The sequence below is a fragment of the Nocardioides hungaricus genome, assembly GCF_054782915.1.
Window position 1 is genome coordinate 1 of the sequence record NZ_BAAGRO010000033.1, and the last position, 224,512, is coordinate 224,512.

A 224,512-nucleotide genomic window follows, 5' to 3' on the forward strand; every position below is an offset into this window, starting at 1 on the left:
ACCCCTACAAGGGATTCTTCGTTCTACGCCACGCTCACAGCCCACACCTCATCGGTGGATCAGGGCTGAGGGAGCCCGGAGTGGCTCGGGCGCGGCTGTTCGACCTGACCGGCTTCTCCTTCTTCTTCGTCGTGGCCGCCCTCCTCGGCCGGCAGGCGGTCCTGCCCGACGCCCAGCTCGCGCTCGTCTGGCCGGCCGCCGGCGTCGCCGCCGCCTGGCTGGCGGTGACCGGCTGGCGCCGGGGCGCCGTGCTGGACGTCGCTCTCGTCTTCGCGCTCTCGACCGCGGTCAACGCCCTCACCGGGACGAGCGCGTCGCTGGCCCTCGGCCTGGCCTTCGCGACGGTCGTGCAGACCCTGGTCTTCGGGCTCCTCATCGCCCGGTGGTGCCCGGCCTGGTGGGGCTTCGGGGAGGAGCCGCCGCCGGGCATCGCCCTGCTCCGCGACCTCGGCCGCCTGATCGCCGCGGCCTCGATCGCGGCCGTCGTGTCGGCCGTGCTCGGGCCGGCGTCGGTCATGTCCGTCTCCGACCTGAGCTGGGACCAGGTCGTGTCGTGGGTGCTCCGCAACGCGACCGGCATCGCCGCGGTGTTCCCGGTGTCCCTGACCGCGCGGCACCTGGTCCGCTCGAGCGACCCGCAGCGGGCCCCGGACCCGGTCGGCCCGATGCGCGGCCGCGGCCCGGTCGAGCTGGCCGCGCTCGCGGTGTTCACCGGGGCCCTCGTCGGGCTGGTCTTCTACGCCGACACCGACCTCCCGGTCCCGTTCCTGGTGCTCGCCGGCAGTGTCTGGGCCGGCGCCCGGTTCGCGCCGTTCGTCGCCGACGTGCACGCGATCGCGACCTGCGCCGCGGTCACCGTCGCCACCGTGCTGGACCGCGGACCGTTCACGGTCGTCGACGACCCCGACACCCGCGCCCTGGTGCTGCAGTCGTACGTCGCCATGGTGATCGCGCTGACCCTCGCCCTCTCGGTGGGGCGCAGCGAGGTCCTCACCCTGAGCGACCGGCTCGCCGGGCAGGCGGCGCTGGTGCGGACCATCGTCGACACCATGGCCGACGGAGTCAGCGTCGTGGACTCCCGCGGCCGCATCGTGCTCCGCAATCCGGCGGCGCAACAGCTGCTCGGCGACCCCAAGCGGGACGCGCAGGGCCGGGTCGTGGTCGACGCGTACAAGCTGCGGCACGCCGACGGGCGGCCGATCGCGCCCGAGGAGTCCCCGATGGCGCTCGCGCTGGCCGGGGAGTCGGTCGAGAAGGAGGACCTGGTCCTCCGCAACGCGGCGATCCCCGGCGGCCGGATGATCGAGGTCACCGCGCGGCCGCTGCCGGACACCGACCCGCCGCTGGTGGTGGTCGTGTTCCACGACGTCACGGCCGAGCGGCGCGAGCGCGACGAGCTGGCGTCGTTCGCGGGCGTGGTGGCCCACGACCTGCTCAACCCGCTCACGGTCATCGACGGCTGGTCCGAGGCGCTGCTCGAGGAGGCGCGCGCCGGGCGGCAGGTCGACCCCGGCGAGCAGGTGCAGCGGCTGGACCGCATCCAGCGCGCCGCCGAGCGCATGCAGCACCTGATCAGCGACCTGCTCGCCTTCACGACCGCGCGCGACCTCGCCATCAAGCCGGTCCGGGTCGACCTGGCCGCCGTCGCCCTCGACGTCGCCCGCGCCCGCGTCGACGCCAGCCGCGTGCGCGACCTGCCCGAGCCGGTGATCGCCGTCGACCCCGGTCTGCCGCCGGTGCTGGCCGAGCCGGTGCTGCTGCGCCAGGTGGTCGACAACCTGATCGGCAACGCGGTCAAGTACGTCGCGCCCGGGGTCCGTCCCGAGATCCGGGTCCGCGCCCGCCGTACCGACGGCGAGGCCGGGCCGATGGTCGAGATCGAGGTCTCCGACAACGGCATCGGCATCCCCGACGGTCAGCACGACCGGGTCTTCGACAGCTTCCACCGGGCGCACCAGGAGGGCTACCGCGGCACCGGCCTGGGCCTCTCGATCGTGAAGCGGATCGTCGAGCGGCACGGCGGCACCGCGTCCGCACGCGACAACGCCGGCGGCAGGGGGACCACGATGAGCGTGTCCTTCCCCGCCGCCGGCGCCGGGAGCGTCAGCGACGCCTCTTCGTGACCCGCACCTTCACCGCGGCCGACTTCGAGGGCTGCGCGTTCAGGCCGCCGAGGTACGCCGCGCGGAGCGCGTGCCTACCGGGTCTGGTCAGCCGCAGCGCGACCGTCGCCCGCCCGTCCTTCAGCGTCACCGTGCGCACCGCCTTGCCGCGGTCGGTGATGCGGACCCTGCCGTCGGCACCGGGCACCGTGACGACGAGGCGGACCTTCGCGCCGGCCCGGACCGTCGCCGGCCCCTGTCGGCGCAGCGTGGTCTTCGTCCGGGTGGCGTCGTCGAAGACCGACGTCACCGCGCCCAGCCGGTAGAGCTGGGTCTCGCCGGTGGCGTCCTTCAGTCCGTCGTTGTCGGTGATCGCGAAGACCCTGCCGCCGCTGGAGATGCCGAGGCCCTCCAGCTTCTCCTGGGTCCAGCCCTTCTGGGCCTGCATCTCGGGCAGCAGATCGTAGGCCAGCCTCTTGGTCACCGGCGTCAGGTCGCCGGTGGTCCGCTTCGGCAGGTCGACGGTGTAGATCCGCTTGACCGCGGCCGCCGGCCCGTTGAGCTTGTCGCGCTCGATCACCGCGAGGGTGTCGTCGTCGATGACCGCGACCTCGGAGACGCCGAGCCAGTCGCCGGCGACCGAGGTGGTCTCCAGCGGGTAGGCGTACCAGGTCCAGGTGCCGGTGGCGACGTCGTAGCGACCGATCCGGGTGACGTTGCCCTCGAACGGCTGCACGGCGCCGGCCCCGACGGACGGGTCGACCCACAGCGGGCGCTGCACGACGACGTACAGCGTCTCGTTCGCGCCGCTGCCGGTGACCGCGACGCCCTCGAGGCCCCAGTTGCGGATCCGCGAGCTGACCTCCGTGGGCAGCTCCACGGTCTGCCGGACGACGCCGGCGGCGTCGATGCGGAGCAGCCTGTTCTCCGGCCCGGTCGCGCCCTCGTTGGCGACCCAGAGGCCGCCGCCGCGGCGCGCGGCCAGGCCCTCGATGTCCAGCTCCGGCACGGTGCCGTCGGGCGCCGTCACGGTCAGCACGCTCTCGATCTCGGCCGGCGCCTGACGGGTGTCGACGGTGTAGATCCGCCCGGTCGCGTACGCCGTGTCGCTGGCGGTGTACATCCGGTTCGGGTCGCCCGGGACTCCCGAGAGCGCGCCCAGCGCGCCCCAGCCGATGGCGTTGCCGGCGGCGTCGTCGGCCGAGAGGATCGTCGGGAACTGCGGCGCGTCCCGGCCCAGCCGGTAGATGTTGATCGAGGCGCGCACCGACACCGACGAGTCGTCGGCCTCGGAGGCGGCGACGAACAGGCCGCGCGACGGGATCGGCAGCAGTCCCTCCGGGCTGTTGGTCGTGGGGAGGATCTGGCGGAACTCCGGCTTGGTCGGGTCGGTCAGGTCGTAGACCGCCACGTAGTTGCTGCGCTCGGACCCGACGAAGGCGTAGGTGGTGCCGTTCATGGTGGCGACCGTCATGCCCTCGATCTCCGGGCCCTTGTTGTCGGCGCGGTCCTCGTTGTGCAGGCCGTAGCGGGTGGTCAGCTCCTCCATCGACCGGCCGGCGTCCCACACGATGTCGCCGGTGGCGGCGTCGAAGACGCTCCAGCCGCGGCCGCCGCCCTTCCAGTCGCCCTCGTTGGCGGTGGCGACCAGGCCGTCCCCGACCCACTTGACCGAGTCCGGCTCGCGGGGTACGTCGATGCTGCCGGTCGGGTCGAACCGGCCGTCGTCCTCGGTGTCGACGCCGCTCACCACGGAGTTGCCGGCGCTGAAGACGTTCATGATCGTCCGGGAGGCGAGGTCGACGACGACCACGCCGTTGTTCTCCTGGAGCGACACCACGGCCTGGTTGTCGGCGTTGATGTCGACGAACTCGGGCTCGGGGTCCTGCGGGGTGTCGATGCCGGCGGCGGTGAACGCCGGCAGCGCGGAGCCGTCGGGCCGGGTGAACGGCACCTCCTGCGCGGTCCAGCCGGACGGATCGCCCTGGAGGTCGATCACCTGCAGGTTGCCCGGCGGCGCCTGGGGCAGGTCTCCGGCCTCGCCGCCCGGGGGCGCGAACTCCTCGTCGCGCTGGTTCTCCATCGCGACCGCGGCGTACCTCCTGTCCTTGCCGATCACGATCGAGTCCGGCTGGCCGCCGACGTCGATGGTCTTGACCAGCGTGCGGGTGTCCATCGTGTAGACGTCGACCCGGCCCGACGGGTCGGCGAAGTTGCCGCCCGAGGAGTCGACGGTCACGAGCAGGTAGTTGCCCATGACCGCGACCGAGGTCGGCTGGTCGTCGGCGTTGCCCGCGGTCACGAGGTCGACCGAGCCGCGGCCGACCGGGTTCTCCGGGTCGGAGATGTCGAGGAAGCCGGCGCGCTTGCCGGCCGCGTCGGTGTAGACGAGGGTCTTGCCGTCGTCGCTGACCGAGGAGATCTCGGCGACCGTCTCGTCGGCCGGGTCCACGCCCGCGGGGACGTTCAGGTAGACGGGGTAGGTCGCGACCCGGGAGAACTGGTCGCCTGCCGCCGCTCGCCCTGTGGTGGCCGCGTCGGCCGAGTCGGCCGAGGCGGTCCATGGGGAGAGGGCGAGCAGGCTGATGGGCAGCGCGCTGGTAGCGACGAGCGCGAGGCCACGGCGTACGTGCATCGGACACCTTTCGACGAGGGGGACGGTGCGAACCGTGCCGGACGCCGGGTGGTGCCCGGTGTCCTCCGTGCGAGCGGCGGGTGAACAGTCGGGGTCGCTCGCACCGGGGCTACTAGGGTTGGTCCCGCACAAGGTCCCCGACCCCAGGAGCAGTAGACGTGGCATCCATCGAAGCTGTCGGCGCCCGCGAGATCCTCGACTCGCGCGGCAACCCCACCGTCGAGGTCGAGGTGCTGCTCGACGACGGCTCCTTCGCCCGGGCGATGGTCCCGAGCGGCGCCTCCACGGGCGCCTTCGAGGCGGTCGAGCTCCGCGACGGCGGCCAGCGGTACGCCGGCAAGGGCGTCGGCCAGGCCGTCAACGGCGTCATCTCGGCGATCGCCCCCGCCGTCGAGGGGCTCGCCGCCGACGACCAGCGCCTCGTCGACCAGACCATGCTCGAGCTGGACGGCACGCCCAACAAGGCGAGGCTCGGCGCGAACGCGATCCTCGGCGTCTCGCTCGCCGTCGCCCGCGCCGCGGCCGACTCCGCCGAGCTGCCGCTCTACCGCTACGTCGGGGGCCCGAACGCCCACCTGCTCCCGGTGCCGATGATGAACATCCTCAACGGCGGCGCCCACGCCGACTCCAACGTCGACGTCCAGGAGTTCATGATCGCGCCGATCGGCGCCCCGACGTTCCGCGAGGCGCTGCGCTCGGGCGCGGAGGTCTACCACGCGCTCAAGTCGGTGCTGAAGCAGAAGGGCCTCTCGACCGGGCTCGGCGACGAGGGCGGCTTCGCGCCCGACCTGGCCAGCAACCGTGCCGCGCTCGACCTGATCGCCGAGGCGGTCTCGGCCGCGGGCCTCGAGCTCGGCAGGGACATCGCGCTGGCGATGGACGTCGCGGCCTCGGAGTTCCACCGGGACGGCGCGTACGTCTTCGAGGGCTCCTCGAAGTCGGCCGAGGAGATGACCGCCTACTACGCCGACCTGGTCGCGGCGTACCCCATCGTCTCGATCGAGGACCCGCTCGACGAGGACGACTGGGACGGCTGGAGGGCCATCACCGACGAGCTCGGCGCGCGGACCCAGCTGGTCGGCGACGACCTGTTCGTCACCAACGTGGAGCGGCTCCAGCGCGGCATCACCGGCGGGCAGGGCAACGCGCTGCTGGTGAAGGTCAACCAGATCGGCACGCTCACCGAGACCCTCGACGCCGTCGAGCTGGCGCACCGCAGCGGCTTCCGCTGCATGATGAGCCACCGCTCCGGCGAGACCGAGGACACCACGATCGCCGACCTGGCCGTCGCGACGAACTGCGGCCAGATCAAGACCGGCGCCCCGGCACGCTCGGACCGGGTCGCGAAGTACAACCAGCTGCTGCGGATCGAGGACGAATTGGGAGACGCGGCGCGCTACTCCGGCGCGTCGGCGTTCCCTCGGTACGGTGCCTGAGCGAACCTAGGAGGCATGCCCTCCGAGCCCCGCCGTACGCCGCAGCGCGGACCCCACGGCCGGAGGGTGCCCAGACGGCCGTCCGCGCGTCCGGTCGCCGCCCCGGTCGCGGCGGTCGACGGGCCGCGCTCCCGGCTGACCGGCCGGGCCGCGATCCTCGTGCTGGTGCTCGCCGTGCTGACGGTGAGCTACGCGTCCTCGCTGCGCGCCTACCTCGACCAGCGCTCGCAGATCACCGACCTCAAGGAGCAGATCGCGCTCCGGCAGGCCGACATCGCGGACCTCGAGCGGGAGAAGCGGCGCTGGCAGGACCCGGCCTACGTCCAGCAGCAGGCGCGCGAGCTGAACTACGTGATGCCCGGCGAGACGGCGTACGTCGTCCTCGACGAGAACGGCGAGCCGCTGGAGCGCGACAGCGAGCTGACCGACCCCGCGACGGTGGCGCAGAAGCCCCCGAAGGCGTGGTGGTCGACCGCATGGGAGTCGGTCCAGCTCGCCGGCAACCCCCCGAAGCCCGAGGACCCGCCGGCCACCCGGATCAACGGCGACAAGTGAGCGGCCGCGTTCTTGAGATGATCGGGGCGTGACCGACCCGGACGACGTCAGCGCCATCGAGGCCCAGCTCGGCCGCGAGCCCCGGGCGATCCACGGCGTCGGCCACCGCTGCCCGTGCGGCCACCCGGCCGTCGTGACGACCGAGCCGCGGCTGCCGAACGGCACGCCGTTCCCCACCACCTTCTACCTGACCTGCCCGCGCGCGGCCTCGCGGATCGGCACCCTCGAGGGCTCCGGGCTGATGAAGGAGATGCAGGACCGGCTGGGCGCGGACGAGGAGCTGGCGGCGGCGTACCGGGCCGCGCACGAGCGCTACCTCGCCTACCGCGCCGGACTCGGCCGGGTCGAGGAGATCGAGGGCGTCTCCGCGGGCGGCATGCCCGACCGGGTCAAGTGCCTGCACGTGCTCGCCGGCCAGTCGCTCGCGATGGGCCGCGGCGTGAACCCGCTCGGTGACGAGGTCCTCGACCTGCTCGGGCCGTGGTGGGAGAGCGGACCCTGCGTATGAGGGGGCGGGTAGCAGCCATCGACTGCGGCACCAACACGATCAAGCTCCTGATCGGCGCGCTTCCCGAGATCGACGTCCGCGAGATGCGGATGGTCCGGCTCGGCCAGGACCTCGACCGCACCGGCCGGATCGCCGACGAGGCGCTGGTGCGGGCGTTCGCCGCCATCGACGAGTACGCCGGGCTCATCGGTGCGCACGGCGTGCCGGCGTCGCGCGTGCGCTTCGTCGCCACCTCCGCCTCGCGGGACGCGTCCAACGCGGACGTCTTCGTGGCCGGTGTCCGGGAGCGGCTCGGCGTCGACCCGGAGGTCGTGAGCGGCGAGGTCGAGGCGGCGCTGTCGTTCGACGGCGCGGTCCGCAACCTGCGGATGTCGCCCGCGCTGCCGGTCCTCGTCGTGGACATCGGGGGCGGCTCGACCGAGCTGATCCTGGGCTCCTCCTCCCCGGAGGCCGCGGACTCGATGGACATCGGCTCGGTCCGCCTCCACGAGCGGCACCTGCACTCCGACCCACCGACGGCGGCCGAGGTGGCCGCGTGCGTCGCCGACGTCGAGGCGCACCTGGACGCCTGCCCCGTCTCGCCGGCGTCCGCGGCCACCGTGGTCGGCGTCGCCGGCACCGTGACCCAGCTGGCGGCGGTCGCGCTCGACCTCCCGGCGTACTCCCGCGAGGCGGTCGACCAGCTCGTCCTGCCCACCGAGCTGGTCCTCGCGACCGTCGACCGGCTGCTCGCGATGACCGTCGCCGAGCGCCGCGCGCTGCCGTCGATGCACCCCGGCCGCGCGGACGTGATCGGCGCGGGCGTGCTGATCCTGGCCCAGGTGCTGCGCCGCTCCCGTGCGGCGTCGCTCGTGGTGTCGGAGTCCGACATCCTCGACGGGATCGCCTGGTCGCTCGTCGGGTCCTGACGGTTTCCGGCGCGGCCCGGCTGGGCACCTGCGAGGCATGAGCGAACGGACGAACGACGAGCCGCTCGGCGCCGTCGTGCACCGGCTCTCGGAGCAGATCCCCGAGCTGGTGCGCAGCGAGATGCGGCTGGCGCAGGCGGAGCTGGCGCAGAAGGGCAAGCGGGCCGGGCTCGGCATAAGGATGTTCAGCCTGGCCGGGCTGCTGGCGTTCTTCGCGGTCGGCGTGCTGCTCGCCACCGCGGTCATCGCGCTCGACCTGGTGCTGCCGCTGTGGGCGGCCGGGCTGATCGTCGGCGGCGTGCTGCTGGTCGGCGCCCTGGGCGCGGCGCTCGGCGGCAAGTCCGAGCTCGAGCAGGCCACCCCGCCGAAGCCCGAGCACGCGATCGAGGGCGTCAAGCAGGACATCGCGACCGTGAAGGGACGGAAGTCGTGAGCACGCCGCAGGAGATCGAGGCCGACATCGCCCGTCAGCGCGAGCAGCTCGCCGCGACCGTCGACCAGCTCCACGACCAGCTCCAGTCGAAGGCCCGGTCGACGGCGAAGGTCGTGGCCGTGGCCGCCGGCGTCGCCCTCGTCGGCCTGGTCGGGCTGACCGTCTGGCGCCGCCGCCACTGACCCCACACCTCAGGGAGGAACCATGATGTTCATCAAGCCCAGCTTCGTCCTCGGCTTCGCCGCCGGGTACGTCCTCGGCTCTCGCGCCGGTCGCGAGCGCTACGAGCAGATCGCCACCAGCGCCCGCAGGATCGCCGGCAACCCGACCGTGCAGTCGGCCGCCAGCAAGGCACAGGAGACCGTGGTCGCCCAGGCGCCCGTGGTCGCCGATGCTGTCAAGGACAAGGCCACCTCAGCCGCCTCCGCCGTCGCCGACAAGGTGACGCGCGACAGCGACCCGGCCCCGGCCGGGACCCACACCCGGCCCTGACGCCGCGCAGCGGATCGGCGCGGGAGGATGACGGTGTGAGCGCCGTCCTCCCGCACCCCGCCACGGGAGACCTCTTCCCCTCGCCGGTCCCGCCGGACTCCGGCTGGCCGGGCGACCCGGCCGACGCGGCGACCGCGGTCGCTCGCACCCCGGCGCAGGTACGCCGCCTGGCGCGGTGCGCCTCGCTCGACGAGCTCGACGCCCGGGTGTCGGTGTGCCGCGCCTGCCCCCGGCTGGTCCGCTGGCGGGAGGACGTCGCGCACACCAAGCGGGCGTCGTACGCCGCCGAGCCCTACTGGGGCCGCCCGATCCCCGGGTGGGGCTCACCGACTCCGCGGATCCTCGTCGTCGGACTGGCGCCCGCCGCCAACGGCGCGAACCGCACGGGCCGCGTCTTCACCGGCGACCGCAGCGGAGACTGGCTCTTCGCCTCGCTGCACCGCGTGGGCCTCGCCACCCAGGGCACCAGCGTCCACGCTGCGGACGGGCTCGAGCTCATCGACACCCGGATGGTGGCCACGGTCCGCTGTGCTCCACCGGACAACAAGCCGACCACGGTCGAGCGCGACACGTGCGCGCCCTGGATCGAGGCCGAGCTCGGCCTGCTCGCCGGGCACGTCCGCGTCGTCGTGGCCCTCGGCGGCTTCGGCTGGGACGCCGCCCTGCGCTCGTACGCCGCCCTCGGCTGGACCGTCGCGCGCCCCAAGCCGCGCTTCGGCCACGGCGCCGAGGCCACCCTGGTCGGCCCGGACCGGTCGATCACCCTCCTCGGCTGCTACCACCCCAGCCAGCAGAACACCTTCACCGGCCGCCTCACCGAGCCGATGCTCGACGACGTCCTCGGGCGGGCGGCCTCACTGCGCTGAGTGGCTGTGCACAATGGCCCGGTAGCCGCCCGGGACGTCATACGGGCAGTGTGTCCCCTTCCACTACCCGTATGACGTCCCGGGCGGCAGCAGGCCCCTGTATCCCAATCGGCAGAGGAAGCCGCCTTAAAAGCGGCCCAGTCTGGGTTCGAGTCCCAGCGGGGGCACCGTCAGGCCCGCGCTCCTGCGCCGCCGGTAGGCGCCAGGCGGGGGAACCATCTGTGCACGACCGGCGTTGGAACCGGTGAGTTGACCTAGACTGGGCACCTACCCACGGCCTCGAGGAGAGACCATGCAGAGCAACAACCCGGTGTTCCGCCGCTCGGAGGAGTTCAACAGCGCGAACGCCTACGGCAACCAGACGTACGCCGGCAACGGGTCCGCCCACCAGGGCTACGGCCAGACCGGCTACACCGACCCGTCCACGTGGGCCACCGGCGCTCCCGGCCAGCCCGGTCAGCCGGGCGCCCCGGTCGCCACCGGCGGCCCGATGACGATCGACTCCGTCGTCCAGAAGACCGGCATCTCGCTGGGCCTGGTGATCGTCGCGGCGCTCGCGACCTGGATCCTGACCCCCGCGATCGACACCAACACCACCTCCGACGAGCTCGGCAGCCTGATCGCGCTGATGACCGTCGGCTCGCTCGGCGCCTTCGCGCTGTCGATGGTGAACTCCTTCAAGCGCGTGGTCAGCCCCGCGCTCGTGATGGCGTTCGCCGTGCTCGAGGGCATCGCGCTCGGCGGGCTGTCGAAGTTCTTCGACGCGATGTACGGCGACGGCGTCGTCATGGGCGCCGTGATCGGCACCTTCGCGGCGTTCGCGGGCACGCTCGCGGCGTACAAGTTCTTCAACATCAAGGTCAGCGGCAAGTTCCGCATGTTCGTCGTCGCCGCCGTCTTCGGCATGGTCGGCCTGGCCATGATGGAGCTCGTGCTGGGCCTCTTCGGCGCCCAGATCGGCCTGTTCGGCGTCAGCGGCCTGGGCATGGTGACCGCCGTGATCGGCCTGGTGCTCGGCGTGTTCATGCTGATCCTCGACTTCGACTTCGTCGAGCAGGGCGTCGCCAACGCCATCCCCGAGCGGGAGTCGTGGCGGGCGGCGTTCGCGCTGACCGTCAGCCTGGTCTGGATCTACACCAACCTGCTGCGCATCCTGGCGTTCTTCAGCCAGGACTGACGCTCACCGGCTGGGCACTCAGCCGTACGACGGGCCCCGGAGCGATCCGGGGCCCGTTCGTCATGCGTCGGCCCTCTGCAGCGCGTCGGCGTCCTCTTCGGCGTCGGGCGCCTCGCCCGCGCCGCCCGGCTGCCGGCGGCGGTGCCGCAGCTCGACCCAGAGGCCGCGCACCCCGCGGCGGGAGCCGCCCACCTCGGTGCCGCCGAGCTCGGTGCCGGGCTGGTTGACGGCCTGGATCGCGGCCGCGGTGATCGGCAGGACGCCCTCACCGCGGTAGGCCTCGGGCTCGGCCTCGTCGTCGGGGATCAGGCCCAGCGCGGCGAGCGTCGAGGGCAGCAGCACCTGGGCCAGCGAGCGGTAGCCGTCGGCCGACGGGTGGAACTGGTCCGGTCCGAAGAGCACCGCCGGCGCGGCCGCGAACTCCGGCCCGAGGATCGAGCCCAGCGACACGGTGCGACCGCCCCGCTCCACGACCGCGATCGTCTGCGCGGCCGCGAGCCGGCGCGACCACATGCGGGCGACCTGCTTGAGGGGAGGCGCGATCGGCTTGATCGTGCCGAGATCCGGGCAGGTCCCGACCAGGACGGCGACGCCCGCCTCGTGGAGCCGCTGGACGCCCTCGGACAGGTGCCGCACCGATGCCGACGGCAGCACCTGGTGGGTGACGTCGTTGGCGCCGATCAGGATCACCGCGACGTCGGGCTCGGTGGGCAGCGCCTGGTCGAGCTGGGCGGCGAGGTCGGACGACCTCGCGCCGACGACGGCGAAGTCGCGCAGGTAGACGCGGCGGTCGGCGCGCTCGGCCAGGCCGCTGGCGAGCACGGCCCCGGGCGTGTCCTCGACCCGGTCCACGCCGTACCCGGCGGCGCTGGAGTCACCGAGCAGCGCGACCTTGATCGCGGGTCCGGGCCGGCCGCGGCCGTAGTAGCCGGTGGGATCGGGCGGCTCGCCCTCGGCGTTGCCGATGGCCTTGCGCGCGACCGCCGCCTCGGCCCGCAGCACGCCGTAGAGCCCGGCGCCGAGCAGGGAGAGCCCGCCCCCGCCGTACGCCGCGGCGGAGGCCAGCTTCCGAGCGGCAGCGGCTTTCCCCACGCCATTCACTCTACGGAGGCCGCCTTCGCGGCCCGGACGCTGCCCTAGATTGGGGGCATGCAGTACGTGAACTCCCTCCTCGAGCTGATCGGCGACACCCCGCTGCTCCGGCTCTCGAAGTCCACCGGCTCCCTCGACGGCGCGAGGGGGCCGATCGTGCTCGCCAAGGTGGAGTACCTCAACCCCGGCGGCTCGGTGAAGGATCGCATCGCGACGCGCATGATCGAGGCCGCGGAGGCCTCCGGCGAGCTGCAGCCCCGCGGGACCATCGTCGAGCCGACGTCGGGCAACACCGGCGTCGGGCTGGCCATGGTCGCCCAGCAGAAGGGCTACCGCTGCGTCTTCGTCTGCCCGGACAAGGTGAGCGAGGACAAGCGCAACGTCCTCAAGGCGTACGGCGCCGAGGTGGTCGTCTGTCCGACCGCGGTCGAGCCCGAGCACCCGGACTCCTACTACAACGTCTCCGACCGGCTCGCCTCGCAGCCGGGCGCGTGGAAGCCGGACCAGTACTCCAACCCGCACAACCCGCGGTCCCACTACGAGACCACCGGCCCGGAGATCTGGGCGCAGACCGAGGGCCGGATCACGCACTTCGTGGCGGGCGTCGGCACCGGCGGCACCATCAGCGGCACCGGCCGCTACCTCAAGGAGCGCTCCGCCGAACGAGGGGGGTCGCGGGTCCAGGTCGTGGGCGCCGACCCGGCCGGATCGGTCTACTCCGGCGGCAGCGGCCGCCCCTACCTCGTCGAGGGCGTCGGCGAGGACTTCTGGCCCGACGCCTACGACCGCTCGGTCGCCGACCGGATCATCGAGGTCTCCGACGCGGACTCGTTCGCGATGACCCGTCGGCTCGCCCGCGAGGAGGCGCTGCTGGTCGGCGGCTCGTCCGGCATGGCCGTGCACGCCGCCGTCCAGCTCGCGCACGAGCTCGCGGGCACGCCCGAGGGAGACGACGCCGTCATCGTCGTACTGCTCCCCGACTCGGGCCGCGGCTACCTCACCAAGGTCTTCAACGACGACTGGCTGGGCCAGTACGGCTTCCCCGTCGACGGCGCCTCGCATCCGGTGCAGAACGTCGGCGAGGTGCTGCGCGGCAAGGACGGCCGGCTGCCCGACCTGGTGCACACGCACCCGGGCGAGACCATCGCCGAGGCGGTCGCGATCCTCCAGGAGTACGCCGTCTCGCAGATGCCCGTCGTCCGCGCCGAGCCGCCCGTGGTGGCCGCCGAGGTGGTCGGCTCGGTCTCCGAGCGCACCCTCCTCGACCTGCTCTTCACCGGCACCGCGCGGCTGACCGACTCGGTCAGCCAGCACATGTCGGCACCGCTGCCCACGATCGGCTCGACCGAGCCCGCCTCCGACGCGGTCGGCGCCCTCGAGGGCGCCGACGCGCTGCTGGTCCACGAGGACGGCAAGCCGGTCGGCGTCGTCACCCGCCACGACCTGCTGGCCTACCTGGCGCGAGGTTGAGGCCCCCGCACCGTACCAAGCAATTGCTTGGTACGGTGCGGGCATGACGGCGACCCCAGCGGCGACCCCGGCGATCGAGGGCTGGTTCACGACCGGGCCGGACCCGGCGCTGCTGGGCACGAGGTGCACGGCGTGCGGGACGGTGTACTTCCCGCGACTGGGCGGGACCTCGGAGGCGGGCTTCTGCCGCAACCCCGGCTGCGGGGGAGAGGAGTTCGAGGAGACCGAGCTCTCGCGCCGCGGCACGGTGTGGTCCTACACGGACGCGCAGTACCAGCCGCCGGCGCCGTACCTCTCCCGCACCGACCCCTACGAGCCGTTCGCGCTCGCCGCGGTCGAGCTGCCGGAGGGGCTGGTCGTGGTCGGCCAGGTCGCCGACGGGTACGGCGTGGCGGACCTGCGCGTGGGCGGCGAGGTCGAGCTCGTGGTCGAGACGCTCTACGCCGACGAGTCCGGCGACCGCACGATCTGGCGCTGGCGCCCGCTGGACTCTGGGCGAGTGACGGAGACGGGCGAGGAGGCCGACCGGTGAACGCACACGATGTCGCGGTGCTGGGCGTCGGCATGCACCCGTGGGGCAAGTGGGGCCGCAACTTCGTGGAGTACGGCGTGCACGCGGCCCGCGCCGCGCTGACCGACTCCGGCGTCGACTGGCGCGACGTCGACCTGGTCGTCGGCGGCGAGACGGTCCGCAACGGCTACGGCGGGTACGTCGCCGGCGCGACCTTCGCCCAGGCACTGGGCTGGAACGGGGCCCGGGTCGCCACGTCCTACGCCGCCTGCGCCACCGGCGCCCAGGCCCTCGACACCGCGCGCGCCCGCATCCTCGCCGGCCTGTCCGAGGTGGCCCTCGTGGTCGGCGCCGACACCACGCCGAAGGGGTTCCTCGCGCCCAACGCCGGCGAGCGCTGGGACGACCCGGACTGGCTGCGGTTCCGGCTGCTCGGCATGACGAACCCGGCGTACTTCGCGATGTACGCGCGCCGCCGGATGGACCTCTACGGCGCGACCCGGGAGGACTTCGCGCGGGTCAAGGTCAAGAACGCGCGGCACGGGCTGGCGAACCCGAACGCCCGCTACCGCAAGGAGGTGTCGGTCTCCGACGTCCTGGAGTCGGCCGTGGTCTCGGACCCGCTGCACCTGCTCGACATCTGCGCGACCTCCGACGGCGCGGCCGCGGTGGTGCTGGCCAGCCCCGAGTACGCCGCGCGCCATGTCAGATCTGGGGGAGGTGTCGACCGGCCGGTGCGGATCGGCGCGATCTCGACGGTCACGCCGACCTTCCCGAACACGATCCTCGACATGCCGAACATCTCCACCGACGCCAGTACGGCGGTCGCCCCTCCCGAGCGCACCTTCAAGGAGTCGATCGGCCAGGCGGCGTACGAGGAGGCGGGCATCGACCCCGCCGACGTCTCGCTCGCCGAGGTCTACGACCTGTCGACCGCGCTCGAGCTGGACTGGATGGAGGACCTCCGGCTCTGCCGGCGCGGTGAGGCCGAGGCGCTGCTGCGCGCGGGGGAGACCACGCTCGGCGGCCGGATCCCCGTCAACCCGTCCGGCGGGCTGGCCTGCTTCGGCGAGGCCGTCCCGGCGCAGGCGCTCGCGCAGGTCTGCGAGGTGACCTGGCAGCTGCGCGGCCAGGCGACCGGCCGCCAGGTCGAGGGCGCCACCGTCGGCATCACCGCCAACCAGGGCCTCTTCGGCCACGGCTCCTCGGTGATCCTCAGCCGCTGACCGCCGAGTCGGCGCGTCTTGCCCGGCTGAGCATGCCGAGTCGGCGTGTCTTGCCCAGATCCTGTGGACAGCGCGGGCATGTTGCGCCGAGTCGCGCCCCCTCGGCGGGCAAGTTGCGCCGAGTCGCGCCCCCTCGGCGGGCAAGTTGCGCCGAGTCGCGCCCCGGCTGAGACCCAGGCCACCTTTCGAGGACCCCCGGGAGGACCCGGTGGCGGACCCCCCTTCCGTCTCGGCGCAGACTTTGAGAAAGTTTTCACAAGCATGGACGACGGGACCTTCGGCCCTGTTCGAAGGACCCTCGGCAGGAGCCACAGGGCCTCCGTCGTTCCTAGCGTTTCCCTCGTCGCACCACACGTCCGGAGCGGAGAGCACACAACGTGGACAGCATCCTCGAGATAGCGCGGTGGCAGTTCGGGATCACCACCGTCTACCACTTCCTGTTCGTCCCGATCACGATCGGCCTGACCGCCCTGGTCGCGACCATGGAGACCCTCTGGCTGCGCACCAAGAGCCCGGAGTGGCTGCGGCTGACGAAGTTCTTCGCGAAGCTGATGCTGATCAACTTCGCGATCGGCGTCGTCACCGGCATCGTGCAGGAGTTCCAGTTCGGCATGAACTGGTCGGACTACTCCCGCTTCGTCGGCGACGTGTTCGGGGCGCCGCTCGCGGTCGAGGCGCTGCTCGCGTTCTTCCTCGAGTCGACGTTCCTCGGCCTGTGGATCTTCGGCTGGGACAAGCTGCCGCGCGGGCTGCACAACGCCTGCATGTGGCTGGTGCACCTCGGCACGCTCGCCAGCAGCTGGTTCATCCTCGCGGCCAACTCCTGGATGCAGAACCCGGTCGGCTACGAGTACAACCCCGACACCGGCCGGGCCGAGCTCACCGACTTCGCGGCGGTGATGTTCAACAAGGTCCAGCTCGCGGCGTTCCCGCACGTCGTCTTCGCCGCCTACATGACCGCGGCCGCGTTCGTGCTCGGCGTCAGCGCCTGGCTCTACGTCTCGAAGAGGCACCAGGCCGACCGCTCGATGTACCGGATGGGCATCCGCTTCAGCGCCTGGATCATGCTGATCGCGGGCGTCGGCGTCGCGGTCAGCGGCGACTACCAGGGCAAGATCATGACCGAGGTCCAGCCGATGAAGATGGCCGCGGCCGAGGCGCTCTACGACACCGAGAACTCCTGCGCGCCGTTCTCGCTCTTCACGGTCGGTACGCCGGACGGGAAGTCGGAGAAGTTCGCGCTCACGGTCCCGTGCGTGCTGTCCTTCCTCGGGACCGGCAGCTTCGACGGCAGGGTCGAGGGCATCAACGACCTGCGGGCGCAGTACCAGGAGGAGTTCGGCCAGGACCCGGGCGCGCGCTACTACGACCCGACGGGCGACTACTCGCCGATCATCCCGGTCACCTACTGGACGTTCCGCTACATGATCGGCTTCGGCGCCCTGGCGGCGCTGTTCGGGGCGCTGATCCTGCTCCTCACCCGCCGCGGCCGCGCGCCGACCTCGAGGTGGTTCGGCCGGATGGCGGTCGCGACCCCCATCCTCATGCTGCTCGCGAACTCGACCGGCTGGATCTTCACCGAGATGGGCCGCCAGCCCTGGGTGGTGTTCGGCCTGATGACGACCCGCAACGCCGTGTCCCCGGGGGTCAGCGTCGCCGAGGCGTGGATCTCGGTGGTCTCGCTGACGCTGCTGTACGGCGTACTCGCGGTCATCGAGGTCGGGCTGCTGCTCCGCGTCATCAAGAAGGGCGCCGAGCCGTTCCAGGAGCCGCCCGACCCGACGCTGCGCGGCAGCGACGACGACGAAGACCGCCCGCTGGCGTTCGCCTACTGAGGACGGAAGACATGGAGCTCACCACCGTCTGGTTCTGCCTGATCGCCGTCCTCTGGATCGGCTACTTCACCCTCGAGGGCTTCGACTTCGGGGTCGGCATGCTGCTGCCCTGGCTGGCCCGCGACGACCGCGAGCGGCGCATCATGATCAACACGATCGGACCGGTCTGGGACGGCAACGAGGTGTGGGTGCTGACCGCCGGCGGCGCGACCTTCGCGGCGTTCCCGGAGTGGTACGCGACGCTGTTCAGCGGGTTCTACCTGCCGCTGCTGCTGATCCTGCTCGCGCTGATCGTCCGCGGGCTCGCGTTCGAGTACCGCCACCAGCGGCCCGAGGCCGTCTGGCACTCGTGGTGGGACCGGGCGATCGTCGTCGGGTCGTACGTGCCGGCGCTGCTGTGGGGCGTGGCGTTCGCGAACATCGTCCGGGGCGTCCCGATCGACGAGACCAAGGACTTCACGGGCACGATCCTCACGCTGCTCAACCCGTACGGCCTCCTCGGCGGCGTCGTCACGCTGCTGCTGTTCCTGACCCACGGCGCGATGTTCCTGGCGCTCAAGACCGACGGCGACATCCGCCACCGGGCACGCCGGGTGGCGGTGGGGTCCGGTCTCGCCGCCGCGGTCGCCGCGGTCGGCTTCCTGATCTGGACGCAGTCGATCACCGGCAACGCCGCCTCCGCGGTGCTGTTCGCCGTGGCCGCGCTCGCCCTGGTCGGCGGCATCGTGATGGCGCGCGCCGGCCGCGAGGGCTGGGCGTTCCTCGGCACGTTCGCCTGCATCGCGCTGGCCGTGGCCGGGCTCTTCGCCGGGCTCTTCCCCGACGTGATGCCGTCGACCACCGACGCGGCGTACTCGCTCACCACGACCAACGCGGCGGCGACCGGCTACACGCTGAGGATCATGACCGTGGTCGCCGCGATCTTCACGCCGATCGTGATCGGCTACCAGGCGTGGACCTACTGGGTGTTCCGCAAGCGGATCTCCGAGCACCACATTCCGGACACGGAGCTCGAGGCGGCACATTGAGACCGACCGACCCGCGGGTACGGCGCCAGCTGGCACCCGCTCGTGGGCCGTTGGCCGTCGTGCTGGTGGCCGGCGTCCTCGGCAGCCTGCTGCTGGTCGGCCAGGCCTGGGCGGTGACCGAGCTGGTGCTGGCCGCCCTCGCCGAGGGCGACGTGGCGACCTGGGCGGTGGTCGTGGCCGCGGTCTTCGCGGCGCGGGCGCTGGTCGGGTGGACCACCGACGCGATGGCCGCGCGGGCGGCGGCGATCGTCGGCTCCGACGTACGCCGCCGGGTGGTCCGCGCGATCCTCCGCGACGGCGGGACGGACGGCGCGGGTACGTCGACGGGCGAGCTGGCCGGGCTGGCGACGAGGGGTGCGGCAGCAGCGGAGCCGTACCTCACCCGCTACGTCCCGGCGGTCGTGCTGGCCGGCGTACTGCCCGTCGTCACGCTGGTCGCGATCGCCACGCAGGACCCGATGAGCGCGCTGATCGTGGTCTGCACGCTGCCGCTGATCCCGGTCTTCGGGATCCTGGTCGGGCTCGCGACCGAGGACCGGGCGCGGGCCCAGTGGCGGGCGCTGGCGTCGCTGTCGGGGCACTTCCTCGACGTGGTGCGCGGGCTGCCGACGCTGGTGGCCTTCCGCCGGGCCGAGGCGCAGTCGGGCACGGTCCGGGCGATCACCGACCGCTACCGGCGGCGCACCCTGGAGACGCTGCGCATCGCGTTCGCGTCGTCGGCGGTGCTCGAGCTGGTCGCGACGCTGTCGGTCGCGCTGGTCGCGGTCACCGTCGGCATCCGGCTCGCGCACGGCAGCCTGGACCTGCAGACCGGGCTGGTCGTGCTGCTGCTCGCGCCCGAGGCGTACTGGCCGCTGCGCCGGGTCGGCGCCGAGTTCCACGCCGCCAGCGAGGGGGTCGCGACGTTCGAGGCCGCGGCCGAGCTGACCGACGCCGCCGACCCGACTCCCCGGCGGCGCCCCGGTGCGCTGCGGCTGGACCGGGTGTCGGTGCTGCGGCCCGGACGCGCCGTACCCGCCCTCGACGAGGTGTCGCTCGCCGTACCCGACCGCGGCGTCGTCGCGGTCACCGGGCCGTCCGGCTGCGGGAAGTCGACGCTGCTGGCGGTGCTCGCCGGGCTGCTCGAGGCCACCTCGGGCGTCGTGCACGGGCCGACCCGCGACCGGATCGCGTGGCTGCCGCAGCGGCCGGTCTTCGTGGCCGGCACCGTCGCCGACAACCTCCGTCTCGCCGTCCCCGATGCCACAACGGCGCAATTGCGCGCGGCGCTCGAGCGGGTCGCGCTGCCGATCGAGCTCACGACCGTGCTCGGCGAGGACGGCACGACGCTCTCGGCGGGCGAGCGCGCCCGGCTGGCGCTGGCGCGGGTGGTGCTGGCGCGGCGGCCGTACGTCTTGCTCGACGAGCCGACCGCCCACCTCGACCCCGCCACCGAGCGGGTCATCGCCGAGACCGTCGTCGAGCTCGGCCGCACCAGCGCGGTCGTCGTGGTCGCCCACCGGCCGGCGCTCGTCGCGCTCGCCGACCGCGTCGTGACGCTCCCGGTCCCGACGCCCGTGGTCGCCGCGCGGTCGGCGTCGGTGGCGGGCCGGGCGCCGGTGCCCGAGCCGGCCGAGGAGCGCCGCCGCGGCCTCGCGCTGCCGACCCTGCTCGGCGGCCTGTCCTCGGCCTCGGGGGTGGCGCTGACGGCCACCGCCGGCTGGCTGATCGTCCAGGCGTCCTACCAGCCCCCCATCCTGACCCTGCTCGTCGCCGTGGTGGCGGTGCGGGCCTTCGGCATCGCGCGGCCGGCGCTGCGCTACGCCGAGCGCCTGCGGTCCCACGACGTCGTGCTGCGGCTGCTGGCCGCCCGCCGCGTCGAGGTGTACGACGCCGTCGTGCCGCTCACGCCGGGCGCGCTCGGCCGGCGGCGCGGTGACGTGCTCGCCGCGGTCGTCGACGACGTCGACAGCGTGCTGGATCGCGAGCTGCGGGTGCGGATGCCGGTGCGCGGGTTCGCGATCACGGCCGCGATCGCGCTGGCGTTCGCGGCGCTCGTCGCGCCGGCCGCCCTGCCGGTGGTGGCCGGTGTCTGCCTCGCGGGCGTGGCCGCCTACGCCCTCGCCCGGACCGGCGCGGCGCGGGCCGAGCGCGACGCGGTGGCCGCGCGCGCCCGGCTCTCCGACGCGGTGGTCGGGGCGACCCAGGCCGCGAGCGAGCTCGCGATGTGGCAGGCCGAGGAGCGCGCCGTCGGGGCGGTCGACGCCGTGAGCGCCGAGCTCGGGCGGCGTACCGTCGCGGCCGCGACCTGGCTCGCGACCGGCCGCGCCCTGGTGCTCGCCTGCGCGGGCCTCGCCGTGGGGGCGGCCGCGCTGCTGCTCCAGGGCACGGTCTCCGGCCCGGTGCTCGCCCTCCTGGTGCTGCTGCCGCTGGCGCTCGGCGAGGTGGCCGGCTCGCTGGCCGACGCCGGGGCTCTCGCCGCCCGCACCCGCGCCGCCGAGGAGCGGCTTGCCGCGCTCGCCGCCCGGACGCCGGCGGTGTCGGCGCCCGCGGACCCGATGCCCGTCGACGGCGACACGGTCGTGGTCGACCACGTCGACGCGGCCTGGGACGGCCGGGTCGTGCTGCGCGACCTCGATCTCACGCTGACGCCCGGCGACCGGGTGGCCGTCGTCGGCCCGACCGGGTCGGGCAAGAGCACGCTCGCATCTTTGCTGATGCGGTTCGTCGACCCGGTCCGCGGCAGCGTCCGCCTCGGCAGCCGCGCCCTGCCCGAGATCGCGCTGTCCGACGTACGCGGCACCGTGGGCCTGGTCGACGACGACCCGCACGTCTTCGCGACCACGCTGGTCGAGAACGTCCGGCTCGCGCGGCCCTCCGCCTCGGACGCCGACGTCGAGACCGCGCTGCGCCAGGCCCGGCTCGGCGACTGGCTCGACGGGCTGCCCGACGGCCTGGACAGCTGGCTCGGCGACGGGCACGCCCAGGTCTCCGGCGGCGAGCGCGCCCGGATCGCGATCGCCCGCTCGCTGCTCGCCGACCAGCCGGTGCTGGTGCTCGACGAGCCGGCCGCCCACCTCGACGGCGCCACCGCCGACGAGCTCGCGGCCGAGGTCCTCGACCGCGGCGACGGGCGCACGGTCGTCTGGATCACCCACGCCGAGGCGGGCCTCGACCGGGTCGACCGGGTGCTCAGTCTCTCCGCGGCCGGGCCCGGCGACTGATAGGAAGGACCCATGATCCGCGTCTACCTGCTCGACGACCACGAGGTGGTCCGTCAGGGCCTGCGCTCGCTGCTGGAGAGCGCCGGCGACATCGAGGTCGTCGGCGAGGCCGGGACGGCGGCCGAGGCCGCGAGCCGGGTCCCGGCGCTGCGCCCGGACGTGGCCGTGCTCGACGCGCGGCTGCCGGACGGCTCGGGGATCGAGGTGTGCCGCACGGTCCGCGCGGTCGACCCGTCGATCAGGGGGCTCATCCTGACGTCGTACGACGACGACGAGGCGCTGTTCGCCGCGATCATGGCCGGGGCGTCGGGCTACGTGCTCAAGGAGATCCGCGGCAACGACCTGGTCGAGGCCATCCGACAGGTGGCCGCCGGCAACTCGCTGATCGACCCGAGCCTGACCGCGCGCGTGCTCGAGCGCGTGCGCAACCCGCAGACCACCGCGCCCGAGCTCGCCCAGCTCACCGAGCAGGAGCTCAAGCTGCTCGGCCTGATCGCGGAGGGCCTGACCAACCGGCAGATCGGCGAGCGGATGTTCCTCGCCGAGAAGACCGTCAAGAACTACGTCTCCAGCATCCTCGCCAAGCTCGGCCTCGAGCGGCGCACCCAGGCGGCGGTGCTGGCCAGCAAGCTGCTCGGCTGAGCCGGGCCGCTCGTCACAGGTTCACCACGGTATGTGGGTGAGCCTGCACTTCCCACGGTGTGCCCGCCATGGGAAGTGCAGGCTCGACACCATCCCATGGTGAACCGGCCCCATGGTGAACCAGCGGCGGCGCACGACAACCCGGCCCGCGCCGGGCCGACGGGTCAGCGCAGCGGCACCCGCCAGACGAACGACGTCCCGCGCGGCGTGCGCGGGGTGATCTCGAGCGCGCCGCCGAGCGCCGATGCCCGGCGCCGGGCGTTGCGCAGCCCGCTCTCGGCGACGCCCGGGCCGATGCCGACGCCGTCGTCGAGGACCGTCATCCGCACCTCGCGGTCGTCGACGGCGAGGCGGATCTCGCCGTGGTCGGCGGCGGCGTGGCGGGCCAGGTTCGACAGCGCCTCGCGCAGCACCGGCACCAGCTGCTCGCGGATCTCGCGCGGCACCGCCGTGTCGACCGGGCCTTCGGTGTGGACGACCGGGTGGAACTTCAGCAGCGGGGCGTACTCGTCGGCCAGCCGGCGCAGGTCGGCGCGCAGCGAGTCGCCGTGGCCGTGGTGCTGGAGCTCGAAGATCGTGCTGCGGATGTCGCGGATCGTCACGTCGAGCGCCTCGACCGCCTGGTCGATCCGCTCGGCGACCTCGGGTGCGCGGGCCATCGAGACCGCGCCCTGGAGCTGGAGCCCCGTGGCGAACAGCCGCTGGATCACCACGTCGTGGAGGTCGCGCGCGATCCGCTCGCGGTCCGAGGTCACGGCCAGCTCGGAGCGCTCCTCGATCGCGCGGGCGCGGTCGAGCGCCAGCCCCGCCTGGTCGGCGAAGGACGCGAGCAGCACGCGCTCGTCGTACGGCAGCGGCGTGGTCTCGGGGTCGACCAGGATCACCAGCAGCGCGGCGCTGACCAGGTGCGTGCGCAGCGGCACCAGGGTGGCCGCGAACGGGCCCAGCTCGGTGTCGACGGGCTCGGAGTCCGGCCGCGGCCAGGGCCGGTCCTCGAGGCCGGCGAGCGTCTCCCCGACGGCGGCCGGGTCCGCGGCCTCGATCGTGTGGACCGGGTTGCCCTCCTCGAGGTGCAGGACGGCGGTGGCCGCGGCGCCGGTCGCGGACCGCGCGACGCGGGCCACCTCGGCGAGGCCGCGGTCCAGCTCGATCGGCGGCTGCAGCGCCTCCGACAGCGTCGCGGACGCCTCGAGCCACTGACGCCGGCGCTCGCTGAGCCCGTAGGCGCGGGCGTTGTCGATGACGAAGCCGGCCGTGCTCGCCAGTGCCTCGACGAGCGCCTGGTCCTGCTCGGTGAACGAAGCGCCGCCGGCCTTCTCGGTCAGGTAGAGGTTGCCGAACACCGTGCCGCGGATCCGCACGGGTACGCCGAGGAACGACCCCATCGGCGGATGGTTCGGCGGGAACCCCGTGGACTGCGGGTGCTTGGTGAGGTCGTCGAGCCGGATCGGCTCCGGGTGACTGATCAGCAGGCCGAGGATGCCCCGGCCGTGCGGGGGGTCGCCGATCCGGGCCCGCTCTTCGGCGCTGATGCCCGTCGTCACGAACTCGACGAGGAACGCCTCATTGCCGACCACCCCGAGGGCGCCGTACCGCGCGTCGGTGAGCTGGGTGGCCGCCTCGACGATCCGGGTCAGCACCGCCCGCAGGTCGAGGTCGGAGGAGATCGCGGTGACCGCGTCGAGCAGGGCACGGGTGGAGGCGGGCAGCACGGCCCCAGTCTCACACGGTGCGACGGACCGGCAGTGCCCCGGACGGGTCCCAGTGGTCGCCGATCCGGCGTCCGGAGATCTCGGTCCACCGCAGCCGCAGGTGCAGGCTCCGGGCTCCGGCCGCCCAGGGCCGCGGCTCCCAGGTGTCGCGGATGTGCTCGAGGTCCGCGGGCCGGATCACGGCCTCGCCGCGGCCGCGCACGACGACGCTCCAGCCACGCTGCCGCTCGTGGTCGAACTGGTCGACCTCGAAGGCCAGCATGCTGTCGCGGCCGTAGGTGCCGAGCACGCTGTACGGCGACGTACGCACGATGATCGCGTCGTCGACGACGGAGTAGTTGACGGGGACGATGTAGGGACCCGTGGGCGAGGAGAGCGCGACCCGCCCGCCGATGCCGGCGCGCAGCAGCCGTTCGCACTCCTCGCGGGTCAGGTCGAAGGCTTCCAACATGCGTCCATGCTGCGCTGGGAGGTACGGCGGTGGCAGGGTCGTTGGTCCCGAACACGGGGGCCTTCGCCGCTACTGGCGCGGGACCGGCGGGAGCAGCGTGGAGCCATGGAGACCACCCTGATCCCGAGCGGGACCGTCGTCGTCGGCGTCGACGGGTCCCCGTCCTGCGCAGCGGCCCTGGACTGGGCCGTCGGCCACGCGGTGCGCGAGCGCCGCCAGCTCACCCTCGCCCACGGGTACGACCCGGTCCGTCCCGACGGGCGCGAGCTCCTCCGTGCGGCCCGGGCCCGGGCGCGCGAGCTCGCCCCCGACCTGGCCGTCCACGAGGCGCTCCGGCCGGCGGACCCACAGGTGGTGCTGCAAGAGCTGGCGTCGAACGCGGCGACGCTCGTGGTCGGCTCGCGCGGCCGCGGACCGGTACGCAGCGTGCTGCTCGGCTCGCTCGGCCTGGTGCTCGCCCGGCGCGCGACCTGCCCGGTCGTCGTCGTCCGGCCCGGCCACCCCGGCCTGGTGCGGTACGGCGTCCTGGTCGGTCTCGATGCGAGCGAGCGGTCCCGCCCGGTGCTGGAGTTCGGCTACCGCCAGGCGTCGCTGCGCGACCTGCCGCTGACGATCCTGCACAGCGATATCCTGCACGGCGGGTCCGACGCGGACGCCGGTCTCGACGTCGCCGAGGCGATCGCCGGGCTGGCGGAGAAGTTCCCCGAGGTGCGGGCGCGGACCCGGCTCGTGGCGGACGACCCGGCCGAGGCGCTCGCGCGCGAGTCGCAGCGGATGGACCTCGTCGTCGTCGGCGCTCACCACGGCGGCGCGCTGCACGCGTCGGTGACGAGCGCGGTCATCGAGCGCGCGGCCTGCCCGGTGGCTGTGGTCCCGCTCCCCGTGGGAGGCTCGGAGTCATGACGGACGTCCCTCCGCACACGATCGTCGTCGGCGCCGACGGCTCCGAGACCGCCGACCGCGCGGTCGTCTGGGCCGCGGAGCAGGCCCGGGCCGAGGGGCGCGACCTCACGATCGTGAGGGCGATCGGTGTCGTCGGGCTCCCGCCGATGTTCTGGCTGGAGCAGGCCGGTGTCGACAGCAGCCTCCTCCTGGAGGCGGCGCGCGGGGAGGCCGAGCACCTGCTCGCCGCGGCCACGCGGACGGCGCTCGGGGCCGCGCCCGGCATCGAGGTCCGCGGCGTGGTCGCCGAGGGCGACCCACGCGACGTCCTGCTGCGCCTCGCGCCCGACGCGGCGCTGCTCGTCGTCGGCTCCCGCGGCCGCGGCCCGGTCGCCAGCCTGCTGCTCGGCTCGGTCGCCCACGCGCTCTCGCGCGACGCGAGTTGCCCGGTCGTCGTCGTACGCCCGCTCGGGGACGCCGACCCGCGCCGCGGGGTCCTGGTCGGCGTCGACCGGGAGGGGCGCTCGACCGCGGCCCTGCACTTCGCCTACCGGCAGGCATCCCTGCGGTCGCTGCCGCTCCGCGTCGTGCACTGCATCTGGGACGCCCGTGCCACCTCCGGCCCGGTCGGCCCCGACGAGGAGGGGTACGACGCCGAGCGGCTGCTGCTCGCCGAGACGGTCGCCGGGATGGCCGAGACCTACCCCGACGTCGCCGTCGAGACCGCCCTCGAGCGCGGCCTGGTCGACCGCACCCTGGTGCGGCTCGGCGAGGACGCCGAGCTGGTCGTCGTCGGCACCCGCCGGCGCGGCCGGATCGCCGGCCTGGTCCACGGCCGCACCGCCTCGATCGTCGCCGAGCAGTCCACCGGCATCGTCGCGGTGGTCCCCGAGCCGGTCGAGGTGCTCTCGTAGGGCGTGTGCGGGAATCCCCGGCTGACCGGTGATCCCTGACGTTGTCAGGGGTTGCAACCCCTGACAACGTCAGGCTTTCCCTGGGAAGTCAGGGCCCCCAGGGACTCGGGGCTCCGCCTCGAGATAGACCCAACGTCCACCCCGGCGCTCGAACACGCTGCGCTCGCGCAGCTCGCCGGCCACGCCGTCGCGCTCGTACGCCGCCACGAACTCGACCCAGTCCGCGCCCGACCCCACGACGGTGAGGCCGGTCCAGGTCAGCGCCGGGTCGGGGGAGAGGTCGTCCGGCCGGGTGCGCGGGTGCCAGGTGCGGAACACGTAGTCGGTGTCGCCGACCGCGTAGGCGGCGTACCGCGACCGCATCAGCTCCTCGGCGGTCACGGCCGGCGCGGCGCCGCGATGCAGGCGACCGCAGCAGGCGTCGTACGTCGCGCCGGACCCGCACGGGCAGGGCTGCTGGAGGGCCATCTCTCGCACCACCTCTCGGACGACACCGGAGACGACACCGGAGACGACACCGAACCCTACGGTTGCCACCGCGCAGTAGCGTGATGGGCGTGACCGCTCCCTCCCACCCGCAGATCAGCACGGTCGGCGAGCTGCGCGCCTCCGGCCACGTCCAGAGGTCGCTGCGCGAGGAGATCCGCGACAACCTCCTCGCCGCGCTGCGCGAGGGTCGCGACCCGTGGCCCGGCCTGCACGGCTTCGAGGACACCGTGATCCCGCAGCTCGAGCGGGCGCTGATCGCCGGCCACGACGTCGTACTCCTCGGCGAGCGCGGCCAGGGCAAGACCCGGCTGCTACGCACCCTGGTCGGCCTGCTCGACGAGTGGACGCCGGTGATCTCCGGCTCCGAGCTCGGCGAGCACCCCTACGAGCCGATCACCCATGCGTCCAAGGCCGCCGCGGCGTCGTACGGCGACGACCTCCGCGTCTCGTGGAAGCACCGCGACGAGCGGTACGCCGAGAAGCTGGCCACCCCCGACACCAGCGTCGCCGACCTGATCGGCGACGTGGACCCGATGAAGGTCGCGGAGGGCCGGAGCCTCGGCGACCCCGAGACCATCCACTTCGGGCTGATCCCGCGCAGCCACCGCGGCATCGTCGCGATCAACGAGCTGCCCGACCTCGCCGAACGGATCCAGGTCGCGATGCTCAACGTGATGGAGGAGCGCGACATCCAGATCCGCGGCTACGTGCTGCGGCTGCCGCTCGACGTGCTCGTCGTCGCGAGCGCCAACCCCGAGGACTACACCAACCGCGGCCGGATCATCACGCCGCTCAAGGACCGCTTCGGCGCCGAGATCCGCACCCACTATCCGACCGAGCTCGCCGACGAGGTCGCGGTCATCCGGCAGGAGGCCGACCTGGTCGCCGAGGTGCCGGACGCGCTGATCGAGGTGCTGGCCCGGTTCACCCGGCAGCTGCGCGGGTCCGGCGCGGTCGACCAGCGCTCCGGGGTCTCGGCGCGCTTCGCGATCGCCGGCGCCGAGACCATCGCCGCGGCCGCGCTCCACCGCGCCACCGTGCAGGGCGAGGACGCCGTCGCGCGCGTCGTCGACCTGGAGACCGCGGTCGAGGTGCTCGGCGGCAAGGTCGAGTTCGAGAGCGGCGAGGAGGGCCGCGAGACCGAGACCCTCACCCACCTGCTCCGCACTGCCACCGCCGAGACGGTCCGCGCGCACTTCCGCGGCCTCGACTTCGCGCTGCTGGTCGAGGCGATCGAGAACGGCGCCATGGTGACCACCGGCGAGCAGGTCACCGCCCGCGACTTCCTCACCGGCCTGCCGGTGCTGGGCGAGTCGGAGCTGTACGACGACGTCTGCGACCGCCTCGGTGCGACCAACGACGGCGAGCGTGCCTGCGCGATCGAGCTCGCGCTCGAAGGCCTCTACCTGGCCCGCAAGATCGGGAAGGACACCGACGGCGGCGAGACGGTCTACGGGTGAGGCGATGAAGGACCGGACCCGCTTCAAGCGGTACGACGGCGGCGATCCGCTCGCCCCGCCGGTCGACCTGGCCGAGGCGCTCGACGCGATCGGCGAGGACGTGATGGCGGGCTACTCGCCCGAGCGCGCGATGCGCGAGTTCTTGCGCCGCGGCGGCCGCGACCGGGCCGGCCTGGACGACCTGGCCCGGCGGGTGGCCGAGCGGCGCCGCGAGCTCACGCAACGGCACCACCTCGACGGCACCCTCGAGCAGGTCCGCGAGCTGCTCGACCACGCCCTGCTGGAGGAGCGCAAGCAACTCGCTCGCGACATCGGGATGGACGACGGCGACCGGGCGTTCCGCGAGCTGCGGCTCGACAACCTCCCGCCGAACACCGCCGCCGCGGTCAGCGAGCTGTCGTCGTACGACTGGCAGAGCCGCGAGGCCCGCGAGGACTACGAGAGGATCAAGGACCTGCTCGGCCGCGAGCTGCTCGACCAGCGCTTCGCCGGCATGAAGCAGGCGCTGGAGAACGCGAGCGACGAGGACCGCGCCGCCGTCAACGAGATGCTCGGCGACCTCAACGAGCTGCTGGAGAAGCACCGGCTCGGCGAGGACACCCAGGAGGACTTCGACGAGTTCATGCGCAAGCACGGGGACTTCTTCCCCGAGAACCCGTCCAACATCGACGAGCTCCTCGACTCCCTCGCCCAGCGCTCGGCCGCGGCCCGGCGGATGCTGAACTCGATGTCGCCCGAGCAGCGCCAGGAGCTCATGCAGCTCTCCCAGCAGGCCTTCGGCTCGCCGCGGCTCTCGGAGGCGCTCGACCGGCTCGACGCGAACCTCCAGGCGCTGCGGCCCGGCGAGGACTGGGGCGGCTCCGAGCAGCTGTCTGGCGACGAGGGGCTCGGGCTCGGCGACGGCACCGGCGTCTTCCAGGACCTCGCCGACCTCGACACGCTCGCCGAGCAGCTCTCGCAGTCGTACGGCGGCGCCCGGATGGACGACGTCGACCTGGATCGGCTCGCGCGGCAGCTCGGAGACCAGGCCGCCGTCGACGCGCGGACCCTGCAGCGGCTGGAGCAGGCGCTGCGCGACTCGGGCTACCTGAAGCGCGGCACCGACGGCCAGTACCGGCTCTCGCCCCAGGCGATGCGTCAGCTCGGCAGGGCGTTGCTGCGCGACGTCGCCGAGCGGATGTCCGGCCGGCAGGGGCAGCGCGAGCTCCAGCGCGCCGGCGCCGCGGGCGACCTCTCGGGCGCGACCCGGCAGTGGGCGTTCGGCGACACCGAGCCGTGGCACGTCCCGCGCACCATGCTCAACGGCGTGCTGCGTCGGGCCGGCGCCCCGGCCGGTCCCCGGCTGAGCATCGAGGACGTCGAGGTCCAGGAGACCGAGGCCCGCACCCAGGCCGCGGTCGCGCTGCTCGTCGACACGTCGTTCTCGATGGCGATGGACGGCCGCTGGGTGCCGATGAAGCGCACCGCGCTCGCCCTGCACACGCTGATCCGCTCGCGCTTCCGCGGCGACCACCTCCAGCTGATCGGCTTCGGCCGGCACGCCGAGGTGATGGAGATCGAGCAGCTGACCGCGCTGGACGCGAGGTGGGACAAGGGCACCAACCTGCACCACGCGCTGCTGCTCGCGAACCGCCACTTCCGCAGGCACCCCCACGCCCAGCCGGTGCTGCTGATCGTCACCGACGGCGAGCCGACCTCCCACCTCGAGCCCGACGGCGAGGTCCACTTCGCCTACCCGCCGCACCCGCTCACGGTGGCGTACGCCGTCCGCGAGCTCGACAACGCCGGCCGGCTCGGCGCGCAGACCACGTTCTTCCGCCTCGGTGAGGATCCGGGCCTGGCCCGGTTCATCGACCAGATGGCCCGCCGCGTCGACGGCCGCGTGGTCGCACCCGAGCTCGACGACCTGGGAGCGGCCGTCGTCGGCTCCTACCTCGGCTCCCGTGGCCCCTCCGGCCTCGGCGGTTGGGGCGGCGGTGGCTACGGCGACTGGTTCGGCGGCCGCGGCTTCTGGGTCGGGGACTGACTCGGACTCCCCAAGCCCGCCGTTCAGTTGGGCCTCCTTCGCAGTCGAGTTGGGCCGTACTCGCCGTCTCGCGTGCGACTTGAGCCCGACTGGCGCGCGATTCGTGCCCAATTCAACGAGGGGGCGGGTCGGCTTGGAGAATGAGCGCCGATGGACGACCCCTCCGCCGCCGTACTGGCCCTGCTCGGCCTGGCCGCGCTCGCCGCGGGGTTCGTCGACGCCGTGGTCGGGGGCGGCGGGCTGATCCAGCTGCCGGCGCTGCTGCTCGGGATGCCGAACGCCGCGCCGGTGCAGGTGCTCGCGACCAACAAGGTGGCCTCGATCTGCGGGACGACGGCCAGTGCGGCGACGTACTACCGGCGGATCCGCCCCGACCCGCGGACGTTCCTGCCGCTGATGGCGCTCGCGTTCGCCGGCTCGGCGGCGGGCGCGGCGGTCGCGAGCCGGATCCCGCGGGCGGCGTTCGAGCCGATCGTGCTGGTGGCGCTCGTGGTGGTCGGCGGCTATGTGCTGTTCAAGCCGGAGCTCGGCGAGCAGACCGCGCTGCGGTTCCGGGGCCACCGCCACCTGGTCGCCGCGATGGTCACCGGCCTGCTCATCGGCTTCTATGACGGCGCGCTCGGCCCGGGCACGGGCAGCTTCCTCGTGTTCACGCTGGCCGGGCTGATGGGCTACTCCTTCCTCGAGGCCTCGGCCAAGGCCCGCCTCGCCAACTGGGCCACCAACCTGGCCGCGATCCTCGTCTTCGCCCCGCAGGGCGCGATCGTGTGGTACGTCGCGGTCGTCATGGGCCTCGCCAACGTCGTCGGCGGGTACGCCGGCGCCCGTATCGCCGTCTCCCGCGGCGCCCGCTTCGTGCGGGTCTTCTTCATCCTGGTCGTCTCGGCGTTCGTCGTGACCATCGCCGGGGAGGTGTTCGACCTGTGGTGAGCTACCTGACCCTCGCGCGCCCGGCCGAGGCCGAGATCGAGGTCAAGCGCTCGCGGTTCCTCTGCACGCTGCGCCGGGTCGAGGACGAGGCCGCCGCCCGCGCGGTCGTCGAGGGCCTGCGCAGGCAGCACTGGGACGCCCGCCACCACTGCGCGGCCTTCCGGCTCCACCCCGACGTCGAGCGCTCCTCCGACGACGGTGAGCCGGCCGGTACGGCGGGCGCGCCGATGCTCGACGTGCTGCGCGGCCACTCCCGCGAGGGCGTGAGCGACGTGGTCGCCGTGGTCACCCGCTGGTTCGGTGGCACCCTGCTCGGCGCCGGCGGGCTGGTCCGCGCGTACGGCGACGCCGTGCGCGCCGCGCTCGACGAGGCCGGCACGCTGCGCCGGTCGCTGGTCCGCGAGCTCGACCTCGACCTCGACCATGCCGACGCCGGCCGGGTCGAGAGCGAGCTGCGGGCGCGCGGGGTGGCGGTCGTGGGGAGCGAGTACGCCGCCCGGGTGACCCTGCGGCTCGGCGTACCGCCCGAGGAGGAGGCGCGGCTGGCCGCGCTCGTCGCCGAGCTGACCGGGGGCGCGGCCGGAACGCGGGTGGCAGGCGAGCGCTGGGCCGATAGCCTCGGCACATGAACACCCCACCACGCTGCTCGCTGCGCTCGCACCGCGTCGGGGACCCCGAAAACCCATGAGCGTTGTCGTCGACCTGGCGGACCTCCCGGAGCGATTGAGGGAGTTCGACCGCGGCTACCTGCTGACCTCGCGCGCCGGCCTGGTGAAGGCCGTGTCCGTGCGCGCGGTGGCCGAGGACGGCAGCCTCCTCGTCGCGACGCCCGGACGCGGCTCGGTCGCGAACGTCGGCACCAACCCCGCCGTGACGCTGCTCTTCCCGCCGCCGGAGAGCCCCGGCATGACGCTGCTCGTCGACGGCACCGCCGTGGCCGAGGGCGACGACGTCCGGATCACGCCCACCGGCGCCGTCCTGCACAAGCCGGTGCGATGACGACGTCGCCGGGATGCGCTCAGTCCCCGGCGAAGCCGGGCAGTGACTCGGTGAGGATCTGGCGGAACGGCGCCTCGCACTCGAGCTGGCAGAGCACGCCGACGCCGGCCAGCCAGGTGCGGTGGATGAGGAGGTACGACGGCGGCAGGTTGAGCTTCAGGCCGACCGTGTACGCCGGGCTGCGCGGGTCGTTGATGCGCGCGAACTGGGTGCGCATCCACTCCCGGCTGAACCGGAACCGCTCGACCCTCGTGGGCTCGACGAACGGGGCGAGGTAGTCGAGCAGCAGCTGCGGGTCGACGGTGATCCGCTCCTTGATGAACCCCTCGCGGCGCAGCCCGTCGACCAGCCCGTCGAGGTCCTCCTCGGCCGCGACGCGGAGCAGCCGGCCCATCGCCGCGGGCAGATTGCGCTCGGGCAGCCGCGCGACCGCGCCGAAGTCGAGCACGCCGAGGCGGCCGTCCGGGAGGATCCGGTAGTTGCCCGGGTGCGGGTCGGCGTGCAGCATCCCGGTGCGCGCCGGCCCGGAGAAGAGGAACCGCACGAACAGCTCGCCGTAGTGGTCGCGCTGCTCCTGGGTGCCGTCGCGGATGATCGACGCCATCGACGAGGTGCTCTCCAGCCACTCGGTGACCAGCACCGTCTCGCCGACCTCGACCACGTCGGGCACCACGATGTCGGGGTCGTCGCGGAACGCCGCCGCGAACACCCGCTGCGCCTCGGCCTCGAGCCCGTAGTCGAGCTCGTCCCTCGCCCGGTCCTGGAGCTCGGCCACCAGCGGCTTGAGGTCGACGCCGGGCACCAGCGGCGCCGCCGTACGCGCGAGTCGGGAGAGCTGGCGCAGGTCGGCGAGCAGCGCCTCGCCGGCGCCGGGGTACTGCACCTTGACCGCGACCTCGCGCCCGTCGGCCCACCGGCCCTGGTGGACCTGGCCGATCGAGGCGGCGGCGGTCGGCCCGCCGTCGAGCCAGACCAGCCGCTCCCTCCAGTCCGGGCCGAGGTCGCGCTCGAGGATCTCGCGCACGGTCTGGGTCGGCATCGGCGGTGCGGCGTCCTGGAGTCGCGTCAGGTGCTCGCGGTACGGCCCGGCCAGCTCCTCCGGGAACGCCGACTCCAGCACGGACAGCATCTGCCCGACCTTCATCGCGCCGCCCTTGAGCTCGCCGAGCGTGCGGAACAGCTGCTCGGCGGTGCGCTGCTGGATCTCGGACATCACCGCGTCGGCCGGCTTGCCGCCGATCCGCTTGCCGAGCCCGATCGCGCTGCGCCCGGCGTACCCCAATGGCAGCGCGGCCAGCTTCGCGGTCCGCGCCACCGCCTTCTGAGGGAGGGCCCTCCCAGGGAGGGCCTTGCGGGGCAGCTCGGTCACGGGTCCATTGTGGCGGGTGGGCCCTGACGCGCTCAGGCGGGGAACTTCACGCCGGTGTTGGCGTGGCAGCGGTAGCCGAACGGGTTCTTCGCGAGGTACTGCTGGTGCATGTCCTCGGCGTAGTAGTACGGCGTGTCGGTGGCCGGCCGGATCTCGGTGGTGATGTCGCCGAGCCGGCGTCGCCTCAGCTCCTCGCCGTAAGCCCGGGTCAGCTCGCGCGCGGTCTGCTCCTGCTCGGGCGTGGTGAAGTAGATCGCCGAGCGGTACTGGGTGCCGACGTCGTTGCCCTGACGGAAGCCCTGGGTCGGGTCGTGGACCTCGAAGAACGTCTTGACCAGGTCGGCGTAGGAGACCTGACGGGGGTCGAACACGATCCGCACCGCCTCGGTGTGGTTCGTGGCGCCGCTGCAGACCTCCTCGTATGTCGGATGGGGGGTCGTGCCGCCGGCGTACCCGACCGACGTCGACCAGACGCCGGGGACCTGCCAGTAGATCTCCTCGGCGCCCCAGAAGCAGCCCAGCCCGAACAGCGCGACCTCGTGGCCCTCGGGGATCTCGTCGCTGATGACCGGCGTGCCCAGGACGAGGTGCTTGTCCGCCAGCGCGAACGGCCGCTCGGTGCGGCCCCTCGGGGTCTGCTCGGGGGCGACCAGCTGGGCGTTGCGGGTGCGGAACACGGGCTCTCCTTCGCTCGGAGTGATGGTGCACAGTCTGTAACAACATCCGGTCCGGTGGCGTTCCCCCGCGGCCCCGCTAGCCTCGACGCCATGAGCGAGCAGCACCACCGGAGCAAGGGCGGCTTCGAGACCCGCGCGATCCATGCGGGGTACGAGCCCGACGAGGCGACGGGGGCGGTGATCCCGCCGATCTACGCGACCAGCACCTACAAGCAGGACGGCGTGGGCGGACTGCGGGGCGGCTACGAGTACAGCCGCTCGGCCAACCCGACCCGCACCGCGCTCGAGGGCAACATCGCGGCGCTGGAGGAGGGGGAGCGCGGGTTCGCGTTCGCCTCCGGACTGGCCGCGGAGGACACCCTGATCCGCAGCGTCTGCCGGCCCGGCGACCATGTGGTGATCCCGGACGACGCGTACGGCGGCACGTTCCGGCTCTTCGACCAGGTCGAGCAAGCCTGGGGGCTGGAGCACAGCCCGGCCCCCGTGGACGACCCGGAGAGGGTGGCGGCCGCCATCCAGCCCGGCCGGACCAAGCTGGTCTGGATCGAGACCCCGACGAACCCGCTGCTCAACATCGGCGACATCGCGGCGCTGGCCGCTGTCGCCCGCGACGCCGGCGCACTGCTGGTGGTCGACAACACCTTCGCCTCGCCGTACCTCCAGCAGCCGCTGACCCTCGGCGCGGACGTCGTCGTGCACTCGACGACCAAGTACTGCGGCGGCCACTCCGACGTCGTCGGCGGCGCCCTCGTCGTCCGGGACCTCGACCTCGCCGAGCGGATCGCCTTCCACCAGAACGCGATGGGCGCGGTCGCCGGCCCGTTCGACTCCTGGCTCACCCTGCGCGGGCTCAAGACCCTCGCGGTCCGCATGGACCGCCACTGCGACAACGCCGAGCGGGTCGTCGACTTCCTCGCCAGCCATCCCCAGGTGGGCGACGTGATCTACCCCGGCCTCGAGACGCACCCGGGCCACGAGGTGGCGCAGCGCCAGATGCGGCGGTACGGCGGGATGGTGTCGTTCCGCGTGACCGGCGGCGAGTCGCACGCCCTCCAGGTGTGCGAGCGTGCCGAGGTCTTCACGCTGGGCGAGTCCCTCGGTGGCGTCGAGTCCCTGATCGAGCACCCGGGCCGGATGACCCACGCCAGCGTCGCCGGTACCGACCTCGAGGTGCCCGCCGACCTGGTCCGCCTCAGCGTCGGCATCGAGACCGCCGACGACCTGATCGCCGACCTCGAGCGCGCGCTCGGTGGTTGAGCCCGTCGAAACCGGGGCCGTGGTCTGCGTGGACTTCGGGTCCACGTTCACCAAGGCGAGCCTGGTCGACCTCGGCGAGGGCCGGATCGTCGCCTCCGCCTCCCACCACACGACGATCGAGACCGACGTCCTCGACGGGTACGACGCCTGCCTGGCCGTCCTCGCCGCGCAGGAACCCCGGGCACGGGCCGCCGAGGTGCTGGCCTGCTCCAGCGCGGGCGGGGGGCTGCGGATCGCGGTGGTCGGGAACGAGGAGCTGGTGACCGCCGAGGCCGGCCGCCGGGTGGCGCTGTCCAGCGGCGGCAAGGTGGTCAGCGTCGTCGCGATGGCGTCCGGGGGGATCGGCGAGTTGAACGACCCCGACGTCGTGCTGCTCACCGGCGGCACCGACGGCGGCAACAGCGAGGTGCTCCTGGCCGCCGCCCGGCAGCTCGCGGAGACCTGGACCGGCCCGGTCGTGGTCGCCGGCAACGCCGACGCGCAGGCCGAGGTCGCCGGGATCCTCGCGGATCTGCCGCACGTCCTCGCCGACAACGTCGTGCCGCGGATCGGCGTCCTCGCCCCGGAGTCGGCGCGGGCCGCGATCCGGGAGATGTTCCTGGCCCACGTGATCGGCGGCAAGCACCTCAGCAGCCACGACGCCTTCACGAGCATGGTCCGCGGCGCCACCCCCGACGTGGTGCTGGCCGGGGTCGAGGTGCTCGCCCGCGCCGTCGGCGACGTCGTGGTCGTCGACGTCGGCGGCGCCACGACCGACGTGCACTCTGTCGTCGAGGTCGACCCCGACTCGGTCGGTCGCGAGGTCGTCGCCACCACCCGCGTCACCCGCACCGTCGAGGGCGACCTCGGCATGCGCTGGTCCGCGCTCACCACCGTGGCCGACCGCCCCGAGTTTGCCGTGGCGGCGCAAATGCGCCAGGACGACACCTCCTACCTCCCAGACACCGACGCCGAGTGCGACCTCGACGAGGCGATCGCCCGCGCCGCGGTCGGCACGGCGCTGCGCCGGCACGCCGGCCGCAGCAGGGTCGTGGTCGGCCCGGACGGTCGGGTGGTCGAGCGCACCGGCAGGGACCTGCGCGAGGTGGGCTTGCTGGTCGGCTCCGGCGGCGTGCTCCGCAACGGCCGGCCCGGCGTGGCCGACCGGGTCTTCGCGGGCAGCACCGGCGAGGTCGAGGGCGGCTGGCAGCTCCCGCGGAGTCCGCGGGTCGTTGTGGACAGCGATTACGTCCTCGCCGCGGTCGGATTGTTGGCGGCCGATCACTCCGAGGTCGCGCGCCGGCTGGCGGCTAGCCTGTCGCCGTGAGCAACGACGCTGACGAAACCCCCGAGGAGGGCCCGCGTCGCCGGCTGCCGATCATCCACCACCGGCACCGCCCCGGGGCGGCGGAGGAGAGTGAGGAGGGCATCGCCGCCCGGCTCGCGCACCAGTGGGCCGCGCTGCGCGACGAGCGCCGCGCCCAGCCCGCCCCGGTCACCGGTGGCCGCTCGAACTTCAGCCGCGCGCAGGTGCCCTGGGGCGTCGACCTCGCGGCCGCCTGGGCGTGGCGCTTCCTCGTCATCGCGGCGGCGGCGTACGTCGTCCTCTGGCTGGTCGCGTTCTTCGCCGTGGTCGCGGTGCCGCTCGCGATCGCCATCCTGGTCACTGCTCTCGCCAGCCCCGCCGTCGACGGGCTGCACCGGATCGGGCTGCCCCGCGGGCTGGCCGCGCTGCTCGTCGTGCTGGTCGGGCTCCTGCTCGTCGCCGCGCTGCTCACCTTCGCCGGCCAGCAGGTCGCGAACGGCGCGCAGGACCTCGCGAACCAGGCGTCGGAGGGCCTGGAGCAGATCAAGGACTGGCTGAAGACCGGTCCGCTGCACGCCAGCGACTCCCAGATCAACGACTACATCCAGCGGGTCCAGGACGCCCTGCGCGAGACCGGCAGGAACGTCGACCTCGGCAACGTCACCGAGGTCGGTACGGCGGTCGGGCACGTGTTCGCCGGCTTCTTCATCGTGCTGTTCTCGACGTACTTCTTCCTCGCCGACGGCGAGCGGATCTGGGCCTGGCTGGTGCGCATCGCCCCGCGCGCCGCGCGCCCGAGCGTCGACAGCTCCGGCCGGGTCGCCTGGATCTCGCTCACCCAGTTCGTGCGCGCGACCGTGATCGTGGCGGCCGTCGACGCCGTCGGCATCATGCTCGGCGCCGCGATCCTGCAGGTGCCGTTCGTGCTCGCGATCGGCGTGGTGGTGTTCCTCGGCTCGTTCGTGCCGATGATCGGCGCCACGGTCGCCGGCGCGGTCGCCGTCCTCGTCGCGCTGGTCGACCAGGGACCGATCACCGCGCTGCTGATGCTGGCGGTCGTGATCGGCGTCCAGCAGCTCGAGGCCCACGTCCTCCAGCCGTTCCTGATGGGCCGCTGGGTCTCGCTGCACCCGCTCGGGGTGATCATCGCGATCGCCTGCGGCGTCATCGTCGCCGGCGTCGCGGGCGCGCTGGTCGCCGTACCCCTGGCCGCGGCGCTGAACGCCGTCGTGCAGCACCTGGCCGCCAACACCGAGCCCGGCGACGATCCCGTCGAGGAGCTGGCCGAGGACTACGAGGAGACCGGGGCCGTGGTCGACGCGCCGGAGGAGGAGCCCCATGAGTGAGACACCCACCGTCGGCCTCGCCGACATCGAGGCCGCGCGCGAGCTGCTGCGCGGGGTCGCGATCGATACGCCGATGGAGGAGTCCCGCTGGCTCTCGGACCTGGCGGGCGGCCCGGTCTGGCTCAAGTGCGAGAACCTCCAGCGCACCGGGTCGTTCAAGACCCGCGGCGCCTACGTCCGCATCTTCCGGCTCTCGCCCGAGGAGCGCGCGCACGGCGTCGTCGCGGCCTCGGCCGGCAACCACGCCCAGGGCGTCGCGCTGGCCGCGCAGATGCTCGGGATCAAGGCCACCATCTTCATGCCCGAGGGCGCGCCGATCCCGAAGGAGAAGGCCACCCGGGGGTACGGCGCCGAGGTGGCCTTCCACGGCCGCTACCTCGAGGACGCCCTCGTCGAGGCCACGGCGTTCGCCGAGCGCACCGGCGCGGTCCTCATCCACCCGTTCGACCACGTCGACATCGTGGCCGGGCAGGGGACTGCGGGCCTGGAGATCCTCGAACAGGTGCCCGACGTGCGCACGGTGCTGGTGCCCACCGGCGGCGGGGGACTGCTCGCGGGCATCGCGATCGCGATCAAGGCGCTCTGCCGCCAGCGAGGGGGCCCGGACGTGAGGGTGGTCGGCGTGCAGGCGGCCGAGGCGGCGGCGTACCCGGCCTCGCTGGCGCAGGGCGCCCCGGTGCCGCTGGCGTCGATGAGCACCATGGCCGACGGCATCGCGGTCGGGCTGCCCGGTCAGATCACGTTCGCGGCCGTGCGCGACCACGTGGACGAGATCGTCACCGTCACCGAGGAGGGGCTCTCCCGGGCGGTGCTGGCGGTGCTGGAGCGCGCCAAGATGCTGGTCGAGCCCGCCGGCGCGGCCGCGGTCGCGGCGCTCATGGAGCACCCCGACCTGGTCGAGACGCCCGCCGTGGCGGTGCTCTCCGGCGGCAACATCGACCCGCTGCTGCTCGGCAAGGTGATCACCCACGGCATGGCCGCGGCCGGCCGCTACCTCAACCTCCGCGTCTGCATCCCCGACCTGCCCGGCGGGCTCGCCACACTGCTCGGCGACGTCTCCGCGGTCGGCGCGAACGTGCTCGAGATCGTGCACGAGCGGATCTCGCCGTCGCTGCACCTGCACGAGGTCGAGGTGCGCCTGCAGCTGGAGACCCGCGGCGAGCCGCACGCCGAGCAGTTGCTGGCGCGGCTGCGCGAGCGCGGCTACCGCGTCGACGTGTAGCCCGCGGAGGGGCCGCGAGTCGGCGCAACTTGCCCGCCGTGAGGGCGCGAGTCGGCGCGACTTGCCCGCAGCCCTGTGGACGGGGTGGGCAAGACGCGCCGACTCGCGGGGTCAGCCGGTGAAGGGCACCGCGTCCAGGATGACGACCCGGAGCTCCTTGCCGTTGGGGGCCAGGTAGCTGACGGTCTCGCCCTTGCTGCGGCCGTTGATGGCCGAGCCGAGCGGGGAGGACGGCGAGTAGACGGTGAGCCCCTCGGGCTCGATCTCGCGGGCGCCGAGCAGGAACGTCTCGGCCTCGTCATCGTCGTCGCCGACGAACCTGTAGGTGACCTTCATCCCGGGCTCGACGACGCCGTCGTCGGGGGGTGTCTCGCCGACCTCGGCGCGGCGCAGCATGTCCTCGAGCTGGCGGATCCGGCCCTCGAGCTTGCCCTGCTCCTCGCGGGCGGAGTGGTAGCCGCCGTTCTCCTTGAGGTCGCCCTCGTCGCGGGCAGCGCTGATCCGGGCGATGACTTCCTGGCGCGCGGGGCCCTTGAGGTGCTCCAGCTCGGCGGTGAGCTTGTCGTGGGCGTCCTGGGTGAGCCAGATGGTGCCCTGCTCAGTCGACTGCGTCATCGGGAAACTCCTGCTACTTCGAGGTACGACGGACCGGCTCCGTCGGCGTCGGTCGGTGCCCCGCTCGGCCACCGGCGAGACGGGCCGTAGCGTCAAACGCGCCGGGCCGCTTCCTCGACGGCCCTGCGGGACGGTCAGGCCGACCACTGTAACAACAGCGGGGTCAGCGGGGGCGATTCTGCCCCGGTGCCGTGCAGCCGAGCATGTCGACGGAGGTGGCGAGCCGCTCGGTGCGGATGTCGTAGCTGCTGCGGCCCTCGCCCTCGGGCGTGAACACCAGCTCCCCCACCACGACCTTGTCCTCGGCGTACGCCCGGAGCGTGCAGGTGGGCTCGACGCTCTCGTCCTCGATCTTGAACTGCACGGTGGCGTTGACGGTGTGCTCGTCGACGACGGTGAACCCGACGAGCTCGGAGGTGACCTCCGGGTTGATCTGCACCCAGGCGACCCAGCCCAGCCACACGAGGAACGCGGCGGAGACCGTCGCGGCGGCGCCGATGACGGTGCGCCGGTGCCAGGCCGACGGCGCGCCGTACCGCTCGGCGAGGTCGGTGGCGGTGCTCACGCGGAGATCCTCCCACCTAGGATGTCGGGGTGACGCAGCACCCCCGCGCCGGCCTCCGCCTCATGCACGTCCACGCCCACCCCGACGACGAGTCGTCGAAGGGCGCCGCCAGCACGGCGATGTACGTCGCCCAGGGCGTCGACGTGCACGTCGCGACGTGCACCGGCGGTGAGCGCGGCTCCATCCTCAACCCGAAGATGGACCGCCCCGACATCCTCGCGAACATCACCGAGATCCGGCGCCAGGAGATGGAGCGGGCCCGCGACATCCTCGGCATCCGGCAGGACTGGCTCGGCTTCGTCGACTCCGGCTGGCCGGACGGCGACCCCAAGCCGCCGCTGCCCGAGGGCTGCTTCGCGCTGGTGCCACTCGAGGAGGCGGCCGCCCCGCTGGTGAGGCTGATCCGCGAGTTCCGGCCGCATGTGCTGACGACGTACGACGAGCGCGGCGGCTACCCGCACCCCGACCACATCAAGTGCCACGAGATCAGCGTGTACGCGTTCGAGGCGGCGGCCGACCCGGAGCGCTATCCCGAGCTGGGCGAGCCGTGGCAGGTGCTCAAGCTGTACTACCACCACTCGTTCAACAAGGCGCGGATCCAGGCGATCCACGACGCGATGATCGCCCACGGGTTGGAGTCCCCGTGGGAGGAGCGGCTCAAGGAGTGGAAGGACGAGCCCGAGTGGGACGCGCGCGTCACCACGCGGGTGCCGTGCTCGGACTACTTCGGCGTGCGCGACCAGGCGCTCCTCGCGCACGCGACCCAGATCGACCCCGACGGGTTCTGGTTCGCGATCCCGCGGGAGATCCAGGTCGACGTCTGGCCGACCGAGGACTTCGAGCTCGTCGCGGGCCACGTCGACTCTCCGACCCCCGAGGACGACCTCTTCGCGGGCATCGCCGACCCCCTCTGAGAAGGTTCTCCCATGCAGCTGCTCACCCTCGTGCCGGACGCGCTCATCCTGGTGGCCGACGGCACCGACCCGACGCCGCAGCCGGACGACGTCAAGGCGGGCTGGCTCGCGTTCGGCATCTTCATCGCCCTGATCGTCGCGGTCGCGCTCCTCGGCTACAGCCTGACCCGGCAGCTCCGCAAGGCGAAGGCCGCCGAGGAGGCGGGGCTCTACGACCCGTCCGACAAGAGGCCCGCGACCGAGCCTGAGCCCGCCGACGACGAGGCGGACAACGGCTCTACCGCCTGACCAGGCGCACCAGCGCGTCCCAGGCGGTCGCGTCGCCGACCGTCCGGGCCACCCGCTCTGCGCGGATCGTGTCGAACCCCTCGCCGTCGAGGTCGGCCAGCACGTCCTCGGCCGTGTAGAGCACCGCGGCGTCCTGCGGGCCGCCGGTGCCCTCGGCGAGGTTCGTCGAGTCGTGGGCGACGACGAGCAGCGTGCCGCCCGGCCACAGCGCGTGGTACGCCGCGCGCACCGCCGCCGCCCGCCCGGCCGCGGCCAGCTGCAGGTAGGCCACCACCACGAGGTCGTACGCCGCCCGCTCCTCCCACCTCGTAGCGTCGGCCAGCACCCAGCGGACCGGGGTGTCCCCGGCGAGCCGCGCGCCCTTGTCGAGCGCCACCTGCGAGAAGTCGGCCGCGGTGACGTCCCAGCCCCGGCGGGCCAGCCAGATCGCGTTCCGCCCCTCGCCCGCGGCCAGGTCGAGGGCCCGCCCCGGCGGCAGGTCGGCGAGCTCGGCCTCGACGAACCGGTTCGGGCCGGCCGACCACACGAGCTCGCTGGCGGCGTACCGCTCGTCCCAGGCCTGTGCGTCCACGAGACGAGTCAACCACCTCGGCTCGGTGCCGCGTAGCGCTCCCAGTCGGTCCCGAGGAGGTCCTTGGGTAGACGGGCGACGTGCACGGCGCCCGCGTCGGTGAGCTCGGCGCGGCCGTAGCCGCCGGAGAGCAGGGCGACGCACGGCATCCCTCGACCTCGAGGACCGGTTCGCGCGCTCGATGCTGGCGCGCTGGGGCGTCCTGGACGAGGCGGCATGACCTTCGACCATCCGGATGTCGTGCTGTGCCCCGGCGGTCCGATGCTGCTGCGCGGGAGGCACGCGATCGAGGACGCCGACGGCGTACCGCACGAGACGACGCGGCCGGTCAGCGCCGTCTGCCGCTGCGGGAGGTCGCAGTCGCTCCCGTGGTGCGACGGCACGCACAAGGTGCTGCCCGAGAGGCTGCGCCCGTCTGACTGATGGCTACCGGAGATCGAGCCGGACCAGCACCCCGCGGTCGCACCAGCGCACCTCGGTGATCTCGAGGGTGATCTCGAGGTCGTCGCCGCTGAGCCGGTCGCGCAGCGCGTCGACCTGCTCGACGGTGCCGAGCTGGAGGACATGGTCCCGCTCGACGCCAGGTGGGCGCGGGCCAGGCCGACGCACAGCCACGCGACGTCCATCCCGTCGGCGCCGCCGTCGATCGCGAGCACCGGGTCCTCGGGGTGGTCGCCCACGTCGTCGCGGCGCACCCACGGCGGGTCCGCCACGACCATCGCGAACCGCTCGCTGTCGCGCAGCACCTCGTCCATCGGCCCCTCGCGCACCTCGACGCGGTGTGCGAGCCCGGCCTCTTCGGCGTTGTGACGGACCCACGCGCAGGCCGCCGGGTTCACGTCCACGCACACCAGCCGCCGCTCGGAGCCGAGTACGGCGAGCAGCCCGATCTGCCCCGCCCCGGCACACAGCTCCAGGACCGCTCCCGGCGGGGCGGTGCGGAGGATCCCGGCCGCCCACTCGGACTGGGTGGCCGTCCACGTGCGCGGCCGCAGCACCCGTCCGTCGAAGGTGATGCGCAGCGGGCCGAAGCCCATCGTCTCCGTGGGCGGAGCCGCCGCCGGGGTGGTGGTCATGGACGAGCCGGTACCCGCCCGGGGTGCGCGGCACTCCCGATTGCCGTGCGTCTCGTCGGGTACCGGCGGGCATGCGCATCGGCTACTTCCTGTCCACCGAGGAGTACTCCCCGGCCGAGCTCGTCGCCCAGGCCCGCGCGGCCGAGGAGGCGGGCTTCCAGGGACTCTGGATCAGCGACCACTTCCACCCGTGGAACAACGAGCAGGGCAACAGTCCGTTCGTCTGGTCGGTCATCGGCGCGATCGGCCAGGTGTGCGACCTGCCGGTGGCGACGGCGGTGACCTGTCCGACCGTGCGGGTCCACCCGGCGATCGTCGCCCAGGCCGCCGGGACGTGTGCGGAGCTGCTGGACGGGCGGTTCACCCTCGGCGTGGGGACGGGCGAGGCGCTCAACGAGAGCATCCTCGGCGGGCCGTGGCCGCCCCTCGACGTACGCCTGGAGATGTTGGAGGAGGCCGTCGCCCTGATCCGGGAGCTCTGGACCGGCGAGGTCGTGACCCGTCGCGGCAGGCACTACTCGGTCGACCACGCGCGCATCTACAACGTCCCGGACACCCCGCCGGAGATCTTCGTGTCCGCGTTCGGGCCGAAGGCGCTCGAGGCCGCCGCCCGCTTCGGCGACGGCTACATCGGCACCTCGCCCGACGCCGAGCTGGTGAGGAGCTTCAAGGAGCAGTCCGGCGGGAAGCCGGCGCAGGCGGGCGCCAAGGTCGCGTTCGCCCCGACCCAGGAGGAGGGCTGGGAGCACGCGCACCGGCTCTGGCCCAACGCCGGCCTGCCAGGGGAGCTGGCGCAGGTCCTGCCGACGCCCGAGCACTTCGAGCAGGCGACCGAGCTCGTGACGATGGACTCGACGCGCGAGTCCGTCGTCGCCGGCACGGACCCCGACCACCACCGCGAGCAGGTGGAGAACCGGCTACGACGAGCTCTACGTCGCCGACATGGGGCCGCACTTCCTCGACATGATCGAGTTCTACGGCAAGCACGTCCTCTGATGCCGACGGTCCTCGTCGCCGCCCTCGCCGAGCACGGCGTCACCCACGTCTGGACCGACCCCGGAGCAGGGCTGGGGCTTCGCGATCGCGAAGACCGAGAAGTTCCTGGAGTCCTCGTAAGGGGTCAGGATCGGCGGATCGCGCCGTCGACGCCACCATTTCCGCAGGGCCCTTGACTTGTGGCTGTGGTCACATAAAGATAGACCTTATGGGAAATCGGTTTCCTATGGACACCAAGCGCACGACGATCGCCGACGTCGCCGCGCTGGCCGGCGTCTCCAAGGCGACCGTGTCGAAGTTCCTGGGCGACGGCGACTACTACATCGCCGAGGCGACCGGGAAGCGGATCGCCGCGGCGATCGCCGAGCTCGACTTCCAGCCGAACGCGATCGCCCGGGGGCTCGTGCGGCGGCGGACACAGACCGTGGGCGTCGTCGTCGCCAGCGTGCTCAACCCCCTCTATCCCGAGCTCATCGCCGGCATCGACGAGATCCTGGACGACAGCGGGTACACGCTGATCTTCGGCAGCACCGAAGGCTCGCCGGCCAAGGAGGCGGCGGTCGTCCGCAGCATGCAGCAGCGGCAGGTCGACGGCGTGATCATGGCGTCGGTGACACTGCAGGACGGCGAGGTCGAACAACTCGTCAAGGCCGGTCTCGACGTGGTGCTGGCCAGCCGTCACCTGCGTCGCAGCGACCTCGTCGACGCTGTGGTGATCGACAACGAGGACGGCGCCCGTCAGGCAGTGGAGCATCTGATCGCGCATGGACACAGGCGGATCGGCCATGTCGCCGGGCCGCAGGATGTCTATCCGTTCGAGATCCGCCGCGAGACCTACGAGCGCGTGATGGCTCGCGCGGGCCTGGATCCGGCCGGGCTGGTCGTGAACGCCCCGACGACGCGGCAGGACGCCGGCGCGCGCGCCATGACCGAGCTGCTGGATCTCGCGGACCCGCCGACGGCGGTGTTCGTCGCGAGCGACGGGCTGTCGATCGGAGCGATCGAGGCCTGTGCGACGCGAGGGGTCGGCGTACCCGGCGAGGTCGCCATCGTCGGCTTCGACAACATCTGGGTCGCGGCCATCCACGGCGTCGGCCTCACCACCGTCGACTCGCGCGCCCGGGAGATCGGCCGCGAGGCCGCGTCGCGGCTGCTCGCCCGGATCGACCGTCGCTGGAGCGCCCCGGCGGACGGGTCGCGCAACTCCACCGCGCGCGTCGGAACGGGCGAGCTGCGCTCCCTGTCGACCCGGCTGATCCGGCGCGGCACGTGTGGGTGCGAGGCATCGCCCGGCGGCGCGACGGAAGGTCCGGACGGCTCTCGCGGCTGAAGCGAGGGAAAACGTTTTCCCCTTCTCCCTGATCTCGGATCCACCCATCGGGCACCGACCCTTCGGCGCCCTCTCTCGAAAGGCAAGACCAGGATGACCCGACACAAGCGCATGGTCGCCGTCGCGGCCGCGAGCCTCTCACTGTTCGCCCTCGCCGCCTGCAGCTCCGCGGAGGAGGTGGCCAGCGGCGGTGGCTCCGGCGCGTCGTCCGACTACACCTATACGAGTGACCAGGACGGCATCGCGCAGATCGAGGGCGCGAAGCTCGCCTCCGACCTCGGCCCGGTCGACGCCAGCAAGCAGTACCGCATCGGCGTCATCCTCAAGGCGCTCACCAACCAGTACTGGCAGGGCATCCAGAAGGGTGCCCAGGCCGCGGCCGAGGACCTCGGCGTCGACGTGACCATCCAGGCGGCGAGCAGCGAGTCCGCCCAGACCGAGCAGCTCACGATCGCGCAGACGCTGATCGGCCAGAAGTTCGACGCCTACGTCGTCGCTCCGGAGAGCACCTCCAACCTGACCCCGGCGCTCAAGCAGATGCAGTCCCAGGGTGCGCCGATCGTGAACGTCGACGACGCCCGGGTGCCCGCGACCGTCTACGTCGGCCCGAACCACGAGCTCAACGGGCTCCAGGCGGCGGCGGAGTTCGCCAAGGACTTCCCCGGCGGCGGCGAGGTCGCCCAGGTCGAGGGGCAGGCCGGTTCGAGCGCGGCCATCCTGCGGATCAAGGGCTTCAAGGACGGCGTGGCCAAGGCCGGCAACCTCAAGCTCGTCGCCAGCGTCCCCGGCGACTGGGACGCCGACAAGGCGTTCGCCGCCGCGCAGCAGATCATCCAGCAGAACCCGAACGTCAAGGGCATCTACGCCAACAACGACACGATGGCCATCGGCGTCGCCAAGGCGGTCCAGGCGTCGGGCAAGGACATCCGGGTGATCGGCACCGACGGCGTCCCCGAGGCGGTCGACGCCGTGCGCAAGGGCACCATGTTCGCCACCGTCAGCCCGCTGCCCTACTACGAGGGCTACTGGGCCGTGGAGTCCGCCGTACGTCTGCTCGAGGGTCAGGACGTCGGCCCGTGGGTGGTCGCTCCCGCCCAGCTGATCACGGCGAAGAACGTCGACCAGTTCTACGACGACAACGGCCAGGTCCGGACCGACATCTTCAACTGATCCGACCCGCCCGGAGCTCGCTTCGGGCGGGGCAACGAAGGAACGACACCTCATGACTGTTCGGGAGCCAGTGCTCGAGGTCAGGGACCTGACCAAGACCTTCCCGGGAGTGGACGCCCTCGTCGGGGTGAGCTTCGCGGCTCACCCCGGCGAGGTGCACACCCTGCTGGGAGAGAACGGCGCAGGGAAGTCGACGCTGCTGAAGACGGTCTTCGGCGTCCAACGGCCCGACTCCGGCGAGATCCGGATCGACGGCCGGCCGGTCGAGCTGTCCCGGCCGGCGGACGCGATGGGGCACGGCATCGCGATGGTGCACCAGGAGCTCAGCCTGGTGCCGCAGCTGACCGCCGTGCAGAACCTCGTGCTCGGTCGCGAGAGCAGCACCGGCGGCGTCATCCACTGGAACGAGGCGCGGCGCCGCGCGGCGCGGTCGCTGGCGCAGCTCCGGTTCGACGCACGCACGGACGTGCCCGTCTCGCGGTTGAGCGTGGCCCAGCAGCAGTTGGTCGAGTTGGCCCGCGCGATCTCGACAGACGCGCGGATCATCATCATGGACGAGCCGACCGCCTCGCTGACCACCGCGGAGAGCGAGCGGCTCTTCGCGACCATCCGCGAGCTCAGGTCCGCCGGGAAGGCGATCGTCTACGTCTCCCACCGGCTCAAGGAGGTCCTCGAGCTCTCCGACCGGGTGACCGCGCTGCGCGACGGTCGTCTCGTCGGGACGCGCCTGCGCGCCGAGATCGCCGGTGAGGACGACCTGGTGCAGATGATGGTGGGACGCAACCTCGCCGCCATCGGCGTGCAGGGCGCGAACGTCTCGGTCGGTCGGGAGCTCCTCCGCGTCGAGAGCCTCTCGGTGCCCGGCGTGGTGGACGACGTCTCGCTCTCCCTGCGGCAGGGTGAGGTCGTCGGCATGGCGGGCATGGTCGGCGCCGGACGCACCGAGCTCGCCCGCGCGATCGTCGGCGCGGACCGGGCGAGCAGCGGGGCGACGTACGTGCGCGGCAGGCGGGTGAGCGTACGCCGGCCCGCGGACGCGATCCGCCACGGCATCGCCCTGCTGACCGAGGACCGCAAGCACCAGGGCCTGGCGCTCCACATGAGCACGGCGTCCAACGTGACCCTGATGGACCCTCCGGGTCGACTCGGGATCCTGAACCGGCGGCGTCAGCGCGAGGTCGCCACGGCGGCGCTGAAGCCGCTCAACACCAAGATGCAGATCGACCGGGCCGTTCGGACGCTCTCGGGCGGCAACCAGCAGAAGGTCGTGCTCGCGCGGTGGCTGCGCTCGGACTGCGAGATCTTCATCTTCGACGAGCCCACCCGCGGGATCGACGTCGGGGCGAAGGGCGAGATCCACGCGATCATGCGCCGCCTCGCCGACAGCGGGAAGGCCGTGCTGATGATCTCCTCCGACCTTCCCGAGGTCCTCGCGATGAGCGACCGCGTGCTGGTGATGCGCCGCGGCCGGATCGTCGCGGAGCTCGATCGCAGCGAGGCCACCGAGGAGGTGGTGGTGCGCCATGCCGCCGCCGAGTGACCTCCCCGGCCTGCCCGCGAACGTCCCGTACACAGCCACCCCAGGAGAACCCGACATGTCCCACACCACCGTGACCACCGCTCCGGGCAGCGACGCCGACGAGCCGGTCCGACCCGAGGACCCCGGGCGCACGATCGGCCTCGGCAGCCTCGCCGGGAGGATGGCCCGCCAGGGCGGTCTCCTCGCCGTCATCGTGGTCATGGTGCTCGGCTTCGGCATCGCCCGGCCGTTCTTCCTCGACTCCGGCAACCTGATGAACGTCCTGCTGCAGTCGGCCGTGGTCGGGATCCTCGCCCTCGGCCAGACCTACGTGCTGCTGACCGGTGGCATCGACCTCTCCATCGGCTCGACCGTCGCCGTGACCGCGGTGTGCGCCGGCCTGCTCTCGCAGCAGGTCGCGCCCGTGCTCGCGATCCTCGGCGGCCTGCTGATCGGTGCGCTGTGCGGCCTGGTGAACGGGTTGCTCATCACGGTCACCAGGATCACGCCGTTCATCGTCACGCTGGGCACGATGAGCATCTACGCCGGTCTGGCGCTGATCATCGCGGGCGGGCAGGCCGTGTACGGCATCCCGGTGGGCTTCGAGAACGCCCTCGCGGGCGGCGTGGCGGGCATCCCGATCCCGGTCGTCCTCTTCGTCGTCCTGACCGTCGTCTCGACGCTGGTCCTGCGCTACACGCTGTTCGGCGAGTACCTCATCGCCATCGGCGGGAACGCCGAGGTGGCGCGTCTCGCCGGCATCCGGGTCGGTCGCCATACCGCGCTCGCGTACGTCGTGGCGGGAGCCGGCGCCGGCCTGGCCGGGTCGATCCTCACCGCCCGGCTCGGAGCCGCCGACCCCACCCTCGGCGCCGACCTGCTGCTGACCGCGATCGCGGCGACCGTCATGGGCGGGACCAAGCTCGCCGGCGGCGACGGCTCGATGGTCGGCGCCGCCTTCGGCGCGGTGCTCATCGCCACGCTGACCGCCGGGCTCACCTCGCTCAACGTGCAGGCGTTCTACCAGCAGGTCGCCGTCGGCGCGGCCATCATCCTCGCGCTCCTGGTCGACCAGGCCGCCCGCGCCCGCAAGTCCTGACGCCCGACCCCACCACGACCCACCAGGAGCAGCACCTCCATGCCCGTCACCCTCGCCGTCGACTCCCGCGGCGTCGCCCACCTCGTCCTCGACCGACCCGAGAAGCGCAACGCGCTCGACGTCGCGATGCTGGAGTCCCTGCGCGAGCAGGTCGCCGCCGTCCGGAGTCGTGACGACGTCCGGGTGGCGGTGGTGCGCGGCGCCGGCGGCACCTTCTGCGCCGGCGCCGACATCGCGGACTGGGTCGACCCCGGGCACGTCGCGGCGGTCGCCCAGTCGCGGCTGGGCCAGGAGACGTTCGCCGAGCTCGCCGCCCTCGACGTGCCGTCCGTGGCGGTCGTCGAGGGCGGCGCCTACGGCGGCGGCCTCGAGCTCGCGCTGGCCTGCGACCTCCGGCTGGCGGCGTACGACGCCCGAATGGGCCTGCCCGAGCTCGGTCTCGGCAATCTCCCCTCGTGGGGCGGCACCGCGCGGCTGGTCGACCTCGCCGGCCTCGGCGTCGCCCGCCACGTCCTGCTGTCCGGTGAGCTGCTGACCGGGGAGCGGGCGGCCCAGCTGCTGGTGGTCACCTCCGCCCACCCGACCGGCGAGCTGGACGGTGCGCTCGCTGCGCTCGTCGACCGGCTGCTCCAGGCCGAGCCGACCGCGGTCGGGCTGGCCAAGCAGGTGCTCGCCGGCTTCGAGCGCACCCTCGCCACGGAGAGCGCGCTCGCCGGATACACCGCCTGCCTGGACTCCTCCCGGGATCGCAAGCAGAGCTTCCTGGACCGTCGGGCCGCCGCTCGGGCCGCCCGTCCCACCACCGGCAACGAAGGAACCGCATCGTGACCACGCCTCCCGTGACCTCCGACCTCGCCACCCTGCTCGGACCCGCCGTGCTCGAGACCCGTGACGGCGTGCCCGTCATCGGCTCCCTCGTCGGTGGGATCGGCGTCGCGGCCGAGCAGGAGATGGCACCACGAGTCGGCCCGGCGAGCGGGACCACGCTGTTCTCCGGCGGCGACGCCACCGCCGCGCCGGTGGACGCCGCGGTCGCCGCGGCGCGCCGCGCCTTCGACTCCGGTTCCTGGGGTCGGAGCAGTGGTCGCGACCGGGCCCGGGTACTCGCCGCGGCCGCGCGCTCGATCGAGGAGCGGGCCGAGGATCTCGCGTGGCTGCTCCTCGCCGAGACGGGCAAGCCGATCCGCGAGGCGCGCGGCGAGGTCGCCGCCACCGTCAACGCCTTCGAGTACTTCGCGGGCCTCGCTCGCGACATCAACGGCCGGACGCTGCGCGACATCGGGTCCGACGTCTTCGCGTTCACGCTCCGCGAGCCGGCCGGCGTGGCCGGGTTGATCGTGCCCTGGAACTTCCCCCTCGGCATCCTCGGGCAGAAGCTGCCACCCGCGCTCGCCGCCGGCTGCTCGGTCGTGATGAAGCCCAGCCCGTTGACGCCGCTCACCGCGCTGGCCGTCGCGCGGATCCTGTTCGAGGCCGGCCTCGAGCCCGACGCCCTGTCGGTGCTGGTCGCCGAGGGCAGCGCGGGAGCCGGCCTCGTCAGCCATGTGCAGACCGACGTCATCAGCTTCACCGGGTCGACGGCCACCGGGCGCCACATCGCCGCGGGTGCCGGACAGCACCGGCTCAAGCGGGTGGCGCTCGAGGCGGGCGGCAAGACGCCCGTGGTGGTGACCCGCAACGCGGACCTGGACCTCGCCGTCGAGGGGCTGCTGTTCGCCTCGTTCTTCAACCAGGGCCAGGTCTGCGTCGCCGGATCGCGGATCATGGCCGACGCCACGATCGCCGACGAGCTGACCCGGCGGCTGGGCGCGCGGGCGCAGGAGATCCGGCTCGGCGAGCCGGGCGACGACCGCACCGAGATGGGCCCGCTGGTCTCCCGTCAGCACTTCGACGGCGTCGCCGCCGCGGTCGAGAGGGCGGCCGCCGAGGGGGCCACGCTCGTCACCGGTGGCGCAGCGGCCGACGTGCCGGACACCGACGCGGCGCCGTTCTTCAGCCCCACGGTGCTGTTCGCCGAGTCCGACGACAACCTGTCGGTGCGCGAGGAGCTGTTCGGCCCGGTGACGACCGTGCAGCCGTACGCCGACCTGGCCGACGTCACCCGGCGGGCGAACGCCCAGCAGTTCGGCCTCGCCGCGTCGGTCTGGACCCAGGACGTCGACGAGGCCGTCGAGCTCACGCTCGCGCTCGACACCGGCACGGTGTGGGTGAACGGCTCGACCGACGCCTTCCCGGAGATCCCGCTCGGCGGGCGCCGAGACAGCGGGTACGGCGCCGAGTTCGGGCGCGAGGGCATGGAGTTCTTCACCGAGAACAAGACCGTCCAGATCCGGCGCGGCACGCGCGCGCCCTGGTACGGCGGCGCACGATGACCCGCTCGCCGTTCGACCTCACCGGCCGGACCGCTCTCGTCACCGGCGGCCCCGGCGGCCTCGGCCGCGAGATGGTGACCGCGCTCGCCGCGGCCGGCGCCCGGGTGGCGATCCACCACCTCGGGCAGGAGGCCGCCGCCGAGGAGCTCGCCGCGAAGGTGCGTGCCGAGGGCGGCGAGGCCGTCGTCGTTGAGGGCGACGTCGCCGACTGGGACGCCGCGGCCGCCTTCGTCGCCGCCGCCGAGCAGGAGCTCGGCCCGATCGACGTCCTGGTGAACAACGCCGGCACGATGAGCGCCGGCCGGATCACCGAGATGACCCTCGCGCAGTGGAGCCGCACCATCGACGTCGACCTGACCGGCGTCTTCGTCGTCTCCCGCCACGTCCTGGTCGGCATGCTCGAGCGCGACCACGGCGCGATCGTCAACGTCTCCTCGCAGCTGGCGTTCAGGGGCGCCGAGGACTTCGCGAGCTACTGCGCCGCCAAGGCCGGGGTGCTCGGCCTGACCCGCGCGATGGCGCGTGAGGTCGGCCCCGCGATCCGGGTCAACGCGGTCGCGCCCGGACCGATCACCACCCCGATGACCGACGAGAGCTTCGACGAGGAGCTCGCGCGGGCCCGGACCGCGACGCTCGTGGCCGGCCGGATGGGGCAGGCCCACGAGGTCGCGCCCAGCGTCGTGTTCCTCGCCAGCGACGCCGCGTCGTACGTCCACGGTCAGACGATCCACGTCAACGGCGGGGGCGTCATGTCCTAGCCGCCGGTCCGCGCCCGGATCCCATTCGCTCGTACACCTCACGCACTTCCCCTCGGAGGACGCCCCCATGACCGACACCACGCCCCGCCCGTCGCGACGGGTACGCGGCGGCCCCCGCTTCCTCAGCGCGTCGGAGGCCGTCGCCCTGGTCCGACCGGGCGACACCGTCGCCATCGGCGGCTCGGGCGGCGGGCTGGTGGAGCCGGACCTCCTGCTGCGCACCCTCGGCGAGTCCTACCGGCAGCGCGGCGGGCCGGCCGGCCTGACGCTCGTGCACACCACGGGGATCGGGGACCGCGAGGGCGGCGGCATGGACCACCTGGCGCAGCCGGGCCTTGCCCGCCGCATCATCGCCGGCAACTGGGGCATGGCGCCCCGGATGAGCGAGATGGTCGTCGAGAACCAGTTCGAGGCCTACAACTTCCCCCAGGGCGTGATGAGCCAGCTGTTCCGCGAGATCGCCGGCGGCCGGCCCGGCCTGGTCACCCATGTCGGCCTCGGCACGTTCTGCGATCCGCGGCTCGAGGGCGGCAGGCTGAACGACGTCACCACCGAGGAGCTGGTCGAGGTCGTCGAGCTCGGTGGCCGGGAGTGGCTGTTCTACCCGTCGTTCGACATCGACGTGTGCCTGATCCGTGGGACCACCGCCGACGAGGACGGCAACATCTCCCTCGAGCAGGAGGGCGCGCGCCTGGAGATGCTCGCGATCGCGCAGGCCACCCGCAACAGCGGCGGCCTGGTGATCGCCCAGGTCAAGCAGGTCGCCGCGGGCGGCTCGCTGGACCCGCGCACGGTGGTGGTGCCCGGGATCTGCGTCGACGCGGTGGTCGTGCACCCCGAGCAGCGCCAGCTGGTCACGCACGACTTCAACCCGGCGTTCTCCGGCGCGATCAAGGGAGCGCTCAGCCACCTCGAGCCGTTCCCCCTGGACCAGCGCAAGGTCGTCGCCCGACGAGCGGTCGCCGAGATCCGCGACGGCGACGTCGTCAACCTCGGTGTGGGCATCGCCGACGGCGTCGCCTCGGTCGCGGCCGAGGAGGGCTGGTCCGACCACTTCACCCTCACCATCGAGCAGGGCCTGGTCGGCGGCGTGCCGGCGCGCGGCGTGATCTTCGGCGTCGCGACCAACCCGGTGGCCGTCCTCGACCAGCCCTACCAGTTCGACTTCTACGACGGCGGCGGGCTCGACATCACCTTCCTCGGCTTCGCCCAGATCGACACCGCCGGCAACGTCAACGTCTCCAAGTTCAACAAGCGCGTGGTCGGCACCGGCGGCTTCGTCAACATCTCCCAGAACGCCGCCACGGTGGTCTTCTGCGGCACCTTCAACGCCGGTGGGCTGCGAGCGGTGCCCGACGACGGCACCCTTCGGATCGAGGCCGAGGGCCGGCACCGCAAGTTCGTCGACCGGGTCGAGCAGGTCACCTTCAGCGCCGAGCAGGCCCACCTGCGCGGCCAGCGGGTGATCTACGTGACCGAGCGTGCGGTCTTCGAGCTCGGCGCCGAGGGTCTCCGGCTGATCGAGGTCGCGCCCGGTGTCGACGTCCGCCGCGACGTGCTCGACCAGGTGCCGGGCGACGTCGAGGTCGCCGAGGACCTGGTCGAGATGGACCCCGCGCTGTTCACCGACGCCGCGCTCGGCGGGCCCTGGCGCACCGCGCTGCTGGCGGCCCAGGACGGGGAGGAGGGCCGGTGAGCGCGAGGATCCTGCTCCCCGCCGCCGACGGCTCGCTGACGGCCCACGCCGTGGGCGAGCGCGGTCCGGCGTTCGAGGGCCCCACCTGGGAGCCGGGCCAGGCACCGGCGAGCCGCTCGGTCTTCGCGGCCGGACACGTCGTCGCTGCTCCGCTCGCGGACCCGGCCCAGGCCGGCACCGCCGGCGCGATCGACTGGGACGCGACCCTGCGCTTCCGCCGGCACCTGTGGAGCCTCGGCCTCGGCGTCGCCGAGGCGATGGACACCGCGCAGCGCGGCAGCGGACTGGACTGGTCCTCGGCGCGCCGCCTCATCCGGGAGTCCTGCACCGAGGCCGCTGCCGTCGGGGGCCGGGTCGCGGCCGGCGCGCTCACCGACCAGCTCGAGCCCGGCGGCAGGTACCCCCTCGCCCGGCTGGTCGACGCCTACCTCGAGCAGGTCGCCTGGATCCACGACAGCGGCGGGATCCCGGTCGTGATGGCCAGCCGCCACCTCGCCGCCACCGCCGTCGGCGCCGACGACTACCTCGCGGTGTACGACGAGGTGCTGGCCGCGGCCGACGGGCCGGTGTTCCTGCACTGGCTGGGGGAGGCCTTCGACGGCGCCCTGCGCGGCTACTGGGGCAGCGCCGACCTGGACGTCGCCACCGAGACCGTGCTGACGCTGATCGAGAGGCACGCGGACCGGGTCGCGGGGGTCAAGGTGTCCCTGCTCGACGCCCGGCGCGAGGTCGACCTGCGCCGGCGGCTGCCCGCCGGCGTGTCGATGCACACCGGGGACGACTTCAACTACGTCGAGCTGATCCGCGGGGACGAGCACGGTCACAGCGACGCGCTGCTCGGCATCTTCGACGCGATCGCCGTCCCGGCGCGTGCGGCGCTGGCGCGCCTCGACGCGGGCGACCCCGACGGGTTCACCGCGCTGCTGGAGCCGACCGTGCCGCTCGCCCGCCTGGTGTTCGCCGCGCCCACCTCCGCCTACAAGACCGGGGTCGTGCTCCTGGCCTGGCTCAACGGGCACCAGGACCACTTCCGGATGGTCGGGGGCGCCGAGGTGCAGCGCTCGGTGCCCCATCTGGCCCGCGTCTTCGCCCTCGCCGACCGGGCCGGCGCCCTGGCCGACCCGGACCTCGCCGGGCACCGGATGCGCAGCTTCCTCGCTGTGGCCGGGGTGCCGACGTGACCGCTGCGCTGTGGTCGGGCCCCCTGAGCATCAACCAGGCGACCACCGAGACCAGCTCGACGGTCGAGCTGCTCCGCGCCTGCGCGGAGGCGGAGGTCGGCCAGGTCGCCCCGTGGCGCCACCAGTACGTCGACGGCGACGTCCGGCGCACTCGGCGGGCGCTCGACGACCACGGCATCGTCGCCAGCAGTCTGTGCCGGGGCGGCTTCCTCAGCGGCACCCGCAGCGTGGAGGAGGCCGACGAGGACAACCGCCGCGCCGTCGAGGAGGCCGCCGTGCTGGGCGCCCCGGTGCTCGTGCTCGTGTGCGGGCCGGTGGTCGGCGCCGACCACGCCGCCGCCGTGGGTCGGATCCGCGACGGCGTCGAGCGGCTGCTCCCGGTGGCCGCCGAGCACGACGTCGTGCTCGCCGTCGAGCCCTTCCATCCGATGTTCCTCGCTGAGCGGTCGGCCATCGTCACGCTCGACCAGGCGGTCGATCTGGTCGCCTCCCTCGACGATCCCCACCTGGGACTGGCCGTCGACACCTACCACGTCTGGTGGGACCCCGGCCTGCCGGCCGCCCTCGCCCGCGCGCTGCCGTGGACGGTCGGGGTGCACGTCGCGGACTGGCTGGTCCCGACGCCGACCCTGCTCGCCGGACGCGGCTTGCCCGGCGACGGCGTGATCGACCTGGCCGGGATCCTCGGGCTCCTCGGGGCCGGGGGGTACGCCGGCAGTGTCGAGGTCGAGGTGCTGAACGAGGACGTGTGGGCGCGGCCGCCGCGCGAGGTCGTCACGGACGTCGCTCGCCGGATGGCCGCCCTGCGCTCCGGGGAGGAGGCGGCGTCGTGAGCGGCGCCCGTGCTCCTCGCGTCCTGCTCGCGCCCGACTCGTTCAAGGGCACGATGCCCGTGCACGCCGTCGTGGGCCACGACCAGGCGGGGCCGGTCGTCCGCGACGTCCTCGGTCCGAGCAGCCTCGCCGAGGCGGGAGACCCGGACCGCCTGCGCGCGGCGGCGCGCGCGACATCACCCGACGCCATCCCATGCACCGCCAGGAAGTGAGCCCATGAACCGCTACACCTATGTCATCGTCGGCGCCGGAGCCGCCGGTTGCGTCCTCGCGAACCGCCTGTCCGACGACCCGCGCAACCGCGTCCTCCTGCTGGAGGCCGGCGCCCGCGACCGCAGCCCGCTGGTGAAGATCCCGGCGGGATTCGCGAAGCTGATGGGCACCTCCGCGAACTGGATCTTCGACACCGCGCCGCAGCGACACCTCCGCAACCGCCGGATGTTCCTGCCGCAGGGCAAGGTGCTCGGCGGCAGCACGTCGGTCAACGCGATGCTCTACGTCCGTGGCAACCGGCTCGACTACGACGAGTGGGCCGACCTCGGCTGCACGGGCTGGTCCTACGACGAGGTGCTGCCGTACTTCAAGGTCCACGAGCGCAACGAGCGCCTGGCCGACGAGTACCACGGCATCGAGGGCGAGCTGAACGTCGCCGACCAGGTGCAGCACAACCCGACCACGCTGGCGTTCATGCGCGCGGCGCAGGAGGTCGGCATCCGGCGTACCGACGACCCGAACGGCGCCTCGCAGGAGGGCGTGTTCTTCCACCAGGTGACCCAGCGCGCCGCGCGCCGTGAGAGCGCCTCGACCGCGTTCCTCCACCCGGTGCTGGGCCGACCCAACCTCACCGTCCTCACCCGGGCGGAGGTCACCCGCGTCCGCGTCGAGGACGGCCGGGCCACGGGCGTCGAGTACACGCTCAAGGGCGAGAGGAGGCTGGTCCGCGCCGACCGGGAGGTCATCCTCAGCGCGGGCGCCATCAACAGCCCACGGCTGCTGCTGCTCTCCGGCATCGGCGCGGCCGACGAGCTCCGCGCGGCCGGGGTCGACCCCGTGCACGACCTGCCGGGCGTGGGCCGCAACCTGCGTGACCAGCTCGAGGTCTACATCACCCGCAAGGCCGCCCAGCCGGTCACCTACAGCGGCGAGGATCGCTGGCACCGTGCGCTCAGGCACGCGATCGAGTACGGCCTCTTCCGCACCGGTGCGGCCACCGCCACGATCACCGAGGGCGGCGCGTTCGTGAGCAGCTCCGACGACGTCCGGTCCCCCGACCTGCAGCTGCACTTCCTGCCGGCGTACGTCGTGTGGAAGGACGAGGCGCGGCACGCCGAGCGCATCCCCGGCCACGGTGTCACCCTGCTGGCGTGCAACGTCCGGCCGGTCAGCAGCGGCTCGGTCACCATCGCGTCCGCCGACCCGTCGGCGGCGCCGGTGGTGGACCCGAACTACCTCGCCGACGAGCGTGACCTGGAGGTGTCGGTCGCCGGCTTCAAGCTGATGCGCAAGGTGTTCGAGGCTCCCGCGTTCCGGGGGATCCTCGAGGACGAGCAGCTGCCCGGCCCGTCGGTGCGGACCGACGAGGAGATCCGCGACTACATCCGCGCGTGGGGCAAGACCGACTACCACCCGGTCGGCAGCTGCAAGATGGGGGTCGACGACCTCGCCGTCGTCGACCCCGAGTTGCGCGTCCACGGCCTCGACGGACTGCGCGTGATCGACTCCTCGATCATGCCGACGATCATCAGCGGCAACACCCAGGCGCCGTCGATGATGATCGGCGAGAAGGGTGCGGCGCTGATTCTCGGGTGACCGGTCCGGACGCCTCGACTCCACGCCGGAGCGGGACTGGTATCAAGGAGGGGTGACCGAGTCGGCCGCCGCCCTGGCGTTCCTCTGGCTCGGGATGGTGCTCGCCATCTCGTTCCTCGAGGCACCGCTGAAGTTCCGCGCTCCCGGAGTGACGCTCCGGATCGGCCTCGGGATCGGCCGGCTGGTGTTCCGCGCCCTGAACGTCGTGGAGGCGATCCTCGCCCTGGCGATGGTGGTCTTCCTCCAACTCGGCGACCCGATCGCCGCGGCCACCGTCGTCGCCGCCGTGGCGATCCTCGCGCTCGTCGCCCAGGTCGCCGCCGTACGTCCCGCGCTGACCCGCCGCTCCGACGCGGTCCTCGCGGGCGAGGACGGCCCCCGCTCGCACGCCCACCTCGCCTACGTCGCGCTCGAGGTCGTCAAGGTCGTCGCGCTGGTGGTCGCGGGCGCGCTGCTGCTCCAGGGCTGACCGTCGGCCCGACGGGCGCTGCTCCGGGACGTCGTCGACACCTCCCCTCCGGCGACGGCGTGCCCTAGCATCGCCACATGACCATGCTCGCTCCGTCCCCGGCTGTCCTGGGCACCACCGATGCGCGCGCACCCCGGTGTGGCGGGGTCGGCTCCGAGGAGGCGAGCCGCTGATGGGCGCCGGACACGGCCACGGCGGCGGGGGCCACGCCGGAGGGCGGCATCGCTGGCGGCTCCAGCTCGCCTTCGGACTCGTCGGCACCTTCTTCGTGGTCGAGCTCGTCTTCGGCCTGCTGTCGGGGTCGCTGGCCCTGATCTCCGACGCCGGGCACATGGCGGCCGACGTGGTCGCGCTGGGAGCTGCCCTCACCGCCACGAAGCTCGCGGCCCGGCCGGACCGGACCGGGCGCCGGACCTACGGCTCGTACCGCGCGGAGATCTTCGCCTCCGGCTTCACGGTCCTGATCATGCTCGGCGTCTCGGCGTACGTTGTGATCGCGGCGCTGCGCCGCATCGGGGAGACCGTCGAGATCGAGACCGGCCCCATGCTGGTCGTGGGTGCCCTCGGCCTGCTGATCAACATCATCTCGATCGTGCTGCTCCGGGGTGGCTCGAAGGAGTCGCTCAACGTCAAGGGCGCCTACTACGAGGTGATCGCCGACGCCGCCGGCAGTGTCGGCGTGATCGTGGCGGGCGTGCTCGTGGCCGCCACCGGCGACAGCTGGTGGGACACGCTGGTAGCCCTCGCGATCGGGGCCTTCGTCGCCGTCCGTGCCGTGATGCTCGGCCGCGAGGTCCTCGCCGTGCTCGGCCAGCACGTCCCGCAGGGCATCGAGCTCGACGCGGTCGTCCGCGACCTCGAGGCCGTGCCCGGAGTCGTCGACGTCCACGACCTGCACGTCTGGACGCTCACCTCGGGCATGCACGTCGCGACGGCCCACCTCGTCGTCGACGACGCCGCCCAGTCGCAGGCGGCGCTCGAGCAGGCCCGGGAGGTCATGCGCCGCAACCACGATCTCGAGCACGCCACCTTGCAGGTCGAGGTCGGCACCACCAAGGAGTGCGCCGAGACGACCTGGTGAGCGCGATCTTGGAGTGTCACGCAGGCCCCGGGGGCGGATAGCGTGGAGATCGTGTCCAATCGCTTGGCGTCCGCGACGAGCCCGTATGTCCTGCAGCACAAGGACAATCCCGTCGACTGGTGGGAGTGGGGAGCCGCGCCACTGGTGCCACGAGGTTCTTGGATTGGCGACTGTTGACGAAAATCTGCGAAACCGCAGGTCAGCGGCCTAGTGGCGGTTCGCGTCGGATCGGTGAATGCCGCCGTTGGACGCGGATTCCGGGGCTTCGTGCATCACTCTCGTGCATCACTTTGGGCCCATCACTGGCAACCCAGTGGCAGTCGATCTCGACGTGTTGAAGGACCTGACACGTCGCGAAGACATGTTAACTTTCCGGCCGATTCTTAACGGGTTGCTGCGGTCGTCGGTGACCGGTCGTCACGGCCCCAGGCATCCGATCGGGATGACGTGTACGCCGTCGGACCGGCGGCCGCCGGCGCCTGTAGATGTGATCACGCCGAGACAGCCAGGTTCCTTGTGCCGGTCGGTGTCGACGTTCCCGGCGAACTTGAGCAGGGACGCGGCCCCGGCGTCGACGTCGCGTGGGTTGAGCTTGACCTCGAAGGCTGCCCACTTGTTGTCCCGAGCGGTCAGCACGGCGTCGACTTCGTTGCCGTTCTCGTCGCGCCAGGAGTCGACGCGCCCTCGGTGCAGCTGCGCATAGATGCGGAGGTCACGGATGACCAGCGCCTCGAAGTGGAAGCCCAAGGCCAGGGGATCGGCCTTGAGTTCGGCACTGCCGATGTTCAGCGCGGCGGGTCCCATCGAGGGGTCGACGAAGTAGCGCACGGGCGCGGTGCGGAGTCGGGCTCGCGAGCGCATGTGAGGTCGCCAGGCCGCGGAGTCGTCGGTGAGCCACAGGCGAGTGAGTGCATCGAGGTAGCCCGTGAGCGTCTCGTACGCGATCGGCCCGCCGTCGCCCCCGACGTCCTTGGCCAGATCGCTCAACTTGACTGGCTGTCCGACGCCGCGACCCAAGGCTTCGAGGAGGCGGTGCAGATTGCCTGGGTTGCGGCGGTGGCCCATCTCTGGGACATCCACCTCCACGACCTGGCGCAGGTAGTCGGCCAGCCAGTCGCGTGCGAAGTCCTCGTCGGCGTCGAGCAGCTCTGGCCAACCGCCGGCGATGATGCGTCGGAGCAGTTCGTTGAAGGACAGGTGCGTGCCCAGGCCCGTCTGGCGCTCGCCGTCCAGGAGGCTGGCCAGCGACATCTCCCCGGTCGAGTGGCCAGACTCGAACAGGCTCATCGGCCGCATCTGCATGACCGAGAACCGTCCCGCTCCGGAGTGCCGGTTCGCGTCGTCGCGGGGTCGGGCGGATCCGGTGAGGATGAACTGCCCCTTCTCGTCGCGGTCGTCCACCTGGCGCCGCACGCGGTTCCAGATGTCCGGGGCGACCTGCCACTCGTCGAACAGGATCGGCGGTTCCCCGGCGAAGAGCGCTTGAGGATCGAAATCGAGCTGGGCGCGCGCCGCGGCATCCTCGTCGAGACGGATGATGGTGTTGGCGATCTGCGATGCCGTGGCGGTCTTCCCGCACGCCTTCGGTCCCTCGATGAGGACGGCACCCATCAGGCTGAGCCGGGCCTCGATCTCCCGGTCCGCGATCCGGGGCAGGTAGTTCGTCATGCACAAACTCTAACGTTCGCGTAGGATGAAATCGAACTTTTGCGATCAATGAATCTGAGGATTCGGATCACTTGAAGTCGAATTTTTGCGGATGCGCCTTGGCGTATCGGTGGTCTCGGTCGGCCCAAATCACGGGTTCTAGGCCCCGAACGACAGAAGTCTGCGCACTCGGTCTATGACTAGATGTCTGTTCTTTTGAGCAGTAATCTGTTCATGTGGATTTCGGTGAACCCTTCGGCGGCCTGATTCCTGGAGCGCGCGGCGCGGTGCTCGCGGTGCTGCTTCGCACTGGCGCGCCCCTGACCGGACGGCGCGTGCACGCGTTGGTTGCGGATCGCCACAGCCTGGGTGCCGTGCAGCAGGCGCTGCGAGACCTCGATCGACTGGGGCTGATCACGACGGAGGCCATCGGGCGTGCCGGCGTGCACCGCATCAACGAGGGCCATGCAGCCATCACCCCACTGCGTGCCTTGGCCAGCCCGATCGAGATGCTGACGCGCGTCGTGGAGGAGACCGTGCGAGGCGTTGACGCCGTCATCGTGTTCGGATCAGTTGCTCGCGGCGACGCCCACGCAGACAGCGACGTCGACCTCGTCGTGATCGCCCCCGCGACGTGGGACGGTAGGGCCGAATTGCAGCAGCAGGTCCATGAGCGCCTCGGCAATGACTGCGACGTCCTGCACCTGACTGGCGACCATTTCAGGCTCTCCCCAGAGGACCGCGAGCCGGTCGTGTCCGAGATCCTCCGCGACGGGATCGCCCTGGTCGGGACGATGCCGCGTCGGAGTCGGGTTGCGTCATGACGAACATGGAGAGCAGGAACCACGCCAAGAGCATCCTCCAGAAGGCCCAGGAGTACCTGGACTCAGCTCAGGACAATCTCGACCTCGAGCGCGCGACACCGGCCGCTGGGGATGCGATCCATGCCGGCATCAGCGCGAAGGACGCGATCGTGACGGCGTTGACCGGGGAGACCAGCAAGGCGAAGGACCACGCCAAGGCGGTGAAGGAGTTGCGCCAGGCGCTCGGTGCTCACCGCGATGCCGCCGCGGCCGAGAAGGCGTTGCGAGACCTGATCTCGATGAAGGGCGAAGTCGAGTACGGCGCCACGCTCATCACGCTCGCCAAGGCGAAGCCTCTCGTCCGGCGAGCGATGGTGCTCGTCGAGATCGCGAATGAGCTGGTGCGGCGTCCCTGATCGGAGCGGTGAGTCGTCACCCTGCGCGCCGTCGTCGCTTGGGCTGGGGCAGCAGATCTGCGATGTACACCTCGTCTCGCTCGGGCGCGACCAGCGTCTTGAGCGCCGGTTCGGCCAGCTCCATCCGCTTCTCCTCCCAAGCCAGCAGCTGGTCGAGGCGCCAGCGGTCGGGGTGGGTCATCACCGGGGCCGGCACGAGCGTCCGGTCCTTGAGGTTTTGGTAGCCCTTCGTCTTACCCCAGCCGTACCGCGCCATCACGTCGTGGGCATCGAGGAAGACGTGCCGCGGGTCGGCGTCGTCCCCGGCATCCGGCGGCCAGTGCATGGCTCACACCGCCTTCGGCTTGCCGATGACGGGCTGCGAGGCGAGCCGCTGGGTGCGGATGAAGGTCCGCAGGTCGCCGACGGTCGTGTACAGCCGCCGGCCGATCTTGAAGAACTCCGGTCCGGTGCCCTCCTGGCGCCACCAGCGCACGGTGTTCACCGGCGTCCGCAGGATCTCGGCGACGTCGTCGAGGGTGAGCAGCTCGTCGTCGTGGCGAGCGTGGAAGGGGACGTCGTGGGTGTTGCTGTTCATGGTTCCTCCTGTCAGGCGTTGACCCGCGAGGTTCGTGGGCGACAGGTAGGTGTGAAGGCGGTGCCGCACAGAGAGCCAAATACGTTCGATCGGATATCGTCGGGGAATGGATCGGGCGTACCTGATCGAAGTCGCACGACGAGCCAGCGGTCTGACCCAGGCCGAGCTCGCCGCCAGATCCGGTACTTCGCAGGCGACGATGTCGGCGTACGAACGAGGTCTGAAGTCGCCCACGCTCAAGGTCGCCGCGCGGATCCTCGAGGCCGCGGGCTACGACCTCAACCTGCGTCGGCTCATCGACTGGGTCGAGCACGAAGCGCCCGGAGTCGGGCACTTCTGGGTGCCGAGCACCGTCTGGCACGTCGAGACGCCCGACTGTTTCGCGATCCTGGCGTTCTCCGACCTCGTCGGCGACGGGCCGATGCGCGAGTGGGACATGCACGACCGTGCACAGCGCAAGGGCGTCTACGAGCAGTTGCTCCAAGGGGGCTCGCCCGAGGAGATGATCCGCTGGATCGACGGCCCCCTCCTGGTCGACGTGTGGGAGGAGCTCGAACTCCCGGACGCGGTCCGCGAGGCGTGGAAGTGGCCGATTGTGATCGCGCGGGGACCGACCCAACCGGGCACCGTGCGCATCCTGGGCCGAGGGGACGACTCGTTCACGGCTGAAGCGTGGGTCCGCGGACACGAAGCAGTGCCAAGGAGGGCGCCGGCTCCGAAGGAGCCGCGGGTGCGGTTCATCCGGACGCGCTTCGACCCGCGGCCGCCAGAGCTAAATGCGGACGGCGACGGGATGAAGCCGGCAGCGACCGTCGCCAAGGTCGCCGAAAGGCTCGCCACTCAATTGGCAACGTCGCGGCACCCCTCCGCCCTGGCCACCTGGAACGCTGGAGTCGGGTTCGCGCGGAGGTGGGCGGACTTGGGCAACGGCCACACCGTTGTGCTTGCACCGAGCGGCCCCGGGTGCGCCGTCGGCGTCACGGTCGAGCCCTACGACGACAGGCTCGAGGTAGGCGAGCAGTTGATCAGGCTGTGGCGAACGGGCTGAGGCGGAATCACAGCAGCCGGCTACGGGGCGAGACCTGGACTGCTCGGGGTCGGCGGATGGAACTCGCGATCCGCCATCGGCGCCGCGTTCCTGGCGTCAGAGCTCGGTCGGCCGCACGGCGGTCTTGGACACGATCCAGATCCCCGGGATGTCGCTGGAGGCTGCGCGCCAGATGGCGGCCCGGTGCTTGATGAAGTACTCAGCCATGACGGCCGAGGTGAGATTGCCCGAGGAGATGCAGAAGGCACGGACGCCCGCCTTCACCAGAGCTTCTCGCTCGGAAGTCGTCCGTCGGATCCGAGTGTCCTTCATGAGAACCGGCCAGCCATGCTCGCCGGCGACGGTCAGCCAATCGACGTCGTCGACGCCCTGCCCCGTCTTCTCGCCGTAGTGCTCGGCGAGAGTCGTCAGCTCCCACCCGTCCTCACGCAGGAGGCGTGGAACCTCGATCCGTCCCAAGCTTCGGTCGATGAAGAAGTGAGGCGACTCCACGCATCGCTCCGTCAGCTCTTGTCGACTCGGATGGCGTCTTCCACCTCAGTCACGCTGAGTCCGAACTCCGCGGCCACGGTCGCCGCAGATTCGCCCGCGTAGAACAGACTCAGCACGTCCTCTACCCGTGCCCCGCCATGCCTGAATGTCGGCTGGCCGAAGCCCCGGCGGATATCGGCGACGACCTCGGCTTGGGCGTATCCGGGCAGCGGAATGGCGACCGCATAACCGTCAGCTCCCCAGGTGATTCGCTTGAGGTACTCCCGCACCACCTCGGCGAAGACTCCCTGTCCGTCGCGCACGACCACCAGGTCACGCCGTGAGGCGGGCAGGTCGTCCTCGACCTGCTGCGTGTAGTCGTACAGAACTTCCACACCGTCGGTGTAGAGCCGTTGCGACGCGAGAGCGTTGTGGATGCCGAACTCCCGCTCCAGCCGATCAAGCGCCGGGCGGATCCGTTGGAGCGGAACGCCAGCCTTGCGGATCGCTGAGAGGGCGTAACCCTCGGCCAGCCCGACGAATGGGATGGCGGGGCCCCGCTGACCTGAAGCACCAAGGGCGGTGATGACTGGCTTGCCCCGGACGATCCGCTTGCTGTCTCGCATCTCGTAGCCGCGCGCCCACGTCCGGAACGTGCCGTCGTTCACGTCGAGGTACCGCGCGGCCTCGGCGAGCGTGTACAGAGGGGCTTCGAACTTGTCGACGGCGGACCGTTCGACGGCGAGTGCGGTCACGACGAGCTCCTCTCGTGGGCGGGCAGGAACATGTCAATCATGCCGCAGACGACCGACGGTAGTTCGCACGCTTGTCTCTGCGGTGTCTACATGCCCAGGCCTGGGCCGCTGGATGGCACCGACGGCGGCCGATAGGTGATGTCCGGCTCCGGGCGTCTCCTGGGCGCCGACGTCCGCCGGGGCTTCATCGTCCCGAACCGCTCGATCGCCTCGGCCGCCGCCTCCCGCGCGTGGGCCGGGCCGAGGTCGGCACGATCCCGGCCGAACACGTCGCACCACTTCGTGCGCGCATCCTCGACGGATTCGGCGACGAGGTGCGCGACGTTTCGCTCGCGGCCGCGTGACATCCCGACGTACGCCGACGCGGCTCCGCTGTGCTCGCCGACCAGCACATGGCTCTCGGTGACAGTGGCGCCTTGCGCGCCGTAGGCGGTCGTGGCGTAGGCGAGCTCGACATCGCGGCGCACGTAGTCGGGCGGCAACACACGAGTCCCCGCCTCGCCCCTGACGGTGAGCGCGCCGCGATCGCACGAGACGACGATCCACAACTCGCGGTTCGCGACGTCGGCATCGCGGTCGTTGCGCCGGGTCGCGATGGTGTCGCCGACGCCGAGCCGTTCACCTGCCGCGGTCAGCACCTGCTCGTCGACTTCACCGGTCGCCTTGCGGATCCGGTGCGCGAAGGTGTTGATCCGGCCCACCTGCTCGCGGGTGTCGGCGACGACGAGCTTGCCGACGCTGGCTTCGGCCGACAGGCGACGCGTCCGCTCGACGTCGCTTCCGTGGATGGCGATCTCGCCGCGGGCGAGGAGTTCATCGAACACCTCGCCAGGCGCGGTGCCCGTCCGCATCCGCACCGACAGCTCGGCATAGCGGGGGTCCTTGAAGCGGCGTACGCCGTCGAGCTGTTGCACCCGCTCGGGTGCGTACCTGATCGCCAGATCCAGGACCCCGCCACGGCCGACGGCGGGGAGCTGATGGCGGTCGCCGACCAGAATCACCAGGGCCTTGGTCTCGTCGGCCAAACGGAGTAGCGCGCGGGCAGTGTCCTGATCGATCATGCCCGCCTCGTCGACGACGAGCAGGTCGCCTCGACGCAGTCGGGCGCTGACGTCGGGCACGGAGTCGACTCGACTCCACCGACCGTCCTCGTCCCAGCGGAAGCCGTGCTGGTGCAGCAGCCAGGCTGCGGAGTACGACGCCGCGCCGATCGCGCCCTCTGCGACCTGGGCCGCCTTGAGAGTCGGTGTCACCACGACCATCCGACGCCCGGCCGCGATCGCGCGCTCGCGGGTTGCCGCGAGACGGGCGGTCTTGCCAGCCCCGGCCGCGCCCTCGATCACGGTGATCGTCTTGGCTTCGCCACGAGTCCCAAGGCGGTCGACGATCTCGTGCTCGACGGCCAGCACGTCGACCGACGTGAACGAACGCACGTGCTCGGGCACGTTCGATCGGGGGAGTAGCGGGCGTGAGGCGACGATAACGCGAGCGGTCAGATCCTCTGCCAACTCACGACGCACGGCCCGGTCGACCACGCCTCCGCCGGACGCGATGATCCGCTCGACCTCACCCCGAGCGTCGGCAGCGTTCCACGCCGAGCGACGTGAGCCCAGCCGGACGAGAGCCAGTTCGACGACACCGTCGCGGTCGACGGCGCCCGTCCGCAACACAGGTAGTGGAGCGCCTGGCGCCGGAGCGACGAAGCCGAGCTCGTGCAACTCCTCCATCCAGCGGTGCCGCAGTTCCTCACCGTTTGTAGGCACCACCTTGTCCGGCCGCGCGTCGGCCCACGCTCGCCGATCCCATGCCTGCCGCAGCGCCGGCCCGGGCTCCTCGCCGGGATGTTCGGGGCGCCACTCGGCCTCGTAGGTGTCGATGTTGGCCTCGATCTGCTTCGCCCGTGCGCTGAACGCTCCCGTGTACGGCGCCAGCTCGACGACCTCGCCGGTCTCAGCGTCCAGTGTCAACCCGCGTCGCGCCAGGGCCTCTCGGAACCCCGGATTGGTCATCACCGCCGCGTGCCCGATGCCGTTGATCGCCTCCAGGCTGTCGCGAACCCCGACCGTGTGGAGTCCTCGCCACGCGCCGGCAGCGAAAACTCGGGAGTTGACCTGGAGGTGCAGGTGTCGATGAGGGTCGCCGGCCCGGGAGGTGAAATGGCGTACGACGGCCGCCTCGATCTGTTCGACCGGCACCTGCACCTGCCGGTCCCGAGGCCCGACGCGTGTCGTCGCGTGGGTGGCGAGCCACCCGATGATCTCCTCGGCCGCTGCCATCTGCGCGGCGTCGTATGCGGCTCCGATCTTGGGGTCGAGCGCGGCCGCGAGCGACCAGGTCTTCGGCCCGTTGACGGTGACCTCGACGAACCTCACGCCCTTGTCGTCCTTCCGCAACAGCCCCTTAGCGAGGCCGGTGTCGACGTCGGAGCCAGCCACCCAGCGCTCGTAAGTCTCGCCGTCCATATTGGACCGGCGGTCGATGCCGTCAGGAGTCGCGGCGAAGCGCATCGCGATCCCGCTGCCCTCGGCGAGGTAGTAGTCGTCCGCCCGGGACCGATCGGCCTCGACGTAGTGTCGAGCGGCGGCTGCTGCGCCGCGGTAGATCTTCATGCCGCCATGCATCGAAATCACCTCCGTCAACAACCATCAACAACCGTGAAACCGCAGGTCAGCGGCCACATCGGCGCCCGTCCCACTACGGAACTTCGTAGCATGCGTGCCGCTTGTTGAGGAGGAGAGATGGCGTCAGGGGAAGGAGAGATTGAGGAGCCATTGGTGGTTGGTGATGGAGGGGGAGGGCAGGGGGAATGGGCAGAGGACGAGGGAAACCTGGAGACGGGAGGAGAGAAAGGGGTCCGGCTCCGGGTCCACTCCGACAAGATCCGGGCCGTTCGTGAGGATTCGTCGGCACCGACTGGAAGACTGCGCTTCGTGAGTGTGACGAGCAAAGAAGCCGAGCGGGCAGTACTCCACAAGACCATCTGGCGCATCGCCAACGACCTGCGCGGCAGCGTCGACGGTTGGGATTTCAAGACCTACGTCCTCGGCACGCTCTTCTACCGCTTCATCTCCGAGAACCTCACCGCCTACCTCAACGAGGCCGAGCGACAAGCCGGCAACGAGGACTTCGACTACCGCCGCCTGCACAACGCCGAGGCCGAGTTCGGCCGCGAGGAGACGGTCAAGGAGAAGGGCTTCTACATCCTGCCGGGCGACCTGTTCGCCAACGTCCGCGAGAAGGCGTGGCACGACGAGAACCTCAACGAGACCCTGAGTCGCGTTTTCAAGAACATCGAGGGCTCCGCGGTCGGCGCGACCTCCGAGGAGGACATCAAGGGTCTCTTCGACGACCTCGACGTGAACAGCAGCAAGCTCGGTCCGACCGTGGCCAAGCGCAATGAGAAGCTCGTCAAGCTGCTCGACGCCATCGGCGACCTTCCGCTCGGCGGCGCGTTCAGGGAGAACAACAACGACCTCTTCGGCGACGCCTACGAGTACCTCATGCAGATGTACGCCTCGGCGGCTGGCAAGTCCGGCGGTGAGTACTACACGCCCCAGGAGGTCGCCGAGCTCCTCGCGCGCATCACGGTCGTCGGAAAGACCGAAGTCAACAAGGTCTACGACCCCGCCTGCGGGTCAGGCTCGATGCTCCTGAAGTACGAGAAGGTCCTCGGCCACGGCAAGGTCCGTCAGGGGTACTTCGGCCAGGAGGTCAACCTGACCACCTACAACCTGTGCCGGATCAACATGTTCCTGCACGACATCCCGTACGAGAAGTTCGACGTCGCCCACGGCGACACCCTGATCGACCCGGCTCACTGGGACGACGAGCCGTTCGAGGCGATCGTGTCCAACCCGCCGTACTCGATCAAGTGGGAGGGCGACGCCAACCCGCTGCTCATCAACGACCCTCGCTACGCGCCCGCGGGCGTGCTGGCGCCGAAGTCGAAGGCCGACCTGGCCTTCACCATGCACATCCTCAGCTGGCTCGCGGTCAATGGCACCGCGGCGATCGTCGAGTTCCCCGGCGTCCTCTATCGCGGCGGCGCCGAGCAGAAGATCCGCAAGTACCTCGTCGACAACAACTACGTCGACACCGTCATCCAGCTCCCGCCCGACCTCTTCTTCGGTACGACGATCGCCACCTGCGTGATCGTGCTCAAGAAGTCCAAGGCCGACAACAAGATCCTGTTCATCGACGGCTCCGCGCTGTTCAGCCGGCAGGGCAACAAGAACAAGCTCACGCTCGGGCACCAGCAGACGATCCTCGACGCGTTCGCCAACCGCGAGGACGTGCCGCACTTCGCGACGCTCGTCGATCACGAGGTGATCGCCGACAACGGCTACAACATCGCCGTCAGTTCGTACGTCGAGGCCGAGGACACCCGCGTCGCCGTCGACATCACCGAACTGAACGCCGAGATCGCTCGGATCGTTGGGAGCCAGTCGAGGCTCCGCGCCGAAATCGACGCGATCGTCGCCGACCTGGAAGGAAACCGCTGATGCAGGCCAACCCGGCGAAACTGCTCGACGCCCTCGGCATCGGAGGACGCCAGTTCGTGGTGCCGATCTACCAGCGGGTGTACTCGTGGCGGCCTTCCGACGTGCGGCGGCTATGGGACGACGTCCTGCGGGCCGGCGCGAGCAGCGCGATGGCCAATCACTTCACCGGATCGATCGTCTACATCGGCAAGGGTCAGGGCACCCGGACGTCGACCGAGCCTGATCTGCTGATCGACGGCCAGCAGCGAGTGACCACGGTCAGCCTGCTCTTGCTGGCACTGTCCGACCATTTGGAAACGCTCCCCGAAGACCAACGCGAACCGGCCGATGGATTCACCTCTCGGGAGATCCGCGCCAACTACCTCACCAACCCACTGAAGGACGGCGAGCGGTTCTTCAAGCTCGTGCTTTCGAAGGCTGACAACGAGACTCTGAAGGCCCTGATCAAGGGCGCGCCGCTTGCGCCAGGACGTTCGCGCATCCGAGACACCTACGAGTTCTTCACCGAGAAGCTCAAGGATCCCGGCGTCAGCCTCGAGGACGTCTGCACTGGCCTCACCAAGCTCGAAGTGGTGGACATCGAGCTTGCTCGGGGAGTTGACGACCCGCAACTGGTCTTCGAGTCGATGAATGCCACGGGCAAGCCGCTCGAGCAGAACGACCTTGTTCGGAACTACGTCCTCATGGACCTGGAGCAGGAAGCTCAACGAGCGCTCTATGAGTCTTACTGGCGTCCGATGGAGGAGCTGTTCAGTGGCGATGACGAGTGGTGGTTCGGCGAGTTCGTCCGCAGCTACCTCACGCTGAAGACGGGCGCAGTACCCCGACTTGGTGACATCTACGAGGCGTTCAAGGCGTACACACGATCCCTTGATGCCCATTGGCGAGCGAGCCAAGCGGCAGAGTTGCACGAGCACGCCACGTGGTTCGCGCGCATGGTCCTCGGGACCGAGCCCAACGACCAGCTCCGTCGGCTGTTCGGAGAGCTGCGGCAGCTCCAGGACACGATTTTCTACCCACTCGGCCTGCGTCTCTACGCCGAGTACCAGAGGGACGCGGGCGCGCTCTCGCGAGAGGGCTTCATCTCGATTCTGACAGCGGTGAGGACGTACCTCCTGCGGCGGAGCATCTGCCGCATCCCGACCAACGTGCTCAACAAGACGTTCGCGGCCTTGGCGGTCGTCACGAGTGACGCGCCGATCACGGACGAGGTCGTCGGACGGCTGCTCGCGTACGGCGGCAGTCAGGAATTTCCCTCGGATGAAGAGTTCGCCGAGGCGCTTCGCACAGGCAATCTCTACAAGCTCGGCCGCAAGAGCTACTTCCTGCACGAGATGGAGAACCATCTCGAGACGGGCAACGGCCTCAAGCGTCGGAAGGAGGAGGTCCAGACCCAGGGCTTCACTGTCGAGCACGTCATGCCCCAGAACGAGAACTTGTCGCCATGGTGGAGGAACGCGCTGGGCGAAAATTGGCGTGAAGACCACCAGCGTCTGCTCCACACGCTTGGCAACCTGACGCTCACTGGCTACAACCCGGAGTACTCGGACAAGGACTTCCCGGACAAGCGCGACATGGACGGCGGCTTCACGATCAGCCCGCTTTTGCTGAATCAGGGCCTCGCAGAGCTCGACACGTGGAACGCCGCGCTGATCGAGGAGCGAGCGGAAAGGCTGGCGGCCAAGGCGGTGCAGCTGTGGCCAAGGCCGCAGCTGCCCGACGAGGTCGTCGACGCGTACCGCACGCAGGTCTCGGTCGGCCGGGGCTTTGACTGGAGCCTGCTCCACCAGATTCTCGACGTCCTCCCCCCTGGTCGATGGACCGGCTACTACTACCTGGCGGAGATCGTCGGCACCGCGTCACAGCCGCTCGCCAACCACGTGTCGAAGTGCACCGAGTGCAAGCACGCCTACCGCGTGATGACGTATGACGGCCGCATCGCCGAAGGATTCAAGTGGGGTGCGGACTCCGAACACGCTGGCAAGGACCCCGTGGATGTCCTCGCCGAAGAGGGACTCCAGTTCATCGACGGCAAGGCCGATCCTGCCCAGAAGATGCAGACCGACGAGTTGCTCGCGCTCGTTGATGGGCCGATCGAATGAGCCGCATCGACGACCTCATCGCCGAGCGCTGCCCCACCGGCGTCGAGTTCAAGACACTCGGCGACGTTGGAGAACTGATCCGGGGTCGCCGTTTCACGAAGGCCGACTACGTGACGGAGGGCCTCGGGTCCATTCACTACGGCGAGATCTACACGGAGTACGGCACCTGGGCGACCGAGGTGCGCGCGTTCGTCCGGCCGGAACTCAAGGGCAATCTGCGTCTCGCGCGGACGGGTGACCTCGTGATCGCCGCAACCGGGGAGAACGTGAAGGATGTCTGCAAGGCCGTAGCTTGGCTCGGAGCCGACGAGATCGCCGTCCATGACGACTGCTACATCTTCCGCCACAGTCTGGATCCGAAATACGTTTCGTACTTCTTCCAGTCCAGCGCCTTTCAAGAACAGAAGACGATGTTCGCGACGGAGTCGAAGCTGGCACGCATCTCTGGTGTGAACCTGGCAAAGATCAATATGCCTGTTCCGCCCGCGGCGGTTCAGCGCGAGATCGTGACGATTCTCGATAAAATGGAAACGCTGAAAGCCGAGCTTGAAGCCGAGCTTGAAGCCGAGCTTGAATACCGCTCCCGCCAGTATGCGTATTACCGCGACTCGCTCCTCGCATTTGCCGAGAGAGAGAGAGTCAGGTGGGCGACCTTGAGCGACGTAGGCACTCTATACAGCGGCTTGACGGGCAAGTCGAAGGCGGACTTCAGCGACGGCAAGGCGCGCTTCGTGACCTACGTCAACGTGTTCAACAACCTGGCCACGGATACCTCGCCGGAAGCGCGGGTGAAGGTCGCGGACGGAGAGCGACAGAACCGAGTGAGGTTTGGCGACATACTCTTCACGTCGTCCTCGGAGAGCGCTGAGGAGGTGGGGATGTCGTCAGGCGTCACTGCCGAGCCACTGGAGCCTCTGTACCTCAACAGCTTCTGTTTCGGCTTCCGGCCAAACGACGTTGACGAGTTGAATCCCGAGTTCGCCAAGCATCTCTTCCGCGCGACAGTAATGCGTCGTCAGATCATCAGGACTGCAAGTGGAGTGACCCGCATCAACATTTCCAAGGAACGGTTCCGAAACATCGAACTCCCTATTCCGGATCCGGCTGAGCAGGAACGTATCGCCGCCCTGCTCGATCGATTCGAGGCGCTCGTCAACGACATCTCGATCGGGCTTCCGGCCGAGATCCAGGCGCGGCGCAGGCAGTACGAGTACTACCGGGACAAGCTACTGACGTTCGAGGAAGCGGCGTGACCGAGTTCCCCGAGCTGGGCGCGGCAGGCAGCGCCACGCACTTCGAGCCGATCTCGGTGAGCGACGAGAGCACCGTCGTCGCCGAGTTCGTGCCCGATGGTGCGGGTGCGTCCGGCTACCAGAGCGAGGCCGAGCTCGAAGTCGAGCTCGTGAAGCTCCTCCAGGGGCAGGCGTACGAGTACCTGCCGATCACCAGCGCCTCAGCGCTTGAGGCGAACCTGCGTGCCCAGCTCGCGGCGCTGAACAAGGTCGAATTCTCTGACGCCGAGTGGCGGCGCTTGTTCACGGAGTCGATCGCCGGCAAGAACGACGGCATCGTCGAGAAGACCCAGCGGATCCAGACCGATCACGTCCAGGTCCTCAAGCGCGACGACGGCACGGTCAAGAACATCTACCTGGTCGACAAGGCCAACATCCACAACAACCGGCTCCAGGTCATCAACCAGTACGAGGTCGACGGCGCCCGATCCAACCGTTACGACGTAACGGTGCTGGTCAACGGACTGCCGATGGTGCACATCGAGCTCAAGCGCCGCGGTGTCGACATCCGCGAGGCGTTCAACCAGATCAACCGCTACCAGCGGGAGGGCTTCTGGGCCGACTCTGGGTTGTTCCAGTACATCCAGCTGTTCGTGATCAGCAACGGCACGCTGACGAAGTACTACTCCAACACCACCCGCGAGCGGCACGTCAACGAGACGGTCGGTGGCAGGCGGGGCAAGAAGCAGTCGTCCAACACGTTCGAGTTCACGAGCTGGTGGGCCGACGCCAACAACCGGGCGATCGCCGACCTGACCGGGTTCACGAAGACCTTCTTTGCCAAGCACACACTGCTCAACATCCTGACGAAGTACTGCGTCTTCGACGTCGACCGGAACCTGCTGGTGATGCGGCCGTACCAGATCGTGGCAGCCGAGCGGATCCTGCAGAGGATCGAGACCTCGACCAACTACAAGCAACTCGGCACCGTCGCCGCTGGCGGCTACGTCTGGCACACGACCGGCTCCGGCAAGACGCTCACGTCGTTCAAGGCCGCGCAGTTGGCGAGCAAGCTGACGTCGGTCGACAAGGTGCTGTTCGTCGTGGACCGCAAGGACCTCGACTATCAGACTCAGCGGGAATACGACCGGTTCGAGAAGGGCGCCGTTGACGGCACCACCAACACCTTGCACCTCAAGCGGCGGCTGGAGGACCCGGCTTCGCGGATCATCGTCACCACGATCCAGAAGCTCGACCGCTTCATCAAGGCCAATGCCAACCACGAGATCTACGGCGGGCACATGGTCGTGATCTTCGACGAGTGCCACCGCAGCCAGTTCGGCGACATGCACGTCGCGATCACCAAGGCGTTCAAGAAGTACAACCTGTTCGGCTTCACCGGAACACCGATCTTCGCCGAGAACGCCGGGTCGAGCGCCAACCCGCAACTGCGCACCACCGAGCAGGCGTTTGGCGACAAGCTGCACACCTACACGATCGTCGACGCGATCAGCGACAAGAACGTCCTGCCGTTCCGCATCGACTACGTCAACACCCTCAAGATCCCGGACACCCTGACCGACAAGCAGGTCGCCGCGATCAACACCGAGGCCGCGCTGCTGAGCCCGGAGCGCGTCGGGGCCGTGACGTCGTACATCCTCGATCACTTCGACCAGAAGACCCGCCGCAACGCGACCTACCGGCTGGGGGACAAGCGCGTCGCCGGCTTCAACTCCATGTTCGCTACCGCCTCGATCGACGCGGCCAAGCGCTACTACAAGGAGTTTGAGGAGCAGCAGCGCGAGCGGGAGATCGCCAACCCGGGCTACCAGCGTCTCAAGGTCGGGCTGATCTTTAGCTACGCGGCCAACGAGGACCTCGAAAGCGGCCTCCTTGGCGAGGAGGAGGTCGAGACTGACGACCTCGACCAGAGCTCGCGTGACTTCCTCGAAGATGCGGTCCAGGACTACAACGCCATGTTCGGCACCAGCTTCGACACCTCGGCTGACCGGTTCCAGAACTACTACAAGGACCTGTCGCAGAGACTGAAGAACCGCGAGCTCGACCTCGTCATCGTCGTCAACATGTTCCTCACAGGCTTCGACGCCACGACCCTCAACACCCTGTGGGTCGACAAGAACCTGCGCTCTCACGGCCTGATCCAGGCGTACTCACGTACCAACCGGATCCTGAACTCGGTTAAGACCTACGGCAACATCGTCAGCTTCCGCGACCTGGAGGAAGCCACAAACGACGCTCTGTCGCTGTTCGGCAACAAGGACGCGCGCGGCGTGGTTCTGCTGAAGCCGTACGCCGACTACTACGGCGAGTACTTCAAACTCGTCGCCGACCTCACTGCGCTGTTCCCGCTGAACGTGCCGATCGTCGGCGAGGCCGCGCAGAAGCAGTTCATCGCGCTGTTCGGCGCGATCCTGCGGCTGCGCAACATCCTGGTCTCCTTCGACGACTTCGCCGGCCACGAACTGCTGACCGAGCGGGAGTTCCAGGACTACCGCAGCATCTACCTCAACCTGTACGCCGAGTTTCGAGGCCAGGATGCGGCCGAGAAGGAGTCGATCAACGACGACGTCGTCTTCGAGATCGAGCTCATCAAGCAGGTCGAGGTCAACGTCGACTACATCCTGCTGTTGGTCGAGCAGTGGCGCGACGCCCGCGGCAACGGCTCCGACGTCGAGATGTCCGCGCTGATGAACATCCAGCGGGCCATCGACTCCAGCATCACGCTGCGCAACAAGCGCGACCTCATCCTCGCGTTTGTCGACTCCGTCAACGTCAGCGACGACACGGGCGAGGACTGGCGTCGGTTCGTCGAGGCCAAGAGGGCCGAGGAGCTCGAAGCCCTCATCGCGGCCGAGAGGCTCAAGCCCGAGGAGACGCGAGCCTTCGTCGCGGAGGCGTTCCGGGATGGCGCGATCCCCACCGCGGGCACCGCGATCACCAGAATCCTGCCGCCCGTTTCCCGATTCGCCGCTGGCGGCAGCCACGCGCTGACGAAGCAGACCGTGCTTGACAAGCTCGCTGCGTTCTTCGACCGCTACTCCAGCCTGTAACCGTCAGCGATCCGCGAGCTTGCTGACCGAATCGCGGAGGGCGTCCTCGCCGGCGCGGACGTAGTGGTTGAGGACGGTGGTGAGCTTGTCGCCGAGGTATTGGGCGACGACCTCCCACGGCTCGCCAAGCTCTTCGTGGAACCACCTCGTTGCGGCGTGGTGACGGAGGTTGCGGTAGACGATCGTGCGCGGCCAGGCGTTGTCGGGGTCGTTCACCTCGGCCCACGCGCGCACACGGTGCCAGCGCTCGTTGTGCATCTCGGGCTTCACGGGTAGGCCGGTGGCGGTGTCGATGAAGAGCCACCACTCGTCGGCGGGCGGGATGGGGTAGTTCCACCAGGCGAGGTTCTTGTCCTTCTCGCGAGCCGCCAGCGCAGCCCGGCGTTGGCGCTCGGCCTCCTGCGCGTTCACGACCTGCTGGAGTGACGCCTTGGCAGGTAGGCCCAAGAGCTCCTTGACCCGGGGGAGGAGCTCGTCGTGCATCAGCGACTTGGGCAGTGGTACCTCGTGGAGGGTGTGGTTCTTCACCGGGCCACGGAACCCTGCTTGGCTGCGCGGGGTGATCCACGAACCGTTGACGTGGACGTAGCCGTGGTCGAAGAACACGTCGATCGCACGTAGCGCGTTCTGCTCCCCGAGGCGCAGGCCGCCGAAGCCTGCCACACGGATCTTCGTGCCGAACAGCGGCAACCGCGTCATCAGCAGATCGGTTCCGTCGGGTCCGCACAGCTTGTCGGCGGCAGCCGCCATCGCCTTCACTTGACGGGTCTCGGGACGCAGGCGCGGGTCGACGTACTGCGCGGTCGCCCCGTGGAGGATGTTCGCTCGTCCGATCTCCAGCCCATCGAGCGGGTCGATGCTGCGGTCGAGCCAGCCCAGACGCCAGGCAAGCTTGCGCATCGCGGACAGCTGGCCGCGGAGGTCCTCGCGACCGCGGGTGGAGAAGAGTGTCTTCGACCCCTTCTCCATCACCTTTCGGCTGTGCTCGACGCGCCACTTCGTCACCGGCACGTCGCCGATGGTCGGGAGAATGTGGGCGTTGAGTCGTGACTCGCGCCCTTCCATCGTGCGTGGCTGCTTGCCTCGCTCACGACTGTCGCGCAGGTACTCCTCGCCGAGCATCCGGATCGTGCGGGAGGCGCGAACGTCGGCGCCGGAGGGTGTCTCCTTGTCGGTGTCCAGCGCGGCCTCGGCCTGAGCGAAGATCTTGCGGGCCTCCTCCTCGGAGGGTGCGCGACGCAGCACCCGCTTCCACGGCTCGCCCTCGCCGGCCGGCGCCTTGAAGTACACCTGGTACTTGTTGCTGCCCGGTGCCGGTGCGTAGAGACGCACCCGCCACGGCCGGGTGCCGCCGCCGACAGTGCGCGGCTTGCCCTGGGCGAGCAGCTTCGGCTGAGAACGAGCGGCCACCGAGACCTCCTAGGCTGGAGGCACCATCGTACGCTGGTTTCGTGCATCACTCTCGTGCATCACTCAAGGGGAAAGTGATGCACGTGCCACTCGTCAGGAGTCACAGGAATGGCCAACCGTCTCGCCTCGGCAACGAGTCCATATTTGCTCCAACACGCCGAGAATCCGGTGGATTGGTGGGAGTGGGGACCCGAAGCCTTCGAGGACGCAAGGCGCCGTGATGCACCAGTTTTGCTGTCCGTCGGGTACGCCGCCTGCCACTGGTGCCATGTGATGGCGCACGAGTCGTTCGAGGACGAGGCGACGGCGGCGTACCTCAACGAGCACTTCGTCAGCGTCAAGGTCGACCGCGAGGAGCGGCCGGACGTCGACGCTGTGTACATGCAGGCGACCACGTCGATGACCGGGCACGGCGGCTGGCCGATGACGTGCGTGCTCGACCACGACGGCAGCCCGTTCTTCGCCGGCACGTACTTCCCGGACCGGCCGCGGCACGGGCAGCCGTCGTTCCGGCAGGTGCTGGAGGCGCTGAGCGACGCGTGGGTCAACCGTCGGGACGAGGTGGCGCGCGTGGGCGCGACGCTGCGCGAGCACCTGGTCTCGACAAGCTCGACCACCGGGTTCGGCTCCCTCGGTGCCGGGACGCTCGACGCGGACGTCGCGGTCGCGACGCTGGCGGCGGAGTACGACGAGGAGTGGGGCGGGTTCGGGGGAGCGCCGAAGTTCCCGCCGTCGATGGTGCTGGAGTTCCTGTGGCGGTACGGCGAGCGCGAGATGCTCGGCGCGACGCTGGAGGCGATGGCTCGTGGCGGCATCCACGACCAGCTCGGCGGCGGCTTCGCGCGCTACTCCGTCGACCGCGCCTGGGTGGTGCCGCACTTCGAGAAGATGCTCTACGACAACGCCCTGCTGCTGCGCGTGTACGCCGAGTGGGGGACTCCCCTCGGGCGGCGCGTCGCCGACGGGATCGCGGCGTTCCTGCTCGCGGAACTGGGTACGCCGGAAGGCGGCTTCGCCTCGGCGCTCGACGCCGACTCCGAGGGCGAGGAGGGCACCTTCTACGTCTGGACGCCCGCCCAGCTGGTCGAGGTGCTCGGCCCCGACGACGGCGCCTGGGCGGCGCGGCTGCTCTCGGTCACCGCCACCGGCACCTTCGAGCGCGGCGCCTCGACGCTCCAACTCCTCGCCGACCCGGACGACCCGGTGCGCTGGGAGTCCGTGCGCCAGCGGCTGCTCGACGCCCGGGAGGGACGCGAGCGGCCGGCGCGCGACGACAAGGTCGTGGCCGCCTGGAACGGTCTCGCGATCAGTGGCCTGTGCCGGGCGGGGTACGCCGACGCGGCGCTCGACGCGGGCGAGCTGCTGTGGCGCGTGCACATCGTCGACGGGCGGCTCCGCCGCGTGTCCCGCGACGGCGTCGTCGGCACGCCTGCGGGCGTGCTCGAGGACCATGGCTGCGTGGCGGCCGGCTTCCTCGATCTGCTCCAGGTGACCGGTGACGCGGTCTGGCTCGAGCGGGCGTGCGTCCTGCTCGACGCGGCGCTCGACCACTTCGCCGCCGAGGACGGTGGCTTCTTCGACACCGCCGACGACGCCGAGGAGCTGGTCGCCCGGCCGCGCGATCCCTCCGACAACGCCTCGCCGTCCGGCCTGTCCTCGCTGGTCGACGCGCTGCTGACCTACGCCGCGGTCACCGGGTCCGGCCGGCACCGCGACGCGGCCGAGGCGGCGCTCGCGGCGGTCGCCGTGCTCGCCGAGCGGGCTCCGCGCTTCGCCGGCTGGTCGCTCGCTGCGGCGCAGGCGATGACGTCCGGACCGGCCGAGGTCGCGGTCGTCGGCCCGGCGTCCCCGGAGCGGGACGCGCTCGAGCAGGAGGCGCGGCGACACCCGGGCGCGGTCGTGGTGGTCGCCGCCGGGCCGTCCGACGACATCCCGCTGCTGGCCGGTCGCGGCCCGCTCGACGGCCGGCCGGCGGCGTACGTCTGCCGCGGGCTGGTGTGCCGACGGCCGGTGACCACGGTGGCGGATCTCGGCGCCGCGCTCACGGGCTGAGCAGGCGCGGCAGCAGCACCGGCAGCACGGCCTCGAGGTCCTCGTTGAACAGCAGGTGCCTGCGCGACTCGACCAGCAGCAACTCCTTGGCCGGCGCCCGGAGCCGGGCGTACACCTCGCGCATGTAGGCCAGGGGGAACAGCGGGTCGCCGGTGCCCGCGATGACCGTCACCGGGCAGCGGGAGGGCGCGACGGGCGTGGCGAGCATCCCGGCGAGCAGGCTCAGCGGATAGCTGCGCCGCCCCAGCGGGTCGGCGAAGAAGCGCTCCAGGACGACGGGGTCGTCGGTGATCCGATCGAGGTCGAGGTACGCCGCGATCGGCACCGGTACGGCGGGGGCGAGTCGACCGGCCGTGACCAGTGCGCGCCGCGCGGCCGGGTAGGCCCGCCGCAGGGCCCGGGGCGCCCGGGTCACGTCGAGCGACCCGGCGAGGCTGGGATCGAGGGCGTTGTGCGCGTACACCTGGTCGGCGGCGTCGGACCGCGCGGCGACGGCAAGGGCGAGGACGCCGCCCTGGCTGGAGCCCAGGAGCAGGGTCCGCGGCCGGGGCAGGGTCTGCGCGGTCCAGTCGAGCGCGTCGGCGGCGTTCGCGACCAGGTCGGCGAACGTCGGGCGACGGCGCACCCGCGGGCTCTTGCCGTGCGCGGCCGGGTGCAGGCCGACCACGCTGAGCCCGGCACGGTTGAGGGCGTCGAGGAACTCCTCGTAGAAGAGCGGGTGGGTCATCGTGCCGGGGAGGAACACCACGGCCGGCGCCGACGGCTCGCCCTCCCAAACGGACAGGGCGACGGGGAAGCCCGCCGACTCGAGGAGCACCTCCCGGTACGCCTCCGGTCGCTGGACCGCGTTCAGGGCCTGCTGCTCAGGGGTGCGCATGCCTCCGGCGTACCACGGTCAAGGACCGGGGACGACGGCCGAAGGTCCCGCTCAGCGCAGGGCGTAGGTCGCCATCGAGACGCCGACGTAGTGCGAGACGAACGCGAGGATCGTGAACGTGTGGAACACCTCGTGGAAGCCGAACCAGCGCGGCCACGGGTTCGGCCGCTTGAAGCCGTACACCACCCCGCCGAAGGTGTAGAGCGCGCCGCCGACGCAGATCATCACGAACGTCGCGATGCCGACGCCCAGGCCGAGCCGGGTCGCGCCGTCGAGGAAGCTGGGGACGAAGAAGATCGCGGCCCAGCCGAGCGCGACGTAGATCGGGACGTAGAGCCAGCGCGGCGCGTCGGTCCAGCAGATCCGGAACCCGACGCCGAGGATCGCGCCGCTCCAGACGGTCGCGAGCAGCACGATCCGCTCGGTGCCCTCGAGGAGCAGCAGGCTGAACGGCGTGTAGGAGCCCGCGATGAGCAGGAAGATGTTCGAGTGGTCGAACCGGCGCAGGAACGCCCAGACCCGCGGCGACCAGGTGCCGGTGTGGTAGATCGCCGAGACGGTGAAGAGGATCAGTGCGGAGCCGGTGAACAGCGCCGACCCGATCCGGGTCGCGTTCGTCGGCGAGAGCGCGATGAGCACGATGCCGGCGGCGAGCGTGAGCGGGGCGGTCGCGAGGTGCAGCCAGCCGCGGAGCCGGGGCTTGATCTCGGCCTTGAGGTCCGCGACGGCGTCGTGGAGCTGGTCCAGCCCCGCCCGCATCGCCTGGTTCATGCCGCGAACCTACCCGGCGCCCGGTGACGGAAACTCCACGCCCGGTGAACGGCGGATCAACGCGTGAGCCACGTCCCGCCGGTAGCCTGGCAGGGTGGCGGACTGGAAGCGGGGGCTCCGGAGGGTGCTCTACCCGGCGTACGAGGCTCGGATGCTGCGCCGGATGCCCGAGGCCATCCCCAAGCACGTCGGCGTGATGCTCGACGGCAACCGTCGGTGGGCCAAGGCCGTCGGCCGCGACACCGCGCACGGTCACCGGGTCGGCGCCGCCAACATCGAGCCGCTGCTGGGCTGGTGCGACGAGGTCGGCATCGAGGTGGTCACGCTGTGGCTGCTCTCGACCGACAACCTGAACCGCCCCGAGGCACAGCTCGCGCCGTTGCTCGACATCATCGGCGAGGCCGTCGCCTCGCTGGCCGACCAGCAGCGGTGGCGGATCCACCCGGTGGGCGCGCTCGACCTGCTGCCGGCGGCCCTGGCGGAGAGGCTCAAGGCCGCCGCGGAGGCCACCCGGGACGTCGACGGGATGCTCGTCAACGTCGCGGTCGGGTACGGCGGCCGCCGGGAGATCGCGGACGCCGTCCGGTCGCTGTTGCAGGAGGCGTCGGCGCAGGGCATCTCGATCCACGAGCTCGCCACCACCATCGACGTCGAGCACATCGCCGAGCACCTCTACACCAGGGGCCAGCCCGACCCCGACCTGGTGATCCGCACGTCGGGGGAGCAGCGGCTGGGCGGGTTCCTGCTCTGGCAGAGCGCGAAGTCGGAGTTCTACTTCTGCGAGGCCTACTGGCCGGAGTTCCGCCGCGTCGACTTCCTCCGGGCGATCCGCGCCTACGCCCATCGCGAGCGCCGCTTCGGGGCCTGATCGCCGTCACGCAGGGTTCACCCCGCGTTCTGGCGTGTCGTCCCGGAACCGCCGGACCACCGGCGTACTTTCGCGGGTAACGGCGAGTGGGGAAGCTCGCCGTATCGGGAGGCCCGTTCGTGAGAGATCGCGACTGCACAGCACGGCAGCCCGGCTGCCGCGTGACCGGGAGCCGGCACTCCGGCGCTCGGGCTCGTTCCGGTCCGTCTGCTTGACCCACGGCCGGGGCGCAGAGTGCTCGCGCCGGCCTGCGAAGGGGTGTCACCGTGCCGAACCAGGCTCCGAAGACCCAGCGCTCCGCGTCCACCGCCGCGAAGGCCCGGACCCGCGCGAGATCCGCGCCGTCCGTGCGCACCTACGTCCTCGACACCAGCGTCCTGCTCGCCGACCCCGGCGCCCTGGGCCGCTTCGAGGAGCACGAGGTGGTGCTGCCGGTCGTGGTGATCACCGAACTGGAGGGCAAGCGGCACCACCCCGAGCTGGGCTTCTTCGCCAGAACGGCGCTCCGCACGCTCGACGAGATGCGGGTGACGCACGGCCGCCTCGACGAGCCGATCCCGGTCGGCGACCACGGCGGCACGATCCGCGTCGAGCTCAACCACACCGACCCCGAGGCGCTGCCGTCCGGCTTCCGGCTCGGCGACAACGACACCCGCATCCTCGCCGTCGCCTGCAACCTCGCCAACGAGGGCGCCGACGTCACGCTGGTCTCCAAGGACCTGCCGCTGCGGATCAAGGCCTCGGCGGTCGGCCTCGACGCCGAGGAGTACCGCGCCGAGACGATCAGCGACTCCGACACCGGCTACTCCGGCATGGCCGAGCTCGAGGTGCCCGCCGGCGACCTCGACGAGCTGTACGACGTCGGCACCCTCGACCTCGCGGTGGCCCGCGACCTGCCCTGCCACCAGGGCCTGGTGCTGCTCTCCGACCGGGGTACGGCGCTGGGCCGGGTCGGCCCGGACAAGCAGGTGCACCTGGTGCGCGGCGACCGCGAGGCGTTCGGCATCCACGGCCGCTCCGCCGAGCAGCGCGTCGCGCTGGAGATGCTGCTCGACCCCGAGGTCGGCATCGTCTCTCTCGGCGGCCGCGCCGGCACCGGCAAGTCCGCGCTCGCGCTGTGCGCCGGCCTGGAGGCGGTGATGGAGCGCCGCCAGCACCAGAAGGTCGTGGTGTTCCGCCCGCTGTTCGCGGTCGGCGGCCAGGAGCTCGGCTACCTGCCCGGCTCGGAGTCGGAGAAGATGTCACCTTGGGCGCAGGCGGTCTTCGACACCCTCGGCGCGATCACCTCGCGCGACGTGATCGACGAGGTCCTCGACCGCGGCATGCTCGAGGTGCTCCCGCTGACCCACATCCGCGGCCGCTCGCTGCACGACGCGTTCGTCATCGTGGACGAGGCGCAGTCGCTGGAGCGCAACGTGCTGCTCACGGTGCTCTCGCGCATCGGCGCGAACTCCAAGGTGGTGCTCACCCACGACGTCGCCCAGCGCGACAACCTCCGGGTGGGCCGCCACGACGGCGTGGTCGCGGTCGTCGAGAAGCTCAAGGGGCACCCGCTGTTCGCCCACGTCACGCTGACCCGGTCCGAGCGGTCCCCCATCGCCGCGCTGGTCACCGAGATGCTGGAGAACGTCGCGCTCTGAGCCAGGAGGAGGCTGCAGGTTTCCCCGGCTGACCGGGGAAACCTGTCACCTCCTGTGGCACCTGTGACAGTCGTGGCGCCAGCTTGCGCGAATCGAGAGGTCGGATCCCGCCGTTCGGTTTGCAACCACCTGCCTGGTCGGGCAGGGTGGCGCGTGATCTTTTCGTGACCTCCAGGCCACTCGGGCGGTTGGAGGAGCGGACTGCCCGAGTCGTCTACCCCCGAGCGAACGAGCCCTTGTCGAAGCGCACCAAGTACGTCCCGAAGCACCGGCACGTCCCCGAGCCGACGCTCGCCGAGGCGCCGCGGAAGATCCTCAAGAGCACGGTCGTGATGTCCTCCGTGGCGGTCGCCGTCACCGGGGTGGCCGTGTCCGGCGGCGTCCTCAAGAGCACGGTGGGCGTCTCCACCGCCGCCGACGACCTCGGTACGACGGTCGGGTCGCCCTTCCAGGGCGCGCCTCTCCAGGGCGGCTCGGTCGCCGACGCCGAGCGGGCGCCGGTGCTCTCCCGCTCCTCGGACCGGCGGGTCGCCGATCCGGTGAAGGCCGCCGCGCTGTCGGTCGCGAGCGGCCCGGCGATGGCTCGCAGCGTCGAGCTCTCCGCGGGCGACCCGCGCGACATCGCCCGGGCGCTGATGCCGCGGTTCGGCTTCTCCTCCGACCAGTTCGGCTGCCTCGACTCGCTCTGGACGCGCGAGAGCGGCTGGAACCCGGCCGCGGAGAACCCCTCGTCCGGCGCCTACGGCATCCCGCAGTCGCTGCCCGGCTCCAAGATGGCCAGTGCCGGCGCCGACTGGGCGACCAACCCGGCCACCCAGATCGAGTGGGGCCTCGGCTACATCCGCGATCGCTACGGCAGCCCGTGCGGCGCCTGGGCCCAGTCCGAGTCGGTCGGCTGGTATTAGGGGCGGGTCATCGACTCCACGTCGAGCGCCTCGTCGAGCTGGGCCTCGGTGAGCTCGCCGCGCTCGACGTAGCCCATCGCGATCACGGTCTCCCGGATCGTCGCGCCCTCGGCGAGCGCCCGCTTGGCGACCTTGGCCGCGGCCTCGTAGCCGAGGTGCTTGTTGAGCGGCGTCACGACGGACGGCGAGGACTCGGCGTACTGCCGCATCCGCTCGGCGTTCGCGGTGATCCCGTCGACGCAGCGCTCGGCCAGCAGCCGCGAGGATGCCGCCAGCAGCCGCACCGACTCGAGCACGTTGCGCGCCATCACCGGCATCGCGACGTTGAGCTCGAAGCTGCCGCTCGCGCCGGCCGCGGCCACGGCGGCGTCGTTGCCGACCACCTGGAAGCAGACCATCAGCGTGGCCTCCGGCAGCACCGGGTTGACCTTGCCGGGCATGATGCTCGACCCCGGCTGGAGGTCGGGCAGGTGGATCTCGGCGAGGCCGGTCGTCGGCCCGGACGACATCCAGCGCAGGTCGTTGCAGACCTTGGTCAGGCCGACCGCGTAGGTGCGCAGCACACCGCTCAGCTCGACCAGCGAGTCGCGGGTGCCCTGGGCCTCGAAGTGGTTGCGCGCCTCGGCGAACGGCTGCCCGGTCGTCTCCGCGAGTACGCCGATGACGCGCTCGGCGAAGCGCGGCGGCGTGTTGATCCCGGTACCGACGGCGGTGCCGCCCAGCGGCAGCTCGCGGACGCGGGGCAGGACGGACTCGAGCCGCTCGGCGGCGTACCGCACCGTGGCGGCGTAGCCGCCCAGTTCCTGGCCGAGCATCACCGGCGTCGCGTCCATCAGATGCGTGCGCCCGGACTTCACCAGGCCGGCGAACTCGTCGGCCTTGGCCTCCAACGAGGTCGCCAGCACATCGAGCGCCGGCAGCAGGTCGTCGACGACCGCGAGGGCCGCGGCGACGTGGATCGCGGTCGGGAAGGTGTCGTTGCTGGACTGGCTGGCGTTGACGTGGTCGTTGGGGTGCACCTCGGTGCCGGCGCGCTGGGCGAGAGTCGCGATGACCTCGTTGGCGTTCATGTTCGAGCTGGTGCCCGACCCGGTCTGGAAGACGTCGATCGGGAAGGCGTCGTCGTGCTCGCCCTCAGCCACCGAGGTCGCCGCGGACTCGATCGCGGCGGCCTGCTCCGGCTCGAGGATGCCGAGCTCGCCGTTGACCCGCGCGGCCGCGGCCTTCACCCGGCCGATCGCGTGGATGAGGGCCGGCTCGAGCGGCGTACCGCTGATCGGGAAGTTCTCGACCGCCCGCTGGGTCTGCGCCCGCCACAGCGCGGCGGCGGGCACGCGGACCTCGCCCATGCTGTCGTGCTCGACGCGGAAGTCGTCTCCGGAGCTCATGGCTCGGACGTTACCCGCGCGACGTAGAGCCAGTACCGCTCGTCGCGATCCTGGAGCAGCACGTCGTAGGGCTTCGCCTCGGCGCTCCCGAACACCGCGCGCATCCGCTCCTCCAATTCCGGCGCCTCCGCCGCCGACCAGATGGCGAGTGCGCCGCCGGGGCGCAGCGCCTGCCGCGCGGACTCCAGCGCCGGGGCGCGGTACAGGGCCTCGTTGGTGCCGTGCACCAGGTGGCCGGGTCCGTTGTCGACGTCGAGCAGGACCAGGTCGTACGTCGCCGGCGCAGCCTCGGCCAGCGCGACCGCGATGTCCGCGACGACGACCGCCACCCGCTCGTCGGCGAGCAGCGCCGGACCATGCGGGATGGTGCCGTCGCGCATCCAGTCGACCAGCGGCTGCTCGACCTCGACGACGGCGCACCTCTCCACGCGGCTGTCGGCGAGCACCTCGTGCATGGTGAAGCCGAGCCCGAGCCCGCCGACCACGACGGCGTACGGGTGGTCGACGAGCTCGAGAGCCGCGGAGGCCAGCGCGCGCTCGCTGCCGACCTCTAGTGTGTCCATCACGAAGAGGCCGTTCGCGCGCAACTCCAGCGCCGACGGCGCGCCCTCGTCGCGGCGCTCACGCAGCACCAGCTCGCCGCGCTCGGTCTCGGCACGCGCGATCTCGACGTACTCCACGGATCCGTGTTGCCCGGCCCGAGACGGTCAGTCGAAGATCTGGCCGAGCCAGCTCTCCTTGCGCCGCTTCTGGTAGTGGCCACCCTGCTGGTAGCCCCCGTGGTGGCCGCTCTTCTGGTAGCCGTAGGCCGGCGGGGCGGGCGCCGGTGCCTGCGGTGCGGGCTGGCCCAGCGAGCGCTCGATGATCTTGTCCAGCTCGCCGCGGTCGAGCCAGACCCCGCGGCAGGTCGGGCAGTAGTCGATCTCGATCCCGTTGCGCTCGCTCATCACGAGCGCTGTTCCGTCAGTGGGGCACTGCATGGTCGAGTCCTCTCGGTCGGTTCACCTGGTCAAACGGATGAGCGACCCGCCGGGTTCCGGTGCCGCCGGGACGTCATGCGGGTTGGTCGTGGGGGCAGTGACCGGGTTGTCTCGACCGTCATTTCGGCGCAATTGCGCTGTTGTGGCAATGCTCGGCCTGGCCCGGCTGCCATTCCGGCGCAATTGCGCTGTCATGGCGGTGCCCTCCGCCTGCCGTTCCGGCGCCGGTCGTCGGGCCAGCCGCCTCGTACGACCCGCCCGGCGCACCCCGCTACTCCGCCGAGCGCACCCGGATGCCGGCGGCGCCGAGCGAGCCCAGCGGGACGGTGACGGCGCCGGAGGGGTCGGTGAAGAAGTCGTTGCCCTTGTCGTCGACGACGATGAAGGCGGAGAAGTCCTCGACCTCGATCCGCCAGACCGCCTCCATGCCGAGCTCGGGGTACTCGATGACCTCCTGGCTCCTGATGCAGTCCTGCGCGAGCCGCGCGGCCGGGCCGCCGATCGAGCCGAGGTAGAAGCCGCCGTACTCCTCGCACGCCTCGGTGACCTGCGGGGAGCGGTTGCCCTTGGCGAGCATCACCATCGAGCCGCCGGCCGCCTGGAAGGACTTCACGTAGGAGTCCATCCGCCCGGCGGTGGTCGGCCCGAAGGACCCCGACGCCATCCCGGCCGGTGTCTTGGCCGGGCCGGCGTAGTAGACCGGGTGGTCGCGCAGGTACGCCGGCATCGGCTCGCCCGCGTCGAGCCGCTCCTGGATCTTGGCGTGCGCGATGTCGCGCGCGACGACCAGCGGCCCGGTCAGCGACAGCCGGGTCTTGACCGGGTGCTTCGACAGCTCGGTCAGGATCGCCGGCATCGGCTGGTTCAGGTCGATCGAGACCACCTCGCCGCCGGTGATGTCGTCCGCCACCCCGGCGGAGGGCATGTACTGCGCCGGATCCGTCTCGAGCTGCTCGAGGAAGACGCCCTCGGGCGTGATCTTGCCGAGCGCCTGCCGGTCCGCCGAGCACGACACCGCGATCGCGACCGGGCACGAGGCGCCGTGCCGCGGCAGCCGCACCACCCGCACGTCGTGGCAGAAGTATTTGCCGCCGAACTGCGCGCCGATGCCGAAGGACTGGGTCAGCTCGAAGACCCGCTGCTCCAGCTCCACGTCGCGGAAGCCGTGCGCCGACATCGACCCCGACGTCGGCAGGTTGTCGAGGTAGTGCGCCGAGGCGTACTTCGCGGTCTTCAGCGCGAACTCCGCCGACGTGCCGCCGATCACCACCGCCAGGTGGTACGGCGGGCAGGCGGCCGTGCCGAGCGAGCGGATCTTCTCGTCGAGGAACTGCAATAGCCGCTGCGGGTTCAGGACCGCCTTGGTCTCCTGGAAGAGGAACGACTTGTTGGCCGACCCGCCGCCCTTGGCCATGAACAGGAACTTGTACTCGGGGGCGCCGTGGGAGGGGGTGGAGTAGATCTCGATCTGCGCCGGCAGGTTGGTGCCGGTGTTCCTCTCCTCGTACGTCGTCAGCGGCGCCAACTGGGAGTAGCGCAGGTTGAGCCTGGTGTAGGCGTCGTACACGCCGCGCGAGATCGCCTCGCCGTCGTCGGCCCCGGTCAGCACGCCCTCGGACCTCTTGCCCATCACGATCGCGGTGCCGGTGTCCTGGCACATCGGCAGCACGCCGCCGGCGGAGATGTTGACGTTCTTGAGCAGGTCGAGCGCGACGAACCGGTCGTTCCCCGACGCCTCGGGGTCGTCGATGATCCGGCGCAATTGCGCCAGGTGTGCCGGCCGCAGGTAGTGGCTGATGTCGTGCATCGCCTCGGCGGTCAGCCGCCGGATCGCCTCCGGCGACACCCGCAGGAAGGTCTCGCCGTCGGCCTCGAAGGTCGAGACGCCCTCGGTCGTGACCAGCCGGTACGGCGTGTCGTCCGCTCCGGTCGGGAGGAGGTCGCTGTACAGGAACGCCGCCGGCTGCAGGGAGGGAGGGGAGGGATCGGTCGCCACGAGCGTCCAGCGTAGCCGGGCGTTCACGCCTGCGGCCGGCCAGGGCCATCCGGGGGTAACGTGCGTTTCAACATGGCCAGCGAAGGTTCGCGAGGCGCACCGTCAGTGCGCGACGACCCAGGAGGACTTGTGAAGGCTCGGCAGTATCTCGTCACGCTGGTCGCCATCGCGGCGGCCGCGGCGCTCAGCTCGTGCGCGGCGCCCGAGGACGACAGCGGCAGTGGCTCGAAGACCAGCAGCGGCGCGGACGCCGCGACCGCGACGTCGGCGGAGGACTTCGGCGGCATGGATGGACTGGTCAAGGCCGCCCAGGAGGAGGGCGAGCTGAACGTCATCGCGCTCCCGCCCGACTGGGCCAACTACGGAAACATCATCGCGGCGTTCCAGGACAAGTACGGCATCACGGTCAACTCCGCCCAGCCGAACGCCGCCAGTCAGGACGAGATCAACGCGGCGAACCAGCTCGCCGGCTCCGACCGGGCCCCGGACGTCTTCGACCTCGGCCAGTCGGTCGCGCTCGCGAACACCGACATGTTCGCGCCGTACCAGGTCGAGAGGTTCGACGAGATCCCGGCCGAGTTCAAGGATCCGAACGGCGCCTGGGTCAACGACTACGGCGGCTACATGTCGATCGGCTACGACTCCAGCAAGGTCCCCGACGTCACCTCCCTCGACGACCTGCTCGGCCCCGAGTTCAAGGGCAAGGTCGCGCTGAACGGCGACCCGACCCAGGCCGGCGCCGCGTTCAGCGGCGTGGTGATGGCGGCGGTGGCCAACGGCGGCTCCGCGGACGACATCGCCCCGGGCGTGGACTTCTTCAAGAAGCTGAAGGACGCCGGCAACTTCCTGCCGGTCGACCCGACCCCGGCGACCATCGAGTCCGGCCAGACTCCGGTCGTCATCGACTGGGACTACCTGAACGCCGTCGAGTCCCAGAAGCTCGACAGCTGGAAGGTCGTCGTCCCGTCGGAGGCGCCGATCGCGGGCTACTACTTCCAGGCGATCAACAAGGACGCCCCCAACCCGGCCGCCGCGCGGCTGTGGCAGGAGTTCCTCTACAGCGACGAGGGCCAGAACCTGTGGCTGGCCGGCGGCGCCCGCCCGGTGCGCGCCGACGCGATGGCCGCGGCCGGCACCATCGACCAGAAGCTGTGGGACGCGCTGCCCACGGTCTCGGGCACGCCGGTGATCCCGACCAACGACCAGACCGAGCAGATGGCCGCCTACCTCGCGGACAACTGGGCGAAGGCAGTCGGCTGAGCACCGATGCTCCGGCGCGGCCGGCCCGGCGGCTCTCCGTCGGGCCGGCCGTCGGCCTGCTGCCGTTCCTCGGCTACGTCACGATCTTCCTGCTCGTCCCGACCGTCACGGTCGCCGTGGGCGCCTTCCAGGACGCCGACGGCGGCTTCACGCTCGACCAGGTCCGCGCGCTCGGCGAGGAGACGCCCCTGCGCGTCCTGCGGGGGAGCCTGATCCTCTCGCTGGCCTCGGCCGCGATCGGCGCGGTCCTCGGCGCCCTGCTCGCCTACCTGATCGCCACCGCGTCGCCGCGCAGCCTGCTGCGCCGCGCGGTGGTCGCCGTGTGCGGCGTGCTCGCGCAGTTCGGCGGCGTCACACTGGCCTTCGCCTGGATGGCGACCCTCGGCTTCAACGGCCTGGTCACCAACCTGATGGCCGACCTCCTCGGCACCGACGACACCGGGTCGTCTTGGCTCTACGGCATGCCGGGCCTGATCCTGGTCTACACCTACTTCCAGATCCCGCTCATGGTGATCGTCTTCCTCCCGGCGCTGGAGGGGCTGCGGCCGCAGTGGCGCGAGGCGGCGGTCGGCCTCGGCGCCACCACCACCCAGTACTGGCTGCGCGTCGGCTTCCCGCTGCTCCGCCCGGCGTTCCTCGGCTCCGCGCTGCTGCTCTTCGCGAACGCCTTCGCGGCCTACGCCACCGCGGCCGCTCTCGTGACCCAGGGGGCGCCGATCACGCCGCTGCTGATCCGCTCGGCGCTCACCAGCGAGATCGTCCTGGGCCGGGCGAACCTCGCCTTCGCGCTGGCCCTGGAGATGGTGGTCGTCGTCGCGATCGTGATGGCGGCGTACTCCTGGCTGGTGCGCCGGACCTCGAGGTGGGCGCCGTGAGCGCCGCGCTCTGGCGGGCCACCCGGGTCGTCCTCCTGCTCGCCTTCGCGGTGTTCTTCCTCGTGCCGCTGCTCGCGCTGCTGGACTTCAGCACCACCGACCTCGCCACCGGCGGCCGGACCGCCGCGGCCTGGACCTCGCTGTTCGACGATCCGCTGATGAGCGAGGCGATCCGTACGTCGCTGCTGCTGGCCGTGCTGACGGTCCTCGGCATGGTCGTGCTGCTGGTGCCGACGATGGTCTGGACCCGCCTACGGGTGCCGCGGGCGACCCGGCTGCTGGAGTTCCTGTGCCTGCTGCCGCTGACGATCCCCGCGCTGGTGCTCGTGGTCGGGCTGGACAACGTCTACTCCTGGGTCGACTACCTGATCGGCGACTCGCCGCTGACGCTGGCCTTCGTGTACGTCGTGCTGGTGCTGCCCTACTCCTACCGGGCGATCGACGCCTCGCTGTCGGGGATCGACTCGGCCACCCTCGCCGAGGCGGCCCGCTCGCTCGGTGCCGGCTGGGGCACCGTGATCGTGCGCGTGATCGTGCCGAACATCTGGTCCGGCGTGCTGAGCGCGGCGTTCGTCTCCGTGGCGCTCGTGCTCGGCGAGTTCACCGTCGCCTCGCTGCTCAACTTCAACTCGCTGCCGGTGGCGCTCGTGCTGCTCGGCAAGAGCAACGCCCCGATGTCGATGGCCGCGGCCCTCGGCTCGATCGTGTTCGCGTTCGCGCTGCTGGTCGCGCTGTCGCTGCTGGACCGCCGTCGGCACACCCTCAGGAGGACCCGATGACCGCCGCCGTCGAGCTCGCCGGCCTGCACCGCTCCTACGGCGACGTCCACGCCCTGGCCGGCCTGGACCTCCGGCTCGCGCCCGGGGAGCTGGTCGTCCTGCTCGGCCCCTCCGGGTGCGGCAAGACCACGGCGCTGCGCATCCTCGCCGGGCTCGAGCATCCCGACACCGGCACGGTCCGTGTGGGCGGCCGCGACCTGACCCGGGTGCCGCCGAACAAGCGTGACATGGGCATGGTCTTCCAGGCCTACAGCCTGTTCCCCCACCTGACCGTCCTCGACAACGTCGCCTTCGGGCTCAGACTGCGCGGCCGCTCCCGGGCCGAGCAGCGGCGGCGGGCCGGCGACATGCTCGACCTGGTCGGCCTCGACCACCACCAGGACCGCTACGCGCACCAGCTGTCCGGCGGCCAGCAGCAGCGGGTCGCCCTGGCCCGGGCGCTGGCCATCGAGCCGAGCGTGCTGCTCCTCGATGAGCCGCTCTCGGCGCTCGACGCGAAGGTGCGGGTCCAGCTGCGCGACGAGATCCGGCGGGTGCAGCTCGACGTCGGCACCACCACGCTCTTCGTCACCCACGACCAGGAGGAGGCGCTGGCCGTCGCCGACCGGGTCGGCGTCATGAACGCCGGCCGGCTCGAGCAGATCGCGGCGCCGGCCGACCTCTACGTGTCGCCGGCCACCCCGTTCGTCGGCCAGTTCGTCGGGATCAGCAACCGGATCCCCGCACGGAGCGCCGACGGCCGCGCCGAGCTGCTCGGCGCCTCCCTGCCGACGCTCCCCGGCTCGGCGACCGGCACCGGTACGGCGCTGGTGCGGCCCGAGGCGGTGCGGCTGGACCCCGACGCGGCAGGCGAGGCGACGGTGACGGCGGTGGCGTTCCTCGGCCCGGTCTCGCGGGTCACCGTCACCCTGGCCGACGCGACGCTCGTGGACGCCCAGCTGCCGAGCCCCGCCGCCGCGCGCCTCCAGGTGGGGGACCGGGTGCGCGTGAGCGTCGAGCCGGTGCCGGTGCTCGTCGTCGCCGACTGACGGCGCCGGCGCCGCTCAGCCGGCGCCGCTGGGCTGCTCCGCGGCGTCCGCCATGGCGTGCGAGGGGATCCGGCCGGCGTGCTCGTGGTCGACGGTGAGGTTCTCGCCGGTGCTCGGGTCGAAGAGGTGGATCTTCGAGCCGTCGACCCAGATCTCGGCCTCCTCGCCCTCGGTGATCCGGCTGGCGCCGTCCAGCGACACCACGAGCTGGGTGTGCAGCGACTCGCCGTCCAGGTCGCGCTCGAGCTGCCGCAGCTGCTCCTCGACCTCCGGCGGCGCCTCGAACGGGATGTAGGCGTAGGTCTCGTTGCCCAGCCACTCCACGACGTCCACCGGGGCCCGGAACGTCGAGCCGGCGCTCCGGTCGGCGACGACCGAGGCGTCCTCGAAGTGCTCGGGCCGGATGCCGGCCATCAGCAGCCCCCTGCCCTCGGCCTTCCGCGCCTTCTCGGCCGGCAGCTCCACGGTGCCGAACGGCAGCTTCACCGTGGTGCCCTCGACGGTCGCGGGCAGGAAGTTCATCGGCGGGGAGCCGATGAAGCCGGCCACGAACAGGTTGCCGGGGTTCTCGTAGAGCTCGCGCGGCGTCGCGAGCTGCTGGAGCACGCCGCGCTTGAGTACGGCGACCCGGTCGCCCAGGGTCATCGCCTCGGTCTGGTCGTGGGTGACGTAGACGGTCGTGATGCCGAGCCGCTTCTGGAGCCGGGAGATCTCGGTGCGCATCTGGCCGCGCAGCTTGGCGTCGAGGTTCGACAGCGGCTCGTCGAAGAGGAACGCGTCCGCCTCGCGCACGATCGCGCGCCCCATCGCGACCCGCTGCCGCTGGCCGCCCGACAGGTTGCCCGGCTTGCGCTCGAGGTGCTCGTCGAGCTCGAGGGTCTTGGACGCGGCGCGGACCTTCTCGTCCACCTCCTTGTCCGGCGCCTTGGCCAGCCGCAGGGGGAACGCGATGTTCTCGTAGACGGTCAGGTGCGGGTAGAGCGCGTAGTTCTGGAACACCATGGCCAGGTTCCGCTCGCGCGGCGCGAGGTCGTTGACCCGCTTGTCGCCGATCATCATGTCGCCCGAGGTGATGTCCTCGAGGCCGACGATCATCCGCAGCAGCGTGGACTTCCCGCAGCCCGACGGGCCGACGAGGATCATGAACTCGCCGTCCTGGACGTCGATGCTCACGTCGTTCACGGCCGGGAACCCGTCGCCGTACTTCTTGACGATGTTCAACATGTCGATGGAGGCCATCGGGTCACCCCTTCACCGCGCCGGACGTGAGCCCGGCGACGATCTTTCGCTGGAACAGCAGGACGATGATGATGATCGGGACGGTGACCACCACGGAGGCGGTGGCCAGCTGCCCGTACGGCGGGTTGAACGGATCGGGCCCGACGAAGTAGGACATCTGCGCCGGGACCGTGCGCGACGACGTCGTCGACGTCAGCGAGATCGCGAGCACGAACTCGTTCCACGCGAAGAAGAACGTCAGGATCGCGGCGGTGAAGACGCCCGGCGCCGCGAGCGGCACGATCACCTTGCGGAAGGCCTGCCACGACGTGGCGCCGTCCACCTGGGCGGCCTGCTCCATCTCCCACGGGATCTCGCGGAAGAACGCCGACAGCGTCCAGATCGCCAGCGGCAGCGTGAACGACATGTACGGGATGATCAGGCCGGGCCAGGTGTTGAACAGCCCGAAGGTCCGCCACATGTCGAACAGCGGGCCGACCAGCGACACCACCGGGAACATCGCGATCGCCAGCGCCAGCGAGAGCACCAGCCGCTTGCCCTTGAACTCCAGGCGCGCGATCGCGTACGCCGCCAGCGTGGCGAAGATGACCGAGAGCACCGTCGAGACGAGCGCGATGCCGAAGGAGTTGCGCAGCGCGTCCAGGAAGTCGGGGTTGTCGAGGATGTCCCGGTAGTTCTGGAGGGTCCACTCCTTCGGCAGGAACTGCGGGCTGCCGGCCGCGGTCTCGTCGGGCCCCTTGAACGACAGCGACAGGATCCAGACGACCGGCAGCAGGCACCAGACCAGGACGAGCACGAAGCCCACCCAGGTCCCGACCTTGGTGCGGGTCTCGTTGGACGGACCGGCCATCACGCCTCACCCCTCGCCTGCGCCAGGTCGACCTTGAACAGCTTCACGATCAGCCAGGCCAGCAGCAGCACGGTGAGGAAGAGCAGCACCGAGAGCGCCGAGCCGAGGCCGAGCTGCATCTGCTCGATCACCTGCCGGTAGGTCAGGAACGACGACGACTCGGTGTTCTGCGCGCCGCGCGTCATCACGAAGATGTTGTCGAAGATGCGGAAGGCGTCGAGCGCCCGGAACAGCACCGCCACCATGATCGCGGCCCGCATGTTCGGGAGGATCACCTTCCAGAGCCGCTGCCACCAGGTGGCGCCGTCGACCTTGGCGGCCTCGATCATGTCCTCGGAGACCTGCGAGAGACCGGCCAGGAGCAGCAGCGCCATGAACGGCGTGGTCTTCCAGATCTCCGAGACCATGATCGCGAACATCGCCGGCCAGTGGCTGCCGAACCAGTTGGTGTCCGCCTCGATCCACGGCAGCCAGCTGAACCAGGCGTTCACGAAGCCGTTGTTGAGGCTGAACGCGAACTGCCAGGCGAACGCCGAGACGACGGTGATGATGCCGTAGGGGATGAGGATCGCCGTACGGATGGCGCCGCGGGCGAAGACCACCCGGTGCATCACCATCGCGAACGCGAAGCCGATCACCAGCTCGACCACGACGGTGACCACCATGATCAGCACGGTGTTCCAGGTGTCGCGCCAGAACAGCGAGTCGGTGAGGACCGTGCCGTAGTTGGAGAGCCCGACGAACGCGCGGTCGTCGGGGGTGGTCAGCCGGTAGCGGTAGAGCGAGAGGTAGAGCGCCTGGATCATCGGCCACGCGGTGACGACCAGCATCACGATCACCGCCGGCAGGACCAGGCGCTGGCCGAGCCGGTTCTCGGCGCGGGAGCGGTCGCTCACGTGGACCTTCGCCACCGGCTTCACGTGCGGCTTCGCCACGGTGCTCACAGCAGCCTCCTTCCGTTCAGCACGTCCTCGATGAACCGCTGGGACTCCGCGGGCGTCTTCGAGTCCACGCCCGACGGCGGGTGCCAGGTGCTCTGGATGCCGCCGGAGATGTCGCTCCAGTACGGCGTGACGGTGCGCGGCGCCGCGGCGTCGAGGCTCTGCTGGAAGAGATCGAGCAGATCCTGCGGGTAGATCTTGGCGAGCGCCGGGTACTGGTAGCCCGCCGCGCTGGCCGGCATGTTGCCGGTGAGCTCGGCGTTGACGCCCTGGTTCTCCGGGCTGGTGATGCACTCGATCGCGGCCATCGCCTCGTCGACATTGTCGGAGAACGCGCTGACGCCGACGCCGATCCCGCCGTACGGCGGTCGCGACTCCTCGCCCTGGACGGTCTGCGGGTAGCGGGCGTAGCCGATGTCCTCCTTCACGTCGGGCTGGGTGGCGTCGTAGTTGGTCCAGATGTAGGTCCAGTTCGTCATGAACGCGCCCTGCGCGGAGCCGAAGGTGCCGCCCGCCTGGCCCTCCTGCGCGACCGAGAGGTCGGCCGGGGCGGCCGGCGACTTGGCCAGCTTCTCGATCACCCCGGCGGCGGCCTGGCCGGCGTCGGAGTCGATCTGGAGGGTGAGGTCGACGCCCTTCTCGGTGTCGGTGGCGATCTCGCCGCCGGCGCCGGAGATGAGGGCGTTGATCCAGACGACGTACCCCTCGTACTTGTTGGCCTGGACGGCGACCTTGCCGCCGTTGTCCGCGGCGGCCTGGATGATCTGGTCCCAGGTGACCGGCTGGCTCAGGTCGAGGCCGGTCTTCTGGACGAACGACTTGCGGTACCACAGCACCTGTGTGTTCGACCAGAACGGCGCCACGACCAGCTGGTCCTCCCAGGTGGCGGCGTCGGTCGCGCCCTGGAAGGACTGCTGGCTGAGCTTGTCCTGGAGCTCCTGCGGGAGCTCGGCGAGGTAGCCGGCGTTGGCGAACTCGGCCGTGAACGGCGGGTCGAGGCTCATGATGTCGATCGCGGGGTCCTCGGCCGCCAGCCGCCGCGCGAGCTGGATGCGCTGCTGGTTGGCGTCCTGGGGGAGGACCTGGGTCTGGATCGTGTAGTCGTCGGTGGAGCAGTTCTCCGCCACCTTCGCCTGCCCCCCGGAGTCGGGGTTGGTGTACCAGATCAGCGTGTCCTCAGAACTCGCGCTGGCCGAGCAGGCGGCGAGCAGGGCGGAGACGGACACCAGGGCGGCGGATGTGGCGAGAGCGCGGATAGAGGTCGAGCGTGCCCGAGCCATGCGCCCCTCCCTCCTCGTGAGTGGTCTGCCTCACATGTAGCCCTCTCGGGCCGAGTTGTAAACCCCGCGGGCTCCCGTCGTGGGCGGTGACCGCTAGTGTGAGCGCGCTCACCTTTACCACGGATCGTCCGGCACGTACCTGCCGGTGAAGGAGTTGTTGAAGCATGGCCACAGTCAGGTTCGAGGAGGCGCAGCGCTGGTATCCCGGCGCCGACAAGCCCGCCGTACCGGGGATCTCGCTCGAGATCGGAGACGGGGAGTTCATGGTCCTCGTCGGCCCCTCCGGATGCGGCAAGTCCACCACCCTGCGGATGCTCGCGGGGCTGGAGGAGGTCAACAAGGGGAGGGTCTTCATCGGGGACCGCGACATCACCCACACCCCGCCGAAGGACCGGGACATCGCGATGGTGTTCCAGAACTACGCGCTCTACCCGCACATGTCGGTCGCCGACAACATGGCGTTCGCGCTGAAGATGGCGAAGGTGCCGGCCGAGGAGCGGCAGAAGCGGGTCCAGGAGGCGGCCCGGATCCTCGGCCTGACCGAGTACCTCGACCGCAAGCCCAAGGCGCTCTCCGGCGGCCAACGCCAGCGCGTCGCCATGGGCCGCGCGATCGTCCGGCAGCCGCAGGTCTTCTGCATGGACGAGCCGCTCTCGAACCTCGACGCCAAGATGCGCGTGCACACCCGCACCGACATCGCCAAGCTCCAGTCCGACCTCGGCGTCACCACCGTCTACGTCACCCACGACCAGATCGAAGCGATGACGATGGGCGACCGGGTCGCGGTGATGAAGGACGGCTACCTCCAGCAGGTCGACACCCCGCTGGCGCTCTACGACAGGCCGGTCAACCTGTTCGTCGCCGGCTTCATCGGCTCCCCGCAGATGAACCTGATCCAGGCGCACGCCCAGGACGGCAAGGCCCAGATCGGCGACTACCTGGTCCCGGTCGACCCCGCCGCGGCCGCGAGGATGCAGGGCGACATCACCGTCGGCGTCCGGCCCGAGGCCTGGCGCGTGGTCGGCAACAGCGAGGCCGGCCTGCCGGTGAAGGTGACCGTCGTCGAGGACCTCGGCGCCGACGCGTACGTCTACGGCACCTGCGGCGTCGAGGGCACCCCGGCCAACGTGATCATCCGCGTCAGCGGCCGCGACCACGTCCAGAAGGGCGAGACGATGTACGTCACCACCGACCCGCAGAACGTCCACGTCTTCGACACCGACACCGGGGAGCGCCTCTCCGACTGATTTCACGCCGAGCCGGCGCAGTCTCAGCTGAGATTGCGCCGACTCGGCGTTTCAGGACCGGTCGGCGGTGCGCCGGATCGCGGCGACGAACGTGTCGAAGAGGGCCGGCGGGAGGTCGTGGCCCATGCCGGTGATGAGCAGCAGCTCGGCACCGGGTACGGCGGCGGCGGTGGCCCGACCGCCGGAGACGTGCACCATCTTGTCCGCGAGGCCGTGCACGACCAGCGTCGGCACGCGGACGCCGCGCAGCCGGGCCGCCCGGTTGGGCTGGGTGAGGACGGCGAGCATCTGGCGCATCACGCCGGCGGGGTTGACGCCACGGTCGAAGGTCTCCTCCGCGCGCGAGCGGACCTTCGCCTCGGGCTGCGGGTAGTCCGGCGACCCGATCAGCCGCCAGAACGCGGTGCTGGTGGCGACGTACGCCTCCTTGCCCGGCTTGCGGCCGGCGAGCAGCGACGGCAGCAGGCTCGGGTGCTGCCAGCCGACCGTCCGCTTGCCGGTCGTCGACATGACGCTGGTCAGCGAGCGGACCCGCTGCGGCCGCGTGATCGCCATCGTCTGCACGATCATGCCGCCCATCGAGACGCCGGCGACGTGCGCCGACTCCAGGCCGAGGTGGTCCATCAGGCCGAAGGCGTCGTCGGCGAGGTCCGCCATCGAGTACGGCGCGCGCACCCTCGTGCCGGCGAACGCCCGCACCAGCGCGGAGCGGGCGACCCGCCCCTCCAGCACGGTCGAGCGGCCGGTGTCGCGGTTGTCGTAGCGCACCACGTAGAACCCGGCGCGCGCGAGCGCCGCGCAGAGGTCCGGGTCCCACCAGTTCATCGGCCCGCCGAGCCCCATCACCAGCAGCAGCGGGTCGCCGCCGGGGTCGCCGAAGGTCTGGTAGCAGAGCTCGATCCCGCGGCCGACCGGGGCGAAGAGCTCCTCGGAGACCACGACCTGGGAGGGGGCTGCCATGGGCCAAGTCAACCAGTCGAGCGAGAAAGGGACGCGACATCCCCGAATCACCCACGGCAGGAGCGGGTATCGACGTAACGTGGCTCACATGTCGTCCTCGGCGCTCGCGGAGTTCCTGCTCCCGGAGGGGTTCGCGGCGCCGCGCGTCGCGGCGGTCCTCCGCGAGGGCAGCGCGGCGACCGAGCTCGGGCGCTACGCCTGGCGCGCGGCCGTCGACCGCAGGGCGCGCCGCTCCGCGCCGTACGCCGCGCCGGGCGCCCCCCGGGGCGAGCCGGTCGTCCTCGTGCCCGGCTTCCTGGCCGGCGACGGCACCCGGGCGCTGATGGCGCGGACCCTGCGAGCCCACGGGTTCCGCACCTACCGCTCCCACATCCACGCCAACGTCGGCTGCACGCTGAACGCGGCCGCGCAGCTCGAGGCGCGGCTGGAGTCGGTCGCGATGCGCCGCGGCGCCCGCGTGCAGCTTGTCGGGCACTCGCTGGGCGGGATGCTGGCCCGTGGCGTCGCGGTACGCCGCCCCGACCTGGTGTCCGGGATCGTCACGCTGGGCAGCCCGATGCTGGCGCCCGGCGCCCACCACCGGTCCCTCTCGGCGAGCGTGGAGCTGCTCACCCGGCTCAGCGCCGCGGGCCTCCCGGGGCTGATGTCGGCCGACTGCGTGCGCGGCGACTGCGCCCGGCAGAGCTTCGCCGAGAGCCGGCAGCCGCTGCCCCACGGCACCGGCTTCACCGCGATCTACTCCAGGCGCGACGGCATCGTCGACTGGCGCGCCTGCGTGGACCCGTCGGCCGAGGCGGTCGAGGTGACCGCCTCCCATCTGGGCATGGCGTTCGACCCGCGGGTGATCGACCTGGTGAGCGGCGCGCTGCAGCGCACCGCCGACAGCTCAGCTGTCGAAGTCGATCGCAGCGAAAGCGCGTAGCTTCTGGAGCTGGTGCTCGGAGGTGATCGAGCGGATCGTGCCGCTGCGCGAGCGCATCACCAGCGAGTGCGTGGTGACGCCGCCCGCGCGGTAGCGGACGCCGCGCAGCAGCTCGCCGTCGGTGATGCCGGTGGCGACGAAGAAGCAGTCGTCGCCGGTGACCAGGTCGTCGGTGGTGAGCACGTGGTCCCGGTCGAGGCTGTGGCCGGCGTCCAGCGCCTTCTGCCGTTCGTCGTCGTCCTGCGGCCAGAGCCGGCCCTGGATCACGCCGCCGAGGGACTTCATCGCGCAGGCGGTGATGATGCCCTCCGGGGTGCCGCCGACGCCGAGGAGCAGGTCGATGCCGGTCTCCGGGCGGGCGGCCATGATCGCGCCGGCGACGTCGCCGTCGCTGATGAACTTGATCATCGCGCCGGTCGCGCGGATCTCCTCGACCAGCTCGGCGTGCCGCGGCCGGTCGAGCAGGACGACGGTGACGTCGGAGGCGTTCTTGCCCTTGGCCTTGGCGACCTGCGCGATGTTCTCGGCGACGGGGTAGCGGATGTCGACGGCGGCGGCGGCCTCCGGGCCGGTGACCAGCTTCTCCATGTAGAACACGGCGGACGGGTCGTACATCGAGCCGCGGGGGGCGACCGCCATCACCGACACCGCGTTGGTCATGCCCTTGGCGGTGAGCGTGGTGCCGTCGATCGGGTCGACCGCGACGTCGCACTCGGGACCGGTGCCGTCGCCGACCTGCTCGCCGTTGTAGAGCATCGGGGCGTTGTCCTTCTCGCCCTCGCCGATCACGACGACGCCGTTCATGCCGATCGTCGAGATCATCACGCGCATCGCGTTGACGGCCACGCCGTCCGCGCCGTTCTTGTCGCCCCGGCCGACCCAGCGGCCGGCGGCCATGGCGGCCGCCTCGGTGACCCGGACGAGCTCCAGGGCCAGGTTGCGGTCCGGCGACTCGGGGGCGACGGAGAGGGCGTCGGACTCGGTCATGGCCCCGACTCTATCGGCCCTCAGCTCCGGTAGACCGAGACCTCGCTCGCCTTGACCGCGAACACGACCGGCGTGCCGGGCGCGAGGTCGAGCTCGGCCGCGGACTGCACGGTGACGTCGGCGGCCAGGTGTCCGGCCCGCACGCGCACCTGGTCGCCGCGCGGCTCCACGTCGGTGATCGTCACCGGCAGGCTGTTGCGGGGGCTGCCGCCGGGGGCCTCCCGGAACACCGAGACCGCGCTCGGCCGGAAGACCGCGACGGCCGGGTCGCCGTCCGCGGGCGCCGGCTCGGTCGCGATGCCGCGGATGCCGCCGACCGCGCCGTCGCGCCACGCGCCGGAGACCATGTTGAGCCCGGCGATCCGGGCGGCGAAGGCGCTGCGCGGCCGCTCCAGCACGTCCGCGGTCGGGCCGGACTCGACGACCCGGCCGCCCTCCATCACGACCACCCGGTCCGCGAGCAGGAGGGCGTCGAGGACGTCGTGGGTGACGAGCACGGTGGTGCGCCCGGCGAGCACCCGCTTGAGGGTCTGCCGCAGCGCGGGCAGCACGGCGACGTCCAGCGCGGCCATCGGCTCGTCGAGCAGCAGCAGCCGCGGCTCGGCGGCGAGCGCCCGGGCCAGCGCGATCCGCTGGCCCTGCCCGCCCGAGACCTGGCCCGGCTTCCGGTCGGCGAGCTCCTCGGACCCGACCTCGGCCAGCCAGCGGTACGCCGCCTCGCGGGCCGTACGCCGCCCGGCGCCCCTGCTCCGCGGGCCGAACGCGACGTTCTCCAGCACGCTGAGGTGCGGGAACAGCAGCGGGTCCTGGGCGAGCAGCGCGACCCGCCGGTCGTGCGGGGGCACGAACGCCCCGTCGCCGGTGAGCGCGCGGCCGTCGAGCCGGACGTGGCCCCGGTCGGGGCGGAGCAGCCCGGCGATCGCCGAGAGCACGGTCGACTTGCCGGCGCCGTTCGGGCCGAGCACGGCCAGGGTCTCGCCGTCGGCGACCTCGAGGGTGACCTCGACGTCGCGGTCGGCGACGGTCGCCGCCAGATCCAGGCTCACCCGCTGCTCCGCCCCGGGCGGGCGAACGTGATGACCACGATCGCCAGGACGACGAGCACCAGCGACATCGCGACCGCGGCGTCGGGATCGGTGACCCGCAGGTTGTAGATGTAGAGCGGCAGCGTCTGGGTCGTGCCGGCCAGGCTGCCGGCGAAGGTGATCGTGGCCCCGAACTCGCCGAGTGAGCGGGCGAAGGCGAGCACCGCCCCGGACACCAGCCCGGGCAGCACCAGCGGCAGCGTCACCCGGCGGAAGACCGTGGTCGGCCCCGCCCCGAGCGAGGAGGCGACCACCTCGTAGCGCTGCCCGGCACTGCGCAGCGCGCCCTCGAGGCTGACCACCAGGAACGGCAGCGACACGAAGGTCTGCGCGAGCACCACGGCGGTGGTCGAGAAGGCGACCTGGACGCCGAGGGCGTCCAGCTGCTCGCCGATCAGCCCGCGCCGGCCGAACGTGTAGAGCAGCGCGATGCCGCCGACCACCGGCGGCAGCACCAGCGGCAGCAGCACCAGCGAACGCAGCACGCCCTGTCCGGGGAAGTCCGTGCGCGCCAGCACCACCGCCATCGGCACGCCGAACAGCACGCAGAGCATGGTCGCGGCGAGCGACGTACGGATGCTCAGGCCGAGGGCGGTCAGCGCGGAGTCGGAGGTGACCAGCTCGACGAAGTCCGCCCAGTCGACCCGCGCCAGCATCCCGAGCAGCGGGAGCAGGACCAGGGCCGCCCCGACCGCGGCCGGGGCGTAGAGCCAGCGGGGGATCACGCGCTCAGGCTGCCCCACCGAAGCCGTAGTCGGCGAGCACCTGCTGGCCCGTGTCGCCGAGCACGAAGTCGACGAACCGCTGCGCGAGGTCGGCCTCGCCGGAGTCGGCCACCGGCGCGATCGGGTAGGTGTTCACGACCGAGTCGGACTCGGGGAAGGTGATGCCCTCCACGTCCTTGCCCGCGGCGAGCACGTCGGTGACGTAGACCAGGCCGGCGTCGGCCTCGCCGGAGGCGACCTTGGCGAGTACGTCGGTCACCGACTGCTCCTCGCTGACCGGCGACAGCGTGACGCCGGCGTTGTCGGCGACCTGCAGCGAGGCGGTGCCGCAGGGGACCTCGGGCGCGCACACCACCAGGTCCAGGCCGGGCTTGGCCAGGTCCTGGAACGACGTCACGCCGGCCGGGTTGCCCGGGGGCACGGCGATCTCCAGCGTGTTGGTCGCGAAGTCCTGCGGGTCGGCGCCGGCGAGGTCCGCGGCGACCAGCTTGTCCATGTTCGCGGTGTCGGCCGAGGCGAACACGTCGGCGCCGGCGCCCTCCTGGATCTGGGTGACCAGGTCGGAGGAGCCGCCGAAGTTGAACTCGACGTTCACGCCGTCGTTCTCCTTCTCGAAGGCGGTCGCGATCTCCTCGAACGACGCGGTGAGCGAGGCGGCGGCGTAGACGGTGAGGGTGGTGTCGCCCCCGCTGCCGCTCTCGCCGTCGTCACCCCCGCAGGCCGTCAGCGACAGGGCCAGGGCGAGGACGGCAGGGACGATCAGCTTCTTCACGGGCGCTCCACGACGACGTTGGTTGACTTGACGGAGGCGATGGCGCGGACGCCGGGCTCGAGGCCGAGCTCCTCGGCCGCCTCGGTGCTCATCAGCGAGACGAGCCGGTAGGGGCCGCAGACCAGCTCGACCTGGGCCATGACGGTGTCCTTCTTGACCTTCGTGACGATGCCGGCGAGGCGGTTGCGCGCGCTGACCGCGGCCGCGCGGGTCGCCTCGCGGTCGGGATGCTCCGCGAGCGACTCCGCGAGCGCCGCCAGGTCGGCACCGGGGACGACGGTGCGCCCGTCCTCCTTGGCGCTGGCCACCCGGCCGGCCTCGACCCAGCGGCGCAGGGTGTCGTCGCTGACGCCGAGCAGCTCGGCGGCTTCCGCGATCCGGTAGGTGTTCACGCAGGCATCATTCCGCAGATGCGGTCATTTGAACAGCGAAAGCACCGAAACTGCGGAGAACAGACTGAGCGGCGTCGCCAGCAGCGAGACCCGGTGCAGGCCGGCGAGCGAGGGTGCGGTGCCGACCCCGACGAGCGTGCGGCGCCAGAGCAGGTTGGCCAGCGAGCCGGTGTAGGTGAGGCCGGACCCGACGTTGAGCCCGAGCAGCGCCGCGAGGATCGCGGTGTCCCCGAGCGGGGCGAGGAGCGGCACCAGCAGGAGCGTGGCCGACAGGTTCGTGAGCAGGTTGGCGAGCACGGTCGCGAGCAGCGCGATCGCCAGCAGGTCGAGCCAGGACGTGCCGCCCGGGAGCAGGTCCGCCACGAGGTCGCCGAGGAGGCCCTCCGAGAGCGCGGCCACGACCACGCCGAGGCAGAGCACGAAGACGGCGAACGCCGGGTGCGCGGCGGCCGTGGCCGCGCGCCACGTCACCAGGCCCCGGTGCCGGGCCCAGAGCACGAGCGCGACCGCGGCGGCCGTCGAGGTCCAGCCCGGGTCCACGCCGAGCGGCGAGCCGACCGCGAACCCCGCGAGCATCAGCCCGACCACGACCAGCGGCAGCGGCTCGATCGCCTGGTCCGCGCCGTGCTCCCGGGGCTCGGCCGGCGCGGCGAGCTCGCGCCGGAAGAGCAGCCGCAGCGCGGCGTACTCCACGGCGAGCACGGCGAGCAGCGCCGGCGCCATCTCCCGGGCGAACCCGCCGAAGGTCAGGTCGAGCCGCGGCATCGCGAGCAGGTTGGTGAGGTTCGAGACCGGCAGCAGCAGCGAGGCGGAGTTGGCCATCCGCAGGCATGCGTGGCCGCCCGGCCACACCGAGGTGCCGGCGGCCGTCGCGGCGGCGACCACGACCGGGGTGAGCAGCACGACGGTCGCGTCCAGGCTCAGCACGGTCGTCACCAGGGCCGCGAGCAGGAAGACCCCGGTGAACAGCCGACCCGGACGGCCGGACGTCGCCGCGCGGATCCGGGCCGCCGCGGCGGCGAACAGGCCGGCGCGGGCGCAGACGTCCGCGACCACGAGGATCGTGACGAGGAACAGCACCACCGGGCCGAGGTGGCGCAGCGTGGACCCGACCTCGGCGACGCCGAGGATCCCGGTGGCGAGGGTCGCCGCCGCGGTCGCCAGGCCGGTCGCCAGCTCGGTGCGGGCGCGGGGATGGCGGTACGCCGTGACCAGCAGCACGACGAGGGCGGCCGCCGGGACGAGGTCGAGGGGCGGCACCCGGCGACGATAGACGACCTGTGAGAATCGGGGCGTGAGTCAGGCGTCAGAGACCGGCCGACCCGGCAGGTACAACCGGTCGTTCGGAGGCCTGGTCGGCTCGATGATCGTGCTGGTGCTGGTCGTCCTCGGCGTCGTGGTCGTCCGCGGCCTGTTCCGCGAGACCCCGGAGTACGTGCCGGAGCCGGTCGACTACCTGGCGCTCGTCTCGAGCATCCAGCTCGGCGGCGACCTGTCGCCGGCCTACCCGGCGCGGCTCCCCGGGGGCTGGATCGTCAAGGACGCGAGCTTCACGCCCGGCGACCGCCCGGCCCTCGACCTCGCGATGTCGACCGACGAGGGCGACTTCGCCGGGCTGCGCCAGGAGGACCAGAGCGTCGGCGAGCTGGTCCGCACCTACGTCGGCGCCGACGCCACCGAGGGCGAGCCGGTCCGACTCGACAGCGCGGTCGCGCGGGAGTGGCAGACCTTCACCGACCCCGGTGGCGACACCGCGTTCGCGGCCGAGGTCGGCGACGAGACCGTGCTCGTGTGGGGGTCGGCGCCCGCGGAGGCCCTGCGGGGCCTCGTCGAGTCGCTGACCACCGCTCCCGTGAGTGGCCCGATCAGCTGAGCGTGACGGTCGTCACCCGTCGCCCCTCTCGATCGCCGCGTCGAGGCGCTTGCGGGCACCGGCGAGCCACTCCTGGCAGATCGTCGCGAGCCGCTCGCCGCGCTCCCAGAGCGCGAGCGACTCCTCGAGGGTGGTGCCGCCGGCCTCGAGCGTGCGCACCACCTCGATCAGCTCCTCGCGGGCGGCTTCGTACGACGGCGTCTCGCCCTGCTGCTCAGCCTTCTTGCTCGGCACGGCTCTCCTCGAGGGACTCGGTCTTCGTGGTGGTGGCGTGGATGCGGCCGTCGGCGACACGCACGCTGATCCGCTGCTTCGCGCCGACGTCGGCCACGGACGTGAGCACCTGGCCGTCGGCGCCCTGGAGCACGGCGTAGCCGCGCCGCAGGGTCGCCAGCGGGGAGAGCGCCCGGGCGCGGGCGCGCTGGTGGCCGACGTCGTCGGCGGCCCGGTCGAGGGCGTGGCCGAGGGTACGACGGGCGCGGTCGCGCAGCAGGCGGACCTCGTCGAGCCGGACGTCCAGCAGCGAGCGCGGGTCGGCGAGCGCCGGCCGGGACCGCAGGGCGTCGAGGCCGGCCTGCTCGCGGGCGATCCAGCCGGCGACCGCGCCCCGGATCCGCTCCCGGGCCTGGGCGACGTTGCGGGCCTCCTCGGCGACGTCGGGGACGACGAGCTTCGCGGCGTCGGTCGGCGTGGAGGCGCGGACGTCGGCGACCAGGTCGAGCAGCGGCGAGTCCGGCTCGTGGCCGATCGCGGACACCACCGGCGTGCGCACCTTCGCGACCGCCCGGACGAGCGCCTCATCGGAGAACGGCAGCAGGTCCTCGACCGAGCCGCCACCGCGGGCGACCACGATCACCTCGACCTCGACGTTGCGGTCGAGGCGCTCCACCGCCTCGACGACCTCGCCGACCGAGCGCGGACCCTGCATGGCGGCGTACGCGACCTCGAAGCGGACCGCGGGCCAGCGGCGGCGGGCGTTCTCGAGGACGTCGCGCTCGGCGGCGCTGTCGGGCGCGGTGACCAGGCCGACGGTGCCGGGCAGGAACGGGAGCGGGCGCTTGAGCTCGGCCGCGAACAGGCCCTCGGCGGCGAGCAGCTGGCGCCGGCGCTCGAGCCGGGCGAGCAGCTCGCCGAGGCCGACCATCCGGATGTCGCGGGCGTAGAGGGAGAGCGTGCCGCGGTTGGCGTAGTAGGACGGCTTGGCGTGCACGACGATGCTCGCCCCCTCCACCAGGGGCGGGTTGAGCCCGTCGAACAGCGTCCGCGAGCAGGTGACCGGGACGGAGATGTCGGCCACGGCGTCGCGCAGCGTCAGGAAGACGGTGTTCAGGCCCGGACGGCGGCTCACCTGGGCGACCTGGCCCTCGACCCACACGGCGCCCAGCCGGTCGACCCAGCCCGCGATCGCGTTCGCGATCTGGCGCACCGGGGCCGGCGACTCGAGCGAGGTCTCCAGGGCCATGCGGGGGACCCTACCGAGCGGGTCCGACAGGGGGATCAGCCGTCGAGGACGGCGGCCAGGTCGAGCTCGACGGTGCCGTGCTCGCCCACGGCGACCGAGCCGGTCGGGTGGTCGTCGTCGAGGGCGAGCAGGGCCTCCCACTCGCCCTCGACCAGCGCGAGCACGTCCAGGTGGCGGCGGTCGGTGTCGACCAGCCAGTACTGCCCGATCCCGGCCCAGGCGTACTCCCGCGACTTGCGGACGGTGTCCTCGGTGCGCGTGCTCGGGGAGGTCACCTCGACGACGAGGACCGGCGTCAGCTCGACCGGGTTGGTCGTGGGTCGCTCGGACAGCACGCTGATGTCGGGGACGCGGACCCGGTTGCGCGGCAGCCGGACGGCCACGACCGGATAGACCTTCAGATCGGAGAGTCCCAGCTTGAGCGCGACGATCAGATTGCCTTGGGCCATGCTGTGGTCGGGATGCGGGTCGCCCATCACGACCACCTCGCCGTCGACCCACTCGGTGCGGGGGTACTCGGGCAGCGCCCACCACTCGTCGTACGACATCCGCACGCGCTCGAGCTGGGGCACGGCCACTCCTCTTCCGACGGACACAACGCGATCTCCTTCCATGATGGACCCCGGGGTCGGGAGGTGACCAGCATGCGGCAGGGCGCCGACGGGCGGCGGAGGTTCTCCACAGTGACGATTCGAGGGCTGCGGTCCGTAGACTCGACGCCATGACGGACCTCGCCATGCCACGCACGCTCTCCGACGCGGAGAGGGCGGTCCTGCTGGCGGCGCCGCGGGGCTACTGCGCCGGCGTCGACCGCGCGGTGATCACCGTGGAGAAGGCGCTGGACCTGTACGGCGCGCCCGTCTACGTGCGCAAGCAGATCGTGCACAACAAGCACGTCGTCGCGAACCTCGAGTCGCGTGGCGCGATCTTCGTCGAGGAGCTCGACGAGGTGCCCGAGGGCCAGACCGTGGTGTTCTCCGCCCACGGCGTCTCCCCGGCGGTGCACGAGCAGGCCGAGAAGCGCGCGCTCAAGACCGTCGACGCGACCTGCCCGCTGGTGACCAAGGTGCACCACGAGGCGAAGCGGTTCGCGAACGAGGACTACGACATCCTGCTCATCGGGCATGCCGGCCATGAGGAGGTCGAGGGCACCGCCGGCGAGGCGCCCGACCACATCCAGCTCGTGCAGGGCCCGGCCGACGTGCCCGGCATCGTGGTCCGCGACCCGTCCCGCGTCGTCTGGCTCTCGCAGACCACGCTGTCCGTGGACGAGACGCTGGAGACCGTCGCCGCGATCCGCGAGCGGTTCCCGGACCTGCTCGACCCGCCCAGCGACGACATCTGCTACGCCACCCAGAACCGCCAGCTCGCGGTCAAGGAGATCTCCGCCGGCACCGACCTGGTGATCGTGGTCGGCTCCGGCAACTCCTCCAACAGCGTCCGGCTGGTCGAGGTCGCGCTCGAGGCCGGCGCGCGCGCGGCGTACCGCGTCGACGACGCCACCGAGATCGACGAGGCCTGGCTGGACGGCGTCTCGGCGGTCAGCGTCACGTCGGGCGCGAGCGTGCCGGAGGAGCTGGTCGAGGGCGTGCTGGCCTTCCTCGCCGAGCGCGGCTACCCGGACGCCCGGGCCGTGCACAGCGCCGAGGAGTCGCTGATCTTCGCGCTGCCCAAGGAGCTGCGGCGCGACCTCAAGGCGGCCGGACGGGTCTGATGGCCAGGTACGTCGACGTCCACCCGGACAACCCGCAGCCCCGGCTGCTCGGGCAGATCGCGGACGCACTGCGCGCGGACCAGTTGATGGCCTATCCGACCGACTCGGGCTACGCGCTCGGCTGCCAACTCGGCAATCGCGACGGCCGCGACCGGATCCTGCGGATCCGCGGCCTCGACGACAAGCACCACTTCACGCTGATGTGCAAGGACTTCGCCCAGCTCGGCCAGTTCGTGAGGCTGGACAACTCGGCGTTCCGCGCGATCAAGGCCGCGACGCCCGGGCCGTACACGTTCGTGCTGCCGGCGACCCAGGAGGTCCCGCGCCGGCTGATGCACCCGAGGAAGCGCACCGTCGGCGTACGCATCCCCGACCACGTGTTCGTGCAGGCGCTGCTGGAGGTGCTCGGCGAGCCGCTGCTGACCAGCACGCTGATCCTGCCAGGTGAGGACGAGCCGCGCAGCCTGGGCTGGGAGATCAAGGAGGAGCTCGACCATGTGGTCGACCTGGTCGTCGAGGCGGGAGAGACCGCGGCCGAGCCGACCACGGTGATCGACTGGTCGGAGGGCTACCCCGAGGTCGTGCGGGTGGGCGCAGGCGACCCCGCTCGCTTCGAGGCTGCCTGACCGATCACGCGGTACCGGACGGCGAGGATCGCCAGGCACAGCAGGTAGCCGATGACCAGCGCGCCCGCGTGGCGGCCGAGGCCCGAGACCACGGCCTGGACCACGCCGTCGGTCGCGTCGGCGATCACGTCGGGCCGGGTGACGCCGAGCACGGTGAAGGCCGTGCCCATGAGCAGCGGCGGCAGTACGCCGACGGTGAAGAAGTCGCTGGGCCGGACGGCGAGCGCCGTCGCGACGCAGATGAGCACGAAGCAGACGTCGAAGAGGATCCCGACCCGCCCGGAGACCGCCTGGTCGAGCACGATCGCGGTGAGGGCGAGCGCCAGTCCGAGCGCGACGACCTGATAGCTCGGCTCGCGCCCCTCCTCCCAGAGGGTCCGCTGACTCACTGGACCACCATGCTCACTGGGCCACGGTAGGTTCCGCGTCCTCCCCTCCGTCGGCGGCGCGCCGCTCCACGATCCGCAGGTCCACCGGTGATATGGACCGGCTGGCCGCGTCCACCTGGCGCGGCGCGGGTAGGTCGCCGAAGCGCCGGGCGCTGACCAGCACCCGCGACTCCAGCGAGCCGACCGTCTGGTTGTAGTGACCGACCGCGGCGTTGAGCGAGCGGCCGAGCTGGTCGAGGTGGCCGTTCATCGACGCCAGCCGCTCGTGCAGCTCCCGGCCGAGCCGGTGGATCTCGCGGGCCTGGTCGGCCAGTGCCTCGTGGCCCCACCCGTGCGCGACCGTGCGCAGCAGCGCGATCAGGGTGGTCGGCGTCGCGAGCACGACCTGCCGCCCGGCGGCGTACTCGATCAGCGAGCCGTCGGTCTCGAGCGCGGCCGCGAGGAACGACTCGGCGGGCACGAAGAGGACGACGAACTCCGGGCTCTCGGACAGCGAGCGCCAGTACCGCTTCGAGCCGAGCGTCTCGACATGGGTGCGGAGCTGGGCGACATGGCGGCGCAGGTGGTGAGCGGCCTCGACCTCGTCGTCGGTGGAGGTCGCGTCGAGGTAGGCGTCCAGCGGCACCTTGGCGTCGACCACGACCTGCCGGCCGCCGACCAGGTGGACGACGAGGTCGGGCCGCCGGGCGCCGTCGTCGAGGCGCACCTGCTCGGCGAAGTCGCAGCGGTCCACGAGCCCCGCGAGCTCGACCGCCCGGCGCAGGTGCAGCTCGCCCCAGCGGCCGCGCACCTGGGGCCGGCGCAGCGCGGTCGACAGCGAGCGGGTCTCGCGCTGGAGCAGGTCGACCTGCGCGTCGAACTGCCCCTGCCAGGTCGCCCGGGAGCGGTCGAGGTGGTGCATCTGGTCGCTGAGCCGGTCCAGCCCCTGCATCACCTCGGCCTGGTCGACCAGGCCGGCGACGTACGGGCTGCGCGAACGCGACCACAGCACGCCGAGCGGTCCGCCCAGGAGGCAGCCCAGGGCGAGCCCGGCGAGCAGGGTGAGGAGGAGCGTCACTGCGGTCATGGGGCCAGCATCGCGGCGACCACCGACATGCCCGGCTACCCGTCGTACGACATCGGCACGTACTGCAGAGGGGGCTGCTGGACAGTGGACACATGGGCTCCTGCGGGCATCGACACGTCGAGGCTCCTTCCATTCTGGACCCGCGGAACGGGATGGGACCAGCGTGGCGGAGTGCGCCGACGGTCAGTGCGCGATATCCACAACCACCGGGGCGTGGTCGGAGCCAGGCGTCTGCTGCCGGGCAGTCTCTCGGTCCAGTTGGACATGGACAGCACGCTCGGCGGGGGAGCCCGCCGTGGTCGGCCCCGTCTCATAGGCTCGTCACCATGCTCCAGCGGAAGGTCCGAGCGTGACGGCGATCGAGCAGGTGTTCTTGGAATGTGAGCGCGCTCGCGCCGATGGAGAACTGATCCAGCGTGTCTCCGCCAGCGACAAGGAGTTCCACTTCCAGAACTGGGTCCAAGCACGGATCGCGGCGTGCGGACTTGCGTATGACGAGCCGGGCCGCAACACCTACCCGGACTTTCGACTTGTCCATCACCCCGAGGGCTACGAGGTAAAGGGCCTCGAATGGCCGGGGCGGGAAGCCGACTACGACTCGAACTCGCAGGTGCCGACCGGCAACCACAACGGGCGCGAGGTTTACTACGTCTTCGGGCGCTATCCGAAGTCCGTCGCAGGCTTGAACGAGTACCCCGTCACCGACCTCGTTGTCTGCCACGGGAGTTTCCTCAACGCTGACACCGAGTACGTCCACAAGAACAAGTCGTTCAGGGGCTTTGGCTCGTACGGCGACATCCTCGTACGCGACCGGAAGATGTACGTCGTTCCGACACCCTTCGCGCTCGCCACCGGAACGACCGGGCTATCGACCCTCATCGTTCCTGGCGATTTCGAGCCGCAATCGCCTGATCTGGTCGTCGTCGGCAAACTCGATCGAGTTGAGGTTGACGAGGTGGTTGTCTCCTACGAGTTCAACTTGCAGACCAACGACATGCTCACGCACATGAGGCCCAACCCGAACGCGGGGACGGTTCACAAGTTCAAGGCGTTGCGCTCTCGTGGTGCAGGCGCGTTGAAGGAAGTCTCACTCGCGGAGGGTCGCCGTTGACCTCGATCGTCCCCGAGCGCACCAGCCTCGAAGCCTCGTTCCCCGCCACGCTCCTGAGCGAGGTGGGAACGAAGGAGTCGTGGCGCAAGGAAGTGCATCGACCCGCGACGAGCACCCACAAGTGGTGGGCGAAGCGGCTCGGCACAGTCTTCCGGGGCATCATCACCTCTGCCGTCACGCCGGACGGCTCCGACCCATCGGCGGCGTACGGGTCCGCGCTCGACCTCTCCGGCGCGGTTGTGCTGGACCCCTTCTCCGGCTCCGGCGTGACCGGCGTCGAAGTCCTGAAACTCGGTGGCAGGCCCGTCTGCTTCGACATCAACCCCGTGGCGACGCTGGTCGAGCGACAGGCGATGCAGTCGTGGGACTCGAAGCGCCTGCATGCCGCCTACTCGACGGTCGAGTCGAAGTGCCGGGAGGAGGTGGACCGACTCCACAGAACCGAAGACGGGCGGACGGTCCTCTACTACTTCTGGGTCGCGACCGCCGCGTGCCCGACCTGTGCCGACGAGGTGCGCCTCTTCGACTCCCACGTCTTCTCGAAGAACGCCTACGCGAAGCGTGTGCCGAAGGCGCAGATCGTCTGCCCCGTCTGCCTCGACGTGATCGAGGGCCGCTACGACTTCACGGAGGCCGCCTGCACGAACGGCCACGCTGTGACGCCTGACGGCGCGGTGAAGGGGCAGAACACGACGTGCCCGAGCGGCCACACATTCAAGACCCTCTCGGCCTTCAACGGGGAGCGGCCCGGCTTCCAGATGTACGCGAAGATGGTCGCGAACCCTGACGGCTCGAAGACCTACGAGACGATCACCGACTTCGACCGGGCGCTCTACGCCGAGTGCGAGGCCCTACTCGAAGCCCTGCCCGCCGAGGCCGTGTTGCCAGTCGGGGAACTGGCAGAGGGCAACAATACCGATCAGGCGGTGAAGTGGAACTTCCGCCGGTGGCGGGACTTCTTCAACGCGCGGCAACTCGTGTCGTTGTCACTGATGGGCACGGCGATCCGCGACTTGGAGCCGAGCGTCGAACGCGAGGCGCTGAGCGCGCTCTTCTCCGGCACCTTGGAGTTCAACAACCTCTTCACCTCGTTCAAGGGCGAGGGCACCGGCGCGGTGCGGCACATGTTCTCGCACCACATCTTGAAGCCTGAGCGGACGCCGCTCGAAGCCCACCCGTGGGGAACCCCTCAGTCGTCGGGCTCGTTCTCGACCCTCTACAAGAGCCGCTTGCAACGGGCACAGGGATACAAGACCGACCCGGCGGACCTCGTGGTCACCGACGGGTCCGTGGAGCGCGTGACGGGCCTCTCGAAGCCGCTGGACGCGACGCTCGCAGACTCGTGGGAGACGTTCTCGAAGATCGAGGGACAGGCGGCGTACGTCGCTACTCGGAACGCCGCGAAGAGCGACCTCCCCGCCGGATCGGTAGACCTCGTGGTCACCGATCCGCCGTACATGGACAACGTGCATTACGCCGAGTTGGCCGACTTCTTCCACGCGTGGCTGGGCCAGATGAGGCCGCACGCGGGCTACTCAGCCCTCGCGACGACGCGTAGCGAGGGGGAGGTGCAACACGCCGACCCGGCGGAGTTCGGCAGGGCGATCGAGGCGGTGTGGACCGAGTGCGCTCGTGTGGTGAAGCCGGGCGGGCTGCTGGCCTTCACCTTCCATCAAGCCCGAATCAGCGGGTGGGTGCAACTGGTCGAGTCGCTCCGGCGCGCTGGCTGGGTCGTAACCGCCGTCCAGCCCGTCAAGGGTGAGATGTCCACGAGCATCGTGAAGTCGGGGGCGCGGGAGCCGTCCAACCTCGATTCCGTGGTCGTGTGCCGCGGCCGCGCCGATGGTGCGACGAACCCGAACCGCTCGATCGAAGAAGCCCTCGCGACCGCGCACAAGGAGTTGAAGACGCTGCGCGACGGCGGCGTCGATGTCGGCGCAGGCGACGTTCGCTCGGTCGTCCGTGGCTCACTTCTCGCGTTCATGGCCTCGACCGGCGGCGTGCTCGACGCCGAGGCCGAGGCGTACGCCGACGAGAAGGCGACGGAGACGATCCGAGTCCTGCTCGGCGACCGGCGATAGCGGCTCGGATCAGTCGGCCAAGTCCACGACCACCGGCGCGTGGTCGGACGCGCCCTGGCCGGCGCGCTCCTCGCGGTCGATGAACGCGCCGCTGACCCGGGCGGCGAGTGAGGGGGAGCCGAGCACGAAGTCGATCTTGAGGCCGCGGTCGCGCTCGAAGCGCTGGCGGTAGTAGTCCCAGTAGGTGTAGCCCGGCGCGTGGGCGCGGGTGACCTCGACGTACCCGTCGTCGAGCAGCGCCTGGAAGGCGGCGCGCTCGGGCGGCGTGACGTGCGTGGACTTCGCGAACTGCGCGACGTCGAAGACGTCCTCGTCGGTGGGCGCGATGTTCCAGTCGCCGACGAGCGCGGTGTCGCCACCGGTCCACTCCCGCGCGGCCTCGCGGAGCCGGGTCAGCCAGTCCAGCTTGTAGACGTAGTGCGGGTCGTCGGGCTTGCGGCCGTTGGGCACGTACAACGACCACAGGCGTACGCCGCCGCACGTGGCGCCGACGGCCCGCGACTCCGGCTCGGCCGGGCCCTGCCCGTCCTTGGCCCACCCGGGCTGGCCGGGGAACCCGGCCTCGACATTCTCGAGCCCGACCCGGCTGAGGATCGCGACGCCGTTCCACTGGTTCACGCCGGAGACGGCGACGTCGTAGCCGCGCGCCTCGATGCCCATGAGCGGGAGCTGGTCCTCGCGGGCCTTGGTCTCCTGGAGCGCCAGCACGTCGACCTCATGGCGGTCGAGGAACGCCTCGACGCGGTCGATGCGGGAGCGGAGGGAGTTGACGTTCCACGTGGCGATGCGCACGACAGCAACCCTAAAGACCTACGCTCGGCCTCGTGCCGGCACGCCTGACCTCGATCCACCGCTTCCCGGTGAAGTCCTGTCGCGGTCACGCGGTCGACTCGGCGGTCGTCGACCTCTGGGGCCTGGCCGGGGACCGGCGTTGGATGGTGGTCGACCAGACCGGCCGCGTGATCACCGCCCGCGAGGTCAACGAGCTGGTGCTGGTCCACCCCGAGATCACGGCGTCCGGCCTCCGGCTGACCGCGCCCGACCTGCCGCCGCTCGAGGTCGCCGAGCCCGACCCCGCGGCGCAGGTCCCGGTGGAGATCTGGTCCTCGCGGCTCACCGCCGCGGCCGCCGGTCCCGAGGCGGATGCGTGGTTCGGCAAGGCGCTCGGCCGGGTGGCCCGGCTCGTGCATCTCGACGACCCGATGCGGCGGCCGACCAATATCGAGTTCAGCGAGCCCGGCGACCGGGTCTCGTTCGCCGACGGCTACCCGCTCCTGCTGGCGAGCGAGGAGTCGCTGGCCGCGTTGAACGACGAGGTGCTCGCGTCGTCGCCCTTCGATCGCGGGCCGCTGCCGATGGCGCGGTTCCGCCCGAACGTCGTCGTCTCCGGCACCGAGGCCTGGGCCGAGGACGACTGGCGCCGGATCCGCATCGGGGACGCGGCCTTCCGCGCGGTCGGGGGCTGCGCCCGCTGCGTGCTGACGACGATCGACCCCGACACCGCCGTACGCGAGAAGGAGCCGATCGCCTCGCTTGCCCGGATCCGCCGCTGGGACGGCGCGACCTGGTTCGGGATCAACCTGGTGCCCGACACCTACGGCCTGACGATCCGGGTCGGTGACGATCTCGAGGTGCTCGAGGCGGTCGCTCCCGGTTCGGGTCCGATCCGTCCCGCGCCGTAGACTCGCGGCCCGTGGCTCTCACCATCGGCATCGTCGGTCTCCCCAACGCGGGCAAGTCGACCCTCTTCAACGCCCTGACCAAGAACGACGTCCTCGCGGCGAACTACCCGTTCGCGACGATCGAGCCCAACGTCGGTGTCGTCGGGGTGCCGGACGACCGGCTGCCGAAGCTCGCGGAGCTGTTCGGGTCGGCGCGGATCCTGCCCGCGACCGTGGAGTTCGTGGACATCGCCGGCATCGTGCGGGGCGCGTCCGAGGGCGAGGGCCTGGGCAACAAGTTCCTCGCGCACATCCGCGAGTCCGCGGCGATCTGCCAGGTGACGCGCGTCTTCCGCGACGAGGACGTCACCCACGTCGACGGCGAGGTCGACCCGGCCAACGACATCTCCACGATCCAGACCGAGCTGATCCTCGCCGACCTCCAGACGGTCGAGAAGGCGATCCCGCGGCTGGAGAAGGAGGCCCGCGGCAACAAGGCGCTCGGCGCCAACCTCGACGCCGCGAGGCAGGCGCTCGAGGCCCTCGATGCCGGTACGCCGATCATCGCGCTCGTCCAGTCGGGGGCGATCGACCGGGCCCTGATCCGGGAGCTGTCGCTGCTCACCGCCAAGCCGTTCATCTACGTCTTCAACTGCGACGCCGACGAGCTCGCCGACGACGCGCTCAAGGCGCGGATGCAGGAGATCGTGGCGCCGTCCGAGGCGATCTTCCTCGACGCGAAGCTCGAGGCCGAGCTGGTCGAGCTCGACGACGACGAGGAGGCCCGCGAGATGCTGCGGGAGATGGGCGTCGAGGAGCCCGGCCTCGAGGTGCTGGCCCGCGTCGGCTTCGACACCCTCGGCCTGCAGACCTACCTGACCGCCGGTCCCAAGGAGACCCGCGCCTGGACGATCCCCCAGGGCGCGACCGCACCCGAGGCGGCCGGCGTGATCCACACCGACTTCCAGCGCGGCTTCATCAAGGCCGAGGTCGTCTCCTTCGACGACCTCGTCGAGGCCGGCTCCATGCTCAAGGCCAGGGAGGCCGGCAGGGTCCGCATGGAGGGCAAGGACTACGTGATGGCCGACGGCGACGTGGTGGAGTTCCGCCACGGACCAACCGCCGGAAGCAAGAAGTAGGCGCGGCCACCGTGTTGCCGACCTGTGGCACGGCGAGGCCGGCGAACCCTCGGCCGTTACACCGGTGGTCGTGAATCTTGACCCGCATCCGGGAAGCTCGGGAGTCGCAGGTGCTCCCCGATGGGGCCAGGTCGAGGCTGGCGTCTCGGACCGGCACGTCGACATCGTCGAGGTGCGGCCACCGTGGGACGGCGTCGGTGAGCACACCCGGTTCCCGATCGCGCGGCTGCGCTACACGAAGTCGACCGGCCAATGGGCGATCTACTGGCGCGATCGCAACCTCAAGTTCCACGAGTACAAGCGCAAGCCCCCGACCAGGAACGTCCAAGCGAGCGGCTCATTGGCTGTCGATATAGTGGGTGATAACCTCAGTTATATGAGAACTGAGGCCCCGCTCCTCGCTCCGATCTTCAGGTCGGACGGTCAGGCGCGTCTGCTCTCCACATTGTTGCTCACCGGCGACGAGCTGAGCGTCACCGATCTGGCCAAGCGGGCCGGCCTGGCCTACCCCACCGTGCACCGCGAGGTCGCGCGCCTGGTGGAAGCCGGCATCTTGCGCGAGCGACAGGTCGGCCGCACGAGGCTGATCCGGGCCAACGACGAGAGCCCGCTGGTGGACCCCTTGCGCCAGATCCTCACGGTCGCGACAGGCCCAGTGGTGGTCCTGGCCGAGGAGCTTGGCCGCATCGACGGGATCGAGTCGGCGTTCCTCTACGGCTCCTTTGCCGCGCGGATGCTCGGGGATGCCGGTCCGGCGCCGCACGACATCGACGTCATGGTGCTCGGGGAGCCCGACGTGGACGCGGTCTACGAGGCGTGCACCCGGGTCGAGGCCGCGGTGCACCGTCCCGTGAACCCGACGATCCTCACTCCTGAGGAGTTCGCGGCGCCCTCCGGGTTCCTGGACAACGTGCGCAGCGGCCCGGCGGTCGTCGTGAGCGGGGAGCTGCCGTGGCGCTAACTCCGCTCACCCGCGTCCAGCAGGCGACAGTCCTCGCGCTGGTCGAGGCGCGACGTCTCGATGTCGTGCCCGCCGACCTCGCGCGTGCGACCTCGTTCCTGCGCCAGGCCGAGGAGCGCCTGAACCAATTGCCCCTGCTCACCAGCGTCGTCGTCAGATACGGCATCGCCTACGACGCCTGTCACGACACGGGCGAGGCGCTGCTGGCGGCGTACGGCTTTCGGACGACCAACGGGCCGGGCCAGCACGAGGCGCTCGGCCGCTACCTCCGGGCGGTCTTCGACAAGCCGCCTGCGGACAAGGCGGCACGCGAGTTCGACCGCCTGCGACGCGCCCGCAACCAGGACCGCTACGAGGCGAAGCCGGTGGGGGTTGCGGCGACCGCGAAGGCCGAGCAGGTCGCCCGCACGCTGTTGGACGCCGCCCTCGCCCGAGGGCTCTCGCGGTGACCCAGCGGTCCGCAAATAGTCCGCAAGAAGTCCAGCCGAGCTCGATGACCGCCGACAACGTCCCACGATTGCGCAAGCGTGTTTCCGCAGGTCATCAGCTCGTGTTCTCCGGCTTCAACCGGCGATGACCAACAACTACCGAAACCCCGCGTGATCGTTCCGCTTCAACGTGTAGCCAGGCCCTGGACTCTCGGGTCTGGTCGAGGAGCGGCGGAGATGGCCATGATGACCCCATGGACGCGCACGTCGTCATTCCGCCGGGCATCTATCGGGGGACGGTCGACGGCATCGAGAGCGGCCATTGCACCGCTCGGATCGAGGTGCGCTCCGCTCCCGGTGGCTGTGTGGCCGTCGACTACGAGGCGGTCTCGGACGAGTTCGGACTGCAGCACGTCGAGCATGCACTCGTCGGTCCGGACTCACTCCACGTTGCCTTCGGCGAGGCAGCCGGCGTCACCGTCTTCCGGCGTATCTCGACCGGCGTCTTCGAGAGCGACGAGGGGATGAGGATCGTCGTCGAGTTCAGCGGTGACGTGCTGACCTGGGCCTGGCACTGGGGCTCCGGTCCCGACGACCCGGATGACCCGGACGACATCATCGAGCGGTCGCGGGCGGTCTGTCGGCCGACGACTTGCTGAATCCGCCGACGAGCTGATCCACCTGATCGAGGGCCCGCCGTCGACCGAGGCGATGCCGCGCGGCGTCGCGAGAGCTTTCCTGTGAATACCTAGGAAGAATCTAGGTATTTATGATAGAACGAGCCGTGCATATCAGATCATGGCGCCGCGCCGCCGCTCTTACCGTCACTGTCGCCATGACCGCCGCGCTCGATGGCGCGCTGCTGGCCCCGCCCTCGCAGGCCGACGACGAAGGGACGCTGACCGTGGTCGGCACCAGCGACGTCTTCGACTCCAACCTGGTGCAGACGATCATCGAGCCGGGGTTCGAGGCGGCGTTTCCGCAGTACGACCTCCAGTACGTCAGCCGCGGCACCGGTGCGGCGATCGCCTATGCGAAGGCGGGTACGGCGAGTGCGCTGATCGTGCACGCCGCGGCGCTGGAGAACCAGTTCGTCGCGGACGGCTACTCGCTCGAGCCGTTCGGCCGGGCGATCTTCTGGGGCGACTATGTGCTGCTCGGTCCCGAGGACGACCCGGCGGGCGTGATGGACGGCGACTCGACGTTCGACATCCGGGAGGCCTTCGAGAAGGTCGCGGCTGCGGGCGAGGCGGGCAAGGCGAACTTCATCTCCCGCGGAGGTACGCCGGGCACGACCGTGCAGGAGCACGCCATCTGGGCGCAGACCACCGGCGTGCAGACCTGCGACGTGAGCGCGGCGAACGGTGGCGGCACCTCGCCGAGCACGTCGACCGGTGCCTGCTCGACGCCGATCGCGCTGCCGGACTGGTACCAGGCGACCGGCCTGACGCAGGGGCCGAACATCATCAACGGAGACGCCTGCAACTACGACGGGGGCGGCTGCTACGTCTTCACCGACCGCGGCACGTTCCAGTACCTGGAGTCGACCGGCGCGGTGTCCAACCTGGAGATCGTCACGCGTCCGGATGCCCAGGGCGACACGGCGTTGTCGAACCTGCTGGTGAACTCGTTCCACGCCTACGGACTCAACCCGGCGGCGTTCGACGACCCGGACGTCAACATCAACACCGCGGCGGCCACGGCGTTCCTCGACTGGATCACCTCGCCGGAGACCCAGCAGAAGATCGGGAGCTTCCTCTACGCCGAGACCGCCGGCGACCCGCCGTTCCTGCCGTCGGCCGCACCCGAGGTGACGATCACCTCGGACCTGCCGGACAAGGTCGACGGCGGCAAGAAGATCACCGTGAGCGGCACGCTCACGAACGCGGTGCCGGGCACCCCGGCGCTCTCCGACGTACCGGTGAAGCTGATGGCCCGACCGGCCGCCGCCCCCGGCGCGACGCCGACCCCGGTGGCCGCGGGCCGCACGGACGAGAACGGTGCGTTCAGGATCCGCTACGCGCCGAGGGCGAGCCAGATCCTCTCGATCGAGGTCGAGGGCTTCAGCCAGGTGGTCGACGACTCCCTCGACCCGATCTTCGGGGACATCCTCCAGGGCACGTCGGTGGACGCCGGGCGGACCAGGGTGGTCGGCACCGTCTCGATCGCGAAGCGCCGTGCCACCGCGGACGGACTCGCCGTGTCCGGGAAGCTGAGGCCGGCGGTGATCGGCGCCAAGGCCAGGGTGGTCCTGTATGCCGGGCATCCGGGCCGGAAGCTCAAGCAGAGGGGGAGCAAGAGGCTCGCGGACGGCGCGACGTCCTACTCCGCGACCTTCAAGCTCGGCTCCGGAACCTGGAACTACCAGCTCCGCTACGTCAACGACGGAGTCATCCTGGCCGGCAAGTCGGCGACCAAGCAGGTGTCGCTGCCCTGACCGGTCCCCGCGCCGCACGACTCGCGCGGGCGCTCCTGGCCCTCGGGCTGGGGGCGTCCGCGCTCGTCGCGAGCGCGCCCGCGGCGCTCGCCGCGGGGCCGTGCCCCGCGAACGAGGCCTGCCTGGTCGTCGACGTCGTCGGGGCCATGACCGCCAGCCGGATGGTCACCGCCGCCGAGATCGAGGAGTGGGGTGACATCACCGCCGACCAGGCGCGGTCCTACACGCTCGAGCCGTCCGGCACGCAGGCGGACATCCCGGCGGGCGCACTGTCGGTCCGGCGCCTCGTCGAGATGCTGTCGCCCGAGCTCGACGGGCTCTCGGTGGAGAACGTCACCTACGTGTCGGTCCCGCGCCCTCGTCGCGACGACGAGGCCACCCTCGACCAGGAGAGCGACAACAACCTCGGGCGGGCGGGAGAGAACGGCTTCGCCGACGGCCTGATGCCGGCGGTGTACGTCGTCGGGCGCAGCACGTCGGTCGGCTACATCCGGCCGTTGCGCGGGTCCGCGGACGAGAACATCCTCGACTACTTCCAGTCCGAGTCGTCGCCGCCGTCCCCGCTCTACCTGACGCTGCATACGTCGGGCTCGATCCTGCGCCCGGAGATCACGGCGTCGAGCCTCCGGGTGGAGGTCGGCGAGCCGGTGACCTTCACCGCCGACGTCAGCGCGGACACTCCGCTGAGCTACGACTGGAGCATCCAGGGTGCGCCGGCGAGCAGCGAGGAGCAGCCCGTCGTGACCTGGGAGACGGGTTCGCAGGCGGGCTACCTGGTCAGCCTGACCGTGACCGGCGCGGACTCGTCAGCCGGCCAGTCGAACTCGCTGCGTGTCATCGTCGACGATCCCGAGTCCGAGGAGCCGGAGCCGACGGAGGACCCTGAGCCCACCGACGCTCCCGGCGGCGGCGGGCCCACGGACCACCCGACCGCCGGCCCTGATCGGGGCGACGGCGGCAACGCCGGCGGAGTGGCCGAACCGTCGACCGCACCTGCCCCGGGTGGTGCTCGTGGCACCACCGAGGCCCCGTCCCAGCGAGGCGCGACGCCGCCCGCGGTGACCGGTGGCGAGACGATCACGGGGATCCTGCTGACCGGGGCGATCACAGAGGCCGAGGCCGGAGAACCCGTGACGGCGCCGTCGGCACGCGCCACCACCAGCAACAGGCCGCTGCGCCTGCCAGGCTGGCTGCTGCTCGGGGTCGCCGTCCAGGCGATCCTCGGGCTGGGCGTCCTGAGCGAGGCGCGGACCGTTCGCGGCAGGGTGCGCTCGTGAACGACGACGTCTACCAGGTGATCTTCCGGGTCGCCGAGGTCCTCGAGCTGCCGGTCGTGATCCTGTCGCTGGTGGCGCTCGCGTTCGTGCTGTTCGAAGCCGGTGCCTACGTCGCCGAGGCCGTGAACCGGCGCCCGCGCCGGCTGGCGCGGATCGAGACCGCGGCGGCGCAGGCGCGCCTGCTGGTGGTCGCCGGCGACCGCGGGTCCGCGAAGGCAGTGCTGCGACGGGTGGCGTGGAGCTCGTCGATGGCCGAGACGCTGGACGCCTTCGTCGACGCGGCCGGCGACGAGAACCTGGTCGCCAAGCACCTCGCGGACTTCGACTTCGGCCGGCAGCGCCGCCTCGGCCGCACCCGGCTGCTCGTCCGCGCCGGACCGGGGCTCGGCCTGATGGGCACGCTGATCCCGCTGTCGCCGGCACTCGAGGGGCTGGCCGCGGGCGACGTCGAGGCCCTGACCGAGAACCTCCGCGTCGCGTTCAGCATCACCGTGCTCGGGCTGCTGGTCGGCGCGATCGCGTTCGCACTGTCGCTGGGGCGCGACCGGGTCTACGGCCAGGACTACTCCGATCTCGAGTACGTCGCCGCCGTGCTCACCGCTCCTGCCGAGGACACAGCGGACGACCCAGCAGGCGGCACAGCGGACGAGCAGGTGCCCTCGTGATCAGGGTGAACCCCCGCGCCCATCGACACGAGGATCGCGCCTGCGACCCGCTGGACGGTCTGGTCAACCTCTTCGACCTCGGGATCGTGCTCGCGGTCGGGTTCCTGCTGGCCGCGCTGTCGTCGCTGAACCTGGAGCAGGCCATCACCGACCGTGGGCTCGCGCCGCCCGAGGACCAGATCACGGCGCCCCAGGACGCCGAGGTCGACGACGTACCACCGGCCGGCGAGAAGGTCGTCGGCCGCGGCGAGAAGGTCGGCACGGTCTACCGGCTCGAGGACGGCCGGCTCGTCTACGTGGTCCCGAGGTAGGTCTGCCCCAGATGGACTTCTTCCTCGAGGGCCTCCAGCAGGCCTGGGACATGATCGCCGCGCGCGACCCCTACCTGGTGCACCTGGTGGAGGTGACGCTCTGGGTGGCGCTGGTCTCCACGGCCATCGCCCTCGCGATCGGACTGCCGTTCGGGCTCCTCCTGGGCCTCGGCCGGTTCCGCGGGCGCGGGGTGATGGTGACCTTCGCGAACGCCGGCCTCGGACTGCCGCCCGTCGTCGTCGGCCTGGTGCTGGCACTCCTGATGTTCCCCGCGGCACCGCTCGGACGCTTCCACCTGCTGTTCACGCTCGAGGGCGTGCTGATCGCGCAGACCCTGCTCGCCCTGCCGATCATCGTGGCGCTGAGCTGTGCCTCGATCCGGGAGATCTCACCGGGACTCATCATCCAGGCCCGCGCCTTCGGAGCCGGACGGATCCAGGTGTCCGTGCTCGCGCTGCGCGAAGCCCGGGTCGGCATCCTCGCCGCCACCATCGCCGCCGTCGGGTCGGGACTGTCCGAGGTCGGCGCGGTCGTGCTGGTCGGCGGCAACATCCAAGGCGTCGACCAGACGCTCGCGAGTGCCGCGCTCCAGCAGGTCGAGGCCGGCCACTTCGCGCAGGGACTGGCGATCGGCATCCTCCTGCTCGGCCTGATCCTCGTCGTCGTCGCGCTGCTCACCGTGCTCCAGATGGCCGGCAGCGCCCGGCGAGTGGGGGCGTCCTCGTGAGTGGACCACTCCTCCGTGTCAGCGACGTGTGGGTCCGCCGCGGGAGGAGCGAGGTCGTCCGGGGAGTGTCCCTCGACGTCGAGCGCGGTGAGATCGTCGCGGTGCTGGGCCCGAACGGGGCCGGCAAGAGCACGCTGATCGAGGCGATCGGCGGCGTGCTGCCGCACGACGGCGCCGTCGCCGTCGACGGCCGGGTCGCCACCGTGATGCAGATGCCCGGGCTGGCTCGCCGCTCCGTGCGTGCGAACGTCGAGCTCGCGCTTGCGTGGTGGGGCGTGCCCCGCCGCGACCGTCGTGACCGGGCGGGTGAGGCGCTGTGCCGGATGCGGGCGGACCACCTGGCCAAGCGCTACGCCGGCTCGCTCTCCGGCGGCGAGCGCCGCCGTGTCCACCTCGCCCGTGGGGTCGCGCTGCGTCCCGACGTGCTGCTCCTCGACGAGCCCTTCGCGGGCCTGGACCCCACAGCCCATGCGGCACTCGCAGAGGACACGGCGTCGGCGCTCCGCACGGCCGAGGGCGCGGTGATCGTCGTGCTGCACGACCGGGCGGACGCCTGGGCGATGGCCGACCGGGTCGTGGTCATGCTCGACGGCGAGATCGCCGCTGTCGCCCCACCGGAGTGCCTGCTCGCCAACCCGCCGAGCGTCGAGGTCGCTCGCTTCCTCGGGTACGACGGCAGCGTCGTGACAGGAGAGTGGACGACGCTGACCCGCCCGCCCGACGTACGACTCGACCCGGAGGGCGACCTCGGCGGCACGATCACTCGTGTGGTGCGCACCGAGGACGGCGCGCGCGTCGAGGTGCGCACCGATCGGGGCACGGTGCAGGCCCTCCATCCCAACGCCACCGTCGTGGTCGGCGACGCCGTGCGGGTGCGCGTCCTGGGTGGCGTCCGGTTCCGCACCTGACCCTATGCTGGCGCCGTGGCTGAGTATCTGCGCATCGGGGAGGTCGCCCAAGCCGTCGGCGTCAGCGTCGACACGTTGCGCAGATGGGAGGCCGACGGACGGATCACCTTCGAGCGCCGCGGCAACCAACGCGTGCTGCTGGCCGGAGGACTCGCACCGTTGATGGCCTCGCTCGCCGGTCCCGATCGGTCCTCGAGCGCCCGCAACCGGTTCGCCGGCGTGGTCACGTCCGTCGAGCGCGACGGCGTGATGGCCAAGGTGGAGCTGGCCTGTGGCGACTACCGCGTCGTGTCCCTGATGAGCCGCGAGGCCGCGGACGAGCTCGGTCTCGAGCCCGGCGTCTCCGCGACCGCGGTGGTCAAGTCGACAAACGTGGTCGTCGAGACCGACGCGCCGCGCAGCGCGCAGCCGCCACGCCGCGCGGCACGCCGGTCCTGACGCTCACTCGACCGCGAGTCCGACCTCGGTCGACGGCGTTCGTCAGCGTGCCGCGGCCGCCCCGCGAGATCGGCAGCAGGCGATCTCGCTGGAGCGCGATCGCGGGCTCCTACAATCGGCTCCGTGGAGTCGAAGCTGCGGCCCGGGGTGCGCGCCCTGGACCGGCTGATGAAGGCGAACTCCGGGTTCTCCGTGGCCCGGATGACCCCTGCCCAGCTGGAGAAGGCACAGACCACGGTGATCCCGGACGGCGGTCCGGCGGGGCTGTTCCTCGGCCGGATGGCCAAGGGCGTCGACGTACGCACGACGACGTTCCCGGCCCGCCACGGCGACCTGCCGCTGCGGATCTACACGCCGGAGTCGTGGAGCCGCGCCCCGCGACCGGTGGTGCTGAACTTCCACGGTGGCGGCTTCGTGCTCGGCAGCGCCCGGCAGTGCGACTGGAGCTGCAGCATCGTGTCCGCCGAGCTGGACGCGGTCGTGGTGTCGGTGGACTACCGGCTGGCGCCGACGTACCGCTTCCCGGTGGGCGTCGAGGACTGCTACGACGCCCTGCTCTGGACCGCCGAGCACGCCGTCGACCTGGGCGGCGACGCCGACCGGCTGGGCGTCATGGGTGACAGCGCCGGCGGCAACCTCGCCGCCGTCGTCACGATCATGGCCCGCGACGAGGCCGGCCCGACGATCTCCCACCAGGCGCTGATCTACCCGGTGACCGACATGACCGAGGCGCTCCAGCTGGACCACTCCGTGCTCGCCAACACCCGCGGCATCGTGCTCTCGAACGACGACATGGAGATCTTCCGCGGCCACTACCTCGACATCGACGTCGATCGCGAGGACTACCGCCTCTCGCCGCTGTACGCCGCGGACCTCGCCGGCCTGCCGCCGGCGATCGTCGTGGTCGCCGGCCTCGACCCGCTGCACGACAGCGGCGTCCGCTACGCGCAGGCCCTGGCCGACGCCGGCAACCAGGTGAGCGTCGAGGACTTCCACCAGATGCCGCACGGGTTCTTGAGCTTCCCCTACTTCAGCAAGGGCGCCCGGCCCGCGATGGACGCGATCGTCGCGTCGATGCGAGCCGCGCTCCGCTGAGCGCACAGCCGGAGAAGCCCCCTCGAGTCGGCTCAGTGCGCGCCGCCGATGTTGAGCCCGACGACGCCGACGACGATCAGCGCGAGCGACACGGCCTTGAGCGCGCCCATGGACTCGCCGAGCCAGAGGTAGCCGACGACGGCGACCGCCGCCGTCCCGAGGCCGGACCAGATCGCGTAGGACACCGACACCGGCAGGGTCCGCACGACGACGGTCAGCAGCCAGATGCTCAGCGTGTAGCCAGCCATCACCGCGATGGTCCAGCCGGGATCGCGGAACCCGTCCGCCTTCGGCAGCAGCGAGGTCGCGACGACCTCGATCGCGATCGCGACGATCAGCAGCAGCATGGCGCCGGCCACGACGCACGTCCTTTCATGTAGCAGTCGCTACACTGTAGCACTCGCTACGCTTGGCTCATGAGCCGACGCGAGGAGCTGCTGGACCAGGTCACCGACCACGTCCTCGAGCACGGGCTGATCGGCCTGACGCTGCGCCCCGTCGCGGCCGCGATCGGCACCAGCGACCGGATGCTGATCTACCACTTCGGCAACCGCGACGGGCTGGTCTCCGCGGTCGTCGGCCGCACCGGCGAGCGCGCGGCGGCGTACGTCGCCGCCATGCCGCCCGCGCCGACGGTCCGCGCCGCGGTCAACCGGCTCTGGGCGGCGTACGGCGCGCAGCCGGTCGACGGCTGCCTCGACGTCTACGTGCAGGCCGCCGCGACCGGGCTGTTCGGCCGGGAGCCGTACCTCAGCGAGGCGCGCGCGAGCAACGAGCGCTGGTCGGCCGCGCTGCGCGACTACCTGGTCCGCAGCGGCGCGCCCCGGCGCCGGGTGGCCCGGATCGTCAACCTGATCGACTCCGCGCTCTACGGCTTCCACCTCGACCGCGCCACCGACCGCCCCGAGGAACTGGCCCGCGGCGTCGACGACCTCGCCCGCGCGGCCCAGGCGCTCGCGGGGTGACGGCGACGGCGGGGTGATGACCGTGATGCGCGAGAGTGATGCTAGCATCATCAGATGCGCACCACGGTCACCATCGACGACCGGCTCCTGAAGCTGGCGAAGGACCGCGCCCACGCCCTCAAGATCACCCTGGGCCAGCTCGTCGAGCTGTCACTCCAGGCCGAGCTGTCCCGATCCGAGCGGTCCACGGTGAGGCGGGCGCTGCCGGTGTTCGACAGCCGACTGGCCAGAGGGATCGACTGGGCCAGCAACTCCTCGATCTACCAGGCGGTCGACGAGGTCGAGGACGTCGAGCGGGTCTGATGTTCCTCCTCGACACCAACGTGGTGCTCGCACTGGCGTTCGCCCACCACCCGGCGCACGCCGCGGCGACCGCCTGGCACGACGATGCGGCCACGACCGGCCTGCCCGTCGCCGTCCCCGACGTGGTCGCACTCGGGTTCGTGCGGATCTCCACGAATCGGAGCGCGATCACCCCTCCGCTGACCGCGTCGCAGGCGTTCGACTATCTCCGGGCCCTGGGCGAGCAGCCGCACCATCTCGCCTTCGTGACCCCGCCCGACGTGCTCTCTCACTTCGAGCGCGCCGCCCTGGACGTCAATGCGACCGGCGGCCTGGTGACCGACGCCTACATCGCGGCGCTCGCGATGGCGTACGGCGCGAGCGTGGTGTCGTTCGACTCCGACTTCAGGCGGTTCAACGGCCTCCGCCTCGTCGAGTTGGTGGCGACGGCCTGACGCGAGGCGGCGCGCCGCACCTCGCGGCGATCCCGTCGTGATGCTGAACTCGACTCAGACCCCGCACCGGAGACGTTTGAACGGGCGTGTTTGACTGCCCGTCATGCGTTCGACACGACTGACCCTGGCCGTGACCGCCCTCGCCACAGTGCTCGCCCTGTCGGCGTGCAGCGGTGACGACGAGCCCACGGGCAACGCCGACCCCAGCCCGACCGCGGAGCCAACCGAGGGCGCCAAGGTCTTCGAGCGGAAGTGCGAGGTGTCGGTCGAGGTCACCGGTGCCGTGGAGGTGTCGTGGAGTGGCGCCGGGCGGTCGTCGAACGAGGCCGGCCCGACCAGCTACACCTCGGCCGATGGCAAGGACCGGATCATCGCGTACGCCGCCACGGACGATCTCGCCACCAACGCGAACGTCACGATCGGCGGCGCGACCTACACCACGACCTCCCCGGACGGCCTGGACATCGCCGCAGACGGCACGAGCGCCACCGTGGACGCCGCGACCACGGGAACCGACGGGGACGGCCCACGCGTGATGGCGACGTTCACCTGTGGCAAGAAGGCCAAGGGCTGATCACCAGAACGCCGCGGCGAGCAGGACCGCCCCCACGACGACCGCCCCGGTGAGCAGGTAGCCGAGGCTGAACGCCGGCAGCGGCCCGCCGGTCCGCATCGCCCGCTCCACCCGGGCCCAGCGGATCAGCGCCAACACGGTGAGCAGGGCGCCGAACAGCACGAGCAGCACCGCCAGCACGCCGCGGACCCACTCGGTCCTGGGCAGTCCGAGCGCGTGCAGCGCCACGCCGCCGGCGAGCATCGCGAGCGCCGTACGCACCCAGGCCAGGAAGGTGCGCTCGTTGGCGAGCGTGAAGCGCGGGTCCGGCTCGTCTCCCACTTGATACACCCACCGCGGGTGCCGATCCGTCATGGCCCTCACCCTAGAGTCATGCCAGTGACCCACGAGTTCGATCGGCACATCGCGGTCCGCCAGCAGGACGAGAGCACGTGGGAGGCCGACCTCTCGGCGGGCTGGGTGGTCGGCGGCGGGGTCAACGGCGGCTACCTGCTCGCCGTCGCGGGCAACGCGCTGCGCGCGGCCCTGCCGGACAAGCCGGACCCGGTCGCGATCTCCGCCTACTACCTGTCCGCCGCGACGCCCGGCCCCGCGGCCGTGGCCGTGGACGTACGCCGCGACGGCGGGCGGGTCGCCACGGCGGCCCTCGACCTGCGCCAGGGCGAGGACACCCGGATCACCGCGCTGGCGACGTACGGCGACCTCGACCGCCTCGGGGACGACGTCCGCACCACGGCGGAGGAGCCGCACCTCCCGCCGCTGGAGGAGTGCGTCCCGAGCACGATGGCGCCGGAGGAGGTCCGCGCGATGGCGCCGTTGATGGACCGCTTCGACCTGCGCTTCCACCCCGACCAGATCGGCTGGGCCGTCGGGGAGCCCAGCGGCCGGGGCGTGCTGAGCGCGTGGTTCCGGTTCGTCGACGGCCGCGAGCCCGACCCGATCTCGCTGCTGACGGTCGTGGATGCGCTGCCGCCGGTGACCTTCGACCTCGGCCTGCCCGGCTGGGCGCCGACGCTGGAGCTGACCGCGCATGTGCGCGCGAAGCCGGCGCCGGGCTGGCTCAAGGTGCGGCACGCGACCCGCAACCTGGCGGGCGGCATGTTCGAGGAGGACTGCGAGGTCTGGGACTCCGCAGGCCGCCTGGTCGCCCAGAGCCGGCAGCTCGCGCTCCAGCCGCGACCGGTTGCGTGAGCGGCCGGGGGCAGCGCGTCGACCTCGAGCGAGTGGGCACTATGCCGCTCGATCGGGCGGTATAGTGCCCACTGAGGAGGAGGTTGGCCATGGACCTCGGACATCCCATCGGCTCTGTCGTGCCGAGTGCTCACGGTGCTGTGTTGCAGGTGCTGGCGCGCACGACCGAGCCCCTCAGCGGTCGCAAGGTGGCCGAACTGGCCGCCGCCAGGTTCGGCCGCCGGCGGGTGAACGATGTCCTGGTCGAGTTGGCCGAGGCCGGGATCGTGCTCCGGGAGCGTCGGCCCCCGGCGAACCTGTATCGCCTGAACCGGGAGCACGTCGCTGCGCAGGGGATCATCTCGCTCTCCGAGATGTGGACCACGCTCGTCCAGCGCATCCGGGACGACTTGGCTTCCTGGGAGCTTCCGGCGACGGCGGCCTGTCTGTTCGGGTCGGCTGCTCGAGGGGAAGCTGGAACGGGTAGTGACATCGACATCCTGCTGCTCCGAGACGACGTACGCGGTGGCCCCCCGGGTGACGAAGACGGCCGCTGGCACGAGCAGGTCGACCGGCTCGCTGAGCGAGTCCGGGCATGGTCGGGCAACACCTGCGAAGTGCTTGAACTCGGCCTCGACGAGCTCCGGGAGGCAGCCGAGCGCGAAGATCGTCTGATCCTCGACCTCCGGCGTGACGCGATCACGCTCGCGGGCCGCGACGTACGGGCACTGGTGCGCACCCAGGTGACGCGGTGAGCGTCCTGTCCGAGGCCAGAGGCCACCTGGCGAAGGCGCGAGAGTTCCTCGACGCGGCGCAACTGTGCCTCGCGTCAAGGTGAGGTGACCGCACGCCCGTCGATCAGGCGGTCCGGCCGAGCTCGCGCTCGATCTGGTCGAGGGCGCGTTGGAGATCGGCCGAGCGCATCAGCTCCTCGGCTTCCTCCGGATCGACGGGGTGAGTGCCGGTCGATCCGACGCGACGGTAGAGCCCGTGGGGTGTTCGCCAGACGTAGTCGTCCGGCCCGAGTTGTCGGAGCCGGTAGCCGAGGTGCGTCTTGACACGGTGGTGGGTGCGCCCGAGCGGAGCGGCGTTGTCGTCACCGGTCTGGCCCGCGGAGCCGTCCGCACGCCACTCGACGGGGTGGTCCATGTCGACCTTGCGGCTGACCCGGCTCGCGTGCGGGAACACCTCGCCCACGGTCCGCAGATGGACGCGCTCCTTCACCGACTCGGGGTGCTCGTAGGCGTTGACCCGAAAGGTGTCGGCGAGGTCGACGACCGGCTTGAGGTCGACGTGGGCATGGCCGAGGAGGCGCCGCACCTGCTCGACCAGGAGCGGCCCCAGCTCCTCGACGCGCGCGACGCCCCGGTCGTGGAGGGCGGCCTCGTGCAGGTGGACGTGGACGATCGCATGCGCGCGGGTGCGCCCGGCGGGCCGGGCTTCGCTGGGCTGGGCCCCATCGAACAGCTCGAGCACCCGCTCGGGGTGGGCCAGCCAGCCGAACGCCTCGGCGCGCAGCTCGTCGCGGCCTACGTCGGCCGGGAGGTGGGGGACCAGGTCGCGCCGCCGCGCGAGCACGTCGGCGACCCGCTGCACCAGGGCGTCGATCCACACGGCCGCGCCGGCCTCGACCCGGCCGATCACATGGCGCAGGCCGTGCTCGTCGGTGCGCGTGAGCGACACGAAGCGCTTCCTCAGCTCGGCGTCGAGCCGGGCGGCGTACGCCGCGGGGTCGGCCTCGATCACCTTCGCCCGGGCCAGCTCCAGCACGCGGGCCGGCGACTCGCCGGCGATCGCGTCGGCGACGGCATCGTCGACCAGCGGCACCTTGAACCGGTCGAGACCGCGGCTGAGCGAGGCGACCTTGCGCGCCAGCCAGGGCTCGCACTCGCCACCCAGGACGACGGTCCAGGTGCGCGGGAGCCGGTGCCGTAGGTCGAGCGCGTCGGCCATCGCCGCCCGCGCGCTCAGGGTGTGCACCTGTCGCGCGATCGCCAGCTCGGGCAGGCAGAGCTCCTGCACCAGCGGGGTGCCGTCGCCGCCGACCTCCACCAGGCGGTCCTCGCCGCACCACGCCCGGTCGCCGCCCGGAGCCTTCCGCGGGTCGGTGGCGTGGAGGTCGGCCCACTGGCAGAGGAGGAGCAGGTCGTCGACCTCGGCCGCGCGGCGTCGGGCCAGCGCGGACTCGGCGGCCGCCAGGGTGGCGGCCGCGTCGAGGTCGTCGAACTTGTCCACGGCTCCAAGATATCGAACATGTGTTCGAAAGACAAGGGGTCTCACGCCCCTGGTCCTGCCATGTCTCAGGACATCGGTGACGCTCCTGGCCGATGCTCGACGCGACGCGCTGGCCCCGCCCGCCAGCTCGCGCCTACGTGCGAACTCGGACGCGCCCCGCCCGCCGAGTTGCCGTCGTCGGCGTTCGTGCCAGCGTCGGCAGGTCGTGGATGCGACGCATGGATCCAGCAGTGAAGCCCTCGCGAGGGGGGCCTGCGCCATCCGGATGTCACCGTCGGCGCGCTTCAGGCCGTCGGATGGTCCGAGTCCCGGATCGCGCCTCCCCGCGCGAGCCACCAGCGTGCGGCGCGCCGGGTCTCTGTTTCCTCGGACTCCGCCAGCGTCCTCAGCTGCGGTGCTTGCGCCATGCCGAGCGCGAAGAGGGTCGCGTGCCGTTCCAGGGCCCGCGCGTCGTCGTAGGCAGCCGCGATCCTCTCGGCGTCGTCGGCCGAGAGTGCCCCGCCGAGGCCGGCGTTGACCAGCGCCCGCGCCCGGACCGACGGCCGCTTGTCCTCGCGCGCGAGGCGCACGACCTCGTCGCGCTGCCCGCCGTCGCCGACGCGCATCAGCACGGTCCACGCGCGCGCGGCGATGAGGTCGTTGGGGTCGGCGGCGAGTCGCAGGCAGTGTCGTGCCGCCGCCGGGGCGTACGGCGACGCAGCGACCAGTAGGGCCGCGTGGTGGCGCCGGGGCTTGTGGGAGTGGAAGAGCGCCTCGCGGAGCAGCCGGCGCAGCATCAGGTCCGGCTCCTGCGGGTGGTGGCTGGGCGTGTCCGCCTGGACGGCGGGGGCGAGCTCGGCGACGACCGAGGCGGCCCGAGCGGACAGGATCATCTCGTCCCCGTCGCGCGCCTGCGAGACGAGCTGGTGGGCGCGGCGGGTGCGCAGCGCGCGGTTCACCCGCTCCCACGAGTCCTCCGGCAGCCGGACCGCGAGGTCGAAGGAGTCGAGCCGGCCGTCGAGCGACTCGCCGCGGCGCAGCGCCCCGACGACGTGGGATTCCAGCCGGGGGAGGGCCGCCTCGTCGAAGTGGCCGCGCGCGAGCTTGGTCGCGGCGACCGACGACGCCGCCCGCCGCAGATGCCTGTTCTCGCCGTCGGCCGAGAGCATCCGCAGCGTCAGGGCGGCGGCCGCGGGGTCGGGCACCTCGCTGAGCAGGTTGAGCACTGGCGCCACCACCTGGGTGTCGGGGTCGGTCACGAACTGGCCGACCGCGAGGATCAGGTGGCGCCGGGCGTTGGGGTGCCGGATGAACGCCGCCGCGGCCTCGTAGCGGCGTACGTAGCTCGAGCCCGCGGCCACGCCGAGCTCGTCGACCAGCGCGCGGCAGAGCGCGGTCCAGTCGGACTCGCGGAGGAACACCCGCTCGAAGCGGTTGAAGTGGTCGGCGAGCTGGAGCCACTGGGCGCCGGTGGCGCCGCCGGCCTCGGTGCGGTCGATCAGCCGGTTGAGCTCGGACTCGGACAGCTCGGCGTCGCGCAGCACGTTGTCGCGCGGCGTCGGGCCGGTGCCGAAGGAGCGGCGCAGGCCGCCGGCCACCGATACCAGGGAACCCTCGGTCAGCCCGAGCGCCTCCTCGTAGGTGGCCGCGACCCGGGTGGGCAGCGGCTGGAGCCCGGACTCCCAGCGCGAGACGCGCGAGGCGTCCACGGTCACGCCGCGCTCGCGCAGCGCCGCGATGAAGCCGTCGCGCCGGGCGAGATCGGGGTCGGGGCCGAGCACCCGGGCGACGGTGAGCAGCCAGGCGACCCGTTGGTCGCAGCCGACCACGCCGCTCGCAACGGGATGTGGGTCGTCGGGCAGGCGCTGCGGCCGACCCCGCCGCCGTCCTGGCGGAGACGCGCTCTCCACTGACATGATCCCCCGATCCCTGGGCGCCCTCCCACCTGAGTCGTGAGCGCCCGGACCCATTTATTGCAGGTTTGGCGACACGCTGCAACAACAACGCCGCAACCCGGGCATCGCCCCTAACGTTCGGTCCGGCACTCGTGGATCCGTGTACGGGTGCTGCACACACGAGGCTCGGGCCTCATGTAAGGAGCCGGGGGACACTCTCCCCGCTCACTCACTCCGGAAGGAAACACAGCATGAACAGCAGCGGCATCAAGCGGGGGCTGGCCGGTACGGCCGTCGCCGCCCTGGCGGTGACGGGTCTCCCGTTCCTCGCCACGTCTGCCTCGGCTACCCCGCTCGTTGAGCAGGAGGCCGCTGGCAACGTCACCCTCCAGACCCCGGCGTCGGTCGCGTCGTTCAAGAACGACGGCGTCGACAGCACCGCTCGACTCGTCGCCACCGGCGGCTCGGACGTCCAGCAGGTCCAGTTCCAGTACCACAACGGCACCGCCTGGGTGAACATCGGCTCGCCGGTGTCCCGCGCCAACGGCGTATTCTCGGCCGATTGGTCCCCGCCGGCCTCGATCTACAACACCTCCGTCGACGTCCGCGCGCAGGCCCTGGGCAGCGTCGGCACCGAGATCGACACCGACGTCAACAACGTGCTGGTCACGGCCAACCAGGAATCGGTCAACATCGGCAACGCCGCGGGCTCGCAACTCGGCTACTTCGACCAGCCCTACGCCGGCGAGTCTGCCACCTCGCGGCTGGCTGGCATCTCCGGCACCACCTCGGACGTCTCGTCCAACCCGGCCCTGACCTTCGACGTGCTCAACAACTCCGCGGCCGCGACCACGGAGGACGTGGCGGGAGCCGTCGCCGACGGCGCGACCAGCCGGACCTTCTCTGCGCCGATCAACCTCGACGGCTACCCGATCGACAGCACCGACCCGAAGCTGGACCAGGCGCTGGTCCAGGCCCAGGCCGGTGGCGAGGACGTCGAGTCGGTGACCCTGTACAAGCAGACGATCACCAACGTGACGGCCGAGGCGGCGACGCCGACCGTCCAGGGGACGAACACCACCGACATCACCGTGACGGTCGTCGACCAGAACGGCAACCCGGTGGTGGGTGCCCAGGTCGTGAGCGACGACGCCGGTGTCACCGGCGCGGTGTCCGGCACCACCACCGAGTACACCAACTCGCGGGGCAAGGCGGTCTTCGAGGGCGCCGACGACACGAACGGCACCTCGGCGGGCACCACCTACGGCTTCCTCGTCAACACGACGGACGACGCGGGCTACCAGTCCGCGGTCGACTTCCAGCGGAGCGTCACCGTCACCGCCTACGACCCGTCCGCGTCCAGCCTGTCGGCCGCTTCTGCCGACGGCGCCGCGTTCGACTTCGACGAGAACGACAGCAACGACATCCAGATCACCGTCCGCGACCAGAGCAACGCTCCGGTCCCGGCCGGCACCCAGGTCAGCTGGCAGTGGGTCATCGCTCCGTTCGACAACACCGTCACCGCCCCGAGCCCGATCAACGGCGGCGGCGCGACGGCTGCCAACGGCACCGTCGACGTGGCGTTCCCGACCGGCCAGCCGGCGGGCACCTACACGCTGAACTACTGGATCAACCGCGACGGCACACCGGGCGAGGGCTCGGGCGACCTGTCCGGCACCGACCTCGTGGTCAAGGCCGGCAACGCCAACGTGGTCTGGGCCGACGACGCGGTCGCGCAGGCTCCGGCCGGCACCACCGCGACGTTCGAGGGCTCCCTGAAGCTCGAGGACGGCGTCACCGGCCTGCCGGGTCGCAACCTCGCGATCGCCTGGACCAAGAACGCGTCCGGCAACGCCGTCCTCGGCGCCCAGGCCGCTCAGCCGGCGGGCACCACCCGGGTCTCGGACACCGCGGCGACCACGACGACCGGCGCCGACGGCGGCTTCGGCGTCGCGGTCTCCGACCCGGCCGTCCCGGCTCCGGGCCCGCAGGTCGACGAGCTCGCCGGCGACCTGACGGCGCAGACCACCAACACGACCAACATCGGCAACGCCAATGACGCATCGTCGCTCCAGGTGGACTTCTTGAAGAACACCGCCCCGAGCACGCCGGCCGACATCGACATCCACCTCGACGACCTGATCAACGGCATGGCCACGCCGGGCCGTCCGATGGACCTCGACGTCACGGTCAGCAACTCCGACGGTACCGAGCTTACCGATTACCCCGTCACCGTTTCGGTCGACCGGGGTCTCGTGGGCGCGGACGCTGAGTCCGAATCGGACCTGGTGCCGGACCCGGCCGCGGCCGAGGGCGGCGCTTATGGCGAGTGGAAGTTCAACGGCACCTCGCAGGAGCTCACCACCGACGACGGTGGCGAGACCGGCACGATCGTCGGCATCGAGAAGGACGACCTGTTCCGGACCCAGTCCACGGTGCCGGTCACGGTCACCATCAAGGCCGGCAACGTCACCACCACCCAGGTCATCGACTTCACCTCGCAGGACCCGCTCAACGGCGGCAACCTGAGCATCGAGTTGGACGACCAGCAGTCCGTCTCGGTGCTGCCGAAGGCGCCGACCACCGAGGCGGTGGGCTACAACGTCTTCACCACCGACCAGTTCGGCAACCTCGTCGACAATGAGTCGGTCGACCTCACCGACGACCTCGCGGGCGCCCTGGTGAACGGCTCGGACAGCCCGACCACGGTCAACTCGCAGTTGGCGAGCGAGAGCCCGTCGATCGTACTGTCCTCGGGCACGGCCGGTTCGCAGAAGGTCTCCGGTGAGTGGGACACGGTCACGAACACCTACACCGACGGCGACACGAGCACGCCCGGCTTCCAGCCGTCCGTGGTGACCAAGCCGAAGACGGCGACCGCGACCAGCGCGGCTGTCGACTGGTACGCCATCGACTTCGCGAACTCGGTCTACTCGCTGACCCACACCGGTGCGGACACGCAGCCGGTCGGCACGACGGTCACCGAGACCTACAAGGCGGTCGACCAGAACGGCGAGCCGATCTCTGGTCTCGACGTCGAGTTCTTCCGGACCGGTCCGGACGACCTGGGCGATGGCGACGGCAACTCCGGCGGGACCACCAACGCGCAGGGCGAGACGTACTACGTCTTCCAGGGCGCGAAGGCCGGCACCGCCACCACCACCGCTGTCGTTTACATGTACAACGGCACCGACTGGGTGCTCGTCCCGCAGGCCGAGCAGACCGACGTGGTCAAGTTCCGCGGCACGGTCAACGACCCGAACCTGAAGGTCACCGGTAAGGGCAAGGGCAAGGACAGGGTGAAGGCTGACGCCATCAGCGCGGCTGCCGGCGCCAAGGCCACGCTGTGGGTCGGCGGCAAGAAGGTCGCCAGCAGGACCCTCAACGGCTCGGGCAACGCCATCTTCACGGTCAAGGACAAGAACGGCAACAAGCCGACCAAGTACACCGTGAAGATCACGTCGACGTCCAAGACCACGGCTGACCAGGCCAGCAAGCGGATCAGGTGACGTCCTGAACGTCTGACGGGCGGGCTCCGGGACAGCTGAGTGACTGTCCCGGAGCCGGCTCCCCCGGGGGCGCCGCTCCCGCAACCCCCGAGCAACACAACTGAAGCAAGAAGTCGGGACACACAGACGCGGTCCGGGCCATTCTCTGTTTGCCGCTGCGCGAGAATGGTCCGGACCGCCTGTCTCACCCTAGGGCATGCGGTCCCGTACGCCCCGCAAGCAGGCGCCACCGTCTCGGTGGCGCTTGTCGCAGGTTCTGGACCCCTCCGCCTAGACCGGCGGCCGGGACTGGACGGCGAGCTAGGCGTGGGCGCCGGAACCATGCCGACCCGGAGCGCGACTGGCGGTATCCTCGGCAGGGCAGAACGGAGGTATGGCGGTGACCGCTGAAACGATCGAGCCCGAGCCTGTTCCGTTGGTCCGAGACCGGGCCGGTCGGCTCATGGTGCCCGGCACTCGCATCTCCCTCGACATCCTCGTGGCCGCCTTCAAGAGGGGCGAGTCGCCCGACGCGATCCACGAGGACTACGAGACGGTGGCGCTCGCGGACGTCTATGCGATCTTCTCCTACTATCTGCGGCACCGCGCCGAGGTCGAGAGCTACCTGGCTGAGCAGGCCCGACTCGGTACAGAGCTCCGGGAGCGGATGGAGGAGATCTACCCGCCTCAAGGCCTGCGTGCCAGGTTGCTCGCGACTATGGCAGGAGAGTCAGGTAGTCGGTGTGACGCGGCCGAACGTTCGGGAAGTGCCGGTGATCCAGCGTCGCGATGTCGGTGACATTGAGCCGCTCGGCGATCGCGATCACCGACGCGTCGGTCGTCCCGAGCGGGAAGTCTCGGTAGGTGTCGACGAGCTCGATAACGCGGGTGACGTCCTGGGTGACGAGGTCGACCAGCGCCAGGTCTCCATCGGCGAACGCCTGCAGGAACATCAGCTCCTGATCCGTTCCGCCCTGCTTCTGGATGGCGTATGCGACCTCCGCGACGACGGTCTGCGGCACCAGCAGCTTCTCTGAGTTGAGGTGCAGAGCGGCGAACATGTCGACGCATCGACGGTGATCACGATCATCCGAGATCGCGGCGGCAATCAGCGGACCCGAGTCCACCAAGATCATCCGCGGAAGTCCTGGCCGAACCCTGCCTCGGCAAGCAACTCATCGACCCGGCTGGCGTTGTCGGTGCGGTCGTTGGCCGCGTGCTTGATGCTGCCGAAGAACGCCGGGGGCCAAGGACGGTCGCCTCGTGTCCTCCGTGAGTCGAGCGCGCGGGCAGTCGACAGAAGTGTGCTCACCTCTGCCTCGGGAAGCTCCTCGATGAGGTGGATGAGCTCCTCGCGCGCCTCGGACATGACCATCAGTCTAGCGACCGCGGTCACCTGTCCCTCGTTCCACGCGCCCAGCGCAACCTCCTCAACCACCGAGAGCTGAACGCCTCATCGAGAGCACCCAGCGGCGTCCGGGGTGCTCGGTGAGCGTCCAGAGCCGGTCGGCGGCCGGGTCGTGGGCGAGGTCCTCCGGGCCCATCGGCACGGCGTGCCGCCGCTCGCGCAGCGCGCCGACCGGGCCGCTCCAGACCGAGCCGGGCCGCCACGGGCCGTGCGAGGCGGTGAGGTACCAGCGGCCGCCCGTGTGTACGGCGCCCTGGGCGCGCCGGACGCCGGCGTCGTGCGTGACCAGCGGACCGCCGACGGGACCGCGACCCAGGCGACCGCCGGCGGCGTCGTACTCGCCCACGACCAGGCCGTCCCCGGCGGAGCCGACGAATGAGCACCGGAACGGCTCCGACGGCTCGAGCAGCTGGCGCACGGGCAGCAGGTAGCCGTCCGGCCCGCGCACGATGTCGTCGGTGTCGCAGACCCAGAGGCCCTCGCGGGTCGCGGCGACGTAGAGCCGCGTGCCGAGCCACGCGACCCCGCCGGCGTGCGCGCGCAGCGCCTCGTGCCCGTCGACGGTCGGGGCGACCAGCTCGACGTGGCGGTAGCGGCGCCGGCGGGTGTCGAGGAACGAGAGCCGGACGCCGCCGCCCTTCGCGTACCAGGTGGTGACCACGTAGCGGCCGCCCGGCGCGACCGAGATGCCCTGCGGCCACCAGCGCCGGTCGCGGCGGTCCGCCCGGTCCCACGTCCAGGCCCGGTGCGGCGTCCGGCAGGGCGCGAGGGTACGCCGCAGCCGCCGGTCGAGGTCCACGAGGACCGCCGAGAGGCCGACCCGGCCGCCGTACCGCGCCGCGAGGGCGTCGACCTCGTCTGCGAGGTCCGAGGCCGGGGTCAGGTGCACGACTTGAGAGCCTAGTTCGGAGTCGGACCGTGACACACAGGGTATGACACTTGGTGTTACCTTCGGTGCATGGCCACCATCACCTTCCGCACGGACCCCGAGGTCGACGCCGCGCTGGCGGCCCTCGTCGGCGAGGGCCGCGACCGTTCGCGGGCGATCAGGGACGCCATCGTGGAGGCCGCCCGCCGGGAGCGTGCCGCGCGGCTCCGTGCCGAGGCGGAGAGCATCGCCTCCGACCATGACGACCGGGCCGAGGCGAGGGCGGTTCTGGAGGAGATGGAGGATCTGCGTGCGTGGTGACGTGCACAAGCTCCGTGCTCCCCGGGGGGCCACGGGGCACGAGCAGCACGGACGCCGGTACGCCGTCGTCGTCCAATCCGACCTGCTGCCGCTCTCGACCTGGCTCGTCGCGCCGACCTCGCGCAGCGCGCGATCGGCGAGCTTCCGGCCGGAGATCGAGATCGAGGGCGACACCACGAAAGTGCTGGTGGAGCAGACGGCGGCCGTCGACCCTGAGCGGTTGGGCGACATCGTCGGGCATCTCTCCCGTGCCGAGATGGACGAGGTCGACGCCGGGCTGCGTACGGTCCTCGGCCTCGGATGAGCCCAGCGTGGTGAGCCCAGCGTGGTGAGCCCAGCGTGGTGAGCCCAGCGTGGTGAGCCCAGCGTGGTGAGCCCAGTGGTGGGAGCGGCGATCCTCCGGGACGGGCGCGTCCTCGCCGCCCGGCGTACCCGCCCGCCGGAGGCGGCCGGTCGGTGGGAGTTCCTGGGCGGCAAGGTGGAGCCGGGGGAGACACCCGAGGCCGCGCTCGTGCGCGAGGTCGCCGAGGAGCTCGGCTGCGCGATCGAGGTGACCGGCTGGCTGCCCGGCGAGGTCGCGATCGGGGAGCGCCATGTGCTCACCGTCGCGACCGCCTCGCTCGTCGCGGGGGAGCCGCGGCCGCGCGAGCACGACCGGGTCCGCTGGCTCGGCGCCGATGAGCTCGGCGAGGTCGACTGGCTGGAGCCCGACCGCCCGTTCGTGCGTGCCCTTGGCCGACTGCTCAGCTGACGGCGGTGTATCACTTGCAGACTTGGTGTTACACTCACGCGTGTGCCGACGACACGACCGCGCTATCCGATCACGGAGACCCAAGAGGTCGCCGAGGCGCTCGAGGTCGCGGCGAGCCGCTGGCCCGAAGACCGCGACAAGCCGCGGATCCTCCTCCTGCACCTCATCGCCGAAGGCATGGAGGCCGTGCGGGCGTCCGATGCGGCCCGGATCGCCGAGCGACGCGCGGCCGTCGAACGCACCGCGGGGAGTGCGTCTGACATCTTCGAGCCCGGCTACCTCGAGAGGCTGCGCGAGGACTGGCCCGAGTGATCGCCCTAGACGCCAGCCTCGTCATCGCCCACCTCGGAGCCCAGGAGCCCCGCCACGACGAGGCGACGGCTCTCTTGGCGGACCTGGCTGGCGAGCAGATCTGGATGAGCACGGTCAATGTCGCGGAGGTGCTGGTCGGCTACGCGCGCGGCGGTCGTCTCGACCAAGGCGCGGCGGCGCTTGCCACGATCGGTGTCGAGGAGCGGCCGCTGCCGGGCGATGCCGCGCCGCGACTTGCCGAGCTGCGGGCCAGCACTGGCCTGAAACTGCCCGACTGTTGCGTCCTGCTCACCGCCGAGTCCGCAGGTGCTGCGGTCGCGAGCTTCGACCGCCGACTCCGTGGCGCCGCCGAGCGGCGCGGCATCGTGGTGATGCCATGAGAGGCATCTTCTTCGACGAGGACGACGCGCGGGCGGCGGTCGCCCGGCTGATCGGCCTCGGCTACGACGCCCGGGTCGAGCGCGAACGGCTGGCCGGCGAGGACGACGACGAGGGCCACCCGTGGGCGGTGCTGACCGACGCCCCGGACCTCGAGCTCGAGCTGCTGGTCGAGCAGTACGACGGCTGGCTGGACGCCGACGACGGGCCGGCCGCCCGGCCGCCCCTGGAACTGCCCACGCAGCCGCGGCGGCTCACGGAGCCGTGACCGGCACGGCCGGTCAGCACGCGGGGTCAGCACGCGGGGTCAGTACGCGGGGTCAGCCGACGACGTCGATCGGGCACCGGGGACCGCTGGCCGATGCCAGCCGGCGATCCGCTGTGACCAGGGTGCCGTCGAGCCGCTCGGCGAGGGCGACGTAGGCGGCGTCGTACGGCGTGATGTTCTCCCGGAGCTCCCACATGCGCGGCAGCAACGGCCCCAGGTGCATCCGGCGGATCGGGATGCTCGCGAGGTGTCGCAGGGCGGACGGAACGGACGCCTCGACGGCCGGAGTGCTGCGCGCGATCCCGCGCAGGGCGGAGACCACCTCGGCGTCGAGGTGCGCGGGTGCGAACAGCTCGTCGCCAGCCCGGAGCCTGGCGACCACTGCGTCGCGCCGAGGGTCGTCGGCGGCGTAGAAGGCGGTCAGCACCGAGGCGTCGATCACCGTCGGGCTCACGACGCCTCCCGTGCCTCCCGCACCGCTGCCACGGCGTCCTCGAGACTGACGCCGGTCTCCCTCGGGGGCGGGTAGGAGTCGAGGTAGTCGCTCAGGTGCGTCATCCGGGCGATCTCGCTGAGTCTGTCGACGACGAAGGCCGACAGCGACTGCCGGTTGTCGGCCGCAGCCTCGGCAAGCGCGGCGTAGACGTCGTCGGGCACGTCGCGCAGGTTCATCCGCTTCATGGTGCCATCATGGCACCAAGCGCCGGCTGGCTCTCCGGCCTCTCCCGCGAGATCGCCACGATGGCGGTGACGCCGCAGATCGCCGAGACCGCCGTCGCGCTGCCCGCGACCTTCCCGGGCGATCCGGCGGACCGGCTGATCTTCGCCACCGCGATCGTGACGGGAGCGCAGCTGGTCACCAAGGACCGGCGGATGCGGTCCCATCCGCAGCCGCGAGTGATCACGGTCTGGTGACGGCGTCGCCGCGCGGAAGATCCAGCGCCTCGCGTGGGTTGTGGGTCTCGACAGGCTCGACCACCGACAGGCTCGACCACCGACGTACCTAGGATCGACGAATGACCGCTGACCAGCGCCTGCTGCTCGTGCATGCCCACCCCGACGACGAGTCGATCGGGCAGGGCGCCACGATGGCGAGGTACGTCGCCGAGGGCCGCGGCGTGACGCTGGTGACCTGCACCGCCGGCGAGATGGGCGAGATCCTGGTCCCCGGTCTCGAGCACCTCGCCGCCGACCGCGACGACCGCCTCGGCGAGCACCGCAAGGAGGAGCTGGCGGCGGCGATGGAGGAGCTCGGCGTGACCGACCACCGGTGGCTCGGCGGGTTCGGCACCTACCGCGACTCCGGGATGAAGTGGCACGACGAGGGCTACGCGATCGCGGGTGACCTGCCAGAAGATGGACAGGGCCATGACAACGCGTTCTGGCGCGCCGACCTCACCGAAGCGGCTGACCACCTCGTCGCAATCGTCCGCGAGGTCCGGCCGCAGGTGCTCGTCGCCTACGACCAGTTCGGCGGCTACGGCCACCCCGACCACATCCAGGCCCACCGGGTCGCGATGTACGCCGCGCAGCTGGCCGCGGTGCCGTCGTACCGCAAGGACCTCGGCGATCCCTGGGAGGTCGCCAAGATCTACTGGGGCGCGATGTCGGAGAGCCGGCTGCGGGCCGGCCTGCGGGCGCTGCGCGAAGCCGGCGACACCACCACCTTCGAGGGCATGGACCCCGACGGGCCGCTGCCGCCCTTCGTCACCGCCGACGAGGACCTTGCGGCGGGCGTCGACGCGACGGCGTACGTCGACCGCAAGCTCGCCGCGATGCGCGCGCACGCCACCCAGATCACCACCGACGGCCCCTTCTTCGCGCTCTCCAACAACCTCGGCGACGTCGCGTGGGGGGTGGAGTTCTTCCGGATCGCCAAGGGGGAGCGCGGCCCGGTCGGCGCGGACGGCCTCGAGACCGACCTCTTCGCCGGGATCTAGATGCGCCTCCTCGCGGCCGCCGGCCTCCTGCTGGCCGGCGCGGTCACCGGTGTGGCGACCGTCGCGCTGCACCAGCTCTGGTGGGGCCTGGCCCTCGCGACCGTCGCCGTCGTGGCCGCGGTCGTGGCGCTGCCCGCGGGCTGGTGGTCGCGGCTGGCGTTCGTGGTCGGCCTCGACCTGGTGGTCGGCTGGCTGACGATGCCGCGGGCCGAGGGCGACTACCTGATCAGCCGGGACGTCCAGGGGTACGCCGTCTTGATCCTCGGCCTCGTCCTGCTGGTCGGTGCGCTGGGCACGCTGCCCCGGCCGTCGGCTCGCTCCTGACCACGACCCGAGACGCTTCCGGACATCTCTCGACGAGTCTCTGCGCCCTCCTTGGAACGTAACATCTATGATACGCTCTGGAGAGAGAGGAGCGACCGCCATGGCCAGCACGAGTGCCTTCTGGGACGACCTTGCGCGTGACCTCGAAGACCCGAAGTTCCTTCGGGAGTTCGTCGTCGAGTCCATGCGCATCGCCACCATCGACGAGGTGGTCAATGCCCTCGACGACGCCCGCGAGGCAGCCGGGCTCTCCAAGGCCGAGCTCGCTCGCGCCATCCAGGTCGAGCCGGCGACGATCCGACGCCTCTTTGCCTCCGAGAAGTCCAACCCGACGCTCGGCACGCTGGCGGAGGTGGCCGCCGCGCTCGGCATGAGGATCACCCTCGAGCCGCTCGCCGACGAAGAACGGAGTCAGGTCACCGAGCCTCTCCTGGCTGGGCGCAGCGCCGACCCGGCGGGCCTTGCTCGCCACCTTCACGGTCTGCGAACCCGCACGAAGGCTCCCGCGTAGGCCCTCAGCCGACGGAGCGCGGGTTGCGGCTCAGATACTCATCGCCCATCGAGCGCACCGCTGCATAGTCGGCGTAGCTCAGGGTGGTGCGGAACGGCTTGTCCCGACCGTCAACCACCACCAAGAGCGGCTTCTTCCGACCTGTGGCCTCGGCGCCGACCGACACCACGCGGGGCGGGACCGGAAGGGGGGCCTCCTGCTGGCGGTCGCGGTCGTGGCGCTGCCCGCGGGCTGGTGGTCGCGATGGGTGCCGCTCCCCGGCCGTCGGCTCGCTCCTGACCCGCGCGGTCCGCGCTCGCGCCGTCAGCCGCTCGCCTGCGCGGTCGACTCGCGGACGACGAGTGTGGCAGGCATCTTGGCGCGCCGCGTCCGTCGGCCCGGCTCCTTGAGCGCCAGCCCGAGTGCCTTGGCCCCCATCTCGGCCATGGGCAGCCGGATCGTGGTGAGTGCGGGCGCGAGGTCCTCGGCGACGGCGACGTCGTCGAACCCGGTCACCGACATCTCGCCCGGCACGGACACCCTCGCGCGGCGGGCCTCGGCGAGCACCCCGATCGCCATGTCGTCGTTGAGCGCGATCACCGCGGTGGTGTCGGGGTGATCCTCGAGGATGCGGCGCATGCCTGTGCGGCCGCCGTCGCGGGCGAAGGCCTCCTCCAGTACCGGGATGTCCTCTCGCGGCACGCCGGCGGCGTCGCAGGCCAGGTGGATGCCGGCCAGCCGATCAGCCACGGTGGTCAGAGCGCGGGATCCGGCGACCACGGCGACGCGCCGGTGGCCCAGGTCGAGCACGTGCTCGGCGATCTGCCGCCCCCCGTCGACGTTGTCGGGCAGCACGGCGTCGGCGCGCAGGTGGTGGCGGCCGATCACGGCCACCCGGCCGCCGGAGGCGGCGTAGCTCTCGAACTCGAGCCGCGCGGGCGTCTCGATCTCGGGGTCCACGAACCCCGAGCCGGCGACCAGGATCGCGCCGACCCGGTTGGCAACGAGCGCGCGCACCTGAGTGAGCTCGGTGTCGGGGTCGCGGCCGGTGTGGCAGATCTGGACGGTGAGGCCCCGTTCGGTGGCGACGCCGAGCACGCCGCTGGCGATCTCGGAGAAGTACGGGTCGCCGATCTCGTGCACTAGGAGGCCGATGCTGTCCGAGCTGCCGCCGGCCAGCGACCGGGCGTGCATGTTGGTGACGTAGCCGAGCTCGCGGGCGGTGGCCCGGACCCTCTCCGCCACTGCCGGGCTCACGCCGTTGGTGCCCGCGAGCGCCCGCGAGGCGGTGGCGATCGAGACGCTCGCCGCCTCGGCGACGTCGAGCAGGCGCGGCCGCATCACGGGTGACACCGGTGGACCTCCGTCTTCTCGTCGCCCTGCCTGGTGCCGCGGATCTGGTCGAGTGTGACCCTTGCCACCGGGGGTGAGGCATGTGTACCGTCAGTGTAGCCCCTAACGTAAGCGCTTACGCAATCGCTTACACGGGCTTCCCGCATTGGCTCTCCGGCGACTCGCCCGAGCTCGAGACAAGGAAATTCCCCGATGACACTCATGCGCCTGACCCGGCCCGGTGCCCGGACCCGTCGTTCGCTCGCGGCCGCCTCCGGCCTCGCTCTCGTCGCGACCCTGAGCGCCTGCGGGCTCGGCTCGGGTGGCGACTCCTCCGGTGGTGGCGGCGGTGGCGGCGACGAGATCGTCATCGGGATCTCGCTGCCGCTGACCGGCGACTTCAGTGAGCCGGGCAAGGCCGTGCAGCGCGGCTACGAGGCCTGGGCCGGCTACGTCAACGACAACGGCGGCCTGCTCGGCAAGCAGGTGCGGCTGATCGTCCTCGACGACCAGTCCAGCGCCGACCGCGTCTCCGCCGACTACGAGAAGCTCATCAACCAGGACAAGGTCGATCTCGTCTTCGGCCCGTTCTCGACCCGCCTGGTGATCCCCGCGGCCCAGGTGGCCAAGGACTACGGCTTCTTGTTCGTCGAGCCGGCGGGTGCCGCCGAGGAGGTCTTCCAGCAGGGTTTCGACAACCTCTTCTACGCCGCGCCGGCGGTCGCCAACGACCACTACAACCGGCTCGCCGAGAAGATCCTGTCGCTGCCGCCGGACCAGCGGCCGAAGACCGCGGCGTACGCCTCGATGGACGACCCGTTCGCCCAAGGCACGGCCTACGGCCTCAAGGACAAGCTCGAGGCGGGCGGCGTGAAGACCGTCGCCGACGAGGTCTACCCGCCCAACACCACCGACTTCAGCAGCATCGCCGCCAAGATCGCTGCCTCCAAGGCCGACCTGGTCGTCGGCGGCACGCAGTACCAGGACGCGGTCAACCTGATCGTGGCGCTGCAGCAGCTCGACTACCAGCCCGCCATGGCGGCCTTCTCGACGGCGCCGACCAACCCCGAGTTCTCCAAGGCGATCGGCGCCAAGACCGAGGGCATCCTCTCGCCCACCGGCTACACGCCAGCCGCGAAGTACCCCGAGAACGTCGCCTTCGTGAAGTACTTCACCGACAAGTACGGCGAGGCGCCCAACGAGGACGCCGCCAACGCCTGGACCACGGGTGAGGTCGTCGCCGACGCCGTCGAGAACGCCAACTGCGCCGACCCGAGCCAGGAGTGCCAGCAGCAGCTGATCGACTACCTGCGCAAGGCCACGGTCGACACCGTCGTCGGACCCCTGAGCTGGGACGCGCAGGGTCGGCCGCAGAGCGCCCACCTGATCCAGCAGTACGTCGACGGCAAGATCCGCATCGTGCTGCCGGAGGACCAGGCCGAGGCGCCGTTCATGCCGGTCAAGCCGAAGTGGTGACCGGTTGATGTCCGGCTCCCTCCTCCTGCAGAGCCTGATCCTCGGCATCCTGCTGGGCGGCCTGTACGCCCTGCTCGCCGCGGGCCTGACGCTCTACTTCGGGGTCATGCGCGTGGTGATGATCGCCCACTCGGCGTTCCTCATCCTGGCTGCCTACCTGGCGTGGTGGTTCAACCAGCAGACCGGGATCGACCCGCTGCTGACGCTGTTCTTGACGGTGCCGCTGTTCTTCGGCATCGGCGTGGTGATGCAGCGGTTCCTGCTCTCGCGGCTGCGCCCCGCCACGCTGACGATGATGTCGGTGCTGCTGACCTTCGCGATCGCGCTCACCATCGAGGGCCTGCTCGGCTTCCTCTTCACCGGCGCGCAGCGTCGCATCCAGCTCGGCTACTCCGCTGCCAGCTTCGACTTCCTCGGTGCCCAGGTCGCGGTGGTCAAGCTGATCGCCTTCGGGCTCGCGGCCGCCTCGCTGCTCGCGCTGTTCCTGATCATGACGCGCACCCGCTTCGGCCAGGCCCTGCGTGCGACGATCCAGCATCCGGAGGCGGCCCGGCTGCTGGGCATCCGCACCGACCGGATCGCCGGGTTCGGGTTCGGGCTCGGCCTGGCCACCGCGGCCGTCGGCGGCACGGCGCTCTCGCTCGACGCCACGATCTACCCCTCGCTGCACTGGAACTGGATCGGCCCGCTGATGGCGATCATCGTCATCGGCGGCCTCGGCAGCATCCCAGGCGCGGCGATCGCGGCGATGCTCCTGGGCGTCTCCCAGGCCCTGCTGCAGATCCCGATGGGCACCACCTGGGCCCAGACGGTCTTCTACGTCGCCCTGTTCGCCACCTTGATGGTCCGCCCGCAGGGGTTCTTCGGAGGTCGTCTTGCCCAGCGTTTCTAGCCCGCCCCTGCCGTCGGCTCCCGCGGTCGCGGGCTCCAGCGGATTCGACCGGGCCCTGCGCGGCGTCCGCGCGGTGCTCCTCACCGCCGTGGTGCTGCTCGTGGTCGCCTTCCCCTCGTTGGCGCCCGACGCGTTCATCCTCTCGGTCGGCGTCACTATCGCGATGTACGCCGCCTTCTCGGTCGGCTGGAACTTCGTCGGCGGCTTCACCGGCTACATCTCGCTGGGGCACGCGGCCTACACCGGTCTCGGCGGCTACGGCACCGCGCTACTCGTCATGAAGGCGGACCTCAACCCGTGGGTCGCCTGGGTGGTGGCGGCCCTGGCCGTGGCCGTGATCGCCGTCCCCATCGGTGTCGCGTCGCTGCGCGTGCGCGGGGCGTCGTTCGTGATCGTCTCGATCGCGGTGGTGCTGATCCTGCTGTTGGTCTCGCAGAGCTGGTCGCAGGTCACCGGTGGCTCCAACGGCCTGCGCGTGCCGCGCCCCTTCGGTCCTGACGTGCTGCGGCCCGAGCAGCACGAGCGCTTCTTCTACATCACCTGCGTGCTGGTCGCGGTCATGCTGCTGACCTGGTGGGCGATCGACCGCTCGCGGTTCGGCACCGGGCTCAAGGCGATCCGCGAGGACGAGGACAAGGCCCAGGCGCTCGGCGTGCCGACCTTCGCCTACAAGCTCGCGGTGTTCGTCATCTCCGCGTTCTACACGGCGCTGGCGGGCGGCCTCTACGCCCTGTGGTTCGGCTTCCTCGACCCGATCTTCCAGTTCTCGATCCTGCTCGGCGCCTACCTGGTGCTGATGTCGCTGCTCGGCGGGATCCGCAGCCTCTTCGGCCCGGTGGTCGGCGCGGTGATCGTCGGCTACGCGCTGGAGTACTTCAAGGCCAACTTCGGCGACACCCAGATCCACCTGGTCGCGCTCGGCCTGATGCTCGCCCTGGTCGTGCTGTTCATGCCCGACGGGGTGCTGCCGGCGCTCGGCGCGCTGGTCGAGCGGCTGCGGCCCGGGTCGCGCACCTCGATCCGCGAGGAGTCCGCGTCCGACCTGCTCGAGCGCAACCGCCGCATCGACCAGGGCCGTGGGGACGGGCCGGCCGATCCCCCCGACGGCGCTGCACGGGTCGAGGAGGTCGCGCGATGAGTACGTCGACCACCACCGCCTCGCTGGAGACGCGTGGTCTGACCAAGAGCTTCGGCGGCGTGCGCGCCGTCGACGGCGCCGACGTGACCTTCCACCACGGTCGGATCAACGCGCTGATCGGGCCGAACGGGTCGGGCAAGACGACGTTCTTCAACTGCGTGACCGGGATGGTCCGGGCCGATGCGGGCACGGTCTCCTACCGGGGTCGCGACATCACCGGCAAGGCCCCGCACCGCATCGCGGGCGCGGGGGTCGGCCGCAGCTTCCAGCTGTGCCGGGTCTTCCCGCGGATGACCGTCCTCGACAACATGCTCGTCGGCGTCCGCCCGTCGGGCCTGGTGCACGGGCTCCGCGGGGCGCACAACGCCGACGACATCGCCCGGGCGCGGGAGCTGCTGCGCCGGGTCGGCATCGACCATCTGGAGCGGTCCGAGGCGCGGGACATCTCCTATGGCCAGCAGAAGCTGCTCGAGCTCGCGGGGGTGCTGATGACCGACCCCGAGACGATCATGCTCGACGAGCCCGCCGGCGGCGTGAACCCCGCGCTGATCGGGCGGATCGCCACGCTGGTCCGCGAGCTCAACGCCGAGGGCCGCACCTTCGTCATCGTGGAGCACAACATGGACCTGGTGATGAGCCTGTCCGACCACGTCGTGGTCTTCGACCGGGGCCGTCCGATCGCGGAGGGCCCGCCGTCCGAGGTCCAGCAGGACCGGCGAGTCCTGGAGGCCTACCTTGGCGTCTGACACCCATCCCCCCGAGTATCTGCTCGAGCTCACCGACATCGAGGCCGGCTACGGGCGGGCGGCGCTCGTGCTCCGCGGCCTGACCGTCAAGGTGCCGGCCGGCAGCATCGTCTGCCTGGTCGGTCCGAACGGCGCCGGCAAGTCGACCGTGCTCAAGGTCGCCAGCGGGATGCTGACCCCGCGGTCGGGAACGATCACGGTCAACGGCCGTGACGTGACCCGCGACGGTCCGCACGACATGCTCGCGAACGGGCTCTCCCACGTGCTCCAGGGCCACTCGGTCTTCAAGGAGATGTCGGTCGAGGAGAACGTCCGGCTCGGCGCCTACACGATCCGTGACAAGGCGGCGATCGCCGAGCACGTCGACTTCGTGCGGTCCCTCTTCCCGGTGGTCGCCGAGCGCTGGCGCGACCTGGCGGGGGCGCTCTCCGGCGGCCAGCAGAAGCAGGTCGAGTTCGCCCGGTCGCTCATGGTGAGCCCGAGCGTTGTGCTGCTCGACGAGCCGTCGATGGGTCTGGACCCGAAGACCACCAGCAAGGTCTTCGAGCAGATCGTGCGGATGCGCGAGGCCGGCATCGCCGTGCTGCTGGTGGAGCAGAACGCGCGCCGCGCGCTCGAGACCGCCGACATCGGCTGTGTGCTCGACCTCGGCCGCGTGCATCTCACCGGCCCGGCGCCCGCGCTGCTCGACGACCCGCAGCTGGCCGAGCTCTACCTGGGCGGCTCGCCCCCCGGCGTACCTGCCTGACCGACGTACCGATCCATCACAGCAACGACACGGGAGACAGCACCGATGGCCACGCGCACCCAGCGCATCATCATGAACGGCGTCACCGGACGCATGGGGTACCGCCAGCATCTGGTGCGGTCGATCCTCGCCCTGCGCGACGAGGGCGGGCTCGAGCTCGAGGACGGCACCCGCTTACAGGTCGAGCCGGTGCTCGTGGGCCGCAACCACGACAAGCTGGCCGAGCTGGCCCGGCGCCATGACGTCGCGGAGTTCACCACCGACCTCGGCGGCGCGATCGCCGACGGCGCGAACGGCGACCTGCCGGCGGTCTACTTCGACGCACAGGTGACCTCCGAGCGCAAGAAGGCCATCCTCGAGGCGCTCGCTGCCGGGCTGCCGGTGTACACCGAGAAGCCGCTGGCCGAATCGGTCGAGGAGGGCCTCGAGATCGCCGAGACCGGCGCGGCGGCCGGCACCACCAACGGCGTGGTGCACGACAAGATCTTCCTGCCCGGCCTGGTCAAGCTCAAGCGGCTGGTCGACAGCGGCTTCTTCGGCCGGATCCTGTCGGTGCGCGGCGAGTTCGGCTACTGGGTGTTCGAGGGCGACCTCCAGCCCTCGCAGCGGCCGAGCTGGAACTACCGCGCGGCTGACGGCGGCGGCATGGTCCTCGACATGTTCTGCCACTGGAACTACGTCTTCGAGCACCTCTTCGGCCGGGTCGACTCGGTGATCGCCCGGGCGGTCACGCACATCCCCGACCGGTGGGACGAGCAGGGCCGCCGGTACGACGCCACGGCCGACGACGCGGCGTACGCCATCTTCGAGATCGGCGACACGGTCGTGCAGATGAACTCCTCGTGGGCGGTGCGCGTCGACCGCAAGGAGCTGGTGGAGTTCCAGGTCGACGGAACGCACGGGTCGGCCGTCGCGGGCCTGTTCGGCTGCCGCGTGCAGCCGCGGGTGCGCACGCCCAAGCCGGTGTGGGATCCCGACATCCCGACCGACCAGGACTTCCGGGCGCAGTGGGACGAGGTGCCCGACAACCAGGAGTTCGTCAACGGATTCCGCGGCCAGTGGGAGGCATACCTGCGTGACCTGCACGCCGGCCGGCCGCACCCGTTCGACTTCATGTCGGCGGTCCGCGGCCTGGAGCTGGCCGAGGCCGGGCTGCGATCCTCGGCCGAGGGGCGGCGCGTCGCCCTGGAGACCCGCACGTGGTGAGCGCGCCCACCGTCGGCCTGCCGACGCCCGCCGGCGGGTGGCGCACCCTCGTGCTCGGCCCGCCGGGCGAGTGGGCCGACCACCCGCAGCCCTACCGCACGCGTACCGCGTTCGCGGCGGCCCATGTGGTCGCCGACCCGCGCGGCGAGAACGTGCCGGGCGCACCGGCGGTCCTCGACTGGGACGCCACGCTCGCCTTCCGCCGCGAGCTGTTCCGCTACGGGTTCGGCGTCGCCGAGGCGATGGACACTGCGCAGCGCAATATGGGCCTGGACTGGGCCGCCACCCAGGAGCTTATCCGCCGCAGCGCCGAGCAGGCCGCCGCGCTGGGCGCGCGGATCGCGTCGGGCGCCGGCACCGACCACCGGCCGGAGGCGGCCACGCTCGACGACGTGCTCGAGGCGTACGTCGAGCAGGTGGCCTTCGTGGAGTCCACCGGCTCGCAGGTGATCGTGATGGCCTCGCGGCAGCTGGCCGCGGTGGCCGGCGGCCCCGATGACTACCTCGAGGTCTACGGTCGCGTCCTCGAGCAGGTGCGCGAGCCGGTGATCCTGCACTGGCTGGGCACGGTGTTCGACCCCGCGTTGGCGGGCTACTGGGGCAGCACTGACGTGCTCGCGGCCACCGACACCTTCCTCGATCTGGTCCGGGCCCACGCGGACCGGGTCGACGGGGTCAAGGTCTCGCTGCTGTCGGCCGAGCACGAGGTCGGGCTGCGGGCCGCGCTGCCCGAGGGGGTGCGCCTCTACACCGGCGACGACTTCAACTACCCGGAGCTGATCCGCGGCGACGGCACCCATCACTCCGACGCGCTCCTCGGCGCGCTCGCGGCCATCGCACCCGCCGCCTCCCGCGCGCTGGCCATGCTCGACGAGGGCGACCTGGCGTCGTACGACGCGGCGATGGCGCCGACGTTGCCGCTGTCGCGTGCGGTGTTCGAGGCGCCGACCTTCCACTACAAGACCGGGATCGCCTTCCTCGCCTGGCTCAACGGCCACCAGCCCGGGTTCACCATGGTCGCCGGGCTGCAGTCGGCGCGGTCGGCGCTGCACCTCGCCCGACTCGTGGAGCTCGCCGACGCCGCCGGCCTGCTCCGCGACCCCGACCTGGCCGCCGCCCGGATGACGCAGTGGCTCTCCGTCGCGGGGCTCGGCCGGTGAGCGGCCTCGACCGGCTCTCCCTCAACCAGCGCACGACGGCGGAGTGGTCGCTGCGCGATGCCGTCGAGGGGTGCGTGCGCGCCGGGCTGCCCGCGATCGGCCTCTGGCGCGAGCCGGTCGCCGAGGTCGGCCTCGAGACAGCGGCCGCGATGGTGCGCGACGCGGGGCTGCGGGTGTCCTCGCTGTGCCGCGGCGGGTTCTTCACCGGCCGCGACGACGCCGGGCGCGCGGGCGCCCACGAGGACAACCTCCGTGCGCTCGACGAGTGCGCCACTCTCGGGGCGCCGGTGCTGGTGCTCGTGCCGGGCGGGCTGCCCGAGGGCGACCGCGACCTGCGCGCCGCCCGGGAGCGCGCGGCCGAGGCGATCGCGGCCCTCGCCCCGGAGGCCGCGGCGCGCGGCGTACGCCTCGGCATCGAGCCGATGCACCCGATCTTCGCCGCCGACCGCGGCGTGGTCTCCACGCTCGCCCAGGCCCTCGACATCGCCGAGCGGCACCCGGTCGACCGGGTCGGTGTCGTCGTCGACACCTTCCACCTGTGGTGGGAGCCCGGCATCCACGAGACGATCGCGCGGGCCGGCGCCCGCGTGGCGGCGTACCAGATCGGCGACTGGATCACGCCGCTGCCGCCCGACGCTCTCCTGTCGCGCGGGATGGTCGGCGACGGTCACGTCGACTTCGCCGGCCTCACCGCCGCGGTCGCCGCCACCGGGTACGCAGGCGACGTCGAGGTCGAGATCTTCAACGCCGACGTCTGGGCCGCCCCCGGCGACGAGACCGTGGCCACGATGGCTGAACGCTACCTGCGGCTCGTGGCGCCGTATCTGTAGCGTCCCACGCTCCGGCGACCGCTCGGGACGGCCGTCTCGGGCCGTTTCCTAGGATTGCCCGTGTGACCGGTCTGCAGAAGCCGTCGAAGCCTGCTCGCGAGGGCGCGGGCGGCAAGGTCGTCCTGCTCATGCTGCTGGGTCTGGCCGTGCTCTGCGGCGGGCTCTACGTGGCGGCGTACCTCGCTGCCGGCGACAAGGTGCCGCGCGGCAGCACCATCGCAGGGGTCGAGGTCGGCGGCCGCTCCGCCGCGGAGGCCGAGAAGGCGCTGCGCGCGGGCCTGGCCGACCGGGAGGACCGGTCGATCACCGTCGTCGTCGACGGCCAGAGCATCCCGGTCGCTCCGGACGACGCCGGCCTGTCGGTCGACTACGCCGCCTCGGTCGCGGCCGCCGGCGGCGGGCGGAGCTGGAGCCCCGGGCGGCTGTGGGACTACTGGACCGGCGGCGACGACCTGGACGCGGTCGTCGAGGTCGACGCCGCGGCGTTCGAGGCCGCCCTCGAGAGCATGGCCGAGCAGGTCGGTACGCCGCCGACCGACGGCGCGATCGCGTTCCGCGGGTCCGACATCGTGGTGACCGACCCCGCCGACGGGCAGGAGGTCGACCCGGCCGCAGCCAGCGAGAGCATCACGGCGGCGTACCTCTCCGCCGACGGCGCCGACGCCCAGGTGCCGCTGCGCACCGCCGCGCCCGAGATCGACCAGGCCGACGTGCAGCGGGCCCTCGAGACGTTCGCGAACCCGGCCATGTCGGCGCCGGTGACGCTGGTCTTCGGCGACTCCCCGGTGCGGCTGCGGCCGCAGGACTTCTCGAAGGCGCTCGGGATGAGGGCCCAGGACGGCAAGCTCGTGCCGGACCTCGACGAGAAGGCCCTGGTGAGGCTGGTCGACGCCGGCGTCAGCGACGAGGACCAGCCGGTCGACGCCACCGTGGAGCTGGTGGACGGCAAGCCGAAGGTGGTGCCCGCCAGGCCCGGGGTGACCTACGACCCCGCGGACGTCAGCGACGCGTTCCTCGAGCTGGTCACCCGCTCCGGCGAGGACCGGAGGATGAAGGTGGAGTCGACCGTCGCGGAGCCGGAGTTCACCACCGCCGACGCGCGGGCCCTGAAGATCAAGGAGCAGGTGTCGACGTTCACGACGTACTTCCCCTACGCGGAGTACCGAAACATCAACATCGGCCGAGCCGCCGAGCTGATCGACGACACCGTGCTCAAGCCGGGCGAGGTGTTCTCGCTCAACGACACCGTCGGCGAGCGGACCCGGGAGAACGGCTTCACCGAGGGGTTCGTCATCAGCGACGGCATCTTCAAGGAGGACCTCGGCGGCGGGGTCTCGCAGATGGCGACGACGACGTTCAACGCGGCGTTCTTCGCCGGGCTCAAGGACATCGAGCACAAGCCGCACTCGTTCTACATCGACCGCTACCCGGTCGGCCGCGAGGCGACGGTCGCCTGGGGCGCGATCGACCTGCGGTTCAAGAACGACACGCCGTACGGCGTCCTCATCCACGCGACCGTGCAGCCGAGCACACCGTCCTCGCAGGGCGTGGTGACGGTCTCGATGTACTCCACGAAGTACTGGGACATCTCGTCGACGACCTCGGACCGCTACAACTTCCGGCCGCCCGCGACCCGGACCCTGACGACCCCGGACTGCTACCCGAACGAGGGGTACGCCGGCTTCGACGTCGACGTCACCCGCATCTTCCGCAAGCCGGGGTCGGACGCGGTCGTGAAGACCGAGAAGATGCACACCTCCTACACCCCCTCCGACACGGTGATCTGCAAGAAGCCCAAGGGGGGCTGACCGACGCCGCGTGACCGGGGCCGCAGCGGCTCGTTGTCGGGGCATGCGTCGGATCCTCGGAGCCCTGGTCGTGTCGCTTCTGGCGGTCGTGGGGCTCGCGGCCCCCGCCGTCGCCGTACCCGTCCCGCTGCCGACGAACCCGTTCGGCGAGCCGACCGGGGCCAACGACTGGTCGTGCCAGCCGAGCGCCGAGCGCCCCACGCCGGTGGTGATCGTGCACGGCACCTTCGGCGACCGGAAGAGCCTGCTCGACAACCTCTCGGCCGCGCTGGTGGGCGAGGGGTACTGCGTCTACTCGCTCGACTACGGCAACCGCGGCACCGGCGACATCCGCGCCTCGGCCCGTGAGCTGAAGCGGTTCGTCGGCCGCGTGCTGGACGCCACCGGCGCCGAGCGGGTCTCGATGGTCGGCCACTCGCAGGGCGGCATGATGCCGCGCTACTACATCAGGTTCCTCGGCGGCGCGGCCTACGTCGACGACCTGATCGGGCTCTCGCCGTCCAACCACGGCACCACGATTGCGGGCGACGGCTCCGGCATCGGCCTCCTGTGCACCTCGTGCGGCCAGCAGGCCGCGGGCTCGCCGTTCCTCACCCGGCTCAACGCCGGCGACGAGACGCCCGGCAAGGTGAGCTACACCCAGATCACCACGCGGTACGACGAGGTCGTGGTGCCCTACACCTCCGCGTTCCTCGACGAGGGGCCGCGGACCACCAACGTCGTCGTCCAGGACTCCTGCCCGGCCGACCCGGCCGAGCACGTGTTCATCCCGATGAGCCCGACCGCGATCCAGTGGGTCCTGAACGCCCTCGGCCGCCCCGGCGCGGCCGATCCGGCGTTCATGCCCACCTGCGCTCCCTGAGCGCCCGCGCGAACGGCGGCCAGGCCGGCAGGCGGGGGGCCAGCGTCGCTTGGAAGGCGTGGTAGACGTCCGGCTTCCCGGCCCAGGTGTCCCCGGCGGGGCGGTTGTCCGGCCCCAGCTCGTGGCGCCAGGACCCGAGCTCGCGGTCGACGAGGTGGCGCTCGGCGTACGCCCACCAGTGCTCGTGGCAGACGGCGTACATCGGGTCGCCGGTCGCCCGGAGCAGGGTGGCCGCGGCGGCGAGCGCCTCGGCGACCACCCAGTGCATCCGCTGGCGTACGACGGGCGTCCCGTCCCAGTCGACGGTGTAGACGAAGCCCGCCGCGCCGTCGACGGCCCAGCCCTCGCGGACGCCGGCGTCGAAGAGCGCCCGCGCGTCGTCCAGCATCCACGCCGGGGCGTCCGCGCCGAGCGCCGCGCGCAGCGACAGCGTCAGCCGGCTCCACTCGAACCAGTGGCCGATCGTCGCGCCGTAGGGCCGGAAGGGGTGGGCCGGGTCGTCGTGGTTGTAGGAGGGGATCGGGCGCCACTCGTCGTCGAAGTGCTCGGGGATCCGCCACCTGTGCGAGCGCGCGAAGCCGTGCACGACCCGGGTGAGGATCCGCTCGGCCCGCTCCAGGTCGCCGACCGCGAGCAGCGCCTCGACGGTGTGCATGTTGGCGTTCACGCCGCGGTAGCCGTCGAGCCTGGTCCACGCCCGGTCCCACTCCTCGACGACCATGCCGGCGTCCTCGTCCCAGAACCGCCGGTCCAGCACGTCCAGCGCGTCCGCCAGCAGCTCCTCGGCGCCCGGGCGGCCGGCGACCGCAGCCGAGGAGGCGGCGAGCACCACGAACGCGTGCTCGTAGGCCGTCTTCGCCCGCGTCACCGGCCCGTCCGGGCCGACCGCCACCCACCAACCACCGTGCTCGTGGTCGCGCAGCCGGCCGCCCAGCGAGGCGATGCCGTGGTCGACGAGCGCGGCGGCGTACGGCCGGCCCATCAGGTGCGCCAGCGCGAAGACGTGCGTCATCCGGCAGGAGATCCACAGCTCCACCGGCCGGTCCAGCTCGGGCCGGCCGTCCTCGGAGAGCCAGGCGAAGCCGCCGTCGGGGTGCACCGACGCCCGGGCGAACCGCAGCAGCCGCTCGCCCTCCGCCTCCAGGTCCACGGCGCCAGCCTAGGGCGGGCCCGACGGCCGGGCCAGGTAGCGGTAGGCGTGGTGCGTGGTGAAGCCGAGCTGCTCATACAGCGCAATCGCGGGGGCGTTGTCGCCGAGCACCTGGAGGTACGCCGTGGTCGCTCCGCGCTCCGCGCCCCACTCCAGCAGCGCCGCCATCACGGCGAGCCCGAGACCCCGGCGGCGGTACGCCGGGGCGACCTCGATGCTCCGGAAGCCGATCCAGTCGTCGGCGTACGCCGCCACGCCGCTCGCCCGGTCGCCGATCCGGACCGTGACGACGTCGCCCCGCTCGTCGTACTCCTCGGGTGGTCGAGCCTGCTCCGCCGGTGGTCGAGCTTGTCGAGACCCCAGTCCCCGACGCGCGGCCGCAACCCCGCCGATCTGGAACAGCGTGTCCGCGTCGCCGCTCTCGGGGACCCACCCGTGGGCGCGGAACAGCGCGTCCTCATCGGAGCCGCGCAGCACCGCCGCGATCGGCCGGCCGCCGCGGCCGGCGTAGAACGCGACCACCCGGTCGTAGTCGCCGGCGACCCCGGACGGGCCCATCGCGAGCACGGAGTTGGCGCGGCGCGCGGTCGAGGTGGGGGAGTGGCGCAGCGTCCAGCCGCCGAGCGGCTCGGTCTCCAGGTCCGGCCAGAGCGCGAGGGCGCGGCGCTGGGCCTCGCCGGGGGTGACGCGGTGCCGGGTCGGCGGGCGCGGTGGCACGGGCTTGCCGGAGACGATGTCGGCGGTCGCGATCGCCAGCGTCGTGCCGTCCTCCGCCTGCAGCACGCAGGTGCCGTCGGCCCACGACAGGCACACGCCGAGGGCGTCGGTCATGGCCGGCCCGCCGCTCGGGCCGGTCTCGCCGCGCAGGACGCGGCGCACCACGATCCGCCGGCCCACGACGTGGGGGCCGAGCATGTGCTGGTGGACTGCCTGGTTCACATACTGGGGGTCTGCCGACTCGGACACCCCCGGGATACTAGGCTGTGGCCGAGCACCTGCTCTCGTGAGTACCAGGAGGATTCGGTGACCTACGTCATCTCCCAGCCGTGCGTCGACCTCAAGGACCGGGCCTGCGTGGACGAGTGTCCCGTCGACTGCATCTACGAGGGCAAGCGGATGCTCTATATCCACCCCGACGAGTGCGTCGACTGCGGTGCGTGCGAGCCGGTCTGCCCGGTCGAGGCGATCTTCTACGAGGACGACGTGCCGGAGCAGTGGAAGGACTACTACGACGCCAACGTCCACTTCTTCGACGACCTCGGCTCGCCGGGCGGGGCCGCCAAGATGGGCGAGATCGACCACGATCACGCGATGATCGCCGAGCTGCCGCCGCAGAACCAGGACCACTGAAGACCCCCGTCTCCGGGCGACTCCCGGACTTCCCCTGGGACCACCTGCTCGAGTACGCCGAGCGGGCCCGGTCGCACCCCGACGGCATCGTCGACCTCTCGGTCGGCACCCCGGTCGACCCCACCCCTCCGCTCGTGCAGGAGGCGCTGCGGGGTGCCGCGGACTCGCCCGGCTACCCGCTGACGATCGGCCGGGCGGAGACCCGGCAGGCCGCGATCGACTGGCTGGAGCGCCGCCACGGGGTCACCGGCCTGTCCCTCGGCGCGGTGCTGCCGGTGATCGGCTCCAAGGAGCTGATCGCCTCGCTGCCGGGCCATCTGGGAGTCGGCCCGGGCGACCTGGTCGCCTGTCCCGAGCTCGCCTACCCGACGTACGAGGTCGGCGCGGTGCTCGCCGGGGCCCGCGCGGTCGCCACCGACTCGCTGACCTCCCTCGGCCCCGAGGTCCCGGCGCTGCTCTGGCTGAACTCGCCGTCGAACCCCACCGGCCGCGTGCTGCCCGTCGAGCACCTGCGCAAGGTCGTGGACTGGTGCCGTGAGCGCGGCACGATCCTGGTCTCCGACGAGTGCTACCTCGAGTGCGCGTGGGAGGCCGAGCCGCTCTCGGTGCTGCACCCCTCGGTCTGCGGGTCCTCGCACGACGGCATCCTCGCGGTGCACTCGCTGTCGAAGCGCTCCAACCTGGCGGGCTACCGCTGCGCCTTCGTCGCCGGAGACCCCTCCCTCGTCGGCGAGCTGCTCGCCGTCCGCAAGAACCTCGGCCTGCAGATGCCCGGCCCGCAGCAGGTCGCGATGGCGGCCGCGCTCGCCGACGACGCCCACGCGGTCGAGCAGCACGCCCGGTACGCCGTCCGCCGCGCTCGCCTGCGCGATGCCCTGGTGGCTGCGGGGTTCCGCATCGACCACTCGGAGGCGTCGCTCTACCTCTGGGCCACGGATGGCGAGGACTGCTGGGACACCGTCTCCCGGCTCGCCGGCCGCGGCATCCTGGTCGCCCCCGGCTCGTTCTACGGCCGCGCCGGCAACCGGCATGTCCGGGTCGCCTTCACCGCCACCGACGAGCGGGTCGACGCGGCGGTCGGTCGTCTCGCGGGCTGAGGTAGGCGGGACGACGACCGTCCTTGGCCTCGAGTGTCAGTTGGCGTGCAGGGCGGCGTTCAGCGCGACGCCGTCGCTCCGCCACGGGACCGCCTCGATCGCGCCGGTGACCGAGTTGCGGCGGAACAGCACGTTGCTCGCACCGGAGAGCTCGAGCGCCTTGACGACCTTCGGCTTGCCGTCCATGTCCGAGACGGTGACCTTGGTGCCGGCGGTGACATAGCAGCCGGCCTCGACGACGCAGTCGTCGCCGAGGGAGATGCCGATGCCGGCGTTCGCGCCGAGCAGGCAGCGCCGCCCGATCGAGACCACCTCCTTGCCGCCGCCGGAGAGCGTGCCCATGATCGACGCGCCGCCGCCGACGTCCGAGCCGTCGCCGACCACGACGCCGGCGGAGATCCGGCCCTCCACCATCGAGGCGCCGAGCGTGCCGGCGTTGTAGTTGACGAAGCCCTCGTGCATGACGGTGGTGCCCTCGGCGAGGTGCGCGCCGAGGCGGACCCGGTCGCCGTCGGCGATCCGGACGCCCGACGGCAGCACGTAGTCGACCATCCGCGGGAACTTGTCGACGCCGAAGACCGTGACGTGCCGGCCGTTCGCGCGCAGCCTCGCGCGGACCGTCTCGAAGCCTTCGACCGCGCACGGCCCGGCGCTGGTCCACACGACGTTGGTGAGCAGCCCGAAGACGCCGTCCATGCTGACCGAGTGGGGGGTGACCAGCCGCGAGGAGAGCAGGTGCAGGCGCAGCCAGACGTCCTCGGTGGTGGCGGGGGCCGCCTGGAGGTCCGCGACCTCGACCAGCAGCACGTCGCGGGTCACGCCGCGGTCGGTGTCGGTGCCCTGGAGCGCGCTCAGCTCCGACGGCGGTACGGCGTCCGACGGCCTCTCACCCAGCGCGGGCTCGGGGAACCACACGTCGAGCACGGTGCCGTTGCCGTCGATGCTCGCGAGCCCGAATCCCCATGCCTGTTCCGTCACGGCAGTACACCCTAGTGGGCGGGGTACGGCGGAAGTGGCCCAGGTAGTCGCGCAGGACGGCCTCCTCGCCGCGCAGCATCTCATCGGTCATGGCGCCATTGTCGGTGGTCGTGGGCACGATGGCGCCATCCCGCTCTCGGGTCCAGAATGGAAGGAGCGCGAATGTGCGTGCGAACCGAGGAGACATCTTGTCCGTCAGGCATGAGGAGCCGCTGCGCCGGGTGCGCATGTCGTGGGAGGAGTTCCTCGAGCTGCCGCACCCGCCCAAGGCGGAGTGGGTCAACGGGGAGGTCGTGATCGACATGGCGCCCGTCGTCTTCTCCCACGGCGATGCCGTGGGCCGACTCCTCGTCCTGCTCGCCCCGCTGTTCCCGGACCACTTCCTCGTCACCGAGGTCGGCCTCCGGCTTCCCCGCAACCGGCTTCGCGCACCCGATCTCATGATGGTGGCCGACCGGCCGGACGGCGATTGGGTGACGGCAACACCTGCGCTGGTGGCCGAGGTGCTCTCGTCGTCGACGCGCTCGGAGGACACCGTCCGCAAGTCGATGGAGTACGCCGCGGGCGGCGTCGGGCAGTACTGGGTGGTCGACCCCGAGCTGAGGGCCATCGACCTGTGGCACAACGTCGAGGGTGAGTGGGAGCTGCTCGCCCGGGTCGACGACGATCACCCGGCGGCCGAGGTCGAGCTCGCGGGGGTCACGGTCCCGATCGACCTGCGCCAGATCCTGCGCGCCTGAGCCGAGTCGAATCCGATTGGCGGGTCGCCGAGCCCACGCCGTACGCTCTGTGCACAGGCGTCTGAGCCGTCATCAGCGGCGAGCCTCCGGAAGAACGGTCTCGACCAGCTCGACTGGCGAGACCTACTAGAACCGGACGGGTAGGCCCGTCACAGCCGGCAACGAGTGGCGGTCTCGACAAGCTCGACCAGCGGGGCCGCAAGCAGGGTGGTACCGCGGCAGAGATGTCGTCCCTGCGGTGAAGCAGACCGACACCGCAGGAGGGCCGACGATGACCTACCCGAAGAACGACTCCGGCAGCGCGCCCTCGAGCCTCACCCAGAATCCAAGCTTCCCGGAGATCGAGGAGCGCGTCCTCGAGTTCTGGGAGGCCGACGGCACCTTCCAGGCCAGCATCGACCAACGCGACGCGGGGGAGAACGGCGAGAACGAGTTCGTCTTCTACGACGGCCCGCCGTTCGCCAACGGCCTGCCGCACTACGGCCACCTGCTCACCGGCTACGTCAAGGACCTGATCCCGCGCTACCAGACCATGCGTGGCCGGCGGGTCGAGCGCCGCTTCGGCTGGGACACCCACGGGCTGCCGGCCGAGCTGGAGGCGATGCGGCAGAAGGGCATCAAGACCACCGACGAGATCCTCGAGCTCGGCATCGAGACGTTCAACGACGCCTGCCGGTCCTCGGTGCTGATGTACACCGACGAGTGGCGCGAGTACGTCACCCGCCAGGCGCGCTGGGTCGACTTCGACCACGACTACAAGACGATGAACCCCGACTACATGGAGTCGGTGATCTGGGCCTTCAAGCAGCTCCACGAGAAGGGCTGGATCTACGAGGGCTTCCGGGTGCTGCCCTACTGCTGGAACGACGAGACCCCGCTGTCCAACCACGAGCTGCGGATGGACGACGACGTCTACCAGAGCCGGCAGGACCCCGCGGTCACCGTCGGCTTCGACATCACCACGCCTGGCCCACTCCAGGGCGCGAAGCTGCTCGTCTGGACGACCACGCCGTGGACGCTGCCGAGCAACCTGGCGGTGATGGTCGGCGAGGACATCGAGTACGTCGTGGTGGCGGCTCCGTCCGACTCCGGGGCGGGCGCGCGGTACGTCCTCGCGGCGGCCCGGCTGGCGGCGTACGCCCGCGAGCTCGGGGTCTCGACGGGCTCGACCACCGAGTTCGAGGTCACCTGGCGCGGGCCGGGCAGGGATCTGGTCGGGCTGACCTACACCCCGCCGTTCTCCTACTACCTCGGCCACGAGCGGGCGTTCGTCGTCGTGGCCGCGGAGTTCGTGACGACCACGGACGGCACCGGCCTGGTGCACACCGCCGGGGCGTTCGGCGAGGACGACAAGGTCGTCACCGACCGCGCGGGCATCGAGGCGGTGATGCCGGTGGGCAAGGACGGCCGGTTCACCCACCCGGTCGTCGACTACGAGGGGATGCAGGTCTTCGACGCGAACCTGCACATCATCGACGACCTCAAGGCCACGACCGGCTCGGTGACCCCCGGGACGGTGCTGCTGCGGCGCGAGACCTACGACCACAGCTACCCGCACTGCTGGCGCTGCCGCGAGCCGCTGATCTACAAGGGCGTCTCGTCGTGGTTCGTCGAGGTGACCGCGTTCAAGCAGCGGATGCTCGAGCTCAACCAGCAGATCAACTGGGTGCCCGACCACATCCGCGACGGCCAGTTCGGCCGCTGGCTGGAGAACGCCCGCGACTGGTCGATCACCCGCAACCGGTTCTGGGGCAGCCCGGTCCCGGTGTGGAAGAGCGACGACCCGGCGTACCCGCGCCTGGACGTCTACGGCTCCTTCGCGGAGCTCGAGCGCGACTTCGGCCGGCTGCCGCGCAACAGGGACGGCGAGCCCGACCTGCACCGGCCCTACGTCGACGACCTGGTGCGCCCCAATCCCGACGACCCGACCGGTCGATCGACGATGCGCCGCGTGCCCGACGTACTGGACGTGTGGTTCGACTCCGGCTCGATGTCGTTCGCGCAGGTCCATGTGCCCTTCGAGAACTCCGACTGGTTCCAGCATCACTTCCCGGCCGACTTCATCGTCGAGTACATCGGCCAGACCCGCGGCTGGTTCTACACGCTGCACATCCTGGCCAGCGGCATCTTCGACAAGCCGGCGTTCGAGAACTGCATCAGCCACGGGATCGTGCTCGGCTCCGACGGCAACAAGATGTCGAAGTCGCTGCGCAACTACCCCGACGTGCGCGAGGTCTTCGACCGCGACGGCGCCGACGCGATGCGCTGGTTCCTCATGTCCTCGCCGATCCTGCGCGGCGGCAACCTGATCGTCACCGAGCAGGGCATCCGCGACTCGGTGCGGCAGGTGCTGATCCCGCTCTGGAACAGCTGGTACTTCTTCCAGCTCTACGCCAACGCCGCCGAGGACGGGCAGGGGTACGACGCTCGGTCCTCGACGGCGTCCACGGACCCGCTGGACCGCTACCTGCTGGCCAAGTGCCACGACTTCGTCGCCGAGATGACCGAGGCGCTGGACGGGTACGCCGTCGCGGACGCGTGCGACGCCACGCGCTCCTTCCTCGACGTGCTGACCAACTGGTACATCCGCCGCTCGCGCGACCGCTTCTGGGGCGACAACCCGGCCGCCTTCGACACGCTCTACACGGTGCTCGAGGTCGTCTGCCGCGCCACCGCGCCGCTGCTTCCGCTCGTCACCGAGGAGGTCTGGCGCGGGCTGACCGGTGGCCGTTCGGTCCACCTCGCCGACTACCCCCGCGAGGAGGACCTGCCGCTGGACCAGGCGCTGGTGCGCCGGATGGACAAGGTGCGTGAGGTCTGCTCGGCGACCTCCGCGCTGCGCAAGGCCCGGCACCTGCGCAACCGGCTCCCGCTCGCTCGGTTGACCGTCGTCGGCGCGGACCTCGGCGGCTTCGAGGACCTGGTCGCGGACGAGGTCAACGTCAAGGAGGTGCGGCTGCTGCCCGCGGACTCACCGGAGGCGGGGTCGTACGGCGTCTCGCAGCGCCTCACCGTGAACGCGCGCGTCGCCGGCCCGCGCCTGGGCCGTGACGTGCAGAAGGCGATCGTCGCCGCGAAGGTGGGCGACTGGGAGGTACGCCGCAACGGCGACGTCGTCTCGGGTGGGTTCCTCCTCGAGGAGGGTGAGTACGCGCTCGAGACCGTCGCCGGCGCGGCCGACGACTCCGTGGCCGTCGGGATGCTGCGCGGCGGCGGCTTCGTCGTGCTCGACATCGAGGTCACGCCTGAGCTCGCCGCGGAGGGCCTGGCCCGCGACCTGGTCCGCCAGGTCCAGCAGGCCCGCCGCGCCGCCGGCCTGGACGTCTCCGACCGGATCGCCCTGAGGATCGGCGGCTCGGCGGAGGTCGTCGCGGCGGCCACGACCCACCGCGACCTGATCACCGCCGAGACCCTCGCGACGTCGTACGACGTCGTCCTCGCCGACGGTGCGGAGGATGCCGAGCCGACCGTCACCGTCACCAAGGTGTGATGCCGACTCGGCGCAACTTGCCCGCTGTGAGGGGTCGACTCGGCGCGTCTTGCCCGGCAGGTGAGCAAGATACGCCGACTCGGCGCACTGGGCTGGGCAAGATGCGCCGACTCGGCATCCCCTCAGGTGGGGGCGAGGCCGAGACGGGTGGCGAGTCGGTCGAGGGAGGCGAGCACCTCGTCGGGGGACTTGTCGGGCACGCCCCAGATGAGCTCGGTGGCGCCCTGCTCGGCCCAGGCCATCAGGTCCTCGGGGTTCGGCTTGAAGGCGATCAGGATCCGGATCTCCGGCGCGCCGTCGCGGCCGGCGTCGGCCCATGCCTTCTTCAGCGCCTCGATGTTCGCGGAGATGTCGGCCTGGGTCGGGGTGGTCATCCAGCCGTCGGCGTTCTCGGCGATCCAGCGGAACGTCTGGGGCCCGCCGCCCGCGCCGATGATGAGCGGGATGTGCGCGGCCGGCTTCGGGTAGGCCCAGGACGGCCCGAACGACACGAACTCCCCGTCGTACGCCGCCTCCTCCTGTGTCCAGAGGGCGCGCATCGCCTCGACGTACTCCCGTAGCACGGTACGGCGCTTGCCCGCGGGGACGTGGTGGTCGGCGAGCTCGTCGGTGTTCCAGCCGAAGCCCGCGCCGATCTCGACTCGACCGCCCGAGAGGTGGTCGAGAGTCGCGATCTGCTTGGCGAGCGTGATCGGGTCGGACTCCACCGGCAGCGCGACGGCGGTCGACAGCTTGATCCGCGAGGTGACCGCGGCGACGGTCGCGAGCGAGACCCAGGGGTCGAGGGTGCGCAGGTAGCGGTCGTCGGGGAGGGTCTCGTCGCCGGTGCCCGGGTGGGCGGCGGTCCGCTTGACCGGGATGTGGGTGTGCTCGGGCACGTAGAACGTGTCGAAGCCCCGCTCCTCGGCGGCCTTGCCGAGGGCGGCCGGCGTGATCCCGCGGTCGGAGGTGAACAGGACGAGACCATGGTGCATCTTCCAATACTAGAACAAGTTCTAATTCTCGGGAACCCGGGACCGGCGCCAGCCGGGCCCACCAGCCCGGCTGGTTGGATGGGGCCATGCAGTTGGACCTGACCGCCGATGCCGTCACGCTCACCGAGCAGCTGGTGAACATCGAGTCGGTCAGCCGCCACGAGCAGGCGATCGCGGATGCCGTCGAGGCCGCGCTGGCGGCGTACCCCCACCTCACGGTGAGCCGGCACGGCCACACCGTGGTCGCGCGCACCGACCTCGGCCGCGGCGAGCGGGTCGTGATCGCCGGCCACCTCGACACCGTGCCGGTCAACGACAACCTCCCCGCGCGCCGCCAAGAGACGGCGGAGGGGGGATTGCTGCACGGCCTGGGCGCCTGCGACATGAAGGGCGGCGACGCGGTGATCCTGCGGCTCGCCGCGACACTGCCCGAGCCCAACCGCGACGTCACCTACATCCTCTACGAGGCCGAGGAGGTCGAGGCGCGGTACAACGGCCTCCACCTCCTCTCGCAGAGTCGACCGGAGCTGATGGCGGCCGACTTCGCGATCCTCATGGAGCCGTCGAACGCCGTCGTCGAGGCCGGCTGCCAGGGCACGCTGCGCGCCGAAGTGCGTACGACGGGGGAGCGGGCCCACTCCGCGCGCAGCTGGCGCGGGGTGAACGCGATCCACGGCGCCGCCGAGGTGCTCCGCCGGCTCACCGAGTACGACGCCCGGCGGCCCGTCATCGACGGGCTGGAGTACCACGAGGGGCTGAACGCGGTCGCCATCCGCGGGGGAGTGGCCGGCAACGTGCTGCCCGACGAGTGCGTGGTAGAGGTGAACTTCCGGTTCGCGCCCGACCGGTCGGAGGCCGAGGCGGAGGCGTTCGTGCGCGATCTCTTCGACGGGTTCGAGGTGACGCTCACCGACTCGGCACCGGGCGCGCTGCCCGGGCTGGACGTGCCCGCGGCCAAGGCGTTCGTCGAGGCCGTCGGCGGCGAGGTCAACCCGAAGTTCGGCTGGACCGACGTGGCCCGCTTCACCGGCCTCGGCGTCCCGGCCGTCAACTTCGGCCCGGGCGACCCGATGCTCGCCCACAAGCAGGAGGAGCACGTGCCCGTGGAGCACATCGAGCGCTGCGAGGCGCAGCTCGTGAGGTGGCTGAGCGCATGAGAGCCAAGTTCAAGGGCCCGATCGTCCAGCGCCGCGACCAGGTCGACCCCGGCACCACCGACCAGCGGCTGCTGGACTCCCGCGGCCCGAGCGACTGGGTGCACACCGATCCGTGGCGAGTGCTGCGGATGCAGGCCGAGCTGGTCGAGGGCTTCGGCGCGCTGGCCGAGCTCGGCCCGGCGATCGCCGTGTTCGGCTCGGCGCGGCTCGGCGCCGACCATCCGTCGTACGCCGTCGCGGAGACGCTCGGGCGCCGACTCGTCGAGGAGGGCTTCGCGGTCATCACCGGCGGCGGGCCCGGCGCCATGGAGGGCGCGAACAAGGGCGCCAGCGAGGCGGGCGGGGTCAGCGTCGGCCTCGGCATCGAGCTGCCGTGGGAGTCCGGCCTCAACGACTGGGTCGACGTCGGCGTGCACTTCCGCTACTTCTTCGCCCGCAAGACGATGTTCGTGAAGTACTCCCAGGGCTTCGTCGTGCTGCCCGGCGGCCTCGGCACCCTCGACGAGCTGTTCGAGGCCGCCACGCTCGCGCAGACCGGCAAGATCACCAGCTTCCCGATCGTGCTGCTCGGCTCGGCGTACTGGTCCGGCATGGTCGGCTGGCTGCGCGACACCGCACTGGCCGAGGGCACGATCGGCCAGGGCGACGTCGACCGGCTCGTCGTCACCGACGACGTCGAGGAGGCCGTCGCGCTGATGGTCGCGGCCCGGGAGGCCGACGCCTCGTGATGTGGCTCTTCGCGATCCTGATCGTGCTCGCCCTCGGCGGCGTCGCGGTCGTGGCGGCCGGGCGCGGCGCGCCGCTCGTCGAGGTGTACGACGACCGGCCCGATGCCGAGGTGCCCGCCGACGGTCCGCTGCGGGCCGACGACCTGCGGCGGGTGCGCTTCTCGCTGGCCCTCCGGGGCTACCGGATGTCGGAGGTGGACGCCCTGCTCGACCGGCTCGCGACCCAGCTCGAGGAGCGGGCCGAGGGCGGTCCCGAGGGTGGCGCTCGTGGCGAGGACCGCTCCGGGTAGGGCACACTCCGCACCATGCCGAGCTCCGTGACGACCGAGGTCGTCGTCTACGTCCTCACCGCGCTGGCCGCGGTCGTGGTGCTGCTGACCCGGCTGCGGCTCGGCCGTGGCGGCGGCGCCGGCCGGCTCCAGATGGGCAAGGGGCTCCTCAACGTGCACACGGTCGCCGGCGTGGCCGCGCTCGGCACCTGGGTCGCGTTCCTCGTCCTCGGCAACGAGCTGGTCGGGATCATCGCCCTCGCGCTCTGGTGGGTCGTGGTCGTCGCCGGCCTCGGCATCCTGGTGCGCTGGCTGCCGAGCCGCGGCAGGCACGCGTCGGCGGGCCAGGAGGACCGTTGGTCGGCGGGGCCGGGCCTCTCGATCCTCGCCCACGTCGGCATGCTGGTCGGCGTCGGCGTCTTCACGTGGGCCTACCTCAACTCCGCGGTCTGACCGGCTTTATGCGTCTCGGGGCCCTGCTCGTCACCATCGCCCTGGCCGCCGGCCTGCTCGCCGCCGTGCCGGGTACGGCCGAGGCCCGGCGGCCGCCGGCGGACCGCCCGGCCGTCATCGAGAAGCGGATCATCGGCCGGACCGTCGGTGGCCGGCCGATCCCGGCGTACCACCTCGGGCAGAGCGGCTACCCGAGGGTCGTGCTCATCGCGACCATGCACGGCGACGAGTCGCGGACCCGGCTGATCCTCCGCTCGCTGCGCGACGGCAGGCCGATCCGCCGGCTGAACCTGTGGGTGGTGCCGGTCTACAACCCCGACGGCCTGGCTCGCGGCACCCGCAAGAACGTCCGCGGGGTGGACCTCAACCGCAACTACCCCTACCGCTGGGCCGACCTGGACGGCGACTACGAGTCCGGGCCGCGGCCGGGGTCGGAGCCGGAGACCCGGGCGATGATGCGGTTCCTGCGCGACGTGCGGCCGCGCTGGCTGATCAGCTTCCACCAGCCGCTCTACGGCGTGGACACCGACACCAAGAGCCCGCGGTTCTCCCGGCGGGTGGCGCGCCACCTGAACCTGCCGCGCAAGTCGTTCACCTGCGGCGGGGTCTGCCGCGGCACCATGACCGGCTGGTACAACGCCAACTTCACGGGCGTCGCGATCACCGTCGAGTACGGCGGCCGGCCGCCCCGGCGGCTGATGACGAAGACCGCGCCCCGGCAGGTCCTCGGCATCTGGGACGCGTTCCGCCGCTGAGATCCTGGCCGGGTGGGTGGGCCGTGTGGGTGGGCCGTGTCGGTGGGCCGTGTCGGTGGGATAGTCCCTGACGTTTGGGCCCCTGATCCGGCCGTGGAAGGGCCCAAACGTCAGGGACTATCCCGCTAGCGCCCCTCGAAGACCGGCTTCTCCTTCGCCACGAAGGCGGCGACGGCGGCCAGGTGGTCGGCGGTGGCGCCGGTCTTCTGCATCATCGCGCTCTCGAGGGCCACGGACTCCTCGAAGGTGTGCCCGGCGGCGTACGCCACCGACTGGCGGATCGCGCCGAGCGCGACGGTCGGGCCGGCGGCGAGCCGGGTGGCGACGGCGGCGACCTCGTCGGCGAGTCGGTCGGCCGGCACGACCTGGGTGGCCAGGCCCAGCTCGTGGGCCTCGTCGGCGGTGATCGTGCTCGGGAAGTACAAGAGCTCGAGCGCCTTGGCCGGGCCGACCAGTCGCTGCAGCGTGTAGCTGGCGCCGGTGTCGCAGGAGAGCCCGACGTTCGCGAACGCGAGGTTGAAGCCGGCGGTGTCGGCCACGATCCGCAGGTCGCAGGCGAAGGCCAGGCTCGCGCCGGCACCGGCCGCGACGCCGTTCACGGCCGCGATCACGGGCTTGGCCATGCCGGCCAGCGCGGTGACGGTCGGGTTGTAATGCCGGTCGACGGTCGTGAACAGCGCGTCGCTGCCGCCGTTCTCGAGCAGGTCGACGTGCTCCTTGAGGTCCTGGCCGGTGCAGAACGCCTTGCCGCTGCCGGTCAGCACCACGCAGCGCACGGCCGGGTCCGCGGCGACTCGCCGCACGGTCTCGAGCAGCAGCTCCTTGGTGGCGATGTCGAGGCTGTTGTAGGCCTCCGGGCGGTTCAGGGTGATGGTGCCGACGCCGTCGGCGACCTCCAGCAGGACGGGGCTACTCATGCCCGCATGATGTCAGGCGCCCAGACAGGACGCGACGAAGCGGTCGGCGCCGGGCTTGAGCCGGGTGGCCTCGGTCGCGAACAGCGCGGCCGCGGCCCGGCCCGGCCAGTCGTCGGGCAGGAGTACGCCGGGCAGGCCGGGGTCGGCGAAGAGGAACTTCCGCCACTCGTGCACGAGGTGGAAGCGGGCCGCGAACGCCGCCTCGTCCTCGTCGTCGTGGGCCGCCAGGTGCCGCCCGACCAGCTGCTCCGCGCCGTCCATCCAGCCGGAGTACGCCGCCCGCAGCCCGTCGAGGTCCCAGGCGTCGAGCGGGTCGGGGTCGAACCGGTCGGCGCGGGCGGTGCGCGCGGTCGCGCCGGCGCGCTCCAGGATCGAGGCGAGCTCGGCCCGGGGGAACGGGCTGACCCAGACGTGATCGGCGAGCTCGGCGTACCCGACGAACGCGAGGTCGGCCCGCAGCCGGCTGCGGCCGGACCGATCGGCGGGCGGGTCGACGAACGCGAGGTGCCAGTGGCCGTCCCAGGCCGGCAGGCCGCGGCGGTAGATCCGGTTCGAGGTCTCGTCGAGGCGGCGGTTGGCGCGGTCGGTGGTGCGGTAGCCGCGGCCGCCCCCGAGCTGCACCGGCTCGAGCCAGCCCTGCATCACCATCCGCGAGATCGCGGTGCGGACGGCGGGCGCCGCGATGCCGACGGGGTCGAGCATCCGCACCACGGCGGCGACCGGCGCCTGGCCGCCGCGCGGGCGCAGATGGTCGCCGTACACGTCGAACAGCGCGGAGCGGGCCTGCATGGAGCGAGTCTGCCAGCGACCGCCCCCGGCCGTTCGCCCACAGCGTTCCCACCTGTGCTCCGCGTCGCCGGTTCATGGGGGATAATGGCCGAGGCGTACGGCGCGCAGGAGTCGCTCGGAGAGCTCCTGGCCCTCGACACAGAGCAAAGGAAGGTGCGCGGATGGCGGCGATGAAGCCGCGGACGGGCGACGGTCCGCTGGAGGTCACCAAGGAGGGTCGCGGCATCGTGATGCGCGTCCCGCTCGAAGGCGGCGGCCGCCTGGTTGTCGAGCTCAACGCCGAGGAGGCCGGCGCTCTCGGAGATGCCCTCAAGGACGTCGTCGGCTGACCCCGGTTGACCACGTGCCCGAGACCCCCCGCCTGACCCTCCCCCCGCAGGTCTCGCCGCCGGAGTTCGCTCTGAGCGCGGCGCTGCCGCACGCCGTCCTCGGCGCCGAGGTCGCGGCGGTCCCGGTGCTGCCCGGGGAGTCCGACGGCGCCCCGGTCGTCCTCGGTCCCGGTGGGGCGGAGCTCGCCGACCTGCTCGGCATCGACCTGCTCGCCGTCCTCGAGCTGGACCGCGCGACCGGCACGGCCGGCGACGTCACCACCGTCCCCGTGCCGCTCGGGGGCCCGGAGAACGCCGACCTCCGGCTCGTGCTGCTCGTCGGCGTCGGCGCCCAGCGTCCCGACGACCTCCGGCGCGCGGGCGCGGCGCTCGCCCGGGCGGCCCGCGACCGGGCCTCGGTCGCGACGTCGATCCCGGCGGTCGCGCCCGACGACGGCATCGAGGCGTTCGTGGTCGGCGCGATGCTCGGCTCGTTCGCCTTCCAGTGGCGCTCGGCCGCGCCGGAGCACCGGCCGGTCGGGCGGATCGTGCTGTCCGGCGTACCCGACGCGCTCGCGCCGCTGCTGGAGCGCGCGATCGCGATCGGCGGCGCGGGCTGGCGCTCGCGGCTGCTGTGCACGGTCCCCTCGAACCTGAAGAACCCCGCCTGGCTGGCCGCCCAGGCCGAGCAGCTCGCGGCCGAGGCGGGCCTGTTGGTCGCCGTCCGCGACGAGGTCTGGCTCGCCGAGCACGGCTTCGGCGGCATGATCGGCGTCGGCCGGGCGTCGGTGTCGCCGCCGCGGCTGATCCGCCTCGACTACGCCCCCCGCCGGACCGGTCGCCGGGCGGGCCGCAGGACGCCGACGGTCGCGCTCGTCGGCAAGGGCATCACCTTCGACACCGGCGGCCTCTCGCTCAAACCGGGCGAGGCGATGGCCAACATGAAGCGCGACATGACCGGCGGCGCCGTCGTCATGGCGACGATGGCCGCGCTGGCCGCGGTCGGCTGCCCCGTGCGGGTCGTCGGCCTCGTGGCCGCGGCCGAGAACGCCGTCGGCGGCAACGCGCTGCGGCCCGGCGACGTGGTCCGCCACCACGGCGGCCGGACGTCCGAGATCACCAACACCGACGCCGAGGGCCGGCTGGTGCTCGCCGACGCGATGGCGTACGCCGTGCGCGAGATCGAGCCCGACGTGGTCGTCGACGTGGCCACCCTGACCGGCGCGATGAGGGTCGCGCTGGGGCCGGGGATCGGCGGCTTCTTCGCCAACCGCGACGCCCTGGCCGACGCCCTCCGCGCCGCCTCGGTCGAGGCGGGCGAGCCGCTGTGGCGCTTCCCGCTGGCCGACGCCTACGAGGGCAAGCTGCACTCCCACGTCGCCGACGCGGACAACGCCCCCAGCGGCCCGGGCGCGATCACCGCGGCGCTGTTCCTCCAGCACTTCGTGGGCGACCTGCCCTGGGCGCACCTCGACGTCGCGTCGGCCGGCGACACCGCCGAGGACTCCTTCGAGTGGACCACCGGCCCGAGTGGCTTCGGCGCCCGCGCGCTGCTGCACTGGCTCGGCTCCGAGGACCCGCTCGCGGGTCTCTGACCGGGTCGCTGAGGCTCACCCGGACTCGGGCGACCACTCCTTCTTCGCCACCAGCAGCCCGTCCCCGACGGGCAGCAGCACCGGCACCAGGTCGCCGCGCTCGGCGACCGCGCGACCGAGGTCTCGGATCGAGACGGTGTCCTCGTCGCGCTGCGACGGGTCCGCGACCCGGTCGTGCCAGAGCGCGTTGTCGAACGCGACGACCCCGCCGGGGCGCAGCAGCCGCAGGGCCTCGTCGAGGTAGGCGGCGTACTCGGCCTTGTCGCCGTCGCAGAACACCAGGTCGTAGTGGCCGTCGGTCAGCCGCGGGAGCACGTCGAGCGCGGCGCCCGAGATGGTGCGCACCCGCTGGCTCGCGACGCCGCCCTCGGTGAACGTCTCGCGCGCCAGCCGCTGGTGCTCGGCCTCCACGTCGACGGTGGTGAGCACGCCGTCGGGGCGCATGCCGCGCAGCAGCCAGAGCCCGGAGACGCCGGTGCCGGTGCCGATCTCGACGACCGCTCGGGCGTCGAGCACAGCCGCGAGGAACCGCAGGGCGGCGCCGCCGCCGGACCCGATCGGCGCCACCCCGACCTCCTCGGCGCGGGCCCGCGCGGTGAGGAGGACGTCGTCCTCGGCGACATAGGCCTCGGCGTGGGACCAGCTCGCGGGCTTCACCCGGCCAAGGTATCGCGAGCGGGGCGCCGATCCCGGGAACACGGACCGCACGTCGCTCGTTCTTCCCCAGCGAGGCCCGGACGAGGGACACTGGTCTCACAGGCGCTGGTCTCACAGCGTTCTCTCAGCGGAGCTCCCTAGGTTGAGGAAGGACAGGACCCTGTTCGGCGGACATGCGCGGCAGCGCGATGAGGAGGCCACCGTGGCGACGGTGCCGAGCGAGCACGTTCCCTCGTGGGAGGAGATCGTCGCGCAGCACTCCGATCGCGTCTATCGCCTCGCCTACCGGCTGACCGGCAACCGGCCCGACGCCGAGGACCTCACCCAGGAGGTCTTCGTCCGGGTGTTCCGCTCGCTGTCGACCTACACCCCCGGCACCTTCGAGGGCTGGCTGCACCGCATCACCACGAACCTCTTCCTCGACCAGGCCCGCCGCAAGCAGCGGATCCGCTTCGACGCGCTCTCCGACGAGAGGGCCGACCGGCTGACCAGCACGACGCCCACCCCGGACGCGGCGTACGCCGACCGCACCTTCGACGACGACATCGAGCGCGCCCTGGCGACACTGCCGCCCGACTTCCGCGCCGCCGTCGTGCTGTGCGACGTCGAGGGGCTCAGCTACGAGGAGATCGCCGAGATCCTCGGCGCCAAGCTCGGCACGGTGCGCTCCCGCATCCACCGCGGCCGCGCCATGCTCCGCACCGCCCTCGCGCACCGCGCGCCCACCGCCGGCCGCACCCGGATCGCCGGGCCGGTGCTCGCGCCCTGGGGGTCGTCGACGTGATCGGCCACCTGGGCTCGCGGGTCAGCGCGCTGCTCGACGGGCAGCTGTCCCTCGAGGAGACCGACCGCGCCTGGGAGCACGTCCACCAGTGCCACGTCTGCCGCGACCAGGTCGAGCGCGAGGGCTGGGTGAAGACCCGGCTCACCGGCCTCTCCTTCGAGGTCGCCGCCCCCTCGATGTCCGACGGGCTCAGGGGCTCGCTGCTCGGCGCGGCCGCGTTCGCCGGTACGCCGGGCGACGCCTACCTCGCGAGCGGCCCGGACCGGCGGCGTACCACCGCCGGGATCGCGGCCATCGGCGGCAGCGCCGTCGGCGCCGCGGTGATGGGCGTGCTGGTGCTCGGCGTCGGACCCGCCTCGGCGCCGGCGCCGAGCTTCGACCGGCGCGCGCCGATCACCTCGATCCAGGCGCCGGCGCCCACGTCGGTGCCGACGGTGACCCGGCGGGCGTGGATCGCGCCCGACGGGACAAGATAGGTCCGTGACGCCCGACGATCCCACCCGGCCGAGCACGCCTCCGCCGAGCTGGGTGCCCCCGGTGGCGCAGTCGCCGCCGCACGTGCGGACCCCGCCCCCGCCGCCTCCCGCGCGGCACGCGGTGCCCCGCGGCCGGGTGCCCGGCTGGCTGTGGCCGGTCGTCTGCGCGCTCGCGCTCGTGCTGGGCGTCCTGGGCGGCGTCGCGGGCAGCGTCGGCTACGAGCAGCTGTCCGACGATCCGGTCGGCTCGGTGCCCGCGGGCCTCGACGGCGTCGAGACCGTCAGCCGGGCGCCGCTGCCGGTCGGCAACGGCTCGATCGCCGCGGTCGCCGAGCGGCTGCTGCCGAGCACGGTCCAGATCGTGGCGGAGCTCGACGGTCAGGAGGGCGGCGCGACCGGCTCCGGCTTCGTGCTCGACCGCCAGGGCCACATCGTCACCAACAACCACGTGGTCGCGGACGCCGACGCCAACGACGGCCCGATCGAGGTCGTCGACGAGGAGGGCAACCGGTACGCCGCCGAGGTGGTCGGCCGCAGCCCCGTCTACGACCTCGCCGTCCTGTACGCGCCCGAGGCGCGTGGTCTCCAGCCGGCCGCGCTCGGCTCGTCCCGGTCCCTGCGCGTCGGCGAGGGCGTGGTCGCGATCGGCTCGCCGCTCGGGCTGAGCTCGACGGTCACCGCCGGGATCGTCAGCGCCCTGCGGCGCCCGGTCACCACCGGCAACGCGGGCGACACCTCGTCGTACATCAACGCGGTGCAGACCGACGCCGCGATCAACCCCGGCAACTCCGGCGGCCCGCTGGTGAACCTGCGCGGGCAGGTCGTCGGCGTGAACTCCGCGATCGCCACCACCGGCGGCCCGATCGGCGGCGAGTCGGGCAACATCGGCGTCGGCTTCGCGATCCCGATCGAGCAGGTGCGGGTCACCGCCGACCAGATCCTGCGCACGGGTCGGGCGCAGTACCCCGTCATCGGCGCGCAGGTCCGCACCGGCGGCGAGCCCACCGGCGAGGGAGCCGAGATCGACGAGGTCATGCCCGACACCCCCGCCGAGAAGGGCGGGCTGAGGAAGGGCGACGTGATCACCGAGGTCGACGGCGAGCGGGTGACCGACGGCATCGCGCTCATCGTCGCCATCCGCGCCCACCGGCCCGGCGAGACCGTGGAGTTCACCGTCGTCCGCGACGGCGAGGAGCGCACCCTCGCGCTGACCCTGGGTGCCGAGACGGGCTGATCTTCGGTAGTCCCTGACGTTTCGGCCGGGATTCGCCGGCGTGTCGCCGGCCGAACGTCAGGGACTACCCCGATTCCACTCGTCAGTCGCGGGTCTCCGACTCGACGTACGGGTGCTCCTCGACGAAGACCTTCGTGTCGGCGTACATCTGCTGGATGAAATCCTCGAGCTGGGCCGACTCGACCCGCCACTGGCCGCGGCCGCCGATCTTGATGGCCGGCAGCTCGCCGCGGCGGACCAGCGCGTAGACCTGTGCGCTGGAGGTGTTGAGCACCTCGGCCACGTCGGCGAGGGTCAGGAAGCGGGGGGTGCCGGCCATGCGCCCATCGTCGCACCTGGCGTCGTCTCTGCGCCGTCGCCCCGGCGGGCCTGTGGAGAACGGGTTTCGGAGCGGCGACCGGGGGCGAGAATCCTCGCGTGACTCTCGGCACGGCGCGGCCTCCCGCGACCTCGGCGGCACCTGCCCCGGTCCCGCCGGCCACCCGTGCCGCGCGCTCGGGCTGGCGCGATCCACGGCTGTGGGTCGGCGTCCTCATCGTGGCGGTCTCCGTGGTCGCCGGTTCCCGGCTGCTGGCGGCCGCCGACGACACCGTGACGGTGTGGTCGGTGTCGGCCGACGCCGGGCCCGGTGCCCGGCTCGACCCGGACGACCTCGAGCCCACCAGGGTGCGGTTCGCCGACGAGGGCGACCTGGCCGGCTACCTCTCGGTCGACGACGAGCTGCCCGCCGACCCGGTCCTGCTCCGCGGGGTGGGTGCGGGCGAGCTGCTGCCGCGGGCCGCGCTCGGCACGGCCGAGACCACCGCGGACACCGTCGAGCTCCCGATCGCCGTCGACACCGAGCAGGTGCCGCCGGCGGTGCAGGCGGGCTCGGTCGTCAGCGTCTATCTGATCGGCTCCCGCGGCGGTCCGCTGCTCGAGGAGGTGACCGTCGTCGACGCCCCGCCGCTGGAGAGCACGTTCGGCACCGCCACCGGACGGCGCCAGCTGGTGCTGGCGGTCCCGGCCGACGCCGCGGCCGCGTTCCTCGCCGCGCTCGGTCGGGTCGAGCAGCCGGTCCTGACCGTCGTGCGCCGTGGCTGACCGTGTCTGACCGGGCTCTCGTCATCGTGGTCGCCTCCGGGGCGGCCTGGGAGCCCGCGGTGCTGCGGCGGCTCGGCGACCACCCCGGCATCGTGGTCCTCAAGCGGTGCGTCGACGTCGACGACCTGCTCGCCGCGGCCAGCGCCGGCCAGGCCGACGCCGCGGTCCTGGGCCTGGACTCGCCCGGCCTCGACCGGTCCGCGGTCGAGCTGCTCCAGCGGTACGGCGTCCGCCCGGTCGCCATCGCCGCCGGCGGTGCCACGCTCGACGGCGGCCGGCTCCGCGCCGCGCGGATCGGCATCCCGCGGGTGGTCACCGACGACGACCTGGACGCGCTGCCGGGCGCCGTACTCGCCGAGGAGTCGCCGGACACCGTGGTCCGCGTGCCGGAGCCCGGCCGGCCGCCCCCGCCGCCGGTGCCCGGCTCCGCGGGCCGCGTGGTCGCGGTGTGGGGGCCGGCCGGGGCGCCGGGGCGCACCACCGTCGCCGCGGCGATCGCGGCCGAGCTCGCGCGGCGCAAGCGGCGTACCGTCCTGGTCGACGCCGACCCCTACGGCGGCGCGATTGCGCAGCAGCTCGGGATCCTCGACGAGGTCTCGGGCCTGCTGTCGGCGGCCCGGCTGGCGGCGTCGGGGCAGTTGGAGGAGCGGTTCGGGTCGGTGCAGCGCGGCATCGACGGCCACCTGAGCGTGGTCACCGGGCTGCCGCGCGGGGACCGGTGGATCGAGGTGCGGCCCGACACCGTCGAGCACCTCCTCGAGGTCGCCCGCGAGCAGGCCGAGGTCGTCGTCGACACCGGGTTCAGCCTCGAGGACGAGCCGGGCTCCGACTACGGCACCCGGCCGGGCCGCAACCAGATGACGCTCGGCGCGCTCGACGTCGCCGACGAGGTCGTCGTCGTGGGCGGCGCGGACCCGGTCGGGCTCACCCGGCTCGCGCGGGGGCTGGTCGAGCTCGCCGGCCTGGGCCGCGAGGCGCACGTCCTCGTCAACCGGATGCGGCCCAGTCTGGGCTGGTCCGAGCGCGACATCGCGGGGATGGTCGCCGGCTTCGCACGCACCGCGTCGATGCACTTCCTGCCCGAGGACCAGCCCACCGTCGACCGGGCGCTGGTCGCCGGCCGCACGCTGGCCGAGCTCGGCGACTCACCGCTCGCACGTGCCGTGGGACGCGTGGTCGACGGGCTCTACGCGGCGAGCAGCGGATCTGGGCGCCTGCCGGCAGGCGATCTCGCGGTGTGACGGATCCGGCCCTCACGTCTGCCAGAATCCCGTGTTGACCCAGCCGAAGGCGCGGGCGGCCCGTGGCGACGGAGAGGCGGCAGAGCATGAGTGAGCGGCTCCGGCCGCGGGACGTGGCGCTGCTGGCCGAGGAGTCGCCGTCCACGCCGATGCACAACGCGACCGTCGAGATCTTCGAGCCCGGCGAGTCCGGGTTCGACTACGGCCGGCTCGTGCGCCTCGTCCAGGAGCGGATCTCGTTCGTGCCGCGCTACCGCCAGCGCGTGCAGACGGTGCCGGGGCGGATCGCCAACCCCGTCTGGGTGGACGACGAGAGCTTCGACATCGGCTACCACGTACGCCGGTCGGCGCTGCCGCGCCCGGGCAGCCCGGACCAGCTGCGCGAGCTGGTGGCGCGGATCGTGTCGCGCCCGCTCGACCGGAGCCGGCCGCTGTGGGAGATCTACTTCGTCGAGGGTCTGGCCGACGGCCGGGTCGCGCTGCTGTCGAAGTCCCACCAGGTGCTGGTCGACGGCATCCACACCGTCGACCTCGGCCAGGTGCTGCACGACACCTCGCCCGAGCCCAAGCTGCTCGGTGGCGACGAGTGGCGGCCCGACGGCTCGCCCTCGCCGTTCTCGCTGATGGCCGGCGCGGTGAGGGACTCCGTCACCGCACCCGGGACGGTCGCGGCGACGGCGCGCAGCGCCGGTGGCGCCGTCCTCCGCGGCGCCGCGGACGCGATCCGCTCGGCCGGCCGGGTCGCCGACGCGCTGACCAACCGGACGCCGTCCGCGGACTCGCCGATCATCGGCCCGCTCTCCCAGCAGCGCCGGGTGGTCGCGGTCAGCACGCCGCTCGCGAGCTACCGCACGATCCGCGCGGCCCACGGCGGCACCGTCAACGACGTCATCCTCGCGACCGTCACCGGCGCCCTGCGCGCGTGGCTGATGACCCGCGGCGAGTCGATGCGCGGCGTACGCCAGATCCGTGCGGTGGTGCCGGTCTCGGTCATCGACGACGAGCTCGAGGCCACCTCGCTCGGCAGCCAGATCGCGCCGCACTTCGTCGACCTGCCGGTGCGGGAGGCCAGCCCGGTGGTGCGGCTGCACCAGGTGTCGTACTCGTTCCAGACCCACAAGGACACCGGCCGCGCGGTCGCCGCGAGCCGGCTGACCAGCATCTCCGGCTTCGCGCCGGCGTCGTTCCACGCGATCGGCTCGCGGGTCGCGGCCGTCGAGCGGCGCCGCTACGACCTCAACGTCACCAACGTCCCCGGACCGCAGGCGCCGCTGTACGCCGCCGGCGCGAGGATGGTCGAGACCTACCCCGTGCTGCCGCTGCTCGAGGGCCACCCGCTGGCGATCGGCGTGACGTCGTACGACGGCACGGTCTGCTACGGCATCACCGCCGACCGCGACCTGCTCCCCGACGCCGACCTGCTCGGCGCCTGCCTGCTGGAGGCGCTCGACGAGCTGCTCGAGTCGGCCACCGGTGGCCGCACCCGGGCCCCGCGCGGGCGCCGCAGGCGCAAGGAGACGAGCACGTGAGGGTCTACCTCCCGACGACGATCGCGCTGCTCGCCGAGCAGCACGCCGCGGGCACGATCGCGGTGACTGCGAACCTCGTGGTCGCCGAGGACGACAGCGAGGACGCGGAGTACGCCGCCCTGATGACCGCCGCCGACGCCTCGGCCGCGCTGGTCGCCGGTCCCGGCCGCCGCGTGGTCGTGGTGGCCGAGCTGGACCGGGAGCCCGAGCCGGGCTGGACCGTCCCGCTCAAACGCGTGGTCGCGGTGCACGCCGACACCGCGGACCGCCCGGCCGACGCCGACCCCGACGAGGACCTCGGCTGGTTCGCCACCCAGGAGATCCCACACCTGGTCAGCTGACGCCGACTCGGCGCGTCTTGCCCGCCCGGGATCGCCGAGCCGGCGCGTCTTGCCCGCTCAGGAGGGTCGAGTCGGCGCGTCTTGCCCAGGAGGCGGGCAACTTGCGCCGACTCGGGCTCTCCTGGCGGGCAACTTGCGCCGACTCGGGCTCTCCTGGCGGGCAACTTGCGCCGAGTCGGCATCCTCTCAGTACGATCAGCGCGCCAGGTAGTCCCGGCCGACCGTGCTCTCGGCCTCCAGGGCCTTGCGGAGCAGGTCCGCGATCAGGCTCTCGATCTTCCCGCCGACCAGTGGGATGTTGACCTTGATGCGTACGTCGACCGTCTCGGTCGTGGTGCCGCCCGACTCGACCAGGGAGATGGTGCCGGTCATCTCGCCCGGCTTGCCCGGGATCGAGACGTGCAGGTCGGCCTCCTCGATCGAGGCCCAGTCCTCGCGCTGGACGATGTTGATCTCGTCGCCGACGAACCTCCTCGCGAAGCCCGGGATGCCCGCGGCCGGCCGGACCTGGTCGACCACGACGGTCATCGCGTCGCCGTCCGCGTCGATGCCGACGTCGGCCCGGATCACCTGCTGGAACGCGCAGACCTCCTCGCGGAAGGCCGGGTCGGCCAGCATCGCGGCGACGTCGGCCAGCGGGGCGTCGTACTCCGTCTCGTGTCGGAACCTCATGCGGTCATAGTGTCAGGACCATGGCCGTCGACAACGCCGCCGAGAGCTTCGTCTCCTTCGGCGAGCAGGGTGCCCAGCTGACCTACGGGTCCTACCTCCGCCTGCCGCAGCTGCTGGACTCCCAACACCTCGAGTCGGACCCGCCGGCGCACGACGAGCTGCTGTTCATCACGGTCCACCAGGTCTACGAGCTGTGGTTCAAGCAGCTCCTGCACGAGGTCTCGGCGGCCCGCGACGCGATGCTCGGCGGCGCGAGCGGCGGACGCCTCTGGTGGGCGCAGCACCTGCTCGCGCGGGTGCACGTGATCGAGCGCGTGCTGGTGCAGCAGATCGACGTGCTGGAGACGATGACGCCGCAGGACTTCCTGGAGTTCCGGCAGCGGCTCGCGCCGGCCAGCGGCTTCCAGTCGGTGCAGTTCCGGGAGCTGGAGTTCCTCTCCGGCGCGAAGGACCCGGCGTACCTCGACCGCTTCAAGGGGATCACGCCCGGCGAGCGGGACCGCCTCGACGCCCGGCTGGCCGAGCCGACCCTGTGGGACGCGTTCCTCGCCGTACTCTGCTCCCTCGACCTGCCCGCGAGCGACGACGCTGAGGTCTCGGCGTCGCTGCGCACGGTCGCCCACGACCGCGACCAGTACGCCGTCGTGTGGGCGCTCGCCGAGGCGCTGCTCCAGCACGACGAGCTGGCCGCGAGCTGGCGCGCCCGCCACGTCGTGATGGTCGAGCGGATGATCGGCGCCAAGTCGGGTACCGGTGGATCCAGCGGCTCGGCGTACCTCCGCTCGCGCCTCCCGGTCCGCTACTACCCGCCGCTCTGGGACCTGCGCAGCGAGCTGTAACGACGCCGAGTCGGCGCAAGCTCAGCTGAGACTGCGCCGACTCGGCGTGAACGGAGGGGCCGACTGGTGGGTAACCGACCCGGCGTCCTAGTGTCGGAGCGTGTCAACGACGACGCATGAGCCGGACCTGTCCGTCCTCCTGTCGGGCGCCATCGAGCTGGCCCGCAGCGGCAAGGGAACGGGAGGGCCGCCGCACGACGCCGTGGACACCCTGCTGAGGACCTACTACCGTCACGTCGCGGTCGAGGACCTCGCTGGCCGCAGCGACGTCGACCTGTACGGCGCATTCGCGTCGCACTACCGGCTCGCGGACAGTCGGCCCCAGGGCACCGCCCGGGTGCGGGTCTTCACGCCGACCACGGCCGAGCACGGCTGGTCGGCCGACGGCCACTCCGTGGTCGAGGTCGTCGTCGACGACATGCCGTTCCTCGTCGACTCGCTGACGATGGAGCTGTCGCGGCAGCTGCGCGACGTGCACATCGTGATCCACCCGCTGCTCGACGTCACCCGCGACATCACCGGGGCGGTGCAGGACGTCCGGCCTGCCGCCGCCGGCGAGGACGCCTCCGGCGACGCCCAGGACGGGATGGGCGAGGTGGTCCGCGAGTCCTGGATGCACGTCGAGATCGACCGGCTCGCCGAGGGCGAGGACGTCGCCGAGATCGAGGACGCCGTGCAGCGGGTGCTCCGCGACGTGCGCGAGTCCGTCGAGGACTGGCCGAAGATGCACGCCCAGGTCGCCGACATCGTGCACGAGCTCAGCACCGACCCGCCCGCCGGGGTGGACCGCGCGGAGGCGCGCCAGGCCCGCGACCTGCTGCAGTGGCTGGCCGACGACCACTTCACGTTCCTCGGCTACCGCGAGTACGCGCTGGAGAAGCGCGACGACGGCCAGGAATCGGGCCAGAAGATGGGGGAGTACCTGCGCGCCGTACCCGGAAGCGGGCTCGGCATCCTGCGCGCCGACCAGGACATGTCGACGAGCGGCAGGCTCCCCGAGGCGGCCGCCGCCAAGGCCCGCGAGAAGACCGTGCTGGTGCTCACCAAGGCCAACTCCCGCTCGACCGTCCATCGACCGGCGTACCTCGACTACATCGGCGTCAAGAGGTTCGAGAACGGCGAGGTGGTCGGCGAGCGCCGGTTCCTCGGCCTCTACTCCAGCGCCGCCTACACCGAGTCGCTGACCCGGATCCCGCTGCTGCGCGAGCGGGCCGCGGCCGTGCTGAGGCGGATCGGGTTCTCGCCGAACAGCCACGACGGCAAGGCCCTGATGGACACGCTCGAGACCTACCCGCGCGACGAGCTGTTCCACACGACCGTCGACGAGCTCGCGCCGATGGCCGAGCAGGCGATGCACGCCCGCGAGCGCCGACAGCTGCGGCTGTTCATCCGCCGCGACACCTACGGCCGCTACGTCTCCGTGCTGGTCTACCTGCCCCGCGACCGCTACAACACGACGGTCCGCGAGCGCTTCTCCCAGCTGCTCAGGGAGCGGCTCGGCGGCGACTCCGTGGAGTTCACCGTGCGGCTCACCGAGTCGACGACCGCCCGGGTGCACTTCGTCGTGCACCCGCCCAAGGGCGAGGCGATCCACGAGGTCGACACCGCCGACCTCGAGCGGCGGATGCAGGAGGCGTCCCGCTCCTGGCGCGACGACTTCGCCATCGCCGTCTTGAACGAGTACGGCGAGGAGGCCGGCTCCCGGCTGGTCCGGCGCTACCTGGAGTCGTTCCCGGAGTCCTACAAGGAGGACTTCACGCCTCGCCGGGCCGCCGTGGACCTCGGCCGGCTCGAGGCGATCGAGGTCGGCGAGGACGGCACCGGCATCGACCTCGCGATGTACGAGGACCTGGACGCCGGCCGCGGCGAGGCCCGGCTCAAGGTCTTCCGGGTCGGCCGGCCGCTGTCGCTCTCGGGGATCCTGCCGACGCTGTCGTCGATGGGCGTCGAGGTCGTCGACGAGCGGCCCTACGACCTCGACGGCCTGGACCGCCCGACGTTCGTCTACGAGTTCGGCCTGCGCTACGGCCGCGCGCTGCCCGACAACTCCCGCGACCTGTTCCAGGACGCCGTCCGGTCGGTCTGGGAGGGGCGCAACGAGATCGACGGGTTCAACGCCCTGGTGCTCGGCGCCGGGCTGACCTGGCGGCAGGCGACCGTGCTGCGCGCGTACGCGAAGTACCTGAAGCAGGGGAACTCGCCGTTCGCCCTCGACTACATCGAGGGCGCGCTGCGCAACAACGTCGACATCACCCGGCTGCTGGTGCTGCTCTTCGAGATCCGCTTCGACCCGTCGGCCGATCGCGCCCGCGCCGAGGCGGTCGAGGAGCGGATCGCCCGGTCGCTGGACGACGTCGCCAGCCTCGACCACGACCGCATCCTGCGCTCCTACCTGACGCTGATCAAGGCGACGCTGCGCACCAACTACTTCCAGGCCGCGGCGGACGGCGCGACCAAGCCGTACCTGTCGTTCAAGCTGGAGCCGTCGGCGATCCCGGACCTGCCGGAGCCGCGGCCGCGCTTCGAGATCTTCGTCTACTCGCCGCGGGTCGAGGGCGTGCACCTGCGCTTCGGCGCGGTCGCGCGCGGCGGCCTGCGCTGGTCCGACCGCCGCGACGACTTCCGCACCGAGGTGCTCGGCCTGGTCAAGGCGCAGATGGTGAAGAACACCGTGATCGTGCCGGTCGGCGCCAAGGGAGGCTTCTTCTGCAAGCAGCTGCCTGACATGAGCGATCGCGAGGCGTGGCTGGCCGAGGGCGTCGCCTGCTACCGCACGTTCATCTCCGGCCTGCTCGACATCACCGACAACCTCGTCGACGGCGAGACCGTGCCGCCGCGCGACGTGGTGCGCCACGACGGCGACGACTCCTACCTCGTCGTCGCGGCCGACAAGGGCACGGCGACGTTCTCCGACATCGCCAACGAGGTCGCGAACTCCTACGGCTTCTGGCTCGGCGACGCCTTCGCCAGCGGCGGCTCGGTGGGCTACGACCACAAGGCGATGGGCATCACCGCCCGCGGCGCCTGGGTCTCGGTGCAGCGGCACTTCCGCGAGCGCGGCATCGACTGCCAGACCGAGGACTTCACCTGTGTCGGCATCGGCGACATGTCCGGCGACGTGTTCGGCAACGGCCTGCTCTGCTCCGAGCACACCAGGCTGGTGGCGGCGTTCGACCACCGCGACATCTTCCTCGACCCCGACCCCGACCCGGCGTCGTCGTACGCCGAGCGCAAGCGGCTCTTCGAGCTGCCGCGGTCGAGCTGGCAGGACTACGACCACGCGAAGATCTCCGAGGGCGGCGGCGTCTACTCGCGGTCGCTGAAGAAGGTCACGCTGAACGACGCCGTCCGCACCGCGCTCGGCATCGACGCGTCGGTCGCGTCGATGACGCCGGCCGAGCTGATGCGCGCGATCCTGCTCGCACCGGTCGACCTGCTCTGGAACGGCGGCATCGGCACCTATGTGAAGGCCTCCACCGAGTCCCACGCGGACGCGGGCGACAAGGCGAACGACGCCATCCGGGTCGACGGCGGCGAGCTGCGCGCGCAGGCGGTCGGCGAGGGCGGCAACCTCGGCTTCACCCAGCTGGGGCGGATCGAGTACGCGCGGGCCGGCGGCCGGATCAACACCGACTTCATCGACAACTCTGCGGGCGTGGACACCTCCGACCACGAGGTGAACCTGAAGATCCTGCTCGACCGGGTGGTCAAGAGCGGCGACCTGACCGAGAAGCAGCGCAACGGCCTGCTCGCGGAGATGACCGACGAGGTCGCCGCGCTCGTGCTGCGCGACAACTACGAGCAGAACATCGCGCTCGCCAACGCCGTCGAGCACGCGCCGTCCCTGCTGCACGTCCACGAGGAGTGGATGCGACGGCTCGAGGGCGACGGGGTCCTCAACCGCGAGCTCGAGGCGCTGCCCAGCAGCAAGGAGGTCCGGCGCCGGCTCGACAACGGCGAGGGCCTGAGCGCCCCCGAGCTGTCCGTGCTGATGTCGTGGACCAAGATCGTGCTCGCCGACGAGCTGATCGAGACCGAGATCGCCGACGACCGCTACTTCGACCAGGACCTGCGGGCCTACTTCCCGACGCCGATCCGCGAGGGTTTCGAGGAGCAGGTGCACCAGCACCCGCTGCGCCGCGAGATCGTCGTGACCCAGGTGGTCAACGACCTGGTGAACGGCGCCGGCATGACGTTCTGGCCGCGGCTGGCCGGCGAGACCGGCGCGACCGCCGTCGAGCTGACCCGGGCGAACTTCGTCGCGCGCGAGATCTTCGGCTCGCTGCCCATGCGCGAGGAGCTGAGCTCGTTCGACAACGAGCTGGACGCCGGCGTACAGACCCGGATGCGGGTGGAGATGCGCACCCTGGTCGAGCGGGCCTCGCGCTGGCTGATCATCAACCGCCGGCCCCCGCTGGACAGTCGGGGCACCGTCGAGCTGTTCACCGGTCCGGTGCGGCAGGTGATGGCGGACCTGCCGGAGCTCATGAGCGGGCGTGAGCTCGCTGCCTATGTGGACCGGCGTGATCGTTTGATGGCCGAAGGCGTACCGGAACCACTGTCGTCGCGTGTTGCCGTGCTGCCACCTTCGTACATGGTCCTCAACGTCGTCGAGATCGCGAACCGCGAGGAGCTCGACCCGGCGGAGGTCGCCCGGGTGCACTTCGCGCTGGGCGAGCGGCTCGGCCTGCCGGGCCTGGTGCAGCGGATCCTCGCGCTGCCGCGCGCCGACCGCTGGCAGACGATGGCGCGCGCCGCGCTGCGCGACGACCTGCACTCCGTGCACGCGCAGCTCACCGCCCAGGTGCTGGCGACCACCTCGCCCGAGGACGCCGCGCCCGCGCGGGTGGTCGCGTGGGAGAACGCCGACGACGTGATCGTCCCGCGGGCCGCGGCCACCCTGGAGGAGATCTGCGCCGACGAGCAGGCCGACCTGGCCCGGCTGTCGGTGGGCCTGCGCGTGGTCCGGGGGCTGCTGGCGTCAGGCTGATCGGAGGCCGTCGTACCTGACGCAGATGTCGTGAAATCGCCGGCGAGGTCAGCAGATACGTCAGGTGCGACGGCAACTCCGCCCCGGGGCTCAGCTGGCCTTCTTGGCAGCAGCCTTCTTCTTGGCGGTCTTCTTCGGGCCCGACTTCTTCGTCGCCGGCTTCCCCCCGTCGTCCGACGACTCGCCCCGCGCGGTCCTGGCGGCGTCGACGGAGCGCTGGAGGGCGGCGAGCAGGTCGACGACCTCGCCGGAGGACTTGGTGGAGGTCTCGGTGCGCTTGACCTCGCCGCCCTCGATCTTGGCCCGCACGAGCGCGTCGACGGCCTCGGCGTAGTCGTCCTCGAACTCGGCCGGGTCGAAGTCGCCGGCGAGGGTCTCGACGAGCATGTTCGCCATCTTCACCTCCTGCGGCTTCACCTCGCCGGTCTCGACGGAGAAGTCGGGGGTGCGGATCTCGTCGGGCCACATCATCGTCTGGAGCACGATCACGTCGTCGCGCACCCGGAGCACGGCGACGGTGGTGCGCTGGCGCAGCGCGACGGTGACGACGGCCATCCGGTCGGCGTCGAGCAGCGCCTGGCGGAGCAGCGCGTAGGGCTTGGCGCCGGTCTTCTCGGGCTCGAGGTAGTACGACTTCTCGAACAGCAGCGGGTCGATCTGGTCGGACGGCACGAACTTCTCGACGGCGATCTCGCGCGAGGACGTCGACGGCAGCTCGGCCAGGTCGTCGTCGGTGAGGATGACCACCTCGCCGTCCTCGGTCTCGTAGCCCTTGGCGATGTCGGCGTAGGCGACCTCCTCCCCGTCGAGCGAGCAGACCCGCTGGTACCTGATCCGCCCGCCGTCCTGGGCGTGCACCTGCCGGAACGACACGTCGTGCGACTCGGTCGCGGCGTAGAGCTTCACCGGCACGCTGACCAGGCCGAAGGAGACGGCGCCCTTCCAGATCGCTCGCATACCGCAGAGTGTGACACGCGGGCATGATGTGACGCATGCGCCCCATGCTCGCCACCCACGGCCGCCAGGTGCCGCCCGGCGACGCGTGGACGCACGAGGTCAAGTGGGACGGCGTGCGCGCGCTGACCGAGGTCCGCGCCGGCACCCTGCGGATGACCAGTCGCAACGAGAACGCCATCACGATCGCCTGGCCCGAGCTCGCCACGAGCCCGCTCGGCGACCGCGACCTGCTCGTCGACGGCGAGATCGTCGCACTCAACGAGCGCGGCGTGCCCGACTTCCGCACGCTCCAGGAGCGGATGCACATCCGCAGGGCGGCCACGGCTGCCCGCCTCGCCGAGAGGGTCCCGGCGAGCTACCTGGTCTTCGACCTGCTCCGCCTCGACGGGGAGGACCTGACCCAGCAACCGCTCGAGCAGCGGCGGGCCGCGCTGGAGGGGCTCGGGCTGGACGGGACCTGGCAGGTGCCCCCGCAGTACGACGACGGCGCGATGCTCTTCGAGGCGACCCTCCAGCAGGGGCTGGAGGGCGTGGTCAGCAAGCGGCGCGCCTCGGCGTACCGCTTCGGGGAGCGCAGCCCGCACTGGCAGAAGCTCGCGCACCGGCACCGGCTCTCCTACGTCGTGGGCGGCTGGCGCCCGCAGGAGGGCACCTCCGACCGGCTGGCCGCGCTGCTGGTGGGCGAGCCGACCGCCGGCGGACTCCGCTATCGCGGCCGTGTGGGCAGCGGCATCGGGCCCCGCCAGGGCCGGGTGCTCGCGGAGCTGGTCGCCGGCCTGGGGCGGCCGGAGAGCCCGTTCGACGACGAGGTCCCCGCGGTCGACGCGAGGGGCACGCACTGGCTCGAGCCGGTGCTGGTCGTGGACATCGACACCCACGGGCGCGGGTACGAGCGGCTGCGGCAGCCCTCCTTCCAGGGCGTCCGCACCGACCTCGCCCCGGAGGACCTGTGATCGCGACGGCGCCCCATGGCTGAGCGGACCCGCGTCGACGTCGAGGGCCGCACGCTCACGATCAGCAACCTCGACAAGGTGCTCTACCCGCGCACGGGTACGACGAAGGGCGAGGTCCTCAACTACTACGCCCAGGTCGCGCCGGTCCTGCTCCCGCACCTGAAGGGCAGGTGCGTGACCCGGATCCGCTGGCCGCACGGCGTCTCGGGCGACAGCTTCTTCGAGAAGAACGTGCCGAACGGCACCCCGTCCTGGGTGCACACCGCGCGGGTCCCGACGACCGGCAGTCGCGCGCCGAGCCGGAACGGCGACACGCTCGTCTTCCCGATCGTCGACGACCTCGCCACGCTGACCTGGCTGGTCAACCTGGCCGCGCTCGAGCTGCACGTCCACCAGTGGACCGTCGACGGCAGGGACCGCCCGCGCGGCGCGGACCGGCTGGTGATCGACCTCGACCCGGGCGAGCCGGCCGGGCTGCACGAGTGCTGCCGGGTCGCGCTGCTGGTGCGCGACCGGCTCGTCGCGCGCGACCTCGACGCCCGGCCGGTCACCAGCGGCTCCAAGGGCCTGCACCTCTATGCGAGCCTGCCGAGGCGGCTGCCGCCGGAGGAGTCGACGGCGCTGGCCAAGGAGGTCGCCGAGGAGCTCGAGGGCGAGCACCCGCGCCTGGTGACCGCGACCATGACCAGGGCCAGGCGCTCGGGGAGGGTGTTCCTCGACTGGTCGCAGAACGCCGGCTCGAAGACCACCATCGCGCCGTACTCGCTGCGCGGGCGCGAGGTCCCGACGGTCGCCACGCCGCTCTCCTGGGACGAGGTCGAGGCCGGCGCGGAGGACCCGCTGGAGCTCGGCCAGCTCCGCCTCGAGGAGGTCCTGGAGCGGGTCGCTGCGCACGGAGACCTGTTCTCCTAGGGCCCCCGCAGATCTGTTACCGAACGGTGGCAGTCCGTTGGAGGTCGTGTGGATCTGGCGTGGCACCGCCGGCCCTAGGTTCGATCCGTACACCTGAAGCACCGGGGGGATGCTGATGACTACGACGACCGTTGCCACCACGGCCAGGAAGCTCCTTCTTCCTGTGGGCAGTGTCGTCGGCGCCGGCGTGCTGGCCATGGTCATGGGCGTCCCGTGGACCAGTGCCAGCGAGGGGTCCTCGGGGATCCGGCTGCTGGCCGACGACGACCAGGGCGCGACCTTGACCATCACCAAGATCGAGCCCGGGGAGTCCGTGTCGCGCAGCGTGACCATCCGGAACTCGGGCGGGCAGGCCTCGCGGCTGTCGTTCCAGGAGACAGGAGACCCCTCGCCGTTCGCGGACGGCGAGCTCCAGCTGGTCATCGACCAGGACGGAAGGACGTTGTACGACGGCGACTTCGCCGCGATGAGCGACATCGCGCAGGACGTGGGGACGATCGATCCGGGGGGTTCGAGCACGTTCACGTTCACCGTGTCGCTCCCGGAGGATGCGCCGTTCGCCAACCAGGGCGGGCCGGCGACGGCGGCGTACACGTGGGTCAACTCGGATCCCGCACGTGCGGCAGGATCGTGGAGCCCGTAGGCACCACGACGGGATGAGGACGGCCGCCCGCGCATCTGGGGGGAGCGCGGACGGTCGCCGTCAGACCGGACACCGGGTGGGTGGTCCGGCGCTGTTGGGGGGAGCGCCGGACGGCCCGTCCGGGCCAACATCGTCTCGGAGAGAACCCCTGACCATGGAGATCACCACCTCCCCGCACCGCCCGGCGTCGACGCCGTGGGGTCGGCTTCTCGCGCTCGTGGTGATCCTCGCGCCGGTGACCACCCTGGTCCTGCTGCCGATCGGCCTCGGCCTGCAGCGCTACGTCATGACCGGCGACTCGATGGCCGGCGACCGTCCCGACTCCGTCGCCCGCGGCACGGTCGTCTTCGAGCGGGCCGTCCCGGTCGGCGATCTCCGCGTCGGCGACGTGATCACCTACCGTCCGCCGCCGTCGGCCGGCAGGGACGGCATCGTCACCCACCGCATCGTCGAGATCACCCCGCAGGGCATCCGCACCCAGGGCGACGCCCGCCCGGCGCCGGACCCCTGGGTGTTCGAGCCGCAGGGGCCGGTCGTGCCCCGCGTGGTCTTCGCGCTGCCGTACGTCGGCTACGCCTACCTCGTCCTCGCCGACCCCCTCCTCTGGCTCCTCGCCGCGGGCGTCGTGGGGCTGGTGATGCTGGCGGTGACCGGCGCGGCGCGGCGCCAGAAGCCCACCGCGGCGGCCACGGGCCGGGTTGACGCGAGGGCCGAACAGTGAGGACTGCCCACGGGGGCGGGTCGATGACCCCTATGCTCACTCTCATGGCGCAACGAGTTCTAGTGGTGGAGGACGAGGAGGACATCGCGTTCCCCCTCGTCCGCACCCTGGAGCGTGAGGGGTACGACGTGTCCTGGGTGGACAGCGGCCAGAAGGCCCTCGACACCCTCTCCACCGCCCCGGAAGTGGTGATCCTCGACCTCGGGCTGCCCGACATCGACGGGCTCGAGGTCTGCCGCCGGGCCCGCGAGGCCGGCTTCGAGGGGGCGATCATGATCGTCACCGCCCGGGCCGGCGAACTCGACCGCGTGGTCGGGCTCGACTACGGGGCCGACGACTACCTGGCCAAGCCCTTCGGGCTGGCCGAGCTCCAGGCGCGCGTGCGCGCGCTGCTGCGCCGTACCTCCGCCACGACGACCGAGAAGCAGGAGCCCGACGACGGGCTGCGGATCGACGTCGAGGCCCGGCGTGTGTACGCCGGGACCGAGGAGGTCCCGCTGACCGGCAAGGAGTTCGAGGTGCTGAACATCCTGGCCGCCAACCGGGACAAGGTGGTCTCCCGCGGCCGGCTGATGGCCGACGTGTGGGACGAGAACTGGTACGGCTCGACCAAGACGCTCGACGTCACGATCGGTCGGTTGCGCCAGAAGCTCGAGAGCGTGGGTGTGACGGATCGGGTCGTGGCCGTTCGGGGCGTGGGGTTCCGCCTCGAAGGCGGCACGCCGGATGCGTGAGCGCCTGACCGTCGCCTTCGTCGTCCTCACCGTCGTCCTGCTGCTGGGGGCGGGCGTCGTGCGCTCCTACGTGCTGCGCGACCTGGTCCGCGAGGAGGAGGCCGCGCACCTCGAGCAGGAGGTGGGCCTGATCGCGTCGCTCGTCGACGGCCGACAGGCGGCCGGCGCGACCGTCGACGGGGAGTTCCTCCAGTCGCTCGTGGGCGAGCAGACCCGGCTCGAGCTCGACCCGAGGCGCGGCGAGACGCTCGTCGTCCAGGGCGAGGAGTACGCCGGCGCGGCCGACTCGGCGGGTGACCTGGCGGCCGCCGCGGAGGTGAAGGGCGGCACCGTCACCTTGAGCCAGTCCGACCGGGTCGTCTCGGACATCGTCGGCCGCGACGTCGGCTCGGTCGCGGCGCTGTTCCTCCTCGCCGGCGTGGTCGCCGGCATCGCGGGCTTCGTGATCGCCTCGGCGCTGTCCTCGCCGTTCCAGCGGCTGGCCGTCGCGGCCGGCAGCCTGGCGCGTGGACGGTTCGACCTCGAGCTGCCCCGGACCCGGATCCCCGAGGCGCGCGCGATCTCCACCGCGCTGCGCTCCAGCGCGCTCCAGCTCGAGGACCGCGTGCACCGCGAGCGCGACTTCGCCGAGCACGCCTCGCACGTCCTCAAGACCCCGCTCACCGGCCTCCGGCTGGAGCTGGAGGACCTCACCCTGCGCGACGACGTCCCCGACGACGTCAAGGACGCCGCCGCCCGCAGCCTCGCGGCGGTCGACGAGGTCAGCGCCGTCGCCGGCGAGCTGGTCGAGCTGTCCCGCCGGGGCAGCCTGGTCGCCGGCTCCGAGCTGCCGCTGGTCGACCTCGCCACCCAGCTCGCCCAGCGCTGGGCGGACCGGCTCGCCGGTCGCGGCCGCACGCTGACCGCCGCGGCCGAGGGCAACCTCGCGCTCACCTACACGCCCGGCCCGGTCGAGCACGTCACCGACCTGCTGCTCGCCGACGTGGTCCGCCGCAGCGAGGGCTCGGTGCGGCTGGTCTTCCACGGCGAGGAGGGCGGTCAGCTCCGCATCCGGGTCGAGGTCGAGGGCCGCGCCACCGCGACCGGCAGCGGCGAGACGATGGACCGGGTGGGGCAGGCCCGCTCGGTCGTCGAGTCCCTCGGCGGCCGCGTCACCGGCGAGCACCCGGCCGACGGCATCGAGGTGCTGCTGCCCCGGCGCTGATCCGGTGCGGTCACTTCCACTCGACGGTGGCGAGCACGGAGTCGATGATCTGCTGCTTCTTGTCGGCGGAGAGGTCGTTGTCGAGGCTGAAGTCGATGACCGCCTCGGAGTCGTTGTAGATGGTGCCGAACGAGTCGAGCGTGGCGTACTGGTCGTCCCGACCGGCGAGGTGGTACCACTTCACGCCCGCGATCTCGACCGGCTCCTGGACCTTCAGCTGGGGCGTGCTCTTGAGCGCGATCCGGACCTGACCGGCGAGCGGCTGGTCGCGGACCGCCATCAGGTCGCTGAGGATGATGGTGCTCACCGTCTTCGGGTCGTCGGCCCCGAGCAGGAACGACGCCGGAGCCTTGGTTTTCCTCCAGCCCTCGGGAGCGCGCATGGTGATCCGCTCGAGGTCGAACGTGAACCCGGTCGCCGGCTCCACGACTGGCGCGGTCGGCTCGCTCCTTGTCGGCTCGGTCGGCTCGGTCGGGGTGCTGCTGGTCGGGGTACCGCCCGGCTCGGCCTGCGGGTCGCCGCCGCAGCCGGCGAGCAGAAGGCTGGCGGCGGCGAGGGCGGTGATCGCAGTCCGGCGCAACGAGTGTCTCCTGGGTCCGAGAGGTGTCGACGGTAGCCGATCCGAGATGGGTCTACCCATCCTGGTTTGGTTCTACCCGGACGGGGGCAGGTGACCCCCGAACGTGAAGGGAGCGGCGGGGCTCGCGGATGCGCGGCCCCGCTCTCGGGCACAGGGGGAACACCGGTATGAGCTTTGTCGAAGCCATCGCATTCTTGGGCGACCTCGGCGTCGACCGGGAGACGATCAACCGGATCAGGGCGATGCTCGAGGACAATCGAGACCTGTTGGACGGCAGTCGGCCGTCGAACCAGACGAGTGGGGCGTTCGGGCAGTCCGCCGCCGGTCAGGATCTCGACGCGCAGACGCTGACCGCGCGCCAGCACGTCGTCGAGGCGCTCGAGGAGATGATGGCCGGCCTCGAGGGCTACGCGAGCAACGTGGGCAAGTTCGGCGACGACATCTTCGGGCTCGACGAGGACATCCAGGCCCAGCTGATGCGCGGCACCCGCGAGGCCGAGACCTACTCCTCGTCCGACGACTTCCGCGACAACGGCATCGCCCCGCCTGGGTCGTCCCACGGTGACCGCGGGGGTGACTACTGATGCCCGGACCGGAGGAGACCCGACTGATCCAGGCGCTCGCCGGTACCAAGCCCGGAAACGCCGGTGGCGGTGCCGCCGAGTGGGAGGCGTGCGCGACCATGCTCGACCGGGTCGCCAACCGACTCGACCGGGCCTCGATGCCGATCCCGTTCGGCGAGGCCGGCGCCCAGACCGCCGAGGCCATGGACGCCGCCTTCACCCGCTCGGCTGAGGCGATGCGCAAGCGCGCCGTGAGGCTGCGCCAGGGCCAGCAGGCGCTCCGGGAGGCCGAGAAGGTCATGGCGGACGCTGACGCGGCTCACCAGGCACTCGGCCCCGAGGGCTCGCCGCCCACGCCGAGCAACAACTACGACCGCAACACCCCCCAGGGCATCAAGGAGGAGCAGGACAACCGCGCCGCCGATGCGGCCTTCGCCGCCGAGCAGGAGCGGCGCGAGCGGATCGCCAAGCGCTGGGCCGACCAGATGGACACCGTCTTCGCCGACTCCTCCGGCACCATGCGCGAGATCCACGGCGAGCCGCCCCCGCCGCCTCCGCCGGACGGCTACTCCGGCAGCGCCGGCGGCGTGTCGGCGCCCAGCGGCTCCGGTGGTGGCGTCCCCACGGGCGGCGTGCCCACGGGTGGTGGCGGCAACGGCAACGGTGGTGGCGGCAATGACGGCCGCGGCAACGGTGGCGGCGGCGGTGGCGGCGATGGCGGGACCACGCCGACCCTCGGTGGCGGCGGAGGCTCTCCGCAGGGCACCCCGCTGACCCCCTACGACCCGAACGCGCTGGGCGGCACGACCAGTCCGGTCGGAGGCCCCTCCGGCGGTGTCGGCCCCGCAGCCGGCCTCGGCGTCGCCGGGGCCGCGGGCGGGGCCGCCGCGGGCGGCATCATCGGTGCCGGCCTCACCGCGGGAGGCGTTCGCGCCGGCGTCGGTCCTGTCGTCGCGAGCCCCGGGACCGCCACGAGCGGAGTCCGGGGCATCGGCGCCACGTCGCGCACCGGCATGTCCGGCGCCCTCGGTCGGCCCGCCGGCACGTCCGGTGTCGGCGCAGCCGGCTCCGGCACCGCTGCCCGGAGCGGCTCGGCTGCCCGGAGCGGGGCCGGCGCCCGCGGCGCCGCCTCGGCGGGCAGTCGTGGCGCGGCCGGCAGTCGCGGCACCGGAGCCCGAGCTGCCGCCGCCGGCGGCGGTGCCTCCGGCCGTGGCGCCCGCGGCTCCGACAAGGAGCGCCGCGGCAAGGACGACCCCTTCGAGGCCCCCGAGGACTGGGTCGGCGAGGACGAGGCGTCTCCCGCGATCCTGGACTGACTTCTCGGGATTACTCCGGCGGTCGCCGGGGGATGACGTGGTCGTGAGCCAGCGACCGGTCGAGCACGAGATGTCCCGTGCCGTGCGCACGAACCAGCTCGTGCTGACGGTCTGCACGCTCGGCCTGCTGGTGGTGCTCGGTGCGCTCGCCGCCGCGAGCGACGGCACGACGCGCGACGTCGTGGGGCTCCTCGGCCTGGCCGGCGTGGTCGCCGGGCTCGGCTTGGTGACCCTCGACGCCTGGCTCCGGCTCCCGGGGCCAGAGCCCCGGATGGTCACCCACGACGACGTCGGCGCGATCCGCCTGCAGGTCGCGCTCGGCGCCCCCGTCTCGCTCGTGCTCCTCACCGCAGGCCTGACCCTCGTCGCGGTCTCCTTCCTGCTGGCGCCCAGCCTCGACGACGTGAGCCAGGGCCGTCGCGGCGGTGCCTGGGTGTACGTCGTCGTCGTGGCCGCACCTCTGCTCCTTGCCGGCGCCGTGGCCCTGCTGGTGCGGCGTGACCAGCTGCTGCTCGCCCCGGAGGTGCTCGTCGGCCGCCGGCTCGGCCGCAGCCAGGTGGTGCGCTGGGACCAGGTGCGCGAGGTCGAGCCGGTCCCCGGCGACCCCGGCCTGGGTCTCCGCATCGGCGCCGCCGACGGCTCCTCGATGCTGGTGCCGACCCGCCAGCTCGCCCTCACGCTCGGGGAGCTCGCGGCGGTGGTGCGGCACCTGGCGGCGACGCCCGCCGACCGGCCCCGCCTGGCGACCGCGGAGGCCCTCGCGATGATCGACGGCTTGCGCCGGAAAGCGGGGCGCCCGTGATCGACGTCCGCACCGCGCTCCCGCCGTACCTCTACCTGCCCTGCACCGTGCACGAGGACGGCGAGGGCTTCGACCCGATGGTGCGCCCGGTCGCCGCCGGCCCGGGACTGGTCGCCTACACGGCGCTGGACCGGCTGCGCCGCGCGCAGGGCGCCGACCAGTCGTGGGTGGTCGTCCCGCTCACCCTGATCAGCGGGTTGCGTCGTCGGCTGGGCCTCGCCGCGCTGCTGCTCGACGACGGACTGCCAGAGGAGGAGCGGGCGCATGGGTGACGGCTTCGAGGTCGACGCCGAGGGCATCCTCCACGCCGCCATCGCGCTGCGCGAGCAGGCGTCAGCGCTCGACGCCGCCGGCGGCGCGATCCCCGAGGCGGACGCCGGCGTGATGACCGCGGCGATCGAGAGCGCCGTCGGTGCGTTGCTCTCCCAGATCGGGTTGCTCGGCTCGGCCCTGGTGGACGTGGCCGACACCGCCGAGCTCGCGGCGCTGGACTACCACCGGACCGACCTCGCGGCCCAGGCCGACCTCGCCCGGCTCCTGCTGCCGGGCGCCACGGACCGGGAGATCGCCGACGCCGTCAAGCGCGCCGACCGGGCCGATGAGATCGAGCTGGCGCAGCTCATGCCGGGTGACCCCGAGGCGGCCACGCAGGCCGTGGTCGACAGCCCGTCGCAGTGGGAGGAGGCCGAGCAGCGGTTCGAGGAGCGCACCCAGGGCCTGCGCGACCTGCTGCTGCCCGGCGCGCCCGACGAGGGACCGCAGGAGCGCTGAGATGCCGATTCCCACGTACGTCGCGGGCTCGCCCAGCTCGCTCCGGGCGTTGGCCCAGGCGCTCGAGTCCGACGTGGCCGACGCGTGCGAGGAGCAGGCCGAGGCGATCGTCGCGGCCCGCCGGGGGCTGGGGGACGCCTGGCAGGGCGACGCCGGCTCCGCGGCCGTCGCGACCGTCGGCGGGCTGGCCGGCGCCGCCGAGGACCTGGGCGAGGTTGCCCGGTCGATGGGCACGGCGATCTCGGTGTACGCCGGCAAGCTCGCGACGGTCCAGGCGCTGATGGACGAGGCGCGCGGCATCGCGAGCGGCGCCGGCCTCACCGTGACCGAGCGGTTGATCGAGGGTCCGCCGGAGGCCAGGGACGCCAGCTGGCACCAGCCGGTCTTCTGGCCGTCGTCGCCGGCCGAGGAGGCGGCGTTCCTCAGCTGGCGCGCGAAGTACGAGGTGTACCTGGCAGCCGAGCAGGAGGCCGGCGAGGCGGTCGGAGACCTCTCGGACGCCTGCCAGCAGCTGATCGAGGACCTCGGCGACGGGCAGTCGACGCTGGCGGACGTCGGCGAGACCGTACTGGACCTGGTCCCGGGCGCCGTCGAGCTCCCGGGGGTCAGTGTGCTCCCGCTCCTGTCGGAGCGGATGCGGCGAGCCGCGGTGAGGGCGGGCTTCCTCGCCTCGATCTCGCCGGAGCAGTCCCGGCTCCTCTACGCCAACCTGTTCATGCAGATGGAGCGCCTCGACGACGCGAGGCTGCTCGACCGGCTCGCCGCCGCCTCCGACTATGGCGGTAAGGCCGTGGACGGCTTCATGATCGGCTTGTCGGCCATCGAGCGTCATGAGATGGGCCAGAGCACCAACCAGATCCTGCTCGCGGAAGGCGGTGGCTGGGTGGCCGGGGCGCTGGCGACCGGTGGCACCTGGGCGGCCGGCGGCGCCATCTTCGGAGCGCCCGCCACGCCCGTCGGGTCGGTGGTGCTGGGCGGCGTCGCCCTCGTGGTCGGCACCGGCGTCGGCATCTTCACCAGCAACCAGGTCGACGACTGGTACGAGGACCGCGAGTTCGAGGAGCTGCTGCAGAACGGCATGGCCGGCACGGAGCTCCCGCAGCGCTGAGTACGTGTGGGGCGCATGGCCTGCTGCGCCGAGGCTCGCATCACCTCGACTCGGCCCGGTCGTTGTCCACAGGCAGGCGATCGGGTCTGGTTACGCGACCCGGCCTGCGGAGAGACTGAGCCGCAGAAGGAACCACCTCGGGGGAAGCCGATGTCACTGACTCATCCCGCGGCCGGCGCGGGCGCGCACGACCAGCTAGTCGAGCAGCTCGACCAGCATGTGCGCGAGCTGGTGCGCCGGGAGGCGGTCGACCCGCAGCGCGACGCCGCCGTCGTACGCCGGATCGCGGAGGGCGTCGTCCGCGCCCACGACGACCGCAGCCTGACCGGTCAGGTCGCGCCGGTGCCGGACGTCGAGTCGATGGTGGGTGAGCTGGTGGCGCGGGTGTCCGGGTTCGGGCCGCTGCAGCCCTTCCTCGACGACCCCGCGGTCGAGGAGGTCTGGATCAACGACCCAGCCGGGTCTTCATCGCGCGCCACGGTCGCCACGAGCTGACCAACCTGGTGCTGACCTCGGCACAGGTGCAGGAGCTGGTCGAGCGGATGCTGAAGTCCAGCGGCCGGCGGATCGACCTGAGCCGGCCGTTCGTCGACGCGATGCTGCCTCCCCCGTTTGTCACCCTTGTCGCCGGTCTGCGAGCTGTCGGCGATACGCGTGCGAGGCGCCACCGGCCAGCGTGCTGAGTCCGACGACGGCCAACTCCCCGGCTCGAGTGAGGTTCACGATGCCGAGCGCATCCATCGTGATCGCCGTGGCCGGCACGAGCGCCCACCCGAACAGCACCCACAGACAGTCACGGAATCCCAGACGCACTCGCGGCTCCGTCATGATCCCCATTGTGCGTGCCTGCTGAGGAGCTGCTGGGCTCGGTGGATCACCGGGCGGTCGATCATGGCGCCGTCGACCGCGCTGACGCCGTCCGTGGCGCCCCGGACCACGCGAGTGGCCCACGACAGCTCCTCCTCGGTGGGGGAGAAGCCGATGTTGGCTGCCTGCACTTGCCGCGGGTGGATGCACAACTTCCCGGTGAATCCCAGTTCGCGAGCGGTGGATACATCGTGGGTCAGGCGTTCGAAGTCGTCCAGTGCGGTGGTGACGCCGTCGATCGGCCCAGGAAGACCTGCGGCGGCCGACGCGAACACGAGGCGCGAGCGGCTGTAGGCCAGGGCGGCACTCGATCTGTGGTCGATGCCCAGTTCGACCGCGAGGTCGATGGTCCCGAGTGCCAGCCGGGCCACGCCTTCGACGCCAGCGATCTCGTCGACGCCGCGCACGCCGTGGACGGTCTCGACCAGGGCGATCAGCGACTGCTCAGGTCCAAGCCGCCGGCGTACGCCCTCGAGCTGTGTCGCAGACTCCGCCTTGGGAAGCATGACCGTCGCCGATGTGACCGCCAGCGCTGTCAACTCGGCCACGTGCGTAGCAGTCTCGGTGCCGTTCACACGGACGACCGCTGGGCGCCCGCCAGGTCGTGCACTGAGCCATCTCACGACCTGGCTCAGCGCTTCTCCCTTGGCGAACGCCGGCACGGCGTCCTCGAGGTCGAGCACAACGGCGTCGGCGCCACTGCTCGCGGCCTTCTCGAACCGGTCCGGGCGATCGCCGGGCACGAAGAGCAGCGAGCGGGCCGCAGCGGCGATCACGTCGACACCACGCCGGACAACACCATGCCGGACGACACCGTGCCGGACAAGGAGTGGTGCCCTCGTCGATTCACGAGTCAGGTCCCGCGTGTCGCGATCCGCGATCTGTGGCTACCCGATCGCATCGGGCCGAGCCCCGCAGGCACACGCGTCCGGCTGCGCGTCCCTCGATCGTGGCGCCCTCGGCTTCTGGTCTCACCTCGAAGGCGAGACGGTCATGCACGTGAACAGGCCCCGTGAGGCGGTACTCCCACGCGACGATATTTGCATCCAACGTCTGCTGCGCGGTCTCGGCCGCGAGGAGAGCGGTCAGCGGGCCGTGGACCAACAGGTCTCGGTGGCCCTCGGTCTGCCGTGCATAGTCGCGGTCGAAGTGAATCCGGTGGGCATTCTGCGACAGGAGGCTGAAGAGGAACAGGGTGCGCTCGTCCGTGGTCCAACTGCGGTCTTGGCCTGACCGCATCGTTGCCACGTCCGTGGTTCGCCGAGGCGAGGAGTCGAGAGGTCCTTCGCCTTCCGGGCCGGGGCGCGCCCGGTGATCGCTCGCCGAGGAGTACAGGAGGGTACGGCGCTCATGGAGCCGCAGCTCGTCGGCCACTCGCCACTGGTGTTCTTCTTCCAGCCTCAGCAACGGGCCCCGCCGCCCCTTCAGGAGGGTCGCGTCCACGACGTGGGAGGTACGCTCCGCCTCGTCCCCGACCCGGAGGGGTCCGTGGACCGTCAATCGGCTCCCGCCGAACATCCGGCGCCGATTCCGGATCGGCGGGATCAGCTCCGATGACCGCGAGTGGCCGTCGTCCCCGAGCCGACTCAGCAGAACGGGCTCACGGAGAAGCACCTCGTGCCACATCAGGGGCACTGGGTCGCGATCGCGCAAGGGGGGCAGGCCGAGGAGGTCGGCCAGCGCGTTGAGCGGTCCGGCTCCGACGACGCCGTTGAGCCTCGACAGCCCCGGCGACCAGCGGGACGCGACCTGGTCGAGCTCGAGGAGGTCTGCGTCGCCGACGTGCTCGGGGGCCGCCGCCTGCCGTCGGTCATCCACGGTCGGAGCCGGATCGAGCGATGAGCTGTGCGGCGATGACATTGCGTTGGATCTCGTTGGTGCCCTCGCCGACGATCATCAACGGCGCGTCTCGGTAGTACCTCTCGACGTCGTACTCCTTGGAATAGCCGTAGCCTCCGTGGACCCGCACGGCGTCGAGCGCAACCTGCGCAGCAACCTCGGAGGCGAAGAGCTTGGCCATGCCGGCCTCCATGTCACTGCGCTGACCCGTGTCGAACCTGTGGGCGGCGTCCAGGGTCAGGAGGCGGGCCGCTCGCACCTTGGTGGCCATGTCGGCCAGCAGCTGTCCTACCGCCTGATGCTTCCAGATCGGCTTGCCGAACGACTCGCGGCTCTGGCTGTAGGCGACGGCGTCATCGAGCGCCGCTTGGGCGACTCCTACCGCCCTCGATGCGACCTGGATCCTGCCGAGCTCGAGGCCGGCCATCATCTGCTGCCAGCCGAGCCCGGCCGTCGCCCCGAGCACCGCGTCGGAGGGCAGCGGGACCGCGTCGAAGGTCACCTCGCACGACTCCACGCCCCGGTAGCCGAGCTTCGGCAGCTTTCTGCCGATGAGGACTCCAGGGCCCGGCTCGACCAGCAGCACCGAGAACCCGCGATGGCGGGGCCGGATGGTGGGGTCGGTCTTGCACAGCGTTGCGAGCAGGGTGGCGTGCTGGGCGTTGGTGATCCAGGTCTTGGCGCCGGTGAGCGACCAGGTGCCGTCGGGTTGGGGACGGGCAACCGATCGCATGGCCTGGAGATCGCTGCCCCCGTCGGGCTCGGTCAGAGCCATCGCGGCCCGGGCTTCCCCCGTCGCCATGACCGGCAGCCAACGGGTCATCTGATCGGGTGTGCCGAACGTACTGATCATCTGGGAGATGACGCAGTGGCCGCCGGTCGCGCCGGCCAGGCTCATCCAGCCGCGCGCCAACTCCATGGTGATGGCTGCGAACGTCGGCGTGGCAAGCCCGATGCCGCCGAACTGCTCGGGGACGAGCATGCCAAAGAGGCCGAGCTCCTTCATCGACTCGATCAGCGGTTCGGGGTAGACGTCCTCGGCTTCGAAGTCGCGGACCCGAGGACGCACTTCGCTGTCGACGAAGTCGGCGGTCGCGCGGACGAGCTGCTGATCATCCTCACTCAGATACACGAAATGACCCTCTCATATACGATCGGCGGGATCGTACACTACGCCTGCGAGCGGTGGCGGGCGTGGTGGCGGAGAGGGGTGCGGATCGGTGGCTCACGGCGGGCGCGGTGAGGGGGTGGTGGCTCACGTGCGCGAGCTGATCGTGGCCGGGGAGGTCGGGCGGGGGGAGTACCTGCGCCTGGACCACCTGGCAGGCGGGCTCGGGGTGAGTGTCACACCGGTCCGAGAAGCGATGATGCAACTGCGAAGCGAAGGCCTCGTGGAGTGGCGGCCACGCCGTGGCTTCGTCGCCCGACCACCCTCCGCCGGCGAGATCTCCGACGTCTACGCCGTGCAGGCCTATGTGGCTGCCGAGCTCGCCCGTCGGGCGACACGGCGGCTGAGCGCCGTGGATGTCGACGCGCTCGAAGAGGTGCAGGAGGCCCTCGAAGCGGCGAACGAACGCAATGACCTGGACGAGCTCGAGCACCGCAATCACGACTTCCACCGGCGGCTCAACCTGGCCGCCGGGTCGCCACGGCTGGCGTGGGTGCTCCAGTCGCTGACCCATTTCGCGCCGCGGCGCTTCTTCGCTCGGATCGAGGGGTGGCCCGACGCGTCGGCGTCAGATCACCGCGCCGTGATCGCCGCGCTCCGGGCCGGCGACCCCGAGGGCACGGCCGACGCGATGGGCGCGCACATCCGCCGCGCGGGCGAGCTGCTGTCCGATCACGTCGAGCAGCGACAGGGTGGTGAGCGAGGCTGAGATGCCTCCTGGCCCGCTCAGTTCCCAGTGACCGGTGAGAGTGCAGGGAGCCGCTCCGCAAACAGGCGGGCCAGGGCCGCCTCCAGGGCGTCGACCTCGTCGCTACGCCTGTCGGGCCGGCGGATGAAGTAGATGCGCCGCGCGCCGAGTTCCTGCTGTGTCGAGAGGGCGACGACGTCGGCGTTGTCAGGGCGGTACAGCGAGGGGATGAGGGCGACGTTGTCCGCCGAGAGGAACGCGGCGACGATCGAGTAGTCGTCGTCTCGAAGAGCCACGCGCGCCGTGAGCCGCTCCGGTCGGCCAGGTCGGCCAGCGCCAGGTTGTCGGCCTCGTCGAGCGCGACTCGACCGATCCACCCGTCGCGACGAAGCAGCCGGATGTCGATCGGGGGCTCCCAGCTTGTCGCGGGATGCTCTCGGTGCACGTAGAGGCGATACGGGTCGAGGGCGAGCAGGTGGGTGAGCAGGCGAGTCTCGCTACCTCCCGGACGCCGCCGCTCCAAGTCCTCGAACGCGTAGACCAGCGCACAGTCTGCGGCGCCGGTGAGGACGTTGTGGAGATGCTCGCTGAGCGAGCCGTGGAGAAGCTCGATCTGTGCGACCAGGGTCCCGTCGTGCCGGGCCTCCCTGATCGCCGCGCTGAGAACTGTCGACCCGGCGGTCTGGAACGTCCCGATCCGAAGCACCCCGGAGGTGCCCATCGCGCGGGCGAGTTGTGAGCCCTCCTCGAGAAGGTCGAGCGCCCGGACGGCGTAGCCGAGGAAGGCCTCACCTTCGGGGGTGAGGATGGTGCCGCGCGGGTGCCGGTCGACCAGCCTCACCCGAAGATGACGCTCGAGGGCGTTCAGGTGGTGGGTGATCGTCGGCTGGCCGAAGCGTAGTGCGCGTGCGGCGGCCGCCATCGACCCGGTTTCAGAGATGGCCCGGAGAACGAACAGCTGGCGGACGTCCAACATCCATACAGCATATGGCGCAAGGCGAGGAATCGAGGTACTTCTGATTCCTGACCGGGCCAGCCACGCTACGACGAGATCAAGCGACCGCACGACCGGACCGCGGCCTCGGCGCCGCTCGGGCCTTCCGATGGGCTGACCCCTCCTGCCGGGAGCTGTCAGCCCGCCCGTCCACGTGCGCCGCCTCCCCTCGAATGGTTAGGACATGATGGCTGACACGGTGACCGCAGCAGACCTCTCGACCACGCGCGCCCCCACCTGGCGCGAGGCGGTGCTGAGGGGACGATCCGTCGCGTTCATCGGCGCCACGGCTGACGAGTCGAAGCCGGGGTTCGCCATGTTCCGGGCACTCCTGGGCGGGTTGGTGCCGGGAGCGGTCTACGGGATCAACCCCAAGCTCCCCACCATTCTCGGCGAGCAGACCTACGCATCGGTCCTCGACCTGCCCGAGCCGCCCGACCTGGCCTTCATCGCCACGGCCGCCGAGGCGGTGCCCGACATCGTGCGCGAGCTGGGGCGGGCAGGGATACCGGTGGCCGTCGTCCACACCTCTGGCTTCGCGGAGGTGGGCGCCACCGGCGACGTCCTGCAGCAGGAGCTGGTCCGGGCCGCGGCCGAGAGCGGTGTCCGTGTCATCGGCCCGAACTCGCTGGGCATCTTCCGATCGGCCACGAGTCTCAACCTGCTCAGCGAGACCGAGGACGTGCCGACTGGGGGCGTCGGCCTCGTGAGCCAGAGCGGATCCGTGGTGCAGATCATGGTCGACAGCGCGCGCCGAGTCGGGATGGGCTTCTCCTCCATCATCGCCTTGGAGAACCAGATCGATGTCAGCGTCGATGAGTGCCTGGATCTGTTGGCGGCGGACGAGGAGACCGAGGTCATCGCCGTCTACGTCGAGGGGCTGCGCGAGGGGGCCGGTCCCCGGACTCTCGCCGCGCTGCGGCGCGCCGTCGCCCGCAAGCCGGTCGTCGTGCTGAAGGGCGCGACGACCGAGCACGGTCTCCGGGCCGCCGCGTCGCACACCGCGGCGATCGCGTCCCCCAGCGCTGCGTTCCTCGCCATGGTGCGCCAGGCGGGCGCGGTGCTGGCCGAGAGCATGGACGAGCTGATGCCCATCGCCGAGACCCTGGCGAAGTGTCCGCCGATGAACGGCAAGCGGGTGGCCGCCGTGGGGTCCGGTGGCGGACTGGCGATCCTCGGTGTCGACGAGCTGGCTAGAGCCGGCCTCGAGGCACCGGCGTTCACCGAGGCGACCCGGGCGGCGGTCGCGGCCGCGCAGCCGTTGGCCTTCGCCGGCAGCGGGAACCCAGTCGACATGGCAGGTGGGTACCTCGAGGACTACCGGCTCTTCTCTCGGATGAACGAGCTGATCGTCGAGCACGAAGCCGACATCCACGGCATCCTCGGCTTCGCGTTCCACGGCAGCGAGGCGGAGGCGGACTGGACGGATCCCGACGGTCGCCGGCCCGAGGACGCGAGCCGGGAGATCGTCGCCTTCGTCAAGCGCAGTGGCGTCCCCGTCGTGTTCTGCAGTCCGTGGGCGGACGAGGATACGGCGGCGATCAGGGCCCTGCGCGAGGGCGGCGTTCCCTGCTTCGCCTCTCTGCGCATTGCCGCCGCGTGCCTGCGCGCCCTCCAGGACGCGACCCGGGGACGCGCTCGCGCCGCCCGCGACCACGACGACTACCCTGCCGATCCGGGTCCTGCTCCTGCGCCCGCGAACCTGCCCCTGGGGTTGGTCCCCGAACCGACTGCCCTCGCCTTCCTCCGTGACAGCGGCATCGCGGTGCCCCGCCACGAGTTCGTCGAGGATCCGACCGATCCCGACGAGCTCCGCCGTGCAAGCCAACGGATCGGCTTCCCTCAGGTCCTCAAGATCGTGGCCGAAGGCGTGGCGCACAAGTCCGACATCGGCGGTGTGGCGGTCGCCATCGCGAACGCGGACGAGGCCGTTGCGGCGGCACGGCGCATGCTGGCCTCCCTCCCCAACGCAGCACCCGGGAGCAGGCTGCTCGGCGTGCTGGTCGTCGAGCAGCTCGCCGGCCACCTCGAGCTCCGAGTGGGGTTCTTCCGCGACCCGGCGCTCGGCCCCGTCGCGGATCTGGGCGCGGGCGGCACGCTGACCGAGCTGTTCGAGGACCACCAGTCGATGCTGGCCCCACTCACCTACGAGGAGGCGCTCGAGATGCTCGCCAAGCTGCGCCTCTCCGCGCTCTTCGCCGGCTACCGGGGTCGATCCCCGGCCGATGTGCGGCCGATTGCCGCGCTCGTGGCACGGCTGAGCCAGCTCTTCGCCGCACACCCCGAGCTCGGCGAGCTCGAGGTCAACCCACTCATCATCGGCGACGCGGCTCCCGCCGTCGCCGACGTCAAGCTCACCACCACCAAGGAGTCCTGACCATGGCGGATATCGAGACCACGATCGAGGGCCCGATCGCGACCATCCTGCTGAACCGGCCGGAGAAGCTGAACGCGCTCACCGATGAGATGTACGCGGAGGTCGCCGAGGCGGTCCGGCGCTTCGACGACGACCGCAGCTGCCGAGTGATCGTGCTACGGGGGGCGGGACGCGCCTTCTGCGCGGGATTCGACCTCACCGTCGAGATGGAGGGGAGCTCGTCGGCGGATGCTCGCCGGCGCGAGCTCGACCTGGCCAACAGGGTCCGCTGGGCGATCTGGAACTCCACCACCCCCGTGCTCGCCGCGGTCCACGGCTACTGCCTCGCCGGAGGGTTCGAGATGACCCTGCCCGCGGACTTCACCATCGCGAGCGACCAAGCGGTGTTCGGCGAGCCCGAGTCGTTGTTCGGGGCGGCGCCGTCGTTCCTGCAGGTGCCGTGGCTCACCAGCCACAAGATCGCCAAGGACGTGCTGGTCCTGGGGCAGCACATCTCGGCCCAGCGCGCCTTCGAGATCGGCTTCGTCAGCACCTTGGTCCCCGACGCGGAGTTCGACGAGAGGGTCGCGGCGTACGCCGAGGCGGTGGCGCGGATCGCGCCGCGCGCAGTCGCCGCCATCAAGACCGGCGTCAACCGGACCTACGAGATCGCCGGCATGCGCGTGGCCCTCGAGGCGTGGACCGACCACGCCGCCTTGCTCCACGACGTCGACGACGAGCACGTCAACTCGTTCGCCGAGAGTGTCCGCGCGGGCAATGTCTCGGAAGCGATCAAGACCAGGAACCAGATCCACGGCGACGCTGGCCGCCCCTGACCCCCGGCTACGCACTGCGACACCCAAGCAAACACACACAAGGAGGCTCCACCCATGAAGACCGCATCACGACAGCGCACCGTCCGGTGCCTCGGTGTCCTCATCACAGCGGCGGCGCTCGCCACCGTCTCGGCCTGTGGCTCGAGCGGCGACAAGGACGTCAAGCCGACGTCCGAGGGGAGCAGCAAGGTTCGGGCGCTCCTTCCGGAGGAGATCAAGTCGAAGGGCGTGCTTGTCGTCGCCACCGATCCGACGTACCCGCCCTTCTCTTCCACCAAGGACGACGGGTCCTTCGAGGGTTTCGACGTGGATGTCGCGAACATGCTCGCCGACAAGATGGGCCTGCGGCTCGATCTCAAGGGTCCCACGTTCGACTCGATCATCCCCGGCCTGGTCGCCGGCCGCTACGACCTCGGGATCGCCGCCCTGGGAGACAACGAGGAGCGGCGGCAGACCCTCGACTTCGTGGACTACTTCAGCACCGGTGTGCAGGGTGTCACGCTGAGCGAGAACGCGGACAAGTACGCCACCCTCGAATCGGTCTGCGGGACGACGGTGGCGATGCAGGGCGGGTCGCAGCAGGTCGAGGACCTCAAGACCTACGTCGACCCCAAGTGCGCGGCGGCCGGCCAGCCGGCCCCGGAGCAGATCATCTTCAAGAGCCAGAGTCAGGCGAACCTGGCGCTCCAGGACGGGCGCGCGGACCTGACCTATCTCGGCGTGCCCTCGGCCTCTCTGCTCGTGGAGGGGACTGACGGCATGTTCGCACTCGCCGGAGACACCCTGCGCCCGGTCTACGGTGGTATCGCGATGCTGAAGGGCAGCCCGCTGGTCAAGGCGGTCCGCGAGGCGATGATCGAGGCGAAGGCCGACGGCACCTACGAGGAGGCGCTGAAGCGTTGGAAGCTCGACCCGGCCAAGGTCGGCGTCAGCGACTTCCTCGTCAACGGCAACGAGCTGTGACCATGAGGCCGGCGGGCCACTCCAGTCGGGCCGATGCATTCCCGACGGTGGTCAAGCTGCGCCGACCGGGGCGCACGGCCGCGCAGGTCGCCACAGTGCTCGCCGCGGCGGTGGTGGTGTGGAACTTGGTGGGCAACGACCGCTTCAACTGGCCGCTGGTCTGGCACTACTTCACCAGCGAGCGGATCTTGAACTCGCTGCTGGTGACCCTGGGCCTGACCGCCGTCTCCATGGTCGCGGGAGCGGTCCTGGGCGTGGTGCTCGCGATCATGCGGAACTCGCCGGCGCGGCTGGTCTCGGGGCTCGCGAGCGGCTACGTCTGGTTCTTCCGCGGTACGCCGCTGCTGGTGCAGCTGATCTTCTGGTTCAACATCTCCGCGCTCTACCCGGAGATCGGGCTCGGCGTTCCCTTCGGAGGTCCCAAGTTCCTCACCCTGGACGCGAACTCGTTCGTGACGCCGCTGTTGGCGGCCGTGGTCGGGCTGAGCCTCAACGAGGCGGCGTACATGGCGGAGATCGTCCGCGGCGGGATCCTGGCGGTCGACGCCGGGCAGGCGGACGCGGCGACCGCGCTGGGCATGTCTCGCCTGGAGACGATGCGCCACGTGATCTTGCCGCAGGCCATGCGCGTGATCATCCCGCCGACGGGCAACGAGCTGATCAACATGCTGAAGTCCACGTCGCTGGTGAGCGTGGTCGCGGTCTCGGACCTGATGTACACGGCTCAACTGATCTACACCTCGAACTACCAGACCATCCCGCTGCTCGTGGTCGCCAGCCTGTGGTACCTGGTCATCACCTCGGTGCTCTCAGTTGGTCAGTTCTACCTGGAGCGACACTTCTCGCGCAGTGTGGCCAGCTCCAACGCGCGGGTCGCCCCACCCAGGGCGCCGACGCAGGATTCCGACGACCAGATCGCTACAACCCACAACTAGTCAGTGAGGACTGTCGATGAGTGCAATGGTCGAAGCGCGCGGAGTAGTCAAGGAGTTCGGCTCCACGCCGGTGCTGCGAGGGGTTGACCTGGAGGTGGGCCGTGGCGACACCACCGCCATCATCGGCCCGTCGGGGTCGGGGAAGAGCACCTTCCTGCGCTGTGTGAACCATCTGGAGACGATCGACGCCGGGACGCTGAAGATCGAGGGTGAGTTCCTCGGATACCGAAAGGCCGGGAACACTCTCCACGAGATGCGCCCGCGCGAGGTGTGTCGGCAGCGCGCCGAGATCGGCATGGTCTTCCAGCGGTTCAACCTCTTCGCGAACATGACCGCGCTGGACAACGTGGCCCGCCCGCAGATGATCGTGCACCGACGAAAGCGGGACGAGGCGGAGCACCGGGCGAGCGAGTTCCTGGAGCGTGTCGGACTCGGCGGCAAGGAGCGCCACTACCCCTCCCAGCTGTCCGGCGGCCAGCAGCAGCGAGTCGCCATCGCGCGTGCCCTCGCGATGGACCCGAAAGTCCTGCTCTTCGATGAGCCCACCTCAGCCCTGGACCCGGAGCTGGTAGGTGAGGTCCTGAACGTCATGCGAGAGCTGGCGACGACCGGCTACACCTCGATCGTGGTGACCCACGAGATCGGGTTCGCGCGCGAGGCCTGCGACACGGTCGTGTTCATGGACGACGGCGTCGTCGTCGAGTCCGGCCCCCCGGACCAGGTCCTCGTCGACCCTCGACACGACCGCACCCGCATGTTCCTGTCTCGGCTGCTCTGAACCGACTGAGTACGTACTGAGGTCCGCGACCGGGGACCATTCCGCGCTTTTCACGGCCCGTTGCACGGCCGTTACGACCAGGAGACGAGGATGCCGATCCGCTTCGAAGTCGACCGGGTCGATCCCGCAGTGGCGGTGATCACCATCGATCGACCCGAGTCCATGAACGCGCTCGACCCGGAGCACAACGCCGCCCTCGCGGCAGCCGTGGGCCGGTTCGAGTCCGACCCCGCCCTGCGCTGTGCGGTGCTCACCGGTGCGGGAAGCGTCGCCTTCAGCGCCGGAGCGGATCTGCGCACGCTGTTGCCGGTGTTCTGTGAAGCAGTTCGATCCGGTGCGGAGCCGCCCTGGGTCATGGGCGGATTGACCGACCACGACCCCGACCGCAAACCGATCATCGCCGCCGTCAACGGTCACGCCCTGGCCGGCGGGATGGAGCTGGCGTTGGCCTGCGACATCCGGATCGCCTCGTCCAACGCCACCTTCGGTCTGGCTGAGACCAAGTGGGCCATCATCCCCGGAGCGGGAGGGACGCAACGACTGCCGCGCGCCGTGCCTTTGGGGCCGGCGCTGGAGATGATCCTGACGGGCGAGCCGATCGACGCGGATCAAGCAGCTGCATGGGGCCTGGTCAACCGGGTCGTACCCGCGAACCGGCTCCTCGAGGTCTCCCGTGCCGTCGCCTCCTCCGTCGCCGCCCGGGGACCACTCGCAGTCCGCGCAGCGCGCGCCGCCGTCGTGGCTGGCCTTGGGACCGACCTGTCGGTGGGACTCGAACAGGAGTACGCCCGCTTCCTCGAGGTCGTGCGCAGCGAGGACGCGGCCGAGGGAACTGCGGCATTCGCCCAGAAGCGACGGCCCGTCTACCGAGGAAGGTGATCGCATGACACACGGAGCCGCGCCCGAGCAGGTGGTACGACTCCTGGTGCTCTGGACGCACCCTGAGGACAAGCACGCGTTCGAGCAGGACTACCGCACCAGGCACCTGCCGCACGCTCGGGCAATCCCGGGTCTCGTCTGGTTGCGAGCGTCCACGTCGTCTTCGCCGACTTATGGTCGGCTCGCCGAGCTCGCCTTCACAGACCGAGCCTCGCTGCGGTCCGGCCTGGAGTCAGCGGAGGGTCAGCGGGTGGCCCAGGACGCCAAGCGTCTGGCCCAGGAGCACGGTGTTCAGTCCGTGAGCATCGTGGTGGAGGATGCGCAGAAGGTCTACGAGGGCGCGTGGAGCGATGGCAGCGATCTGCTCGCCACTCGAGGAGGAGCAGAGTCGTGAGGCAACTGTCCAACTACATCGCCGGAGTCCGGGAGCCTGGCCCGGGGAGGTGGCTCGACGTCGAGAACCCCGCGACGGAGGAGGTCATCGGCCGGGTCCCGGACTCGTCGTCCGCGGACGCGGACCGCGCGGTCGAGGCGGCCCGTGCCGCAGGTGAAGGGTTCGGCGGCACATCACCCGCGGATCGATCCCGCCTGCTCGAGCGTCTGGCGGACGGACTCCAGCGGCGGCAGGACGAGATCGCCGATGCGATCACCCGAGACGTCGGCACTCCGCTCCGCATCGCCACGAGGATCCAGGCGGCCCTTCCCGTGACCGTCACCCGCAGCTACGCGGCGCTGGCGGCTGAGTACCCGATGGAGGAACGGATCGGGAACTCGTTGGTGGTCCGCGAGCCGGTCGGCGTGACCGTCGCCATCACTCCGTGGAACTACCCCCTGCACCAGATCATGTGCAAGGTGGCGCCGGCCGTCGCGGCCGGTGCGACCACGGTGCTCAAGCCGAGCGAGGTCGCGCCGCTCGTGGTCGAACTCCTGCTGGACGTGCTCGAGGAGGCCGACATGCCGAGGGGGGTGGTGAACGTCGTCCACGGCTCGGGGCCCGAGGTAGGGGAGGCTCTGGTCACCCATCCGGGGGTCGACATGGTCTCCTTCACCGGTTCGGGGCGGGCGGGCACACACGTCGCGGAGCTCGCGGCCCGTTCGGTCAAACGTGTGACGCTGGAGCTCGGGGGCAAGTCGGCCCATGTGATCCTTCCCGACGCGGAACTGGCCTCCGCAGTGAAGGTGGGCGTGGCGAACGCCTTCCTCAACGGCGGTCAGACATGCACGGCGTGGACTCGCCTGCTCGTGCCGGTCGAGCGCCACGAGGAGGCGCTCGACCTGGCCCGGCAGGCCGCCGAGGGGTTCACCGCCGGCGATCCCGCCAACCCCGACACCCGACTGGGACCGATGGTCTCCGCGGCCCAGGCCGAACGAGTCCGCGGGGCGATCAGGTCCGCCGTGGCCGATGGCGCCCGCTTGGTGACCGGCGGGGTCGAGCTCCCCGACGGCGTCGAACGGGGCCACTTCGTGCGACCCACGGTCTTCGGCGATGTCGACCCGGACTCGGCGCTCGCGCAGGAGGAGGTGTTCGGACCCGTGTTGGCGGTGATTCCGTACCGGGACGAGGATCACGCGCTGGCCATCGCCAACAACTCTCGCTACGGCCTGCACGGCTCGGTGTGGTCCGCCGATGTCGACCGGGCGACGGCGTTCGCGCGCCGGGTCCGGACCGGGAGCATCGACGTGAACGGCGCCGCCTACAACCCGATGGCCCCGTTCGGCGGCTACAAGCAGTCGGGCCTCGGCCGGGAGCTGGGTCGGTACGGCCTCGAGGAGTACCTGGAGACGAAGTCGATCCAGCTGTGAGCACCGCGGCGCCGTCGATCAGCCATCGAGCGCACCCGGGCTCAGCGCTTCGCCGGCGCGGGCTCTCGGCCGCTCCAGCAGCCGCGACATGGCGATGACGGTGCGTGTCCTCTCGACCTGCTTGATCCCGCGCATCCGTTCCACGGTCCGCTCGACCTCGCGGATCCCCGACGCGAGGATGTGCACCAGGGCGTCGGCGTCTCCGGTGATGGTCCAGGCCCCGACAACCTCGGGTATCGCGCTGAGGTCGCGGGTCAGCTGGGCCGGGGAGACGTTGCCGCGGTAGGAGAGCTCGACGTAGGCCTCGGTGTCCCAGCCGAGCGCGGCATGGTCGACCATCGCGGTGAACCCGGTGATGTCGCCGCCGGTGCGCATCCGGTCGACGCGGCGCTTCACCGCTGGCGCGGAGAGGCCGACGGTCGTCCCGATCGCGTGGAAGGTGGCCCGGCCGTCTGCCAGCAGGAGCGCGAGGATGCGCCGGTCGATGTCGTCCATGTGGCTCTATTCGTTGCGCGCGACTGTCATTCGCGCACGAAAGTAACAGAAATTTGCAACATGTGGAGATTGGTTGCGCAACAACCGCCGATCTAGCGTGTTGCCGTCACCGATCGGAAGGATCTTGGAGCCCTCATGACGTCCACCGTCACCCAGCCGACGTCGATCGACCGTACGCCGTCGACACGACACCTGTTGATGTGCCCACCCGATCATTTCGCCGTGCGCTACTCCATCAACCCGTGGATGGATGTCGACGCGCCCGTCGACCGCGATCGGGCCCAGCGCCAGTGGGCCGACCTGCGCGACATCTACCTCCGACTGGGGCACCGCGTGGAGGTCATGGAGCCGACGCCGGGGCTGCCGGACATGGTCTTCTCCGCGAACGCCGGCGTGGTGCACCGCGGCCGCGCCCTGGTCTCGAACTTCGCCCACGCCGAGCGCCAGCCCGAGAGCGAGGGATTCCTGCGCTGGTTCCGGGACGCCGGCTACTCGCCCGCCAAGATCGCGACCACTCAGCACGAGGGCGAGGGCGATGTGCTCACCATCGGCGGCCTGATGCTGGCCGGCGCGGGACCTCGCACCTCCAAGTCGGCGCACGAGGAGCTACGCGACTTCTTCGACGTACCGATCGTCGCACTCGAGCTCATCGACCCGCGCTTCTACCACCTCGACACCGCCATGACGGTCCTGGACGAGCGCACGGTCGCCTACTACCCGGGCGCGTTCTCGGCCGCGAGCAACGCACTGATCGAGCAGCTGTTCCCCGGCGCCATCCGCGCGACCGAGGAGGACGCCTGCGGGTTCGGCCTCAACGCGATGTCAGACGGCTACCACGTCGTGCTCTCCGACCGGGCCCCGGAGCTCCACGAGCAGCTGCGGGCCCACGGCTTCGACCCGATCGGGGTCGACATGAGCGAGTTGATCAAGGCCGGTGGCAGCGCGAAGTGCTGCACCCTGGAGCTGCGCCCGTGAGCGTCCTCTACGTCGACGTACCGCACCTGGCCGCATGGGTCGCCGACCGAGGAGCCGAGCGGATCGTCCGGGAGATGACCGACGCCGTCGAGCGTGAGTTCGGACGCTGGCCGCTCTTCGAGAAGACCGCCCGGGTGGCCAGCCACTCCACCGACGGGGTCGTCGAGCTGATGCCCGTGAGTGACGGCGCGACGTATGCGTTCAAGTACGTCAACGGCCACCCCAGGAACCCCGACCGCGGGTTCCAGACCGTCACTGCCCTCGGCGTTCTGGCAGACGTCAGCAACGGCTACCCGACCCTGGTAGCCGAGATGACGATCCTCACCGCACTGCGCACGGCGGCCACCTCCGCCATGGCTGCGCGTGCTCTTGCCCGCCCCGACTCCTCCGTGATGGCGATGATCGGGTGCGGCTCCCAGGCCGAGTTCCAGGCGCTCGGCTTCCGTGCAGCGCTCGGCATCGAGCGGCTGCGCGTCTGGGACGTCGACGCGGCTGCGATGGACAAGCTGGAGGCGAACGCTCGACGACTCGGCTTCACCGTCCACCGCGCCACCAGCGCGGCGGACGCCTGTGTCGGTGCGGACGTGATCACGACCTGCACCGCGGACAAGGCGAACGCCGTGGTCCTCCAGGACTCCGACGTCCGACCGGGCGTGCACATCAACGCGATCGGTGGCGACTGCCCGGGCAAGACCGAGCTGGACCCCAGCATCCTCACTCGGGCCGACGTGTTCGTGGAGTACACACCGCAGACCCGCGTCGAGGGCGAGATCCAGAACCAGGCGCCCGACTTCGAGGTCACCGAGCTGTGGCAGGTCATCACCGGTGACCGGCCCGGGCGTCGGTGCCGCGAGGCGGTGACGGTGTTCGACTCCGTGGGCTTCGCGGTGGAGGACTTCGCGGCCCTCCGCTACCTCGCCGACGCCGTCCGCGGGACGCCGTACGTCGAGTCGGCGGACCTGATCGCCGACCCCGCTGACCCCAAGGATCTGTTCGCGCTCGTCGCGCGCGCTCCCGTGGCCGCCTCCTGCCCGCCAGGTCGCTCATGAACACGCAAGCACCCCGGGACGTCGTGATGGTGCGGCCGACCCGGTTCGTGCCGAACCCCGCGACCATCGCGGACAACCTCTTCCAGCCCCGCGAGGCGATCGCGCCCACCCCCGAGATCGCGCAGCGGGCGTACGACGAGGTGGCGCGGATGGCCACCCAGCTCGAGTCGGCCGGAGTCACCGTCCACCTCTTCGACGACCTCGACGGGGACCGGCCCGACAGTGTCTTCCCCAACAACTGGTTCTCCACCCATCCCGACGGGCGGGTGGCCCTGTACCCGATGTACTCGCCCACCCGTCGGTCCGAGCGACGGCCGGACATCCTCGCCTCGCTGCGCAGCAGGTTCAGGGTCAACGCCGTCTACGACTACTCCGTGCTCGAGGACGACGACCTGTTCCTCGAGGGCACCGGCTCGATGGTCCTCGATCACCTGCACCGCATCGCCTACATCGCCCGGTCGTTCCGCTCGCACGACCGGGCCGTCGAGATGGTGTGCCGTGACCTCGGCTACCGCCCGGTCCTGTTCTCCACCCAGGACGTGCGCGGGGAGCCGATCTACCACACCAACGTGATGATGTCCGTCGGCACCGAGGTGGCGACGGTCGCGGTCGACTCCATCGGCGACCCCGTCGAGCGCGCCACCGTGCTCTCCTCGCTGGCCGAGAGCGGCCGCGAGGTCGTGGCGCTGGACCGGACCCAGCTCGACGAGTTCGCAGGCAACACCATCGAGCTCACCGGCGACGAGGGGCGGCTGCTCGTGATCTCGTCGCGAGCGGCCGCCGCCCTGACGGCGGACCAGCAGCGACGCCTCGAGCGGTACGTGACGCTGATGCCCATCGACGTCCCCACCGTCGAGCTCGCCGGGGGATCGGTCCGCTGCATGATCGCCACCATCCACCTACCCGCCCGGGTCCCGCCGGTGGCCGAGGCGCAGGCCGGGCTTCTCCGTGCGGAGCTCCCTGCGGCGGAGGGCGCGCCGTGCTGAGCGGCGTGCTGAACCGCGCGTCACGGAGCACGTGAGCCCGCAGCCTGGTTGAGCGGCTCTCGCCATCCGGATGACGTCCGGTGCGCTGCCTCGTTGTGCACAGCGGTGAGACCGGGCGGTTTGAAGCCGTCGTCGAGCCGGAAGACTGACGACGCCGGATCCATCTCGGGGGATGCATGTCGCTGACGCAACACGATCGCCTGGTCGAGGAGCTCGACCAGCATGTGCGCGAGCTGGTGCGCCGGGAGGCGGTCGACCCGCAGCGCGACGCCGCCGTCGTACGCCGGATCGCCGAAGGCGTCGTCCGCGCCCACGACGACCGCAGCCTGACCGGCCGGGTCGCGCCGGTGCCGGACGTCGAGTCGATGGTGGGCGAGCTGGTCGCGCGGGTGTCCGGGTTCGGGCCGCTGCAGCCGTTCCTCGACGACCCGGCCGTGGAGGAGGTCTGGATCAACGATCCCAGCCGGGTCTTCATCGCGCGTCACGGCCGCCACGAGCTGACCAACCTGGTGCTGACCTCCGCGCAGGTGCAGGAGCTGGTCGAGCGGATGCTCAAGTCCAGCGGCCGCCGGATCGACCTGAGCCGGCCGTTCGTCGACGCGATGCTGCCCGAGGGGCACCGGCTGCATGTGGTGCTCGAGGGCATCAGCCGCGGGTTCTCGGCGGTGAACATCAGGAAGTTCTCGCTCCGGGCGGCGCGGCTGCGCGACCTCGTCGAGCTGGGCAGCCTGACCGCGCAGGCGGCGGCGTTCCTCGAGGCGTCGGTGCGCGCCGGGCTCAACATCCTGATCGCCGGCGGCACCCAGGCCGGCAAGACCACGGCGCTGAACACCCTGGCCGCCGCGATCCCCGGCGGCGAGCGGGTCGTGTCGGCGGAGGAGGTCTTCGAGCTGCGCTTCCCGCACCCCGACTGGGTCGCGCTGCAGACCCGGCAGTCCGGGCTGGAGGGCACCGGCGAGATCCGGCTCCGCCAGCTCGTCAAGGAGAGCCTGCGGATGCGGCCGAGCCGGATCATCGTCGGCGAGGTCCGCGCGGAGGAGTGCCTCGACCTGCTGCTCGCCCTCAACGCCGGCCTGCCCGGCATGTGCACGATCCACGCCAACTCCGCCCGCGAGGCACTGGTGAAGATGTGCACGCTGCCGCTGCTCGCGGGGGACAACAGACAAATGGGGATGTGTAACCTACGATGGGTGCGTGGCAGCAGAGACCGCCCTGTCGTATGGCCGCGCCAGCCGCGATCCCAAGCGGCGCGGCGCGAGTGTCGACACTCAGCTTCGGGAGAACGAGCAGTGGGCGATAGCCAACGGAGTTGCGATCATCCACACCATCCGCGACGACGATCGCTCTGCGAGCGCCTACCGCAAACGAGAACGTGAAGGCTTCGAGGAAGCGCTCAGTCTGATTCGAACGCGGGTCGTCGATCTTGTTCTCGTGTGGGAGATGAGCCGGGCGTCGCGCGACCTCGACGATTACGTTCGGCTCCGATCCGCGTGTCACGAAGCAGGGGTTCATCTGGTCTACAAGGGGCGGCGATTCGACCTGAGCCGTGCGGACGACCGATTGTCGACCGGGCTGGACGCCCTACTGGCTGAGCGTGAATCGAACGACATCCGCGATCGCAACCTGCGCACCGTCTCTGCGAACGCAAACCGGGGGCGCCCGCACGGACGTTTGCCGTACGGATTTCGTCGCGAGTACGACCCGACCACGGGCGCGCTGATACGTCAGACTCCGTACTCAGCGAGCGACCCCACACAGTTGCTGCCTGAGGCTACGGTGCTGGCGGAGGCAGCCCATGCGCTACTGCAGGGTGCCACCCTGCGCGGCATATGCCGAGAGCTGAACACTCGGGGTATCCCGACGCCTCGCAAGCCTCGACGGCACACGTTGCAGGACAATCCAGATGGTGTCGTGACCCGTTGGGAGCCAGCGACCTTGCGGCAGCTCCTGCGCAATCCGACCATCGCGGGTCGTCGAGTGCATCGAGGAGAAGACATCGGCGCCGCCGACTGGGAGCCGATCATCGATTACGGAACCTGGCTAAGACTCCATGCTCTTCTGAGTGACCCCGCGCGCCTCAGCGTCAAGGTCCCGCGAGGGCCTGCTCCGAGACACCTGCTGTCCGGGATTGCTTGCTGTGGCGAGTGCGGAGCCCGAATGAAGGCAGCCACAAATCTGTCCCGGTTGCCGCGCGCGTATGTATGCCGGAACGAGGGCTGCATGAAGGTGACTGTGACTGCAGACCGTGTAGACGAGCGCATCGAGGAGGTTCTCCTAGCGCTTTTCGGTCGTCCTGACTTCCAAGAGGCACTTGCGGAGGCACACCGGCGACGCGAGACCTCGATGGCAAAACGTCCTGACATCTCTTCGCTGATTGCCGAACGAGAATTGGAGCTTGAAGAGGTCGAGGACTTGCGCGCTTCGGGAGATCTGACGCTTCGCGCGTATGCGGCAGAGACGAAGCGGATAGAGAACGCGATCGAGCAGCTGCGGGGGCAGCAGGTCGCCGCCGTCTCTTCGCCAGCTTTGCGGCGATTGCTGAGCGCCTCCACCCTTCACGATGGCTGGCGAAGTGCGAGCCTCTCTGACCAACGGGAGGTTGTTCGCCTCCTACTCCGCGTGAGGATCAAACGGGCCATTGTTCGCGGGCGCAGGTTTGACCCGGGGCGGGTCGATATCGAACCGAGTGAGCTGATCACTCAGGAAGCCATGGTTTCGGGCGGTGTCGCTGCGGTCTGACGGTCCGCGAGCCCTGGCACAGCTCCACGCGAGTTGGCGACCAGGTCTCTACGATGATCAAGTTCCGACGGAAGTAGTAGCTCGAGCAGTCGATCGGCGACACGCGCTGGTGGCACCGGGAATCGCTGGGCGATCTCGCGCGCGCTGGCACTCGCCTTGTCACTCATGATTGCCTCCTCGCTGCCGCTCTGGCGACGCCAGTCGTGTTGCGTCTGGTCTCCTAAGTGCGCGAGGTGACTGTGGGCGATCACCAGCGGCAGCCAATTACGAGCGGATGGCAGCCGACATCGGGCCAAGGCGACCAGAGGTTCTGTGACGGGTGGATCAAGCCGACGCCGGTGCCTTGATTGCCACGACCGCGTGTCCGCTCCTGGGCGTGGATCCTTGTCCGCCTCGCACGTAGCGAGAACGTCTGCCGGTAGGTTCGCCACTGATGGTTTCCGGCATCGATCCTTCAGAATTGCGTGTTGCCCGCGAGAAGGCGGGACTGACACAGCACGAGCTCGCGCGCCTCGTCGGTGCGGCCGGCGGAGAGCGCATATCGCGCTGGGAGCTCGGCACGTCAGTTCCCCGGCCAGATTTCCTGGTCAAGCTCGCGCGAGCACTCGACATCCCCACGCTGCGGCTCGTTCGCCTCGACGGCGAGATTCCCGATCTCAGGGCGCTGCGTCTGCAGGCAGGGCTCACCGTGCCCGATCTGGCTGATGCCGTGAACGTGGCTGTGCCGACGTATTACGCATGGGAGCAGGGCCGCTGGACCAGGCTCCCAGCATCCAAGACGCTCGAAGCGCTCGGCCGGGCATTCGGGGAGTCCTTCGACGTGGTCGCCGCTGCGTTTAAGGAGGCTCAGCGGCAGCGCCGCGGGCGTGGGGACATCAGCCGCCTCGGCTGAGATGTGAGTGGCCCGTACGTTGGTTTGACTCGCAATCCACAGGGCAAAATTCGTTCCGGACGAACCGGGCGATTTGTGGTCCCATGGACTCCAGATTGTTCGGAAGCGTTGATGTTCAGTCCCATCGGGGGGATTGGGCCGCGCGACCTCTTGCGGTCAGGACTCGGGCGATGACATCTCGGAATCGGTCCCCTGTGGACAACGCAATGCTCGATAGAAAGGCACTAGCGTGTCGGTATCGAGTTTGAGCCCTGCTGATCGCTGCGGGTCCGTCTCGATACGTAGGTGACTGAGACACGAAAGGACTCGGGATCCATGTCGCTGAACACCGCTCAAGGGGTCGCGGGCGACGCGCCCCCCAGCAGCCGACCCACGCACAATCTCAACAACAATCCACGCCCTAAGCGGCGCCGCAGGCCGTGGGTGTTCGCACTTTGTGCAGCCCTTGTCGCCGCAGGTGCGCTGGGAACCGCGTTCGCCTTCACATCGGTAAGCGACACCCAGGAGGTCCTGGTCGTCAGCCGTGACATCAAGCGCGGCGCAACCATCGAGGCCGGTGACCTCTCAGTGGTGCGGGTCAGCGTCGACCCGGCACTGAGCCCGGTCGCCGGGAGCCAGAAGGCCGAGCTCGAGGGCAGCCGCGCCGCCGTCGACCTGTGGGCCGGCACCCTGCTCACCGAGGAGGCCACCACCGACAGCCTGGTGCCGGGGGAGGGGGAATCCTTGGTGGGCATCAGCCTCACCCCCGCGCAGATGCCGTCCGAGCCGCTCTATGCCGGTGACGCCGTCCGGATCGTCACCACGCCCGGCGACCAGGGCGAGGTCACCAACGAGGATCCGGTCACGGTCGAGGCAGTCGTCGTTGCTGTTAGCCGCGTACAGGAGACCGGCGAGACCGTGGTCGACGTCTCTGTCCCCGAAGGCGACGCCGCCGACCTGGCAGCCCGCGCCGCGACGGGCCGGGTCGCACTGGTCCTGGACACGCGGGAGCGCTGAGCGATGGCGCTGATCGTCCTCGCCTCGGCCAGCGGTTCGCCCGGCGTCTCCACCACGGCGCTGGGGCTCACCCTCAACTGGCACCGTCCCGTGCTCCTGGTCGACGCCGACCCGACCGGTTCCTCCGCGGTGTTCGCCGGCTACTTCCACGGCACCCAGGAACCCACCGGCGGGCTGATCAACCTTGCCCTTGCGCTGCGCGAGGGGACACTGGCTGCCGCCCTTCCTCGCGAAACGCTGCTCCTGGACCCCGAGGCCCCGGCCGAGCGCGCGCCCTGGTTCCTGCCTGGCATCCGCGCCCACGAGCAGGCCCCGAGCCTGCTGCCGCTGTGGGAGCCGCTTGTCGAGCAACTGCGTGCGCTGGACCGCAACGGGCAGGACGTCATCGTCGACGCCGGCCGGCTCGGTCTCACGGGCTGGCCGCAGCCGCTCGTCGCTGCCTCCGACCTGACCCTGCTGGTCACTCGCAGCTCGCTGCCCGCGCTGGCCGGTGCACGCTCGTGGGCCAAGATGCTGCGCGACCAGTTCGCCGCCGTCGGTGGCCTCTCGCGACTCGGCCTCCTTCTCGTCGACGAGGACCGCCGCTGGCCGGCGATGCCCACGGGCGTCCCGCGGGTGCGTCCCTACACGTCGCGCCACATCGCCAAGGCGCTCCAGATCTCCGTCACGGCAGCGGTGGGCTGGGATCCCGAGGCCGCGGAGGTCTACTCCCACGGTGCCCGCAAGCCGCGCAAGTTCGAGTCCTCCGACCTGGTGCGCAGCTACCGCACCGGAGCCTCCTTGATCCACTCCGTCCTCACCTCCAACCAGGCCGCCCTCGCCCACCCGATCGGAGGCCGCGCATGAGCACCAACGGACACCAGCCCGGAGCCGAGGACCGCGAGCCGCTCCGGGCCGACGAATGGCTCGCGGCGCGGCACGCCGACCGCAGCCCGCGCTCCCCGTTCGCCCGTGGCCGCGGCACCAACGGCAACGCGCCGGCCACGCAGGCACCGCCGCCGCCGGCACCGACGAGCGATGACCACGACCCGACGTCGCTGCCGATCTTCGCCGGCGCCTGGATCAGCGAGGATCAGCTGCCGGGCCGCACGCGCTCGGACTTCACCCTCCGCCCGCTCGTCGCCAGCCCCGACGACCAGCCTCACGCCATCGCCGCCACCGACTACGACGGCGCCGATGTGGGGGAGGTCGAGCTGGACTGGGAGCTCATCGCCCAGTACAGGGCCGAGATCTCCTCCCGGCTGACCGCACGGCTGGACAAGGAAGGCGGCCGGGTCACCGACGAGGACCGCGAGCAGATGGGCCTCGACGTCATCGAGGAGTTCATCAAGTCCGAGGCCGAGACTCTCGTCTCGACCGGCCGTCCACCGTGGAACCGCCGGCAGGAGAACGCCCTCAAGGCCGCGCTCAAGGCCGCACTGTTCGGTCTCGGCCGGCTGCAGCCGCTGGTCGAGCGCGAGGACGTGGAGAACATCATCGTCATCGCTCGCGGCACCGAATGCGCCGTGTGGCTGGAGCTCGTCGACGGCACCCTGGTCGAGGCCGCCCCGATCGCCGACTCCGAGGACGAGCTGCGCGAGTTCCTCGCCGACCTCGGCTCCCGGCAGAACCGGCCCTTCACCGAAGCGCGTCCGCACCTGGACCTGCGCCTGCCCGGCGGCGCCCGGCTCGCGGCCGGCTCCTGGGTGATGGCCTACACCTCGGTGGTGATCCGCCGGCACGGGATGCGCGAGGTGTCGATGGACGAGATGGTCTACGACCGCAAGGCGTGCGGTGCGATCCTGGCCGACTTCCTCGCCGCCTGCGTCCGGGCCGGCAAGAGCATCGTCGTCTCAGGCGTCCAGGGCTCGGGCAAGACTACCTGGGTCCGCGCCCTGTGCTCGTGCATCCCGCCCTGGGAGATGATCGGCACCTTCGAGACCGAGTTCGAGCTGCACCTGCACGAGCTGGTCGACCGGCACAAGATCGTCCACGCCTGGGAGCACCGGCCCGGATCCGGCGAGGTCGGCATCGACGGCCGCCAGGCCGGTGAGTTCAGCCTCGAGGAGGCCATCCACCACTCCTTCCGGTTCAACCTCGCCCGCCAGATCGTCGGCGAGGTCCGCGGCCCGGAGGTCTGGAACATGCTTAAGGCCATGGAGTCCGGCCCGGGCTCGATCAGCACCACCCACGCCCGCAGCGCCGAGCACACCGTCGAGAAGCTCGTCTCCTGCGCCATGGAGAAGGGCCCGCAGGTCACCCGCGATCTCGCGATCAGCAAGCTCGCCGCCGCCATCGACATCGTGATGTACCTGCGCTCCGAGGTTGTCCCCAACGGGGACGGCACCTTCCGCAAGCAGCGGTGGGTCGAGGAGGTCCTGGTCGTCCAGCCGAGCATCGACGCGGCCCGCGGGTATGCGACGACCCCGATCTTCGCGCCGAACCAGCTCGGCCAGGCCGTCGCGACTGGGAAGCTCGACAACTTCCTCGCCCAGGAGCTCGACCGCCACGGGTTCGACCTCGAGGCGTACAAGGCCGAGTCCCAGGCAAACCCGGGGGTGGCGATCTCATGACAGCCTTCCTGCCCGCCGTCTTCGGGGCGCTCATCGTCATCGGCCTGATCGGCATGGTCTACGCGCTGATCCCCGCACGTCCGAAGCCGCCGCGGCCCGCCCGGACCGTCACCCCGTTCGGCCGGGCGGGTGGCTGGTTCACCCGGCTCAACCCGCGCACCCGGATGCTGGTCATCGGCGGCGCTGTCGCCGGCCTCCTGGTCGCGCTGCTGACCGGCTGGGTGATCGCGATCGTGCTCGTCCCGGCCGCGATCGTCGGCATCCCGCTGCTGCTCACGCCTCCGCCGGCGGCCGCGAGCGTCGAGAAGCTTGAGGCGCTCGAGGAGTGGACCCGGTCGCTGTCCGGCAAGCTGACGGCCGGACAGTCGCTGCGCTCGGCTCTCATCAAGTCGCTGCAGTCGGTGCCGGCGCCCATCGAGCGCGAGGTCGGGCTCATGGTCTCCCGGCTCTGGAACAACACCGCCACCACCGAGGACGTGCTGCGAGCCTTCGCTGAAGACCTCAACGACTCCACCGGCGACGTGGTGGCCAGCCAGTTGATCCTCGCTGCCAGCGGGCGCGGGCAGGCCGGCTTGGCCAAGGCGCTGGACGCCCTCGCCGAGACCGTCGCCGCCGACGTGCGCGCCCGCCGCCAGATCGCCGCCGACCAGGCCAAGCCGCGGACCACGGCCCGCACGGTCACCGTGATCACCCTCGGCGTCCTGGGCATGCTCGCCCTCACCGGCGACTACATCGAGCCGTATGGCAGCCCGCTCGGCCAAGTCATCCTCGCCGTCTTGCTGACTGCCTACGTGGCCACGCTGCTGTGGATGCGCCGGATGGCGGTCGCCAAGCCGCTCCCGCGCTTCCTCGACCTCA

Annotated in this window: 232 protein-coding genes, 1 tRNA gene and 2 pseudogenes (1 of these 235 cut by a window edge); 165 read left to right on the plus strand and 70 right to left on the minus strand. The window is 71.5% G+C overall.

Annotation, left to right across the window (positions count from 1 at the left end):
* Window positions 1-2,123 (plus strand): ATP-binding protein (locus ACYVKX_RS13495; RefSeq protein WP_460833160.1); only part of this gene is annotated, 2,123 nt, incomplete at its 5' end.
* Here the strand turns inward: ACYVKX_RS13495 and ACYVKX_RS13500 are convergent.
* Window positions 2,104-4,737, minus strand: coding sequence for an esterase-like activity of phytase family protein (locus ACYVKX_RS13500; RefSeq protein ID WP_460833162.1), 2,634 nt, complete (start codon window positions 4,735-4,737; stop codon window positions 2,104-2,106). The genes ACYVKX_RS13495 and ACYVKX_RS13500 overlap by 20 nt on opposite strands.
* Before the next feature lie 158 nt (window positions 4,738-4,895).
* Between ACYVKX_RS13500 and eno the strand changes: the two genes are divergently transcribed.
* The 10 genes from eno to ACYVKX_RS13550 all read left to right on the plus strand — a co-directional run bounded on the left by eno (window position 4,896) and on the right by ACYVKX_RS13550 (window position 11,112).
* Window positions 4,896-6,173 carry a phosphopyruvate hydratase gene (gene eno / locus ACYVKX_RS13505; protein ID WP_460833165.1) on the plus strand — a complete coding sequence of 426 codons (1,278 nt, stop codon included), beginning with the start codon at window positions 4,896-4,898 and terminating at the stop codon, window positions 6,171-6,173.
* A 15-nt stretch (window positions 6,174-6,188) separates the two neighbouring features.
* Complete coding sequence (locus ACYVKX_RS13510; protein WP_460833167.1) at window positions 6,189-6,728, plus strand: FtsB family cell division protein; 540 nt, start codon at window positions 6,189-6,191, stop codon at window positions 6,726-6,728.
* Between the two features lie 28 nt (window positions 6,729-6,756).
* Entirely contained in the window at window positions 6,757-7,236 is a 480-nt protein-coding gene (locus ACYVKX_RS13515) for a DUF501 domain-containing protein (RefSeq protein WP_460833170.1), read from the plus strand.
* Window positions 7,233-8,144 carry a Ppx/GppA phosphatase family protein gene (locus ACYVKX_RS13520; protein ID WP_460833172.1) on the plus strand — a complete coding sequence of 304 codons (912 nt, stop codon included), beginning with the start codon at window positions 7,233-7,235 and terminating at the stop codon, window positions 8,142-8,144. The genes ACYVKX_RS13515 and ACYVKX_RS13520 overlap by 4 nt, the downstream gene beginning before the upstream one ends.
* Window positions 8,145-8,181: 37 nt before the next feature.
* Window positions 8,182-8,577 carry a phage holin family protein gene (locus ACYVKX_RS13525; protein ID WP_460833174.1) on the plus strand — a complete coding sequence of 132 codons (396 nt, stop codon included), beginning with the start codon at window positions 8,182-8,184 and terminating at the stop codon, window positions 8,575-8,577.
* Window positions 8,574-8,759: a DUF3618 domain-containing protein gene (locus ACYVKX_RS13530; RefSeq protein ID WP_460833176.1), complete on the plus strand. Its 186-nt coding sequence runs from the start codon at window positions 8,574-8,576 to the stop codon at window positions 8,757-8,759. The genes ACYVKX_RS13525 and ACYVKX_RS13530 overlap by 4 nt, the downstream gene beginning before the upstream one ends.
* Window positions 8,760-8,781: 22 nt before the next feature.
* A complete protein-coding gene (locus ACYVKX_RS13535; protein ID WP_460833179.1) occupies window positions 8,782-9,069 on the plus strand; it encodes a hypothetical protein in 288 nt (95 codons plus the stop codon).
* Window positions 9,070-9,104: 35 nt separating this feature from the next.
* The gene (locus ACYVKX_RS13540) at window positions 9,105-9,935 is read left to right on the plus strand and encodes a uracil-DNA glycosylase (RefSeq protein WP_460833181.1); all 831 of its coding nucleotides are present in this window, start codon (window positions 9,105-9,107) and stop codon (window positions 9,933-9,935) included.
* 93 nt (window positions 9,936-10,028) lie between these two features.
* Window positions 10,029-10,102, plus strand: a tRNA-Leu gene (locus ACYVKX_RS13545).
* A 125-nt stretch (window positions 10,103-10,227) separates the two neighbouring features.
* Window positions 10,228-11,112 carry a Bax inhibitor-1/YccA family protein gene (locus ACYVKX_RS13550; RefSeq protein ID WP_460833183.1) on the plus strand — a complete coding sequence of 295 codons (885 nt, stop codon included), beginning with the start codon at window positions 10,228-10,230 and terminating at the stop codon, window positions 11,110-11,112.
* 60 nt (window positions 11,113-11,172) lie between these two features.
* Here ACYVKX_RS13550 and ACYVKX_RS13555 read toward each other — a convergent pair whose 3' ends face one another.
* On the minus strand, window positions 11,173-12,204 hold the full coding sequence (locus ACYVKX_RS13555) for an SGNH/GDSL hydrolase family protein (RefSeq protein WP_460833185.1): 1,032 nt from the start codon (window positions 12,202-12,204) through the stop codon (window positions 11,173-11,175).
* A 57-nt stretch (window positions 12,205-12,261) separates the two neighbouring features.
* Between ACYVKX_RS13555 and ACYVKX_RS13560 the strand changes: the two genes are divergently transcribed.
* From ACYVKX_RS13560 to ACYVKX_RS13590, 7 genes are all read left to right on the plus strand, one after another.
* The gene (locus ACYVKX_RS13560; RefSeq protein ID WP_460833187.1) at window positions 12,262-13,674 is read left to right on the plus strand and encodes a cystathionine beta-synthase; all 1,413 of its coding nucleotides are present in this window, start codon (window positions 12,262-12,264) and stop codon (window positions 13,672-13,674) included.
* 43 nt (window positions 13,675-13,717) lie between these two features.
* Window positions 13,718-14,206, plus strand: a complete 489-nt coding sequence (locus ACYVKX_RS13565) for a Zn-ribbon domain-containing OB-fold protein (RefSeq protein ID WP_460833189.1) — start codon at window positions 13,718-13,720, stop codon at window positions 14,204-14,206.
* Window positions 14,203-15,411, plus strand: coding sequence for a lipid-transfer protein (locus ACYVKX_RS13570; protein ID WP_460833192.1), 1,209 nt, complete (start codon window positions 14,203-14,205; stop codon window positions 15,409-15,411). Before ACYVKX_RS13565 ends, ACYVKX_RS13570 begins: the two co-directional genes overlap by 4 nt.
* Window positions 15,412-15,788: 377 nt before the next feature.
* Window positions 15,789-17,246 carry a cytochrome ubiquinol oxidase subunit I gene (locus ACYVKX_RS13575; RefSeq protein ID WP_460833195.1) on the plus strand — a complete coding sequence of 486 codons (1,458 nt, stop codon included), beginning with the start codon at window positions 15,789-15,791 and terminating at the stop codon, window positions 17,244-17,246.
* A gap of 11 nt (window positions 17,247-17,257) precedes the next feature.
* On the plus strand, window positions 17,258-18,274 hold the full coding sequence (gene cydB, locus ACYVKX_RS13580) for a cytochrome d ubiquinol oxidase subunit II (protein WP_460833197.1): 1,017 nt from the start codon (window positions 17,258-17,260) through the stop codon (window positions 18,272-18,274).
* Window positions 18,271-21,477, plus strand: coding sequence for a thiol reductant ABC exporter subunit CydD (cydD, locus tag ACYVKX_RS13585; protein ID WP_460833199.1), 3,207 nt, complete (start codon window positions 18,271-18,273; stop codon window positions 21,475-21,477). Before cydB ends, cydD begins: the two co-directional genes overlap by 4 nt.
* Before the next feature lie 12 nt (window positions 21,478-21,489).
* Window positions 21,490-22,119, plus strand: a complete 630-nt coding sequence (locus tag ACYVKX_RS13590; protein ID WP_460833201.1) for a response regulator — start codon at window positions 21,490-21,492, stop codon at window positions 22,117-22,119.
* Between the two features lie 164 nt (window positions 22,120-22,283).
* Here ACYVKX_RS13590 and ACYVKX_RS13595 read toward each other — a convergent pair whose 3' ends face one another.
* Together ACYVKX_RS13595 and ACYVKX_RS13600 are read right to left on the minus strand one after the other, a co-directional pair.
* Complete coding sequence (locus ACYVKX_RS13595; protein WP_460833203.1) at window positions 22,284-23,831, minus strand: GAF domain-containing sensor histidine kinase; 1,548 nt, start codon at window positions 23,829-23,831, stop codon at window positions 22,284-22,286.
* 10 nt (window positions 23,832-23,841) lie between these two features.
* Window positions 23,842-24,282, minus strand: coding sequence for a pyridoxamine 5'-phosphate oxidase family protein (locus tag ACYVKX_RS13600; protein ID WP_460833205.1), 441 nt, complete (start codon window positions 24,280-24,282; stop codon window positions 23,842-23,844).
* Window positions 24,283-24,387: 105 nt separating this feature from the next.
* On the opposite strand from ACYVKX_RS13600, the gene ACYVKX_RS13605 reads away from it, so the two are divergent.
* Together ACYVKX_RS13605 and ACYVKX_RS13610 are read left to right on the plus strand one after the other, a co-directional pair.
* Window positions 24,388-25,185 (plus strand): universal stress protein, encoded by a 798-nt coding sequence (locus ACYVKX_RS13605; RefSeq protein WP_460833208.1) that lies wholly within the window; start codon window positions 24,388-24,390, stop codon window positions 25,183-25,185.
* Window positions 25,182-26,078, plus strand: coding sequence for a universal stress protein (locus ACYVKX_RS13610; RefSeq protein ID WP_460833211.1), 897 nt, complete (start codon window positions 25,182-25,184; stop codon window positions 26,076-26,078). The genes ACYVKX_RS13605 and ACYVKX_RS13610 overlap by 4 nt, the downstream gene beginning before the upstream one ends.
* 69 nt (window positions 26,079-26,147) lie before the next feature.
* Here ACYVKX_RS13610 and ACYVKX_RS13615 read toward each other — a convergent pair whose 3' ends face one another.
* The gene (locus ACYVKX_RS13615) at window positions 26,148-26,615 is read right to left on the minus strand and encodes a YchJ family protein (protein ID WP_460833213.1); all 468 of its coding nucleotides are present in this window, start codon (window positions 26,613-26,615) and stop codon (window positions 26,148-26,150) included.
* A gap of 20 nt (window positions 26,616-26,635) precedes the next feature.
* On the opposite strand from ACYVKX_RS13615, the gene ACYVKX_RS13620 reads away from it, so the two are divergent.
* From ACYVKX_RS13620 to ACYVKX_RS13640, 5 genes are all read left to right on the plus strand, one after another.
* Complete coding sequence (locus ACYVKX_RS13620) at window positions 26,636-28,027, plus strand: MoxR family ATPase (RefSeq protein ID WP_460833215.1); 1,392 nt, start codon at window positions 26,636-26,638, stop codon at window positions 28,025-28,027.
* Between the two features lie 4 nt (window positions 28,028-28,031).
* A complete protein-coding gene (locus ACYVKX_RS13625; RefSeq protein ID WP_460833217.1) occupies window positions 28,032-30,053 on the plus strand; it encodes a vWA domain-containing protein in 2,022 nt (673 codons plus the stop codon).
* Between the two features lie 150 nt (window positions 30,054-30,203).
* On the plus strand, window positions 30,204-30,983 hold the full coding sequence (locus ACYVKX_RS13630; RefSeq protein WP_460833220.1) for a sulfite exporter TauE/SafE family protein: 780 nt from the start codon (window positions 30,204-30,206) through the stop codon (window positions 30,981-30,983).
* Window positions 30,980-31,612, plus strand: a complete 633-nt coding sequence (locus ACYVKX_RS13635; protein WP_460833222.1) for a YigZ family protein — start codon at window positions 30,980-30,982, stop codon at window positions 31,610-31,612. Before ACYVKX_RS13630 ends, ACYVKX_RS13635 begins: the two co-directional genes overlap by 4 nt.
* 55 nt (window positions 31,613-31,667) lie before the next feature.
* Entirely contained in the window at window positions 31,668-31,982 is a 315-nt protein-coding gene (locus ACYVKX_RS13640; protein WP_460833224.1) for a pyridoxamine 5'-phosphate oxidase, read from the plus strand.
* A 19-nt stretch (window positions 31,983-32,001) separates the two neighbouring features.
* Here ACYVKX_RS13640 and ACYVKX_RS13645 read toward each other — a convergent pair whose 3' ends face one another.
* Together ACYVKX_RS13645 and msrA are read right to left on the minus strand one after the other, a co-directional pair.
* Complete coding sequence (locus tag ACYVKX_RS13645; protein ID WP_460833227.1) at window positions 32,002-33,351, minus strand: ABC1 kinase family protein; 1,350 nt, start codon at window positions 33,349-33,351, stop codon at window positions 32,002-32,004.
* A gap of 32 nt (window positions 33,352-33,383) precedes the next feature.
* Complete coding sequence (msrA, locus tag ACYVKX_RS13650) at window positions 33,384-34,028, minus strand: peptide-methionine (S)-S-oxide reductase MsrA (RefSeq protein ID WP_460833230.1); 645 nt, start codon at window positions 34,026-34,028, stop codon at window positions 33,384-33,386.
* A gap of 90 nt (window positions 34,029-34,118) precedes the next feature.
* Between msrA and ACYVKX_RS13655 the strand changes: the two genes are divergently transcribed.
* Genes ACYVKX_RS13655 through ilvA form a run of 4 tightly spaced genes read left to right on the plus strand, consistent with a single transcriptional unit; the run spans window position 34,119 to window position 39,138 of the window.
* A complete protein-coding gene (locus ACYVKX_RS13655; protein WP_460833234.1) occupies window positions 34,119-35,285 on the plus strand; it encodes a cystathionine gamma-synthase in 1,167 nt (388 codons plus the stop codon).
* Entirely contained in the window at window positions 35,278-36,591 is a 1,314-nt protein-coding gene (locus tag ACYVKX_RS13660) for a glutamate mutase L (protein ID WP_460833237.1), read from the plus strand. Before ACYVKX_RS13655 ends, ACYVKX_RS13660 begins: the two co-directional genes overlap by 8 nt.
* Window positions 36,588-37,916 carry an AI-2E family transporter gene (locus ACYVKX_RS13665; RefSeq protein WP_460833240.1) on the plus strand — a complete coding sequence of 443 codons (1,329 nt, stop codon included), beginning with the start codon at window positions 36,588-36,590 and terminating at the stop codon, window positions 37,914-37,916. Before ACYVKX_RS13660 ends, ACYVKX_RS13665 begins: the two co-directional genes overlap by 4 nt.
* On the plus strand, window positions 37,909-39,138 hold the full coding sequence (gene ilvA / locus ACYVKX_RS13670; RefSeq protein WP_460833244.1) for a threonine ammonia-lyase: 1,230 nt from the start codon (window positions 37,909-37,911) through the stop codon (window positions 39,136-39,138). The genes ACYVKX_RS13665 and ilvA overlap by 8 nt, the downstream gene beginning before the upstream one ends.
* A gap of 111 nt (window positions 39,139-39,249) precedes the next feature.
* Here the strand turns inward: ilvA and greA are convergent, their stop codons facing one another.
* Both greA and ACYVKX_RS13680 read right to left on the minus strand, forming a co-directional pair.
* Window positions 39,250-39,753 (minus strand): transcription elongation factor GreA, encoded by a 504-nt coding sequence (gene greA / locus ACYVKX_RS13675; RefSeq protein WP_460833247.1) that lies wholly within the window; start codon window positions 39,751-39,753, stop codon window positions 39,250-39,252.
* A gap of 163 nt (window positions 39,754-39,916) precedes the next feature.
* Window positions 39,917-40,318: a DUF4307 domain-containing protein gene (locus ACYVKX_RS13680; protein ID WP_460833252.1), complete on the minus strand. Its 402-nt coding sequence runs from the start codon at window positions 40,316-40,318 to the stop codon at window positions 39,917-39,919.
* A gap of 62 nt (window positions 40,319-40,380) precedes the next feature.
* Between ACYVKX_RS13680 and mca the strand changes: the two genes are divergently transcribed.
* Both mca and ACYVKX_RS13690 read left to right on the plus strand, forming a co-directional pair.
* Entirely contained in the window at window positions 40,381-41,232 is an 852-nt protein-coding gene (gene mca, locus ACYVKX_RS13685) for a mycothiol conjugate amidase Mca (RefSeq protein ID WP_460833738.1), read from the plus strand.
* Between the two features lie 12 nt (window positions 41,233-41,244).
* Window positions 41,245-41,520 carry a hypothetical protein gene (locus tag ACYVKX_RS13690; RefSeq protein ID WP_460833255.1) on the plus strand — a complete coding sequence of 92 codons (276 nt, stop codon included), beginning with the start codon at window positions 41,245-41,247 and terminating at the stop codon, window positions 41,518-41,520.
* Here the strand turns inward: ACYVKX_RS13690 and ACYVKX_RS13695 are convergent.
* Both ACYVKX_RS13695 and ACYVKX_RS13700 read right to left on the minus strand, forming a co-directional pair.
* Window positions 41,510-42,091 carry a class I SAM-dependent methyltransferase gene (locus ACYVKX_RS13695; protein WP_460833258.1) on the minus strand — a complete coding sequence of 194 codons (582 nt, stop codon included), beginning with the start codon at window positions 42,089-42,091 and terminating at the stop codon, window positions 41,510-41,512. The two genes, ACYVKX_RS13690 and ACYVKX_RS13695, sit on opposite strands and share 11 nt — an antisense overlap.
* A gap of 8 nt (window positions 42,092-42,099) precedes the next feature.
* Window positions 42,100-43,167 (minus strand): RsmD family RNA methyltransferase, encoded by a 1,068-nt coding sequence (locus ACYVKX_RS13700; protein ID WP_460833260.1) that lies wholly within the window; start codon window positions 43,165-43,167, stop codon window positions 42,100-42,102.
* 71 nt (window positions 43,168-43,238) lie between these two features.
* Here ACYVKX_RS13700 and ACYVKX_RS13705 point away from each other — a divergent pair, with 71 nt between their 5' ends.
* From ACYVKX_RS13705 to ACYVKX_RS13780, 16 genes are all read left to right on the plus strand, one after another.
* Entirely contained in the window at window positions 43,239-44,339 is a 1,101-nt protein-coding gene (locus ACYVKX_RS13705) for a TIGR03557 family F420-dependent LLM class oxidoreductase (RefSeq protein ID WP_460833262.1), read from the plus strand.
* A 50-nt stretch (window positions 44,340-44,389) separates the two neighbouring features.
* Entirely contained in the window at window positions 44,390-45,493 is a 1,104-nt protein-coding gene (locus ACYVKX_RS13710) for a LacI family DNA-binding transcriptional regulator (RefSeq protein WP_460833264.1), read from the plus strand.
* Between the two features lie 93 nt (window positions 45,494-45,586).
* The gene (locus tag ACYVKX_RS13715) at window positions 45,587-46,663 is read left to right on the plus strand and encodes a sugar ABC transporter substrate-binding protein (RefSeq protein ID WP_460833267.1); all 1,077 of its coding nucleotides are present in this window, start codon (window positions 45,587-45,589) and stop codon (window positions 46,661-46,663) included.
* A gap of 52 nt (window positions 46,664-46,715) precedes the next feature.
* Window positions 46,716-48,203: a sugar ABC transporter ATP-binding protein gene (locus ACYVKX_RS13720; protein ID WP_460833269.1), complete on the plus strand. Its 1,488-nt coding sequence runs from the start codon at window positions 46,716-46,718 to the stop codon at window positions 48,201-48,203.
* 55 nt (window positions 48,204-48,258) lie between these two features.
* Window positions 48,259-49,281: an ABC transporter permease gene (locus ACYVKX_RS13725; protein WP_460833272.1), complete on the plus strand. Its 1,023-nt coding sequence runs from the start codon at window positions 48,259-48,261 to the stop codon at window positions 49,279-49,281.
* A gap of 39 nt (window positions 49,282-49,320) precedes the next feature.
* Complete coding sequence (locus ACYVKX_RS13730; protein WP_460833276.1) at window positions 49,321-50,109, plus strand: enoyl-CoA hydratase/isomerase family protein; 789 nt, start codon at window positions 49,321-49,323, stop codon at window positions 50,107-50,109.
* Complete coding sequence (locus ACYVKX_RS13735) at window positions 50,106-51,653, plus strand: aldehyde dehydrogenase family protein (RefSeq protein ID WP_460833279.1); 1,548 nt, start codon at window positions 50,106-50,108, stop codon at window positions 51,651-51,653. The genes ACYVKX_RS13730 and ACYVKX_RS13735 overlap by 4 nt, the downstream gene beginning before the upstream one ends.
* Window positions 51,650-52,411, plus strand: a complete 762-nt coding sequence (locus tag ACYVKX_RS13740; protein ID WP_460833281.1) for an SDR family NAD(P)-dependent oxidoreductase — start codon at window positions 51,650-51,652, stop codon at window positions 52,409-52,411. The genes ACYVKX_RS13735 and ACYVKX_RS13740 overlap by 4 nt, the downstream gene beginning before the upstream one ends.
* 67 nt (window positions 52,412-52,478) lie before the next feature.
* Window positions 52,479-54,107, plus strand: a complete 1,629-nt coding sequence (locus ACYVKX_RS13745) for an acyl CoA:acetate/3-ketoacid CoA transferase (RefSeq protein WP_460833283.1) — start codon at window positions 52,479-52,481, stop codon at window positions 54,105-54,107.
* Window positions 54,104-55,288 (plus strand): dihydrodipicolinate synthase family protein, encoded by a 1,185-nt coding sequence (locus ACYVKX_RS13750; protein ID WP_460833285.1) that lies wholly within the window; start codon window positions 54,104-54,106, stop codon window positions 55,286-55,288. The genes ACYVKX_RS13745 and ACYVKX_RS13750 overlap by 4 nt, the downstream gene beginning before the upstream one ends.
* Entirely contained in the window at window positions 55,285-56,121 is an 837-nt protein-coding gene (locus ACYVKX_RS13755; protein ID WP_460833287.1) for a sugar phosphate isomerase/epimerase family protein, read from the plus strand. The genes ACYVKX_RS13750 and ACYVKX_RS13755 overlap by 4 nt, the downstream gene beginning before the upstream one ends.
* Complete coding sequence (locus ACYVKX_RS13760) at window positions 56,118-56,333, plus strand: hypothetical protein (protein ID WP_460833289.1); 216 nt, start codon at window positions 56,118-56,120, stop codon at window positions 56,331-56,333. The genes ACYVKX_RS13755 and ACYVKX_RS13760 overlap by 4 nt, the downstream gene beginning before the upstream one ends.
* A 4-nt stretch (window positions 56,334-56,337) precedes the next feature.
* Window positions 56,338-57,930, plus strand: coding sequence for a GMC family oxidoreductase (locus ACYVKX_RS13765; protein WP_460833292.1), 1,593 nt, complete (start codon window positions 56,338-56,340; stop codon window positions 57,928-57,930).
* A gap of 52 nt (window positions 57,931-57,982) precedes the next feature.
* Window positions 57,983-58,399 (plus strand): hypothetical protein, encoded by a 417-nt coding sequence (locus tag ACYVKX_RS13770; protein ID WP_460833294.1) that lies wholly within the window; start codon window positions 57,983-57,985, stop codon window positions 58,397-58,399.
* Window positions 58,400-58,571: 172 nt separating this feature from the next.
* Window positions 58,572-59,480: a cation diffusion facilitator family transporter gene (locus tag ACYVKX_RS13775; protein WP_460833296.1), complete on the plus strand. Its 909-nt coding sequence runs from the start codon at window positions 58,572-58,574 to the stop codon at window positions 59,478-59,480.
* 51 nt (window positions 59,481-59,531) lie between these two features.
* Window positions 59,532-59,657, plus strand: coding sequence for a DUF255 domain-containing protein (locus ACYVKX_RS13780; RefSeq protein ID WP_460833740.1), 126 nt, complete (start codon window positions 59,532-59,534; stop codon window positions 59,655-59,657).
* A gap of 240 nt (window positions 59,658-59,897) precedes the next feature.
* On the opposite strand, the gene ACYVKX_RS13785 is transcribed toward ACYVKX_RS13780, so the two are convergent.
* Window positions 59,898-61,148: an ATP-binding protein gene (locus ACYVKX_RS13785; RefSeq protein WP_460833298.1), complete on the minus strand. Its 1,251-nt coding sequence runs from the start codon at window positions 61,146-61,148 to the stop codon at window positions 59,898-59,900.
* 215 nt (window positions 61,149-61,363) lie between these two features.
* Here ACYVKX_RS13785 and ACYVKX_RS13790 point away from each other — a divergent pair, with 215 nt between their 5' ends.
* Window positions 61,364-61,951 (plus strand): nucleotidyltransferase family protein, encoded by a 588-nt coding sequence (locus tag ACYVKX_RS13790; RefSeq protein ID WP_460833300.1) that lies wholly within the window; start codon window positions 61,364-61,366, stop codon window positions 61,949-61,951.
* Window positions 61,948-62,346 (plus strand): hypothetical protein, encoded by a 399-nt coding sequence (locus ACYVKX_RS13795; RefSeq protein WP_460833303.1) that lies wholly within the window; start codon window positions 61,948-61,950, stop codon window positions 62,344-62,346. Before ACYVKX_RS13790 ends, ACYVKX_RS13795 begins: the two co-directional genes overlap by 4 nt.
* 16 nt (window positions 62,347-62,362) lie before the next feature.
* Here ACYVKX_RS13795 and ACYVKX_RS13800 read toward each other — a convergent pair whose 3' ends face one another.
* Together ACYVKX_RS13800 and ACYVKX_RS13805 are read right to left on the minus strand one after the other, a co-directional pair.
* Window positions 62,363-62,671 carry a hypothetical protein gene (locus tag ACYVKX_RS13800; RefSeq protein ID WP_460833305.1) on the minus strand — a complete coding sequence of 103 codons (309 nt, stop codon included), beginning with the start codon at window positions 62,669-62,671 and terminating at the stop codon, window positions 62,363-62,365.
* 3 nt (window positions 62,672-62,674) lie between these two features.
* Entirely contained in the window at window positions 62,675-62,923 is a 249-nt protein-coding gene (locus ACYVKX_RS13805) for a helix-turn-helix domain-containing protein (RefSeq protein ID WP_460833307.1), read from the minus strand.
* A gap of 106 nt (window positions 62,924-63,029) precedes the next feature.
* Between ACYVKX_RS13805 and ACYVKX_RS13810 the strand changes: the two genes are divergently transcribed.
* The gene (locus ACYVKX_RS13810) at window positions 63,030-63,971 is read left to right on the plus strand and encodes a helix-turn-helix domain-containing protein (RefSeq protein WP_460833309.1); all 942 of its coding nucleotides are present in this window, start codon (window positions 63,030-63,032) and stop codon (window positions 63,969-63,971) included.
* A 96-nt stretch (window positions 63,972-64,067) separates the two neighbouring features.
* Here ACYVKX_RS13810 and ACYVKX_RS13815 read toward each other — a convergent pair whose 3' ends face one another.
* The 3 genes from ACYVKX_RS13815 to mobF all read right to left on the minus strand — a co-directional run bounded on the left by ACYVKX_RS13815 (window position 64,068) and on the right by mobF (window position 67,806).
* Entirely contained in the window at window positions 64,068-64,463 is a 396-nt protein-coding gene (locus tag ACYVKX_RS13815) for a PIN-like domain-containing protein (RefSeq protein ID WP_460833311.1), read from the minus strand.
* 11 nt (window positions 64,464-64,474) lie between these two features.
* A complete protein-coding gene (locus ACYVKX_RS13820) occupies window positions 64,475-65,197 on the minus strand; it encodes a DUF433 domain-containing protein (RefSeq protein ID WP_460833313.1) in 723 nt (240 codons plus the stop codon).
* 86 nt (window positions 65,198-65,283) lie between these two features.
* Window positions 65,284-67,806 (minus strand): MobF family relaxase, encoded by a 2,523-nt coding sequence (gene mobF / locus ACYVKX_RS13825; RefSeq protein WP_460833315.1) that lies wholly within the window; start codon window positions 67,804-67,806, stop codon window positions 65,284-65,286.
* Between the two features lie 321 nt (window positions 67,807-68,127).
* Here mobF and ACYVKX_RS13830 point away from each other — a divergent pair, with 321 nt between their 5' ends.
* From ACYVKX_RS13830 to ACYVKX_RS13845, 4 genes are read left to right on the plus strand one after another with little or no spacing between them, the layout of a single operon-like run.
* Window positions 68,128-69,699 (plus strand): type I restriction-modification system subunit M, encoded by a 1,572-nt coding sequence (locus ACYVKX_RS13830; RefSeq protein WP_460833318.1) that lies wholly within the window; start codon window positions 68,128-68,130, stop codon window positions 69,697-69,699.
* A complete protein-coding gene (locus ACYVKX_RS13835; RefSeq protein WP_460833320.1) occupies window positions 69,699-71,801 on the plus strand; it encodes a DUF262 domain-containing protein in 2,103 nt (700 codons plus the stop codon). The genes ACYVKX_RS13830 and ACYVKX_RS13835 overlap by 1 nt, the downstream gene beginning before the upstream one ends.
* Entirely contained in the window at window positions 71,798-73,054 is a 1,257-nt protein-coding gene (locus ACYVKX_RS13840) for a restriction endonuclease subunit S (RefSeq protein ID WP_460833322.1), read from the plus strand. The genes ACYVKX_RS13835 and ACYVKX_RS13840 overlap by 4 nt, the downstream gene beginning before the upstream one ends.
* Window positions 73,051-76,104, plus strand: coding sequence for a type I restriction endonuclease subunit R (locus ACYVKX_RS13845; protein WP_460833324.1), 3,054 nt, complete (start codon window positions 73,051-73,053; stop codon window positions 76,102-76,104). Before ACYVKX_RS13840 ends, ACYVKX_RS13845 begins: the two co-directional genes overlap by 4 nt.
* A 3-nt stretch (window positions 76,105-76,107) precedes the next feature.
* Here ACYVKX_RS13845 and ACYVKX_RS13850 read toward each other — a convergent pair whose 3' ends face one another.
* On the minus strand, window positions 76,108-77,514 hold the full coding sequence (locus tag ACYVKX_RS13850) for a hypothetical protein (RefSeq protein ID WP_460833326.1): 1,407 nt from the start codon (window positions 77,512-77,514) through the stop codon (window positions 76,108-76,110).
* A gap of 108 nt (window positions 77,515-77,622) precedes the next feature.
* Here ACYVKX_RS13850 and ACYVKX_RS13855 point away from each other — a divergent pair, with 108 nt between their 5' ends.
* On the plus strand, window positions 77,623-79,566 hold the full coding sequence (locus tag ACYVKX_RS13855) for a thioredoxin domain-containing protein (RefSeq protein ID WP_460833329.1): 1,944 nt from the start codon (window positions 77,623-77,625) through the stop codon (window positions 79,564-79,566).
* Here the strand turns inward: ACYVKX_RS13855 and ACYVKX_RS13860 are convergent.
* Both ACYVKX_RS13860 and trhA read right to left on the minus strand, forming a co-directional pair.
* Complete coding sequence (locus ACYVKX_RS13860; RefSeq protein WP_460833331.1) at window positions 79,556-80,443, minus strand: alpha/beta fold hydrolase; 888 nt, start codon at window positions 80,441-80,443, stop codon at window positions 79,556-79,558. The two genes, ACYVKX_RS13855 and ACYVKX_RS13860, sit on opposite strands and share 11 nt — an antisense overlap.
* Window positions 80,444-80,494: 51 nt before the next feature.
* A complete protein-coding gene (gene trhA / locus ACYVKX_RS13865) occupies window positions 80,495-81,214 on the minus strand; it encodes a PAQR family membrane homeostasis protein TrhA (RefSeq protein ID WP_460833333.1) in 720 nt (239 codons plus the stop codon).
* 94 nt (window positions 81,215-81,308) lie between these two features.
* Between trhA and ACYVKX_RS13870 the strand changes: the two genes are divergently transcribed.
* The 3 genes from ACYVKX_RS13870 (at window position 81,309) to ACYVKX_RS13880 (ending at window position 84,627) form a co-directional block, all read left to right on the plus strand.
* Window positions 81,309-82,082 (plus strand): isoprenyl transferase, encoded by a 774-nt coding sequence (locus ACYVKX_RS13870; RefSeq protein WP_460833335.1) that lies wholly within the window; start codon window positions 81,309-81,311, stop codon window positions 82,080-82,082.
* A gap of 347 nt (window positions 82,083-82,429) precedes the next feature.
* A complete protein-coding gene (locus ACYVKX_RS13875; protein ID WP_460833743.1) occupies window positions 82,430-83,722 on the plus strand; it encodes a PhoH family protein in 1,293 nt (430 codons plus the stop codon).
* 236 nt (window positions 83,723-83,958) lie between these two features.
* Window positions 83,959-84,627: an aggregation-promoting factor C-terminal-like domain-containing protein gene (locus ACYVKX_RS13880; protein ID WP_460833337.1), complete on the plus strand. Its 669-nt coding sequence runs from the start codon at window positions 83,959-83,961 to the stop codon at window positions 84,625-84,627.
* On the opposite strand, the gene ACYVKX_RS13885 is transcribed toward ACYVKX_RS13880, so the two are convergent.
* From ACYVKX_RS13885 to ACYVKX_RS13900, 4 genes are all read right to left on the minus strand, one after another.
* Entirely contained in the window at window positions 84,624-86,015 is a 1,392-nt protein-coding gene (locus ACYVKX_RS13885; RefSeq protein ID WP_460833339.1) for a class II fumarate hydratase, read from the minus strand. The two genes, ACYVKX_RS13880 and ACYVKX_RS13885, sit on opposite strands and share 4 nt — an antisense overlap.
* Entirely contained in the window at window positions 86,012-86,695 is a 684-nt protein-coding gene (locus tag ACYVKX_RS13890) for a spermine/spermidine synthase domain-containing protein (protein ID WP_460833341.1), read from the minus strand. The genes ACYVKX_RS13885 and ACYVKX_RS13890 overlap by 4 nt, the downstream gene beginning before the upstream one ends.
* 27 nt (window positions 86,696-86,722) lie before the next feature.
* Complete coding sequence (locus ACYVKX_RS13895) at window positions 86,723-86,995, minus strand: TFIIB-type zinc ribbon-containing protein (protein WP_460833343.1); 273 nt, start codon at window positions 86,993-86,995, stop codon at window positions 86,723-86,725.
* A gap of 271 nt (window positions 86,996-87,266) precedes the next feature.
* Window positions 87,267-88,964 carry a fumarate hydratase gene (locus tag ACYVKX_RS13900; RefSeq protein ID WP_460833746.1) on the minus strand — a complete coding sequence of 566 codons (1,698 nt, stop codon included), beginning with the start codon at window positions 88,962-88,964 and terminating at the stop codon, window positions 87,267-87,269.
* 156 nt (window positions 88,965-89,120) lie between these two features.
* Here ACYVKX_RS13900 and ACYVKX_RS13905 point away from each other — a divergent pair, with 156 nt between their 5' ends.
* The 4 genes from ACYVKX_RS13905 (at window position 89,121) to ACYVKX_RS13920 (ending at window position 92,933) form a co-directional block, all read left to right on the plus strand.
* Window positions 89,121-90,251: an ABC transporter substrate-binding protein gene (locus tag ACYVKX_RS13905; protein WP_460833345.1), complete on the plus strand. Its 1,131-nt coding sequence runs from the start codon at window positions 89,121-89,123 to the stop codon at window positions 90,249-90,251.
* Window positions 90,252-90,367: 116 nt separating this feature from the next.
* Window positions 90,368-91,126, plus strand: a complete 759-nt coding sequence (locus ACYVKX_RS13910; RefSeq protein ID WP_460833347.1) for an ABC transporter permease — start codon at window positions 90,368-90,370, stop codon at window positions 91,124-91,126.
* On the plus strand, window positions 91,123-91,905 hold the full coding sequence (locus ACYVKX_RS13915; RefSeq protein ID WP_460833349.1) for an ABC transporter permease: 783 nt from the start codon (window positions 91,123-91,125) through the stop codon (window positions 91,903-91,905). Before ACYVKX_RS13910 ends, ACYVKX_RS13915 begins: the two co-directional genes overlap by 4 nt.
* The gene (locus tag ACYVKX_RS13920; RefSeq protein ID WP_460833351.1) at window positions 91,902-92,933 is read left to right on the plus strand and encodes an ABC transporter ATP-binding protein; all 1,032 of its coding nucleotides are present in this window, start codon (window positions 91,902-91,904) and stop codon (window positions 92,931-92,933) included. Before ACYVKX_RS13915 ends, ACYVKX_RS13920 begins: the two co-directional genes overlap by 4 nt.
* Before the next feature lie 15 nt (window positions 92,934-92,948).
* On the opposite strand, the gene ACYVKX_RS13925 is transcribed toward ACYVKX_RS13920, so the two are convergent.
* Genes ACYVKX_RS13925 through ACYVKX_RS13940 form a run of 4 tightly spaced genes read right to left on the minus strand, consistent with a single transcriptional unit; the run spans window position 92,949 to window position 97,243 of the window.
* Complete coding sequence (locus ACYVKX_RS13925) at window positions 92,949-94,172, minus strand: ABC transporter ATP-binding protein (protein WP_460833354.1); 1,224 nt, start codon at window positions 94,170-94,172, stop codon at window positions 92,949-92,951.
* A gap of 4 nt (window positions 94,173-94,176) precedes the next feature.
* Complete coding sequence (locus ACYVKX_RS13930) at window positions 94,177-95,022, minus strand: carbohydrate ABC transporter permease (protein WP_460833748.1); 846 nt, start codon at window positions 95,020-95,022, stop codon at window positions 94,177-94,179.
* Complete coding sequence (locus tag ACYVKX_RS13935; protein WP_460833356.1) at window positions 95,022-95,966, minus strand: carbohydrate ABC transporter permease; 945 nt, start codon at window positions 95,964-95,966, stop codon at window positions 95,022-95,024. The genes ACYVKX_RS13930 and ACYVKX_RS13935 overlap by 1 nt, the downstream gene beginning before the upstream one ends.
* Window positions 95,963-97,243 carry an extracellular solute-binding protein gene (locus ACYVKX_RS13940; RefSeq protein WP_460833358.1) on the minus strand — a complete coding sequence of 427 codons (1,281 nt, stop codon included), beginning with the start codon at window positions 97,241-97,243 and terminating at the stop codon, window positions 95,963-95,965. Before ACYVKX_RS13940 ends, ACYVKX_RS13935 begins: the two co-directional genes overlap by 4 nt.
* Before the next feature lie 164 nt (window positions 97,244-97,407).
* On the opposite strand from ACYVKX_RS13940, the gene ACYVKX_RS13945 reads away from it, so the two are divergent.
* Complete coding sequence (locus tag ACYVKX_RS13945) at window positions 97,408-98,490, plus strand: ABC transporter ATP-binding protein (RefSeq protein WP_460833360.1); 1,083 nt, start codon at window positions 97,408-97,410, stop codon at window positions 98,488-98,490.
* 51 nt (window positions 98,491-98,541) lie between these two features.
* Here ACYVKX_RS13945 and ACYVKX_RS13950 read toward each other — a convergent pair whose 3' ends face one another.
* Window positions 98,542-99,450 (minus strand): alpha/beta fold hydrolase, encoded by a 909-nt coding sequence (locus ACYVKX_RS13950; protein WP_460833363.1) that lies wholly within the window; start codon window positions 99,448-99,450, stop codon window positions 98,542-98,544.
* 88 nt (window positions 99,451-99,538) lie between these two features.
* On the opposite strand from ACYVKX_RS13950, the gene ACYVKX_RS13955 reads away from it, so the two are divergent.
* Window positions 99,539-100,372: an alpha/beta fold hydrolase gene (locus ACYVKX_RS13955; RefSeq protein WP_460833366.1), complete on the plus strand. Its 834-nt coding sequence runs from the start codon at window positions 99,539-99,541 to the stop codon at window positions 100,370-100,372.
* Here ACYVKX_RS13955 and glpX read toward each other — a convergent pair.
* From glpX to ACYVKX_RS13985, 6 genes are read right to left on the minus strand one after another with little or no spacing between them, the layout of a single operon-like run.
* The gene (gene glpX, locus ACYVKX_RS13960) at window positions 100,337-101,359 is read right to left on the minus strand and encodes a class II fructose-bisphosphatase (RefSeq protein WP_460833368.1); all 1,023 of its coding nucleotides are present in this window, start codon (window positions 101,357-101,359) and stop codon (window positions 100,337-100,339) included. The genes ACYVKX_RS13955 and glpX overlap by 36 nt on opposite strands.
* Window positions 101,360-101,379: 20 nt before the next feature.
* Window positions 101,380-102,405: a sulfate/molybdate ABC transporter ATP-binding protein gene (locus ACYVKX_RS13965; RefSeq protein WP_460833371.1), complete on the minus strand. Its 1,026-nt coding sequence runs from the start codon at window positions 102,403-102,405 to the stop codon at window positions 101,380-101,382.
* Window positions 102,402-103,169: an ABC transporter permease gene (locus tag ACYVKX_RS13970; RefSeq protein WP_460833374.1), complete on the minus strand. Its 768-nt coding sequence runs from the start codon at window positions 103,167-103,169 to the stop codon at window positions 102,402-102,404. The genes ACYVKX_RS13965 and ACYVKX_RS13970 overlap by 4 nt, the downstream gene beginning before the upstream one ends.
* Before the next feature lie 4 nt (window positions 103,170-103,173).
* A complete protein-coding gene (gene modA / locus ACYVKX_RS13975; RefSeq protein WP_460833377.1) occupies window positions 103,174-103,941 on the minus strand; it encodes a molybdate ABC transporter substrate-binding protein in 768 nt (255 codons plus the stop codon).
* Window positions 103,938-104,333 carry a TOBE domain-containing protein gene (locus tag ACYVKX_RS13980; RefSeq protein WP_460833379.1) on the minus strand — a complete coding sequence of 132 codons (396 nt, stop codon included), beginning with the start codon at window positions 104,331-104,333 and terminating at the stop codon, window positions 103,938-103,940. The genes modA and ACYVKX_RS13980 overlap by 4 nt, the downstream gene beginning before the upstream one ends.
* A 24-nt stretch (window positions 104,334-104,357) precedes the next feature.
* Window positions 104,358-105,593 carry an SLC13 family permease gene (locus tag ACYVKX_RS13985; protein WP_460833380.1) on the minus strand — a complete coding sequence of 412 codons (1,236 nt, stop codon included), beginning with the start codon at window positions 105,591-105,593 and terminating at the stop codon, window positions 104,358-104,360.
* A 34-nt stretch (window positions 105,594-105,627) separates the two neighbouring features.
* Here ACYVKX_RS13985 and ACYVKX_RS13990 point away from each other — a divergent pair, with 34 nt between their 5' ends.
* Window positions 105,628-106,206 carry a DUF4245 family protein gene (locus tag ACYVKX_RS13990; protein WP_460833382.1) on the plus strand — a complete coding sequence of 193 codons (579 nt, stop codon included), beginning with the start codon at window positions 105,628-105,630 and terminating at the stop codon, window positions 106,204-106,206.
* Between the two features lie 12 nt (window positions 106,207-106,218).
* On the opposite strand, the gene ACYVKX_RS13995 is transcribed toward ACYVKX_RS13990, so the two are convergent.
* From ACYVKX_RS13995 to ACYVKX_RS14005, 3 genes are read right to left on the minus strand one after another with little or no spacing between them, the layout of a single operon-like run.
* Entirely contained in the window at window positions 106,219-106,440 is a 222-nt protein-coding gene (locus ACYVKX_RS13995; RefSeq protein WP_460833385.1) for an exodeoxyribonuclease VII small subunit, read from the minus strand.
* Complete coding sequence (gene xseA / locus ACYVKX_RS14000) at window positions 106,421-107,668, minus strand: exodeoxyribonuclease VII large subunit (RefSeq protein WP_460833387.1); 1,248 nt, start codon at window positions 107,666-107,668, stop codon at window positions 106,421-106,423. Before xseA ends, ACYVKX_RS13995 begins: the two co-directional genes overlap by 20 nt.
* A 35-nt stretch (window positions 107,669-107,703) precedes the next feature.
* Window positions 107,704-108,240 carry a Uma2 family endonuclease gene (locus ACYVKX_RS14005; RefSeq protein WP_460833389.1) on the minus strand — a complete coding sequence of 179 codons (537 nt, stop codon included), beginning with the start codon at window positions 108,238-108,240 and terminating at the stop codon, window positions 107,704-107,706.
* A gap of 149 nt (window positions 108,241-108,389) precedes the next feature.
* On the opposite strand from ACYVKX_RS14005, the gene ACYVKX_RS14010 reads away from it, so the two are divergent.
* Both ACYVKX_RS14010 and ACYVKX_RS14015 read left to right on the plus strand, forming a co-directional pair.
* Window positions 108,390-109,382 carry a 4-hydroxy-3-methylbut-2-enyl diphosphate reductase gene (locus ACYVKX_RS14010; protein ID WP_460833391.1) on the plus strand — a complete coding sequence of 331 codons (993 nt, stop codon included), beginning with the start codon at window positions 108,390-108,392 and terminating at the stop codon, window positions 109,380-109,382.
* The gene (locus tag ACYVKX_RS14015) at window positions 109,382-110,008 is read left to right on the plus strand and encodes an L-threonylcarbamoyladenylate synthase (protein ID WP_460833393.1); all 627 of its coding nucleotides are present in this window, start codon (window positions 109,382-109,384) and stop codon (window positions 110,006-110,008) included. Before ACYVKX_RS14010 ends, ACYVKX_RS14015 begins: the two co-directional genes overlap by 1 nt.
* Here the strand turns inward: ACYVKX_RS14015 and ACYVKX_RS14020 are convergent.
* Both ACYVKX_RS14020 and ACYVKX_RS14025 read right to left on the minus strand, forming a co-directional pair.
* Window positions 109,951-110,397 carry a DUF6542 domain-containing protein gene (locus tag ACYVKX_RS14020; RefSeq protein WP_460833395.1) on the minus strand — a complete coding sequence of 149 codons (447 nt, stop codon included), beginning with the start codon at window positions 110,395-110,397 and terminating at the stop codon, window positions 109,951-109,953. The genes ACYVKX_RS14015 and ACYVKX_RS14020 overlap by 58 nt on opposite strands.
* Before the next feature lie 13 nt (window positions 110,398-110,410).
* Window positions 110,411-111,463, minus strand: a complete 1,053-nt coding sequence (locus ACYVKX_RS14025) for a DNA recombination protein RmuC (RefSeq protein ID WP_460833397.1) — start codon at window positions 111,461-111,463, stop codon at window positions 110,411-110,413.
* Between the two features lie 349 nt (window positions 111,464-111,812).
* Here ACYVKX_RS14025 and ACYVKX_RS14030 point away from each other — a divergent pair, with 349 nt between their 5' ends.
* Both ACYVKX_RS14030 and ACYVKX_RS14035 read left to right on the plus strand, forming a co-directional pair.
* A complete protein-coding gene (locus tag ACYVKX_RS14030) occupies window positions 111,813-112,574 on the plus strand; it encodes a hypothetical protein (protein ID WP_460833400.1) in 762 nt (253 codons plus the stop codon).
* Window positions 112,571-114,655: a hypothetical protein gene (locus ACYVKX_RS14035; protein WP_460833403.1), complete on the plus strand. Its 2,085-nt coding sequence runs from the start codon at window positions 112,571-112,573 to the stop codon at window positions 114,653-114,655. The genes ACYVKX_RS14030 and ACYVKX_RS14035 overlap by 4 nt, the downstream gene beginning before the upstream one ends.
* 9 nt (window positions 114,656-114,664) lie before the next feature.
* Here the strand turns inward: ACYVKX_RS14035 and ACYVKX_RS14040 are convergent, their stop codons facing one another.
* Window positions 114,665-115,447, minus strand: a complete 783-nt coding sequence (locus ACYVKX_RS14040) for an exodeoxyribonuclease III (protein ID WP_460833405.1) — start codon at window positions 115,445-115,447, stop codon at window positions 114,665-114,667.
* A gap of 32 nt (window positions 115,448-115,479) precedes the next feature.
* Here ACYVKX_RS14040 and ACYVKX_RS14045 point away from each other — a divergent pair, with 32 nt between their 5' ends.
* The 13 genes from ACYVKX_RS14045 (at window position 115,480) to ACYVKX_RS14105 (ending at window position 126,703) form a co-directional block, all read left to right on the plus strand.
* The gene (locus ACYVKX_RS14045) at window positions 115,480-116,337 is read left to right on the plus strand and encodes an MOSC domain-containing protein (protein ID WP_460833407.1); all 858 of its coding nucleotides are present in this window, start codon (window positions 115,480-115,482) and stop codon (window positions 116,335-116,337) included.
* A gap of 11 nt (window positions 116,338-116,348) precedes the next feature.
* Window positions 116,349-117,455 carry a redox-regulated ATPase YchF gene (gene ychF / locus ACYVKX_RS14050; RefSeq protein WP_460833409.1) on the plus strand — a complete coding sequence of 369 codons (1,107 nt, stop codon included), beginning with the start codon at window positions 116,349-116,351 and terminating at the stop codon, window positions 117,453-117,455.
* Window positions 117,456-117,525: 70 nt separating this feature from the next.
* Complete coding sequence (locus ACYVKX_RS14055; RefSeq protein ID WP_460833411.1) at window positions 117,526-118,416, plus strand: DUF3024 domain-containing protein; 891 nt, start codon at window positions 117,526-117,528, stop codon at window positions 118,414-118,416.
* Entirely contained in the window at window positions 118,407-118,865 is a 459-nt protein-coding gene (locus tag ACYVKX_RS14060; RefSeq protein WP_460833413.1) for a HEPN domain-containing protein, read from the plus strand. The genes ACYVKX_RS14055 and ACYVKX_RS14060 overlap by 10 nt, the downstream gene beginning before the upstream one ends.
* A gap of 233 nt (window positions 118,866-119,098) precedes the next feature.
* Window positions 119,099-119,503 (plus strand): hypothetical protein, encoded by a 405-nt coding sequence (locus tag ACYVKX_RS14065; RefSeq protein ID WP_460833415.1) that lies wholly within the window; start codon window positions 119,099-119,101, stop codon window positions 119,501-119,503.
* 176 nt (window positions 119,504-119,679) lie between these two features.
* Complete coding sequence (locus tag ACYVKX_RS14070; protein WP_460833418.1) at window positions 119,680-121,281, plus strand: substrate-binding domain-containing protein; 1,602 nt, start codon at window positions 119,680-119,682, stop codon at window positions 121,279-121,281.
* Between the two features lie 146 nt (window positions 121,282-121,427).
* Window positions 121,428-122,558: a PKD domain-containing protein gene (locus ACYVKX_RS14075; protein ID WP_460833420.1), complete on the plus strand. Its 1,131-nt coding sequence runs from the start codon at window positions 121,428-121,430 to the stop codon at window positions 122,556-122,558.
* Entirely contained in the window at window positions 122,555-123,223 is a 669-nt protein-coding gene (locus ACYVKX_RS14080; RefSeq protein ID WP_460833424.1) for a MotA/TolQ/ExbB proton channel family protein, read from the plus strand. Before ACYVKX_RS14075 ends, ACYVKX_RS14080 begins: the two co-directional genes overlap by 4 nt.
* The gene (locus ACYVKX_RS14085; RefSeq protein ID WP_460833427.1) at window positions 123,220-123,534 is read left to right on the plus strand and encodes a DUF2149 domain-containing protein; all 315 of its coding nucleotides are present in this window, start codon (window positions 123,220-123,222) and stop codon (window positions 123,532-123,534) included. The genes ACYVKX_RS14080 and ACYVKX_RS14085 overlap by 4 nt, the downstream gene beginning before the upstream one ends.
* A gap of 11 nt (window positions 123,535-123,545) precedes the next feature.
* Window positions 123,546-124,262, plus strand: a complete 717-nt coding sequence (locus tag ACYVKX_RS14090) for an ABC transporter permease (protein ID WP_460833429.1) — start codon at window positions 123,546-123,548, stop codon at window positions 124,260-124,262.
* Complete coding sequence (locus tag ACYVKX_RS14095) at window positions 124,259-125,170, plus strand: ABC transporter ATP-binding protein (protein WP_460833431.1); 912 nt, start codon at window positions 124,259-124,261, stop codon at window positions 125,168-125,170. The genes ACYVKX_RS14090 and ACYVKX_RS14095 overlap by 4 nt, the downstream gene beginning before the upstream one ends.
* A gap of 15 nt (window positions 125,171-125,185) precedes the next feature.
* Complete coding sequence (locus ACYVKX_RS14100) at window positions 125,186-125,608, plus strand: TOBE domain-containing protein (protein ID WP_460833433.1); 423 nt, start codon at window positions 125,186-125,188, stop codon at window positions 125,606-125,608.
* A gap of 123 nt (window positions 125,609-125,731) precedes the next feature.
* Window positions 125,732-126,703 carry an alpha/beta hydrolase gene (locus ACYVKX_RS14105; protein WP_460833435.1) on the plus strand — a complete coding sequence of 324 codons (972 nt, stop codon included), beginning with the start codon at window positions 125,732-125,734 and terminating at the stop codon, window positions 126,701-126,703.
* Window positions 126,704-126,735: 32 nt separating this feature from the next.
* Here the strand turns inward: ACYVKX_RS14105 and ACYVKX_RS14110 are convergent, their stop codons facing one another.
* Window positions 126,736-127,062, minus strand: a complete 327-nt coding sequence (locus ACYVKX_RS14110; RefSeq protein ID WP_460833437.1) for a DMT family transporter — start codon at window positions 127,060-127,062, stop codon at window positions 126,736-126,738.
* Window positions 127,063-127,119: 57 nt separating this feature from the next.
* On the opposite strand from ACYVKX_RS14110, the gene ACYVKX_RS14115 reads away from it, so the two are divergent.
* The 4 genes from ACYVKX_RS14115 to ACYVKX_RS14130 all read left to right on the plus strand — a co-directional run bounded on the left by ACYVKX_RS14115 (window position 127,120) and on the right by ACYVKX_RS14130 (window position 128,979).
* Window positions 127,120-127,668, plus strand: a complete 549-nt coding sequence (locus ACYVKX_RS14115) for a TetR/AcrR family transcriptional regulator (RefSeq protein WP_460833439.1) — start codon at window positions 127,120-127,122, stop codon at window positions 127,666-127,668.
* A gap of 54 nt (window positions 127,669-127,722) precedes the next feature.
* Complete coding sequence (locus tag ACYVKX_RS14120; RefSeq protein ID WP_460833441.1) at window positions 127,723-127,971, plus strand: hypothetical protein; 249 nt, start codon at window positions 127,723-127,725, stop codon at window positions 127,969-127,971.
* Window positions 127,971-128,405: a TA system VapC family ribonuclease toxin gene (locus ACYVKX_RS14125; RefSeq protein WP_460833443.1), complete on the plus strand. Its 435-nt coding sequence runs from the start codon at window positions 127,971-127,973 to the stop codon at window positions 128,403-128,405. Before ACYVKX_RS14120 ends, ACYVKX_RS14125 begins: the two co-directional genes overlap by 1 nt.
* A 103-nt stretch (window positions 128,406-128,508) precedes the next feature.
* Entirely contained in the window at window positions 128,509-128,979 is a 471-nt protein-coding gene (locus tag ACYVKX_RS14130; RefSeq protein WP_460833445.1) for a hypothetical protein, read from the plus strand.
* On the opposite strand, the gene ACYVKX_RS14135 is transcribed toward ACYVKX_RS14130, so the two are convergent.
* A complete protein-coding gene (locus tag ACYVKX_RS14135) occupies window positions 128,980-129,333 on the minus strand; it encodes a YidH family protein (protein WP_460833448.1) in 354 nt (117 codons plus the stop codon).
* A gap of 18 nt (window positions 129,334-129,351) precedes the next feature.
* Between ACYVKX_RS14135 and ACYVKX_RS14140 the strand changes: the two genes are divergently transcribed.
* Entirely contained in the window at window positions 129,352-130,170 is an 819-nt protein-coding gene (locus tag ACYVKX_RS14140; RefSeq protein WP_460833450.1) for a thioesterase family protein, read from the plus strand.
* Window positions 130,171-130,259: 89 nt separating this feature from the next.
* Entirely contained in the window at window positions 130,260-130,904 is a 645-nt protein-coding gene (locus tag ACYVKX_RS14145) for a nucleotidyltransferase domain-containing protein (protein WP_460833751.1), read from the plus strand.
* Window positions 130,905-131,007: 103 nt separating this feature from the next.
* Here the strand turns inward: ACYVKX_RS14145 and ACYVKX_RS14150 are convergent, their stop codons facing one another.
* Window positions 131,008-132,384: a 13E12 repeat family protein gene (locus ACYVKX_RS14150; protein ID WP_460833453.1), complete on the minus strand. Its 1,377-nt coding sequence runs from the start codon at window positions 132,382-132,384 to the stop codon at window positions 131,008-131,010.
* Window positions 132,385-132,668: 284 nt separating this feature from the next.
* Window positions 132,669-134,192, minus strand: a complete 1,524-nt coding sequence (locus ACYVKX_RS14155; RefSeq protein WP_460833455.1) for a hypothetical protein — start codon at window positions 134,190-134,192, stop codon at window positions 132,669-132,671.
* A 317-nt stretch (window positions 134,193-134,509) separates the two neighbouring features.
* Here ACYVKX_RS14155 and ACYVKX_RS14160 point away from each other — a divergent pair, with 317 nt between their 5' ends.
* Window positions 134,510-137,767, plus strand: coding sequence for a beta strand repeat-containing protein (locus ACYVKX_RS14160; protein WP_460833459.1), 3,258 nt, complete (start codon window positions 134,510-134,512; stop codon window positions 137,765-137,767).
* 442 nt (window positions 137,768-138,209) lie between these two features.
* A complete protein-coding gene (locus tag ACYVKX_RS14165) occupies window positions 138,210-138,545 on the plus strand; it encodes a DUF433 domain-containing protein (protein ID WP_460833754.1) in 336 nt (111 codons plus the stop codon).
* On the opposite strand, the gene ACYVKX_RS14170 is transcribed toward ACYVKX_RS14165, so the two are convergent.
* From ACYVKX_RS14170 to ACYVKX_RS14180, 3 genes are all read right to left on the minus strand, one after another.
* A complete protein-coding gene (locus tag ACYVKX_RS14170; RefSeq protein ID WP_460833462.1) occupies window positions 138,463-138,873 on the minus strand; it encodes a type II toxin-antitoxin system VapC family toxin in 411 nt (136 codons plus the stop codon). The two genes, ACYVKX_RS14165 and ACYVKX_RS14170, sit on opposite strands and share 83 nt — an antisense overlap.
* 5 nt (window positions 138,874-138,878) lie before the next feature.
* Window positions 138,879-139,115: a hypothetical protein gene (locus tag ACYVKX_RS14175; RefSeq protein WP_460833464.1), complete on the minus strand. Its 237-nt coding sequence runs from the start codon at window positions 139,113-139,115 to the stop codon at window positions 138,879-138,881.
* A gap of 61 nt (window positions 139,116-139,176) precedes the next feature.
* Window positions 139,177-140,043 carry a hypothetical protein gene (locus ACYVKX_RS14180; protein ID WP_460833466.1) on the minus strand — a complete coding sequence of 289 codons (867 nt, stop codon included), beginning with the start codon at window positions 140,041-140,043 and terminating at the stop codon, window positions 139,177-139,179.
* A gap of 69 nt (window positions 140,044-140,112) precedes the next feature.
* Between ACYVKX_RS14180 and ACYVKX_RS14185 the strand changes: the two genes are divergently transcribed.
* From ACYVKX_RS14185 to ACYVKX_RS14210, 6 genes are all read left to right on the plus strand, one after another.
* Complete coding sequence (locus ACYVKX_RS14185; RefSeq protein WP_460833468.1) at window positions 140,113-140,343, plus strand: hypothetical protein; 231 nt, start codon at window positions 140,113-140,115, stop codon at window positions 140,341-140,343.
* The gene (locus tag ACYVKX_RS14190) at window positions 140,333-140,647 is read left to right on the plus strand and encodes a type II toxin-antitoxin system PemK/MazF family toxin (protein WP_460833470.1); all 315 of its coding nucleotides are present in this window, start codon (window positions 140,333-140,335) and stop codon (window positions 140,645-140,647) included. Before ACYVKX_RS14185 ends, ACYVKX_RS14190 begins: the two co-directional genes overlap by 11 nt.
* 66 nt (window positions 140,648-140,713) lie before the next feature.
* On the plus strand, window positions 140,714-141,094 hold the full coding sequence (locus ACYVKX_RS14195; protein ID WP_460833473.1) for a (deoxy)nucleoside triphosphate pyrophosphohydrolase: 381 nt from the start codon (window positions 140,714-140,716) through the stop codon (window positions 141,092-141,094).
* A 42-nt stretch (window positions 141,095-141,136) separates the two neighbouring features.
* A complete protein-coding gene (locus ACYVKX_RS14200) occupies window positions 141,137-141,406 on the plus strand; it encodes a hypothetical protein (RefSeq protein WP_460833476.1) in 270 nt (89 codons plus the stop codon).
* A complete protein-coding gene (locus ACYVKX_RS14205) occupies window positions 141,403-141,786 on the plus strand; it encodes a type II toxin-antitoxin system VapC family toxin (RefSeq protein ID WP_460833479.1) in 384 nt (127 codons plus the stop codon). The genes ACYVKX_RS14200 and ACYVKX_RS14205 overlap by 4 nt, the downstream gene beginning before the upstream one ends.
* Window positions 141,783-142,052 carry a hypothetical protein gene (locus ACYVKX_RS14210; RefSeq protein ID WP_460833481.1) on the plus strand — a complete coding sequence of 90 codons (270 nt, stop codon included), beginning with the start codon at window positions 141,783-141,785 and terminating at the stop codon, window positions 142,050-142,052. Before ACYVKX_RS14205 ends, ACYVKX_RS14210 begins: the two co-directional genes overlap by 4 nt.
* A gap of 52 nt (window positions 142,053-142,104) precedes the next feature.
* On the opposite strand, the gene ACYVKX_RS14215 is transcribed toward ACYVKX_RS14210, so the two are convergent.
* Window positions 142,105-142,506 (minus strand): type II toxin-antitoxin system VapC family toxin, encoded by a 402-nt coding sequence (locus tag ACYVKX_RS14215; protein WP_460833484.1) that lies wholly within the window; start codon window positions 142,504-142,506, stop codon window positions 142,105-142,107.
* Window positions 142,503-142,733: a hypothetical protein gene (locus tag ACYVKX_RS14220; RefSeq protein ID WP_460833487.1), complete on the minus strand. Its 231-nt coding sequence runs from the start codon at window positions 142,731-142,733 to the stop codon at window positions 142,503-142,505. Before ACYVKX_RS14220 ends, ACYVKX_RS14215 begins: the two co-directional genes overlap by 4 nt.
* 9 nt (window positions 142,734-142,742) lie before the next feature.
* Between ACYVKX_RS14220 and ACYVKX_RS14225 the strand changes: the two genes are divergently transcribed.
* From ACYVKX_RS14225 to ACYVKX_RS14240, 4 genes are all read left to right on the plus strand, one after another.
* Complete coding sequence (locus ACYVKX_RS14225) at window positions 142,743-142,967, plus strand: PIN domain-containing protein (protein WP_460833489.1); 225 nt, start codon at window positions 142,743-142,745, stop codon at window positions 142,965-142,967.
* A 101-nt stretch (window positions 142,968-143,068) separates the two neighbouring features.
* Window positions 143,069-143,992: an N-acetyl-1-D-myo-inositol-2-amino-2-deoxy-alpha-D-glucopyranoside deacetylase gene (gene mshB / locus ACYVKX_RS14230; RefSeq protein WP_460833491.1), complete on the plus strand. Its 924-nt coding sequence runs from the start codon at window positions 143,069-143,071 to the stop codon at window positions 143,990-143,992.
* On the plus strand, window positions 143,993-144,316 hold the full coding sequence (locus ACYVKX_RS14235) for a hypothetical protein (protein ID WP_460833493.1): 324 nt from the start codon (window positions 143,993-143,995) through the stop codon (window positions 144,314-144,316).
* Window positions 144,317-144,416: 100 nt separating this feature from the next.
* Window positions 144,417-144,827, plus strand: a complete 411-nt coding sequence (locus ACYVKX_RS14240; protein WP_460833495.1) for a helix-turn-helix domain-containing transcriptional regulator — start codon at window positions 144,417-144,419, stop codon at window positions 144,825-144,827.
* A 4-nt stretch (window positions 144,828-144,831) separates the two neighbouring features.
* On the opposite strand, the gene ACYVKX_RS14245 is transcribed toward ACYVKX_RS14240, so the two are convergent.
* Window positions 144,832-144,996 (minus strand): hypothetical protein, encoded by a 165-nt coding sequence (locus ACYVKX_RS14245; RefSeq protein ID WP_460833498.1) that lies wholly within the window; start codon window positions 144,994-144,996, stop codon window positions 144,832-144,834.
* A gap of 134 nt (window positions 144,997-145,130) precedes the next feature.
* Window positions 145,131-146,147 carry a LacI family DNA-binding transcriptional regulator gene (locus ACYVKX_RS14250; RefSeq protein ID WP_460833758.1) on the minus strand — a complete coding sequence of 339 codons (1,017 nt, stop codon included), beginning with the start codon at window positions 146,145-146,147 and terminating at the stop codon, window positions 145,131-145,133.
* A 204-nt stretch (window positions 146,148-146,351) separates the two neighbouring features.
* Here ACYVKX_RS14250 and ACYVKX_RS14255 point away from each other — a divergent pair, with 204 nt between their 5' ends.
* The 10 genes from ACYVKX_RS14255 (at window position 146,352) to ACYVKX_RS14300 (ending at window position 157,004) form a co-directional block, all read left to right on the plus strand.
* The gene (locus ACYVKX_RS14255; RefSeq protein WP_460833500.1) at window positions 146,352-147,614 is read left to right on the plus strand and encodes an amino acid ABC transporter substrate-binding protein; all 1,263 of its coding nucleotides are present in this window, start codon (window positions 146,352-146,354) and stop codon (window positions 147,612-147,614) included.
* Window positions 147,615-147,621: 7 nt separating this feature from the next.
* Window positions 147,622-148,506 (plus strand): branched-chain amino acid ABC transporter permease, encoded by an 885-nt coding sequence (locus tag ACYVKX_RS14260; protein ID WP_460833503.1) that lies wholly within the window; start codon window positions 147,622-147,624, stop codon window positions 148,504-148,506.
* Window positions 148,490-149,644 (plus strand): branched-chain amino acid ABC transporter permease, encoded by a 1,155-nt coding sequence (locus ACYVKX_RS14265; RefSeq protein WP_460833505.1) that lies wholly within the window; start codon window positions 148,490-148,492, stop codon window positions 149,642-149,644. Before ACYVKX_RS14260 ends, ACYVKX_RS14265 begins: the two co-directional genes overlap by 17 nt.
* Complete coding sequence (locus tag ACYVKX_RS14270) at window positions 149,641-150,390, plus strand: ABC transporter ATP-binding protein (RefSeq protein ID WP_460833508.1); 750 nt, start codon at window positions 149,641-149,643, stop codon at window positions 150,388-150,390. The genes ACYVKX_RS14265 and ACYVKX_RS14270 overlap by 4 nt, the downstream gene beginning before the upstream one ends.
* The gene (locus ACYVKX_RS14275) at window positions 150,380-151,138 is read left to right on the plus strand and encodes an ABC transporter ATP-binding protein (protein WP_460833511.1); all 759 of its coding nucleotides are present in this window, start codon (window positions 150,380-150,382) and stop codon (window positions 151,136-151,138) included. Before ACYVKX_RS14270 ends, ACYVKX_RS14275 begins: the two co-directional genes overlap by 11 nt.
* Before the next feature lie 45 nt (window positions 151,139-151,183).
* Window positions 151,184-152,344, plus strand: a complete 1,161-nt coding sequence (locus ACYVKX_RS14280; protein ID WP_460833514.1) for a Gfo/Idh/MocA family protein — start codon at window positions 151,184-151,186, stop codon at window positions 152,342-152,344.
* Complete coding sequence (locus tag ACYVKX_RS14285) at window positions 152,341-153,504, plus strand: dihydrodipicolinate synthase family protein (protein ID WP_460833516.1); 1,164 nt, start codon at window positions 152,341-152,343, stop codon at window positions 153,502-153,504. The genes ACYVKX_RS14280 and ACYVKX_RS14285 overlap by 4 nt, the downstream gene beginning before the upstream one ends.
* Window positions 153,501-154,334: a sugar phosphate isomerase/epimerase family protein gene (locus ACYVKX_RS14290; protein ID WP_460833518.1), complete on the plus strand. Its 834-nt coding sequence runs from the start codon at window positions 153,501-153,503 to the stop codon at window positions 154,332-154,334. Before ACYVKX_RS14285 ends, ACYVKX_RS14290 begins: the two co-directional genes overlap by 4 nt.
* A gap of 62 nt (window positions 154,335-154,396) precedes the next feature.
* On the plus strand, window positions 154,397-156,142 hold the full coding sequence (locus tag ACYVKX_RS14295) for a VanW family protein (RefSeq protein WP_460833520.1): 1,746 nt from the start codon (window positions 154,397-154,399) through the stop codon (window positions 156,140-156,142).
* 43 nt (window positions 156,143-156,185) lie between these two features.
* Window positions 156,186-157,004 (plus strand): esterase/lipase family protein, encoded by an 819-nt coding sequence (locus ACYVKX_RS14300; RefSeq protein ID WP_460833523.1) that lies wholly within the window; start codon window positions 156,186-156,188, stop codon window positions 157,002-157,004.
* Here ACYVKX_RS14300 and ACYVKX_RS14305 read toward each other — a convergent pair.
* Both ACYVKX_RS14305 and ACYVKX_RS14310 read right to left on the minus strand, forming a co-directional pair.
* On the minus strand, window positions 156,982-158,154 hold the full coding sequence (locus ACYVKX_RS14305; RefSeq protein WP_460833525.1) for an AGE family epimerase/isomerase: 1,173 nt from the start codon (window positions 158,152-158,154) through the stop codon (window positions 156,982-156,984). The genes ACYVKX_RS14300 and ACYVKX_RS14305 overlap by 23 nt on opposite strands.
* Window positions 158,155-158,163: 9 nt before the next feature.
* Entirely contained in the window at window positions 158,164-159,093 is a 930-nt protein-coding gene (locus tag ACYVKX_RS14310; RefSeq protein WP_460833528.1) for a GNAT family N-acetyltransferase, read from the minus strand.
* 84 nt (window positions 159,094-159,177) lie between these two features.
* Between ACYVKX_RS14310 and fdxA the strand changes: the two genes are divergently transcribed.
* Both fdxA and dapC read left to right on the plus strand, forming a co-directional pair.
* A complete protein-coding gene (gene fdxA, locus ACYVKX_RS14315; RefSeq protein WP_460833531.1) occupies window positions 159,178-159,504 on the plus strand; it encodes a ferredoxin in 327 nt (108 codons plus the stop codon).
* A complete protein-coding gene (dapC, locus tag ACYVKX_RS14320) occupies window positions 159,501-160,601 on the plus strand; it encodes a succinyldiaminopimelate transaminase (protein ID WP_460833761.1) in 1,101 nt (366 codons plus the stop codon). Before fdxA ends, dapC begins: the two co-directional genes overlap by 4 nt.
* Before the next feature lie 36 nt (window positions 160,602-160,637).
* Here dapC and dapD read toward each other — a convergent pair whose 3' ends face one another.
* Window positions 160,638-161,579 carry a 2,3,4,5-tetrahydropyridine-2,6-dicarboxylate N-succinyltransferase gene (dapD, locus tag ACYVKX_RS14325; RefSeq protein WP_460833534.1) on the minus strand — a complete coding sequence of 314 codons (942 nt, stop codon included), beginning with the start codon at window positions 161,577-161,579 and terminating at the stop codon, window positions 160,638-160,640.
* A 188-nt stretch (window positions 161,580-161,767) separates the two neighbouring features.
* Between dapD and ACYVKX_RS14330 the strand changes: the two genes are divergently transcribed.
* Both ACYVKX_RS14330 and ileS read left to right on the plus strand, forming a co-directional pair.
* Complete coding sequence (locus ACYVKX_RS14330) at window positions 161,768-162,319, plus strand: Uma2 family endonuclease (protein WP_460833536.1); 552 nt, start codon at window positions 161,768-161,770, stop codon at window positions 162,317-162,319.
* A gap of 271 nt (window positions 162,320-162,590) precedes the next feature.
* Window positions 162,591-165,809 (plus strand): isoleucine--tRNA ligase, encoded by a 3,219-nt coding sequence (gene ileS, locus ACYVKX_RS14335; RefSeq protein WP_460833538.1) that lies wholly within the window; start codon window positions 162,591-162,593, stop codon window positions 165,807-165,809.
* 122 nt (window positions 165,810-165,931) lie between these two features.
* On the opposite strand, the gene ACYVKX_RS14340 is transcribed toward ileS, so the two are convergent.
* Window positions 165,932-166,783, minus strand: a complete 852-nt coding sequence (locus tag ACYVKX_RS14340; protein WP_460833540.1) for an LLM class F420-dependent oxidoreductase — start codon at window positions 166,781-166,783, stop codon at window positions 165,932-165,934.
* Window positions 166,784-166,869: 86 nt separating this feature from the next.
* On the opposite strand from ACYVKX_RS14340, the gene dapE reads away from it, so the two are divergent.
* Genes dapE through ACYVKX_RS14365 form a run of 5 tightly spaced genes read left to right on the plus strand, consistent with a single transcriptional unit; the run spans window position 166,870 to window position 170,145 of the window.
* Window positions 166,870-167,940, plus strand: a complete 1,071-nt coding sequence (gene dapE / locus ACYVKX_RS14345) for a succinyl-diaminopimelate desuccinylase (RefSeq protein WP_460833542.1) — start codon at window positions 166,870-166,872, stop codon at window positions 167,938-167,940.
* Window positions 167,937-168,668 carry an LOG family protein gene (locus ACYVKX_RS14350; RefSeq protein ID WP_460833544.1) on the plus strand — a complete coding sequence of 244 codons (732 nt, stop codon included), beginning with the start codon at window positions 167,937-167,939 and terminating at the stop codon, window positions 168,666-168,668. The genes dapE and ACYVKX_RS14350 overlap by 4 nt, the downstream gene beginning before the upstream one ends.
* Window positions 168,668-168,958, plus strand: coding sequence for a DivIVA domain-containing protein (locus ACYVKX_RS14355; protein WP_460833765.1), 291 nt, complete (start codon window positions 168,668-168,670; stop codon window positions 168,956-168,958). The genes ACYVKX_RS14350 and ACYVKX_RS14355 overlap by 1 nt, the downstream gene beginning before the upstream one ends.
* 15 nt (window positions 168,959-168,973) lie before the next feature.
* Entirely contained in the window at window positions 168,974-169,390 is a 417-nt protein-coding gene (locus ACYVKX_RS14360) for a hypothetical protein (RefSeq protein WP_460833547.1), read from the plus strand.
* A gap of 8 nt (window positions 169,391-169,398) precedes the next feature.
* Entirely contained in the window at window positions 169,399-170,145 is a 747-nt protein-coding gene (locus ACYVKX_RS14365) for a M14 family zinc carboxypeptidase (RefSeq protein WP_460833550.1), read from the plus strand.
* Between the two features lie 125 nt (window positions 170,146-170,270).
* Here the strand turns inward: ACYVKX_RS14365 and ACYVKX_RS14370 are convergent, their stop codons facing one another.
* Window positions 170,271-171,062 carry an enoyl-CoA hydratase/isomerase family protein gene (locus ACYVKX_RS14370; RefSeq protein WP_460833554.1) on the minus strand — a complete coding sequence of 264 codons (792 nt, stop codon included), beginning with the start codon at window positions 171,060-171,062 and terminating at the stop codon, window positions 170,271-170,273.
* A 12-nt stretch (window positions 171,063-171,074) separates the two neighbouring features.
* A complete protein-coding gene (locus ACYVKX_RS14375) occupies window positions 171,075-171,851 on the minus strand; it encodes a PaaX family transcriptional regulator (protein ID WP_460833557.1) in 777 nt (258 codons plus the stop codon).
* Between the two features lie 161 nt (window positions 171,852-172,012).
* Here ACYVKX_RS14375 and ACYVKX_RS14380 point away from each other — a divergent pair, with 161 nt between their 5' ends.
* Window positions 172,013-172,180: a DUF3117 domain-containing protein gene (locus ACYVKX_RS14380; RefSeq protein ID WP_082574674.1), complete on the plus strand. Its 168-nt coding sequence runs from the start codon at window positions 172,013-172,015 to the stop codon at window positions 172,178-172,180.
* Between the two features lie 14 nt (window positions 172,181-172,194).
* On the plus strand, window positions 172,195-173,754 hold the full coding sequence (locus ACYVKX_RS14385) for a leucyl aminopeptidase family protein (RefSeq protein WP_460833560.1): 1,560 nt from the start codon (window positions 172,195-172,197) through the stop codon (window positions 173,752-173,754).
* A gap of 15 nt (window positions 173,755-173,769) precedes the next feature.
* Here the strand turns inward: ACYVKX_RS14385 and ACYVKX_RS14390 are convergent, their stop codons facing one another.
* Complete coding sequence (locus tag ACYVKX_RS14390; protein ID WP_460833563.1) at window positions 173,770-174,411, minus strand: O-methyltransferase; 642 nt, start codon at window positions 174,409-174,411, stop codon at window positions 173,770-173,772.
* A gap of 202 nt (window positions 174,412-174,613) precedes the next feature.
* On the opposite strand from ACYVKX_RS14390, the gene sigE reads away from it, so the two are divergent.
* From sigE to ACYVKX_RS14405, 3 genes are read left to right on the plus strand one after another with little or no spacing between them, the layout of a single operon-like run.
* A complete protein-coding gene (sigE, locus tag ACYVKX_RS14395) occupies window positions 174,614-175,195 on the plus strand; it encodes an RNA polymerase sigma factor SigE (protein ID WP_460833566.1) in 582 nt (193 codons plus the stop codon).
* Entirely contained in the window at window positions 175,192-175,671 is a 480-nt protein-coding gene (locus ACYVKX_RS14400; RefSeq protein ID WP_460833569.1) for a zf-HC2 domain-containing protein, read from the plus strand. The genes sigE and ACYVKX_RS14400 overlap by 4 nt, the downstream gene beginning before the upstream one ends.
* Before the next feature lie 4 nt (window positions 175,672-175,675).
* Complete coding sequence (locus ACYVKX_RS14405; protein ID WP_460833572.1) at window positions 175,676-176,905, plus strand: S1C family serine protease; 1,230 nt, start codon at window positions 175,676-175,678, stop codon at window positions 176,903-176,905.
* An 82-nt stretch (window positions 176,906-176,987) separates the two neighbouring features.
* Here the strand turns inward: ACYVKX_RS14405 and ACYVKX_RS14410 are convergent, their stop codons facing one another.
* Window positions 176,988-177,224, minus strand: a complete 237-nt coding sequence (locus ACYVKX_RS14410; protein WP_460833575.1) for a helix-turn-helix domain-containing protein — start codon at window positions 177,222-177,224, stop codon at window positions 176,988-176,990.
* Between the two features lie 98 nt (window positions 177,225-177,322).
* Between ACYVKX_RS14410 and ACYVKX_RS14415 the strand changes: the two genes are divergently transcribed.
* The 4 genes from ACYVKX_RS14415 to ACYVKX_RS14430 all read left to right on the plus strand — a co-directional run bounded on the left by ACYVKX_RS14415 (window position 177,323) and on the right by ACYVKX_RS14430 (window position 181,099).
* Entirely contained in the window at window positions 177,323-177,988 is a 666-nt protein-coding gene (locus ACYVKX_RS14415; RefSeq protein WP_460833577.1) for a hypothetical protein, read from the plus strand.
* 2 nt (window positions 177,989-177,990) lie between these two features.
* Window positions 177,991-179,229, plus strand: coding sequence for an AAA family ATPase (locus ACYVKX_RS14420; protein ID WP_460833579.1), 1,239 nt, complete (start codon window positions 177,991-177,993; stop codon window positions 179,227-179,229).
* Between the two features lie 86 nt (window positions 179,230-179,315).
* Window positions 179,316-180,758 carry a WS/DGAT/MGAT family O-acyltransferase gene (locus tag ACYVKX_RS14425; protein ID WP_460833582.1) on the plus strand — a complete coding sequence of 481 codons (1,443 nt, stop codon included), beginning with the start codon at window positions 179,316-179,318 and terminating at the stop codon, window positions 180,756-180,758.
* Window positions 180,755-181,099, plus strand: coding sequence for a DUF6912 family protein (locus ACYVKX_RS14430; RefSeq protein ID WP_460833586.1), 345 nt, complete (start codon window positions 180,755-180,757; stop codon window positions 181,097-181,099). The genes ACYVKX_RS14425 and ACYVKX_RS14430 overlap by 4 nt, the downstream gene beginning before the upstream one ends.
* A gap of 195 nt (window positions 181,100-181,294) precedes the next feature.
* On the opposite strand, the gene ACYVKX_RS14435 is transcribed toward ACYVKX_RS14430, so the two are convergent.
* Window positions 181,295-181,771 (minus strand): DUF2505 domain-containing protein, encoded by a 477-nt coding sequence (locus ACYVKX_RS14435; RefSeq protein ID WP_460833591.1) that lies wholly within the window; start codon window positions 181,769-181,771, stop codon window positions 181,295-181,297.
* A gap of 20 nt (window positions 181,772-181,791) precedes the next feature.
* Here ACYVKX_RS14435 and ACYVKX_RS14440 point away from each other — a divergent pair, with 20 nt between their 5' ends.
* Complete coding sequence (locus ACYVKX_RS14440) at window positions 181,792-182,610, plus strand: tryptophan 2,3-dioxygenase (protein ID WP_460833594.1); 819 nt, start codon at window positions 181,792-181,794, stop codon at window positions 182,608-182,610.
* A gap of 100 nt (window positions 182,611-182,710) precedes the next feature.
* Complete coding sequence (locus ACYVKX_RS14445; RefSeq protein ID WP_460833597.1) at window positions 182,711-187,600, plus strand: NAD-glutamate dehydrogenase; 4,890 nt, start codon at window positions 182,711-182,713, stop codon at window positions 187,598-187,600.
* A gap of 90 nt (window positions 187,601-187,690) precedes the next feature.
* Here ACYVKX_RS14445 and ku read toward each other — a convergent pair whose 3' ends face one another.
* On the minus strand, window positions 187,691-188,557 hold the full coding sequence (gene ku / locus ACYVKX_RS14450) for a non-homologous end joining protein Ku (protein ID WP_460833599.1): 867 nt from the start codon (window positions 188,555-188,557) through the stop codon (window positions 187,691-187,693).
* 35 nt (window positions 188,558-188,592) lie between these two features.
* On the opposite strand from ku, the gene ligD (ACYVKX_RS14455) reads away from it, so the two are divergent.
* The 6 genes from ligD (ACYVKX_RS14455) (at window position 188,593) to ACYVKX_RS14480 (ending at window position 193,724) form a co-directional block, all read left to right on the plus strand.
* Window positions 188,593-189,510, plus strand: a complete 918-nt coding sequence (gene ligD, locus ACYVKX_RS14455) for a non-homologous end-joining DNA ligase (protein WP_460833603.1) — start codon at window positions 188,593-188,595, stop codon at window positions 189,508-189,510.
* Between the two features lie 15 nt (window positions 189,511-189,525).
* Window positions 189,526-190,422 (plus strand): non-homologous end-joining DNA ligase, encoded by an 897-nt coding sequence (gene ligD / locus ACYVKX_RS14460; RefSeq protein WP_460833607.1) that lies wholly within the window; start codon window positions 189,526-189,528, stop codon window positions 190,420-190,422.
* A 115-nt stretch (window positions 190,423-190,537) separates the two neighbouring features.
* Window positions 190,538-191,065: a hypothetical protein gene (locus ACYVKX_RS14465; RefSeq protein ID WP_460833610.1), complete on the plus strand. Its 528-nt coding sequence runs from the start codon at window positions 190,538-190,540 to the stop codon at window positions 191,063-191,065.
* Between the two features lie 154 nt (window positions 191,066-191,219).
* Window positions 191,220-191,786 (plus strand): S24/S26 family peptidase, encoded by a 567-nt coding sequence (locus ACYVKX_RS14470; protein ID WP_460833612.1) that lies wholly within the window; start codon window positions 191,220-191,222, stop codon window positions 191,784-191,786.
* 44 nt (window positions 191,787-191,830) lie between these two features.
* The gene (locus ACYVKX_RS14475) at window positions 191,831-192,520 is read left to right on the plus strand and encodes a response regulator transcription factor (RefSeq protein ID WP_460833614.1); all 690 of its coding nucleotides are present in this window, start codon (window positions 191,831-191,833) and stop codon (window positions 192,518-192,520) included.
* Entirely contained in the window at window positions 192,513-193,724 is a 1,212-nt protein-coding gene (locus ACYVKX_RS14480) for a sensor histidine kinase (RefSeq protein ID WP_460833616.1), read from the plus strand. The genes ACYVKX_RS14475 and ACYVKX_RS14480 overlap by 8 nt, the downstream gene beginning before the upstream one ends.
* A 10-nt stretch (window positions 193,725-193,734) precedes the next feature.
* Here ACYVKX_RS14480 and ACYVKX_RS14485 read toward each other — a convergent pair whose 3' ends face one another.
* A complete protein-coding gene (locus ACYVKX_RS14485; RefSeq protein ID WP_460833618.1) occupies window positions 193,735-194,304 on the minus strand; it encodes a hypothetical protein in 570 nt (189 codons plus the stop codon).
* Window positions 194,305-194,471: 167 nt separating this feature from the next.
* Between ACYVKX_RS14485 and ACYVKX_RS14490 the strand changes: the two genes are divergently transcribed.
* The 7 genes from ACYVKX_RS14490 to ACYVKX_RS14520 all read left to right on the plus strand — a co-directional run bounded on the left by ACYVKX_RS14490 (window position 194,472) and on the right by ACYVKX_RS14520 (window position 199,359).
* A complete protein-coding gene (locus ACYVKX_RS14490) occupies window positions 194,472-194,888 on the plus strand; it encodes a hypothetical protein (protein WP_460833621.1) in 417 nt (138 codons plus the stop codon).
* Window positions 194,888-196,183: a hypothetical protein gene (locus ACYVKX_RS14495; RefSeq protein ID WP_460833624.1), complete on the plus strand. Its 1,296-nt coding sequence runs from the start codon at window positions 194,888-194,890 to the stop codon at window positions 196,181-196,183. The genes ACYVKX_RS14490 and ACYVKX_RS14495 overlap by 1 nt, the downstream gene beginning before the upstream one ends.
* Window positions 196,184-196,226: 43 nt before the next feature.
* Window positions 196,227-196,985: a hypothetical protein gene (locus ACYVKX_RS14500; protein WP_460833627.1), complete on the plus strand. Its 759-nt coding sequence runs from the start codon at window positions 196,227-196,229 to the stop codon at window positions 196,983-196,985.
* A complete protein-coding gene (locus ACYVKX_RS14505; protein WP_460833629.1) occupies window positions 196,982-197,257 on the plus strand; it encodes a hypothetical protein in 276 nt (91 codons plus the stop codon). The genes ACYVKX_RS14500 and ACYVKX_RS14505 overlap by 4 nt, the downstream gene beginning before the upstream one ends.
* Complete coding sequence (locus ACYVKX_RS14510; protein ID WP_460833632.1) at window positions 197,250-197,756, plus strand: hypothetical protein; 507 nt, start codon at window positions 197,250-197,252, stop codon at window positions 197,754-197,756. Before ACYVKX_RS14505 ends, ACYVKX_RS14510 begins: the two co-directional genes overlap by 8 nt.
* Window position 197,757: 1 nt before the next feature.
* A complete protein-coding gene (locus tag ACYVKX_RS14515; protein ID WP_460833635.1) occupies window positions 197,758-198,864 on the plus strand; it encodes a hypothetical protein in 1,107 nt (368 codons plus the stop codon).
* 150 nt (window positions 198,865-199,014) lie between these two features.
* Window positions 199,015-199,359 carry a hypothetical protein gene (locus tag ACYVKX_RS14520; RefSeq protein ID WP_460833637.1) on the plus strand — a complete coding sequence of 115 codons (345 nt, stop codon included), beginning with the start codon at window positions 199,015-199,017 and terminating at the stop codon, window positions 199,357-199,359.
* 120 nt (window positions 199,360-199,479) lie between these two features.
* Here ACYVKX_RS14520 and ACYVKX_RS14525 read toward each other — a convergent pair whose 3' ends face one another.
* From ACYVKX_RS14525 to ACYVKX_RS14535, 3 genes are all read right to left on the minus strand, one after another.
* Window positions 199,480-199,692, minus strand: coding sequence for a hypothetical protein (locus tag ACYVKX_RS14525; RefSeq protein ID WP_460833640.1), 213 nt, complete (start codon window positions 199,690-199,692; stop codon window positions 199,480-199,482).
* On the minus strand, window positions 199,689-200,507 hold the full coding sequence (locus tag ACYVKX_RS14530) for an HpcH/HpaI aldolase/citrate lyase family protein (protein WP_460833643.1): 819 nt from the start codon (window positions 200,505-200,507) through the stop codon (window positions 199,689-199,691). Before ACYVKX_RS14530 ends, ACYVKX_RS14525 begins: the two co-directional genes overlap by 4 nt.
* A gap of 70 nt (window positions 200,508-200,577) precedes the next feature.
* Complete coding sequence (locus tag ACYVKX_RS14535) at window positions 200,578-201,174, minus strand: MaoC/PaaZ C-terminal domain-containing protein (protein ID WP_460833645.1); 597 nt, start codon at window positions 201,172-201,174, stop codon at window positions 200,578-200,580.
* Window positions 201,175-201,294: 120 nt separating this feature from the next.
* Here ACYVKX_RS14535 and ACYVKX_RS14540 point away from each other — a divergent pair, with 120 nt between their 5' ends.
* On the plus strand, window positions 201,295-201,573 hold the full coding sequence (locus ACYVKX_RS14540; protein WP_460833647.1) for a hypothetical protein: 279 nt from the start codon (window positions 201,295-201,297) through the stop codon (window positions 201,571-201,573).
* On the opposite strand, the gene ACYVKX_RS14545 is transcribed toward ACYVKX_RS14540, so the two are convergent.
* On the minus strand, window positions 201,542-202,702 hold the full coding sequence (locus ACYVKX_RS14545; protein WP_460833649.1) for an acyl-CoA dehydrogenase family protein: 1,161 nt from the start codon (window positions 202,700-202,702) through the stop codon (window positions 201,542-201,544). The two genes, ACYVKX_RS14540 and ACYVKX_RS14545, sit on opposite strands and share 32 nt — an antisense overlap.
* A 118-nt stretch (window positions 202,703-202,820) precedes the next feature.
* Between ACYVKX_RS14545 and ACYVKX_RS14550 the strand changes: the two genes are divergently transcribed.
* Window positions 202,821-203,447, plus strand: coding sequence for a GntR family transcriptional regulator (locus ACYVKX_RS14550; RefSeq protein WP_460833767.1), 627 nt, complete (start codon window positions 202,821-202,823; stop codon window positions 203,445-203,447).
* A 17-nt stretch (window positions 203,448-203,464) separates the two neighbouring features.
* On the opposite strand, the gene ACYVKX_RS14555 is transcribed toward ACYVKX_RS14550, so the two are convergent.
* Complete coding sequence (locus tag ACYVKX_RS14555) at window positions 203,465-203,722, minus strand: hypothetical protein (protein WP_460833772.1); 258 nt, start codon at window positions 203,720-203,722, stop codon at window positions 203,465-203,467.
* A 134-nt stretch (window positions 203,723-203,856) separates the two neighbouring features.
* Here ACYVKX_RS14555 and ACYVKX_RS14560 point away from each other — a divergent pair, with 134 nt between their 5' ends.
* Window positions 203,857-204,165 carry a hypothetical protein gene (locus ACYVKX_RS14560; protein WP_460833774.1) on the plus strand — a complete coding sequence of 103 codons (309 nt, stop codon included), beginning with the start codon at window positions 203,857-203,859 and terminating at the stop codon, window positions 204,163-204,165.
* 60 nt (window positions 204,166-204,225) lie between these two features.
* Here the strand turns inward: ACYVKX_RS14560 and ACYVKX_RS14565 are convergent.
* Window positions 204,226-204,402, minus strand: a pseudogene (locus tag ACYVKX_RS14565) (helix-turn-helix domain-containing protein); the annotation flags it as partial.
* 202 nt (window positions 204,403-204,604) lie between these two features.
* Between ACYVKX_RS14565 and ACYVKX_RS14570 the strand changes: the two are divergent.
* From ACYVKX_RS14570 to ACYVKX_RS14605, 8 genes are all read left to right on the plus strand, one after another.
* Complete coding sequence (locus tag ACYVKX_RS14570) at window positions 204,605-206,797, plus strand: acetate--CoA ligase family protein (protein WP_460833651.1); 2,193 nt, start codon at window positions 204,605-204,607, stop codon at window positions 206,795-206,797.
* Window positions 206,798-206,799: 2 nt separating this feature from the next.
* Window positions 206,800-207,612 carry an enoyl-CoA hydratase/isomerase family protein gene (locus tag ACYVKX_RS14575; protein ID WP_460833653.1) on the plus strand — a complete coding sequence of 271 codons (813 nt, stop codon included), beginning with the start codon at window positions 206,800-206,802 and terminating at the stop codon, window positions 207,610-207,612.
* 54 nt (window positions 207,613-207,666) lie between these two features.
* A complete protein-coding gene (locus ACYVKX_RS14580) occupies window positions 207,667-208,575 on the plus strand; it encodes an ABC transporter substrate-binding protein (RefSeq protein WP_460833655.1) in 909 nt (302 codons plus the stop codon).
* Between the two features lie 2 nt (window positions 208,576-208,577).
* Window positions 208,578-209,510: an amino acid ABC transporter permease gene (locus ACYVKX_RS14585; RefSeq protein WP_460833657.1), complete on the plus strand. Its 933-nt coding sequence runs from the start codon at window positions 208,578-208,580 to the stop codon at window positions 209,508-209,510.
* A 16-nt stretch (window positions 209,511-209,526) separates the two neighbouring features.
* Window positions 209,527-210,288 carry an amino acid ABC transporter ATP-binding protein gene (locus tag ACYVKX_RS14590; protein WP_460833659.1) on the plus strand — a complete coding sequence of 254 codons (762 nt, stop codon included), beginning with the start codon at window positions 209,527-209,529 and terminating at the stop codon, window positions 210,286-210,288.
* Between the two features lie 90 nt (window positions 210,289-210,378).
* Window positions 210,379-211,167: an enoyl-CoA hydratase/isomerase family protein gene (locus tag ACYVKX_RS14595; RefSeq protein WP_460833662.1), complete on the plus strand. Its 789-nt coding sequence runs from the start codon at window positions 210,379-210,381 to the stop codon at window positions 211,165-211,167.
* A 4-nt stretch (window positions 211,168-211,171) separates the two neighbouring features.
* Window positions 211,172-211,561 carry an EthD family reductase gene (locus ACYVKX_RS14600; RefSeq protein WP_460833665.1) on the plus strand — a complete coding sequence of 130 codons (390 nt, stop codon included), beginning with the start codon at window positions 211,172-211,174 and terminating at the stop codon, window positions 211,559-211,561.
* Entirely contained in the window at window positions 211,558-212,970 is a 1,413-nt protein-coding gene (locus tag ACYVKX_RS14605) for an aldehyde dehydrogenase family protein (protein WP_460833667.1), read from the plus strand. The genes ACYVKX_RS14600 and ACYVKX_RS14605 overlap by 4 nt, the downstream gene beginning before the upstream one ends.
* Before the next feature lie 18 nt (window positions 212,971-212,988).
* On the opposite strand, the gene ACYVKX_RS14610 is transcribed toward ACYVKX_RS14605, so the two are convergent.
* Window positions 212,989-213,465: an Lrp/AsnC family transcriptional regulator gene (locus tag ACYVKX_RS14610; protein WP_460833669.1), complete on the minus strand. Its 477-nt coding sequence runs from the start codon at window positions 213,463-213,465 to the stop codon at window positions 212,989-212,991.
* 135 nt (window positions 213,466-213,600) lie between these two features.
* Between ACYVKX_RS14610 and ddaH the strand changes: the two genes are divergently transcribed.
* The 11 genes and pseudogenes from ddaH to ACYVKX_RS14665 form a co-directional block, all read left to right on the plus strand.
* A complete protein-coding gene (gene ddaH, locus ACYVKX_RS14615) occupies window positions 213,601-214,440 on the plus strand; it encodes a dimethylargininase (protein WP_460833671.1) in 840 nt (279 codons plus the stop codon).
* On the plus strand, window positions 214,437-215,489 hold the full coding sequence (locus ACYVKX_RS14620; protein ID WP_460833674.1) for an ornithine cyclodeaminase: 1,053 nt from the start codon (window positions 214,437-214,439) through the stop codon (window positions 215,487-215,489). Before ddaH ends, ACYVKX_RS14620 begins: the two co-directional genes overlap by 4 nt.
* On the plus strand, window positions 215,486-216,475 hold the full coding sequence (ctlX, locus tag ACYVKX_RS14625) for a citrulline utilization hydrolase CtlX (RefSeq protein ID WP_460833676.1): 990 nt from the start codon (window positions 215,486-215,488) through the stop codon (window positions 216,473-216,475). The genes ACYVKX_RS14620 and ctlX overlap by 4 nt, the downstream gene beginning before the upstream one ends.
* A gap of 176 nt (window positions 216,476-216,651) precedes the next feature.
* The gene (locus tag ACYVKX_RS14630) at window positions 216,652-217,851 is read left to right on the plus strand and encodes a CpaF family protein (RefSeq protein ID WP_460833678.1); all 1,200 of its coding nucleotides are present in this window, start codon (window positions 216,652-216,654) and stop codon (window positions 217,849-217,851) included.
* Window positions 217,748-218,074, plus strand: a pseudogene (locus ACYVKX_RS14635) (recombinase family protein); the annotation flags it as partial. The gene ACYVKX_RS14630 and the pseudogene ACYVKX_RS14635, both read left to right, overlap by 104 nt.
* 177 nt (window positions 218,075-218,251) lie before the next feature.
* Complete coding sequence (locus ACYVKX_RS14640) at window positions 218,252-219,214, plus strand: recombinase family protein (RefSeq protein ID WP_460833770.1); 963 nt, start codon at window positions 218,252-218,254, stop codon at window positions 219,212-219,214.
* 433 nt (window positions 219,215-219,647) lie between these two features.
* Window positions 219,648-220,106 (plus strand): helix-turn-helix domain-containing protein, encoded by a 459-nt coding sequence (locus ACYVKX_RS14645; RefSeq protein WP_460833680.1) that lies wholly within the window; start codon window positions 219,648-219,650, stop codon window positions 220,104-220,106.
* 315 nt (window positions 220,107-220,421) lie between these two features.
* On the plus strand, window positions 220,422-221,102 hold the full coding sequence (locus ACYVKX_RS14650; RefSeq protein WP_460833683.1) for an SAF domain-containing protein: 681 nt from the start codon (window positions 220,422-220,424) through the stop codon (window positions 221,100-221,102).
* Between the two features lie 3 nt (window positions 221,103-221,105).
* Window positions 221,106-221,948, plus strand: coding sequence for a hypothetical protein (locus ACYVKX_RS14655; protein ID WP_460833687.1), 843 nt, complete (start codon window positions 221,106-221,108; stop codon window positions 221,946-221,948).
* Window positions 221,945-223,654 (plus strand): CpaF family protein, encoded by a 1,710-nt coding sequence (locus tag ACYVKX_RS14660; protein WP_460833689.1) that lies wholly within the window; start codon window positions 221,945-221,947, stop codon window positions 223,652-223,654. The genes ACYVKX_RS14655 and ACYVKX_RS14660 overlap by 4 nt, the downstream gene beginning before the upstream one ends.
* Window positions 223,651-224,512, plus strand: the 5' portion of a protein-coding gene (locus ACYVKX_RS14665; RefSeq protein WP_460833692.1) for a type II secretion system F family protein. The gene runs 56 nt beyond the window's last position; 862 of the gene's 918 nt are visible here — the first part of the coding sequence; the start codon lies at window positions 223,651-223,653; the stop codon falls past the right edge of the window. The genes ACYVKX_RS14660 and ACYVKX_RS14665 overlap by 4 nt, the downstream gene beginning before the upstream one ends.

Coding starts and splice junctions, on each gene's coding strand:
- ACYVKX_RS13500 (WP_460833162.1), bottom strand. CDS start 4,737: ATGCACGTACGCCGTGGCCTCGCGCTCGTCGCTACCAGCGCGCTGCCC.
- ACYVKX_RS13510 (WP_460833167.1), top strand. CDS start 6,189: ATGCCCTCCGAGCCCCGCCGTACGCCGCAGCGCGGACCCCACGGCCGG.
- ACYVKX_RS13520 (WP_460833172.1), top strand. CDS start 7,233: ATGAGGGGGCGGGTAGCAGCCATCGACTGCGGCACCAACACGATCAAG.
- ACYVKX_RS13525 (WP_460833174.1), top strand. CDS start 8,182: ATGAGCGAACGGACGAACGACGAGCCGCTCGGCGCCGTCGTGCACCGG.
- ACYVKX_RS13535 (WP_460833179.1), top strand. CDS start 8,782: ATGATGTTCATCAAGCCCAGCTTCGTCCTCGGCTTCGCCGCCGGGTAC.
- ACYVKX_RS13550 (WP_460833183.1), top strand. CDS start 10,228: ATGCAGAGCAACAACCCGGTGTTCCGCCGCTCGGAGGAGTTCAACAGC.
- ACYVKX_RS13560 (WP_460833187.1), top strand. CDS start 12,262: ATGCAGTACGTGAACTCCCTCCTCGAGCTGATCGGCGACACCCCGCTG.
- ACYVKX_RS13565 (WP_460833189.1), top strand. CDS start 13,718: ATGACGGCGACCCCAGCGGCGACCCCGGCGATCGAGGGCTGGTTCACG.
- cydB (WP_460833197.1), top strand. CDS start 17,258: ATGGAGCTCACCACCGTCTGGTTCTGCCTGATCGCCGTCCTCTGGATC.
- ACYVKX_RS13590 (WP_460833201.1), top strand. CDS start 21,490: ATGATCCGCGTCTACCTGCTCGACGACCACGAGGTGGTCCGTCAGGGC.
- ACYVKX_RS13600 (WP_460833205.1), bottom strand. CDS start 24,282: ATGTTGGAAGCCTTCGACCTGACCCGCGAGGAGTGCGAACGGCTGCTG.
- ACYVKX_RS13605 (WP_460833208.1), top strand. CDS start 24,388: ATGGAGACCACCCTGATCCCGAGCGGGACCGTCGTCGTCGGCGTCGAC.
- ACYVKX_RS13610 (WP_460833211.1), top strand. CDS start 25,182: ATGACGGACGTCCCTCCGCACACGATCGTCGTCGGCGCCGACGGCTCC.
- ACYVKX_RS13625 (WP_460833217.1), top strand. CDS start 28,032: ATGAAGGACCGGACCCGCTTCAAGCGGTACGACGGCGGCGATCCGCTC.
- ACYVKX_RS13630 (WP_460833220.1), top strand. CDS start 30,204: ATGGACGACCCCTCCGCCGCCGTACTGGCCCTGCTCGGCCTGGCCGCG.
- ACYVKX_RS13640 (WP_460833224.1), top strand. CDS start 31,668: ATGAGCGTTGTCGTCGACCTGGCGGACCTCCCGGAGCGATTGAGGGAG.
- ACYVKX_RS13655 (WP_460833234.1), top strand. CDS start 34,119: ATGAGCGAGCAGCACCACCGGAGCAAGGGCGGCTTCGAGACCCGCGCG.
- ilvA (WP_460833244.1), top strand. CDS start 37,909: ATGAGTGAGACACCCACCGTCGGCCTCGCCGACATCGAGGCCGCGCGC.
- greA (WP_460833247.1), bottom strand. CDS start 39,753: ATGACGCAGTCGACTGAGCAGGGCACCATCTGGCTCACCCAGGACGCC.
- mca (WP_460833738.1), top strand. CDS start 40,381: ATGCACGTCCACGCCCACCCCGACGACGAGTCGTCGAAGGGCGCCGCC.
- ACYVKX_RS13690 (WP_460833255.1), top strand. CDS start 41,245: ATGCAGCTGCTCACCCTCGTGCCGGACGCGCTCATCCTGGTGGCCGAC.
- ACYVKX_RS13700 (WP_460833260.1), bottom strand. CDS start 43,167: ATGACCACCACCCCGGCGGCGGCTCCGCCCACGGAGACGATGGGCTTC.
- ACYVKX_RS13705 (WP_460833262.1), top strand. CDS start 43,239: ATGCGCATCGGCTACTTCCTGTCCACCGAGGAGTACTCCCCGGCCGAG.
- ACYVKX_RS13710 (WP_460833264.1), top strand. CDS start 44,390: ATGGACACCAAGCGCACGACGATCGCCGACGTCGCCGCGCTGGCCGGC.
- ACYVKX_RS13715 (WP_460833267.1), top strand. CDS start 45,587: ATGACCCGACACAAGCGCATGGTCGCCGTCGCGGCCGCGAGCCTCTCA.
- ACYVKX_RS13720 (WP_460833269.1), top strand. CDS start 46,716: ATGACTGTTCGGGAGCCAGTGCTCGAGGTCAGGGACCTGACCAAGACC.
- ACYVKX_RS13725 (WP_460833272.1), top strand. CDS start 48,259: ATGTCCCACACCACCGTGACCACCGCTCCGGGCAGCGACGCCGACGAG.
- ACYVKX_RS13730 (WP_460833276.1), top strand. CDS start 49,321: ATGCCCGTCACCCTCGCCGTCGACTCCCGCGGCGTCGCCCACCTCGTC.
- ACYVKX_RS13740 (WP_460833281.1), top strand. CDS start 51,650: ATGACCCGCTCGCCGTTCGACCTCACCGGCCGGACCGCTCTCGTCACC.
- ACYVKX_RS13745 (WP_460833283.1), top strand. CDS start 52,479: ATGACCGACACCACGCCCCGCCCGTCGCGACGGGTACGCGGCGGCCCC.
- ACYVKX_RS13765 (WP_460833292.1), top strand. CDS start 56,338: ATGAACCGCTACACCTATGTCATCGTCGGCGCCGGAGCCGCCGGTTGC.
- ACYVKX_RS13775 (WP_460833296.1), top strand. CDS start 58,572: ATGGGCGCCGGACACGGCCACGGCGGCGGGGGCCACGCCGGAGGGCGG.
- ACYVKX_RS13785 (WP_460833298.1), bottom strand. CDS start 61,148: ATGACGAACTACCTGCCCCGGATCGCGGACCGGGAGATCGAGGCCCGG.
- ACYVKX_RS13795 (WP_460833303.1), top strand. CDS start 61,948: ATGACGAACATGGAGAGCAGGAACCACGCCAAGAGCATCCTCCAGAAG.
- ACYVKX_RS13800 (WP_460833305.1), bottom strand. CDS start 62,671: ATGCACTGGCCGCCGGATGCCGGGGACGACGCCGACCCGCGGCACGTC.
- ACYVKX_RS13805 (WP_460833307.1), bottom strand. CDS start 62,923: ATGAACAGCAACACCCACGACGTCCCCTTCCACGCTCGCCACGACGAC.
- ACYVKX_RS13810 (WP_460833309.1), top strand. CDS start 63,030: ATGGATCGGGCGTACCTGATCGAAGTCGCACGACGAGCCAGCGGTCTG.
- mobF (WP_460833315.1), bottom strand. CDS start 67,806: ATGAAGATCTACCGCGGCGCAGCAGCCGCCGCTCGACACTACGTCGAG.
- ACYVKX_RS13835 (WP_460833320.1), top strand. CDS start 69,699: ATGCAGGCCAACCCGGCGAAACTGCTCGACGCCCTCGGCATCGGAGGA.
- ACYVKX_RS13840 (WP_460833322.1), top strand. CDS start 71,798: ATGAGCCGCATCGACGACCTCATCGCCGAGCGCTGCCCCACCGGCGTC.
- ACYVKX_RS13855 (WP_460833329.1), top strand. CDS start 77,623: ATGGCCAACCGTCTCGCCTCGGCAACGAGTCCATATTTGCTCCAACAC.
- ACYVKX_RS13860 (WP_460833331.1), bottom strand. CDS start 80,443: ATGCGCACCCCTGAGCAGCAGGCCCTGAACGCGGTCCAGCGACCGGAG.
- trhA (WP_460833333.1), bottom strand. CDS start 81,214: ATGAACCAGGCGATGCGGGCGGGGCTGGACCAGCTCCACGACGCCGTC.
- ACYVKX_RS13885 (WP_460833339.1), bottom strand. CDS start 86,015: ATGAGCTCCGGAGACGACTTCCGCGTCGAGCACGACAGCATGGGCGAG.
- ACYVKX_RS13895 (WP_460833343.1), bottom strand. CDS start 86,995: ATGCAGTGCCCCACTGACGGAACAGCGCTCGTGATGAGCGAGCGCAAC.
- ACYVKX_RS13920 (WP_460833351.1), top strand. CDS start 91,902: ATGACCGCCGCCGTCGAGCTCGCCGGCCTGCACCGCTCCTACGGCGAC.
- ACYVKX_RS13925 (WP_460833354.1), bottom strand. CDS start 94,172: ATGGCCTCCATCGACATGTTGAACATCGTCAAGAAGTACGGCGACGGG.
- ACYVKX_RS13930 (WP_460833748.1), bottom strand. CDS start 95,022: ATGGCCGGTCCGTCCAACGAGACCCGCACCAAGGTCGGGACCTGGGTG.
- ACYVKX_RS13940 (WP_460833358.1), bottom strand. CDS start 97,243: ATGGCTCGGGCACGCTCGACCTCTATCCGCGCTCTCGCCACATCCGCC.
- ACYVKX_RS13945 (WP_460833360.1), top strand. CDS start 97,408: ATGGCCACAGTCAGGTTCGAGGAGGCGCAGCGCTGGTATCCCGGCGCC.
- ACYVKX_RS13950 (WP_460833363.1), bottom strand. CDS start 99,450: ATGGCAGCCCCCTCCCAGGTCGTGGTCTCCGAGGAGCTCTTCGCCCCG.
- ACYVKX_RS13955 (WP_460833366.1), top strand. CDS start 99,539: ATGTCGTCCTCGGCGCTCGCGGAGTTCCTGCTCCCGGAGGGGTTCGCG.
- glpX (WP_460833368.1), bottom strand. CDS start 101,359: ATGACCGAGTCCGACGCCCTCTCCGTCGCCCCCGAGTCGCCGGACCGC.
- xseA (WP_460833387.1), bottom strand. CDS start 107,668: ATGGCCCTGGAGACCTCGCTCGAGTCGCCGGCCCCGGTGCGCCAGATC.
- ACYVKX_RS14010 (WP_460833391.1), top strand. CDS start 108,390: ATGACGGACCTCGCCATGCCACGCACGCTCTCCGACGCGGAGAGGGCG.
- ACYVKX_RS14015 (WP_460833393.1), top strand. CDS start 109,382: ATGGCCAGGTACGTCGACGTCCACCCGGACAACCCGCAGCCCCGGCTG.
- ACYVKX_RS14025 (WP_460833397.1), bottom strand. CDS start 111,463: ATGACCGCAGTGACGCTCCTCCTCACCCTGCTCGCCGGGCTCGCCCTG.
- ACYVKX_RS14065 (WP_460833415.1), top strand. CDS start 119,099: ATGGACGCGCACGTCGTCATTCCGCCGGGCATCTATCGGGGGACGGTC.
- ACYVKX_RS14070 (WP_460833418.1), top strand. CDS start 119,680: ATGACCGCCGCGCTCGATGGCGCGCTGCTGGCCCCGCCCTCGCAGGCC.
- ACYVKX_RS14075 (WP_460833420.1), top strand. CDS start 121,428: ATGACCGCCAGCCGGATGGTCACCGCCGCCGAGATCGAGGAGTGGGGT.
- ACYVKX_RS14090 (WP_460833429.1), top strand. CDS start 123,546: ATGGACTTCTTCCTCGAGGGCCTCCAGCAGGCCTGGGACATGATCGCC.
- ACYVKX_RS14115 (WP_460833439.1), top strand. CDS start 127,120: ATGAGCCGACGCGAGGAGCTGCTGGACCAGGTCACCGACCACGTCCTC.
- ACYVKX_RS14120 (WP_460833441.1), top strand. CDS start 127,723: ATGCGCACCACGGTCACCATCGACGACCGGCTCCTGAAGCTGGCGAAG.
- ACYVKX_RS14125 (WP_460833443.1), top strand. CDS start 127,971: ATGTTCCTCCTCGACACCAACGTGGTGCTCGCACTGGCGTTCGCCCAC.
- ACYVKX_RS14130 (WP_460833445.1), top strand. CDS start 128,509: ATGCGTTCGACACGACTGACCCTGGCCGTGACCGCCCTCGCCACAGTG.
- ACYVKX_RS14135 (WP_460833448.1), bottom strand. CDS start 129,333: ATGACGGATCGGCACCCGCGGTGGGTGTATCAAGTGGGAGACGAGCCG.
- ACYVKX_RS14140 (WP_460833450.1), top strand. CDS start 129,352: ATGCCAGTGACCCACGAGTTCGATCGGCACATCGCGGTCCGCCAGCAG.
- ACYVKX_RS14145 (WP_460833751.1), top strand. CDS start 130,260: ATGGACCTCGGACATCCCATCGGCTCTGTCGTGCCGAGTGCTCACGGT.
- ACYVKX_RS14160 (WP_460833459.1), top strand. CDS start 134,510: ATGAACAGCAGCGGCATCAAGCGGGGGCTGGCCGGTACGGCCGTCGCC.
- ACYVKX_RS14165 (WP_460833754.1), top strand. CDS start 138,210: ATGGTGCCCGGCACTCGCATCTCCCTCGACATCCTCGTGGCCGCCTTC.
- ACYVKX_RS14175 (WP_460833464.1), bottom strand. CDS start 139,115: ATGTCCGAGGCGCGCGAGGAGCTCATCCACCTCATCGAGGAGCTTCCC.
- ACYVKX_RS14185 (WP_460833468.1), top strand. CDS start 140,113: ATGGCCACCATCACCTTCCGCACGGACCCCGAGGTCGACGCCGCGCTG.
- ACYVKX_RS14210 (WP_460833481.1), top strand. CDS start 141,783: ATGAGAGGCATCTTCTTCGACGAGGACGACGCGCGGGCGGCGGTCGCC.
- ACYVKX_RS14220 (WP_460833487.1), bottom strand. CDS start 142,733: ATGAAGCGGATGAACCTGCGCGACGTGCCCGACGACGTCTACGCCGCG.
- ACYVKX_RS14225 (WP_460833489.1), top strand. CDS start 142,743: ATGGCACCAAGCGCCGGCTGGCTCTCCGGCCTCTCCCGCGAGATCGCC.
- mshB (WP_460833491.1), top strand. CDS start 143,069: ATGACCGCTGACCAGCGCCTGCTGCTCGTGCATGCCCACCCCGACGAC.
- ACYVKX_RS14235 (WP_460833493.1), top strand. CDS start 143,993: ATGCGCCTCCTCGCGGCCGCCGGCCTCCTGCTGGCCGGCGCGGTCACC.
- ACYVKX_RS14240 (WP_460833495.1), top strand. CDS start 144,417: ATGGCCAGCACGAGTGCCTTCTGGGACGACCTTGCGCGTGACCTCGAA.
- ACYVKX_RS14250 (WP_460833758.1), bottom strand. CDS start 146,147: ATGCGGCCGCGCCTGCTCGACGTCGCCGAGGCGGCGAGCGTCTCGATC.
- ACYVKX_RS14255 (WP_460833500.1), top strand. CDS start 146,352: ATGACACTCATGCGCCTGACCCGGCCCGGTGCCCGGACCCGTCGTTCG.
- ACYVKX_RS14260 (WP_460833503.1), top strand. CDS start 147,622: ATGTCCGGCTCCCTCCTCCTGCAGAGCCTGATCCTCGGCATCCTGCTG.
- ACYVKX_RS14270 (WP_460833508.1), top strand. CDS start 149,641: ATGAGTACGTCGACCACCACCGCCTCGCTGGAGACGCGTGGTCTGACC.
- ACYVKX_RS14280 (WP_460833514.1), top strand. CDS start 151,184: ATGGCCACGCGCACCCAGCGCATCATCATGAACGGCGTCACCGGACGC.
- ACYVKX_RS14300 (WP_460833523.1), top strand. CDS start 156,186: ATGCGTCGGATCCTCGGAGCCCTGGTCGTGTCGCTTCTGGCGGTCGTG.
- ileS (WP_460833538.1), top strand. CDS start 162,591: ATGACCTACCCGAAGAACGACTCCGGCAGCGCGCCCTCGAGCCTCACC.
- ACYVKX_RS14340 (WP_460833540.1), bottom strand. CDS start 166,783: ATGCACCATGGTCTCGTCCTGTTCACCTCCGACCGCGGGATCACGCCG.
- dapE (WP_460833542.1), top strand. CDS start 166,870: ATGCAGTTGGACCTGACCGCCGATGCCGTCACGCTCACCGAGCAGCTG.
- ACYVKX_RS14350 (WP_460833544.1), top strand. CDS start 167,937: ATGAGAGCCAAGTTCAAGGGCCCGATCGTCCAGCGCCGCGACCAGGTC.
- ACYVKX_RS14355 (WP_460833765.1), top strand. CDS start 168,668: ATGTGGCTCTTCGCGATCCTGATCGTGCTCGCCCTCGGCGGCGTCGCG.
- ACYVKX_RS14360 (WP_460833547.1), top strand. CDS start 168,974: ATGCCGAGCTCCGTGACGACCGAGGTCGTCGTCTACGTCCTCACCGCG.
- ACYVKX_RS14365 (WP_460833550.1), top strand. CDS start 169,399: ATGCGTCTCGGGGCCCTGCTCGTCACCATCGCCCTGGCCGCCGGCCTG.
- ACYVKX_RS14370 (WP_460833554.1), bottom strand. CDS start 171,062: ATGAGTAGCCCCGTCCTGCTGGAGGTCGCCGACGGCGTCGGCACCATC.
- ACYVKX_RS14375 (WP_460833557.1), bottom strand. CDS start 171,851: ATGCAGGCCCGCTCCGCGCTGTTCGACGTGTACGGCGACCATCTGCGC.
- ACYVKX_RS14380 (WP_082574674.1), top strand. CDS start 172,013: ATGGCGGCGATGAAGCCGCGGACGGGCGACGGTCCGCTGGAGGTCACC.
- ACYVKX_RS14410 (WP_460833575.1), bottom strand. CDS start 177,224: ATGGCCGGCACCCCCCGCTTCCTGACCCTCGCCGACGTGGCCGAGGTG.
- ACYVKX_RS14425 (WP_460833582.1), top strand. CDS start 179,316: ATGAGTGAGCGGCTCCGGCCGCGGGACGTGGCGCTGCTGGCCGAGGAG.
- ACYVKX_RS14435 (WP_460833591.1), bottom strand. CDS start 181,771: ATGAGGTTCCGACACGAGACGGAGTACGACGCCCCGCTGGCCGACGTC.
- ACYVKX_RS14440 (WP_460833594.1), top strand. CDS start 181,792: ATGGCCGTCGACAACGCCGCCGAGAGCTTCGTCTCCTTCGGCGAGCAG.
- ku (WP_460833599.1), bottom strand. CDS start 188,557: ATGCGAGCGATCTGGAAGGGCGCCGTCTCCTTCGGCCTGGTCAGCGTG.
- ligD (WP_460833603.1), top strand. CDS start 188,593: ATGCGCCCCATGCTCGCCACCCACGGCCGCCAGGTGCCGCCCGGCGAC.
- ligD (WP_460833607.1), top strand. CDS start 189,526: ATGGCTGAGCGGACCCGCGTCGACGTCGAGGGCCGCACGCTCACGATC.
- ACYVKX_RS14465 (WP_460833610.1), top strand. CDS start 190,538: ATGACTACGACGACCGTTGCCACCACGGCCAGGAAGCTCCTTCTTCCT.
- ACYVKX_RS14470 (WP_460833612.1), top strand. CDS start 191,220: ATGGAGATCACCACCTCCCCGCACCGCCCGGCGTCGACGCCGTGGGGT.
- ACYVKX_RS14475 (WP_460833614.1), top strand. CDS start 191,831: ATGGCGCAACGAGTTCTAGTGGTGGAGGACGAGGAGGACATCGCGTTC.
- ACYVKX_RS14480 (WP_460833616.1), top strand. CDS start 192,513: ATGCGTGAGCGCCTGACCGTCGCCTTCGTCGTCCTCACCGTCGTCCTG.
- ACYVKX_RS14490 (WP_460833621.1), top strand. CDS start 194,472: ATGAGCTTTGTCGAAGCCATCGCATTCTTGGGCGACCTCGGCGTCGAC.
- ACYVKX_RS14495 (WP_460833624.1), top strand. CDS start 194,888: ATGCCCGGACCGGAGGAGACCCGACTGATCCAGGCGCTCGCCGGTACC.
- ACYVKX_RS14510 (WP_460833632.1), top strand. CDS start 197,250: ATGGGTGACGGCTTCGAGGTCGACGCCGAGGGCATCCTCCACGCCGCC.
- ACYVKX_RS14515 (WP_460833635.1), top strand. CDS start 197,758: ATGCCGATTCCCACGTACGTCGCGGGCTCGCCCAGCTCGCTCCGGGCG.
- ACYVKX_RS14520 (WP_460833637.1), top strand. CDS start 199,015: ATGTCACTGACTCATCCCGCGGCCGGCGCGGGCGCGCACGACCAGCTA.
- ACYVKX_RS14525 (WP_460833640.1), bottom strand. CDS start 199,692: ATGACGGAGCCGCGAGTGCGTCTGGGATTCCGTGACTGTCTGTGGGTG.
- ACYVKX_RS14560 (WP_460833774.1), top strand. CDS start 203,857: ATGCTCTCGGTGCACGTAGAGGCGATACGGGTCGAGGGCGAGCAGGTG.
- ACYVKX_RS14570 (WP_460833651.1), top strand. CDS start 204,605: ATGATGGCTGACACGGTGACCGCAGCAGACCTCTCGACCACGCGCGCC.
- ACYVKX_RS14575 (WP_460833653.1), top strand. CDS start 206,800: ATGGCGGATATCGAGACCACGATCGAGGGCCCGATCGCGACCATCCTG.
- ACYVKX_RS14580 (WP_460833655.1), top strand. CDS start 207,667: ATGAAGACCGCATCACGACAGCGCACCGTCCGGTGCCTCGGTGTCCTC.
- ACYVKX_RS14585 (WP_460833657.1), top strand. CDS start 208,578: ATGAGGCCGGCGGGCCACTCCAGTCGGGCCGATGCATTCCCGACGGTG.
- ACYVKX_RS14590 (WP_460833659.1), top strand. CDS start 209,527: ATGAGTGCAATGGTCGAAGCGCGCGGAGTAGTCAAGGAGTTCGGCTCC.
- ACYVKX_RS14595 (WP_460833662.1), top strand. CDS start 210,379: ATGCCGATCCGCTTCGAAGTCGACCGGGTCGATCCCGCAGTGGCGGTG.
- ACYVKX_RS14600 (WP_460833665.1), top strand. CDS start 211,172: ATGACACACGGAGCCGCGCCCGAGCAGGTGGTACGACTCCTGGTGCTC.
- ACYVKX_RS14610 (WP_460833669.1), bottom strand. CDS start 213,465: ATGGACGACATCGACCGGCGCATCCTCGCGCTCCTGCTGGCAGACGGC.
- ddaH (WP_460833671.1), top strand. CDS start 213,601: ATGACGTCCACCGTCACCCAGCCGACGTCGATCGACCGTACGCCGTCG.
- ctlX (WP_460833676.1), top strand. CDS start 215,486: ATGAACACGCAAGCACCCCGGGACGTCGTGATGGTGCGGCCGACCCGG.
- ACYVKX_RS14630 (WP_460833678.1), top strand. CDS start 216,652: ATGTCGCTGACGCAACACGATCGCCTGGTCGAGGAGCTCGACCAGCAT.
- ACYVKX_RS14645 (WP_460833680.1), top strand. CDS start 219,648: ATGGTTTCCGGCATCGATCCTTCAGAATTGCGTGTTGCCCGCGAGAAG.
- ACYVKX_RS14650 (WP_460833683.1), top strand. CDS start 220,422: ATGTCGCTGAACACCGCTCAAGGGGTCGCGGGCGACGCGCCCCCCAGC.
- ACYVKX_RS14655 (WP_460833687.1), top strand. CDS start 221,106: ATGGCGCTGATCGTCCTCGCCTCGGCCAGCGGTTCGCCCGGCGTCTCC.
- ACYVKX_RS14660 (WP_460833689.1), top strand. CDS start 221,945: ATGAGCACCAACGGACACCAGCCCGGAGCCGAGGACCGCGAGCCGCTC.